This is a genomic window from Staphylococcus cohnii species complex 1663, from assembly GCF_041008415.1.
GTDB classification, from domain to species: domain Bacteria; phylum Bacillota; class Bacilli; order Staphylococcales; family Staphylococcaceae; genus Staphylococcus; species Staphylococcus ureilyticus.
This window is the reverse complement of record NZ_JBFDVL010000003.1, coordinates 172,316-344,425: the sequence shown is the minus strand read 5'-3', so window position 1 is coordinate 344,425 and position 172,110 is coordinate 172,316. Positions and strand designations below refer to the sequence as shown.

General features: G+C 31.9%; 162 protein-coding genes (1 of these 162 running past the window's edge). 117 read left to right on the top strand and 45 right to left on the bottom strand.

All coding sequences use genetic code 11. The annotated features are described in order from the left end of the window. Positions 1 to 69: 69 nt before the first annotated feature. Complete coding sequence (locus AB1J10_RS05475; RefSeq protein WP_369003039.1) at positions 70 to 2,244, bottom strand: bifunctional glycosyltransferase/CDP-glycerol:glycerophosphate glycerophosphotransferase; 2,175 nt, start codon at positions 2,242 to 2,244, stop codon at positions 70 to 72. Positions 2,245 to 2,471: 227 nt separating this feature from the next. Then, on the bottom strand, positions 2,472 to 5,657 hold the full coding sequence (locus AB1J10_RS05470; protein ID WP_070038897.1) for a CDP-glycerol glycerophosphotransferase family protein: 3,186 nt from the start codon (positions 5,655 to 5,657) through the stop codon (positions 2,472 to 2,474). A 25-nt stretch (positions 5,658 to 5,682) separates the two neighbouring features. Here AB1J10_RS05470 and AB1J10_RS05465 point away from each other — a divergent pair, with 25 nt between their 5' ends. From AB1J10_RS05465 to AB1J10_RS05430, 8 genes are all read left to right on the top strand, one after another. Further along, entirely contained in the window at positions 5,683 to 6,162 is a 480-nt protein-coding gene (locus AB1J10_RS05465) for an SGNH hydrolase domain-containing protein (RefSeq protein ID WP_369003038.1), read from the top strand. A gap of 76 nt (positions 6,163 to 6,238) precedes the next feature. Beyond that, positions 6,239 to 6,394 (top strand): hypothetical protein, encoded by a 156-nt coding sequence (locus tag AB1J10_RS05460; protein ID WP_157948047.1) that lies wholly within the window; start codon positions 6,239 to 6,241, stop codon positions 6,392 to 6,394. Between the two features lie 370 nt (positions 6,395 to 6,764). Then, positions 6,765 to 8,132 carry an AMP-binding protein gene (locus AB1J10_RS05455; RefSeq protein WP_239991577.1) on the top strand — a complete coding sequence of 456 codons (1,368 nt, stop codon included), beginning with the start codon at positions 6,765 to 6,767 and terminating at the stop codon, positions 8,130 to 8,132. Next, complete coding sequence (locus AB1J10_RS05450) at positions 8,133 to 9,275, top strand: thiolase family protein (protein ID WP_070038913.1); 1,143 nt, start codon at positions 8,133 to 8,135, stop codon at positions 9,273 to 9,275. Further along, complete coding sequence (locus AB1J10_RS05445; RefSeq protein WP_070038915.1) at positions 9,247 to 9,630, top strand: hypothetical protein; 384 nt, start codon at positions 9,247 to 9,249, stop codon at positions 9,628 to 9,630. Before AB1J10_RS05450 ends, AB1J10_RS05445 begins: the two co-directional genes overlap by 29 nt. Further along, positions 9,611 to 9,877 carry a hypothetical protein gene (locus AB1J10_RS05440; protein WP_070038917.1) on the top strand — a complete coding sequence of 89 codons (267 nt, stop codon included), beginning with the start codon at positions 9,611 to 9,613 and terminating at the stop codon, positions 9,875 to 9,877. Before AB1J10_RS05445 ends, AB1J10_RS05440 begins: the two co-directional genes overlap by 20 nt. Positions 9,878 to 10,063: 186 nt before the next feature. Further along, complete coding sequence (locus tag AB1J10_RS05435) at positions 10,064 to 11,476, top strand: MFS transporter (protein WP_070038919.1); 1,413 nt, start codon at positions 10,064 to 10,066, stop codon at positions 11,474 to 11,476. 307 nt (positions 11,477 to 11,783) lie between these two features. Continuing rightward, positions 11,784 to 12,224 carry an ASCH domain-containing protein gene (locus AB1J10_RS05430; RefSeq protein ID WP_070038922.1) on the top strand — a complete coding sequence of 147 codons (441 nt, stop codon included), beginning with the start codon at positions 11,784 to 11,786 and terminating at the stop codon, positions 12,222 to 12,224. Between the two features lie 247 nt (positions 12,225 to 12,471). Here the strand turns inward: AB1J10_RS05430 and vraX are convergent, their stop codons facing one another. Next, positions 12,472 to 12,642, bottom strand: coding sequence for a C1q-binding complement inhibitor VraX (vraX, locus tag AB1J10_RS05425; protein ID WP_019468209.1), 171 nt, complete (start codon positions 12,640 to 12,642; stop codon positions 12,472 to 12,474). A gap of 284 nt (positions 12,643 to 12,926) precedes the next feature. Here vraX and isaB point away from each other — a divergent pair, with 284 nt between their 5' ends. Then, positions 12,927 to 13,454: an immunodominant staphylococcal antigen IsaB family protein gene (gene isaB / locus AB1J10_RS05420; protein ID WP_019468208.1), complete on the top strand. Its 528-nt coding sequence runs from the start codon at positions 12,927 to 12,929 to the stop codon at positions 13,452 to 13,454. 81 nt (positions 13,455 to 13,535) lie between these two features. Here isaB and thiD read toward each other — a convergent pair whose 3' ends face one another. Then, complete coding sequence (thiD, locus tag AB1J10_RS05415; protein WP_070038923.1) at positions 13,536 to 14,366, bottom strand: bifunctional hydroxymethylpyrimidine kinase/phosphomethylpyrimidine kinase; 831 nt, start codon at positions 14,364 to 14,366, stop codon at positions 13,536 to 13,538. 244 nt (positions 14,367 to 14,610) lie between these two features. Between thiD and AB1J10_RS05410 the strand changes: the two genes are divergently transcribed. The 4 genes from AB1J10_RS05410 to AB1J10_RS05395 all read left to right on the top strand — a co-directional run bounded on the left by AB1J10_RS05410 (position 14,611) and on the right by AB1J10_RS05395 (position 17,594). Continuing rightward, positions 14,611 to 15,276 carry a uracil-DNA glycosylase gene (locus AB1J10_RS05410; protein ID WP_256277550.1) on the top strand — a complete coding sequence of 222 codons (666 nt, stop codon included), beginning with the start codon at positions 14,611 to 14,613 and terminating at the stop codon, positions 15,274 to 15,276. A 5-nt stretch (positions 15,277 to 15,281) separates the two neighbouring features. Continuing rightward, positions 15,282 to 15,653 (top strand): DUF5327 family protein, encoded by a 372-nt coding sequence (locus AB1J10_RS05405; RefSeq protein ID WP_064209593.1) that lies wholly within the window; start codon positions 15,282 to 15,284, stop codon positions 15,651 to 15,653. A 24-nt stretch (positions 15,654 to 15,677) separates the two neighbouring features. Then, positions 15,678 to 16,040, top strand: a complete 363-nt coding sequence (locus tag AB1J10_RS05400) for a DUF423 domain-containing protein (RefSeq protein WP_046207271.1) — start codon at positions 15,678 to 15,680, stop codon at positions 16,038 to 16,040. Positions 16,041 to 16,103: 63 nt separating this feature from the next. Next, entirely contained in the window at positions 16,104 to 17,594 is a 1,491-nt protein-coding gene (locus AB1J10_RS05395; protein WP_064209592.1) for an APC family permease, read from the top strand. A gap of 202 nt (positions 17,595 to 17,796) precedes the next feature. Here the strand turns inward: AB1J10_RS05395 and AB1J10_RS05390 are convergent, their stop codons facing one another. The 3 genes from AB1J10_RS05390 to hemQ all read right to left on the bottom strand — a co-directional run bounded on the left by AB1J10_RS05390 (position 17,797) and on the right by hemQ (position 20,587). Then, on the bottom strand, positions 17,797 to 18,249 hold the full coding sequence (locus AB1J10_RS05390) for a threonine/serine exporter family protein (protein ID WP_369003037.1): 453 nt from the start codon (positions 18,247 to 18,249) through the stop codon (positions 17,797 to 17,799). Positions 18,250 to 18,260: 11 nt separating this feature from the next. Beyond that, complete coding sequence (locus AB1J10_RS05385) at positions 18,261 to 19,034, bottom strand: threonine/serine exporter family protein (RefSeq protein ID WP_107365304.1); 774 nt, start codon at positions 19,032 to 19,034, stop codon at positions 18,261 to 18,263. An 803-nt stretch (positions 19,035 to 19,837) separates the two neighbouring features. Then, positions 19,838 to 20,587 (bottom strand): hydrogen peroxide-dependent heme synthase, encoded by a 750-nt coding sequence (gene hemQ, locus AB1J10_RS05380; RefSeq protein ID WP_046207275.1) that lies wholly within the window; start codon positions 20,585 to 20,587, stop codon positions 19,838 to 19,840. A 171-nt stretch (positions 20,588 to 20,758) separates the two neighbouring features. Between hemQ and pta the strand changes: the two genes are divergently transcribed. The 6 genes from pta (at position 20,759) to AB1J10_RS05350 (ending at position 26,890) form a co-directional block, all read left to right on the top strand. After that, the gene (gene pta, locus AB1J10_RS05375) at positions 20,759 to 21,745 is read left to right on the top strand and encodes a phosphate acetyltransferase (protein ID WP_046207276.1); all 987 of its coding nucleotides are present in this window, start codon (positions 20,759 to 20,761) and stop codon (positions 21,743 to 21,745) included. Then, a complete protein-coding gene (locus tag AB1J10_RS05370; protein WP_070038936.1) occupies positions 21,745 to 22,584 on the top strand; it encodes a lipoate--protein ligase family protein in 840 nt (279 codons plus the stop codon). The genes pta and AB1J10_RS05370 overlap by 1 nt, the downstream gene beginning before the upstream one ends. A 542-nt stretch (positions 22,585 to 23,126) precedes the next feature. Continuing rightward, positions 23,127 to 24,050 carry a mevalonate kinase gene (gene mvk, locus AB1J10_RS05365; RefSeq protein WP_070038939.1) on the top strand — a complete coding sequence of 308 codons (924 nt, stop codon included), beginning with the start codon at positions 23,127 to 23,129 and terminating at the stop codon, positions 24,048 to 24,050. Between the two features lie 4 nt (positions 24,051 to 24,054). Further along, a complete protein-coding gene (gene mvaD / locus AB1J10_RS05360; protein ID WP_046207279.1) occupies positions 24,055 to 25,038 on the top strand; it encodes a diphosphomevalonate decarboxylase in 984 nt (327 codons plus the stop codon). A gap of 12 nt (positions 25,039 to 25,050) precedes the next feature. After that, on the top strand, positions 25,051 to 26,127 hold the full coding sequence (locus AB1J10_RS05355) for a phosphomevalonate kinase (RefSeq protein WP_046207280.1): 1,077 nt from the start codon (positions 25,051 to 25,053) through the stop codon (positions 26,125 to 26,127). A 424-nt stretch (positions 26,128 to 26,551) separates the two neighbouring features. Next, entirely contained in the window at positions 26,552 to 26,890 is a 339-nt protein-coding gene (locus AB1J10_RS05350) for a DUF1450 domain-containing protein (RefSeq protein ID WP_046207281.1), read from the top strand. A 179-nt stretch (positions 26,891 to 27,069) separates the two neighbouring features. On the opposite strand, the gene AB1J10_RS05345 is transcribed toward AB1J10_RS05350, so the two are convergent. The 3 genes from AB1J10_RS05345 to AB1J10_RS05335 are packed head-to-tail and all read right to left on the bottom strand — an operon-like array spanning position 27,070 to position 30,764. Then, entirely contained in the window at positions 27,070 to 27,852 is a 783-nt protein-coding gene (locus AB1J10_RS05345; protein WP_046207282.1) for an SDR family NAD(P)-dependent oxidoreductase, read from the bottom strand. A 19-nt stretch (positions 27,853 to 27,871) separates the two neighbouring features. Continuing rightward, positions 27,872 to 29,119, bottom strand: coding sequence for an MFS transporter (locus AB1J10_RS05340; RefSeq protein WP_046207283.1), 1,248 nt, complete (start codon positions 29,117 to 29,119; stop codon positions 27,872 to 27,874). 49 nt (positions 29,120 to 29,168) lie between these two features. After that, complete coding sequence (locus tag AB1J10_RS05335; protein ID WP_070038943.1) at positions 29,169 to 30,764, bottom strand: xylulokinase; 1,596 nt, start codon at positions 30,762 to 30,764, stop codon at positions 29,169 to 29,171. A 289-nt stretch (positions 30,765 to 31,053) separates the two neighbouring features. On the opposite strand from AB1J10_RS05335, the gene AB1J10_RS05330 reads away from it, so the two are divergent. The 16 genes from AB1J10_RS05330 (at position 31,054) to AB1J10_RS05255 (ending at position 46,533) form a co-directional block, all read left to right on the top strand. Beyond that, a complete protein-coding gene (locus AB1J10_RS05330) occupies positions 31,054 to 32,034 on the top strand; it encodes a ketoacyl-ACP synthase III (protein WP_070038945.1) in 981 nt (326 codons plus the stop codon). 691 nt (positions 32,035 to 32,725) lie between these two features. Continuing rightward, positions 32,726 to 33,661, top strand: coding sequence for an aldo/keto reductase (locus AB1J10_RS05325; RefSeq protein ID WP_046207286.1), 936 nt, complete (start codon positions 32,726 to 32,728; stop codon positions 33,659 to 33,661). A gap of 305 nt (positions 33,662 to 33,966) precedes the next feature. Further along, the gene (locus tag AB1J10_RS05320; RefSeq protein WP_070038947.1) at positions 33,967 to 34,506 is read left to right on the top strand and encodes a flavodoxin family protein; all 540 of its coding nucleotides are present in this window, start codon (positions 33,967 to 33,969) and stop codon (positions 34,504 to 34,506) included. A gap of 131 nt (positions 34,507 to 34,637) precedes the next feature. Continuing rightward, the gene (locus AB1J10_RS05315) at positions 34,638 to 35,117 is read left to right on the top strand and encodes a GNAT family N-acetyltransferase (RefSeq protein WP_064209583.1); all 480 of its coding nucleotides are present in this window, start codon (positions 34,638 to 34,640) and stop codon (positions 35,115 to 35,117) included. Positions 35,118 to 35,134: 17 nt separating this feature from the next. Next, positions 35,135 to 36,451, top strand: coding sequence for an HD domain-containing protein (locus AB1J10_RS05310; protein WP_174894800.1), 1,317 nt, complete (start codon positions 35,135 to 35,137; stop codon positions 36,449 to 36,451). A 126-nt stretch (positions 36,452 to 36,577) separates the two neighbouring features. Then, positions 36,578 to 37,090 (top strand): YwhD family protein, encoded by a 513-nt coding sequence (locus AB1J10_RS05305; RefSeq protein ID WP_046207290.1) that lies wholly within the window; start codon positions 36,578 to 36,580, stop codon positions 37,088 to 37,090. 302 nt (positions 37,091 to 37,392) lie between these two features. Then, on the top strand, positions 37,393 to 37,806 hold the full coding sequence (locus AB1J10_RS05300) for a DUF1934 domain-containing protein (protein ID WP_070038949.1): 414 nt from the start codon (positions 37,393 to 37,395) through the stop codon (positions 37,804 to 37,806). Next, positions 37,807 to 39,474: an arginine--tRNA ligase gene (gene argS, locus AB1J10_RS05295; protein WP_369003035.1), complete on the top strand. Its 1,668-nt coding sequence runs from the start codon at positions 37,807 to 37,809 to the stop codon at positions 39,472 to 39,474. It begins immediately after the preceding gene. A 153-nt stretch (positions 39,475 to 39,627) separates the two neighbouring features. Beyond that, positions 39,628 to 40,263, top strand: a complete 636-nt coding sequence (locus AB1J10_RS05290; protein WP_046207293.1) for an endonuclease III domain-containing protein — start codon at positions 39,628 to 39,630, stop codon at positions 40,261 to 40,263. A gap of 76 nt (positions 40,264 to 40,339) precedes the next feature. Beyond that, positions 40,340 to 41,221, top strand: coding sequence for an ABC transporter substrate-binding protein (locus AB1J10_RS05285; RefSeq protein WP_046207294.1), 882 nt, complete (start codon positions 40,340 to 40,342; stop codon positions 41,219 to 41,221). Between the two features lie 228 nt (positions 41,222 to 41,449). Next, complete coding sequence (locus tag AB1J10_RS05280; RefSeq protein ID WP_070038959.1) at positions 41,450 to 42,400, top strand: FecCD family ABC transporter permease; 951 nt, start codon at positions 41,450 to 41,452, stop codon at positions 42,398 to 42,400. Between the two features lie 102 nt (positions 42,401 to 42,502). Continuing rightward, positions 42,503 to 43,201 (top strand): HAD family hydrolase, encoded by a 699-nt coding sequence (locus AB1J10_RS05275; protein ID WP_046207296.1) that lies wholly within the window; start codon positions 42,503 to 42,505, stop codon positions 43,199 to 43,201. A 3-nt stretch (positions 43,202 to 43,204) separates the two neighbouring features. Then, positions 43,205 to 44,002: an alpha/beta fold hydrolase gene (locus AB1J10_RS05270; RefSeq protein WP_046207297.1), complete on the top strand. Its 798-nt coding sequence runs from the start codon at positions 43,205 to 43,207 to the stop codon at positions 44,000 to 44,002. Between the two features lie 150 nt (positions 44,003 to 44,152). Then, complete coding sequence (locus AB1J10_RS05265) at positions 44,153 to 44,659, top strand: SA0570 family protein (RefSeq protein WP_046207298.1); 507 nt, start codon at positions 44,153 to 44,155, stop codon at positions 44,657 to 44,659. A gap of 139 nt (positions 44,660 to 44,798) precedes the next feature. After that, a complete protein-coding gene (locus AB1J10_RS05260; protein WP_046207299.1) occupies positions 44,799 to 45,509 on the top strand; it encodes a hypothetical protein in 711 nt (236 codons plus the stop codon). A 220-nt stretch (positions 45,510 to 45,729) separates the two neighbouring features. Continuing rightward, complete coding sequence (locus AB1J10_RS05255) at positions 45,730 to 46,533, top strand: alpha/beta fold hydrolase (RefSeq protein WP_046207300.1); 804 nt, start codon at positions 45,730 to 45,732, stop codon at positions 46,531 to 46,533. Positions 46,534 to 46,748: 215 nt separating this feature from the next. Here the strand turns inward: AB1J10_RS05255 and sarA are convergent, their stop codons facing one another. From sarA to AB1J10_RS05240, 3 genes are all read right to left on the bottom strand, one after another. Further along, positions 46,749 to 47,123, bottom strand: a complete 375-nt coding sequence (gene sarA / locus AB1J10_RS05250) for a global transcriptional regulator SarA (RefSeq protein ID WP_019468421.1) — start codon at positions 47,121 to 47,123, stop codon at positions 46,749 to 46,751. A 362-nt stretch (positions 47,124 to 47,485) separates the two neighbouring features. Then, entirely contained in the window at positions 47,486 to 48,409 is a 924-nt protein-coding gene (locus tag AB1J10_RS05245; RefSeq protein WP_107365749.1) for an HlyD family secretion protein, read from the bottom strand. Between the two features lie 203 nt (positions 48,410 to 48,612). Then, positions 48,613 to 49,542 carry a DMT family transporter gene (locus AB1J10_RS05240; protein ID WP_369003032.1) on the bottom strand — a complete coding sequence of 310 codons (930 nt, stop codon included), beginning with the start codon at positions 49,540 to 49,542 and terminating at the stop codon, positions 48,613 to 48,615. A gap of 252 nt (positions 49,543 to 49,794) precedes the next feature. Here AB1J10_RS05240 and AB1J10_RS05235 point away from each other — a divergent pair, with 252 nt between their 5' ends. After that, on the top strand, positions 49,795 to 50,043 hold the full coding sequence (locus AB1J10_RS05235) for a hypothetical protein (RefSeq protein ID WP_070038963.1): 249 nt from the start codon (positions 49,795 to 49,797) through the stop codon (positions 50,041 to 50,043). 191 nt (positions 50,044 to 50,234) lie between these two features. Here AB1J10_RS05235 and AB1J10_RS05230 read toward each other — a convergent pair whose 3' ends face one another. Together AB1J10_RS05230 and sroA are read right to left on the bottom strand one after the other, a co-directional pair. Beyond that, the gene (locus AB1J10_RS05230) at positions 50,235 to 50,453 is read right to left on the bottom strand and encodes a DUF2922 domain-containing protein (RefSeq protein WP_070038966.1); all 219 of its coding nucleotides are present in this window, start codon (positions 50,451 to 50,453) and stop codon (positions 50,235 to 50,237) included. A 14-nt stretch (positions 50,454 to 50,467) separates the two neighbouring features. After that, positions 50,468 to 50,674, bottom strand: coding sequence for a sigS mRNA-stabilizing protein SroA (gene sroA, locus AB1J10_RS05225; RefSeq protein WP_070038970.1), 207 nt, complete (start codon positions 50,672 to 50,674; stop codon positions 50,468 to 50,470). A 146-nt stretch (positions 50,675 to 50,820) separates the two neighbouring features. Between sroA and AB1J10_RS05220 the strand changes: the two genes are divergently transcribed. From AB1J10_RS05220 to AB1J10_RS05180, 9 genes are all read left to right on the top strand, one after another. Beyond that, on the top strand, positions 50,821 to 51,372 hold the full coding sequence (locus tag AB1J10_RS05220; protein WP_046207306.1) for a tyrosine-type recombinase/integrase: 552 nt from the start codon (positions 50,821 to 50,823) through the stop codon (positions 51,370 to 51,372). Between the two features lie 23 nt (positions 51,373 to 51,395). Further along, positions 51,396 to 53,792: a DUF4040 family protein gene (locus AB1J10_RS05215; RefSeq protein ID WP_046207307.1), complete on the top strand. Its 2,397-nt coding sequence runs from the start codon at positions 51,396 to 51,398 to the stop codon at positions 53,790 to 53,792. Next, positions 53,779 to 54,204, top strand: coding sequence for a Na+/H+ antiporter Mnh2 subunit B (gene mnhB2, locus AB1J10_RS05210; protein WP_019468412.1), 426 nt, complete (start codon positions 53,779 to 53,781; stop codon positions 54,202 to 54,204). The genes AB1J10_RS05215 and mnhB2 overlap by 14 nt, the downstream gene beginning before the upstream one ends. After that, the gene (gene mnhC2 / locus AB1J10_RS05205) at positions 54,201 to 54,548 is read left to right on the top strand and encodes a Na+/H+ antiporter Mnh2 subunit C (RefSeq protein WP_019468411.1); all 348 of its coding nucleotides are present in this window, start codon (positions 54,201 to 54,203) and stop codon (positions 54,546 to 54,548) included. Before mnhB2 ends, mnhC2 begins: the two co-directional genes overlap by 4 nt. Beyond that, entirely contained in the window at positions 54,538 to 56,040 is a 1,503-nt protein-coding gene (gene mnhD2, locus AB1J10_RS05200) for a Na+/H+ antiporter Mnh2 subunit D (protein WP_081338790.1), read from the top strand. The genes mnhC2 and mnhD2 overlap by 11 nt, the downstream gene beginning before the upstream one ends. Further along, positions 56,040 to 56,522, top strand: a complete 483-nt coding sequence (mnhE2, locus tag AB1J10_RS05195; protein WP_040029960.1) for a Na+/H+ antiporter Mnh2 subunit E — start codon at positions 56,040 to 56,042, stop codon at positions 56,520 to 56,522. The genes mnhD2 and mnhE2 overlap by 1 nt, the downstream gene beginning before the upstream one ends. Beyond that, on the top strand, positions 56,519 to 56,821 hold the full coding sequence (mnhF2, locus tag AB1J10_RS05190; RefSeq protein WP_046207309.1) for a Na+/H+ antiporter Mnh2 subunit F: 303 nt from the start codon (positions 56,519 to 56,521) through the stop codon (positions 56,819 to 56,821). Before mnhE2 ends, mnhF2 begins: the two co-directional genes overlap by 4 nt. Next, positions 56,796 to 57,245, top strand: a complete 450-nt coding sequence (locus tag AB1J10_RS05185; RefSeq protein WP_046207310.1) for a Na+/H+ antiporter subunit G — start codon at positions 56,796 to 56,798, stop codon at positions 57,243 to 57,245. The genes mnhF2 and AB1J10_RS05185 overlap by 26 nt, the downstream gene beginning before the upstream one ends. Positions 57,246 to 57,652: 407 nt before the next feature. After that, the gene (locus AB1J10_RS05180; RefSeq protein ID WP_046207311.1) at positions 57,653 to 59,704 is read left to right on the top strand and encodes a cation:proton antiporter; all 2,052 of its coding nucleotides are present in this window, start codon (positions 57,653 to 57,655) and stop codon (positions 59,702 to 59,704) included. A gap of 941 nt (positions 59,705 to 60,645) precedes the next feature. Here AB1J10_RS05180 and mntC read toward each other — a convergent pair. From mntC to AB1J10_RS05165, 3 genes are read right to left on the bottom strand one after another with little or no spacing between them, the layout of a single operon-like run. Then, entirely contained in the window at positions 60,646 to 61,578 is a 933-nt protein-coding gene (mntC, locus tag AB1J10_RS05175; RefSeq protein WP_064209570.1) for a manganese ABC transporter substrate-binding lipoprotein MntC, read from the bottom strand. Beyond that, positions 61,578 to 62,408 (bottom strand): metal ABC transporter permease, encoded by an 831-nt coding sequence (locus AB1J10_RS05170; protein WP_064209569.1) that lies wholly within the window; start codon positions 62,406 to 62,408, stop codon positions 61,578 to 61,580. Before AB1J10_RS05170 ends, mntC begins: the two co-directional genes overlap by 1 nt. Positions 62,409 to 62,429: 21 nt before the next feature. After that, a complete protein-coding gene (locus tag AB1J10_RS05165) occupies positions 62,430 to 63,164 on the bottom strand; it encodes a metal ABC transporter ATP-binding protein (protein ID WP_070038973.1) in 735 nt (244 codons plus the stop codon). 121 nt (positions 63,165 to 63,285) lie between these two features. On the opposite strand from AB1J10_RS05165, the gene AB1J10_RS05160 reads away from it, so the two are divergent. Continuing rightward, entirely contained in the window at positions 63,286 to 63,930 is a 645-nt protein-coding gene (locus tag AB1J10_RS05160) for a metal-dependent transcriptional regulator (protein ID WP_046207315.1), read from the top strand. A 404-nt stretch (positions 63,931 to 64,334) separates the two neighbouring features. Here AB1J10_RS05160 and AB1J10_RS05155 read toward each other — a convergent pair whose 3' ends face one another. Beyond that, complete coding sequence (locus AB1J10_RS05155) at positions 64,335 to 65,084, bottom strand: M50 family metallopeptidase (protein ID WP_070038975.1); 750 nt, start codon at positions 65,082 to 65,084, stop codon at positions 64,335 to 64,337. Positions 65,085 to 65,339: 255 nt separating this feature from the next. Here AB1J10_RS05155 and tarA point away from each other — a divergent pair, with 255 nt between their 5' ends. Beyond that, positions 65,340 to 66,086 (top strand): N-acetylglucosaminyldiphosphoundecaprenol N-acetyl-beta-D-mannosaminyltransferase TarA, encoded by a 747-nt coding sequence (gene tarA, locus AB1J10_RS05150; protein ID WP_070038977.1) that lies wholly within the window; start codon positions 65,340 to 65,342, stop codon positions 66,084 to 66,086. 158 nt (positions 66,087 to 66,244) lie between these two features. On the opposite strand, the gene tagH is transcribed toward tarA, so the two are convergent. Continuing rightward, a complete protein-coding gene (gene tagH, locus AB1J10_RS05145; protein ID WP_046207318.1) occupies positions 66,245 to 67,039 on the bottom strand; it encodes a teichoic acids export ABC transporter ATP-binding subunit TagH in 795 nt (264 codons plus the stop codon). A 365-nt stretch (positions 67,040 to 67,404) separates the two neighbouring features. Here tagH and AB1J10_RS05140 point away from each other — a divergent pair, with 365 nt between their 5' ends. The 4 genes from AB1J10_RS05140 to tagD all read left to right on the top strand — a co-directional run bounded on the left by AB1J10_RS05140 (position 67,405) and on the right by tagD (position 70,971). Further along, on the top strand, positions 67,405 to 68,205 hold the full coding sequence (locus AB1J10_RS05140; RefSeq protein ID WP_019468398.1) for an ABC transporter permease: 801 nt from the start codon (positions 67,405 to 67,407) through the stop codon (positions 68,203 to 68,205). Positions 68,206 to 68,334: 129 nt separating this feature from the next. Further along, positions 68,335 to 69,426: a teichoic acid glycerol-phosphate primase TarB gene (gene tarB / locus AB1J10_RS05135; protein WP_070038979.1), complete on the top strand. Its 1,092-nt coding sequence runs from the start codon at positions 68,335 to 68,337 to the stop codon at positions 69,424 to 69,426. Then, on the top strand, positions 69,423 to 70,481 hold the full coding sequence (locus AB1J10_RS05130) for a glycosyltransferase family 2 protein (RefSeq protein WP_070038982.1): 1,059 nt from the start codon (positions 69,423 to 69,425) through the stop codon (positions 70,479 to 70,481). The genes tarB and AB1J10_RS05130 overlap by 4 nt, the downstream gene beginning before the upstream one ends. A 91-nt stretch (positions 70,482 to 70,572) precedes the next feature. Continuing rightward, positions 70,573 to 70,971, top strand: a complete 399-nt coding sequence (gene tagD, locus AB1J10_RS05125; protein ID WP_019468395.1) for a glycerol-3-phosphate cytidylyltransferase — start codon at positions 70,573 to 70,575, stop codon at positions 70,969 to 70,971. A 202-nt stretch (positions 70,972 to 71,173) separates the two neighbouring features. On the opposite strand, the gene pbp4 is transcribed toward tagD, so the two are convergent. Further along, entirely contained in the window at positions 71,174 to 72,466 is a 1,293-nt protein-coding gene (gene pbp4 / locus AB1J10_RS05120) for a penicillin-binding protein PBP4 (RefSeq protein ID WP_064209566.1), read from the bottom strand. A 241-nt stretch (positions 72,467 to 72,707) separates the two neighbouring features. On the opposite strand from pbp4, the gene AB1J10_RS05115 reads away from it, so the two are divergent. From AB1J10_RS05115 to AB1J10_RS05060, 12 genes are all read left to right on the top strand, one after another. Continuing rightward, a complete protein-coding gene (locus tag AB1J10_RS05115) occupies positions 72,708 to 74,426 on the top strand; it encodes an ABC transporter ATP-binding protein (RefSeq protein WP_070038984.1) in 1,719 nt (572 codons plus the stop codon). A gap of 338 nt (positions 74,427 to 74,764) precedes the next feature. Then, positions 74,765 to 75,994 (top strand): NupC/NupG family nucleoside CNT transporter, encoded by a 1,230-nt coding sequence (locus AB1J10_RS05110; protein ID WP_070038985.1) that lies wholly within the window; start codon positions 74,765 to 74,767, stop codon positions 75,992 to 75,994. Positions 75,995 to 76,642: 648 nt separating this feature from the next. Continuing rightward, a complete protein-coding gene (locus AB1J10_RS05105; protein ID WP_046207325.1) occupies positions 76,643 to 77,479 on the top strand; it encodes a YitT family protein in 837 nt (278 codons plus the stop codon). Positions 77,480 to 77,792: 313 nt separating this feature from the next. Then, the gene (locus AB1J10_RS05100) at positions 77,793 to 78,596 is read left to right on the top strand and encodes an ABC transporter ATP-binding protein (protein WP_046207326.1); all 804 of its coding nucleotides are present in this window, start codon (positions 77,793 to 77,795) and stop codon (positions 78,594 to 78,596) included. An 8-nt stretch (positions 78,597 to 78,604) separates the two neighbouring features. Further along, a complete protein-coding gene (locus AB1J10_RS05095; RefSeq protein ID WP_046207327.1) occupies positions 78,605 to 79,606 on the top strand; it encodes a FecCD family ABC transporter permease in 1,002 nt (333 codons plus the stop codon). Next, entirely contained in the window at positions 79,603 to 80,619 is a 1,017-nt protein-coding gene (locus tag AB1J10_RS05090; RefSeq protein ID WP_046207328.1) for a FecCD family ABC transporter permease, read from the top strand. The genes AB1J10_RS05095 and AB1J10_RS05090 overlap by 4 nt, the downstream gene beginning before the upstream one ends. 240 nt (positions 80,620 to 80,859) lie before the next feature. Continuing rightward, on the top strand, positions 80,860 to 81,828 hold the full coding sequence (gene dhaK, locus AB1J10_RS05085; protein WP_070038987.1) for a dihydroxyacetone kinase subunit DhaK: 969 nt from the start codon (positions 80,860 to 80,862) through the stop codon (positions 81,826 to 81,828). A 31-nt stretch (positions 81,829 to 81,859) separates the two neighbouring features. Continuing rightward, positions 81,860 to 82,435: a dihydroxyacetone kinase subunit DhaL gene (gene dhaL / locus AB1J10_RS05080; RefSeq protein ID WP_070038989.1), complete on the top strand. Its 576-nt coding sequence runs from the start codon at positions 81,860 to 81,862 to the stop codon at positions 82,433 to 82,435. 1 nt (position 82,436) lies between these two features. Beyond that, positions 82,437 to 82,802: a dihydroxyacetone kinase phosphoryl donor subunit DhaM gene (gene dhaM, locus AB1J10_RS05075; protein ID WP_046207331.1), complete on the top strand. Its 366-nt coding sequence runs from the start codon at positions 82,437 to 82,439 to the stop codon at positions 82,800 to 82,802. 179 nt (positions 82,803 to 82,981) lie between these two features. After that, a complete protein-coding gene (locus AB1J10_RS05070; protein WP_046207332.1) occupies positions 82,982 to 83,482 on the top strand; it encodes a hypothetical protein in 501 nt (166 codons plus the stop codon). Positions 83,483 to 84,019: 537 nt separating this feature from the next. After that, positions 84,020 to 85,087 (top strand): YkvI family membrane protein, encoded by a 1,068-nt coding sequence (locus tag AB1J10_RS05065; RefSeq protein WP_107365518.1) that lies wholly within the window; start codon positions 84,020 to 84,022, stop codon positions 85,085 to 85,087. A gap of 147 nt (positions 85,088 to 85,234) precedes the next feature. After that, entirely contained in the window at positions 85,235 to 86,266 is a 1,032-nt protein-coding gene (locus AB1J10_RS05060; protein WP_070038992.1) for an alpha/beta hydrolase, read from the top strand. Positions 86,267 to 86,634: 368 nt separating this feature from the next. On the opposite strand, the gene AB1J10_RS05055 is transcribed toward AB1J10_RS05060, so the two are convergent. Continuing rightward, positions 86,635 to 87,141, bottom strand: coding sequence for a GNAT family N-acetyltransferase (locus tag AB1J10_RS05055; RefSeq protein WP_046207335.1), 507 nt, complete (start codon positions 87,139 to 87,141; stop codon positions 86,635 to 86,637). A gap of 121 nt (positions 87,142 to 87,262) precedes the next feature. Here AB1J10_RS05055 and AB1J10_RS05050 point away from each other — a divergent pair, with 121 nt between their 5' ends. The 5 genes from AB1J10_RS05050 to AB1J10_RS05030 all read left to right on the top strand — a co-directional run bounded on the left by AB1J10_RS05050 (position 87,263) and on the right by AB1J10_RS05030 (position 92,203). Beyond that, the gene (locus tag AB1J10_RS05050; protein ID WP_046207336.1) at positions 87,263 to 88,180 is read left to right on the top strand and encodes an NAD-dependent epimerase/dehydratase family protein; all 918 of its coding nucleotides are present in this window, start codon (positions 87,263 to 87,265) and stop codon (positions 88,178 to 88,180) included. Between the two features lie 13 nt (positions 88,181 to 88,193). Beyond that, on the top strand, positions 88,194 to 88,868 hold the full coding sequence (locus AB1J10_RS05045; protein ID WP_046207337.1) for a response regulator transcription factor: 675 nt from the start codon (positions 88,194 to 88,196) through the stop codon (positions 88,866 to 88,868). Continuing rightward, a complete protein-coding gene (locus AB1J10_RS05040; protein ID WP_369003030.1) occupies positions 88,861 to 89,886 on the top strand; it encodes a sensor histidine kinase in 1,026 nt (341 codons plus the stop codon). Before AB1J10_RS05045 ends, AB1J10_RS05040 begins: the two co-directional genes overlap by 8 nt. A gap of 678 nt (positions 89,887 to 90,564) precedes the next feature. After that, entirely contained in the window at positions 90,565 to 91,182 is a 618-nt protein-coding gene (locus tag AB1J10_RS05035; protein WP_019468170.1) for a DUF47 domain-containing protein, read from the top strand. A 13-nt stretch (positions 91,183 to 91,195) separates the two neighbouring features. Next, positions 91,196 to 92,203, top strand: coding sequence for an inorganic phosphate transporter (locus AB1J10_RS05030; RefSeq protein ID WP_046207339.1), 1,008 nt, complete (start codon positions 91,196 to 91,198; stop codon positions 92,201 to 92,203). Positions 92,204 to 92,785: 582 nt separating this feature from the next. Here AB1J10_RS05030 and AB1J10_RS05025 read toward each other — a convergent pair. Next, positions 92,786 to 93,595, bottom strand: coding sequence for a LysM peptidoglycan-binding domain-containing protein (locus AB1J10_RS05025; RefSeq protein ID WP_070038994.1), 810 nt, complete (start codon positions 93,593 to 93,595; stop codon positions 92,786 to 92,788). 451 nt (positions 93,596 to 94,046) lie between these two features. Between AB1J10_RS05025 and AB1J10_RS05020 the strand changes: the two genes are divergently transcribed. The 5 genes from AB1J10_RS05020 to AB1J10_RS05000 all read left to right on the top strand — a co-directional run bounded on the left by AB1J10_RS05020 (position 94,047) and on the right by AB1J10_RS05000 (position 99,566). Continuing rightward, complete coding sequence (locus AB1J10_RS05020) at positions 94,047 to 94,709, top strand: Bax inhibitor-1/YccA family protein (protein WP_046207341.1); 663 nt, start codon at positions 94,047 to 94,049, stop codon at positions 94,707 to 94,709. Between the two features lie 460 nt (positions 94,710 to 95,169). Beyond that, positions 95,170 to 97,320 carry a helix-turn-helix transcriptional regulator gene (locus tag AB1J10_RS05015; protein WP_107520787.1) on the top strand — a complete coding sequence of 717 codons (2,151 nt, stop codon included), beginning with the start codon at positions 95,170 to 95,172 and terminating at the stop codon, positions 97,318 to 97,320. A gap of 166 nt (positions 97,321 to 97,486) precedes the next feature. Beyond that, positions 97,487 to 97,843 carry a transcriptional regulator, SarA/Rot family gene (locus AB1J10_RS05010; protein ID WP_070038999.1) on the top strand — a complete coding sequence of 119 codons (357 nt, stop codon included), beginning with the start codon at positions 97,487 to 97,489 and terminating at the stop codon, positions 97,841 to 97,843. 501 nt (positions 97,844 to 98,344) lie between these two features. Next, positions 98,345 to 99,061 carry a YebC/PmpR family DNA-binding transcriptional regulator gene (locus AB1J10_RS05005; RefSeq protein ID WP_046207344.1) on the top strand — a complete coding sequence of 239 codons (717 nt, stop codon included), beginning with the start codon at positions 98,345 to 98,347 and terminating at the stop codon, positions 99,059 to 99,061. 1 nt (position 99,062) lies between these two features. Next, positions 99,063 to 99,566, top strand: coding sequence for a cupin domain-containing protein (locus tag AB1J10_RS05000; RefSeq protein WP_070039001.1), 504 nt, complete (start codon positions 99,063 to 99,065; stop codon positions 99,564 to 99,566). A 68-nt stretch (positions 99,567 to 99,634) separates the two neighbouring features. On the opposite strand, the gene AB1J10_RS04995 is transcribed toward AB1J10_RS05000, so the two are convergent. Further along, complete coding sequence (locus AB1J10_RS04995) at positions 99,635 to 100,747, bottom strand: 5-methyltetrahydropteroyltriglutamate--homocysteine S-methyltransferase (RefSeq protein ID WP_070039003.1); 1,113 nt, start codon at positions 100,745 to 100,747, stop codon at positions 99,635 to 99,637. A gap of 210 nt (positions 100,748 to 100,957) precedes the next feature. Here AB1J10_RS04995 and AB1J10_RS04990 point away from each other — a divergent pair, with 210 nt between their 5' ends. The 5 genes from AB1J10_RS04990 (at position 100,958) to AB1J10_RS04970 (ending at position 105,810) form a co-directional block, all read left to right on the top strand. Next, entirely contained in the window at positions 100,958 to 101,674 is a 717-nt protein-coding gene (locus AB1J10_RS04990; RefSeq protein WP_064209555.1) for a DUF402 domain-containing protein, read from the top strand. Positions 101,675 to 101,844: 170 nt separating this feature from the next. After that, positions 101,845 to 102,699 carry a LysR family transcriptional regulator gene (locus AB1J10_RS04985; protein WP_046207348.1) on the top strand — a complete coding sequence of 285 codons (855 nt, stop codon included), beginning with the start codon at positions 101,845 to 101,847 and terminating at the stop codon, positions 102,697 to 102,699. A gap of 88 nt (positions 102,700 to 102,787) precedes the next feature. Further along, the gene (locus tag AB1J10_RS04980; protein ID WP_070039005.1) at positions 102,788 to 103,996 is read left to right on the top strand and encodes a sugar efflux transporter; all 1,209 of its coding nucleotides are present in this window, start codon (positions 102,788 to 102,790) and stop codon (positions 103,994 to 103,996) included. Positions 103,997 to 104,002: 6 nt separating this feature from the next. Beyond that, on the top strand, positions 104,003 to 104,491 hold the full coding sequence (locus AB1J10_RS04975; protein WP_070039006.1) for a DUF456 domain-containing protein: 489 nt from the start codon (positions 104,003 to 104,005) through the stop codon (positions 104,489 to 104,491). A gap of 158 nt (positions 104,492 to 104,649) precedes the next feature. Further along, entirely contained in the window at positions 104,650 to 105,810 is a 1,161-nt protein-coding gene (locus AB1J10_RS04970; RefSeq protein ID WP_046207351.1) for an MFS transporter, read from the top strand. 76 nt (positions 105,811 to 105,886) lie between these two features. Here AB1J10_RS04970 and AB1J10_RS04965 read toward each other — a convergent pair whose 3' ends face one another. Further along, complete coding sequence (locus tag AB1J10_RS04965) at positions 105,887 to 106,570, bottom strand: DUF1129 family protein (RefSeq protein ID WP_369003042.1); 684 nt, start codon at positions 106,568 to 106,570, stop codon at positions 105,887 to 105,889. 98 nt (positions 106,571 to 106,668) lie between these two features. On the opposite strand from AB1J10_RS04965, the gene AB1J10_RS04960 reads away from it, so the two are divergent. The 4 genes from AB1J10_RS04960 to AB1J10_RS04945 all read left to right on the top strand — a co-directional run bounded on the left by AB1J10_RS04960 (position 106,669) and on the right by AB1J10_RS04945 (position 108,593). Then, on the top strand, positions 106,669 to 107,130 hold the full coding sequence (locus AB1J10_RS04960; protein ID WP_070039009.1) for a GNAT family N-acetyltransferase: 462 nt from the start codon (positions 106,669 to 106,671) through the stop codon (positions 107,128 to 107,130). 53 nt (positions 107,131 to 107,183) lie between these two features. Continuing rightward, positions 107,184 to 107,396: an SA0632 family lipoprotein gene (locus AB1J10_RS04955; protein WP_046207353.1), complete on the top strand. Its 213-nt coding sequence runs from the start codon at positions 107,184 to 107,186 to the stop codon at positions 107,394 to 107,396. A gap of 251 nt (positions 107,397 to 107,647) precedes the next feature. Continuing rightward, positions 107,648 to 107,944 (top strand): hypothetical protein, encoded by a 297-nt coding sequence (locus AB1J10_RS04950; protein ID WP_046207354.1) that lies wholly within the window; start codon positions 107,648 to 107,650, stop codon positions 107,942 to 107,944. A gap of 94 nt (positions 107,945 to 108,038) precedes the next feature. Beyond that, positions 108,039 to 108,593: a GNAT family N-acetyltransferase gene (locus tag AB1J10_RS04945; protein WP_064209553.1), complete on the top strand. Its 555-nt coding sequence runs from the start codon at positions 108,039 to 108,041 to the stop codon at positions 108,591 to 108,593. A gap of 202 nt (positions 108,594 to 108,795) precedes the next feature. Here the strand turns inward: AB1J10_RS04945 and AB1J10_RS04940 are convergent, their stop codons facing one another. Further along, positions 108,796 to 110,226 (bottom strand): aminotransferase-like domain-containing protein, encoded by a 1,431-nt coding sequence (locus AB1J10_RS04940; RefSeq protein WP_369003029.1) that lies wholly within the window; start codon positions 110,224 to 110,226, stop codon positions 108,796 to 108,798. Positions 110,227 to 110,531: 305 nt separating this feature from the next. Between AB1J10_RS04940 and AB1J10_RS04935 the strand changes: the two genes are divergently transcribed. Continuing rightward, positions 110,532 to 111,149 (top strand): LysE/ArgO family amino acid transporter, encoded by a 618-nt coding sequence (locus tag AB1J10_RS04935; protein ID WP_070039013.1) that lies wholly within the window; start codon positions 110,532 to 110,534, stop codon positions 111,147 to 111,149. A gap of 57 nt (positions 111,150 to 111,206) precedes the next feature. Here AB1J10_RS04935 and AB1J10_RS04930 read toward each other — a convergent pair whose 3' ends face one another. The 4 genes from AB1J10_RS04930 to AB1J10_RS04915 form a co-directional block, all read right to left on the bottom strand. Next, positions 111,207 to 111,773: a TIGR00730 family Rossman fold protein gene (locus AB1J10_RS04930; RefSeq protein ID WP_046207358.1), complete on the bottom strand. Its 567-nt coding sequence runs from the start codon at positions 111,771 to 111,773 to the stop codon at positions 111,207 to 111,209. Positions 111,774 to 111,776: 3 nt separating this feature from the next. Next, the gene (locus AB1J10_RS04925) at positions 111,777 to 112,241 is read right to left on the bottom strand and encodes a YaiI/YqxD family protein (protein ID WP_070039015.1); all 465 of its coding nucleotides are present in this window, start codon (positions 112,239 to 112,241) and stop codon (positions 111,777 to 111,779) included. Positions 112,242 to 112,246: 5 nt separating this feature from the next. Then, entirely contained in the window at positions 112,247 to 112,948 is a 702-nt protein-coding gene (locus tag AB1J10_RS04920; RefSeq protein WP_046207360.1) for a hypothetical protein, read from the bottom strand. 160 nt (positions 112,949 to 113,108) lie between these two features. Further along, on the bottom strand, positions 113,109 to 113,984 hold the full coding sequence (locus tag AB1J10_RS04915; protein WP_046207361.1) for an undecaprenyl-diphosphate phosphatase: 876 nt from the start codon (positions 113,982 to 113,984) through the stop codon (positions 113,109 to 113,111). Positions 113,985 to 114,371: 387 nt separating this feature from the next. Between AB1J10_RS04915 and AB1J10_RS04910 the strand changes: the two genes are divergently transcribed. Together AB1J10_RS04910 and cydC are read left to right on the top strand one after the other, a co-directional pair. Continuing rightward, positions 114,372 to 115,997, top strand: coding sequence for an ABC transporter ATP-binding protein/permease (locus AB1J10_RS04910; protein ID WP_070039018.1), 1,626 nt, complete (start codon positions 114,372 to 114,374; stop codon positions 115,995 to 115,997). Then, a complete protein-coding gene (cydC, locus tag AB1J10_RS04905; protein ID WP_369003041.1) occupies positions 115,994 to 117,670 on the top strand; it encodes a thiol reductant ABC exporter subunit CydC in 1,677 nt (558 codons plus the stop codon). The genes AB1J10_RS04910 and cydC overlap by 4 nt, the downstream gene beginning before the upstream one ends. Before the next feature lie 307 nt (positions 117,671 to 117,977). Here the strand turns inward: cydC and AB1J10_RS04900 are convergent, their stop codons facing one another. Beyond that, on the bottom strand, positions 117,978 to 118,421 hold the full coding sequence (locus AB1J10_RS04900; protein ID WP_046207364.1) for a MarR family winged helix-turn-helix transcriptional regulator: 444 nt from the start codon (positions 118,419 to 118,421) through the stop codon (positions 117,978 to 117,980). 226 nt (positions 118,422 to 118,647) lie between these two features. On the opposite strand from AB1J10_RS04900, the gene AB1J10_RS04895 reads away from it, so the two are divergent. The 5 genes from AB1J10_RS04895 (at position 118,648) to mdh (ending at position 122,687) form a co-directional block, all read left to right on the top strand. Then, positions 118,648 to 119,577, top strand: coding sequence for a CobW family GTP-binding protein (locus AB1J10_RS04895; RefSeq protein WP_070039023.1), 930 nt, complete (start codon positions 118,648 to 118,650; stop codon positions 119,575 to 119,577). A gap of 37 nt (positions 119,578 to 119,614) precedes the next feature. Next, entirely contained in the window at positions 119,615 to 120,523 is a 909-nt protein-coding gene (locus AB1J10_RS04890; protein WP_046207366.1) for an aldo/keto reductase, read from the top strand. Positions 120,524 to 120,548: 25 nt separating this feature from the next. Then, positions 120,549 to 120,848: a hypothetical protein gene (locus AB1J10_RS04885; RefSeq protein ID WP_064209544.1), complete on the top strand. Its 300-nt coding sequence runs from the start codon at positions 120,549 to 120,551 to the stop codon at positions 120,846 to 120,848. A 43-nt stretch (positions 120,849 to 120,891) separates the two neighbouring features. Beyond that, positions 120,892 to 121,509: a DedA family protein gene (locus AB1J10_RS04880; protein WP_070039025.1), complete on the top strand. Its 618-nt coding sequence runs from the start codon at positions 120,892 to 120,894 to the stop codon at positions 121,507 to 121,509. Between the two features lie 239 nt (positions 121,510 to 121,748). After that, positions 121,749 to 122,687, top strand: a complete 939-nt coding sequence (gene mdh / locus AB1J10_RS04875; protein ID WP_070039027.1) for a malate dehydrogenase — start codon at positions 121,749 to 121,751, stop codon at positions 122,685 to 122,687. Between the two features lie 76 nt (positions 122,688 to 122,763). Here the strand turns inward: mdh and AB1J10_RS04870 are convergent, their stop codons facing one another. The 3 genes from AB1J10_RS04870 to AB1J10_RS04860 all read right to left on the bottom strand — a co-directional run bounded on the left by AB1J10_RS04870 (position 122,764) and on the right by AB1J10_RS04860 (position 124,856). Continuing rightward, entirely contained in the window at positions 122,764 to 123,039 is a 276-nt protein-coding gene (locus AB1J10_RS04870; protein ID WP_046207370.1) for a hypothetical protein, read from the bottom strand. Continuing rightward, positions 123,036 to 123,701 (bottom strand): DUF1361 domain-containing protein, encoded by a 666-nt coding sequence (locus AB1J10_RS04865; RefSeq protein WP_081338792.1) that lies wholly within the window; start codon positions 123,699 to 123,701, stop codon positions 123,036 to 123,038. The genes AB1J10_RS04870 and AB1J10_RS04865 overlap by 4 nt, the downstream gene beginning before the upstream one ends. A 735-nt stretch (positions 123,702 to 124,436) precedes the next feature. Next, a complete protein-coding gene (locus AB1J10_RS04860) occupies positions 124,437 to 124,856 on the bottom strand; it encodes a PPC domain-containing DNA-binding protein (RefSeq protein WP_064209540.1) in 420 nt (139 codons plus the stop codon). 205 nt (positions 124,857 to 125,061) lie between these two features. Between AB1J10_RS04860 and norA the strand changes: the two genes are divergently transcribed. The 11 genes from norA to AB1J10_RS04805 all read left to right on the top strand — a co-directional run bounded on the left by norA (position 125,062) and on the right by AB1J10_RS04805 (position 139,107). Further along, positions 125,062 to 126,222, top strand: a complete 1,161-nt coding sequence (gene norA / locus AB1J10_RS04855) for a multidrug efflux MFS transporter NorA (RefSeq protein ID WP_369003028.1) — start codon at positions 125,062 to 125,064, stop codon at positions 126,220 to 126,222. Between the two features lie 431 nt (positions 126,223 to 126,653). Further along, complete coding sequence (locus tag AB1J10_RS04850; protein WP_070039029.1) at positions 126,654 to 127,400, top strand: hypothetical protein; 747 nt, start codon at positions 126,654 to 126,656, stop codon at positions 127,398 to 127,400. Positions 127,401 to 127,564: 164 nt separating this feature from the next. Beyond that, positions 127,565 to 128,437, top strand: coding sequence for a UTP--glucose-1-phosphate uridylyltransferase GalU (galU, locus tag AB1J10_RS04845; RefSeq protein WP_070039032.1), 873 nt, complete (start codon positions 127,565 to 127,567; stop codon positions 128,435 to 128,437). A 75-nt stretch (positions 128,438 to 128,512) separates the two neighbouring features. Beyond that, positions 128,513 to 128,992, top strand: coding sequence for a Cys-tRNA(Pro) deacylase (ybaK, locus tag AB1J10_RS04840; RefSeq protein ID WP_064209536.1), 480 nt, complete (start codon positions 128,513 to 128,515; stop codon positions 128,990 to 128,992). A gap of 795 nt (positions 128,993 to 129,787) precedes the next feature. Next, positions 129,788 to 130,546: a DeoR/GlpR family DNA-binding transcription regulator gene (locus tag AB1J10_RS04835; protein WP_046207377.1), complete on the top strand. Its 759-nt coding sequence runs from the start codon at positions 129,788 to 129,790 to the stop codon at positions 130,544 to 130,546. Next, complete coding sequence (gene pfkB / locus AB1J10_RS04830; protein WP_070039034.1) at positions 130,543 to 131,466, top strand: 1-phosphofructokinase; 924 nt, start codon at positions 130,543 to 130,545, stop codon at positions 131,464 to 131,466. The genes AB1J10_RS04835 and pfkB overlap by 4 nt, the downstream gene beginning before the upstream one ends. 1 nt (position 131,467) lies before the next feature. Then, positions 131,468 to 133,405 (top strand): PTS fructose transporter subunit IIABC, encoded by a 1,938-nt coding sequence (locus AB1J10_RS04825; protein ID WP_070039036.1) that lies wholly within the window; start codon positions 131,468 to 131,470, stop codon positions 133,403 to 133,405. A 170-nt stretch (positions 133,406 to 133,575) separates the two neighbouring features. Then, on the top strand, positions 133,576 to 134,736 hold the full coding sequence (nagA, locus tag AB1J10_RS04820; RefSeq protein ID WP_070039039.1) for an N-acetylglucosamine-6-phosphate deacetylase: 1,161 nt from the start codon (positions 133,576 to 133,578) through the stop codon (positions 134,734 to 134,736). 298 nt (positions 134,737 to 135,034) lie between these two features. After that, positions 135,035 to 136,387 carry a hemolysin family protein gene (locus AB1J10_RS04815; RefSeq protein WP_046207381.1) on the top strand — a complete coding sequence of 451 codons (1,353 nt, stop codon included), beginning with the start codon at positions 135,035 to 135,037 and terminating at the stop codon, positions 136,385 to 136,387. Positions 136,388 to 136,642: 255 nt separating this feature from the next. Beyond that, positions 136,643 to 137,482: an aldo/keto reductase gene (locus tag AB1J10_RS04810; RefSeq protein ID WP_046207382.1), complete on the top strand. Its 840-nt coding sequence runs from the start codon at positions 136,643 to 136,645 to the stop codon at positions 137,480 to 137,482. A 524-nt stretch (positions 137,483 to 138,006) separates the two neighbouring features. Continuing rightward, a complete protein-coding gene (locus tag AB1J10_RS04805) occupies positions 138,007 to 139,107 on the top strand; it encodes a glycosyltransferase family 2 protein (RefSeq protein ID WP_070039044.1) in 1,101 nt (366 codons plus the stop codon). A 539-nt stretch (positions 139,108 to 139,646) separates the two neighbouring features. Here AB1J10_RS04805 and AB1J10_RS04800 read toward each other — a convergent pair. From AB1J10_RS04800 to queC, 5 genes are all read right to left on the bottom strand, one after another. Then, on the bottom strand, positions 139,647 to 139,901 hold the full coding sequence (locus AB1J10_RS04800) for a GlsB/YeaQ/YmgE family stress response membrane protein (protein ID WP_070039046.1): 255 nt from the start codon (positions 139,899 to 139,901) through the stop codon (positions 139,647 to 139,649). 63 nt (positions 139,902 to 139,964) lie between these two features. Beyond that, the gene (locus AB1J10_RS04795) at positions 139,965 to 140,558 is read right to left on the bottom strand and encodes a hypothetical protein (RefSeq protein WP_070039048.1); all 594 of its coding nucleotides are present in this window, start codon (positions 140,556 to 140,558) and stop codon (positions 139,965 to 139,967) included. A 242-nt stretch (positions 140,559 to 140,800) separates the two neighbouring features. Next, positions 140,801 to 141,517 carry a 7-carboxy-7-deazaguanine synthase QueE gene (queE, locus tag AB1J10_RS04790; protein ID WP_070039050.1) on the bottom strand — a complete coding sequence of 239 codons (717 nt, stop codon included), beginning with the start codon at positions 141,515 to 141,517 and terminating at the stop codon, positions 140,801 to 140,803. Next, positions 141,510 to 141,935: a 6-carboxytetrahydropterin synthase QueD gene (gene queD / locus AB1J10_RS04785; RefSeq protein WP_070039052.1), complete on the bottom strand. Its 426-nt coding sequence runs from the start codon at positions 141,933 to 141,935 to the stop codon at positions 141,510 to 141,512. Before queD ends, queE begins: the two co-directional genes overlap by 8 nt. A gap of 1 nt (position 141,936) precedes the next feature. Further along, positions 141,937 to 142,608, bottom strand: coding sequence for a 7-cyano-7-deazaguanine synthase QueC (gene queC / locus AB1J10_RS04780; protein WP_046207388.1), 672 nt, complete (start codon positions 142,606 to 142,608; stop codon positions 141,937 to 141,939). A gap of 250 nt (positions 142,609 to 142,858) precedes the next feature. Between queC and AB1J10_RS04775 the strand changes: the two genes are divergently transcribed. The 6 genes from AB1J10_RS04775 (at position 142,859) to ltaS (ending at position 150,330) form a co-directional block, all read left to right on the top strand. Next, on the top strand, positions 142,859 to 143,452 hold the full coding sequence (locus tag AB1J10_RS04775) for an anthranilate synthase component II (protein WP_046207389.1): 594 nt from the start codon (positions 142,859 to 142,861) through the stop codon (positions 143,450 to 143,452). After that, entirely contained in the window at positions 143,436 to 144,575 is a 1,140-nt protein-coding gene (locus tag AB1J10_RS04770; protein WP_070039062.1) for a chorismate-binding protein, read from the top strand. Before AB1J10_RS04775 ends, AB1J10_RS04770 begins: the two co-directional genes overlap by 17 nt. Further along, a complete protein-coding gene (locus AB1J10_RS04765) occupies positions 144,575 to 145,183 on the top strand; it encodes an aminotransferase class IV (RefSeq protein WP_046207391.1) in 609 nt (202 codons plus the stop codon). The genes AB1J10_RS04770 and AB1J10_RS04765 overlap by 1 nt, the downstream gene beginning before the upstream one ends. A 423-nt stretch (positions 145,184 to 145,606) precedes the next feature. Beyond that, positions 145,607 to 146,314, top strand: a complete 708-nt coding sequence (locus AB1J10_RS04760) for an allophanate hydrolase subunit 1 (protein WP_046207392.1) — start codon at positions 145,607 to 145,609, stop codon at positions 146,312 to 146,314. Next, the gene (locus AB1J10_RS04755) at positions 146,302 to 147,306 is read left to right on the top strand and encodes a biotin-dependent carboxyltransferase family protein (protein WP_046207393.1); all 1,005 of its coding nucleotides are present in this window, start codon (positions 146,302 to 146,304) and stop codon (positions 147,304 to 147,306) included. The genes AB1J10_RS04760 and AB1J10_RS04755 overlap by 13 nt, the downstream gene beginning before the upstream one ends. Positions 147,307 to 148,389: 1,083 nt before the next feature. Then, the gene (gene ltaS, locus AB1J10_RS04750) at positions 148,390 to 150,330 is read left to right on the top strand and encodes a polyglycerol-phosphate lipoteichoic acid synthase LtaS (protein WP_046207394.1); all 1,941 of its coding nucleotides are present in this window, start codon (positions 148,390 to 148,392) and stop codon (positions 150,328 to 150,330) included. 521 nt (positions 150,331 to 150,851) lie between these two features. On the opposite strand, the gene AB1J10_RS04745 is transcribed toward ltaS, so the two are convergent. Beyond that, positions 150,852 to 151,670, bottom strand: a complete 819-nt coding sequence (locus AB1J10_RS04745) for a ZIP family metal transporter (RefSeq protein WP_046207395.1) — start codon at positions 151,668 to 151,670, stop codon at positions 150,852 to 150,854. A 112-nt stretch (positions 151,671 to 151,782) separates the two neighbouring features. Between AB1J10_RS04745 and AB1J10_RS04740 the strand changes: the two genes are divergently transcribed. The 6 genes from AB1J10_RS04740 to AB1J10_RS04715 all read left to right on the top strand — a co-directional run bounded on the left by AB1J10_RS04740 (position 151,783) and on the right by AB1J10_RS04715 (position 160,238). Beyond that, positions 151,783 to 153,663 carry an ABC-F family ATP-binding cassette domain-containing protein gene (locus AB1J10_RS04740; protein ID WP_070039065.1) on the top strand — a complete coding sequence of 627 codons (1,881 nt, stop codon included), beginning with the start codon at positions 151,783 to 151,785 and terminating at the stop codon, positions 153,661 to 153,663. A gap of 13 nt (positions 153,664 to 153,676) precedes the next feature. After that, positions 153,677 to 155,455, top strand: a complete 1,779-nt coding sequence (gene recQ / locus AB1J10_RS04735) for a DNA helicase RecQ (RefSeq protein ID WP_046207397.1) — start codon at positions 153,677 to 153,679, stop codon at positions 155,453 to 155,455. Positions 155,456 to 155,742: 287 nt separating this feature from the next. Further along, entirely contained in the window at positions 155,743 to 156,705 is a 963-nt protein-coding gene (locus AB1J10_RS04730; RefSeq protein ID WP_070039066.1) for an ABC transporter ATP-binding protein, read from the top strand. Further along, positions 156,702 to 158,216 (top strand): ABC transporter permease/substrate-binding protein, encoded by a 1,515-nt coding sequence (locus tag AB1J10_RS04725; RefSeq protein ID WP_070039067.1) that lies wholly within the window; start codon positions 156,702 to 156,704, stop codon positions 158,214 to 158,216. Before AB1J10_RS04730 ends, AB1J10_RS04725 begins: the two co-directional genes overlap by 4 nt. A gap of 187 nt (positions 158,217 to 158,403) precedes the next feature. Beyond that, positions 158,404 to 159,459: a histidinol-phosphate transaminase gene (hisC, locus tag AB1J10_RS04720; RefSeq protein ID WP_369003025.1), complete on the top strand. Its 1,056-nt coding sequence runs from the start codon at positions 158,404 to 158,406 to the stop codon at positions 159,457 to 159,459. A gap of 230 nt (positions 159,460 to 159,689) precedes the next feature. Continuing rightward, the gene (locus tag AB1J10_RS04715) at positions 159,690 to 160,238 is read left to right on the top strand and encodes a 5' nucleotidase, NT5C type (RefSeq protein WP_046207401.1); all 549 of its coding nucleotides are present in this window, start codon (positions 159,690 to 159,692) and stop codon (positions 160,236 to 160,238) included. 238 nt (positions 160,239 to 160,476) lie between these two features. On the opposite strand, the gene AB1J10_RS04710 is transcribed toward AB1J10_RS04715, so the two are convergent. The 5 genes from AB1J10_RS04710 to AB1J10_RS04690 form a co-directional block, all read right to left on the bottom strand. Next, positions 160,477 to 161,430, bottom strand: coding sequence for a diacylglycerol/lipid kinase family protein (locus AB1J10_RS04710; RefSeq protein WP_046207402.1), 954 nt, complete (start codon positions 161,428 to 161,430; stop codon positions 160,477 to 160,479). 207 nt (positions 161,431 to 161,637) lie between these two features. After that, positions 161,638 to 163,146: a peptide MFS transporter gene (locus AB1J10_RS04705; protein ID WP_070039070.1), complete on the bottom strand. Its 1,509-nt coding sequence runs from the start codon at positions 163,144 to 163,146 to the stop codon at positions 161,638 to 161,640. A 260-nt stretch (positions 163,147 to 163,406) separates the two neighbouring features. Further along, the gene (locus tag AB1J10_RS04700) at positions 163,407 to 164,921 is read right to left on the bottom strand and encodes a peptide MFS transporter (protein WP_064209518.1); all 1,515 of its coding nucleotides are present in this window, start codon (positions 164,919 to 164,921) and stop codon (positions 163,407 to 163,409) included. A 182-nt stretch (positions 164,922 to 165,103) separates the two neighbouring features. Beyond that, the gene (queF, locus tag AB1J10_RS04695; protein ID WP_046207405.1) at positions 165,104 to 165,604 is read right to left on the bottom strand and encodes a preQ(1) synthase; all 501 of its coding nucleotides are present in this window, start codon (positions 165,602 to 165,604) and stop codon (positions 165,104 to 165,106) included. 13 nt (positions 165,605 to 165,617) lie between these two features. Next, positions 165,618 to 166,505, bottom strand: a complete 888-nt coding sequence (locus AB1J10_RS04690) for a DMT family transporter (RefSeq protein WP_046207406.1) — start codon at positions 166,503 to 166,505, stop codon at positions 165,618 to 165,620. Between the two features lie 710 nt (positions 166,506 to 167,215). On the opposite strand from AB1J10_RS04690, the gene nrdI reads away from it, so the two are divergent. The 4 genes from nrdI to AB1J10_RS04670 form a co-directional block, all read left to right on the top strand. Continuing rightward, positions 167,216 to 167,614 carry a class Ib ribonucleoside-diphosphate reductase assembly flavoprotein NrdI gene (gene nrdI, locus AB1J10_RS04685; protein WP_046207407.1) on the top strand — a complete coding sequence of 133 codons (399 nt, stop codon included), beginning with the start codon at positions 167,216 to 167,218 and terminating at the stop codon, positions 167,612 to 167,614. Next, entirely contained in the window at positions 167,577 to 169,682 is a 2,106-nt protein-coding gene (gene nrdE / locus AB1J10_RS04680; RefSeq protein WP_046207408.1) for a class 1b ribonucleoside-diphosphate reductase subunit alpha, read from the top strand. Before nrdI ends, nrdE begins: the two co-directional genes overlap by 38 nt. A gap of 237 nt (positions 169,683 to 169,919) precedes the next feature. Beyond that, on the top strand, positions 169,920 to 170,888 hold the full coding sequence (nrdF, locus tag AB1J10_RS04675; RefSeq protein ID WP_070039074.1) for a class 1b ribonucleoside-diphosphate reductase subunit beta: 969 nt from the start codon (positions 169,920 to 169,922) through the stop codon (positions 170,886 to 170,888). A gap of 465 nt (positions 170,889 to 171,353) precedes the next feature. Continuing rightward, positions 171,354 to 172,110: the 5' portion of an ABC transporter permease gene (locus AB1J10_RS04670; protein ID WP_046207409.1), read on the top strand. Its footprint extends 212 nt past the window's final position; only the first 757 of its 969 coding nucleotides appear in the window; it begins with the start codon at positions 171,354 to 171,356; its stop codon lies beyond the right edge, outside the window.

Sequence of the window (172,110 nt, the reverse complement as noted above, 5' to 3'; positions counted from 1 at the left end):
AAATGATTAGCTCTTTTTTTATGAGAAATTTTACAAATTAATTTTAATCGTACGCTTGTTTGAATATTATTAATTTTTAGGATTGTGAATATTATTATAAATCAAATCACCAATATATTGAGAAACATGGCCATTTTCGATTGAACAAAATTTATTATGAAAACTGTTTATTTTATCGCTGTATTGTTGTGCATAATATGCAAAGTGATTTAAGCCTTCAATCACTTCATCAGTGTTTGTGAAAATAGGACCTGGTAATTCATGGAAATAATCAATATAAAATCCACGTAATTTTTCTTTGTATTTTTCTATATCATAAGCATAGAAAAATTGAGGGCGTTTCAAAACACCATAATCAAACATCACGGAAGAATAATCCGTGATTAAACCATCGCTAATTAAGTAAAGCTCAGAAATATCACTATAATCGGAAACATCAACGATAAAGTCTTCATAATCGCTCAAATCAAGTTTATTTGCAATTAGATAGTGCATGCGTAATAAGATAATATATTGATCACTAATATTTGCACGGAGTTTAGTTAAATCTAGTTGTACAGTTTGTTGATAATTACCTGCTTCATTGTATTCATCATCTCGCCATGTTGGTGCATATAAAACAACTTTTTTATCAAGAGGTATATTTAAGTTTGCTTTAATTTCATTTATATATGGTTGGTTCTGAGCATGATTGACTAAAATATCATTTCTAGGATAACCGATTTCTAAAATGTTTTCTCTTTGCATCCAAAATGCTGATTGAAAAATAGCGGTAGAATAGGCATTGGGTGATATTAAGTAATCCCAGCGGCGAGTTGCGTTATAAAATGATTTTTTATAAGATGCAGTAGTTGTATTGGGCATTCGTACTACTTTCATATCATTTGCTAATTTTTTAAGTGGGGTACCATGCCAAGTTTGAATATATAATTGATTATTCTTTTTGTTGATGTGCACTGGTATCCTAGCGTTTGTAACCCAAACATGTGCTTTTCGATAAATGTCGAAATAGGATTTACTGTTTTTAGCAATTAAATTTAATTCTTGAGGGAAATTTACTTTATTTTGTGTATCATAAATCCAATAATATTTGAGATTAGGGTATTTATGTTGCATGTATTCATAAATGTACTTTGGGCTATCATTATAATTTTTTCCGCTAAAAGATTCAAATACTATCATTTCATTGTCGACATCTTTCTTTTTATTGAATAAAAGATATTTAGAAAGGTTTTTATTTGGTTTGTTTAGCAAGATATTTTTTAAATATCTTGTACGTAATCTCCACTTATTAAAAGAAAGTGCCAATCGATAATTTGTATGTTGTAATAATAATAATTCGACTTTAAATAGAAACTTGGTTTCGCGTTGTATAGCTGGCATTAGTAATGGAATTAATTTAGTTAATGATTTATGACCGATCCGATATTTCTTTTCAATATCAGGGTCGCTGGGTTCAAACCAAAGTTTGATAGCTTTTAATATACTTTTAAGTACATATTGTTTTAATACTGGGTCTTCGATGCGAGCAAGTGCATCGTGAGATGCTTTAACAAAATCTTTAAATAAATATTCAAAAGATTGTTCTCGTAGTTTATTTGTATTCAATGGATCATAAATTTCCCCACAAATATAGAAAGGGATTCCTTTAATATCAACGTAAGTTTTTGCATATTTCAGATAGTCGATGATAAACGACCAATCTGAATAAACATTCAAAGATTCATTAAACTTTAGTTTTTTTTGAAGCACAATACGTGTATTAAAAATAATGTTAACAATAGCATATTGTGCTAAGATATTACTTTCATTTTCTCGTGTTTTTTTATAATTAACCTGCAAAGTATCGTCAGTATATGCAGTTGGTATGTTCAAAATAAAATCTGTAATAGGAGCAATAAGGGTATCACAGTTTTTTAAATATTTAAGATATATTTCAACTGTATAAGGTGCAAGAAAATCATCGGCATCAACAAATAAAAAATGAGTCGTTTTAACATGAGCAATGGCTTCATTTCTTGCATGACTATGGCCTTGATTTGTATTGAACTTAATGTACTTTACATTTATATTATCATTATCGATTTGCATAAATAATCGCTTTTCTGAAGTATCGGTAGAACCATCATTTACTAATATTAAGTTAAAATTTTTATCTGTTTGATTTAATAATGAAGCGATACATTGCTCAATGTGATCTTCATTATTAAAAAAAGGGACTATTATAGACAATGTATTGGTCATATTTAGGTAACACCTCTTGGACATAGTATTAGATATAAATACAGGAGTGAGTTAAGAAATCAAATAGAGATTACTTGATTTCAAATACTCACTCCTAACATTGATATTAATCATTGGATTTTTGACATCTTTTATATAATAAACAAATAGTAATACATATAGATAGAGGGTATTTTATTTGTTTACGTGAAATATACTGCATTTTTAATAATAATTACGTGCATTAGTTAAAAGAAACGTTCTACTATACTTTGAGCTGCAGTTCCATTCTCATATGAACAAAATCTTTCGTGAAATTGCTCGTATTTCATTTTGTATTCTTGTTGAATTTGTTCAATATTTTTAATTGCGTGTATTAATGTTTCATTTGTTTTAATAAGCGGACCTGGTGCTTCATTTTCAAAGTCAAAATAAAATCCACGCAAACTGTTTTTATAGTGTTCTAAATCGTAAGTGAAAAATAGCATAGGTTTTCTAGTATTAGCAAAATCAAACATTACAGAAGAGTAATCCGTGATACAAATGTCCGTAATTAAGAATAAATCACTGATATCGTTATATTTACTGCCGTTAATTACAAAATTGTCTAAGCTACTATCTAATTTTAATGCATTACTAATAATTATATGTGGCCTTAGAATTAAAATATAGTCTTCACTAAGTTGTTCTTGCATCTTTTGTAAATCAATTTGTAAGTTGATGATATGCTTTTTAGCTTTATTAATTTCATCATCACGGAAAGTTGGTGCGTATAGGATGATTTTACGATCATCTTGAATACCCAAACGTTGTTTGATTTTTTCTTTTTTATTATTAATATAAGCTACATCGTTATTGTAGAATATATCATTGCGTGGATAGCCAACTTCTAATATATCTTTATGAAATTCAAAGGCTGATCTAAAACATTCAGATGCATATGGACTTGGTGAAACGAGATAATCCCAATATTGAATTGCTCCGTTAACACGTTTTTTATAGTTCGCATCTCTACCCTCAAAGCTTTCAACATCATTTAGCATTTTTTTCAAAGGCGTACCATGCCATGTCTGAATGTAGATTGTATCCTTAGGTTTTGAAATATAATGTGGGAAGTTTTGGTTATTTATCCAATATTTTGCACGTGATAAATAATGGTAATACTCCGGTGACAATCGTTTTACTGTTATGACGTTAGGATCATTAAAAGGGAATTGTTGATTACTTACCCATACAATTTGGTAATGGTCAGTATATGCTTTTAATTTGTCATAGATAACTTTTGGACTGTCACTGACAGCTTTGCCTACATTACTTTCAAATACAACTAAATCTTTTTTGACTGGTACAAGCTTAGAAATAGCGGAGTTATATTTATCCATTACATTAAAGTATTGTTTACTTTTTCTAAAACGTTTGAATAAATGTTGTGACAATATATCATATTTAAATTTGCTTTTTAATTGGTTAGTTGTTTTGTGATTTAAGACTGCTTCGAAAATTCTTTCGCTATTGTGTTGATCATGATATTTAACGAAACGATTTGCTTTTATTTCGACTGCTTTATCGATTTGATAATCATTGCTAATCGTTTTATTTAGCAATGATTCTAAATCATGTTGATTATTAACAATTGTACCAGGTAATTCATTTTCTATATCAAGGTGTGAAGGTTCATTACCTAAAAATGCGTGTTTATCAAATTGATAATAAATCACAGGTTTGTTTAAAAAGCTGAAATCAAATGCAACACTTGAATAGTCAGTAATCATTAATTTACTTTCTTGGATTAGTTTCTGTACGTTAACATCACCTTGTTTAATACTTGTAATATAATTTGGCACATTAAATAATTCAATGAAAGGCTGCATATTAGGATGTAAACAGAAAATGACTTCATTGCCTTTGTTAGCAATAGACTTAATACTAGGACTATTCAATAATTGGTTGATATTTTCTAGATATTCAGAATCCTCTAGTCGCTCCCAATTGATTAACCAGTCTCTCCATGTTGGAATAATTAAAATTTGGTCTTTGGTATTAACTTTCGGATTAAAAAGTTCGTCAAATCGTGCTAAGCCTGTCACTACAACTTGTTTACTATCAAACTTCAAATCTCTTACTACGATTTCTTTCTCTCTTTCAGAACTTGCAATAAAAAGGTCAACATTGAAATCTTTCAGTTGATTGCCATTAATATTTGATAAATTTTTAACCCCTAAGACACCATGTTGTAAAAAGACTCTAGTTGCTTTAATCTTTTTTGTGTAAATGGCGCTATTAGTAGGGAATATTAATTCGGGATGATGTGTTGTACAAATATAATCAGCATGTAACATAATGTTGAAATGCTCTGGCGATTTATAGTAAATAACATTACCAAAAGGAAGCACATTTTTAGCTTCGATAGAGTCTTTTTCAATTATGTAAAAGACAGGTAATTCAGGATGGTATGTACGCATATATTTAAAGAAGTGATAACCATTATCTTGAGCTTTATACGATTTTTCACCAATTACCCAAACCTTTTGATTTTGCTTTTTGAAGGGTAATTTCATATTTGGCATTTTTAAATTTTGTATATAAGTTAAATAACTATCGATTGTATATCTATTGACTCTAAATGAAAGGTTGCGACCTTTCATAGTTAAATAAGGCGTAATAGAGATGATTTCATTTTCGAATTCAGTAATGATTTCCCCTTTAAGAAAGCGCTCTGCTAATATTCTAGGATTTCCCAACTTAACTTCAATAGGTAATTTTGATTCTTGAATGTCAATTTCTAAGTAGATATCAATGATATCACCGTTTTCAAATGGATATTTCATGAAATCAATGAGTTCATGATAAATATCTAATGAAAAATTTATGTAAGTTGTCTGTTTTCTTTTAGTAATTGATTTTGCTGGGAATGTAATCATTTTTTTTCGAGTCGTAAATCGTGTGCCTAATACCAGAGCTATGTTTTCAAAGGTTGAATTAATGATTGAACATTGTCCCTCGATTTTAGCTTCATGATTATTAAATCTAAATGAGTCAATATGTCTTCTAGAAAAATAATTTTTTGAAGGTGTATATTGAGTCATTGAAAAGTGTAGGAAACCATTTTTAGTAATATAAGGATGGATAGAATAGTCACCATCTGTTACTTCTGATAAATTGCAAACAGTTGAATTTGCGTTATTAACTTTCAGGTTTTTTTGCGTCGTTAGAATTACATCAGATTCTTCAACGACCAAATATAATTTATTCGTCTCTTGTTGTTTAAAAACAGAAATTACTTCATTTAAATCAATCTTAAAGTTAGCTGTATCATCTATAGGTTCATAACAAAGTGAGTTATATTCGTTTTTAATATATAATTTGTCAATTGATCTATTTGTTTCATTAAAAGAAATATTAAGGTTTGACCCTTCTTGTATTATATTTTGCAACAAACTTCCTCCCCAAAATAAATATTTGGAAAACAACGATGATATTGACTTAGTAGTTTCACATGCTACTTCCGCTGCAAGTGATAGTAAGTGGGTGCAAGATCAAATGGTAAATCAACTCAATATTGTAAAAAATGATTATGGTATTGACGTTTTAGCAATTAGAGATATACCAACATATAATTTTAACGTTGCTGAGGAATTTGATAAGTATGGTGAGAAAAAAATAATTAATAAAATGAATAATTATCATAGTCAACAAGATCAATCGTATTGGAAGAAGTTTATACAAAACAATAATAATATGTATACATTTGACCCAACTGAATATTTCAAAGAAGATAACCAATATAAACCGGTTATTGGTAATGTTGCAATTTATAGAGATATGGATCATATGACAAATACTTATTCAGAATCGTTTGGGGATATGCTGGCAGAAAAATTGAAATATGCAATCGAAAATAAAGATGACAATAAAGATAAAAACTTAAATGAAATATAGCGATTAGTATTTCTTTTTTAGTTCAATAAGTATGATTATGTTGTTTAATATAAGTAATGGGAAAGGGGAATTATTTATGAAGTTTGTAAAAGGAATTATTGGTTTCATTTGTATTAATTTATCGATTTTGGGAGTAATAAACATTTTAAAGCGGTATAAAAAAGATTCTATTACAGTAGATGAGGATACATCAGACAAAGCATATGCATTGATTATTAACAATATTGACTAAATCATTCAATAATAACTGAGAGTGAATAGATATGAATATTTGATTATCAAAGAATAACTAATAAATTGATGTTACTAACAAATTAGGGGAAGTAATTGAAATAAATACAAAAAGTATTTATTTTGAATACTTGCCCTTTTTTTAATCATTTACTTAATAAAAAGATTTAGAAATATAGCTTTATATGCTTAAAATTGGGATAATTCACCACGAATTGTGCCATTTTTTGTATTTTAAGGAAAACAAGATTCAAAATGACTCAATTTGAATTAAAAATTTGGGATGTTTATGGCATTGGGAACCAAATGTTTTCATTATATTATTTTACACCCTAAATGTTAATATATTTTGTATAAAAGTTAACAAAGGGGTGTTGTATTTGGAAATTTTAGAAAAAATAGAAAATCACGCTAAGAAACAACCGCATCAAGTTGCTTTGCGCTTTGATGAACAAGCATTAACATATGATGAATTAATTAAAGAATTAAATAACAAAAGTAACTTATTTTCTAATATACCCAAACATAGCATTGTAGGATTGGTCACACGACATCCGCAGAAGGCAATGATTATTTATTTAGCATTGTTAAAAAGTGAGTGTGTACCATGTATTTTTGATGATAGATGGTCGAGCGCGCAAACCTTCAATTTAGTCGAAAAATACGGTGTTCAATATCTTATGGAAGAAGAGGATTTAAGTATACATAATGTGACCCAAAAAGATAATTTCAAGGACGATGACGATTTGTTACATATCGCTTTTACATCTGGAACGACAGGCTTACCTAAAGCATATTATAGGGGAGCGTTATCTTGGATTAAGTCTTTTTCCAAAAATGATCAATTATTTGACAGAATGATAAATACAGTTGTTGCTCCGGGTCCGTTGTCGCATTCTTTATCGTTATATGCATGTATTTATGCATTATATACAGGTAGAACATTTATTGGACAGCGATATTTTGAAGCCAAGCGTTTAATGCAGACAATCCAACACCAAAAAGTAAACACAGCGTGTTTTATGGTGCCAACAATGATACAAGCTTGCGTTGCAACTCAAATTTTAATAGAAGGAAAACATTATATTTTAAGTACTGGGGATAAACTTGGCTTACATATTCGTCAACGTATTCAACAATGTTTCCCTAAAAGTGATCTAATTGAGTTCTTTGGGACATCAGAAGCTAGCTTTATTAGTTATAACTTCAATAATAGTGCACCACCAGAATCTGTTGGCAAATTGTTTCACAACGTGCACGTGAATATTGAACAGCCTGACGTATCAGGTATAGGCCTACTAAAGATAAGAAGTGATATGTCATTTGGTGGTTATGCTGATGAAGATGTCAGCGATGATAGTTGGATTGAAACAGGAGATTTTGCATCATGTGACGCGCATGCACATTTATTTTTACATGGTAGAAAGCATGATCGTATGATTATTGGTGGACGTAATGTTTATCCGTTTGAAATTGAACAGCATGCAAAATCCATTAATTTATTCAAAGAAGTAGTTGTTATCAGTGAAAAACATTCTAAATTTGGAGAAATTGCCGTATTACTATATACCGGTGATCATACAGTTCGTTATAACGATTTTAGAAAAATTATGAAACATCATGTAGCGCGTTACCAAATACCATCGAAACTAGTTAAAGTAAAGCAAATGGTCTATACCTCAAGTGGAAAGATTGCGCGCGAACGTATGAAACAATGCTATTTAAAAGGAGAATTATAAATGAATGAAGCGGTAATTATAGCAGCGAAACGTACAGCATTTGGGAAATATGGTGGGAAATTGAGACATTTAGAACCTGAATTATTATTAAAGCCACTATTCAATTATTTGAAAAATAACTTCCCTGCAATTGTTAATAATATAGATGACGTGATTTTAGGTAATGTTATCGGAAATGGAGGTAATATTGCGCGAAAGGCACTTTTAGAAGCTGGATTAAATCAACAAGTGCCAGGTGTGACGGTTGATCGCCAATGTGGTTCGGGATTAGAGGCTGTAAATCAAGCCTGTCGCATGATACAAGCAGGTGCAGGGTCAATATACATTGCAGGTGGCGTGGAAAGTACAAGCAGAGCACCCTGGAAGATTAAGCGTCCACAATCTGTATATGACACACATTTACCAGAATTTTATGAAAGAGCATCATTTGCACCTCAAGGCCAAGATCCATCTATGATACAAGCAGCTGAAAATGTTGCAGAAAGATATGGTATATCAAGATTTGAACAAGATGAATTCGCATGGCACAGTCATCAAAAAACGCTTGATGCATATAACCATCGTAAGATTACTCAAGAGATAACGCCACTGATGATTAAAGGAGAAACATTTCAACAAGATGAAAGTATTAAACCTAAATTAACGCAACAAACGCTAAATCGATTAAAGCCATTATTACCAAACGGGAGCATTACTGCTGGCAATTGTTGTATGAAAAATGACGGTGCCGTACTACTACTTGTCATGGAAAAAACATTTGCTAAAGCATATGGCATACACAGTGGATTATCATTCATTGACCAAGTAACTATAGGTGTAGACCCAAATATACTTGGTATTGGTCCTGTGCCTGCTATAGAAAAACTATTAGCAAAACAGCAATTGTATTTAAATGATATCGATGCTATAGAATTAAATGAAGCTTTTGCATCACAAGTGTTAGCAAGCCAACAAGCTTTAAACGTACCAGCTGAAAAATTAAATATTTATGGTGGCGCGATAGCTACTGGACATCCTTATGGCGCAAGTGGTGCTGCACTTGTTACACGGCTATTCTATATGGAACATAAACATAGGACAATTGCAACTATGGGTATTGGAGGAGGTATGGGCAATGCAACATTATTTGAAAGATGGTCATGAACAACGAGAAATGATATTCCCAAAAAAAGATGTAGAAGCTTATAATCAATTGTTTGCACAAACGAATAGCGTTGATGTTTCGCCACTTTATTGTGCAAGCCTGTGGCCCGAATTTGAATTGTTCAAACCGTTTATTTCTAGTAAGTTACTATTAAAATCAACAGAAATTGAACAATATCATCCCTTAGCAATTGATGTCATATATCAAGTGCAATTAACATTAATCGAACAAAAAAGGATTCGTCAATTTATCAAATATAGCTTTGAAATGAAAATAAATAAAAATCTGACTAAATGTATATATATTAAGCAAACGTTTTTAGAGAAGGTGAAAAATGATACAGATATTACCTAACGATGTAGAACGATATTTGAGACTTGTCAAAGATGAGAATCCTTTGCATCAACATATTGTACCAGGACAAATGATTGTGCAAATTGCATTGATATACAATGAATTGAATTGGAAAAATTATAAAATTAATTATGTTGAACCAGTTGATACATATGAATTTCTTCATTTTGATTTTGAAAGCAATAATAAATTAATCGTGAAAAATAATTATGATAAAGTTAAAGTTACTATTTTGAAAAATAAATAAGTAATCATTGAAAATTGTCCTTAACTAGATAACAAACTTAAAAATAAAATGAATTTTTCCATATTTAAAAACAACTACAATTTTTGTATAAAAATTAAAAAATAGAATTTAAAAAATTTGAAACAGTTTGACATACACTCCGAACTCAGTATAATAAGTAAACATGTTAAGGGAGTGACTTAAATCGTGGATTATGAACAAGATTTTGATAAAAGTAATATTAATAAGGTGAATCCTAGAACTGCGAAAAAAACTGTATTTGCAACCGGTATTGGTAATGCGATGGAATGGTTCGATTTCGGGTTATATTCTTACCTAGCAGTTATATTGGGGCAAAACTTTTTTAGTTCGGTAGAAAATGACCAGTTAAAAACGATATTTACATTTGCCACATTTGCAATTGCATTTTTATTAAGACCAGTAGGTGGCATTATTTTTGGTATTATTGGTGATAAATTTGGTAGGAAAGTCGTTTTAACGACAACCATTATCATGATGGCATTTTCAACTTTGTTAATTGGTTTATTACCTACATATGATCAAATAGGTGTATGGGCGCCAATTTTACTATTATTAGGTAGAGTGCTTCAAGGGTTTTCAACTGGTGGAGAGTATGCAGGTGCGATGGTTTATGTTGCTGAATCCTCACCAGATAAATCTAGAAATGGTCTAGGTTCAGGTTTGGAAATTGGTACATTATCAGGTTATATCGCCGCATCAGTAATCAGTGGCTTACTATTTTTCTTTTTAAATGAGGAACAAATGGCTACATGGGGATGGAGAATACCATTTATTTTGGGTCTGTTTTTAGGTATATTTGGTTTTTATTTAAGAAGAAAATTAGAGGAATCTCCAGTATTTGAAAATGAAATAGCTACACAACCTAAACGAGATAACATCGGATTTTTCACAATTGTTCGATATTACTACAAAGATATTATTGTATGTTTTGTAGCTGTAGCATTCTTTAATTGTACTAATTATATGGTAACTTCATATATGCCATCTTATTTACAACAAATAATTAAATTAGATAGCACAACGGTTTCTGTACTTATCACGGTTGTCATGGCAGTAATGATTCCATTGGCATTAATGTTTGGTAGAGTTGCAGATCGCATCGGAGAGAAAAAAGTCTTTTTAATCGGGCTATGTGGCACAGCTATCTTTAGTACTTTGGCATTTGCGTTATTCCAATCAGGTTCGTTGGTTTTAATAATTGTAGGTATATTTACGTTAGGATTTTTCTTGTCTACTTATGAAGCAACGATGCCAGGTTCATTACCAACGATGTTTTATACGCATATCCGTTATCGAACATTGGCGGTAACATTTAATGTGTCAGTATCATTATTTGGTGGAACAACACCGTTAATTGCTTCTTCATTGGTTGCGAAAACAGGAGATCCGCTTTCACCAGCTTATTACTTAGCGGCAATGAGCGTTATAGGGATTATCGTTATTTCATTGTTACATGTCAGCACAGCAGGTAAATCGCTTAAAGGTTCATATCCAAATGTTCAAAGCGATGAAGAATATGATTATTATACGGAAAATCCTGAGAAAGCTTTATGGTGGGCAAACGATAAACGCGTATAAGCCGAATGACATTACAAACGACTATTAAGATAATAGTATGCTAGCTATCGATACTAAAACGGAATAGTAGAAATTTAAAAATAGGTTATTCATTTCCTTTTAGCGTTAGGAAGTGAGTACCTATTTTTTTAGCAAATTTCACTATTATTGCAAGAAAGAATAGATTTCTTGCAATAATCTAGATATTTATATTTTAGTGTATTGCCTCATTTTGGTAGTAGAATAACATAGGATAGCAATGGTTATATCATTTATTTATGTTATGTTTAAAAAGGAAAAGGACATACATAGTTTGGGAGGGAAAATGATGACAGTAGAACAATATTGGGAGAAATTTGTACAATTATTTCCATCTTATAAGGGCAAAACATATGAAGCGTGGTCATTTGGTGTAGATGAGGATACATTAGCAGAATTAGTAAAACAAGGTGAAAAAACGGCTACGACAAGTGGTTACGAAACTTATCAAGTTGATTGTGAACCACTACCTCAAGTGGGAGATGTGAGCGTGATTTTAAATAAAAAAGGGGAACCACAATGTGTGATTGAAACAACACATGTATATCAAACAACTTTTAATGCTGTCTCTGCACATCACGCTTATTTAGAAGGTGAAGGCGATAAGTCACTAGCTTACTGGCGTAAAGCACATATTGATTTCTTTGAACCTTACTATGCATCTCTAGGATTGGCATTTAACGAATCTACTATTGTAGTGTGTGAGGAATTTAAAGTTTTATATAAATAAGTAAAGTGGTACATAAGTTAGGATCGCTTCGAGTGTGCTCTCCAAGCAAACAAAGGGGACAATCTTTGCCTAACTATGTACCACTTAGGGTGAGTGTTTATAAGGGATGTGTTATACCATGTATATATAATGGGACAGTTACATATACATGGCGCATATTTCTAAAGGGGAATTCTTTGTTCTGTTTCTTCTAATTTTAGTCTTGGAACTTACGCTTCTGTTTTTTCATCGATGTATTGAAGTGTAGCTAATAACTTACATTTAAGTTATCAACATCACTTTCAAGTAGAGAGAGTAACGTATATAATTCATTCTTGCTGAAATTTTCATCGCATTTAACAGAAATCGTTTTGAACGTCTTGGTGATAATTTCATAGATAGGGTTACCATTCTCAAAAGATTGTTCGTAGATAATCATGATGTCATACCTCCTTGTCTCTCTACACTTATTATAATAATAGATATGTATGCGAAATACATGAGTCTACAGTATCAACTTTTTATCAGTCGAACGTCGTATAATCATAAAATACTTTATTTTAATTTTTGTTGTATTAATACTATCACTTAAATGTTTATGCTATTAAAAAACAAAAATAATATATTGTGTATTTGGTTTATATTTGCACTTTTTGAAACATTTATGTAACATTGTAATCGAATCGTAATGCGATTCCAAAATTTTAAATGGAGTGATACAGAATGAATAAGATTGCAAAGACTTTTGTAGCTGGAAGCATTGTATTTGGAACTACATTAGGCATAAGCGTTTCTGATGAAGGCGTATCACATAGCGAAGCACAAGCAGCAACAACACCTTATTATCAATATGAAGGAAATGCTGGTAACGACCCTAGCTTTTTATTAAATGAACAATTTAAAAATGGAATCAAATATGGCAAGGTTACTTTTAATGGCGTGAATGTAAGTGCAAGAACAGTAGAGGGTGGCAAGACAACTCAGAAATATGACCAAACTTTCTCAGACTATTCAAAAGATGATAATATAGCAAGTAACGTTAATTTTTCTATAAAAGGGAACTTAACTTATGAGCAAGTCAAAGATGCTTATGGAAAAGATTTAAGTAAGATTAAAACACCAGATAAACAGCCTAAAGGTACAGGTGTATACGCATATCAATCTCAAAATAATGGCCCAACCGTTTTCTTTGAAATGAAAGATGGTCAAGTCAATGAAGTGAATATTGGGTATGGCGGATACGGTGGTTAAATAAAAACATAAATGAGTAAATTAACTTAAAAAGGCGCACGTTCATCATCAGAAATGGACGTGCGCTTAGTTTATATTTGATTAAACTTCTGTAACTACGACATCGATGTGTTCTATACGATTATAGGCACCGTGGTCAACAGGACCGACGAAGTCGTTCATTTTCCAACCGTTTTTAATTGCAGATGCAACAAATGCTTTAGCAGCGATGACGGCTTCTTTTGGAGATTTGCCATTTGCTAAATATGCAGTAGTTGCTGCGGCAAATGTACAACCAGCGCCGTGATTATAACTTTGTTGGAACATATCAGTAGTTAGTTGATAGTAGTTTTCCCCATTATAGTATAAGTCATAAGATTTATCTTGATCTAACGCTTTACCACCTTTAATTATAACGTGTTGTGCACCTTGTTGATGAATGATATCAGCAGCTTTTTTCATATCGTCTATTGATTTTAAAGTGCCGAGGTTTGCAAGTTGACCAGCTTCGAATAAATTCGGTGTTACGACTGTAGCTTTTGGTAACAAATATTCAATCATTGCATCAGTATTGCCAGGATTTAAAACTTCATTTTCTCCTTTGCATACCATAACTGGATCTACTACAAAGTAGTTCGCACCAGATTCAACATATGCTTCGCCGGCACGTTTGATAATTTCTTGTGTCCCTAGCATGCCCGTCTTCACTGCATCTGGACCGATTGATATAGCTGTTTCTAATTGTTTTTCAAAAACATCGAATGGAATTGGCGTAACATCATGAGACCAAGATTCTTTATCCATTGTTACAATTGATGTTAATGCAACAATACCGTATGTTCCTAACTCTTGGAATGTTTTTAAATCTGCTTGCATGCCTGCGCCAGCACTTGTATCTGAACCAGCAATGGTTAAAGTTTTTTTCAATGCCATTAATTTTCACTCCTAAATATGCTTTTATATATATCATACCACGTTTGTCGACTATTCTAAATCATGACGTTTACAATGTAATAAGGTTACAATGATGAATAAATTAGTATATCCTTTTGATTCTATTACTGATACATATTAAAATGAAATAAAATATATTCATTTTAATTGTGTTTATGATAAAGTGAGTACTACTAACCACACGAGCGAGCAAGTAGTGCTTTATGTTACTATATTAATCGAGGTGAGCGATATGGAATGGTCGGATGTTTTTCATAAAATTACTACAGAACATGATTTTACTGAAATGCATAATTTTTTAGAAAATGAATATACGACAAAGATAGTATATCCAGATAGGGAAAATATTTATCAGGCTTTTGATTTAACGCCTTTTGAAAAAGTGAAAGTTGTTATCTTAGGTCAAGATCCTTATCACGGACCAAATCAAGCACATGGTTTAGCATTTTCTGTGCAACCAAATGCTAAATTTCCGCCTTCATTAAGAAACATGTATAAAGAACTTGAAGACGATATCGGTTGTGTAAGAAAGTCACCACATTTACAAGATTGGGCAAGAGAAGGCGTTTTATTATTAAATACTGTTTTGACAGTCCGACAAGGAGAAGCGCATTCTCACAGAGATATAGGGTGGGAAACTTTTACGGATGAAGTCATTAAAACAGTTTCAGAAAATTTGAGTAATGTTGTGTTTATATTGTGGGGTAAGCCTGCACAACAAAAAATAAAACTGATTGACACAGCGAAACATCATATTATTAAATCACCACATCCAAGCCCATTATCTGCATATCGCGGATTTTTCGGTTCAAAACCGTATTCATTAACAAATGCATATTTACAAAAAAATGGTATTGAACCTATAAACTGGTGTGAAAGTGGGTTGTAAAATAAATGGAAAAAGAGAAAATTATTCAACTTATTGAGCAAGAATTAGTTCAAGCAGATGAAGCTAAAAATGATGCAGAATTTGAAAAGCATATCTATGCCATTCATACACTAACGTCACTTGTAAATAGTTCAAATAACAAACATCATTTTAAAGATAATACGTATTCAGTATCTGATTCATTCAAATCATCTCGAAATGTAGAACAAACTGCTGCAAGTAAGAAGCAAGGCATCTCAGCAGAAGAAATTCAAGCAATGGGCGGAAAAGTACCTGCCTCATCGACAAAATTTGCAAATGCTAATACTTCACTAAATGCTAATAAATTGGTAACAGATGATGAAATTGGTAATGGAGATTCAATATTTGATTTTTAATTCAAGAAAGAGAGGTTAATTTTTATGAAATTATTTATTATTCTCGGTGCTTTAAATGCTTTAATGGCTGTTGGTACTGGTGCATTTGGCGCGCATGGTTTGGAAGGTAAGTTATCGGATAAATATTTATCCGTATGGGAAAAAGCAACTACTTATCAAATGTATCACGGCCTTGGTTTACTATTAATTGGAATTATAAGTGGTACAACGTCAATTAATGTGAATTGGGCAGGATGGCTATTATTCTTAGGTATTGTATTTTTCAGTGGTTCGCTATATATTTTAGCATTAACTCAAATTCGTATACTTGGAGCAATTACACCAATTGGAGGTATTTTATTTATTATAGGTTGGTTAATGTTAGTGATTGGTACGATTAAATTATAAATTTATAATTGTTATAGAATTCATCTTAGGGGTATAATACATCCCATGAGGTGAATTTTATTTATGGGAAAAAATGATAGGAAAGTAGATAGAGGAGATTTAAAACAAAACTTGTCTGAGAAATTTGTTTGGGCAATTGCCTATGGTTCATGTATCGGCTGGGGTGCATTTATTTTACCTGGTGATTGGATTGGTCAATCTGGACCTATTCCAGCAGCTATAGGTATTGTCATTGGCGCATTATTAATGATTTTAATTGCGGTAAGCTACGGCGCACTTGTTGAACGCTTCCCAGTTTCTGGTGGGGCTTTTGCGTTTAGCTTTTTAGGTTTTGGTAGATACGTAAGTTTTTTCTCATCTTGGTTTTTAACTTTTGGTTATATTTGTGTAGTAGCCTTAAACGCAACTGCATTCAGTTTATTAATTAAATTTTTATTACCTGATGTTTTAGAAACAGGTAAATTATATACCATCGCAGGATGGGATGTTTATATTACCGAAATATTAATTGCATCATTGTTATTGATTGTATTTATGTTTATTGCGATTAAGGGCACGAGTGTTTCAGGCTCACTACAATTTTATTTCTGTGTGGCAATGGTCATTACAATCTTATTGCTATTTTTCGGCTCGTTCTTTGGTAATAATTTTTCATTGGAAAATTTACAACCATTAGCGAACAAAGAAAAAGGCTGGCTTACATCAATTGTAATGATAGTTGCAGTAGCACCGTGGGCTTATGTAGGTTTTGATAATATCCCACAAACTGCCGAAGAATTTGATTTTTCTCCAAATAAAACGTTTAAACTGATTGTGTATAGTTTGTTAGCAGCAGCATTCACATATGTGTTAATGATTTTATATACAGGCTGGCTAAGTAGCTCAGAAACGAGTTTGAACGGGCAATTATGGTTAACAGGTGCCGTCACGAGTGGTGCATTCGGCTATATAGGTTTAGCAATTTTAGCGATTGCTATTATCATGGGTATTTTTACTGGTTTAAATGGATTTTTAATGAGTTCAAGTCGTCTATTATTCTCAATGGGACGTTCAGGTATTATGCCTTCAGTATTTAGTAAACTGCATAATAAATATAAAACACCATATGTCGCAATCATATTCCTTGTAGCTATCACATTGATTGCACCTTGGTTAGGTCGTACAGCATTGACATGGATCGTTGATATGTCATCTACAGGTGTTTCAATCGCTTACTTTATTACATGTTTATCAGCAGCGCGTTTATTTAGCTATGACAAAACAAGTAACACTTATGGTCCTGTATATAAGACATTTGCGATTATAGGTACAGTAGTATCATTTGTTTTCTTATTACTATTATTAATTCCTGTTTCACCAGCTGGACTATCAATGCCATCTTATATTGCATTATTTGGTTGGTTAATTATAGGATTAATCTTTTTCGTAATTCGTTATCCTAAATTAAAACAAATGGATAATGATAAACTAAGTAAATTGATATTAAATCGTTCTGAAGATGAAGTAGTGAATCTGATTAATGAGAATAAAGTGACGAACCAAACACATAAATAGAAGTTAATCATTGATTATTTATGAAATAAACATATAAATCATTGGAAACGGATTTTCTGAAAAATTTTGAATATGAAACGACTCCTATCAATAGCAGTGGACTTTAAGTTCATATTGATAGGAGTTTTTAAAATCAAATAATGATGTCTAATATAAAAAATCTGAGGACTTTAAAGATCCTCAGATTTTTTATGTTCAATGCTCATATGTGTTTTTTGCTAAATTTTGTGCCAGAAACGATGAGTTTAGATATTTGATCAGCAAATAATAAGCCTAAAGCGATTGCGCCGGCAATTAGCGTTACTTCTAGCATCGTGTTAATAGCTTTACTAAAGTCTAACAAAATAAGATTTTTAGTAGCGTCAAAGGCTAATCCTCCAGGCACCAATGGTATAATACCTGGTACCATAAATAGAATCACTGGTTCTTTTTTATAGCGAGCCATTACATGACTAAGTAAACCCAATGCTAGACTTCCAAAGAAGCTTGAATAAATTGTATGAAGTTCAAGACCATCATAAATCAATGTATAAACCATCCAACCACATGCACCAACAATTCCAACAGCATTATATAAATATTTTGGAACATCAAATATAATACCGAAGAAGAGTGAAGCGGTATAACTAAATATTAAATTTAAAATCCAAAACATAAGCATTGCTCCTAAGAAATAATAAGTATTGTACCGACACCTGCACCAATACCAAAGGCAGTTACTAGGGCTTCTAATGATTTAGTAGTAAACATTAACATGTGCCCGCTAAATAAATCTTGAATTGCATTTGTAATTAAAACACCAGGTACGATTGGCATCACAGCTGATATAATAATTGTTGAAATAGAGCCACCTTGTATGATGGCATTTCCAAACACTGCCACTGCTCCAATAACGAGAGCCCCCATAAATTCTGGAATGAATTTAGTGTGTAAATTTCTATTCAAAAGTTCGACAACTAGATACCCTAAAGCACCTGCAACGAGTGCAGTGAATACATCCACTAAATAACCACCTTGTAAATATAGAAAACTGATTGAGATAATCGCAGCGGCAATAAATTTTAAAAATAAATCATGATTAATGCTCTGTTCATGATATATTTTTTGTAATTCTTGATATGCATCTTCAACTGATAGCGTCCCCTCGGAAAGTTGTCTAGAAACGCGATTGGTTCTTGATATACGATGTAGATTGGTGTCTCTAGTTCGTATTCTATAAATCCTTGGATAAGATTCATTATGTAACATAAAATTAATGACTGTATTTGTAACAAAACTATTACTTTCTGTATAACCTAACGTGAAAGCAATACGCGTCATTGTATCTTCTACACGCGAACCTTCTGCCCCAGACTCAAGTAAGATTCTGCCAGCGAGGATTATGACATCTTTTGCTATTTTTTCTTCATAATTTTCTGAGTATTGAACATTTCTTGTCATTTAATCACCAATTATATTTTATTTAACTAAACTATTCGTAACTGTATTTTCATGGGATATATAAGTAAGTTAATATTTTTTATTGTAACACTTTATTCAAATGATATGTTAGGTAAAAAGACACATATTGTGTTTTAAAAAAATGAGTTTTATACAACTTTAGTAATGCAAATATGTTTCAAATATTTCAAATAGGTTAAAATAGTATTAGTTGACTGTTACAAAATATTGAGTAGCGACAATATTTAACAGTTGACCCTTAAATTAAGTAGTGATTAAAGTTCTCCCAAACACACTACATTCAGACAGGCACACTTGTTTTATTTCAAGTGTGCCTTTTTTTAGTCGCTCTACTTTCTACGAAGTAGAAAGTTAGAGCGACTTATGCATGCGAGGAGCATGCGAACCGTCAAATCAAACGAAGTAGAAAGTTAGAGCGACTTATGCATGCGAGGAGCATGCGAACCGTCAAATCAAACGAAGTAGAAAGCAAGAGCGACTAATACATGTAACTTATGACAATAGCTATCTTTTGAGATTTAGTAGTCAAATTCAAACATAGGTATTGAATGATTTATTGTAATTGTACCTAAAAAGGCAAAATATAATGGCAGTGCGCCTAAAATATGTACGTTTGAGACGTAATTGTAGTTATATATGAATGCAAAAAAATGATATATAAAAGCCCCTCCATTATTAAATGAAGGGGTTGATCATAGTTTATAAAAAATAAAGTTATACTCTAAAACAAGAAAGATTGTAATTTGTATTAAAAATAACATTAGTTAAAATATAGTGATAAATTATATTTCAAAAAGCGTTGGTAAACTATCTTTGGTGATAATGTTACCCACATAGAAACTGCCAAAATCACCGTAACGTGCCGTCGTTTCGTCAAATCTCATTTCAGAAACAATTTTTTTAAATTGAAGTGGGTCATCTGCAAATAGCGTGACACCCCATTCGAAATCATCAAAGCCCATAGAGCCTGTGATAAATTGTTTGATTTTACCAGCATATTGACGACCGATTTTACCGTGATTGTACATTAGTTCTTGTCTTTCTTCTAATGGCAACATATACCAGTTATAAGTTTCATTACGACGTTTGTCCATAGGATAGAAACAAATATATTCGGATTGAGGTAATTCTGGATATAATCTTGGTTTGATATGTGGATTTTCGTATGGATCTTCGTCAGATTTTCCTGCTAAATAATTGCCGAGTTCAATAATCGAAACATATGAGTATGTCGGAATTAAAAAGTCAGTGATTTTCAATTTGTTAAATTCATTTTCAAAAGCATTTAAATCTTTTAATTCAGGACGTAATGCCCATAAAAGAATATCTGCTTTTTGACCAGTAATATTATAAAATGCGTGATCGCCGACATGGTTCGTACGTGCTTCTTTGTGTTTATCTAAAAATGATTGCAACTCTTCAACTAACGTTTGACGTTCATTTTCTGGGACTAGACGTAAACTAGCCCAATCTATAGCATATAATAAATGTAAACTATACCAACCATCTAAAGTTTCTGGCGCTTGTGGCATATTGAATCGCTCCTTTATAAATAATTCTATATCTACACTGAAAATTCTATCATAAAGGTAACTGTAAAACATAAGTAAATGATTACAAATTGGTGACATGGAATTCTATAAAAAAATGACGTATAATAGTAATGGAAAAAATAATAGTATTAAAAATTTGAGGAGGCCCATATGTCTTTATTAGATGTATTACAAGAGAAATTGTCAGGAAAAAATGTGAAAATTGTTTTACCTGAAGGAGAAGATGAACGCGTATTAACTGCGGCAACACAATTACAAAGTACAGATTATGTAACACCAGTTTTATTAGGTAATGAAGCAAATGTTAATGCGTTAGCTAAAGACAAAGGTTTAGATATTTCAAACTTAGAAATTATCGATCCTGAAACGAGTGATTTGAAACAAGAGTTAGTGACAGCTTTTGTTGAACGTCGTAAAGGGAAAGCAACTGAAGCCCAAGCTCAAGAAATGTTAAAAGACGTAAATTACTTTGGTACGATGCTAGTATATACTGGTAAAGCTGAAGGTTTAGTAAGTGGTGCTGCGCACTCTACAGGTGATACCGTTCGTCCAGCCCTACAAATTATAAAAACAAAACCAGGTGTAACTAAAACATCAGGTATATTCTTTATGATCAAAGGTGAAGAACAATATATCTTTGGTGATTGTGCGATTAATCCTACATTAGAAGCACAAGATTTAGCGGAAATTGCGGTAGAAAGTGCAAAATCTGCTCAAAGTTTTGGCATGTCTCCACGTGTAGCAATGTTAAGTTTTTCAACAAAAGGTTCTGCAAAATCGGATGATGTTGAAAAAGTTTCCAATGCGGTAGCGTTAGCACAAGAAAAGGTTGAAACTGATCAACTTAAAGATGTGGTTATTGATGGAGAATTCCAATTTGATGCAGCAATTGTACCTGAAGTTGCTAAGAAAAAGGCACCGGATGCACAAATTCAAGGCGATGCAAATGTATTTATTTTCCCAAGTTTAGAAGCGGGTAATATTGGATATAAAATCGCACAACGCCTTGGTGGTTATGATGCGGTAGGCCCGGTATTACAAGGTCTTAATTCACCAGTAAATGATTTATCTCGTGGATGTTCAATAGAAGACGTGTATAATTTATCAATCATCACTGCTGCACAAACATTACAATAATGGATTTAGCAAGTAAGTACTTTAATAGTGCCACTTGGCGTTATGTAGATCATTCTTCTGGTTTAGCACCGATGCAGTCATTTGCATTTGACGATACTTTGTCAGAAAGTGTAGGCAAAAATTTATCAAGCAGTGTGGTACGTACTTGGATACATCAACATACAATTATTTTAGGTATCCACGATTCAAGATTACCGCACTTGCAAGATGGTATTCGCTATTTAACTGAAGAACGAGGGTATAATGCGATTGTGAGAAACTCGGGTGGTCTAGGTGTTGTATTAGACCAAGGTGTACTCAATATTTCACTTATTTTTAAAGGCAAGCATGATATTACAATTGATGAAGCATTTTCAGTCATGTACTTATTAGTGTCGAAAATGTTTGAAGACGATGATGTTGAAATTGAGACCTATGAGATTGAACAATCATATTGTCCAGGGAAATTTGATTTAAGTATTAATGGGAAGAAATTTGCCGGTATTTCGCAAAGACGTGTTCGAGGTGGCATAGCTGTCCAAGTATATCTATGCGTAGAAGGCGATGGCAGCGAACGCGCTGCATTGATGAAAGCATTTTATGAACGCGCATTACAAGGCGAGCGTACTAAATTTGAATACCCCGATATTGACCCTCAATGCATGGCATCTTTATCGCAATTATTAGGCAGAACATTAACAGTTCAAGATGTGATGTTCCAGTTACTATATGCGTTAAAAGATTTAGGCGCCAATTTGACGATGGAAGACATTACGGATGATGAGTGGCAACGATATGAAGGTTATTTTGACAAGATGATTGAACGAAATGCTAAAGTTAATCAAAAAATGGACGAATGAGACAAAGACTAGAAACGATACAATATAATGTATTCGTTTTTAGTCTTTTTATTTATAATTGCATAATGGAAAGATGACTATAATTTGTTGAATTATAGTAATTAAATAAGTAATATAGTGAAAGTATACGTTAAAAATCAAAAATAAATTAATAAAATAAAGTGAAGTTTTTGAATAATAGGTCATCGCGTTTTATAATAAATAAGTATTGTTTATAATTAGTAGCAGGTATTAACTTTTTGCTCATTTCGTTCAATTTTGATACAAATTAAAAAACTATGTCTCGAGACGTATGCCAATATATGAAATTTGTGAGATAATATACTTTGATTTGTGTGAAAATCGATTGAGTTGTGTAAAAATGCACGTAATGGTTGCTTGATTAAAAATGAAAAGCATGAATACTATAGCGAAATGCTATTAAACACAAAATTTCCCGGGAAATGTTAAGATAACTAGGAATGAAATTGAGATTAATAAAAATCGCGGTGCAAAGCATATATTATTTAAATTTAAAGAAAATACTAAAGGTGATTGAAAATATGGCACAACAAGGTTATGGGGAAGCGAATGGCAAGGTGATTTTAATAGGTGAGCACGCGGTGACATTTGGAGAGCCTGCAATTGCGATTCCATTTACGACAGGGAGAGTGAGTGCATTAATTGAGTCTTTAAATGCATCAGAGTCTTCCTATATTAAAAGTGAAGTGTATGATGGTGAATTGGTTTACGCACCTGAACACTTAAAATCAGTAATAACGAGGTTTATTGATAAATATGATATTGTAACACCCATCAAAGTTTCTATAGATACGAACTTACCACCATCAAGAGGCCTAGGATCAAGTGCTGCAATGGCAGTCGCATTTGTACGTGCGAGTTTCGATTATATAAATAAACCCTTAACAGATGCGGTTTTGATAGAAGAAGCGAATTGGGCAGAACGTATTGCGCATGGCAAACCCAGTGGGATAGATACACAAACCATAGTATCTAACAAGCCAGTTTGGTTTCAAAAAGGAAAGGTTACTACATTAAAGCCTTTAGATTTAAATGGGTATATGGTTGTGATAGACACTGGTATTCGTGGTTCAACAAAACAAGCAGTAGAAGACGTACATAATTTATGTAAAGCAGATAGTGGATACCTTAGCTTTGTCGAACATATCGGCAAATTGGTACATGAGGCGCGAGATTCTATCGAACACCATAACTTTGAACAACTTGCTACGGTATTTAATTTGTGTCAAGAGAATTTAAGAACACTCACTGTTAGTCATGAAAAAATTGAGCAATTGTTAGAGGTTAGTAAAGAGCAAGGTGCTATAGCTGGTAAATTAACTGGAGGAGGTAGAGGCGGAAGTATGATTGTTCTAGCTTCTACTTTAGAAACGGCTGAAAAAATTGTGGAAAGTGCACAATCGTTAGGTGCACATCATACATGGATTGAATATTTAGGAGGTTAGTAAGGTGGTTAGTAGTGGCAAAGCACGTGCACATACAAATATTGCACTGATTAAATATTGGGGGAAAGCTGATGAAGCCTATATTATTCCAATGAATAATAGCTTGTCGGTAACATTAGATCGGTTTTATACAGAGACTAAAGTAACTTTTTCTGAACAATATACTAAAGATTTATTGATTTTAAATGGACAAACAGTAGATGATGCTGAAGCAACTAAAATTCGTCGTTTTATGGATATTGTTAGAGAACTGGGTAAAACATCTATGTATGCGCATATCGAAAGTGATAATTTCGTACCAACAGCTGCAGGTTTAGCCTCATCAGCAAGTGCTTATGCCGCATTAGCAGCAGCATGTAATGAAGCTTTAAAACTTGGATTAACGGGTAAAGCATTATCTAGACTTGCTCGAAGAGGATCAGGATCAGCTTCTAGAAGTATCTATGGCGGTTTTGTAGAGTGGGAAAAAGGTCATGATGATGCATCATCATATAGTTTCCCGATTGATGCAGATCACTGGGAAGATGATTTGTCAATGATATTTGTCGTGATCAATAATCAAACAAAAAAAGTTTCTAGTCGTGCTGGTATGTCACATACGCGTGATACATCTCGTTTTTACCAATACTGGTTAGATCATGTAGATGAAGACATAGCGTCAGTTAAGCATGCGATTAAAGACAAAGATTTTAAGTATTTAGGAGAAGTTATTGAAGAGAATGGCTTGAGGATGCATGCAACAAATTTAGGTTCACAGCCTCCTTTTACATATATGGTAGAAGATAGTTATTTAGCTATGGATATTGTACATCAATGTCGCGAAGCTGGTTACCCTTGTTATTTCACAATGGATGCAGGACCCAACGTTAAAATTTTAGTAGAAAAGAAAAATCAACAGGCAGTCATTGATGCACTGAAAAAATCATTTAATGATGATCAAATTATTGCAAGTGACATTACACGTACAGGTGTTGAAATTATTGAGTAAGGAAGAGATAACATGATTCAAGTAAAAGCGCCAGGTAAGCTCTATATTGCAGGTGAATATGCTGTTACTGAACCTGGGTATAAATCTGTGTTAATAGCTGTTAATAGATTTGTAACGGCTTCAATTGAAGACTCTAATGCTTCAGAAGGTACAATCCACTCAAAGACATTACATCATGAACCAGTTACATTTCAAAGAGAAGAAGATAAGATAGTCTTATCTGATTTATATGCAGCAAAGCAATTAAAATACGTCATCACAGCTATAGAAGTTTTTGAGCAATTTGTGAGTAGTAATCACATTGACCTAAAGCATTTTAATTTAACGATAGATAGTAATTTAGATGATGCAAATGGTCATAAATACGGTTTAGGCTCAAGTGCAGCGGTACTTGTATCTGTAGTAAAAGCTTTAAATGAATTTTATGAGATGCATTTATCAAATCTTTATATTTATAAACTTGCAGTGATTGCAAATATGAAATTGCAAAGTTTGAGTTCTTGTGGAGATATCGCAGTTAGTGTATACACAGGGTGGCTTGCTTATAGTACATTTGATCATGAGTGGGTTTCACAACAAATTGAAGATACCTCTGTCAACGAAGTACTAAATAAAAACTGGCCAGGTTTACATATTGAGCCACTACAACCACCAGAAAATATGGAAGTCTTAATTGGTTGGACAGGATCGCCTGCGTCTTCACATCACTTAGTGAGTGAAGTGAAACGTTTGAAATCTGACCCTACATTTTACGGGAAATTTTTAGAACGTTCACATGCTTGCGTAGAAAAATTAATTCATGCCTTTAAAACGAATCATATCAAAGGTGTACAGCAAATGATCCGGATGAATCGTGAAATTATTCAATCCATGGATAATGAGGCTACGATTGATATTGAAACTGCACATTTGAAAGTGTTATGCTCTGTAGCTGAAAAATATGGTGGTGCTGCTAAAACATCAGGCGCTGGTGGCGGTGACTGTGGTATCACAATCATTAATAATGAAGTTGATAAACAATCAATTTATAAAGAATGGCTAGAAAATGAAGTGAAACCGTTAGAGTTTAGTATCTATCATGGACAATAAGCTTAGGAAAAATAATTTTTAAATGTTGTGTTGTCTAATCCTAGCAAGGATGAGCAGGGATAATGCTTTAGTTGAGTTGAAACTCATATATAAGTTATACTATCGTAATAATAAATTGAGAAGCGACACGGCTGTGACAATTGATTTGTCCAGCCGATTTTTGATTGAATTATAAAAATCAGACAGAAAAGTATATAGAAAAAAGTAGTATCATGAACGTGTAATGCTATGTTTTCATACACAACTTTTAGATCTAATGGGCATAACTTGAAAAAAATTTAAAATAGAGTAAAATAATTAGAGTTGTAATTTATCGTTATAAATATATTGATGTGGCTTTGATAGGAAATTGAGCGCATATTTCACATAATTTATCAGTAAAATGAGTGAATCATTCACGTTTGGAAAGATGAGGGGATTGATTTTGCAAAATAAATTTTTAATCTGCGATGATTGTCAGGGCGTTAATTGTAAATCTTTACAGAAAAAACTGACAAAATTAGATCCTTATGCAGAAATAGAAATAGGTTGTCAATCGTATTGTGGTCCTGGTCGACGTAAAACTTTTGCATTTGTTAATAATCGCCCATTAGCAGCCTTAACTGAAGATGAGCTTATGGAAAAAATTGAAAAACAGTTGCAAAAACCTAGAGATCCTGAAGAGGAAGAGCGCCTTAGAAAACGCAATGAGGAACGTAAACGACGTAAAGAAGAACAAGATCGCAAACTGAAAGAAAAATTAGCTAAGAAGAAAAGTAAGTGAAAGACACTCAAGGTGACACATATGAAATGATTGAATTGCACAATGCAGTTTAATCATTTTTGTACTAATGAATATAAAAAAACACTTTTGTTCATGTCGACATATTGTATGTGCATTGAGCAAAAGTGTTTTTTAATTTAATATATTATTGAAACTAGACCATTATATGTTATTAATGTTTATAGTGCTGTGTAACCACCATCAATTGTGAAGACACTACCTTGTGCAAATGAAGATGCATCAGATGCAAGATATACAACGATACCACCGAGTTCATTTGGTGTGCCTGGTCTGCCCATAGGTGTGAATCCCATCCAGTCTTCAATCATTGCTCCACCTTGATCAAAGAAAGGTTTCGTAAGTTCTGTTTTCATATAACCCGGGGCAATTGTGTTTACTTTAATATTGTATTTTGACCATTCCATAGCTAAACTTTTCGTCAACATGATGACACCAGCTTTGGAAGCATTGTACGAACATTGTTCTTGAGGTTTATTAGCAATTAGTCCTGACATAGAGGATGTATTAATGATAGAACCATAGCCTTGTTTAATCATTACACGTCCAACGGATTGTGCAACTAAGAAAATGCCGTTCAGATTTAAATTTATAACTTTATTCCAATCTTCAAATGACATTTCTTCAGCTTTTGCATTAATCGTCATGCCAGCATTATTAACTAAAATATCAATTTTATTAAATTGTTTTGTAACTTCTTCGACCATTTGATTTACAGCATCTGGATTTGTAACATCTACTTTTAGAGCGATCGCTTCTACGCTTTCAGTTTCACGAATTTCTTGTGCAGTATCATTAGCTACCGCTTCATTAATGTCAGCGATAACGATGTTAGCACCAGCTTGTGCTAATGCAGTAGCCATGGCTTTGCCTAAGCCCATCGCACCCCCTGTTACAATTGCTACTTTTCCATCTAATTTAAATTGTTCTAATATATTTGTCATGTTAAAACTCCTGTCCTTTTTAATGATTTGGTTGGTTAACTTTCATAAAGAAAGTTAGTATAAATCCTATGAAATAAATAATTGCATATGTCCAAATAGTTAATACAGGACCTCCTATCGGTACGGTTAACGTTGCGATAGCTGGTCCGACAAAGTTGCTTAAGCCAGCAGATAAATTATGAATAGAAACCGCTGCCCCTTTATGATTTGGTTCTAAAATGGGGAAAATGGCTGACATCGGTACAAATGCCGCGACAGCAAAACCAAATACAATCGCTACTGCACCAGCAACCCAAATGTTGGGTCCAGTCGAGATTGGTAAATAGTAAAAGGCTAATGTAGAAATCACCATTCCCATACAGCCAAACCACCGCACTTGTCGTACCCATCCAATTTTATCGCCAACCACACCCCAAAATAGGTTAGTAAAAATAGTTACAATATACATTAATCCCCAAATTCTCAACCATTCTGATGTAGTAAATCCTACGGTATCAGTGAATACGATTGGCATGATAACGACAAGACCAAACAAGGCTAATTGGTTAATGATTCTAACTACGCAAGCAATAGCAACTTGAGGATTTTTTAAAATGGTTATACCTTTAGCGAATTCAAGTAATATCTCTTTGGGCGTTAATCTATCGGATTCTTTCTCAGAGCCTTTTCTATCTTTAACTAAAAACATGGCCATTAAACCACCGATTAAAATGAATATTATGGAAGACCATAATGTTCCCATAAATCCAATCCAAGGTATTGTAAAACTAGGTAGATAGGTTCCTAAAAACCCGATACCCACGGAATACATTGCCCAGAACCAGCCCATAGCTGAAGCTAGACGATGTTTTGGAGCTGAATATGTAATCCAGACGACGAAGCTATAGATAAACATCGGATAGGCAAAGCCTCTAATACCATACATAATTAACATCATTGGATAGCTATGTTGCTCTAACCCTAAAGTTAAAAAACCGATATGAAAAATAATCCAAATGATAAACGCAAATGCCATTATTTTTCTCGGGCTAAAAATTTCAGCCAAAATACCGGAAAGCCAAGATGCAACTGCTACAATAAGACCATAAAGTGTTAAGACTGCGGATGCTTGATGTGCTTCAAACCCAAGACTAACAATATATTTTGATAAAAAAGCTTGTTCAATACCATCACCAGTCATGAAAATAGCTACTGCGATATAACCCCAAATTAAAGTTAACGGTAAGCCTAAAAATTGCTTAGAGCTATCTGTACTTAGTGTATTCACCAAAATCTCTCCTAATCTTTAAATATGATTTCTAAAATGTTAATCGACTTTAAATATACTCATCTATCTGTCGTTGGAGAGGTAATAATGTTTTAAATTTTTGAATATAATTTCTAAAACTTTCAACATCTTGAGATTTAGGGTTTAAAGTGATTTGGTCAGTGTTATCAAAAGCTTTAACGTTTAAGTAATTGGCCAAATTTGTATACTGATTTTCTAGTAAATAACGGGATAATATTGCGATACCCCATGCGCCACCTTCACTAGCAGTTTTCATAACACTGACTGGTGTTTCTAATGCTGCAGCTAAATAGGATTGTGCAACTTTGTCTGTTTTAAAAATACCACCGTGGCCTAGCATGCTATCAATTTGAATATCTTCATTTTCTTTTAATAAATCAATACCAATTTTCAAAGTACTAAAGGCACTAAAAATATGTGTTTTCATAAAGTTTTCAATATTGAATTCACTATCAACGTGACGTAGGAACATCGGATAACCTTGATTGACATCCGTTATGAATTCTCCGGAGATATAGCCATAAGATAATAATTTTCCTAAGTCTTCATCTCCATTAAAAGCGCTTTCAAATAACTTGGTAAAAAGTTCATTTTTATCATATTTTACATTCATGAGTTGGAAGACTTCTTCAAACAAATGAACCCAAGCATTGATATCAGATGTACAATTATTAGCATGTATCATCGCAACATCATAACCATCAGGTGTAGTTACAATGTCTACTTCAGGATAAACATAAGTAATCGGTTTCTCTAGTACAATCATTGAAAATATACTAGTTCCTGCAGAAACATTTCCGGTTTTTGGTGCTACGCTATTCGTTGCCACCATGCCTGTTGCAGCATCTGATTCTGGTGCACACATTGGACACCCTGGTTCCAGTTCACCATTTGGGTCGATGAGTTTAGCGCCTGTTTTTGTTAAGTAACCAGCAATTTCTCCAGCTACAATGACATTTGGTAACATATCGTTAATATCTTGCGAGTAACCTAAATTTTGAAATAATGTATTAAAACGTTTTAATAGATCTTGACGGAATTGCTCACGTTCGCTGTCAACTGGGAACATACCAGATGCGTCTCCAATACCTAATACCTTTTTATCTGTTAAATACCAATGAACATATCCAGCTAGTGTAGTTAGATAACTAACTTGTTTGACATGTGCTTCGTCATCTATTGCTGATTGGAACAGCTGAGCGATGCTCCAGCGTTCTGGTATATTTACTTTAAAATCTTCGCGTAACAATTTTGCTGCTTTATTCGCATTGTTATTGCGCCAAGTTCTGAAAGGTACTAATAAATCATCATTGTCATCAAATGCTAAGTAACCATGCATCATACCACTAATTCCTAGAGAAGCTAAGGATTTAATTTGAACATGATAGTTATCCTTAATTGATTGTGACATTTCAGCATAACTTTTTTGAATGCCTACCCATACATCATTAATGGAATAAGTCCAATAACCATTTTCATATTTGTTCTCCCATTCAAAAGAACCTGTTGCAATTGTTTCGCAATTAGGTGCGATAGCAATGGTCTTTATACGCGTAGAGCCTAATTCAATGCCTACAGATAGTTGACCTGATTCAACCAAGTGCTTGATATCATCACTTTCCATTTTGTTGCTCCTTTACTTAAAAAATAATGTAAACGTTATCAAAAATGAATATTAATTTAAAAATTATGAAAAGTCAATTAAAGATTATTATACATTTAGTTCATATGATAAATTATAACTATAAATTAATAATATTATTTATATTTATTTATATTTATTTATAGTTAGAAATTATTATTTATGTTATAGGTGTTGCATTGATTGTGTTATCATTCATTAGTATGAAGCGTATGATAAATAATAAGAATTTGAAATTTTAAAGTTATAGATTGATAAAAGGAGTTATGATATGAATTCATTTGCTAAAATTACTGCACAAGGTGCTTATGTACCGGAAAAAAGAATGGATAACCATGATTTCGAGAAGATTGTTGATACTTCTGATGAATGGATCCAACAAAGAACTGGGATTGTTGAAAGAAGAATTGTAGCTGAAGATGAATATACGAGTGATATCAGTTATAAAGCAGTGCTGGATTTGCAAGAGAAATATCAAGTGGAATTAAATGATGTTGATATGATTATCAATGCTACATTGACTCCAGATTATAAAACCCCAAGTGTCGCATCTTATGTGCAAGCGAAACTTGGATTGAAAAATGCAGGGGCCATTGATATTAATGCAGCTTGTGCAGGTTTTGCCTATGGTTTGAATATAGCTAATGGTCTGATTACATCTGGTCAAAATAAAAAAGTGCTAGTTATTGGCGCGGAAACACTATCACGAATTACAGATTACACAGACCGCAATACATGTATTTTGTTTGGTGATGGAGCAGGCGTATTTTTAGTAGAATACAGTGAAGATGAAACGAGCTTTATATCTAGTAGTTCTGGCTCAGACGGTGACAAAGGACATCATTTATATTGTTCAGAACTTTCTCATACTATGTTTGGCGAAGATTTACAAAATCCTGGTTATATTGTTCAAAATGGTCGTGGCGTATATAAATGGGCTGTCGGCAATGTTCCGAATATTATTGACAATACGTTACGTAACACGAATTATAAAAAAGAGGACATAGATTGGTTTGCGCCACATAGTGCTAATGCCAGAATGATAGAATCAATATGTGAAAAGGCTAACCTCTCTAAAGATAAAGCGCTAATGAGTCTTAAATATTATGGTAATACGTCATCGGCTACGATTCCATTATCGATTGACTTAGCTGTCCAAGCGCATCAACTTAAAAAAGGTGACCTCATGCTATTAGTTGGGTTTGGTGGCGGCTTGTCATATGCGTCTACATTAATTAAATGGACACTTTAAAAATATATTACAATAATTAAATAAAAATGATTCGTAAGTAGGGTGTAACACGCATTGCATCCTACTTTTTTATGTGTATATCTCTGTAATTGATTTGTCCCAGTGCATTTATATTGTAGGTAGATGATTGAACTTAGGTAAATCATTTTATGTTTTTCAAATCAAGTCATCTTTGCAAAGGTGGATGACGAAATAATTTTAATAAAATTAGAATTCTGTCCTACGTCCCATTATGTCTAAATTTTTGAAACGTAATTTTTAAGCATTTTACTTCAAGGTCTCATCAAAAACATGCTAAATTTTGAGTAGTGGTAGAAAAGTTATTCAGCAACTTAATATTGTTATGTCTCAACATTACGTGTTAAATCATATGTGTTTCGAACGAATTGTGCTAACAATAGTTGAAACAATTGAATTACATGGCAATACTTTTTTAGAGAGACAAGATATTTAAAATAGCGATGATTACTAATGAAGTTAAGTAATTTTTGTTATGTGCATAAATACGATATGTATAACATATTATTAAACTGAGTGAAAAAGGGTAGAGATATATTATATAGTATTCAGCAGTTCATGCGTTTGTTGATGGCATTGTCAAAGTATCTTTCGTAATGAAGGGATACAAAAACAATTTGAGCCAGAGATTCTATAAATATATCAAAATTAATATATAAGGAGTTGGATTGTTTTGACGGAAAAAGTTCAATTAGGAAAATCAAATGTAACGGTATCACCGATTGCTTTAGGTACAAATGCTGTTGGTGGACATAATTTTTATAATGATTTAGACGAAGAAAAAGGTAAAGAAACGGTTCGCACTGCTGTTAGAAATGGTATTACATTGTTAGATACAGCCTATATTTATGGTCCAGAACGTTCGGAAGAATTAGTAGGAGAAGCGGTTAAAGAATTTGCTAGAGACGAGTTTGCAATTGCCACAAAGGGTGCTCATTATTTTGATGAAGATGGTAATGTGAAAATGTCTAATGATCCAGCATTTCTTAAAGATCAAGTAGAAAAAAGCTTAAAACGTCTTCAAGTAGATTATATTGATTTGTATTATATTCATTTTCCAGATGATACTACGCCTAAAGATCAAGCAGTTGCTGCATTAAAAGATTTAAAAGATGAAGGTAAGATTAAAGCAATAGGAGTTTCTAATTTTACATTAGATCAACTAAAAGAAGCGAATAAAGACGGCTATGTTGATGTTGTGCAAATGGAATACAATTTATTAAATCGCGAAAATGAAGATGTGTTTGAATATACAAAAGAAAATCAAATTACATTTATTCCATATTTCCCTTTAGTTTCAGGTCTTTTAGCTGGCAAATACACTGAAAATACAAAATTTGATGATATTCGTGCTAAGAATCCAGAATTCCAAGGTGAAAAATTCAAAGAAAATTTAGAGAAAATTGATGAGTTGAGAGGTATTGCAGATAATCATAATGTAGATGTTGCACATATTGTGCTTGCATTCTATTTAACTCAACCTTCATTGGATGTCGTGATTCCAGGCGCAAAGCAACCACATCAAGTCGTGGACAATTTAACAACTTTAGAGGTTAATTTAACTCAAGAAGAGATTGAAAAAATAAATCAACTATTTCCTAGAAAATAATAAATAAGTGAGTGGACTTATGTATAAGTTTTAGCTCAGGCATCACTGTGTACTTTTACTCATTCTAGTTATTATTTCCAGGTTGAGATGACGAAATTTTTAAAAGAAAATTAAGTTTCTATCCTATGCCCATTTTATAAAGTTTTTAAATTTTAGTTGAAATATATAAATATATATAAATTTTCCTACAAATCATTTAATGCTATAATATACTATTGTAAACACATGTTATATTTATGAACTTTTGTGTAAAATTATTAAGATATCTCTAATGGAATATTTTAATATATAAAAAGGAGATTATTATGATAACAGTTTTGTTCGGGGGCAGTCGTCCGGAGGGAAACACTGCTCGATTGACTAAAATGGCCTTATCAGGACATGACTACAAATGGTTTGATTTAACTCAGTACCAATTGAATCCAGTGAGAGATGTGAGACATGATGGGACAACGATTGATACTTATGAAGATGATTATAAAAAAATGATAGATCAAGTGTTAGCCAGTGATACAATTGTTTTTGCATCACCCGTGTATTGGTATAGTATATCAGCCTCTTTGAAAGCATTCATTGATCATTGGTCTGAAACTTTAATGGATCCTAATTATAAGGATTTTAAGGCAAAAATGGCTGAAAAAGATTTTAGACTCATTATTGTCGGCGGAGATTTTCCAAAAGTAAAAGCGAAGCCATGTATCACTCAAATCAAGTATAGCTTAGAGTTTTTAGGTGCTACGCTATCTGGTTATATTATTGGAACTGCTGAAAAACCAGGAGATATTGATAAAGATTCGTATGCATTAAACCGCGCACGAGAATGGCAAGATACATTAAATAAGTAATATTTAGAGATAGTTTGGGCAATGTTATCTATTGTCCAAGCTATTTTCATATGAATAGATTAAGTATTTTGAACACTAAAATTATGTTATAATATGAGTATTATTACCTACTATAAATAGGGGGAACCAACATGCACAAAGTTAGGAAAGCAGCGCCAGAAGATGTTGTAGGCATCAGAGATGTAGCAACAAAAGCTTGGTATAATACTTATTTAAATATCTATGCAGCTAAAACTGTAAATGAATTATTGGCTGCTTCATATAATGAACAACATTTACTAAAAAGGTTAGAAGAACAATTATTTTTAGTCATCGAAGAGGATGATCAGATCATTGGTTTTGCTAACTTTATATATGGCACTGAATTATTCTTATCAGCCCATTACGTGAGACCTTCGTGGCAACATCATGGATATGGTTCTGATTTACTGAAAGAAGGCTTGGCATATTTCCAAAATGAATATGATGAAGTATTTTTAGAAGTGGATAATAAGAATGATGAAGCGGTAGCTTTTTATGAACAAAAAGGGTTTGAGCGTGTGCGCTCGTATATGCACGTGATGTATGGGGAAGAAATGGATTTAGCATTGATGCGTAAAACTTTATCATAGATGCACATTAACAAGGTATGAATAGGAGGACGACATTGACTTTTACAACTTATGCTACACAAAAGTTACCTGAAGAAAAAGTATTTAAAGACCCCATTCATAGATATATTCATGTAAGAGACCAAGTGATTTGGGATTTGATTAAAACGAAAGAATTTCAACGTTTACGTCGTATAAAGCAATTGGGTACATTATACTTATCATTTCATACCGCTGAACACAGTAGATTTGGACATTCATTAGGTGTATATGAGATTGTTCGAAGATTAATTGATGATTCGTTTGACGGTCGTGAAGCATGGAATAATGATGATCGTCCACTTGCACTATGTGCCGCATTATTACACGACTTAGGTCATGGACCATTTTCACATAGCTTCGAGAAGATTTTTAATACAGATCATGAACAATTTACGCAAAAAATTATTACTGGCCCGACAGAAGTAAATCGTGTATTACGACGTGTTTCTGAAGATTTTCCACAGCAAGTAGCTGATGTTATTAATAAAACACATGAAAATAAATTGGTCATCTCTATGATTTCTTCACAAATAGATGCTGATAGAATGGATTACTTGCAACGTGATGCATATTTTACGGGTGTTACGTATGGGCAATTTGATATGGAACGTATTTTGAGATTGATGCGACCTTCAAAAGATGAAGTACTTATTAAAGAAAGTGGTATGCATGCAGTAGAGAACTTCATTATGAGCCGTTACCAAATGTATTGGCAAGTTTACTTCCATCCAGTTAGTCGAGGTGGAGAAGTGTTGCTTAATAATTGTTTGAAACGAGCAAAGCAACTTTATAATGAAGGGTACACTTTTAAAAAATATCCTGCCGATTTTATACCGTTCTTTGAAGAATCTATGACGATTGAACAGTATGTAGATTTAGATGAAGCGGTTGTAGTTTATTACTTAAAAGCATGGATTAATGAAGATGACGCTATATTAAGTGATTTGTCTCGTAGATTTATTAATCGGGATTTGTTTAAATATATGCCATTTGATGGTTCTATTATTACAATTACAGAATTAACAGATTTGTTTATACAGGCAGGTATAGATCCGAATTATTACTTTGTAAGTGAATCCTTTTCTGATTTACCTTATGATTATGACCGTCCAGGATCAGACAGACAGCCGATTCATTTGTTGAGACGTAATGGTAAAATAAGAGAAATTAGTAGTCAATCCTTAGTTATTCATAGTATAACTGGCATTAACAGACAAGATTATAAATTATATTATCCAAAAGAATTTATTTCTGATATAGAAGATGACCAAGTTAGAAATGCAATTAATAGTATATTAGATGAATTAAATTAAGCACTTAAAAATTGATGACTTTTATCACTTTGTTAAATATGGCAAAATTTTAATATAGACAACTTATGTAGGATTGTAATTTAACAATTGCAGCGCTACTTGTTTTAATAATGGAGGTGGAAGCTGATGGCTGAAAATAAGGGATTTAAATTCAATATTATTAAAAATGATCCGTTGGATGGTCACAAAGGTACCAATATTGGTTCTATAAGTTTAGATAACGTAGCACCAGTGTTTATCGATGTTGCAAACGAAGAGGCATTTATTGATATTGCAGGCATGCATGCGCGTTCTAGTGTTGAAAAAGGTGTCAAATGGATTAAAGATAAGGCGACCGTTGAAGGTGAAGAGGCGAAAGAATATTGGTTGTGTTGGGTTACAACAGAACGTGGTGAAAATGGACCTTACTATGCCGGACTAACAGCATGCTATTTATTAGTAAATAGAAGTATTCGTAGAGGTTACAAAAGTATGCCTGAACATGTAAATATGATGGATAAATCAATGAAACATAATATTGAAATCGATCAAATAGGTGACCAAAATAAAAAAATATTAGCAGCGTTTCTTAAATCGCATGATATAGATATGTGGAATAACTCTGATGCTTCATTGCATGAAGCTTTAGAAACAGTTTAATATCATTGGTTTTTAAGAGTTCAACGATATTAAACGAAGAACATAAGAACATCGGTATTTAAATGCATGTAACGTATGCATTGAGATATTTGCGTCATTTGAAAAGAGTAGAAATACGAAATCAGATTTTGATTTTGTTTTTTCTACTTTTTTTATGTGTGGTTTTTGAATATTGTGAAGGTGTTGTAAACGAACTTTGAAAATGGAGATTATTGAATTTAAATTAATTTAGCAACTGTTTTGCATATTTCAAGTATGCTATAATGGTTTGTATTATTTTAAAGATTAGGGTGAAACTTACATTGGAGAACAATGTTGCAATCCAAACGAAACAAGTGGTTAAACAATTCGATAATAAGGAAAAATTCTCATTGTCTACTACAGGATCTTGGCAAAAACGTAAAGCCGATTTTATTCGTTATCAAGAAAAGATAGACGGAGCAATCGTTAATGTGACAGTTAAAATTGAAAGTTCAGGAGTAAAGATTATCCGCAATGGTGATATTAAGTTAAACCTTCATTTTGTAGAAGGTGAGGAAACGATTACTTTGTATGAAATTAGTGGCGGTCGCATACCATTGACCGTTTATACACATTCTATTTTACATTTTGTAAATGATAATGGTGGAAAATTGAAAGTGCATTATGATTTAATTCAAGATGAAGAGAAGATGGGATCTTATCAATATGAAATTACTTACAAGGAGATGCCGTAAATGAACATAATCGAACAAGTCAAACAAAAGTTGGTTGAAGAAATTAAGAAAAGTATTCAACAAGCACAACTTGCCGACGTGAATGAAATACCTGAAATTAAAATCGAAATACCAAAAGATAATAAAAATGGTGACTATTCAACAAATATAGCAATGGTCTTAACAAAAATAGCGAAACGTAATCCACGCGAAATCGCAACAGCAATTGTTGAAAATTTGGATACAACGGCTGCACAAGTTGAAAAAGTTGATATCGCAGGACCTGGTTTTATCAATTTTTATTTAGATAGTGCTTATTTGACTGCGATTATTACTGAAGCAATCAATAATGGTGATCAATTTGGTCATAAAAAAGTTAAAAATGGTGAAAATATTTTATTAGAATATGTATCGGCTAATCCTACAGGTGATTTACATATAGGTCATGCCCGTAATGCTGCAGTTGGCGATACGTTGGCCAATATATTAGAAGCGGCTGGTTATAATGTCACAAGAGAATATTATATTAATGATGCTGGTAATCAAATTACCAATTTAGCTCGTTCAATAGAAGCACGTTATTTTGAAGCGCTTGGTGATGATTCTTTTGAAATGCCAGAAGGTGGCTATCACGGAAAAGATATCATCAATATTGGTAAAGATTTGGCAGAGAAACAACCGGAAATAAAGGATTTAGACGAAGAAGCACGTATTAAAACATTCAGACAACTTGGCGTCGATTACGAAATGCAAAAACTAAGAAAAGACTTAGCTGATTTTAATACACATTATGATAATTGGTTTAGCGAAACAACGCTTTATGAATCTGGTGAAATCAAACAAGTACTTAATAAAATGACTGAACTTGGTTACACTTATGAAGAAGATGGTGCAACATGGTTACGCACAACCGATTTCTCGGATGACAAAGATCGTGTATTGATTAAAAAAGATGGTAATTATACTTACTTTTTACCAGATATTGCATACCATTTCGATAAAATTGAACGTGGTAACGATATATTAATAAACTTATTTGGTGCAGATCACCATGGCTATATTCAGCGTTTGAAAGCATCAATGGAAACATTTGGTGTTGATAGCGAGCGTCTTGAAATTCAAATTATGCAAATGGTCCGCTTAATGCAGGACGGTCAAGAAGTGAAAATGAGTAAACGTACTGGAAATGCAATTACTTTACGTGAAATTATGGATGAAGTAGGCGTGGATGCCGCGAGATATTTCTTAACGATGCGCAGTCCTGATACACATTTTGATTTTGATATGGAATTAGCAAAGCAAGAATCACAAGATAATCCGGTATATTATGCACAATATGCACATGCACGTATTTGTTCAATTTTAAAACAAGCTAAACAAAAAGGTATTGAACCTTCAACTGACGCAGACTATTCGTTTATCACAAACGATAAAGCGATTGAGCTTATGAAAAAAATTGCTGAATTTGAACCAACGATTGAAAGTGCCGCAACACACAGAGCACCACATAGAATTACAAACTATATTCAAGATTTGGCAGCACATTTCCATAAGTTTTACAATGATGAAAAAGTTTTAACAGATGATTTAGAAAAAACAAAAGCGTTGATTGCATTAATTGATGCAGTGAGAATTACATTACATAATGCATTAAACCTTGTTGGCGTAACAGCGCCAGAGTCAATGTAATTATTATGTAATTAAAGTAGTCCTTTATTTAAGAGCAAGTTTAGGTTTGTTAATCATAGTTTGATGCATTTCCGTCAGTACTATCACCAAACCTTACTTGCTCTTTTTTGATATTGGTTACTTCATCGTGATCACTGGGAGGGTAATGCTAACATGTTAGATATTCAGTCGCTATATAAATTATTATCTTCACATATGGGGTCACAACATTGGTGGCCTGCTGAGTCTAAAATCGAAGTGATATTAGGAGCGATTTTAGTACAAAATACCAATTGGAGAAATGCTGCTTATGCGCTTGAACAATTAAAGGTTAAGACTGAATTTGATCCAGAGCAGATGCTAAATTTGAATTTGGAATCTTTGCAAATGCTTATAAAATCAAGCGGATTTTATAAAAATAAAGCTAAAACGATTTTGAATATACTTGCCTGGTTGAAACGTTTTGATTTTGATTATCAAGCTGTAAGATCATATTATCAACTTCAATTGCGTAATGCTTTATTAGAAATCAAAGGTATTGGTAGTGAAACGGCAGATGTGTGTTTAGTTTATATTTTTGAAGAAGTTGTCTTTATTCCAGATAGTTATACTAGAAGAATTTTTAAAAAACTAGGCTATACCAACACAGAAAGTTATGAGAAATTGAAGCGACATATTGAACTTCCTGAAACATTTACTAATGCAGATGCTAATGAATTTCATGCGTTGTTAGATAATTTTGGGAAAAATTACTTTAATGGAAAAAATGAAAACAAGTATACATTTTTAGATCCTTATTTTGAAAATTAAATTTCATAAAATAGACTTAACGATTGAGATGAGAGTTTGGTAATATAGAATAAAATAACTATTAGGAGATTAAGGTATGAAGAAATGGAATAAATTATTATGTTTGTTACTTGTTTTTGTAGTAGTCTTAACTGCTTGTGGTACGAAGTCAGACCAAAAGCATGATGAAGGGCAATCTGAGGGTCACACTTATAAACGTATTATTTCTCTAATGCCTAGTAATACGGAAATTTTATATGAACTCGGTTTGGGTGACGATGTGATAGGCGTATCAACTGTAGATGATTATCCTAAAGAAGTAAAAGATAAGAAACAATTTGATGCGATGAAACTTAATAAAGAATCATTGATGAAAGCCAAACCAGATTTAATATTGGCACATGAATCTCAAAAAGCGACGAATGATAAAGTACTTAAAGGATTAAAAGATAGTGGTGTGAAAGTTGTTTATGTGAAAGATGCACAATCTATTGATGAAATGTATGAATCATTTATGCAAATTGGTAAGGTAACGCATAAAGAAAAAGCAGCCAAAAAACTCGTTAAAGAAACAAAACAAAATATCGAAAACGTAAAAAAATCAGTGCCTAATGATGTAAAAGGGCAAAAAGTTTTCATGGAAATTTCATCTGAACCAGAAATATACACTGCAGGTAAAGAAACATTTTTTGATGATATGCTGACACAATTAAAAGCAGAAAACAGTTTTTCTAATTTAAAAGGTTGGCAGAAGGTGAGTAAAGAAGATATTATTAAGCAAAATCCAGATTTGATGATATCAACAATGGGTATTTCATCATCTGAATATCAAAAAATGATTAACAAACGTGGTGGTTTTAATCAAATTAAAGCGGTACAGCACAATAAAGTTAAAGCTGTTAATGGTGATGAAATATCAAGACCAGGTCCACGTATAGATGATGGATTGAAAAAATTGAAAGAAGCTATTTATGAATAGTAATTTACTAAAACACAAAGATAGATTAGCCTAGGAACTAAATAGCTTTCGCTAACAAATAAACGTCAATTGCTATAGAAATGATATAGAATTGACGTTTTCTTTATGAATTTCTTATCATGTGATATTTACTTTTAGCATAAAAATATATACCATTTTAATAACGAACAATAAATATTTTTATCATTCAATATAACTGAACGATTTTATTGAAAGCGTGGCAAAGACATGAAATATAATAAAGCACTTATTATTTGTATCGTCCTACTCATTATCAGTATGCTACTAAGCATGCTTTGGAATATCGGTAATATTAATGAAGCATTGTCACAATCTATATTATTTCAAGTTAGAGTGCCAAGAACACTTCAAGCATTATTAGCAGGTATTGGTTTAACATTAGCAGGTCATATGTTTCAAACGCTATTAAATAACCCATTAGCCGACAGCTTTACATTAGGTTTAGCAAGTGGGGCAACTTTTGGTTCTGGTATAGCTGTAGTATTAGGGTTATCGTTTTTATGGTTACCAGTTTTTTCTGTAATTTTTAGTGTTATCACATTAATTACAGTGATCTCACTTACTACTGCTATGTCTAAAGGCTATCCGATAAGGACACTCATCTTATCCGGTATTATGATAGGTGCATTGTTTAATGCATTTCTTTATGTATTGATTATTTTTAATCAACAGAAGATGAATAATATTGTGAATTATATGTTTGGCGGTTTCTCATCTGCAGAGTATAACGAGGTAATATATATAGGTATTACGTTATTCATCGGTATTATTGTATTATGTAGTTTAATACCAAAAATTAAGATATTACAGCTAGGCCATTTGAAAGGAACATCTTTAGGTTTAAATGTACAATCATTAACATATTGCGTGTTATTAATTGCTTCATTGATTACTGCAGTAATTGTCGCATATGTAGGCATCATTGGTTTTATAGGCATGATTATTCCACAGCTTGTACGACGCCAGGGTCAGCAGTTCAATCTTGGACAACAAATGGTACTAAATATGTTTATAGGTGGTATAGTGATGGTAATGTCGGATTGGTTAGGAAGTATATTGTTAAGCCCATTTGAAATTCCTGCTAGTATTATTTTAGCATTATTAGGCATACCAGTACTATTTTACATCATGATCACTCAACCACGGAGCATAGAATAAACTTAAGGATTACTATCGTCTCGAGATGGTTTATACGATATAATGATATTTATTAATTAAGGTTAAGTAAAAGGTAAACCTAAGATTGAAGAGGTTATGATTATGGATTTAACTCAGGTAAAAGCGATTGTATTTGATTTAGAAGGGACATTATTAGACAGAAAGAAATCTCGAGAAAAATTTATAGAAGAGCAGTTTGAAAGGTTTCATGACTATTTTGTACGCATACAATTGGAAGACTTCAAACGTAAATTTATAGCACTAGATGATGATGAAGATCACGATAAACCTGAATTATATAAGGCGCTCATTAAAGATTTTCATGTAGATCGACTAACTTGGAAAGATTTGTTTAGTGATTTTGAAATGCATTTTTACAGATATGTATTTCCATATTATGATACACAGTATACTTTAGAAAAATTAACAGAGAATGGTTATTTGACTGGTGTGATTGCAAATGGTAAGTCAAAAATCAAACAATTTCGTCTGCACGCTTTAGGTATCGAAGATAGTATCAATTATTTATCTACATCTGAAACTGTAGGTTACCGCAAGCCCCATCCTAAAATTTTTGAAGATATGTTGTCGCAATTAGGTACCAAACCTGAAGAAACAATATATGTTGGTGATGATCCACTCAATGATGTAGCACCTGCAAGGGCCATGGGTATGATTAGTGTTTGGTTTAATGAAGATAATGAAAATGATCTAACACCTTTACCAGAAGAAGTAGATTTTACGATTAAAACTACGGAAGAATTACTTTCCATTTTATCAATTAATAAGAAAGGGAGATAAATGATGAACCTATTTACAACAAGTGATGGTGTTGCTTTAAATTACAAGACGAGTGGTGAAGGTAAAGCAATAGTCATGATTCATACTGCTTTTGATAACTTTTCAGTATTTAATGATTTAGAAACTAAATTTAATAAAGCATATCAGGTAGTGCTCATTGATCTAAGAGGACATGGCTATTCTGACAAACCGAATGACATCAAATTTAGAACATATGCGAAAGATATTAAGGAATTATTAGATTATTTATATATTAATGAATGCTCTATCATAGCTCACGAATTAGGTGGTTCTATTGCCGCATTATTTGCTACACAATACCCAGAATTAGTGTCATCATTAACGATGGTGAATCCTACACTATTGAATGACATCACGCCTGAAGAGCGATTATATAGAAAGTATTCAGATAAAATTAGAAATTGGGATGATGAGACACAACAAAAATTCCTTGATAAACAATTATATTATTCCAAAAGAAAAGCTAAAAAATTCTTAAAGCAAATTGAAAATACGAACAACATGTCTACGAAAGCAGAAATAGAAGCGGTAAAACAATCATTTATTGACAATAATGTCATGCATTATTTAAAAGCTTTAGATTTACCTACATTAATTATTGTTGGACAGCATGGAGAAAGAACTACAGTATTCGAAGCAAAAGAAGTTGCGGATTATATCGGAAATACCCAATTTGAAGTTTTTGAAGAATCAGGATTATATCCATTCGTAGAAGAAAAAGATAAATTTATCAATGAAGTAAGAAAGTTTATAGAACAACATCTTCAATTAGCATCTTAAATTATTCAGCTTTGATAGATGTCTAGAAAAGATTACAGCAATACACTGTTTTGTAATCTTTTTGTAACATCACTGTTATTTTAGTAATATTTATAGTACAATGTGAATAAGCACAATGAAGGTAAGTTAAATATAAAGGAGAGAGTGCTTATGAAAAAATTATGTGCAGCAGTTTTAGTTACAGGTTTGGCATTTTCTGGTATTTCGGCAGGAAATGTTGAAGCAGCATCAGGGAACTCTATCCAAAGTGTTAATGAATTGCAACATGGAGATCGATCATTAGAAGGTGCGAAATTAGGAAGTTCTATTCAATCAGTATTAAAAAATAATAAAAAACCAATTTATTCATATAAACCTGATGGCACAGAACATTATTATGAATTTAAAAAAGATAATGGTGTGCTAGTGGTAACTGCAGATGGTAAGAAAAATAATGGTAAAATCACACGTGTATCAATGAGTTACAACGATACAAATGGACCATCATATAAAGAAGTGAAAAATGCTGTAAGCAACCAAGCAGTTGCACGTGAACATTATAATAAAGTAACAGGCAACTTTGGATATGTTCAAGATAATCAAGTATCTTATCAATTTAGTTCGCCATCACCTAATGATAAAAATATTAAACTTTATCGCATTGATATTAGTAAATAATCTTCACTTGTAATTATTAAAATGAATCAAAACCGACAAGTTTAAAGCTATATACTTGTCGGTTATTTTATTGTTACAATAAGCGAAAGTCTAATTTTATTAATGAATAAAGCACTTATTTAACAAAAAGGAGCCTATCATGAGAGTTAATGACAAAGTATTAATAGAAAATATCAATGATTATTTCACTCATAAAGGTCTTTCTCCCAATCTTATCGATGATATTAAAGGAAAATTAAAAAAAGAGTTAAAGAAATCAGAAGCACAAGATTTGGATTATATCGAATACAGAAAGAAATCACCAGCTGAAATAATTTTAACGATTCAACGCAATTTATTTACTTTACAATTAAACCCAATTGTATTTTTTATTATCAATTTTATTTTATTATCCTATCTATATGATAAACAGTATGTACCGTTCCAAGCAGCGACTGGATTATCAATTTTTTATTGTTTAATTATTTTACCGATTTCAATCTTCATTTATTTGAGAATTGATTGGAAAAATTATCTCTATAGTAATAAATTTGAAAGAGTGATAGGGCTGAGTGTTGCAGCAGCAGCGCTTATCTTAGTATTTGCACACGCTTTTGGGTTTAATTTAGGCATTGTCGCTGTATCATTATATGCACATCAATTTATCTTTTTTGTAGGTATCATATTTAGTATTTCTGGCATCTATTTTAAAAGATTAGAGTTTACTGGTATTGGGTTGTTGTTTTGTCAAAAAACAATAGATGCGATGATTAGTAATCCTGTGATTACACAAATTGCGTCTATTGTCATTTGGGTATTGTTATTAATTGTTATCATTTATTACACAATTAGAATATCTTCCAGAAATTAAAGTTACTTTATGGGTTTCTGATATTATTGTGTAATCAGTTGTATATACTCAACTTGCATTTAATGTGTCAAAAACATTAATTGTGAGTTGAGTATTTTTTAGTTTTAAAAGGCGAGATTATAAGGTCAGAGTGAAGCTAAAGATTGCCGTTAAATATTTGAAATTGAGCATATGCGTTATAAAACGAGGGTATATAAATCATATAAGGAGGTGGCCCACAATGGAAAAAGTACAGATTAGTTGTAACACTGAATTGGCATACATCCGTGAGGGTCTAGGCTTTCCTGTAATTTTAATTCATGGTTTAGATGGTAATCTAGCTTCCCTATGTACTTTGAAAGATGAATTAAAAGAAAATTATGATGTTATTACTTATGATGTTAGAGGACATGGTAAATCATCAAAATCGAATGCATATCATTTAAAAGACCACGTAGAAGATTTGAAATTATTAATGAAACAGCTAAATATTGAAAAAGCCCATTTAGTAGGTCATGATATGGGTGGACTGATAGCTAAACATTTTGTCGATAAATATGAATCGAAGGTTGAATCATTAACGTTAATTGCATGTAATCTTATTGATAGTGTATTAGAGTTAAATAAATTAATGATTGAACATGAAGATGAAATAGAAGGCTTTGATAAATCTGAATCTTTAATCTTATTATTACCTTATATGTATAAAGATCAAGAAAAAGCTAAAAAATGGTTTCAGTCCCAGTTGATTTATAATAGACAGTCAGCTGAAGAAAGTGCAGTAGCAACAAGAGCATTAATGGAATTCCCTGTATTTAATCAAAATATTGTACTTGAACAAACCAATATTCCCACATTAATTGTAAATGGAATTTATGATCCATTGATCACTCAAGAAATGAAACGCAAATACGATCAAGTGTTTCACAATTTAGAAATGGTTGAATTTAACCAGTCAGGACATGCACCTCATATAGAAGAACCCATTCACTTTCTAGAGGTATTTTTAGCGTTTGTAAAAACAAATGAATATTCAGAACGCTGATATTGATGAAGCAATGCGATGTTTATTTTTTGATTTCAAACGATAAATATTTAGCGTTAAAAAGTCTAATACATTCAATAACATAAAAGTGCACAAATCAGGTAGGATGAAACATTAAAAATTTTTCAAAACATATATAAAACCACTTCACTGAATTCGTTCAGCGAAGTGGTTTTTGGTGTTGATAGGTATGATATGTGGGAAGCTAAAGTTAGTTATACTTCTTTTTCGTCATTTGCTTCTTGAATACGCTTATTAACACGTGATAATAATTCATTGATTTTTTTGCGTTGTTTAGAATCAACTAATATTAAAACTGTTCTTTCATCATGTTCATTACGTTTCTTATCAAAATAATCTTCTTGAGATAAATTTTTAACTGCTTTAACAACTTGAGGTTGTTTATAATTTAAGTGGTTAATAATATCTTTTAGATAATATTCTTCACTTTCGTGTTCACTAATATATGTTAATACAGCGAATTCTTCGAAACTTACTGAAAACTCTTTTTTGATAATACTTTTTAATTTATCAGCGTACGTTACCATTGCTAATAGTTCAAAACAATCGTTAATTTTGGTGATAGCCATTCTTAATTCCTCCCTAATTTATATGCCCAATCTAATATACATATTAAAAATGTTTTTGTATAATAATTTGTCTTAATTCAAAGTTGAATACAAAGTTTTTGTCATAATTTACAGCTCTAATATATTTGGGTAAAATATATTAAAACTAGCATTATTTAGTTTATTATAACTAAATTAAAATAGCAAGTAAACAAAAAACTGATTAAACGGTACGGTAATGTTTAAATTTATTAATTCAATTATTTAAATACCAATCATTTAATTATAATAATTGCTATACATTTACAATTTACCACTATTTGATAAAAACTGTAAAAAACAAATTATATTTTAAAGATTTAATGTGTTTATACTGTGTACATCTAATTTTTGGGCCGCACAGTATCAACATTTTTAGCTATGATATCTCCAGGTTTTAAACCTTCAATGATAAGCATAGTTTTTTTATTACCCGATTTTTCTGATTTAATAACTCTTTTAATAAATTTTTTATTGCTTAGTAAATAAACAAATTGTCCATTACCTATTGCAGTACTTGGTATTTCTATCTGTGTAGTTGATTTTTCGATTTTTACATGTTTACCAAAAAAGTGGTCAGAATTTGGTGAAATTTCAAGCGAATATTTAGATGGTTTAGATAAATTCTTTTGATTGATTGGAAGTTTAGCAATATGTGTAATTGTACCAAAACTATTATTTGTAAAATCACTTGTTATCTTTACTTTGTCTTTGATATGTAAGACATTTTTTTCTGTCTCAGAAATTTCTGCTCTTATGACAGGCTTAGGATCATAGATTTGAATAAAGGGAAGATTTTGTGTAAACATGCGCGATGGATTTATAATAATGGTGCCAGAAATCGGCGAAAAAATTGTAGTGCGCAATTTAGATTGTAAGTGGGAAATTTCAGTTTTTAAGTTAATAAGTTCTGTTGAAGTAGGTTTACTCGTCTTAGTGAGTTGAGCTAATAGTTTTTGTTTTTGTGTAATGAGTTGTTCAATGTGAGGGTTATAATACTCAAAAAGTGGTTGGTTTTGTGCTACTTTTGATTCGGTTTTTACGAACCAGTCGTGGATAGCGCCTTGAGAAGGATTATAATTGATTGATACTAACTGAGAAGGTTCTTGTCTTCCGATAAGAAGTGGTGATTTTTTATAAGTCACTTTTATTGTTTCAATTTGTTTTTCAAAGTTATTACTTTGTGATTTTAAATAAAACCATAGGGACAGGGCGATTGTGCTAAAAAGGGTTAATAATGTGGCTAATATGATAAAGATACGTTTCAAAGATTGGTCACCTCTAGATGTATTATTGTACTGATTATACTGCGTTTATAATGATTGCGCCACAGAAAAAAGAGGCTACAACAAATTAATTGTTTTAGCCTCTCATTATTAAGTTCACCGAACCATTGCTATTATTGCAGGTGGCACGACATAATCATTTTAAACTAAATTAACTACTATCCTTCATCTTAAGCTGTTATGACTTAAAATAATCTTAAAAGCACTATGCCAATCATCATGGCGATAATTCCAACGACTTTTCGTTTCGTAATTTTATTCACATATGTGCCTAATAATCCAAAGTGATCAATAATTATGCCCATTAACATTTGACCTAACATCACAATAATTGTTGTTAAGGCAGCACCGAGATGTGGCATCAATATAATATTAGTAGTGACAAAAATCACGCCAAGAACACCACCAATGAAATAAATTGGTTTTAATTTACCTTTGTGCTGATTGTACGCCGTCATTTTAAGCGTTCTATTAAAGAGCAAAGTTAAAATGAATAATGTTATGGTACCAATCGCAAATGAAATTAAAGATGCTAAAATCGATGAATGTAACTGTTGACCTAATGCGCTGTTAATTGCGGTCTGTATTGGTGGACAAAAACCGAATATGAAACCGATAATTAGCCAAATGTATACTTGCGTATTCATGTTTTTATCTTTCGGGTTGCTACGCACATAATTCATAAGTATAATTCCGAGCATTAAAAAGAGAATGCCAAGTACTTTAAAAATAGTAAAAGGTTCAACATCTGCGCTAAACCAACCAAAAGTATCAATTGTAACGCCCATAATAATTTGACCAGCAACTGTCATTACGACGGTTAAAGAGGCACCTAATCTTGGCAACAATAATAAATTTCCTGTAAGAAAAATAACGCCTAATATACCTCCGACAAACCATATGTAACTCAATGACTGATTCGTATAAAAGTTAGTAGTAAAGACATGTGGATTGGTAACTAAATTGATTAAGATTAAAAAGATGGTTCCAGTAGCAAACGAAATTGTAGATGCATAGAATGAAGATTTCGTATAAAGACTTAATCTTGAATTAATCGACGTTTGAAAAGGAACAACCATCCCAGCTACAATTCCCACTAAATATAAAAAAATCATTAAATCACGCTTTCTCCTAAGATAATTATATTATATAGGAAAGGTGTGGATTTTCCTATGCTCATTTCTATTTATCGAAGAGAAGGAAAGTATAAAATAATGTACACAATTAATGAAATATAATAAAATGCTTATGTTGATGTTATAATAAAAAGAAAATTATTAAATTGAAATTAAACATCAAGACCTATAAAAATTAGTTAGATGAATTTTTGATGGTTTAAAAATATATAGAAGTGGTGACAATTTACATTGAAACAACTTTCGATCATACGCTTATTAGATGAAGAGACTTTTTTTATAGGTGCGGGAAGTAATGAAGGTATTCAAAAAGAACAATTTATTGAAGTATTAAATCCTAGAAAATCATATAAGAATCTTGCTCAAGTGACAGAAGTTTTTGGTCAGTACGCAATGTGTAAAAAATTAGGGAAAAGTAAAATTTTTTTCGGTGATACTATTAGGCTAAGACCGCTTAGAAACAAAAGTAATCATCGATAATATAGTATATGTGGCAAACAGCGAATACAATTTGATTCGTTGTTTTGTCACTTTTTTTATTTAAAACAAACGAGCAGCCTCATGTATAGGTACATAGGGCTGCTGCTATTGCTTGTGTAATTTGCTTACATCAACTTTTTGTGACTATTCTACTTCACTAGAAAATTGTATATGTTTCAAAAATAATTGATTTAGTTTTCAAAAATTAATTTTGTAGATTTATCTATGATTTGTGCAGCTCGTACTGTTGTAGGGATTCCCGCCTTGGGGCGTAAGATATCTAGAGCAATTAATTTATTCATCCCATCTTTAACCGTACTTTCATTGATGAAATGCTCTATTTTGGGTAATTGTAATTTAATGTCTTTGTTAACAGCATCATTGAATATAAGTTCTAACGTTTGACTCATAGTGTTTAACCTCCTTAATTAACTGTTTCAGTTTTGATGATTTCTACTGTTTCAAATTTTTCGCCAGTGATTTGTTCGATAATAGATTTAAAACTTTTAATTTGTTCCGTTGTTGCTTGCGTATTCAGATTTGCGAAGTGACGTTTAAACTGTGTGGCTTTTCCATCTTTGTCATATGTTAGACGCGACATAGTGACGGCTAAGTGACTGATTTGATTCATTTGTCCAACCTCCTTTCACTATATATATCGTTGTTTAAGTTTAAATAGGTTAAAAAAATTTGAAAAAATTAGACAAAATACTTTCATGTGACAAAAACATGCTATATCATTAAATATGCAACATTAATTAATTCAGAGGTGAATTTATGAATCAAGTAGATCCTATTAGGAATACTAATGAGATAAAAGCGATGTATGAGGTTTTAAAAGCCAAATCCATGCGTGATTATCTATTGTTTAAGTTTGCGATACATACTGGTGTGAAACTTTCCTCATTATTAAATTTAAATGTAAGTGATGTAAAAATAGAGGATGATGATATCAAACACTATTGGGTAGAGATGCATGCACCTAAAATTCAAATTAGGTTACCAGAAACTTTGAGAAATGAATTAATGACATATATATCAGAACAACAATTGAAGAATGATGAGTTATTATTTCAGTCTAATAGGACATTGAAAGGTCTATCGCGACAGCAAGCTTATCGCATTATTCATCTTGCTGCAGAAGATTTAGGGATGTTACATATTGGTTTGACGACGTTGCGTAAAACATTTGCATATCATGCTTATCAATCGGGTATTTCAATATCGATTATTCAAAAGTACTTAGGACATCAAACAACTTTTGAAACGATGAAGTTTATAGGTATTTCTACAAAAGCTAGCAAAACAACGATTGCTTTAAATTTGTAAATTATAGTTAAAGGGGGTATAGGATGAGTTTAGTTTATTTAATGAGTGCTATTGTTTTAATTATGATGGTACTTTTGCTCACAATGACGAAACGAAGTTTTCATAAATTTGCTGGGCCAATCGCTTTAATAGCTCCGATCATTTCTTCTGTTTACTTTCTATGGCAATTGCCACAAGTAATGAAAGGGCAATTTGTAGCAATTAAAATCCCTTGGCTTACATTATTGGATATTAATATAGATTTTAGATTAGATGGATTAAGTTTATTTTTTAGTTTGTTAATATCACTCATTGGTCTAGCAGTATTTTATTATGCTACACAATACTTATCAAAAGAACATGATCATTTACCACGTTTTTATATATATATCTTGTTATTTATGTTCAGCATGCTGGGTATTGTTACAGCAAATAATACAATTTTGATGTATGTATTTTGGGAATTGACGAGTGTATCATCTTTCTTACTCATTGCCTATTGGTACGGGAAAGGTGCAAGTCAATTTGGCGCTATCCAATCATTTATGATTACAGTTTTTGGTGGTCTTGCACTATTAACAGGTTTTATCATGATTTATATTGTTACGGGTACAAATTCTATTACATCGATAATCGCACAAAGCGATAAAATAGCGGATAGTCAGTTGTTTATACCGATTATTATCTTGTTGCTTTTAGGTGCATTTACGAAATCAGCACAATTCCCGTTCCATATTTGGTTGCCAAAAGCTATGGAAGCACCGACACCCGTGAGTGCTTATCTACACTCTGCCACAATGGTAAAAGCAGGTATATTTTTACTATTTAGATTCACACCTGTTTTAGGGCTAAGTGACTTTTATATTTATTGTGTTACTTTTGTTGGTTTGATAACGATGATTTTTGGGGCAGTTAATGCTACGCGACAATATGATTTAAAAGGTATTTTAGCTTATTCTACAATCAGTCAACTAGGTATGATTGTTTCTATGGTCGGTCTCGGTGGTGGCTTTGCACAACATACGACAGGTGAACTGTCTAAAGTATATAGCCTTATTCTCTTCGCTGGACTTTTCCATTTAATGAATCACGCATTATTCAAAGGTGCCTTGTTTATGGGCGTCGGCATCATTGATCATGAAACTGGTACAAGGGATATACGTCGATTATCTGGATTAAGAAAAGTACTGCCAATTACGCATGTAGTTATGTTACTTTCAGCTTTATCTATGGCTGGTATTCCATTTCTTAATGGCTTTTTAAGTAAAGAAATGTTTTTTGATGGTTTAGTAAGTTCATATCAATTACCACAATTTAATATCATTTTAACAATTATTATTGCAGTAATAGGCGTGGTTGCTAGTATTTTCACGCTCATTTATGCAGTTTACATGATTAAGGAAGTTTTTTGGGGAGACATTAAACATAATGATTCACCAGTACAAAATCCTCATGAACCATTTCTATTTACGCTACCTTCTGCAATTATGATGATTTTGTTGCCGATAGTGTTTTTTGTGCCAAATTTATTTGGACATCATATTATTTTACCGGCATTACGAAGTATCACAATTGGAGAAAAAGTAGATGCTATTGCACCGCATATTTCACAATGGCACGGATTTAATTTACCGCTATTGTTAAGTTTTATTGTTATTGTTGTAGGTTTTATAGCGGCGCTTAAAATTGATTGGAAAAAACAATCTGAAAAAATTAGAGTCAAATCTATAACAGATGTTTATTTAGACTCATATAAGCAATTTGAAAATTATTCAGGGTACAGTATTCGTACATTGATGAATAACCGTTTGAATCATTATATTATATTAACGTTAGCTGTTTTCATTATAGTTGTTGTTTATGGCATCATCCAAGCTGGTTTTCCTGATGTTAAACAGATACATGTCAGTGAATTCGGGCCGTTAGAAATCATCACGTTAATTGTTGTTTTTATTTTAGGTATTGCTTTAACGTTTATTCGTCAACGTTTAACGATGGTAATATTAAACGGTATTATTGGTTATTGTGTAACGATATTCTTCATTTTAATGAAAGCACCAGACTTAGCATTGACACAATTAGTGGTAGAAACAATAACTACAATATTGTTTATTGTTAGTTTTTCACGCTTACCAAACGTACCACGCTCAAAAGTTCATAAGAAACGAGAAGCTGTTAAAATTATCGTTTCATTGATGATGGCAGTTACTGTAGTCACGCTTGTCTTCATTGCACAACAGGGTGAAACGATGCCAACGATTTCAACTTTTTATCATGATGCATATAAACTGGCAGGCGGTAAAAATATTGTAAATGCGATTCTTGGTGATTTTCGTGCTATGGATACTTTATTTGAAGGTATGGTATTAATCATCGCTGGATTGGGTATCTATACATTACTTAACTTTAAAGAACGGAGGGGTCAAGATGAAAGAGAATGATGTAGTCTTACGAACAATTACTAAAATTGTTGTATTTATATTGTTAACGTTCGGGTTCTACTTATTTTTAGCAGGACATAATAATCCTGGTGGTGGATTTATCGGTGGACTTGTATTCAGTTCTGCATTTTTACTTATGTTCTTGGCCTTCGACGTTAAACAAGTATTAGTCGCCTTACCACTTGATTTTAGGATATTAATGATTATCGGTTCATTAGTATCATTTGCTACTGCTGTGATACCAATGTTTTTTGGTAAACCGTTCCTTTACCAAACCGATGCATATGTCCAATTGCCGATATTAGGTGAAGTACATTTAACGACTGTGACACTTTTTGAAGCGGGTATTGTATTAGCGGTCGTAGGCGTTGTTGTAACAGTGATGCTATCCATAAGTGGTGGTCGCTCATGAATTTGATATTGTTAATGGTGATTGGCTTTTTAATATTTATAGGAACGTATATGATATTATCAGTCAATTTAATCCGTATCGTTATAGGTATTTCAATTTATACACACGCAGGAAATTTAATTATCATGAGCATGGGACGCTATGGTAAGAATATGGTAGAACCGCTTATTGGTGAAGGGAGTAAAAACTTCGTAGATCCGTTATTACAAGCTATTGTATTGACTGCTATTGTGATAGGTTTTGCTATGACTGCATTTTTACTTGTACTCGTATATAGAACGTATCGAGTAACTAAAGAAGATGAAATTGATGTGTTAAGAGGTGATGACGATAATGATGAGTAATTTGTTAATTCTGCCATTACTTCTTCCAGCAATTTGTGCACTTGTACTCGTATTTATCCGTACACATAGCAGATTATCAAGAATTTTTTCAATCGGCACAATGTCTATTACGACAATCATATCTTTATTGTTGTTGATTTATGTTATGCAACATAAGCCAATTGCTTTAGATTTTGGTGGTTGGAAAGCGCCTTATGGTATTCAATTTGTTGGTGACTCATTGAGTTTACTCATGGTCACGACATCTAGTTTTGTCGTTACGTTAATTATGGCGTATGGTTTTGGTAGCAGAGAAAAAAGAGCAATTCGCTATTACTTACCGAGTTTTATTCTGTTTTTAACAGTAGGCGTTATTGGTTCATTTTTAACTGCAGATTTATTTAATATATATGTTATGTTTGAAGTAATGTTGCTCGCGTCGTTTGTGTTAATTACGTTAGGACAATCAGTAGAACAATTACGTGCAGCGATTATTTACGTTGTACTTAATATTTTAGGTTCTTGGTTATTATTATTAGGTATCGGCTTACTATATAAACTTACTGGCAGCTTAAACTTTGCTTTAGTAGCGCAAAGATTAACTGAGATGCAGGGTGAAAGTTCAGTAGTAATTATTTCAATGGTATTTTTAATTGCATTTGGTGCAAAAGCTGCGCTTGTATTATTCATGTGGCTTCCAAAAGCATATGCTGTTTTAAATACTGAATTAGCAGCATTATTTGCGGCATTAATGACAAAAGTCGGCGCTTATGCCTTGATTCGTTTTTTCACATTGTTATTTGATGATTATAGTGGTATTACACATCCACTATTGGTTGTCTTGTCTTGTATCACGATGTTGATTGGCGCATTTGGTGTCTTAGCTTATCGAGATATTAAAAAAATTGCGGCATATCAAGTGATTCTTTCTATCGGTTTTATTATTTTAGGTCTAGGTTCAAATACAATTTCAGGTGTCAATGGTGCTATTTTTTATCTTACAAATGACATTGTTGTGAAAACTTTACTATTCTTTATTATTGGTAGCTTAGTATATATTACTGGTTATCGACAATATAAAAATTTATATGGTTTAGCTAAAAGAGAACCATTCTTCGGTGTGGCATTTGTGGTAATGATTTTGGCCATTGGCGGTGTTCCTCCATTTAGCGGTTTCCCAGGAAAAGTGTTTATTTTTAAAGGTGCTGTTGAAAATGGTAATTATATAGGTTTAACTTTGATGATTTTAACTAGCCTGATTGGTATGTTTAGCTTGTTTAGAATTTTCTTCACAATGTATTTAGGTAATGCTGATAAAGGTGAACATATAGACTTCAAACCAATTCCTAAATATCGTAAAGGTTTGATTGGTATCCTTGTAGCCGCAATTATTGGTATGGGGCTGGCAGCTCCACTGATTTTCAAAGTAACTGACAATGCTACCCATTTAAACATGGATGATGGATTATATGAAAAAATGGTCAATCCTCATTTAGTGAAGGAGGAGAAATAATGAGACAAGTCTTACTTAATATGGTCATTGCATTTTTATGGGTGTTATTTCAAGATGAAGAATCATTTAAAGCTTCTACCTTCTTCTCAGGTTATCTTATTGGTTTAGTCGTTATTTATATCCTACATCGTTTTTTTGGCCAACAATTTTATTTGAAAAAGGTTTGGGTAGCATTTAAATTTTTAACGGTATACTTATATCAGTTAATTACATCAAGTATGACAACAATCAACTACATTTTATTTAAAACGAAAGACTTAAATCCTGGTTTAGTTAGGTATGAAACGACTTTAGAAACTGATTGGGAAGTTTCATTTTTGACTATTCTAATTATCATTACACCGGGTTCAACGGTTATTAGAATTTCAAAAGAGAGAAAAAAGATTTTTATACATGCAATTGATATCTCTGAAAAAGAAAAACAGAAACTGCTTAAAAGTATAAGACAATATGAAGGACTCATATTGGAGGTGGCAGAATGATCGAATCACTGATAAATTTCTTTATTACAAGTTCAATTATTTTATTTGGGATAGCACTTATCTTAACGTTGTTTCGGTTAGTAAAAGGACCGACGACAGCTGATAGGGTGGTTGCATTTGATACTGCTAGTGCTATATTAATGTCAACTGTCGGTGTGTTAAGTGTTGTCTTTGGTACATTTTCTTTCTTAGATTCTATCTTATTGATTGCGATCATTTCGTTTGTAAGCACCGTTTCTATTTCAAGATTTATAGAAGGGGGGCATGTCTTTAATGCAAATAACAAGCGAAATCGTTAATTTAATTGCAGCTTTTATGATGTTTTTGGGTAGTATTATCGCTTTAATTAGTGCGATCGGTCTGATTAAGTTCCAAGATGTCTTTTTAAGAAGTCATGCCTCTACGAAAAGTTCAACATTATCAGTATTGTTAACACTTGTAGGTGTTGTCATTTATTTTATTTCTTCACAAGGTTATTTAAGTGTTCGGATGATTTTGGCATTGGTATTTATCAATTTAACATCTCCAGTAGGTGGACACTTGATATCAAGAGCGGCATACCGAACGGGCGCTTATATGTACAGGAAAAGTGATGCACCTAAACAAACAAGTATCTTATTAAGCGCTTCAGAAAATGATACATTTGAACAATTGAAAAAGCGTGCTCAAATACGGGAAGAGCGTAGACGTAAAATGAATGAAAAAGATCAGGATATGTATTAAATTAAATAAATCAGTTATTTAAGCATCTATTTATTTGCTTGAAAATAACTTATTTGGAAATTATGTATTTGACTAAGCGGGTTGGAAATCAAAGTTAAGTTTGATTTCCAACCCGCTGTTGTTTCTATATATGATGTTATTTGATTGGCATCGTGGTGTTTGTAGAATAACAAAATTTTATCATTGTTGAAGTGCAATACATTTTAGCGTCTGCTAAAAAAATGATAAAATTATATATATTTGTAATTGTGTTAATGTTAAAAAGTACATATCTGACAAATATCATTGTTCATACAAACAAAGATATGAAAGAGTTTGAGACACAATATGTTCATAAATAAAACGATTGTATTTTTGTTTCAACCTCAGCAATTATGAAAGTTTAAATGTTGAAAAGAGGTGAAACCATGCAAATATTTGAAACAATACTTATATTTTTAGCTGTAGTAATCGCAAGTTCTTTAGTTCATATTTTATTACCTAAAATCCCTTTAGCTTTTATACAAATTATACTCGGTATGTTACTGTATATTACCCCAGTTCCCGTCGAATTCCATTTTGATTCAGAATTATTTATGGTTGCTCTGATAGCACCGCTATTATTTGTTGAAGGTGTAAAAGTTTCTCGTGTACATTTAAGACGTTATATCAAACCTGTTTTAATGATGGCATTAGGTCTTGTAGTAACCACAGTAATCGTAGTTGGTTTATTTGTGCATTGGATTTGGCCCGAGTTACCGTTAGCTGCTGCGTTTGCGCTAGCCGCAATCTTATGTCCAACTGATGCCGTTGCTGTTCAAGCAATTACGAATGGTAAAGTACTCCCTAAAGGCTCTATGACAATTTTAGAGGGTGAGTCATTATTAAATGATGCTGCTGGTATCATATCTTTTAAAATTGCTGTAGCTGCATTGATTACGGGTGGCTTTTCAATGGTGAATGCTGTTGAACAGTTTTTAATATCTTCTATTGGTGGATTTATTGTAGGTTTAATTATTGGCGTGGCACTTGTTAGGTTTAGAGTATCACTTTCTAGAAGAGGTATAGAAAATATAAATATGTTTACGTTTATACAACTTGTGACGCCTTTTATTACATATCTCGTTGCTGAAATGTTTCATGCATCAGGCATTATTGCAGCTGTAGTAGCAGGCTTGGTTCATGGGTTTGAACGTGACCGTATTGCACAGGCACGTACTAGATTACAAATGAGTTATAACCATACTTGGAATATATTGGGTTATGCATTAAACGGTTTTGTTTTTTCCATTTTAGGATTTTTAGTTCCAGAACTTGTTGGCAGAATTATAGAAAATGAACCCCATAATTTTATTTTTCTAATTGTAGTCACAGTTTTAATTGCTTTAGCAATTTATTTATTTAGATTTTTATGGGTGTTTGTTTTATATCCTTATTTTTATTTACCAATTAGCCCATTCCAAAAAATACTAACGAATTATGAAGATAATACGAAAGTCACAGAGAAACCACCGAAACGTGGTATGTATGCTTTTATTATGACATTGTGTGGCGTACACGGGACAATATCTTTAGCGATTGCTTTGACATTACCTTATATGTTGGCTGATCATCATTCTTTCGTATTTAGAGATGACTTATTATTTATCGCATCCGGTATGGTCATTATGAGTTTAATTATTGCACAGGTTTTATTACCTATTGTGACACCTAATGCGGTTCAACCAAAGCAACACGGTATGAACTTTAAACAAGCACGGGTGTATATTTTAGAAAAAGTTATAGAACACTTAAATAAATTATCCTCTGAAGAATCAAGTTATTTATATGGAAATGTTATCAAAGAATACCATGACAAATTAGCATTTCTTAAAACTGTTGAGAACGAAGATGAAAATACTAAAGAGTTAGAACGATTACAAAAAATTGCTTTTGATGTTGAAAATAATACGTTGAATAGTTTGGTATCTAATGGCGATATAACAACAAATATCCTAGATAACTATATGCGCTATGCGGAACGTACTCAGGTTTATAAACAATCATCTCTCATTCAACGTATTAAAGTTGAAGTGAAAACGTTTGTCTTAAAAAGTAGAATTAAAACAAAAGTGAGAACAAATGCAGCTTCCTCATTATCAGTGATTGAAAACTTGAGAGAAATTTCTAATGTTATGAGAACAGTGCATTATCGTGTAGTCAGTCGTTTAGGTAAGGAAACAACTGAAGCAAATAAATTAGAAGTTGGTATGATTTGTGATAGTTATTTAATGAGAATAGAAAACTTAACGCCTTCTAATTTCTTTAATCCAAAAAGTGAAACTTCAATTACTAAAATTAAATTGGGTGCACTTAGAGAACAGCGTCGTGTTTTGAATGAACTTTCTGAAGATGAAGAAATTAGTGAAGTTACTGCGCTAAAATTACGTGAAGCGATTAATTATGATGAAATGATTATCGTAGATAGTTTAACAGATTAAAGCGCATAAATTAGCAAGTTTAATTCATGCTTAAATAAAAGAAGTCATGAGTTACCTCTTCTTTTCAAGTTTTAAGGGAATGAGCGACGATATCTAATTTTATTAAACAGATGTCGTCGTTTAACCCGACAACGATGGTATTAAGGATTACCTGAGCTGTTGCTCATGCATAAGCCCCACTAACCCAACAAGTTGGGAAGTGGTTTTAAGGATTACCTGAGCTTCTGCTCATGCATAAGTCCCACTAACCCAACAAGTTGGGAAGTGGGACTTTAAATTTTTAGTTCATCATCTACTGTCAATATGAAATGAGGTTGGTACGCATTGATTATGTACCAGCTTCTTTTTTATGCTCATGCATAAGTCTTACTAATTCAGCAAAGCTGAAAGTATAAAGAGGAACGCCTGAGCTGCTGCTCATGCATAAGTCTTACTAATACAGCTATAGCTGAAAGTATAAAGAGGAACGCCTGAGCTAATGCACATGCATAAGTCTTACTAATTCAGCTATAGCTGAAAGTATAAAGAGGAACGCCTGAGCTGCTACTCATGCATAAGTCTTACTAATTCAGCAAAGCTGAAAGTATAAAGAGGAACGCCTGAGCTGCTGCTCATGCATAAGTCTTACTAATTCAGCAAAGCTGAAAGTATAAAGAGGAACGCCTGAGCTAATGCTCATGCATAAGTCTTACTAATTCAGCTATAGCTGAAAGTATAAAGAGGAACTCCTGAGCTGCTGCGCATGCATAAGTCTTACTAATTCAGCAAAGCTGAAAGTAAGACTAAAAAAAATCTCCATCAATGGGGGGAGGAGCCAACCATTGATGGAGTTAAGGGAGATAGATGATTTAAGGCTTGAATACCACCATACCGTACGTCATTAGGAGGGAAACGTACGGTATGGGGCTATTCACCTACAATGTAGGTTAAATAGCCTTATTTTATTCCATACTACCGTGAACAGTATTGATATTTTCTTGCATCATATTAAAATATGAATCTCCTTTAGTGCCTTTTTTACCTATAGAATCTGTATATACTTCTCCATAAATATCTAAGTTTGTTTCTTCACTTAGACTTTGCATACTTTTCTTATCTACACTCGTTTCTACAAGTAAATGTTTAAGGTTATTGTCTTGAACAAATTTTACAGCTTGCTTCATCTGTTCAGGGGTACCTTGTTTTTCGGTATTGATTTCCCAAATATAACCAGGTTTAATATCAAACTGTTTTGAGAAATATTTAAAAGCACCTTCACTTGTGATCATTGCACGTTGTTCTTTAGGTATATCGTTGAATTTATCATGACTTTCTTTTTTCAAATCTTCTAACTTAGCGATATAATCTTTGGTATTACTTTGAATATCATCTTTATACTTGTCATTTTTCTTAATCAAGGCTTTGCTTATTTCTTCTACATATTTAATACCATTATCTAAACTTAACCAAGCGTGTGGATCTTGTTTTGATTCATCGCCTTCTTTAGCACCGTTTAAGTATAAAGGTTTAACATTTTTTGAAACTTTAACAACAGAACCATCTTCATATGACTTATTAGCTTGTGATAATGCGTTTTTAAACCAACCATTACCTGTTTCTAAGTTTAGCCCGTTATAAAACACAACGTCAGCATCTGTCAATGCTTTAATATCTTTTGGTTTTACTTCATATTCATGTGGATCTTGACCGATTGGGACGATACTATGAATATCTACGTTATCGCCTCCAACATTTTTGACCATGTCATAAAGGATTGAGTTTGTTGTTACAACTTTTATTTTTTCATGTGATTGAGAATTAGAATCGTTGTTTCCTTTACCACATGCACTTAAAAATAATAAAAGAATCATTGTAATTGTTAATAGTTTTTTCATTAAATTGCTCCTTTTTTTGTGAAAAATTGCATTTTATTACAAGTGAAAATAATGATATAAATGATAAACGCACATAAGACGATAGTTGCACCACTTGGAATATTATAAATATAACTAAAATACATACCGACAATTGAACTTATAACACTAATAAGACTAGAAATGATCATCATCGTATGTAATTTTTTAGCGATTAAAAATGCAGCTGAAGCAGGCGTAATCAATAAAGCGACAACTAATATAATACCTACTGTTTGTATGCTTGCTACCGTAACGAGTGAGAGCAATAGCATAACGAAATAGTGTAAAAATGTAGTGTTTAAACCACTCATTCTACTAAAAATCGGGTCGAATGTGGATATCATTAATGGTCTGTAGAAAGTTATAATTAAAATCATAACGATTAAACCAACTACGACTGTTGACCAAAATGTAGCGTGTGTCACTGCTAATAGGTTACCGAAAAGAATATGATATAAGTCGGTGGTACTATTAATGAGACTAATTAAAATGACCCCGGTAGCTAAAAATGCTGTGAAACTAATACCTATCGCAGCATCAGGTTTGGTCTTACTACTTTTGGTAATGAATCCGATAAAGATACTAGCAATCATACCTGTCACTAACGCTCCAACAAACATAGGAACGCCGAATAAAAATGATAATGCGACCCCAGGTAAAACTGCGTGACTCATTGCGTCTCCCATAAGGGACAGGCCTCTTAATACAATGAGGCAACCTACTGTACCACAAACGATTCCTACAACAATTGAAATAATCAATGCATTGCTTAAAAATTTGTATTCAAATAGGTGTTGAAAAAATTCCATATCGTGTTACTTCCTTTCTATTTATGCCGATTCTGACTTTTGTTGCTCTTCCTGTGTGGGGTTTAAGAAAGTTTCGTTTAAATGGTCAGGTTGCATCGCAAAATGACTTTCTCCAAAGAAACGAATTGTTTTGTTTAAAAGAATAACACGATTAAAATACTTTTCTGCTTTAGATAAATCATGGTGTACAATTAAAATTAATTTCCCAGCTTCTTTAAGCTCATTTAATTGAGTCATTATGATTTGTTCACTATGGAAATCGATACCTACAAATGGTTCATCTAAAAGATAGAGTGTACTTTCTGTCATGAGTGCTCTAGCTACTAAAACTCTTTGTAATTGACCTCCACTGAGTGCAGAAATTTGTCGATTTCTTAAATCTTGTAATTCTAATGTTGATAGTAGTTGATTAAGTCTAGCTCTTGTTTTAGGGGTAACAAACCTAAACCAACCAATATCTTTATAGGCACCTGAGAGTACAACATCTTCTACCTTAATTGGAAAGTCTAAGTCAATATGTGCTTTTTGTGGGATGTATGTAACATTTTTAAGTGTTTGTTGTATAGCAATGTTATGTAAATTAGCGATACCTGTTGACTTAAATTCACCAATAATTGATTTGAGTAAGGAAGATTTTCCTGCTCCATTGGGTCCCATAATACCTATAATTTCACCTTTTACGGGAATTTCTAAATTAATGTTTTCCAAGACATGTTTATTCCCTAAAGTGAGATTTAAGTTATTAATTTCTAACATTTTTCTACCTCCTTAAATTAAATTTTAGGCTAACCTAATTTAATTTATAATATAACATTAACTTTTAGCGTGTCAAGTAGATTCGTGATACAATAAAGTGAATGACTTGAGAGGTGAAACCATGCTAACTGAAGAAAAAGAAGATTATTTAAAAGCAATTTTGACTCATAATGGCGATCATTCTTTCGTTTCAAACAAGACGTTATCCCAGTATTTAAATATCAAACCACCATCTGTAAGTGAAATGGTGAATCGTTTAGAAAAATCGGGATTTGTAGAAACGAAGCCATATAAAGGTGTGCAATTGTCAGAAGAAGGTTTGACATATACCTTAGATATCATTAAAAGACATCGATTATTAGAATTATTTTTAATTAAGATATTAGAATATAATTGGGAAGAGGTACATCAGGAAGCTGAGGTGCTAGAACACAAAGTTTCACACTTATTTGTAGAACGTTTAGATAAATTATTAGATTACCCAATCACTTGTCCGCACGGTGGTATTATCCCTAGAGATAATAAATATAAAGAGATATATACTACAAATTTATTGTCGTTTGAAGCTGGTGATATAGTGACGATAAAACGTGTGCGAGATAGAACAGAATTGTTAGTTTATTTAACAAGTAAATCCATATTGATTGGGGAACAAATAAAAATATTAGATAAAGATGATACCAATAAAGTGGTAATGGTGCAGAAAGAAGAAAAAGTGACAGTACTGAGTTATGATAATGCAGAACATATTTATGCAGAAAAATAAGAATTTGCATACTGAAGTTTTTTATATGCAACTTAGAAGGATTTAAAAAATTGAAATCGTCTAGCTAATAAGCATAAGACAAAGCTTGAAAAGGACATTGTAGTCATATTTAATAGTTAATAGTGATATTGAAAGGAAAAAAGTCTGAGTCATAAATCCTAAAAAATAGCACACAGATGATTTAATTCAATCTATCTGTGTGCTTCTTGTTATTCAATGCTGCGGCGTATTGTTGGCTCGCTTTCTTAGAGGACAGCTTCTGCCCGTCGTCTTCAGTTTGTCCTGTTGTCTCAAGCGTCTTATCAAAATACAACCTATTAAAGCCGATTTTTATATTATTTCAATGGATATTGGCTTTTTCACTTACCCAATAATTTTATGTCCTAGACTCTTTTTGAAGAGGTCTAAGGAATAAAGTAAACTCGGAATAATTGATATACAGTAAATAAATTGATCGCTATCCAAATGAAGCTATAGAGAAAGGTTGGAACACGAGTCAATGCTTTTAAAGTGCTACCATCCCAAGTGATGTCATTTGATGAGAAAGTCAATTTGAATATTGTCCAAGATGATTGAAGAACTTCTCCTAATAAAACACCTAAGATAAAATGTTGTGTAATGGATATAACATAAAGTATCGCTAATTGATTATCACTTTTAAATAAGCAATATAATAAAAAAATTAAAAGTATTACTATGAACATTGGTAATAGCTTTCTAGATGTTAAGCATACAAAATATATAAATATTAATAGGTAAGCAGTGATAAACAAGCTTGGATATTGATATTGCGTAGATAGAAATCCTATATATAACATCAATGGCGGCATAACGTAGCCACCGAATGTAGTGATGGACTGACCAATACTATTTTTTGATTGTGTTATGGCGTAGCCTTGTTGAGATGTTGCTAGACGCTCAGCTGGCCTTGCCACAATCACTAAGTCTCTCGCTCGTCCACCGCTCAATTTATTAAATAATATATGTCCAAACTCATGTGTTAATACAGGGATATAGTTAAAATAGATATCTAAAAATTGGTTGATAGGTTTATTTCGATAAGTATGTATGATGATATAGATTATAGCCACTAAAACAATCCAATAAAGATGTAATTGAATAGAAGAACTGAAAAACGCATTTAGCTTAGACATGAAATACCTCATTTTTAGAATACGAAAATTTAATATTTTACGAGATACGATAATAATCAAATAGTATCTCACATATAATAGTATAAAGTAAGATCATCCATAAATCATTTGGACTTTTGATGTATATTATATTTTAAAGCGGTTTGACCTAGGTTTTATTAATATTGTAATATATGCGAGAGTAACGGTATTCATATTACAAGTAATGTATTATAGGGTAACGAGAAAAAGAATTGAGTTAGGAGATAACCAATTATGACAAGAGCTAATAAATTAGAAAAGGTAAACGTATTATCTGTTTTATTCGATAATGTAACGCTGACAGAAATGCGTGACCGTATAAAGCTTTTTTTTGAATCACAATCTGAAAAGAATTTATTTATTGTAACTGCTAATCCTGAAATAGTTGACTTTTCTACTGAAAATGAAGCATATCGTAAGTTAATTAACAAAGGAGACTATGTCATTCCTGATGGTACAGGTGTAGTTATGGCTTCAAAACTGCTTAAAACCCCTTTGAAAGAACGTGTTCCAGGTATAGAATTAATGGAAGCATGTTTGAAAATTGCTAATGCTAATTATCAAAAAGTCTTTTTATTAGGTGCAAAAGATGAGGTTGTCGTTCAAGCTGTGAAGAAATTAAGTGAAAAATACCCTAATATTCATTTTGATTATCACCATGGCTATTTTAATTTAGAAGATGAAACGGTATTGAAACACGTGAGTTCATTTAATCCAGATTATGTTTTCGTTGGTATGGGTTATCCTAAGCAAGAACAATGGATTGAACGTCATGATCATTATTTTAAACAGACATTACTAATGGGTGTAGGCGGATCTATTGAAGTTTTTAGTGGAACGAAAAAAAGAGCGCCCAAAATATTTCGTAAATTAAATATCGAATGGATTTATCGTTTTATCATTGATTGGAAACGGTTTGGTAGAATGAAAGCCATACCGAAGTTTGTATTTAAAGTGATTAAGCAAAAAGCAAAGCAATAAAAAATCGGCTATAGCATTGTTAAGCTATAGCCGATTTTTTTTACTACAATGACTTTGATATATTTAGCAAATATAAGTTTATTTTAGTTATGATTTATTTATTAAAATTGTCATGCAATTGTGCAGTCGTTATCTATGATATTTAACAGTCAATAAAATTATTTCACTTCAAATCTTGAGTTATCCAATTTACTTCTAAAGGCTTTTTGTTCCTCTTTGGAATATTTTTTAAAACCGTTTAAGAATTTTTCATATTCGGGTAAAACCTCGTCTAGTTCACCGAATTTTTTTAATTTACCAGCTTCTATCCACGCGATTTTAGTACAAAATTCACGCACTTGTTTCATATTATGGCTTACGAAGAAAATAGTTTTACCTTGCTTTTTATACTCGTAAATTTTATCTAAACATTTTTGTGCAAAAGTTTGGTCTCCAACTGATAATGCTTCGTCAATGACAAGAATGTCTGGATTTGTCGTGATATTAATTGAGAAACCTAACTTGGCTCGCATACCACTAGAATATTTTTTAACAGGTTGATAAATGAATTCTCCTAGTTCACTGAATTCAATAATATCAGGTGTTAAGGCTTTAATCTGTTTTCTTGTGAATCCCATGCATAACATTTTAAATTCTATGTTTTCAATACCTGTTAACTGTCCATTTAAACCAGCATTAATTGCAATCACACTAACTTCACCGTGGCGATTCACATCTCCAGCAGTAGGAGATAGGGAACCACCAATAATATTACTAAGCGTAGATTTACCTGACCCATTGATGCCTACAAGGCCTATAACATCACCTTCGTATGCTGTTAATGACAAATCATTCAGCGCATAAAATGTCTTGTTTTTATTAAAAGGGACTAAGGCATCTTTTAAACGCTCTTTATTATTGCGATAGATGCGGTATTCTTTAGTTACATGTTCAATGTTAACCGATACATTCATAATTTTACCTTCCTTATTTGCAGATAGTATATAGTATATTATATTATATATGAGTTGTTAAATTTATTAACCTATTGTAAAGTAAGTGAGTACAAATTTTAAGATAACGTTCTTATACAATTGTTAAAGTTTACTGAATTTAAGTTATAAAATCAACTAAAATGAGGTTATTTTAGCTTCGTTGTTTTTCTATTATACAACAATCATATGAGTAAGCACATCCGCTTTTATTACATAAAATATTTAATTTACCCAATTAAATATAGGTTGTTAAGATGAATAACAAAGCGTATATTAGATTTGAATGTAGACTTTTTATAGCATAATTATGATTAGCAAATTGATTGAAAGTGTGGTTTATTTAAATGAGTGCAGTGTGGGTAGTCTTAAAAGAGCATTTTAAAAATTTCTATCTAATTCAAAGGTTAGCACAATTCCAAGTTAAAATTACTAACACCAATAATTACCTTGGTATGGCTTGGGAATTAATTAATCCAGCAATGCAAATTATGGTTTATTGGTTTGTATTTGGTCTAGGAATTAGAACTAATAATCCAATCGAGGGTGTCCCATTTATTTATTGGTTACTCGTTGGTATTAGTATGTGGTTCTTTGTGAACCAAGGTATTTTAGAAGGTACGAAATCAATCGCAAGTAAATATAACCATGTCGCTAAGATGAATTTTCCGTTATCAATTATACCATCATATATAGTGATGAGTAGGTTCTATGGTCATATCGCACTATTAGTTGCTGTTATTTTATTATGTATGTTAGGTGGTTATTATCCATCTATTTATACATTACAATTATTTTTATATGTACCATTTGCATTAATTTTTACTACAACAGTAGCATTGTTTACTTCTACGTTAGGTGTATTAGTAAAAGATACTCAACCAGCAATTCAAGCATTGATGAGAATGGTATTCTTTGCTTCATCTATTTTAATTGTACCGCCAGAAGGTATTGTTAAAGATGTTATGCAACTGAATCCAATTTATTATCTTGCTGAGGCGTATCGTGCATCGGTTCTATATAACGAATGGTATTTTGTTACACATTGGGAATTAACATTTTATAACTTCTTTATCATTGTATTTTTATTTGTCATAGGATCTATATTGCATATGCGTTATAGAGATCATTTTGCAGACTTTATGTAATGGAATTCAGACAAAGACGATTTATATTTAATCCTTTGGTGGCTTAAAAGTCATTAAAGGATTTTTCTATAATTTTAAATATAAAATAGCTATAATAAAAGAGAATAAATAATTACCGGCGGTGGAAATTTGAGACAGTTAATAAAAAAACTTTATATGACAATCATTAGTTTTTTAAATTTGATATATATAAAGAAAAAAATAAATCATCATCATATTGTCGTCATGATGACATTTGTTGAAGATGTACTTCCAATCATCGAAGCATTAAATCGAAAATCTTATGAAGTGACAGTGATTGCCAAGGAAAGTAATAGAAAATATGTTGAACAATTAGACAATGTGACATTTATACCTGCGGGCAATAAAAAAGTCTTTAAACATATAAAGGCCTTGAGTACGGCAAAAATTATTGTGATAGATACATATTATTTATTGTTTGGCGGTTTCAAAAAGAAATCGCAACAGACAATCATTCAAACTTGGCACGCAGTTGGTGCACTGAAAAATTTTGGACTTACTGACCACCAAGTAGATTTAAATAATAAAAAAATGGTGAACCAATATAAAAATGTTTATCGCGCTACTGATAAATATTTAGTAGGGGGCGAACCAATGGTGAATTGTTTTAAATCCGCGTTTGGTGCGAAAGATGATCAATTTTTAAGAACTGGATTGCCTCGTCTTGTTCCATATGTAAATTTAGATATCAAACAAAAGCAGCAAGCTTTAAAGTTACAATATGGTATCAATGATAAATTAGCGCTTTATGTGCCAACGTATCGCGAGCATCACCAAGCCAATCAGATTATTGATAAGGCGCGTTTTGAAACAGCATTGCCTTCATACACATTGATGAGTAAGTTACATCCATCACTACCTCAAGATGAGCAACACAATATTAGTCTACAATCGCTTATGGTTATGGCGGACGTTATCATCACAGATTATAGCTCATTAGCAATAGAAGCAAGTTTGTTAAATAAGCCGACGCTTTTTTATGTCTATGATGAAGCAAATTATGAAAAAGTACGGGGGCTAAATTCATATTATTATGAAATTCCGGAATTTTACAAAGCATATAGCGAAGAAGACATCGTTCATATACTTCAAACACATGCAAGTGCATTAATGCCATTGTTCAAAAATTGGCATGACTATAATGTTCCAAATAGCTTAACTCAGGTTATAAATCATATAGAGAAAATGGTGAAAACATGAAAATATCAATTATCATACCTGTCTATAATGCAGCAAATACACTTCAAAGAGCAATAAGCTCTGTGGATACAAAGCAAGATTATGAAATTATTTGTATCAATGATGGATCAACAGATGAAAGTAAACAAGTTTTAGAAAGACTACAAAAAGCATACAAAAACATTCGTATTATTAATCAAGCAAATCAAGGTGCAGCTGTGAGCAGAAATAAGGCATTGGAGTATGTTACTGGTGATGCTTTTATGTTTTTAGATGCAGACGATGAATTTTTGCCAAATAGTATCGATGCTATGGCAGATTACTTTCAACAGGATGAACATGTAGATATTGTACTAGGACAAATTGGAAGACTAAATAAAGGTGCATGGCAAAGTTTTTATACACACCAACCCATACAAAAATTTGATAAAGTGAACTTAGCACAATGTCCTGAAATGATGCAATCTATTGGTCCAGGAGGCAAGTTATTTAGTGCGACATTCAAAGATTTACGCTTCGATGAAGATGTAGTGTTTTGTGAAGAGCATACATTTATGATATCAGCTTATAAGAAAGCACGAGATGTGCAATTATTACCTTTTATTGTGTATGGTTATCATGAAGAAAAAGGGTCGGTGACAGATCAAAGAGCAGATCGCTTTGTAAATTATATGAGCGATGCGATTAAAGTAAGACATAGAGTGATGCACACATTGTTATTAAGAGAAGAACGGATTTATTACAGTTATCGTATGGATGAACTCATTGTCAGTTACTTGTTGCAAGCATTTCTCACAAATAATAAAAAATTAACAGAACCATTTTTAGATGTCGTAACGTCTTATATGAATAATATGCAAGAAGCAGATTATTCAGGAGAAGCAATGTTTAGAATAATTAGGGTTGTTGAACAATGTGGAAAAAATTGGAATAAAGCGTTATATAAAAAATGGCGAGAAGCATTACTTAATGTAGGCATTGGTAGACCGAATTATTACCGCTTTCAAATGGAAGTGTTACCGAAACGTGTAAAATTCAGAGGTAAAATGAAATTAAAACAAATATTAAAAAAATGAATTTTGGGTATAGTTCGTAAACTTCAAATCAGTGTGCTATACTTTTAAAAAATGTAAATTTTAATTAAATTTTGTTAAGGAGTATGAGCGTATGAAACGTGTTATTACTTATGGAACGTATGATTTATTACATTATGGTCACATTGAATTATTAAGAAGAGCTAGAGAAATGGGCGATTATTTAGTAGTTGCACTATCTACAGATGAATTTAATCGCATTAAAAATAAAAAGTCTTATTATAATTATGAACAACGAAAGATGATGCTAGAGTCTATTCGTTATGTTGATCTTGTAATCCCTGAAAGTGGCTGGGGACAAAAAGAAATCGACGTCGATCGCTATGAAATAGATACTTTTGTAATGGGGCACGACTGGGAAGGTGAGTTTGACTTCTTGAAAGATAAATGTGAAGTGATTTACCTTAACCGTACAGAAGGTATTTCTACTACTAAAATCAAGAAAGAACTTTATGGTGATGCTGAAAAATAAATCAGCAGTCATTTGTTGATATTGAATTATAATTTTAATAAATCATATGTTAAATAAATATATTAAGTGAGGCTGGGACATCGTAATGTCTCAGCCTCAACTTGTTTTGTCATCGAACGATCAAGCTATGAAAAACCCCGAGAAGATTTCTAAGTTAAAGCATCTTTTCGGGGTATCATTTTGGCATTGATAATTCATGACTTTATTTATGATTTTTTCTGTTTTTGAAAGTTTCGATAATAAGATAAATAATAATTGCGATTGCAGCTATGATTAATATCGTTCCTAATAAAGTGAGGATTGGATGTTCATCCCACGTCGTTTTCACAACTGTCGTAGTTTGATGCAGAATTGGTTTGCTTACTTTAACAGTTGGTGGGCCGTATTTATCGGAAATAAATTTTCGATCATATTCAATATGCAATTTACCATCTTCAATTACATAGTTATAATCATTTTTATCGAAATCATTTGGAAGTACATCGTATAAGTCTTTTTCTACATAATATGTTTTTCCATTAATTTTGTGATTGCCTTTTGAAATAATTTTTTTATATTTATATTGATCAAAAGACATATTCATTAAGGCATTGCCCATCATATTACGTTGTTTCTCGCCACCTAAGTTGTCGTAGTTACCAGCACCCATTATTGTTTGATTAATTCTAAATTTATCTCTTTTTGTAGTGATAGTGTGATTGTAATCTGCAATGTCACTAGAGCCAGTTTTTAAACCATCTGTCCCCTCTAAACTCATATCCGCACCCTCTAAAGAGTGATTGAACGTGTAATATGTAACACCGTGTTGCGTTGGAGCTAATTGTTTAGTGAAATAAATGATTTTTGGTGTATCTTGAATGGTACGTTGAGCTAAAATTGCAAAATCTTTAGCGGTTGATGTATTATTCTCTTCATTTTTATATTTTTTTGGTGCAAAGTCTTTTAATTGTTTATTTTCAGCACCTGTTGGATTAACAAAATGTGTATCTTTCATACCTATTGATTTTGCTTTTTTGTTCATTGCATCTGTAAAATCTGAAAGGTTTCCAGATACTTCTTGACCTAATATAAGCGCTGCGGCATTACTTGAATTTGAAACAGTGATTTGGAGTAACTCTTTAATCGTGTAAGTCTCTCCAGGATAAAGCTTGGTATTACTTAATTCAGGCAAGGTAGACATGCTGTAATGTTTGTCTGTGATTTTAACTTTATCATCTAAAGATAAATCCCCACGATTAACGGCTTCGAGTGTTAAATACATGGTCATCAATTTGCTCATCGAAGCAGGATACCAATCTTTATCAGCGTTATATTGGTAAAGAATTTGACCGGTTTGGGCAATATTTACTGCACCTTCAGGTTGATAATTATCAGTAACATTATAACCATATTGATTTGCCGCCTGTGTAGGTGTGACTGTTTCAGCGTTGGCAAAAGGTGTTATAATTGAACCGACGAAGAGTACAGTTACAATTGCCAGAATTAACTTTCTCATAATTACATTCCCTCTTAATATGTTCTGTTTTATTGCAATAGAGGTATTTTAGCATATTGTATGTAGTTTATAAAATATTAAACAGAAGAATATTTTTTATAACTAATTTATTGAAAATTATTGTGTAAAACATGATAAAATAAATTGAAATTAATTTAACTTAATACTTTAAAATTAATCTGCTCAAAATTAATGTAAGTAAGAGGTAATTTAAAATATTTTTAGAAGAGGTAATTTAGATATGAATCAAGAGAATCCATTATTCTACTTATTTAAAAAATTATCATGGCCTGTTGGACTGATTATCATAGCTGTTTTAATTTCTTCATTAGGTAGTATTACAGGACTAGTAGTTCCTTTTTTTACAGGTAAGCTCGTAGATAAATTTTCTTTTAAAAATATTAATTGGATGTTTATCATAGCATTTATTTCTATATTTATTATGAATGCGTTGCTTAGCGGTATAGGACTGTATTTATTGAGTAAAATTGGTGAGAAAATCATTTATGCAATTCGATCCGTTTTATGGAAACACATCATTCACTTAAAAATGCCCTTTTTTGATAAAAATGAAAGTGGACAATTGATGAGTCGTTTGACAGACGATACAAAAGTAATCAATGAATTTATTTCACAAAAATTGCCCAACTTATTGCCTTCAGTATTGACTATTATCGGCTCTTTAATAATGTTATTTGTGATGGATTGGCAAATGACTTTGCTGACTTTTATCACGATACCTATATTTGTATTAATTATGATTCCATTAGGTAAAATTATGCAAAATATTTCTAAAAAAACACAGGCAGAGATTGCGAATTTCAGTGGCTTACTAGGTCGTGTATTAACAGAAATGCGCTTAGTTAAAGTTTCACGTACTGAAAAAATTGAGTTAAATAATGCGCATAAGAATTTACAAGAAATATACTTTTTAGGACTAAAGCAAGCTAAGATTACAGCTATTATACAACCTATATCTGGTGTAATTATGCTTTTAACGATTGCAGTTATCTTAGGTTTTGGTGCAATTCGAATTTCTACTGGAGCAATCACAGCAGGAACCTTAATTGCAATGATTTTTTATGTTATTCAACTTACGCAACCTATCATTAATTTATCAACTTTGGTTACAGATTATAAAAAAGCTGTAGGGGCAAGTAGTCGTATATATGAAATCATGGAAGAACCTACTGAAGTTTTTGAAATAGAACAAGCAAAACCAATGATTGATGGTAATTTAACATTTGAAAATGTACATTTTAAATACGGTAATAAACCAATTCTTACAAATGTGAGTTTTGATATACCATCTGGTAGTATTACTGCTTTTGTAGGACCTTCTGGTTCAGGTAAGAGTACAATTTTCAATATTATTGAACGAATGTATGACATAGAACAAGGTGATATCACTTATGGCGACCAATCGATTTATGATATAGATCTAGGTCATTGGCGTGAGAAAATAGGTTATGTCATGCAATCTAATTCAATGATGAATGGCTCAATCAGAGACAACATTTTATATGGCATTAATCGTGAAGTCTCAAACGAAGAATTAATTTACTATGCAAAATTAGCAAATTGTCACGAATTTATTATAGCGTTTGAAGATGGATATGACACAATTGTTGGCGAGCGAGGTTTGAAATTGTCAGGTGGCCAACGTCAACGTATAGATATTGCCAGAAGTTTTGTTAAAAATCCAGATATCTTATTATTGGATGAGGCAACCGCTAACTTAGACAGCGAAAGTGAGCGAAAGATTCAAGATGCTTTAGAAGAATTGATGGAAAACAGAACAACAATCGTGATTGCCCACAGACTATCTACAATTAAAAAAGCTGAACAAATTATTTTTATTGATAACGGTAGTGTGACAGGCATAGGCACTCATCAGGATTTGATTGGTAATCATGAAAAATATCAACAATTTGTTCATACACAAAATTTAACGAAGTAATATTGAAAACACGTATGATTGGATACTGGACAAATATATTTTTTGACTATAAACGAACCATAAATTTTTTATTTTATATAATGTACATACATGGTATAATTATTGTGAATTCATAAGTGACAATCATTTGGGGAATGATAGATTTTTATCAAGAATGAAATTAAATAAATGGATTACAAAATTTAAGATGAGTATATTCGCTGCTATATAATTAAAATTGATAATTAACTTAATGAGCGAGAGCAGATATACTCATCTTAATAATTCTTATACATAATCGAGTGTTGCTTTTAAATATTCAAGTAGTTATTTATTCAATAAGAAATGGTGGGTGTATGATGTTTTTACTTATTAATATTATTGGGTTAATTGTGTTTTTAGGTATTGCTGTACTTTTTTCCAGAAAGAAATCAGATATCCAGTGGAAATCTATTGGCATTTTAGTCGTAATCAACTTATTCTTAGCATGGTTCTTTATGTATTTCCCTTGGGGGAAGTCAGCGGTTCAATTATTGGCAAATGGTATATCATGGGTTATTGATTCTGCACATGTAGGTACGGGATTTGCTTTTGCCAGTTGGACAAATACAGAAATGATGGATATGGCTGTGAGTGCGCTATTTCCAATTCTATTAGTAGTACCACTTTTTGATATTTTGATGTATTTTAATATTTTACCCAAAGTTATAGGTGGTATTGGTTGGGCTTTAGCTAAAATTACACGTCAGCCAAAATTCGAATCTTTCTTTGGTATAGAAATGATGTTTTTAGGTAATACAGAAGCATTAGCAGTTTCAAATGAACAATTGAAACGCATGAAAGAAACACGTGTGTTAACAGTGGCAATGATGTCCATGAGTTCGATATCTGGTGCAATTGTTGGCGCGTATGTATCGATGATACCAGGTGACTTAGTGCTAACTGCTATTCCATTAAATATCATTAATGCAATTATAGTTTCTTCTATTTTAAATCCTGTTTCTGTGGAAGAAAAAGAAGATATTATTTATAGTATCCGTAATGAAGAAATTGAAAAACAGCCGTTTTTCTCATTTTTAGGAGATTCAGTATTAAATGCAGGTAAATTGATTTTAATCATCATTGCTTTTGTTATCAGTTTTGTTGCACTTTCTGATTTAATTGACCGTTTTATTAATTTAATCACAGGTATTATCGGTGGTTGGGCTGGTATAAAAGGAAGTTTTGGCCTAGATCAAATTCTCGGTACTTTTATGTATCCATTTGCTTTATTACTAGGATTACCGTTTGATGAGGCATGGATAGTGGCACAACAAATGGCGAAAAAAATTGTGACAAACGAATTTGTGGTGATGGGTCAAATTAAAGATGTTATTGATTCATACTCACCACACAGACGTGCAGTTATTGCAACATTTTTAGTATCGTTTGCGAACTTCTCAACAATAGGGATGATTATTGGAACATTGAAAGGCATTGTAGATAAGAAAACATCTGATTTTGTTTCGCAATATGTTCCAATGATGTTGCTTGCAGGAATTCTAGTATCGTTAATGACAGCTGGATTTGTTGGTTTGTTTGCTTGGTAATGATGGGTTGTAAGTCAATGACTCGCTTAAAGATGATATATGTCGAAATAATTGTCTAGGTCTATCAATCATGTAAGAAAATTAAATACAGTGAATTTATAATCGATCGTCTTGAAGTAAAAGTTGTATTAATTACTTAGTTGATATCAATAGACGGTAAAAAAGGAGCGTGTGAAATCAATTGATTATTGATATCAATAACGCTCCTTTTTTATATTAATGCTTGTTCGTATATGTATTATGATGATTTTAAAATAAAAAATAAAGCCAAGTAATTGACGTGAGGAGACACATGCAATATTACTTGGCTTTTACGGGAAATGAATTAATTGTATATTAATAGTAAGGACTAGGTACTAAAAATATACTCGAGCAAAAATTGTTTTGTATGTTACTATAAACAACACAAAGGAGATGGCTTCTTATTGGCAATCAATAAGAAGATAAATTTTATTATAGCAAAGGAAAGTGTATAAGTAAACCGAAAATTCAGAATTTTTGAACTTTTAAAAGTGTAATAAAAAGAAATGTTATAATATCAAGGTTTTACAAGTAAGTGATTCAGAATTTTTTTCAAATATTGTTGTGGTATGTTCGATAGTTTGCTAATATTCAATTGATTGAAGTTAATATGAGGGGGTCATGTGGGTGAATAAAACAGTACGAGATTTGTTATTCGTTATAATTGGGTCATTTATATTTTCAGCAGGCGTTAATACTTTTATCATATCTGCTGATTTAGGCGAGGGAGGCGTGACCGGTATAGCTATCGTACTTTATTATGCCTTTCACATATCTCCTGGTGTAACAAACTTTGTATTTAATGCAGTACTTATCGCTATAGGTTACAAGTTTCTAAGTAAGAGAAGTATGTATTTAACGATAATAGCGACAATATTAATCTCACTATTTTTAGAATTAACAGTGAGTTGGAAAATTGAGACAGGTAATATTTTAGTTAATGCAGTATTTGGTGGCATGTCTGTAGGTCTAGGTATTGGTATTATCGTACTTGCTGGAGGGACAACTGCAGGAACAACGATTTTAGCTAGAATTGCTAATAAATATTTAGATGTTAGTACACCTTATGCACTGTTGTTCTTTGATTTAATTGTTGTTGCAATTTCATTAACAGTAATTCCTGTTCCGAGTGCGTTGGTTACAGTAATCTCACTTTATATCGGTACAAAAGTAATGGATTATGTCATAGAAGGTTTAAATACGAAAAAAGCAATGACGATTATTTCTAGTAAACCAGATGAAATAGCTAAAGTGATTGATGAACAGGTAGGACGTGGGTTGACAATTTTAAATGGGAGAGGCTATTTCTCTAAACAAGAAAAAGACATATTGTATGTTGTTATTACTAAAACGCAAGTTAGTAAAGCGAAACGTTTAATCAAACGCATTGATAACGAAGCATTCTTAGTGATTCATGATGTTCGTGATGTTTATGGTAATGGTTTCTTAATTGATGAACATTAAAAATGAAAAAATGCTAATTAAAACCTTGGTGTATGGATTAGATCCTACATCAAGGTTTTAATTTGAGTATCGCTACAATAATCCGATAACTAAGAATTTTCTTATATTGCTAAAAAAACTGTATGGCAATTTAAAATATATTCATAAACCATACATTTTGCTTGCTATCATAAAACATTTATTAGTCATCATATCTAAAAAATGATATAATATCATCTGTGATAATGATTATCATTTAAAGGACAAATTAGAATAAAAATGACATAGATATAGATTGTTTTTGGTACATTTTGTATTAGGAAGAAGGGAAATTATGACTCGATTAGAAGGAGAACAAGTTACGATAGGTTATGGGGATAATGTTATTGTAGATAATTTAGATGTTCATATTCCGACTGGTAAAATCACATCTATTATAGGACCCAATGGTTGTGGAAAGTCTACATTACTAAAAGCATTGTCACGTCTTTTACCGATTAAAGATGGCGAAATTAAATTAGATGGTGAAAATCTGCATACACAATCAACAAAAGAAGTTGCCAAAAAAATTGCGATTTTACCACAATCACCAGAAGTGGCCGATGGACTTACGGTTGGAGAGCTTGTTTCATATGGTCGCTTTCCACATCAAAAAGGATTTGGGAGACTTTCTGCGGAAGATAAAAAGGAAATTGATTGGGCCATGAATGTAACAGGTACTTATGAATTCCGATTACGTTCTATCAACGATTTGAGTGGTGGTCAACGTCAAAGAGTATGGATTGCGATGGCATTGGCTCAAAGAACGGATATTATTTTCTTGGATGAGCCTACAACATATTTAGATATTTCACATCAATTAGAAATTTTAGAATTAATTACCCAATTAAATCAAGAACAAGGTTGTACTATTATTATGGTGTTGCATGATATTAATCAAGCAGTTCGATTCTCAGATCATCTGATTACGATGAAACAAGGAGACATTGTTGCTGCTGGAGGTACAGAAGATGTTTTAACCAAAGAAAACTTAGAAAAAGTATTCAATATAGATGTAGAGATTAGTACAGACCCTAGAACAGGGAAACCTATGCTAGTTACCTATGATTTATGTAGAAAAAGCTATTCAGAAATTTAGGTGTAATCATGGCTACGCAAAAAAAGGGAAAATTAAGCTTCACAACAACATTAATAATTAGTTTGGTTCTATTAGTCATTGCTTTGACGGTATCAATATTGATTGGAGATGCTAAAATTCACATTTCTACAATATTTGATGCGATATTTAATTATGATAATAAGAATCAACAACATAATATTATTAGTGAAATACGTATACCAAGAGATATAGGAGCAATGCTTGTAGGTGTAGCATTAGCGACTTCAGGTGCAGTCATTCAAGGCGTTACTAAAAATGGTTTAGCAGATCCGAGTTTAATCGGATTAAATTCAGGCGCTTCATTTATGTTAGCGCTAACTTTTGCATTTTATCCAACAGCACCATTTATAGTGCTTATGATTGCAGGATTTATCGGAGCAATCATGGGTGGATTTATTGTATTGATGATTGGCAGGTCAAGAAGTGATGGCTTTAATCCGATGAGAATTATACTGGCTGGAGCTGCCGTAAGTGCTTTGCTAACAGCCTTGAGTCAAGGTGTAGCGTTATTGTTTAGATTAAATCAAAGTTTAACGTTTTGGAGCGCTGGTGGAGTTTCTGGTACGACTTGGGGGCAGCTTGTTTGGGCAGCACCATTTATTATTATTGCATTAGTTATCATTATTGCGATGAGTAAACATCTAACTATTTTAAATTTAGGTGAAACTTTAGCAATTGGATTGGGACAAAATGTTGCTTTAACACGTGCAATTGCTTTGATTATATCCATGGTTATGGCAGGTATTGCCGTAGCAATGGTGGGTCAAATAGCATTTGTAGGACTAATGGTTCCACATATTGTACGTTATTTAGTTGGTACAGACTACGCTCGTGTTCTGCCATTAACTGCTGTTATTGGCGGGTTATTGCTACTCGTTGCTGATACGGTAGCGCGCATGTTAGGTGAAGCTCCAGTAGGTGCAATCATTTCATTTATTGGCGTACCTTACTTCTTGTATTTGGTTAAACGAGGAGGACGCTTTTCATGATAGACCCAAAATTAAGATATAAACAGTTCATTACCATGATTATTCTTATAATATTGGTGGTATTCGCATGTGCTTGGAGTATGACTTCAGGTGAATATAAGATGTCTATAGGTACTTTTTTTAAAACGCTTATAGGTCAAGGTGAATATACCGACACACTCATACTTATGGAATTTAGATTTCCGAGAATGGTTATTACTATTTTAGCTGGTGCTGCTTTAGCAATGAGCGGAGCTATCATACAAAGTGTAACTAAAAACCCTTTAGCGGAACCTGGTATTTTAGGTATAAATGCAGGAAGTGGGTTTGCTATAGCACTATTTATTGTAGTTGGTCAAGTGAATGCAGATAATTTTGTATATGTATTACCAATTATAAGTATGATCGGTGGTATACTGACTGCGCTAGTTATTTTTTCATTTAGTTATAATAAAGGAGAAGGTATTACACCAGCAAGTATGGTGTTAGTAGGCGTGGGTATGGCTACTGCTTTAAGTGGTGGGTCCTTGACGTTAATGTCAACATTTGACGAAGATCAATCAGAGTTTATTGCTTCATGGCTTGCGGGTAATATTTGGGGCGATGAATGGGCGTTTGTAATTGCCTTTTTACCTTGGGTCATTGTACTGATACCGTTTTTATTATTAAAAGCGAATGTTTTAAATTTATTAAATACGCATCAACATATTGCTCAAGGTGTAGGTGTGAAAATTGGTAGAGAACGAATTGTATTATTGTTAATAGCAGTAGTTCTGTCGTCAGCTGCAGTATCCGTGGCAGGAGCTATTGGTTTTATAGGTTTGTTAGGTCCACATATTGCTAAATCAATTGTTGGTCCGAGACATCAAATGTTTCTACCAATTTCCATATTTATTGGTGCCTTTTTACTTGTGTTGGCAGACACTGTCGGACAAGTGATATTACAGCCTTCTGGTATGCCAGCTGGTATTGTTGTATCAATTATAGGCGCACCTTATTTTTTATATTTAATGTATAAAACAAAATCAGTTTAAATATGAAAATAGAAATCATTAAATGTTTGTGTGTAATAAATAAGTATGCAATAAAATTTCGTTATAACTAGATAGTCATTTAAGAAAAACTTTACAGATGGGCGGGTTTTAGAATCAATTTTGAAAAAGATTGATTGAGAACCCGCTCTTTTTTTAAAAATAAACCCTTTGAGTTGTTAGCGTTTACATTTGTGTGTAGGGTATACTATAAGTGAATAGTGAAAACAGGAGGTCCTCAATATGAAAAAGCTCATTAAAGATAAATCACAATTTTTACCAGATATGTTAGATGGTCTTTCGATTTCAAATAAAAATGTCGAAGTAATTGCTGATACGGTGGTTGTACGTAAACATAAAAAAGAAAAAGGCGTAGCGATTGTATCTGGTGGTGGCAGTGGTCATGAGCCAGCACATGCAGGTTACGTAGCGCAAGGTATGTTAGATGCTGCAGTGTGTGGTGAGGTATTTACATCTCCAACGCCAGATAAAATTTTAAGTGCGATTAAAGCTGTGGACAATGGAGATGGTGTACTGCTTGTTGTTAAAAACTATGCAGGTGATGTCATGAATTTTGAAATGGCACAAGAAATGGCAGAAATGGAAGATATCCAAGTAGAAACCGTTGTGGTCAAAGACGATGTTGCTGTTAGTGATGAAGCACAACGTAGAGGCGTTGCTGGAACAGTATTTGTGCATAAAATAGCTGGATATTTAGCAGAAAACGGAGCCTCACTATCGCAAATTAAAGAAAAATTAAATGAATTATTACCAACTATCAAATCAATAGGTATGGCTTTAACGCCACCATTGGTTCCGACAACAGGTCAATATGGCTTTGATATAGATGATGAATCTATGGAGATTGGTATCGGCATACATGGTGAAAAAGGTCTCTCACGCCAAAAAGTTGAAAGTGTAGATTTAGTCGTTGAACGATTGATTGCCGAACTATTGAAAGAGATAGATGATGAACGACTTATTGTGATGATAAACGGTATGGGAGCTACACCTTTATCTGAACTAAATATTGCAACAAAATACGTGGCACAACAACTCGAAGATAAACAAAAAGATGTGAAATTATGGTTAGTTGGAGACTATATGACTTCATTAGATATGGAAGGTTTATCAATAACATTTTTACCATATACGGAACAAGTTTATGAAGCATTGATTGCACCGACAAGTAGCCCGTATTTTAATGCTTAAATAAAAAATATAGGTTAGGAAGTGAAGCGGAATGAATGTGTCAGAGTTAAAAGAGAGATTGCTTAATTTAGTTGATGTCTTTGAAGAGAAAGAATCATTATTAACAGAATTAGATAGAGCAATTGGTGACGGTGATCATGGCGTAAATATGTTAAGAGGGTTTAAAGCCTTGCCCGAACAGCTAGATGATAGCTCTGTGTCTACATTATTAAAATCTACTGGTATGGCTTTAATGTCTAATATTGGTGGTGCTTCTGGTCCACTTTATGGATTTAGTTTTGTGAAAATGTCTCAAGTTGTTGGTGATGAAATTGATAAAGAGAATTTAAAAACAATGCTTAACACATTTTCGGAGGCAGTTGCGCAACGTGGGAAAGTAGAGTTAAATGAAAAGACAATGTATGACGTTATTGAACGTACCAACAAAGCGATAAATAATGGTGAAACTTTATCATTTGAAGATTTACAATCTTTGGCAGAAGCAACTAGGGATATAGAAGCAACGAAAGGTAGAGCAGCCTATTTTAAAGAAGCGTCAAAAGGGCATGTGGACCCGGGTGCACAAAGCAGTGTATATATTTTAAACGCATTAATAGGAGCTGATTAATATGACACAAATTATTATTGTAAGCCATAGTAAAGAGATAGCAGATGGTACAAAAGCTTTGGTAAATCAAATGGTAGGAGAGAATATTAAGATTACTGCACAAGGTGGTGTGCATGGTGAAATTGGCACATCATATGATGATATCCAAACAATGGTGAATCAAGTAGATGACGACGCATTATGTTTTTATGACATAGGTTCTGCTGAAATGAATACAGATTTAGCGATTGAGATGTATGAGGGAGAGCATCGTTTAGAAAAAATAGATGCCCCGATTGTTGAAGGTACTTTTACTGCAGCAGTAAATCTTTCTGTAGGAAAAACGATAGATGAAGTGTTAGATGAGTTGAATACGAAATTTGGCTAAGTCAACGTATTAATCAATGATCTCTTTCAAGTAGTTATAATGATATATATAGCGTATGTCGTTCTAACTGCTTCAATTAACTTGACAAAAATATTCTTTTTTATATGAATATATAATTAAGATATGGTAAAATGAGACTTAACTGTTAAAGAACTCTGGATATCTAGGAGGACATTGCAATGAAAGAATTGATACAAAAGCATGTCTTAAACGGCGAATTTGAATCAGTATACCGTCTTATGTCCCAGACAGATTTTATGGAATTTGAAGAAGCTTATATCTCAAGCGCTCATGAAGTGGAAAGTATCATGTTTTATACATGTATTTTAGATATGATGAAAACTGAAGAAACAGCAGAAATGCATGACTTAGCTTTTCTACTACTCGTTTATCCATTAAGTGAACTACAAGGTGCTTTAGATTCTGCATATTATCATGCAGAGTCATCCATAAAACTTACTGACGGCAAAGAAGTAAAAAGCTTATTACAGATGTTGTTATTACATGCAGTTCCTGAACCAGTCATTTCTGATAAAAAAGCATTAGAGATTTCTCGTCAAATACTTAAACTAGATCCAACAAATAGCGTTGCGCGTAATGTACTAAAAGAAACAGCAAAACGTTTAGATAATGTTGTCGTTGATTTCAATGAACTTAATCGTTTTAAAAATGCACATTAACTTGAGTAAGTGACAGTTAAATCATAGAATAGTGTTTAATTCTGATGTGAAAACAATTGTATATGAAAATGACTTTTTGAGGCTGAGACAAATTGATTGTCTCAGCCTTTTTCATGAGCATAGTTCAGATATTTATTTTAAATCAGTAAAGTTTCTGCTTCGTTTTTCTTTTCATTATTGTTATAACATTAATCAAAATAAGACTTAAATTTATTTTTTATATTTGTTTGGTATAGTGGATGATGATGCAATGAAAATTTTTTCAAAAAATTTTTCATTATAATTTTTGAATTATTATGAAATTTAGAAATGTATAAATTTGCAAAAAGTTATTGGAATTTATTCATATTTATAGTGTATCTTGGAATTGACGATTTATTTTTAAAAGATAAAATGAATGATTAAAAAGAAATATATTGCTTAACTATTATGTTTAATTTTAATGAATTGTGCAAATCTTAATTTTCTCATGTTGCAAATTACAGTCAGTACGTTATAATTACAAAATGTGTTAACTATGAGGAGGTTATTTATCACATGGGGTTGAATAAAGAAGCTATAAAAATTGGTTTCGCTTACGTCGGTATCGTAGTAGGTGCTGGCTTTTCAACAGGACAGGAAGTTATGCAATTCTTCTCGCCATATGGCTTATGGTCATATATTGGTGTTTTACTTTCTGGGCTAATTTTAGGATTTATTGGTAGACAAGTTGCGAAAATTGGTACTGCGTTTGACGCACAAAACCATGAATCAACTTTGGACTACTTATTTGGAAATGCGTTCAGTAAAATCGTAGATTACTTACTAATCTTTTTCTTATTTGGTATTTCAGTTACTATGATTGCTGGAGCAGGATCAACATTTCAAGAAAGTTTCGGTGTACCAACGTGGTTAGGTGCATTGATAATGGTAATTGCAATATATATCACACTATTGATGGACTTTAATAAAATCGTACGAGCTTTAGGTATTGTTACGCCATTCTTAATTATATTAGTAGTTATTATTGCTGCTTACTATCTTTTCAATGGTAGTATTTCATTAGGTAAAGTTAACGAAACTGTACCAAGTGACAGCTTATGGTTAGGTATACTTAAAGGTATTAACTATGGTGGTCTTGCATTTGCGGTAGGATTCAGTACTATTGTCGCTATAGGCGGCGATGCTTCAAGACGTCGTGTTTCAGGCGCTGGTGCGCTATTTGGTGGTATTATTTATACCGTGTTATTAGCGTTAATTAACTTTGCATTACAGTCTGAATTTCCAAAAATCAAAGATGCAGATATTCCGATGTTAACATTAGCAAATGCAATTAATCCTTGGATAGCACTAGTGTTATCAGTAATTATGTTAGCAGTAATGTATAATACAATTCTTGGTTTAATGTATTCATTTGCAGCGAGATTTACAGAACCGTATAGTAAAAAATATCATATCTTTATCATAATTATGGTACTTGTGGCTTATGGTTTAAGCTTTGTAGGTTTCGCAGGTTTAATCAACTATTTATATCCAATAATGGGATATGTTGGTCTTATTGTTGTTATTGGAGTACTTATTAAGTATTACAGTAGAAAACGACAAAACAAGAAATTTATTGCTTAACTTTTAAAAGTGAAAAATTGTAAATTGATATATGATATAACTCAGCTTGCTAACGTATGCAAGCTGAGTTTTCTAGTTTATTATCCTTGTAATACTATTGTGAATTTATTTATTATGGTACAATGCTTCCGAAAGGAAAGGTAATCTATGAAGAAAAAACATAAATGGACCCTTATCACAACGTTTATCATAGTCACGGTTGTAGTAGTTATGGCAGTACTTTTAAAACTACAGTATGATAGACAAAACTCGAGTAGAGTAAACGAAAAAGTTCAAATTAATAATAAAAATGTGAATGCTTTTACAAATATCACATATGGAAAAGGGGCACCCAATAGTCGACTTGATATATTAACGCCAAATGAATTAGATCAAGATAACAAACTTCCAGTCATTTTTTGGATGCATGGCGGAGGATTTATTGCGGGAGATAAACAATATAAAAACCCATTATTATCTAAAATTGCTGAACAAGGATATATTGTGGTGAATATTAATTATGCACTTGCACCAGATTTTAAATATCCTACCCAGTTACAACAGATTGATCAAGCGGTAAGTTTTATTAAGAGAAATAAACATGAGTTACCAATTGATTTCAATCAAGTTATTTTTGGCGGTGATTCCGCAGGTGCGCAGTTATCAAGCCAATATACAGCAATACAAACGAATAAATCTTTAAGAGAGGATATGAACTTTAAGCAACAATTTGAAGCAGATCAGCTTAAAGCAGCTATCTTTTTTGGTGGCTTTTATGACATGAAGACAGTTAGAGCGACAGAATTCCCAAGAATTCAGCTCTTTATGGAAAGCTATACTGGAAAACGAGATTGGGAACAACAATTTAAGTATATAAGTGAGATGTCTACCATCAATCAAGTTACAGAAGATTATCCGCCAACATTTTTATCAGTGGGCGATGCCGACCCATTTTATAGTCAGAATATTGAATTCTATAAAAAATTAAAGTCAACAGACGTACCGGTGGATACATTATTTTATGATGGTTCTCATAAATTGAGACATCAGTATCAATTTCATATGGAATTGCCAGAATCACAGCAAAATATGAAAGACGTCTTAAGGTTTTTAAGCAGAAATACAACTTCTTCAGGCGTTGAAACGGAATATCAATCTGAAGAAGCGAATCCAAATGGAGTTGAATTAAACCCATATTAGATATCGATGATGTAACTATGTTTGATTTAAATAACATCAATGTTTTAAGGAAATTAAAAAACACTTTCGTTGAATGCAAATGAGATGTATTCATACGGAAGTGTTTTTTATTAATAATGTATATACTCGATTTAATTTAGTCGTTCTTTTGTCTCAACGATTGAAATTGAAATAGTAGGATATACAGAACATATGGAAGTGATAACCTAATGGTGTAAGCAAGCTAGGTTTGGTTGGTATCTTCTACACTTCAATAATGGTTTAATTGTTAAAATATAGATGAAGACGAAGTTGTCATTTGGATATTTATCCAAAAACGATTAAACTGCAAATAAGGAACTATTTACTAATTTATTACATTAAAATCATTAAATTAGTAATTTTGCCATGATATATTTATTATAATATCGATGATCAATAAACAATTTATCTTTAAGTTCTCCTTCGACTTGATAGTTTGCACTTTTAAATAAATCAACAGCGGTCGTATTTTCGGGAACTACTTCAACTTCAATACGGTGAATGTCATGGTTTAAGCACCAAGCTTCTATGGAATTAATTAATGATTGTCCTAATCCTTTTTCACGATAATGCCTTATAACTCCCATAGAAAAGTGTGCTTCATGTCGTGTACGTTCGAAACTTTCGGTAGTGACAATTGCAAATCCTACGAGTTCGCCATTGTTTTCTGCAATATAAATTGCATTAGAAGGAGAAGTTATATAATGTTCTAAGGTTGCAATAGCATCCGTATTAGAGGGCGCATACTCACCAGGATTGTATATCAAATAATCAGATTCATCATAGATTGTACTTAATAGTTTTATAAAAGGTTCTATATCGTTGATACCAATTTCTCGAATTTGATGAACCATATATGTCCACTCCTCATTTCTAATTTTTAAAACTCAGTTATAGTATAACTTAACATCATTAACATGAATTTACTAGGGAATATTTAAAACAAGAAAAATATATGATAAAGGATGTCGTATAATGAAACCAAATATATTGCTTGCGGGTGTTACAGGTTATATAGGAAAATATCTAATTGAATCCATTAAAGATGAAGGAATCTTATATACATTGTCTAAGTATCCAAAAGAAAAAGAATATCAAGAAATTATTTGGCTTGAAAAAGATATTTATAACTATAATGATGTTTTAACTGCTATGGACGGTATAGATATTGCAATATTTTATTTAGATCCAACCAAGCATTCTGCTAAGCTGACGCATGCAACTGCTAGAGATATCAATTTGATAGCTGCAGATAATTTTGGGAGAGCTGCTGCCAAACAAGGTGTGAGTAAGATAATATATATTAGTGGTAGTCGCTTCGATGTTGAAACGAAGCAGCGTTTATCAGCATACGGTACTGAAGTAGAAGAAACGACGGCAGAAGTCGCTCGCCCTCACGTAGCAGTTGAGTTACAGACTTCGAAATATGATGATGTCAGAAGTGCGTTAAGTATACAACTACCGATGAATTGGACATTAAGCCAAATGGTAACATATTATTTTAAGTGGCTAGATGAAACGAAAGGAACATTGTTGCATACAGCAAAACAAGGGGATAATTTCATTGTGTACATGAAAAACAAACGCAAACCTATACTAGTACTGCGCAAAGAGAACACTGAAAAAGACATCATTACGTTGCATCTTGTGAGTGGTAGAATTGTAAAACCTAATTTAAAAAAGCAAGGGAAATTAGAATTTCGCAAATTAAAAGACACACAACAAGTCATCGTTCATTTGTTTGATTATATTCCTAAATTAACTTGGCCTGTTTATTACTTAATGCAATCACCTTTCCAAGATTTAATGATGCGAGGATTTGAAATTGATTGCCGCATTAAACATTACCAAGGTCGAATTAACTCCGGGGAAAATATAAAATATACAAAATAATTGAGGTGAGCTTATGGAAATTTTATTAGTGGAAGATGATATGACTTTATTTAAGGAACTTAGTGAAGAGTTGGAACAGTGGGACTTTAATGTTAATGGTATCGATGATTTTAATCTTGTAATAGAGAAGTTTAAAGCGGTTGATCCGGCAATAGTTATTATGGATGTTAAGCTACCCAAATATGATGGATTTTACTGGACGAGAAAGATTCGCGAAATATCAAACACACCAATTTTATTTTTATCTTCAAGAGATAATCCAATGGATCAGGTAATGAGCATGGAATTAGGCGCAGATGACTATGTTCAAAAACCATTTAATACAAACATTTTAATTGCTAAACTACAAGCGATTTATAGACGCGTTTATCAATTTAGTATAGATGAGAAAAGAGTCATAACTTGGCAACAAGCGACACTCGACCTTACTAAGGATAGTATTAATAAAGACGATCAAGTCATATATTTATCTAAAACAGAAATGATTATTTTAGAGATGTTAGTGAAAAAACAAGATACGATTGTTACTAGAGATACATTAATAACTGCACTTTGGGATGATGAAGCATTTGTCAGCGATAATACATTAACAGTCAATGTGAATCGGTTAAGAAAAAAGCTTGCAGATATTAATATGAAAGATGCAATTGAAACGAAAATCGGTAAGGGATATATGGCTCATGGATAGTATGAAATGGGTATGGTTATTCCTGCGTTCACGTAAAAACTGGATATTTTGGTTGCTCGTTTTACAATTTATCTTTTTAGGTATTGCTTTTTTAGATTATGATTTAAATGTAAATAGTGTTTTATATATAATTATTTTAAATATAGGGTTAAGCTGTATTTTCTTATTATTTACATATTTAAAAGAAGTTAAGTTTTATAAGCACTTAGATGATAATATAGAACCCGAAGCGTTAAAGCATAAATCATTGGCCGATACGCCGTTCCAAGAAGAAATGTTATCATATTTATATCATCAAATTACGACACAAAAAAGTTTAGTGACTAAGCAAAAACAACAAATCAAATCTACGGAAGCTGCGTTAACAGATTTTGTGCATGATATTAAGACGCCTGTCACTGCTTTAAAATTATTAATTGAAAAAGAAAGCGATGATAATAGAAGACGTGCACTCTTATTTGAATGGACACGTATCAATGACATGCTAGATAAACATCTATTTCTGACTCGATTAGAGTCGCAAAATAAAGATATGTATTATGAAAATGTTTACTTAAAACGTTTAGTTATAGACGAAATACAAATCACTAGATATATTAGCCAAGCGAAAGGTATAGATTTTGAACTTGAATTTGATGACAATTATAAAGTATATACAGATACGAAATGGTGTCGCATGATGATAAGACAAATTCTTTCCAATGCTGTTAAATATAGTGAAAACAGCACGATTCATGTAAACGGCAAACTACTCGAAAACCATGTGACGTTGGAAATTAAAGATGAAGGTAGAGGAATCAGCAAAAAAGATTTGCCGAGAATTTTTGATAAAGGTTTTACTTCAACGGAAAATCGCAATGAAACGACATCTTCTGGAATTGGTTTATATTTGGTGAAAAATGTAAAAGAGAAATTATGGATAACTGTTCATATCAATTCTGAAGTTAATAATGGAACGAAAGTGCAATTTGTTTTTCCAAACCAAAATGAAATAGTTAGCATGTTATCTGATTATTGATATTGCTCATGTACATTGTATAAAAAACTCTATAACCATTAAAAAAGCGACGTTTGACGCATAAATGATGCGATGAACGATAAGAAGGCAATTTCTAATTTTATGGAGAAATTGTCTTTTTTTATTATCAACCTTTGATGCAATTAAAATAAAACATATCTACATTTAACTTTATTTAGGATGAAATAGAGCGCAGAATGAAATTTTTGATAGTATCTACAAATTCAAAAAATCAACTTTCTTTTGAACTAATTGTATCTAAATTAAGTTTGATATATAGAAAAATAATTGTTGCTTAAAAATAGTAATTATGCAAATATTGCTATTGTGTGTTTTGATATATGAATTTATAGATTTTAAAATCATTTTTGAAAAATTATAAATTTCGCAGAACAATATACACAAAATTATTAATTTAACGAAAATGTAATGTTAAGAATTTGTAAATTTAATTGTAGGATTGTTAAAATTGTGCTATTTTCAAATAAGGACAAATCAACATTTGTGAGATTTTTTAAACCTAGTAAGCAAAAACTCATTTACATAATTTTAATAAAATTAAAACAGTAATGGGTCTATTGTAAATCTTGCCAATCTTAATTTGTCTAGAAAAGAATGTAATTTTTTAAATTTATTGAAGGTGATTATATTGGTCACTGTAAATGGAGGATTTTTTGAATGTTTAACAAGAAAAAAGATAAGTTCATGGTGAAACTTGAAGAAATGGTTTTCAACTTAGACCGTGCAGCAATTGAATTTGGTAAAATGGATTTTAATACACACTTAGACCTTAAAGCATACTCAGATAATATTAAAACTTACGAATCACATGGTGACGAGCTCATGCATCAAGTGATTTCGGATTTGAACCAAACATTCATTACACCTATTGAACGTGAGGATATCCTCTCTTTATGTAACGCTATTGATGATGTTTTAGATGCAATAGAAGAAACATCAGCAATGTTTGAAATGTACTCTATAGAATATACCGATGAATATATGGCTGAATTTGTTGATAATATCCAAAAAGCTATTGCTGAAATGAAATTAGCAGTAGGCTTACTTGTCGATAAAAAATTATCTCACATGCGCATTCATTCTATTAATATTAAAGAATTTGAAACTAACTGTGATGGTATATTACGTCAGTCAATTAAACATATTTTTAACAGTGAAACTGATCCTATCACGCTTATTAAAATCAAAGAGATTTATGAAAGTTTAGAAGAAATTGCCGATAAATGTCAAGCTGTAGCGAATAACTTTGAAACAATAATAATGAAAAATAGCTAAGGAGTCCTAACTTATGGAATATATTTTGATTATCACAGTAGCTATCGTTATTTTTTCTTTGATATTTGACTTTATCAATGGTTTCCATGATACAGCCAATGCCGTCGCTACTGCTGTTTCAACACGTGCATTAACTCCTAGAACTGCGATTATTTTGGCGTCAGTTATGAACTTTATTGGTGCGTTAACATTTACTGGAGTTGCAAGTACGATAACAAAAGATATTGTAGACCCATTTAAATTAGAAAATGGTCTAGTTGTGGTTTTAGCTGCTATTATGGCAGCAATTATTTGGAATTTAGTAACTTGGTTTTTTGGAATACCTAGTTCTTCTTCACATGCATTAATTGGATCAATTGCTGGTGCAGCAATTGCTTCTCAAGGTACATTTGCTGTACTACATTATCAAGGCTTTACAAAAATAATCATAGTATTACTTTTATCACCAGTTATTGCGTTTTGTGTTGGTTTTATTATGTATTCAATTGTTAAAGTAGTTTTCAAAAATGCAAATCTAACGAAAACGAATCGTAACTTTAGATTTTTCCAAATTTTCACAGCTTCATTACAATCATTTTCACATGGTACAAATGATGCACAAAAATCAATGGGGATTATTACTTTAGCACTCATAGTTGCGAATATCCAAACAGGTACAAGCACTGAGCCTCAATTATGGGTTAAGATTGCCTGTGCTACTGCAATGGGGTTGGGTACAGCTGTTGGTGGTTGGAAAATTATCAAAACAGTTGGTGGAAATATAATGAAAATACGTCCAGCTAATGGTGCAGCAGCGGATTTATCTTCTGCTTTAACTATTTTTGTTGCGTCATCACTACATTTCCCACTTTCAACGACACATGTTGTGTCTTCATCTATATTAGGTGTGGGTTCTTCTAACCGCATTAAAGGTGTGAAATGGAATACAGCACAACGTATGATTGTGACTTGGGTAATTACATTGCCTATTTCAGCATTATTAGCTGCTTTAATATATTTTGTAATTAATATTGTTTTATAAATATTAACAAAAATGAGTAATAAATAGCTGAATGACTTTAAAATAAATACAAGATAAAGATTCTATGACATAAATACTAGAAAAACAGCACTCGGATGATTCAATTCATCTGAGTGCTTCTTTGTTTTATGCCATAATTCGTATTGTTGGTTCGTATTCTTAGGAACGGAGCTTCAACCTGTAGTCTTCAGCTTGTCCTGTTCCTTCAAGCATCTCGTCAAAATATAATGTACACATATATAATTTTATATTGAAATACTTAAAAAAAGCACTTACGTATATTTAATAAACACTACTATACTAAATTATCAAGATGCTATATCGTATCATCCTAAAATATTTTATACTACCAACATAATAGGGACTTTATTGGTAGTAGGTAGTGTTTTTGTGTGTGCATTTCTGTGCGCTGCCTTTGCTTGTAGTGTTCGACTAATGCTATGTAGTTGTCATAAATGATTGTCGAGATTAAAATATATATAAATAAAGAAAGTAAACAAAATAAAGCGTCAATTTCTATAAAAACCTTATAGAAATTGACGCTTATTTATTAATGTTAGAGGTTTAAGATGCTTCCTCTTTTTAATGAATGTAATTATAGCTAGAAGCAGTAGATGCTGGAATTGTACGATAATCTACTGTACCTGGAGGTGTATTATAATTCATTTCTGATATTAAAATACTGCCATCAGGATTTACTTGCTCAACATATGCAACGTGACCAATTGGACCTTCGTAATTTTGCATGATAGAACCAGCAGTTGGCGTGTTGTTTACTGTGTAGCCGTCTGCTGCAGCATTGTTAGCCCAGTGATCAGCATTCCACCAATATGTACTAATTGGTTGTCCAGTTTCTGCTCTACGGTTAAATACATGCCATGTACATTGACCCCAATCATATAAATTAGCGTCACTAGCAGAATTATTACCAGTAGAAGGCGATTGTGTAGCAGTGTTACCAGAACCACCTGAACCACCAACACTTGATCCATTTGGAATCTTAAGTGATTGACCAGGTTGGATTAAATAACCATTTAGATTGTTCGCTGACATTAATGCATCAACTGAAACACCATAATTGTTAGCAATGATATTTAATGATTCACCAGATTTAACTGTATGTGAAGAACCACCTGATGTTTGTGAAGGAGCGTTTGAACTTGAGCTTTGACCACTTCCACCAATTTCGATAACTTGTCCCGGAAATACCATGTTGTTATCGAGGTTATTGTTTTGTTTAATCTCATCTACTGAAACACCATATTGTTCTGAGATTGTCCATAGTGACTCACCTGATTGTACTGTATGCTGTGTTGATGCTTCAGCTTCATGGTTAGCAATAAATGCTGCTGCACCTGAAGCAGCAGTGACTGCAAATGCAAACTTTTTCAAAAGAACTCCTCCTCACACCTATATAAATAACTCATTTTAAATTAAATATATCTGTTTGATTTTCTTTAATTGAATTCATGTTACATACTAACAAAAATTAGGTGACTTGTGTCTATTGTTATAGAGATGTAACATTATTAACATTTTAGAACATTGAGATGTAAACCTAATAAATACTTTTGTTATGGACTTTAAACGAAATTTTGGTTTTGAAATTCATTTAAAAATTTATGACTTTGTAACATTAGAAAACGTGTGGAATTCAATTAACGTTAACATCTTTTTGGAATTGATAGTTAAAATGTTTGATTTTAGGTGGAATAGTGAAAATGAAAGTAATGTATTTTATATAAACAAAACTTTAACAACATTTAAGCACATTAATCAGATATGTTGAGGAATACATTCTAATTAATGTGTAAGATGTTATAACATCTAAGGAGTGAAATGATTGGCTGAATCAACACAACAAATTAATCAAAAACAATCTAAATCAAAGCAGGATAAATCCAATTCTCATGCGTATGGTAAAGTATGGTTATTCTTTATTTATTATTGGATTATTTTTGGCATTGGTTGCTATTTTGGGCAGTTTTTACCCATGGAATGGAGAAAACCACTCTCTATCGTCTTGCTAGTTTTAGTTTTATTTACAGTTTTAACGAATCGTGCACGTAAATATGGATTGGTAATTTCACATATATATGCAATTATTGTCGGCTTATTGTCCTATGCTACATTTACAGCTTATTTGCAAAATTTAGGACCAGAAGTGTTTTATAAGAATGTGTTACTAGCAATAGGTGCTTTTATCGCATTTGGTTTAATTGGCTATTTCATTGTCGATAACGCTTCAGGAATGGGTAAATACTTATTTGTAACATTAGTGGCTCTGATTGTTGCTGGAATTATTGGTATGTTTGTGCATAATCCAATTTTCCATACAATCATTACAGTAGTAGGCTTACTATTATTCTTATTATATACAATATATGATTTTAATCGTATGAAACGTGGTCAGTATTCTCCACGAGAAATGGGATTCAACCTATTTATCAATTTATTACACATTATTAAATATGTACTAAGACTTGCGAATAAATTTAAAAAGTAAATATTAGATTTAAAATTAAAAAATATGAGTTATAAATTCTAATAGAAGCGAGAGCCGTAACTGGATTTTTACAGAAATTCAGTTACGGTTTTTTAGATTATTATTTTGCTTTTAATTTTTATTTGTCTAGTATCTTAAAATGATCATTACACAATATTCAGCTAATATAAGATTGACATGCAACGATGACTTTAATTTATGATTACATAATAATGTTATATAACAACTTATTTTATCAATAATAAAATATAAAAAAGTTAGAATTAAGGACGATGAATGAAAAAATATGTTGACAAATTAAATTATTATATTCAAAATTATGTAATGGTAAAACATGTACTTTGAAACTAAAACAGTGAATGTTCTATTTTCAAAAGATGAAAATATAAAAGAAATAATCAATTTTATAAAAATGATTTTATATGTATGGTGTATAACAGAATATGAGAGAGGTTGGAATATGGAAGTACAGTGTTTAAATATTATTTCTAATAATTTTTATCCTACTAAACGTGTAACAGATGGCATACTAGTATTACTGCCAATAAAAGAAGTATTAGAAATTCAACAATTTACAGCTAATATAAAAGTTGAAACGGAATTGTTAATCGTAAACCATACAGAAATTTTTAGCATTAAACGCAATGAAGCAACCATTTTATTATATATAGCGAGTGATTGGTTTTTAGAACGAGGTTATCCTTTTTTTGATTATCAATACGCCTCTAAGTTGATTCAGTCTACAGCACAATTAACTAAATCCTTAATTGAGCTGACGAAACACTATTTGAACGATACTTTAAGTTATGATATTTATGAAAATTACATGGTCAAAATTGTTGAAATTATTGCTAATGAAGCTAAAGTAGATTCGGATTATTTATCCCAACAAACTGATCACGCATACTTTGGTATTACTGGAGAAATACTTGATTATGTAAATCGTAATTTGAAGCAACCATTAACATTAAAGTCAATTGCTGACCATATATTTATTTCACAATCAAATATATCTAGTCAATTTTATAGTAAGCTAGATATGAATTTTAAAACTTATGTGGATACATTAAAATTGGCGGCATCTATGAAAGAGCTATTGGATAGTCAACATACCATTGGAGAAATATCTGATTTATACGGTTTTAGTAGTGCAGCACTTTATAGTAAAAAATTCAAACAATATTACGGTTACACACCTAATCAATATCGTAAACTCTCAAAATACAATAAGTATTTATATTTTCCTTATGAAACATTGAATGACACATTTAAAGATCAAGTAAAGGCTCAACTTACTGCAAAATTAGAAGATAGTTATGTACAAAACAATGAAATTAGTATTTGTACTGATCATTTTTTGGATAATCGTAATTCATCCATGATTATTCAAATTTACACAATAGCAGAGTTATACCAATTGTATACTGATTCTAAAATGAGTTATTTGTTTGAAAATGAGGAACAGATTTATATTTATTGCAATATCAACGTAAAAGATATTCAACAATACATTTCTGAACAAAAAACATATAAAGCTTTTGACTTTATCATATCAAACAATGCTAATTTGGTACTTCAAATCTACGAAAGTCAAGATGTTGAAATATATTTGAATCAGATTTGCAAACCCTACGCGGCTTATTTGCAAACTAGCACAAAGTTAAACAAAGATTTACTAAAAAAGATAAGCTATTGTTTTGATTTAAGTACAATGTCAATAAAAGAGATATACCGTAACATTATCAAAATTAAACAATTTAGAGAGAATGTAAAATTTGGTATTGATATTACTCGTTTATTTAATGAACCAGATGCTTTTAAAATGATGGAAGTACAATTAAAGAGAATTGGTTTTGATTACTATTTTGTAGATAATCAAAAGTTATCAGTGCCATGTTTTAATGAATCACATGAAATGCTGTTGACGAAAGAAATTTTTAAATTTAATTATATAAGGAAAATCATGGCAGAAATGTGTTTGGAGGATAGGTATTATTTTTTATTAAATGTAAGAAATAATTTTTTATTGCATGACGAGTCAATGAATATTATTGAAAGTCCGCCATTGTTAGTCGGTGTGTTTAAAAGAATATTAAAGCATTTTTCGGGTATAGGTGTAGATTTGATACAGCAAATGAACGGTAATGAGGCGTTATACTTATATGATAAAAGTGGTTTCCGTACATTGGTAGGAACTATGTTTCATCGTTTAATAGAAAAAACACGTTATAAAGTTTATGAACATGATTTTTATACTATTATTGATCAAGAGGATAAAATTAGCGTTTATATCAGTGATTGGCAAATTATGGAAAATGAAGTTTCAAAGCACTATACAACAAAAATGTCGGTTAATATCAATTTCAAAGATTTGAAGTCAAGAAAAAAATATTTGATTTTTAAAGAGACATATAATAATGCGCATGGAAATATCAATTGTGTGATACCTTGCAATTTGCGCGAGAAATATCCGTGGTCTGATATATTTATAGAAAAAATTGAATCATATAATCAGCCACGCATAAATGTTTTCGAACATTCATTTAACGACAAATCTTTAAGCGTAGCAATCGATCATAATACCGTACACATTATTGATATTTATAAATAAATGTTTAAACCTAAATTATATAATTAATTTAACATGTTTTGTGATATTTAATTTACTGCTGTTCGTAATAATGACAAAGCTATAAAAATAAATGATAAAGACAGAGTTACTTTTTTTAGAGATAATGAAATTGTATTGCTTACTAGCATTTGGAGGTGTAGCAACAATGAATGATGAAAAAAAGGCGCAGTTATTAAAAATTTATAAAAAATATAATAAAGTAATGTCTTATATAGAAAATAAATATAAACTAACAATGAATGACATTGCTATTTTGGAAATAATACAACAAAATTGTCAACAGCAAAACATGCTGATGCAGCCATTTTTAAAAATTGCGACGACTGAACTCGATTTGAGTCGAACAAAAGTGTTGGCATCAATTCGACGATTAATTAACCAAGATCGTGTAAGCAAATTACGTTCGACAAAAGATGAGAGAAAAGTTTATTTATCGATGACTGAAGAAAATGATAGGAAGTATCACACTTTGTTAGATGAAATTGAAACACAGGTAGACTAAAATATTAAAAATTCATGTTTACATAATGACAATAAAGCTTTAATCAGTTACAAATATTAAATAGTATAATGATACTTCGTGACGAAAGTAGGACAGAAATTTAATTTTATTAATTGGATTTCGTCGTCTCCTCTAATAAGGATTACCTGAGCTTAAGCTCATGCATAAGAACCACTAACCCAACAAGTTGGGAAGTGGTTCTTTATATGTTTCAAAATCACTTTTAATATGTATTTAAGTACTCAAAGAAGCGGTTTTCATATCTTAAAATTGCCGATGTATAACGTTAAAAGAGGCTAATTCATTCTATATGGATGATACTCTATGTGACAAACGATCAATGTTTGATACAAACTAATAAGTTGCCAAAGGGTATAGATATTTCGAGAGACATAATAAAAAATACAAGCAAAGTAGTAGGTTAGTCTATGTGATATAATAAAAATATTGTATAATATGATGTACTGACATACGCATTTAATTAGAAAGTGAGATGACATTATGGGACGTAAGTGGAATAATATTAAAGAGAAAAAGGCCCAAAAAGATAAGAATACGAGTAGAATTTATGCTAAATTTGGTAAAGAAATTTACGTAGCGGCTAAATCTGGTGAACCCGATCCAGTATCAAACCAAGCATTAAGATTAACTTTAGAAAGAGCAAAAACATATTCTGTACCAAACCATATTATAGATAGAGCTATTGAAAAAGCTAAAGGTGGCGGCGAAGAAAATTATGATGAGTTGCGATATGAAGGGTTTGGCCCGAATGGCTCTATGATAATCGTAGATGCGCTTACTGATAATGTAAATAGAACTGCATCTGATGTTCGTGCTGCATTTGGTAAAAATGGAGGTAATATGGGAGTTTCTGGATCTGTTGCTTATATGTTTGAACACACTGCAGTATTTGGTGTTGAAGACAAGTCAGCGGATGATGTCTTGGAAAGCTTAATGGAACAAGAGATAGATGTTAAAGATGTCATAGATGAAGATGGTTTAACCATTGTATATGCTGAGCCTGATCAATTTGCCCAAGTGCAAGATGCATTACGTGCATCAGGTGTTGAAACATTTAAAGTAGCGGAATTTGAAATGTTACCACAGTCAGATATTGAGTTATCAGCAGAAGATCAGGAAACATTTGAACAATTAATTGATGCATTAGAAGAATTAGAAGATGTTCAGAATGTATTCCATAACGTGGATTTGAAATAGCATGAATAAAAATCAAGAAGTACAAAAATGGATTGACCAATTACAATTATATCCGCATCCAGAAGGTGGCTATTATAAAGAAACTATCAAAGCGGTACCGACTAGCTCAAATCAAAGATCGGCTTATTCGAGCATATACTTTCTTTTAACGCACGATAATATATCACATTTTCATCGAATAGATGCTGATGAAATCTGGTATTATCATGCAGGAGATTCTTTGACTGTTCACATGATATACCCTGATGGCAATTATCAAAAAGTAACAGTTGGCCCCAACATCGAAAGTGGTGATGTATTGCAACATGTTGTTCCAAAGGGCACAATTTTTGCATCGTCTATTGAAGGCTGTGCTGGTTATGCGCTTGTTGGTTGCATGTGTCATCCAGCATTTGAATTTAAACATTTTGAGTTATTGAGTAAAGAGTGGCTAAACGAAACATATCCAGCCTTAAAACACATTAATGATCGTTACGCTTTATCAATAATCGACATTAATAGTTAAATATAAAGGAAAACTCGTATTACTTTCTCGTTAAAACAGTTGTGAAAGTAATACGAGTTTTTTAAATATTATTTTGATGTACCAAAAACTTCATTAGCAATTTCAACAATATAAGTTAGCTTTTTCCACTGTTCTTCTTCAGTTAATTTATTGCCTTCTTCAGTAGAAGCAAAGCCACATTGTGGACTTAGACAAATTTGTTCTAAATCTATATAGTTTTGTGCTTCTTTTATACGTTTTAAAATAGTGGTTTTATCTTCTAATTCACCATTTTTTGATGTGAATAATCCCAACACTGCAAATGAACGATCTTCTGGGAAAAATCTTAAAGGTTCGAAATCACCTGAGCGATTATCATCATATTCTAAGAAGAAACCATCTAATTGTTCTTTAAATAGATATGGAGCGATTGGTTCATAACCACCAGAAATAGCCCACGTAGATTGATAATTTCCACGACAAATATGTGTTGTGATCAACAAATCTTCTGGTAAACCACTGATTGCTTCATTGATAACTTTATAAGCGAGTTGACGTGCAACTTCTTTTTCAGATTCACTTCTATCACGCCCACGTGTATTTTGTGTTCCTGATGTTAAATTTGCCCAATACACATCATCTAGTTGTATATAACGTGCACCGAGATCATAGAATTTTAGTAAACTATCGTGATAAGCTTTTGCTACATCATGCGCAAAATCATTGATATCAGGATAAATGTCTTCGTTTAAAATATTAGGATGGAACAATTGATTTGGACTTGGAATAGAAACTTTTGCCGTTGCACGGCCATTTACCTTTTCATATAAAAATTTAAAGTGTTCAAAATGGGGATGATTTGGGTTAAATGTAACTTTATCAACCACCTTGACGTTGTGATTTCTAGTTTCTACACCTTCAAATGTTAAACCACGCTCTGATGTGTAACCTTCAACACCATCTAAGTTTTCTAAGAAATCAAAATGCCACCAACTTCTGCGGAATTCACCATCAGTAATACTATGTAAGCCAATTTCTAGTTGTTTATCTATGATGCGTTCAATTTCCTCATCTTCTATATTTTTTAATGTTTGAGCATTAATAACGTTATTTTGATAATCTTTACGTGCATCTTTTAAACGTTGTGGACGTAGTAAACTTCCTACGTGATCTGCTCTAAATGGTCTTTGTGACGTTGACATATGGCTATCTCCCTTTTTAAAGAATTTTCTGAAAAATATATTAAAAATTTAACAAACTTCTCAACAATTGTCAATTTCGCTTTTACACTATGAAATATAGTACAATAAACATAATTATCTACTCGCTATTAATTAAAAATTTAAATGTAACAAACATAAGATGACATGTAAGGTTCAGTTTTATATAATAATGACAAGGAGTTGGTGGCAGTGAAAGTAAAATATATTGATAAACGTCACTGGCGTCGCATCATTGACCGAGAATATACGGAAGTCAAAGTGAATAATAACAAATTTAAAGGTATTATTGGGTTAGTAACGATGAAAAAGGTACGTGAACCTCTAGAAGTATCGGTCGTAGGACAAAATATTGTTGTGGCTGATGATAACTATCAGTGGTTACAAATATTACCTGAAAAAAAACGTTATAGTATCACAGTGATGTTAGACGACAATGGCAATCCATTAGAATATTACTTTGACATAAATATTAAAAACGTTACGCAAAAAGGAAATGCACGTACGATTGATTTATGCTTGGACGTATTAGCATTACCTAATGGAGAATACGAACTTGTTGATGAAGACGATTTGTTACGCGCGTTAAACCAAGGCCAAATAACCAAGAAGCAATATCACGAAGCTTATATTATCGCGCATCAGTTAATGATTAAAATTGATACAGATTTTACAACTATGCAGAATAAAATTATGTATTGTTTCCATAAAATAAAACAAAAGTCGAAATCTCAAAAGCAATCCTCTTTTAATAAACATAAATTTAAAGGTAAAAAGCATAAAAACGTTGTGTACAATGAGGCCAAACATAAGCCAATAAAAAATTACAATAAGCATCATAATCATTCTAATCAAGATAATAGCAAATCACATCAAAGTAAGATAAAAGATTCTAATGCATCTCAATAATCTTGAAATTGTTATAAAAAATTCCCTATATTAGTCAAGCGTTAACCATGTTATAGTAAACACTGCGAGAATTGAAGCGTATTAAAAGTAATTCATAAGCGCAAAGTAAATAAAAGTAAGGCCACCATAAATAAAGATATTTAGTATTTGTAAAAAATAGGGGGATAATTATGAAGATTGACGATTATCGCTTGTTAACTACATTAGATGAGACGAAAACGCTCAGAAAAGCAGCGGAAATTTTATACATCTCTCAACCAGCAGTAACACAACGATTAAAAGCGATAGAAAATGCATTTGGCGTCGACATATTCATTCGTACAAAAAAACAATTAATAACGACGACTGAAGGCATGATGATTATTGAACATGCACGTGATATGTTGAATAGAGAGCGTCTGTTTTTAGATAAGATGCAAGCACATATCGGTGAAGTAAATGGTACGATTTCTATTGGTTGTTCATCCTTAATAGGGCAAACGTTGTTGCCGGTAGTATTGAATTTGTATACACGACAATTTCCAAATGTAGAAATCCAAGTTCAAGTAGGGTCGAGTGAACAAATTAAAGCTAATCATAGAGATTACCATGTGATGATTATTCGTGGGAATAAAATGATGAATTTAAGCAACACGCATTTATTTAATGACGAACATTATTTTATACATCCTAAAAATCGTAATGATGAAGTAGAAAAGATGCCGTTTATCGAATTTCAGGCTGATCCTATATACATTAATCAAATTAAAGAATGGTATGGCAGCCAAATTGGTCAAGATTATCATGCGATGATTACGGTTGATCAAGTTGCGACATGTAAAGAAATGTTATTAAATGGCGTTGGCGTGACCATATTGCCGGAAATCATGATGAAACACTTAGATAGGGAACAGTTTGCGTTTCAACGCGTAGATATAGACGATAAACCGCTGATTCGTTCTACTTATTTGAGCTATGATCCAAGCATGTTACAGTTGCCGCAAGTTGATTCATTTATTAATTTAATAATGGAATACGTGGAATAACAATTTTAGATAATTGAATATTTTGGTTCATTGATAAATATAACTTTATGAAGAGTTATATGAATTTAATAGGAATAGAGGACGCTAAATGTTTAGTGAATTGTTACATATAAAAAATTACAAATTATTTGTCGTTAATATGATGATGTTAGGTATGGGCATCGCCATTACTGTACCGTATCTGGTATTATTTGCTACAAATGATTTAGGTATGACTTCTAGCCAATATGGGTTGCTATTAGCATTAGCTGCAATTAGCCAATTTACAATGAATACAATTGTAGCACGCTTTTCTGATACACATAGTATCAACAGAAAGACAATTATTATTACTGCACTTTTTATGGGGGCAGTCAGCTTTTCAATTTATTTTTACATTCATGAAATCTGGGTTTTTATAGTAATGTATGCCATTTTCCAAGGTTGTTTTGCCCCAGCCATGCCTCAAATGTATGCGTCAGCAAGAGAATCAATCAATACTTCTACATCAAAGGACAGAGCGAAATTTGCTAACGCTGTATTACGTTCAATGTTTTCATTCGGTTTCTTGTTCGGTCCACTTATTGGTGCATTGTTACTCAGTTTTAAAGGATATGCGGGTTTATTTGGCGGAACGATAACAATCATATTATTCACACTATTATTACAAGTTTTTTTCTTTAAAGATATTCAAACAAAGCATACAGTAGCAGATAGTACACATGTTGAAGCGGCGGCACCTAATATGTTGCGTGACAAGGTCTTATTTGTACCCTTTTTAGCTTTTATTTTATTACATATAGGACAATGGATGTACACGTTGAATATGCCATTGTATGTGACGAACTTTTTGAAAGAACCAGAAAGTCGAGTAGGTGTGCTAGCTAGTATTTGTGCAGGACTTGAAGTACCTTTCATGGTCATATTAGGCATTTTATCTGCTAAATTCTCGACACGTACGCTATTGATACTTGGGGGATTATTCGGAGGATTATTTTATTTTAGTATTGGCGTATTTAATAGTCTGATCATGATGATAATAGGACAGGTGTTTCTAGCTATTTTTCTAGCTATTTTACTTGGATTAGGGATTAGTTACTTCCAAGATATTTTACCTGATTTTCCTGGTTATGCATCTACATTATTTGCGAATGCGATGGTTATCGGACAATTATGTGGTAATCTTCTCGGTGGTATAATGAGTCACTGGGTAGGCTTAGGTAATGTGTTCTTTGTTTCTGCAGGTTCAATATTTTTAGGTATGATTTTAATATATTTTACAAAAGAACAAAAATTTACAGAAGAAAGTATGGAGTAGATAGAAATGACATTGATTTTATGGTTATGCATTATAGCATCATTTATTTTAGCGTTTATTGGTTTAATAAAGCCAATCATACCGTCAGTACTTGTATTATGGATTGGTTTCTTAATTTATCAATTCGGCTTTGACAATCATCATCTGTCTTGGATATTTTATGTATCGATGGCATTGTTCACAATATTTATCATTATTGCAGATTTCATTATGAATAAATATTTTGTCAGCAAGTTCGGCGGATCAAAATTAAGTGAGTATGCAGCGTTGATTGGTGTTATTATAGGCTGTTTTGTCTTTCCACCATTTGGAATAATTATTATTCCATTTATAGCTGTGTTAGTAGTTGAATTTATACAAGAGCCGAATTTTTCTAAAGCTTTAAAGGCAAGTTTTGGCTCAGTAATAGCGTTTTTAGCAAGTTCCATCGCTCAAGCGATAATAATGATTATTATGGTTGTTTGGTTTTTCATAGATGCATTATTAATCAATTAATCAATGTGATGAAAGATATTACAAACGGTGTACAATCATGGTGAGCGCACTTATAGCATAAATAAAGTGAAATTTAAGCAATCTTCTTGTTTTCGTAATTACTACTTTAGTATAATCACTCACATGTGTTAAAAAGTGGAAAAGGAAGGGAGTCTTAAATGAAATATCCAATTGCTATATGGATGCTTGCAATCGGTGCTTTTGCAATCGGAATGACAGAGTTTGTAATTATGGGATTATTGCCAAACATCGCTAGAGATTTTGATGTCAGTGTAAGCCAAGCAGGGCAACTGATTACAGGTTATGCTTTAGGTGTAGCTATCGGTGGGCCTATCATTGTGATGTTAACAATTAAATGGAATAGAAAATATTTATTGTTGGCATTAATGGCGATATTTATTGTAGGAAATATTGCAGCCTCATTTAGCCCGAATTATGGCTTTATGATGACGAGTCGAATTATTACTTCATTAGCTCACGGTTCATTTTTTGGTATAGGTTCAATATTAGCAGCGAGTATGGTTAAGCCAGAAAAGCGTGCGAGTGCGATGGCATTAATGTTTATGGGCTTAAGCATGAGTAATATTTTAGGCGTGCCGTTTGGAACTTTAATCGGACAAAACTTTGGTTGGCCAATGACATTTATTATTATATCAGTCATCGGAGCTTTAGCATTAATAGGTATTATCATATTTGTACCGATGAAAAAAGAAACAGTTAAATCATCTGTATTAAATGAACTGAAAATTTTAAAAGAAAAACGTTTATGGTTAACCTTAGCTGTTACATTATTCGGATTTAGTAGTGTATTTGCTTACTTTACTTATATATCAACAGTGCTCATTGATGTGTCACATGTACAAGAAAATTTAATCTCATATTTATTGATTATATTTGGTATTGGAGTCACATTAGGTAATGTTGTAGGTGGAAAGCTTGCAGATTGGAATTTAAATAAGGCATTAAAAATAATATTTAGTGTATTTATTTTATATTTCATTTTATTATACTTTGTGCAAATGAATGGATTATTAATGGTAGCAGGTATTTTCTTTTTCGGTCTCATCGGTTTCAGTATGAGTCCGTCACTACAATATAAAAGTACGTTAATTTCACAAGATGCACCTACACTTGCGAGTACACTTAACCAATCAGCATTTAATTTAGGTAATGCTTTGGGTGCATTTATTGGAGGTGTCGTGGTAACAAATTTACCAGTTGCATCGTTAAGTTTAATTGCGCCGATACTAACAGTGATTGGTCTTATTTTCTTATTTATCAATATTGCAATAGAAAAGAAAGAAAATATAACAACATAGGTGAAACATAAACTAAAAACACGTCAGCCACTTCTCGAATTTTAGAAGCTTGTGCTAACGTGTTTTTTAATAGTATTTATAATGAAGCATTGGTGTTTTTATTAGTAAAATGATGATCGATATATAATGCGATTGGAATGAATATAAATGAAATGATAATAAAAGTCCAATTGCTAATTAATAAATAAGGGCCTACAGTTAAAAACATCTGTGGAATGAAAAAGACATAAAATATTCCACATACAGATAAAAGTAAAACGAGATATGTTAATAACCAAGATAAGTGTGATGTATTAAAACAACGTATTTGTACAGTTTTAAATAACATCCAAATAAAGAAAAATATGATAGCAATACCTACGATTAAAGTAAGCGGGAAAGTATATAAATATAGTCGTTTTGCACCAATAAAAAATCCAGCAAACCCTTTGAGAAAACAAAAAATACCCACAAAAAGCATAATATGACGCATAATGTATTTGAAAATGTTTCTTATTGTTTCATTTGGTAAACGTCTAAGTTCTCTTTTGGCATGGGCTTTAGGATCGTGATCAAAGAATTCCATTGCTAATGTGCTATCCTTTTCAGCTTCTAATAACTGATTTAAAACACGGTTTAACATTTTTTCAGAATCATGTGGGTTGACACTCAAATCAGCTCTGACATAAGTCATGTAGTTTTCAAACGTATCTCTGTCTGTATTATTTAAGCGTAATGCTTTCACATTGTTTTCACGCATTAATTTATCAGTAGATTTCATTGGCATTTGGCATTCCTTCTTATGTATAAAATATATTTATAATGCTAATTATGACGAAAATAGTATTATAAATCAATAACACTTTCAAAGGAGTAATAATGGAGTATTTAAAACAATCACATCAACAATATTTAAATGAAATTGCGGAAATTCATGAACAACAACTTAACCAACAGTATGAGCATTATCAAAACACTACTATATCTGTTGCATTACGCAAAGAAATGATTGAAAATGGATTATTAGCCAATACTGATGTTGTGATTACCGAAATACAAGACCAACAAATGATTGCTTTTATTTGGGCAAGATATATAAAGCAATATCAAAAGGTTATTATTGAAATGATGTATGTTTCGGAAGACAATCGAAATCAAGGTATCGCGAAAGCATTAAAAAAAGAGGTTGAAATATGGGCATATAGGAGGGGTGCTTCAGAAATTGAAAGCACGGTAGTCAATCACAACCATGCCATGAAAGATTTGAATTTTAAACTTGGATATTATATAAGTACGGTGACTATGAATAAAAGATTAAGAATAAATAATGAAGATGAGTAAAAATAATGATAAAATTATATTATTATTATGAAATTAACAAAAGGAGTTCTTACATGAAGAAATGTTTAGCACTCATACTAGCATCCACTGTCTTATTGACTGCATGTGGGAAAAATGATGAAAAAGCAACGTTAGAGAAAGATATTGATAAATTGGAAAAACAAAATAAAGATTTGAAAAAACAAAAAGAAGACTTAGAAAAAGAGAAAGATAAACTGAAAGATAAGTCGAAGAATTTGGAAAAAGATGTTAATGCTGAAACATAGGCTTCTATACTAATTGCGTTACAAATGGACTTTATGCAATATTTCCCAGGAAATTATTGTACTATCGTTTTACAAATTGTTATAATGGGTATCATTAACGTAATGAATATAAAAAGTTTCTAAAAAATAGATTTGAAATTATGAGTCAGTTGCTTAGTATTACTTTATATTAAGTGTGACTTTATAATGAATCATTTATTATACGCAGTTTATTAATAATCATTTTTCATTAGGAGAAAGAGGGAATAACGATGCATGAAAAAGATTTTGTATTATTAGAAGGGCGTTCAATTACGCTTCCAGAATTAGGTAGAGAAATTGAAAGTATTACTGGTAGAGAAATCAAAGATTCGACTGGTGAAATTAAACGTGTTATTGCACATTTACCCAATTTTGAATCTGATACAGATACATTTGTAGCTACTTACAAATTAAATCATAAAAATGATTTCATAGATGCAACATTTACGGCGCCCAAAAGTGAACGTGGTCGGTTGAAAGAAGTAGCTGTAAACGTTGAATTGATTAGCTATATTTCAAGAGCATAAGCAATGTTTAATCCATGTGATAGCGCGGTATGAGAATAATCATAACGCGTTATTTTCTATAGAAATTTAATTTCCAGTTTAGAGGTGTAACAGTATGACAGTTTATATAGAAACTGAGCGTTTAAGGTTACGGGACTGGCAAGCAGAAGATTTACTTCCATTTCAGCAGATGAACGCGAATCACCAAGTCCGTAGATATTTTCCAAGTTTATTAAGTTTTCGACGTTCAGAACATGATATGAAAAAGATGAATGATATTATTATCAATCATGATATAGGCCTTTTTGCTGTTGAATTAAAAGAAACAAATGGATGGCTTGGTTTTATCGGATTGAACTATGTACCTAAAGCCAGCAAGTATACGTTTGATGAGCTACCATTCTATGAAATCGGTTGGCGTTTGATCCCCGAAGTGTGGGGGAATGGTTTCGCTACTGAAGGTGCAGAAGCGGTACTCGAATATGCAAAACAGCAGGGGATTAACGAAGTCTATGCATTTACTTCAGAAAATAATGAACCTTCACGTAAGGTTATGGAAAAAATAGGTATGAAGCTATATGATTTCTTTGAATATCCAGAATTAAGTAAGTATCATCCACTTAAAAGACATGTTAGATATTATAAAGATTTAACAAAACAAGCAAAATAAAATTGTAAATAAGTAATGGGGTATAAATCCTATTCTTATGAAAAAGACTAATCCAATTTTTAATATATGGATTAGTCTTTTTGTTTACTATGATTTTGTATCGTCCATGCCTGCCTGGGAATGTGATTCAAGCCATTAGTCTCTCATTCATATCATTTCCCTAGGCGTCAGCATGACATAAAAGCGGTATGGTGACTGTGTTTTAAAGTGTTTTGCTTGATGTTAGTTTTTTAATAAGTTGGCTTAATTTTTGTAATGCGAATTCTATATCTTCAATGTTTATATAGGAATAAGAAAATCTTATATGATATTGTGCGTTTTTATCATAAATTTCGCCTGGATTAATTAAAATTTGATTTTGTATCGCTAAATCGAACAGTTCTTTCATGTTTATTGGTACATTTAATTTGAACCAAATATAATAAGAACCTTTAGGTATGGACCAAGTACCTAAATCTTGAAAATGTTGATTTAAAGATGCTAAAAATTTATCACGTCTCTCTATAAGTGCTTGTTTTAAATAATTTAAATGTTGCTCATGGTATAAAGGGTTATTTAGCCATTCAGTTGCGATAAATTGTGATAATGAACTGGTACCATAATCATTTTGCATTTTCAAATCCGCTAAGTGCATAACAACTGATGGTTTACCTATAATCCATCCTACCCTTAAACCAGGGCTTACTGTTTTAGATAAACTACTAATGTATAAGATATTATCATTTTCTTCTAATGACTTTAAAGGTTGAGGACGATCTCCTTCGAACCACAAGTCGCCATAAACGTCATCTTCTACTATAGGGATTCCTGTTTGTTGGCATTGTTGAATTAATTTATATTTTTCTGTTTGCGTATATGCGTGTTGTGTAGGGTTATGTAAAGTCGGTATACAATAAAAAATGCTATTTTTATATAGTGTTTTAGCATTGAAAATAGTGTTAATTTGTTGTTTGATTTTAGATATTGTCAAAAACCTAAGATCTGCTCGAATGTTATGCCATGTATGTACAGAATTTATATATGAGGGCGTTTCTATAATTATCTTTGAATTTGGAATCAGTAAACCATCAGCGATGAGTTTTAATCCTTGCAATGCACCTGAAGTGACGCAAATGTTTGCTTCATCACATTCAATCCCCAATTTTTTAACATGATTTACAATTGCTTTTCTTAAATTTAAATTACCTAAGGGGTGTTCATAATTAGTTTTAAGCGCAGTAGTCGTTTGTTTTGAAAAAATATCTTGAAATTGCTTGTTTGGGATTAATTGTGGACTGAGTTCACCAGTACTTAAACGTAAGATATGCGCATCGAATTCTAATTCGTTAATTCGTTGTATAAAGTATTGATTATTTTTAGAAGCGCTATTTTTAATGTAGTCATGCCAATTCATATTATGATTAATATAAGTATTCCAATTACTTTTCGAAACGTATAACCCTTTACGTGCTTTGCTTTCTAAAATTCCATAACTTTGTAGTATTTCTAAGGACTGAATAATAGTTGAACGATTGACGCGATATTGAGCTGCCAAATTTCTCTGAGAAGGTAATTTCATACCTGCTTCTAAATCACCATTTTTAATCTTCGAAAGTATATCATCAATAATTGCTTTATATTTTGGCATGAACATGCTAAATCTCCTTTAAGTAATTGGTGGGTTTTTAAAATTATAACTGGTTGGTAAAAATCAATTAAATATATTGTATCATGATTATATATAGAAAAATGGTCATAACTCATATTTGAATATTTAATGCTTATGGTTAGTGCATAGGATTCATTCATTTATTGACTGCACACGTATCATGCGTCAATAAATACATAATGATAAATAATTCTTATTTATTATGAATATCATATTTTTGCGTTAGTTAAGTTTGAGTGAAAACTGGTACGGTTTAATGATAATTTAGTTTTGAAGAAAGAGGAGATAATATGTTGCAACCAATGATTCATGGTTTGTTTTTAGCTTTGGGTTTAATCTTACCTTTAGGCGCACAAAATGTATTTGTATTTAACCAAGGAGCAAACCAAAAACAATTAATTAAGACTATACCAGTAATTATAGCTGCAGGGTTATGTGATACATTATTAATAGTATTAGCTGTATTAGGGGTGTCAGTCTTATTACTATCACTACCGATGTTACAAATCGTAATTTATTGTGTCGGCTTTATCTTTCTTAGTTACATGGCTTGGTCATTATGGCATGAAAAACCACAAACGCTTGAACGTTATCAATCAATGTCCGCGCGAAAGCAAATTGGATTTGCCATGTCAGTCTCATTATTAAATCCTCATGCAATTATGGATACTATTGGTGTTATAGGAACGAATGCAGCAATATATGAAGGCGTGGATAAAATGGTTTTTACGATGACGACAATTGCTGTTTCTTGGATCTGGTTTATATTTTTGGCAATTTCAGGTAAAGTCGTAGGTAATATTGATAAAAGAGGCAAATATATTTTAATATTAAATAAATTTTCAGCAGTAATTATTGTGATTGTTGCATTAATAATATTAAAACAATTACTGGCAATACTATTTTAAGCATAAGAAAAGCAGAGGTAGTGGCATTTGTAGTACACATATCTCTGCTTTTAAAATTTAGTCGTAACTTCTAATACCTAATGGTTCATAGTTATGAATCGCTTCGAACAGTGCTTCAGGATTGTTACATAGCGGTGCCAGCGATTGATATTTTTTATCGATAAAGCCTTCATGAATCATATGGTCAATCAATGTTTGCAAAGGCTCAAAAAAGCCGTTGATATTATAGATAGCGATTGGTTTTTCATGAATACCGATTTGCGACCAACTATACATTTCAAAGAATTCTTCTAAAGAACCAGCGCCTCCTGGAGCCATGACAAACGCATCTGCTAATTCTGCCATTTTGTTTTTTCTTTCATGCATAGAATCAACTAAAATGAGTTCGCTTAGTCTCGTACTAGTAATTTCTCGTTCATTTAACATATTTGGCATCACGCCAATAGCACTACCTCCGTGATCTAATACGCCATCTTGAATAGCTCCCATAATACCAACAGAACCAGCACCAAATACTAATTCATAGTTATGTTTAGCCATATAAGTGCCTAATTGGTAAGCTTGTTTCATGTAAGATTCATCTTTACCTTTACTAGCACCGCAATAAACAGCAATTTTTTTCATATTCTATTCCTCCGTAAATAATGACACATCATTAATTATAGACAAAAATTTTTGTTCAAATATCGCAATGTCATCTGTTGTAAAAGCAGATGGGCCTTTAGTGCGCCCGCCACTTTTTCGAAATTGTGCACTCGCATGTCGTTGTTCTAACAAAGTGTTGATATTATTTTGATCAAATATAAATCCTTTATGGTGCATCACAACTTTAGCTTTGTTTAATAATAAACTTGCAAGTCCATAATCCTGTGTTATTACAATATCTTCTGATCGCGTGATTTTAACAATTTTATAGTCGACTGCATCCGGGCCATCATCAACATAAATGACATTGACGTGATCAGGTTGCATTTTTGAAGAAAAATGACTAAAGCTTCGGACAATGGTAACAAAGATGCTTGTCCCTTTTGTCAATTCAACAACAGAATTGGTAACAGGACAAGCATCTCCATCAATGATGACTTGAGTCATAATAATTATTTACCTTTTTCTTCATTGTTTTGCTTTACAATGCTTTTAGCAACATAATTTTTGTATTTTTTGAACTCCGCTAAACGGTCTTTTTTATTTTTTTCGCGAGCTTTGTCTTCTTCTTTATGACGTTTATCAATATTTTTTTGTAATTTTTTATTGAATTTATTTATTTCTTTGCGGTTTTCTTTTTCAAGTTTTTCGCCTTTTTGTTCTGTCTCTTTGTCTAATTTTCCTGGTGTCATGCCAACTTTTTCCATATGTTTATTAGATTTTTTCATAGATTGAATGCGTTGTTTTTCATTATCTTGACGTTTTTTTTCTTCTTCATTGTGGCGTTTATCAATATTTTTTTGTAATTTCTTCTTCATTTTGTCTGCTTCTTTACGATTCTCTTTTTCAAGTTTTTCGCCTTTTTTCTCAATGTAAGCAGGATCATGTTCTTTAGCAATACGTTTTAATTCTCGTTTTTGATCCATATTATGTTTTTTATCAATAACATAATCTTTTGCATTTGCAGATTTATCTACTACTGTATCCTTAATTTGAACAGATTTATTTGCTACGGTTTTTGAAGCTTTAGCAGTTGCATCACTAGCTTTTTTAACATCTGGATGATCTTTAATACGTTTACGTTCAACGATTAACGGTACTAAAAACACAGGCGCTACTGTGATGATTGTTTTAATTAATTGCTTTTTGTCCATACTCGTTGCCTCCAATAATTTTATACTATCTACTTATTACCCCATAATACATCATAATAAACGGTAAATACACGTACTTTCATGGAAATTATTTCTGCAATTTTGGACATGAAATTTAAGAAGAGGCTGGACAAATTACTTGTCTCAGCCTCTAACCGTTTTATTGTCCACTGATTCCTTGACCTATACCAAAACCAAAGTAAAGGATTGCAATAATAATGACTAATATAATTCTATAAATAGCAAATGGAATCAATTTTATTTTACTAATTAAGAATAAGAATGTTTTAATGGCAATTAAACCAACGATAAATGCTGTGATAAACCCTAGGAAGTAAAAACCGATGTGATTTAAATGAATATATTCAAAGTTTTTGACTAGAGATAAACCACTTGCTGCTAACATTACAGGAACTGCCATAATAAATGTGAAATCAGAAGCAGATTTATGGTTCATTTTCATGAGCACACCTGTAGAAATTGTAGAACCAGATCTACTGAAACCAGGCCACATAGCGATAGCTTGGGATAAACCAATTACAAAAGCTTGGAAATAATTAATTTGGTCTACAGTTTGTGGATTCGTAACTTTTTTACTGTATATATCTGCAATAATCATATATATTGCACCGATAAATAATCCAATCATGACTGTTGGGACACTAAATAAATATTTTTCAATAACATCATCAAACATTAAACCAAGTATACCTGCTGGAATCATACCAACGATAATATGTAGTAAGTTTAAGCGTTTAGGTTTTTGACCGATGCCATCGATAGGTTCAGATCTATATTTCCCTATATGTAACATTTCAAAATAACGTTCACGGAATACCCAGGCACCTGCGAATACAGAACCGAGTTGAATTACAATTTTAAAGGTAAACGCAGATTCTGAACCTAAAAATTGAGTTGATTTTAACCACATATCATCTACAAGAATCATATGTCCAGTAGAAGATACAGGTGCAAACTCAGTTAATCCTTCGACAATTCCTAGAATGATTCCTTTTATCAATTCAAGCAATATCATAATTAACCTACTTTCATAATATGGATTATAGTTTATTCATTTTCATTTTATAATAATAGCACATTAAAATTATAAAGTGCCATAGATAAATAAGATTTTGGACTAAAGACTGAGAGAAAAAGTACTTACTTCAGTTAAATGAGATAAAAGATAAATTATTGTAAATTTTATTCAGAAAGTCAAACTTCTTTTTGCAAATTTTTATTTATAATTTATTAATTATATAATTATAAAAAGTTTGTTTTTTACTTTTGAATTTAAAGCATTCAATCATTTGATTATAATTATGGCAAAAATATGAATTAAGTAAATAAAAATGTATTAATTTTTGAGCCAATTCGTTTCATTTTAATACATTCCATTTATAATATGAACCAGGTGATATTTGTGAAAAGATTAACAAGTTTAGCGATGAAATATAAAATTTATCCGATATTAATGTTTGTAATCAGTACAATATTAGCGATAACTGTAGTCATTCAGAACATTGCTATTGCAGAAATTTTAAATGCAATGTTACGTCATACACATCAAGATTTGTTAATTTTACTACTAGTGACATTAATTGTTTTATTAGCAAGAGCGACATTTAACACAATAAATCAAATGATAGGTAATCGTATGTCTTCTCGCGTTAAATATGATTTACGACGTCAATTGATTTTAAATAAATCTTCAGAACCTATTGGTGTTCAAATTAATACATTGACTGAAAATATAGATGGTATAGCACCATTCTTTAATAGTTACTTTCCTCAAGTTTTTAAGTCTATGATGATACCACTATTTATCATTATTGCAATGTGTTTCATACATTTAAACACGGCTTTAATCATGATTGTTACAGCACCATTTATACCAATGTTTTATATCATTTTTGGGTTGAAAACACGTGATGAGTCAAAAGATAAAATGACTTATTTAAATCAATTTAGCCAACAATTTTTAAATAAAATAAAGGGTTTGATTACTCTCAAACTATTTAATAAAACAGAAGCTACAGAACAATCTTTATATGAAGAAAGTACGACTTTTCGAAATTTAACAATGCGTATTTTAAGAAGTGCTTTTTTATCAGGTTTGATGTTAGAGTTTATCAGTATGCTTGGAATTGGCCTTGTTGCTTTAGAAGCGGGGTTAGGATTAATATTATTTAATAGTATAGATTTTAAAACAGCAGCCATAGCAATTATATTAGCACCGGAATTTTATAATGCTATTAAAGATTTAGGTCAATCTTTTCATACTGGAAAGCAAAGTGAAGGCTCAAGTGATGTTGTCTTCGATTTATTAGATCGACAAGAAGGTTATGTGAAACCACAAGTGCAAACGAATAGTTATCAAAAGCCATTAATACAGCTTGAGCATATATATTATAAATACAATGATGCACAGCAACATGCTTTGGAAGATATCAACATTAGTATTTATGAAGGGGAACATATTGCATTAATTGGAAAAAGTGGAGCTGGAAAATCTACTTTAGCTCAAGTTATAGCACAACATTTTAAACCGCAATATGGTTCTGTTATTTATAAACAACAGTTAAAAATTGGTTTTTTGAGTCAGCATCCCTATATTTTTAATGCGTCTATAAGAGATAATATGACAATGTTCCAAAAAATTGAAAAAGATAAAATTTTAGAAGCGCTTGACGATGTTAACTTAAAACATGTTGTCAATGCGTTAGAAAATGGTATTGATACTTGGATTGGTGAAGGTGGAGAGATGCTATCTGGAGGGCAGATGCGAAGAATTGAACTGTCACGGTTATTATTATTACAACCTGATGTACTGATATTCGATGAGCCTGCTACGGGATTAGATGTACAAACAGAGCATGTCATTCAATCTGTGATAAACAGAAAGTTTGAAAATACGACGATCATCACCATCGCACATAGAGAACATACAATAAAAAATGCAGATAGACGTATAAAAATTAATGAAGGTTCCGTTGAAGCTATAAAAGTAATCGAGCAAAATGCGTATAAAGGTGGTGACTTTTGTTGAGACCACATATTCAATTTAAGGTAGATAAAGATTTGGTTTTATCTATTATTGTAGGTATATTGGGCAGTTTAACTGCATTAAGCATGTTTTTCTTGAGTGGTTATATGGTGACGCAAAGTGCATTAGGGGCACCATTGTTTGCATTAATGGTTTTAATTGTTTCTGTTAAAATGTTTGGGTTTATACGTGCTGTTGCAAGATATATTGAAAGATTACTGTCTCACAGAGCCACATTTACTATGTTGAGAAATGTGAGAGTACAATTCTTCAAACATATTATACCTGTCGTGCCAGATGTGTATAGAAAATTTAAATCAAGTGATTTACTTGGACGCATGGTTGGTAGCGTAGAAGCACTACAAAATATTTATTTAAGAGTTTATTATCCGCCAGTAGTCATTGGTTTAACAGCGATGATTGCAATGGTTGTGACGTTTTACTTTTCATTTGTTCATGCAATTATCATCTTTTTAAGTATGTTGATAACATTGGTTTTAATCCCTTGGTTAAGCGCGAAAAAAGCACAATTATTAAAAAGAGATGTTAATCGTGTACAAGAGCAATTTTTAAATCAATTTTACGATTATAAAGAAGGGTATCAAGAACTTACAAGATTTGACCAAACAGCATATTATCAACGTCGGGTGTTAAATCAATTGAATCAGTATGAACAAGCACAAGCAAAAGAGCAACGATTCTTATCATTGTATGAATATAGTTTGAATCTGGTTTCAATGATTGCTTTATTTGCAACTTTATATTTAGGTGTTATACAAGTGCAAAATCAACAATTAGATGTTGTTTACTTAACAAGTATTGTTTTGATGATGTTAACATTATTCGAACAAGCAATCCCTATGAGTAATGTGGCTTATTATAAAGCCGAGACGGATGAAGCATTGAGCAATATTAATGAAGTTATTGCTCACCCAATGCAACAAGGCAATCAACCACTATCACTAGAAAGTGATGTGCATCAACCTTTCGTAGAAGTTAAAAATGTTGATTTTAAATATTGGAATCAATCGAATTACACTTTAAAAGAATTGAAATTACGGGTGCATGAAGGTGAACATGTAGCAATTATTGGACCTTCTGGCTCAGGTAAGAGTACCTTATTACAGTTAATATTGGGACTTTATCAAAGTGAAAATGGTGTGGTTTTAATAAATAATCAAGATATTACAACCCTTTTAGATTCAAATAAATACAGTTCGATTAATGCTCTGTTACAGTCACAACAGTTATTTGATGGTACAGTACGTGATAATTTATTTACTGATAAAGATGATGCAGTAATCAAAGAAGTTTTTGATACACTAGGTTTATCGCACATTGAATTAGATAGACACATCACACTTTCAGGTAATACACTGTCTGGCGGTGAGATTCAACGAATAGGTATTGCAAGATTATTATTGAAAGAAGCTCCGATTTGGGTGTTGGACGAGCCTACAACAGCGTTAGATATTTATCATACGAATCATGTGATGGATGAAATTCACAAGCAATCTCAAACACTAATCGTGGCAACACATGATTTACGATTACTACCAAAATTTGATAAAATCGTGGTTATGGTTGACGGTAAAATCATAGAACAAGGAGATTACCAATCGTTACTATCAAATAAAGGCTATTTATATCAAATGGTCACGTTAAATCAAGTGTGACTTTTTAACAAAAGACAGCAATATAAGTACTTGATTTGTAAATGGAAAATGTTAAAGATTTAAAGCGAAAACCTGAGCTATAGCTCATGCATAAGCCCCACTAACCCAACAAGTTGGGAAGTGGAATAAAGGAGTACCTGAGCTGTAGCTCATGCATAAGCCCCACTAACTCAATAAATTGAGAAGTGGGGCTTTAAAATAAACTAGAGCCTAGGACAAATCAATAATGTCCTAGACTCTAGCTTTAAATCAATATATTTAATTAATCAATTTCATAGTGTTTAACCTTAACATTTAGAATTTAGCATTATTTTGCTTTTTCTTCTGTAAAGGCATTAATTACTTTTGAAAGTAATCGATTTAGTTCTTTGTTTTCTTCTGCGCTAAGTGAAGATGCAACTGCCACATCTTGACATGCTGTGTCCAATTCAGGTCGAATTGCTTCACTTTTATCTGTTAAGTGGATAAACACTTCACGTTGATCTACTTCAGAACGTTCACGTTTAATTAAATCAACTTGCTCCATTCTTTTTAGTAATGGAGATACAGTACCTGTATCAAGTGCTAATTCAGTTACGACTTTTTTCACATTAACAGGTGAGTCAGCCCATAAGATTGTTAAAACTAAAAACTGTGGATATGTCAATTTGTATTTTTTAAAGACATTGTTAGAGTAGTAGCGATTTACTTGTCTTTGAGCATTATACAAACTGAAACATAATTGATCCTTTAAATTAAGTGGTTCAGACATAAAGTTCTCCTCCAGACATTCTATCCGTTTTGTTCTTTCTGTTATCGGATTTGAATCCGTCTATTGTTGTGTAACACTTCCTCAAGCATACTTTCACACTGTGCCATGCTAAAATAAAGTATGTATAAAGTTTAGAAGAAAGTCAACATTTTATCAAGTGAAAGGTTAATTATAAGAATAATTAAAGTTTTACGCAAACATTTTTATTTATGAAATGAGTGAGTATATGAAAAATATTAACAATCAAAAAACCCGAATTACGATTATCACAGGATTTTTAGGGAGTGGTAAAACAACTTTTCTTAGTAAATATGTAAAATATTTACAAAAAAACAATGAAAACCCAAGTGTAATCGTAAACGAATACGGTAATTTAGATATAGATAGCTATGCTATTAGCGATGATATTGAGGTTGCGTCAATATTAAATGGTTGCGTATGCTGTGATTTGCAACTAGATTTAATAAAACAATTAAAACATTTTCTAAGCAAAAGTGCAATGCGCCATATAATAATTGAGGCGACAGGTTTAGCACATCCAATTGAAATTATTGCAGCATGCCAGGATCCTGAAATTATTGAACAAGTCGCTCAACCTACAGTAGTAGGCTTGGTGGATGGGCCTCGCTTCTTAAATCGTTTTCAATATACAAACCATACAATTCAATTGATGGAAGAACAATTATCTGTATGCCATGACATAGTGATGAACAAAATGGATCTCATTGATAATCATACACATGAGCTTGATGAAGCAATCCGCAAAATTAATCCAACAGCATCCAAATATTTTACTACATATGCAGATATGGATATGAATCAAATTGCTCTGGTTGAAAATGGAAACCAAATGAATATAAATAACCATGTACATCATCATCATGGGATAAATCGTCTACATTATCATTTTTCAGGACCTATTCATAGACAATTATTTTATCAATTTATTTTACGGTTGCCAGATAATGTTCTAAGATTAAAGGGATATGTAAAATTTAAAGATATGCCTAATGATATTTATGAATTTCAATATGCGTTTGGATTACCAGATTATCAAACGATTGATAAAGAAGTACCCTTAACGATTGTTATGATTGGTGAACAATTAGATATAAATCAACTACGAAATCAATTAGATATGCTACAATTTACCTAATTTAAATTAATGTAATGAAGAAGGGGTTTGATTCATTATGGAAAGAGTGAAAATTAACCAACATGTATCCTTTTCAAATGTAATACAAGGGTTTTGGAGAGCAAAAGATTGGGATTGGACACCACAACAATTAAATTACTATATTAATGAATTAGTCGAGCGTGGAATTACTACAATGGATCATGCAGATATATACGGTGATTATAGTTGTGAAGGGATTTTTGGAGAAGCGCTTAAATTATCACCTAATCTACGTGAGCATCTTGAAATCGTTTCTAAATGTGGCATTGTATTGCCATCAGAGCATTTGGCGACAGCAAATGGACATCGATACGATCACAGTAAAAAACATATCAGAGAAACTGTGGAACGTTCGCTTAAACAATTACAAGTAGAACAGTTAGATTCATTATTGATTCATAGACCATCTCCGTTGATGGATCCTCACGAAATCACTGAAGCTGTTAAATCTTTAGTTAAAGAAGGGAAAATCAAATCGTTCGGTGTGTCAAATTTTAACAAATCTCAGTATGATTTATTAAGTAAATGCTTAGTTTGTGATAAATTACATATTACTTTAAATCAATTAGAAGTTTCTCCTTATACATTAGATGCGATTGAAGATGGAACCATTAACTATATGTACAAAGATGATGTTAAAATTATGTCATGGAGTCCGTTGGCTGGAGGGAAACTGTTTGATCTTGAAGACGAAAAATCAGCAAGAATCACTGCGATTATATCTCCATTGGCACAAAAGTATAACGTTACGACAACTGCAATTATAATGTCTTGGTTAAAAAAACATCCAGCTTCAATTATGCCGGTGTTAGGCACGCAAAAGATTAATCGTATTGATGAAGCATTACAAGGTATGACAATAACGTTAACTGACCAAGAATGGTTTGATATTTATACAGCTTCCTTAGGTCATGATATTCCTTAGATTCTAATTAGAAGGAGCGTAGAACATGAGTATTCAGAATGAACAACATCATAGAGATCAGTTTAGATTTCAACGCAATTTTATTAACTTTCCTTTTTTAGGTTTTGCAATAGTAATTGCTTTATTAAACATAATATATCCTGACATAAATGTCATGATGGCATTGTTTGGTTTGTTCTTTTTATACAATGGTGGGATATTGTTTGTGGCGTTTATAAAGCATTATAAACGTGTGATGGTCTTAGCAATTATCTTAACCTTAATGTCATTAGCACTATTTGGAATGACGATGTATTTATATGCTAAATCAAATAATTTACTATAATGTAAAATATTACTTAATCTAAATAAGTAGTAGGAGGGTATACATGGAGCAATGGATCACTCATTTTATGGAACAATTTGGTTACTGGGGAATTGCTTTTCTGATATTTTTAGAAAATATCTTCCCTCCTATACCTTCTGAAATCATCTTAACGTTTGGTGGTTTTATGACCACACACTCAAACTTGAGTTTTATTGGTGTAACACTTACATCAACTGTAGGATCTATTGTTGGAGCGATTGCTCTTTATGGCATAGGTGCTTGGATAGGAGAAAGAAATTTATATAAAATTGTAGATCGTTATGGAAAAATAATACGAGTAAAAAGAAGTGATTTAGATAAAACACTGCATTGGTTCGAGCGATACGGTTATTGGACGATATTTTTCTGTAGATTTGTACCTCTTTTAAGAAGTTTAATTTCAATTCCTGCTGGTTTAACACGCATGAATATGCCTTTGTTTTTATTATTTACAACAATTGGTACATTGATTTGGAATATCGTTTTAATTTATTTAGGACAAACAGTTGGTAGCAATTGGCATGTGATTGTGCACTATATGGATATTTACTCTAAAATGATTTATATCGTACTTATTATTTTAGTTATTTTTATTATTTGGAAGTGGTTGAAACGTCAACGAAAGCATAAGCAAAATTAAGCATAAGCTTTGCGAATTCGAACAATATTTTAGTAGCTACTAAAGAATGGTTTACTTATTAACATCTTATGGTGTGAGATAGCACTTAAATTTATTCAAATTGATTGTATGTGCACACTTTGCCAAAGTTGACTAGGATTGAGATTCATGCATAAGTCCCACTAACGAAATAAATTGAGAAATGTAATTCAAGCATACTAAGACAATTCACTTATCTATCATTATAAGGGGATGATATTATGACAAAACAAAAGGTTTCTATTATAGGTGCTGGCAATACAGGATCTACATTAGCTTTTATTATAGCTAAACATGAATTAGCAGATGTAGTATTAATTGATCAACCTAAAAATGAAGGACAGGTTAAAGGTAAAGCACTGGATATATTACAAAGTAGTCCAATTTATGGCTTTGATGTAAATGTTTCAGGCTCAATAGACTATGCTGATACAAAAGACTCGGATATTGTTGTGATTACTGCTGGGGTGCCACGCAAGCCTGGAATGAGCAGAGATGATTTGGTTAAAATAAATGAACAAGTAATGGAAGATGTTACCAAAGAAATTGTTAAATATTCTCCTGAATGTAAAATAATAGTGCTCACTAATCCGGTTGATGCAATGACCTATTCGGTCTTAAAAGCATCAGGTTTCTCTAAAGAACGCGTTCTTGGACAGTCGGGTATTTTAGATACTGCAAGATATCAAACATTTATAGCGGAAGCTTTAGGCGTTTCGATTAAAGATATTAAAGGATTAGTACTAGGCGGTCATGGAGATACCATGCTTCCGTTAGTTAATGCTACAAATGTTAATGGTGTACCAATGACTAAATTATTAGATGAAACTACTATTAACCAAATTATTGAACGTACTCGAAAAGGTGGTGCTGAAATAGTAGAATTATTAGGTACTGGTTCTGCTTATTATGCCCCAGCTTCAGCAGTGTATACGATGTTGGAAGCAATTTTAAAAGATCAACAACGTTTATTACCCTCTATTGCATATTTAGAGAATGAATATGGTTTTTCTGATATTTGCTTAGGTGTCCCTACAATATTAGGAGAAAATGGTATAGAACGTATCTTAGAACTCGAGCTTTCTGCTGAAGAATTAAAACAATTACAAATTTCAGCAAATGCTGTTCAACAAGTAAAACAATCGCTAAAAAATAAATAATTTTTTTAAAAAGAAACACCCACAACATGGCTAATAAGTCTGCTGTGGGTGTTTCGTTATATAATTAAATTTGTGATTACATCCTGAAAATACAAATATACACCGCAACGTACTCAAGAAAAGTTAAAATATACATATACTTTAACCTTAACTTTGTTTTAATAGAAACATGCCAATCAGGATATTTACGTTCGTAATAAAATAATTGCAAATAAAATAAACCGATACCTAGTGGTAAACACATGAGTAGAATGCTTTTTGTGTATGAAAATCCTATGTCATGGAGTAAATGTCCAATAATTAGCTGAAATACGACGAGTACAATAAGTAAAATTAAAATATTAAAAGTCATTTTGTATGTTGTACTCCTTTCGCAAATGTATAAATTAAAACTTGAAGCAATACCAGTAATATGACAAATAGGAAAGCATCAAAATCTAAATGATTGATGACTTCTCTATAAATTCGAAGTGGTTCATTGATAATATAAACAGAATGCAAACGCAAGAACCGTCCGATATAAATACCTAAGCCATTTAAAAACATCATTATTAATATAATGGTTCTATTTAACCAACGATGCGTTGTAAAATTTTCCATTTCTACAAACATTAAAATTAATAAATATAAGGCTAACAAGACACCGGCAACTAAAAAAGTAAAATACATCCATTCAACGATGATTAGCCCTTGATAAAAATTAAAAGTAAATTGATTTAAATGTATTAAATCAGTAATCATATATAGTGTATTGGGTACCATGCATAAAAATATAAGTACAAAAACGATAAATAATGGCCATTCATATTTATATTTCGGTTTAAATAAATTTAATAGTAAGCACAATTCAAATGGAATATATGCTAAAAATAGATTGAGTGTCATAAATTGATAAAATTGGTTAAAGAAAATAGATATAATCATTAAAATTAAAAATATTGTTCTAGCAATGTAACGTGGGGCGATACTTACACCTACTTTCCTTTTAGATTTATATATGTGATAAACACACATGATCATATAATTATTTTTAGGGGGTACAGTTTTAGCTAATGTTAAAAATACGACTTTGTTTGAAAATGTATTTTTAATATTCTCATTGACTAAGTTTAGTTAATGACAAGCAGTTTAATTTTTAAATAGCAAATAAAAATCCCCTCAAAAAGCTCAATATCAAGGGAACAGCAATATAAAATTACGAATGTGATTTTTCATAATACAATTTATAAACGAAAATTTCAATTATAAACATAATTCGAACCTATTGAAAACGTTTTAAAAATAAAAACAAGTTATACATAAATAGCTATTTTCAAAACAAAGTAAATATAAAGCATTTGAGTTAATATACATTATTTTTAAATTTTCCGTTTTTGAGCGATGAGGTTGTTTACTTTTAAAGCTTATTAGTATGATTTGGAGTTGTAATTTCTCACAAATTCAAACTCAGAGCGTCAAGACGTTTCAAAATGGTAATCGATAAATGTTAGTACAAAAATAATTGAAGTGTGCTAGTTGGCAATATTAAAAGAATGTATATACAGAAAAACGTTAATTTCTATCTAATTTCAATAGAAATTAACGTTTATGCTTTAGCAAGAGCAAATAATGTTCATGTGTTTTGACTAAGATAGTTTAAATGTATACAAATAATTCCTGGCCTATATATAAATTGTATTTTTTGAAGTTAAACACAGTAAATGTTTTTATGGACTAATGATTCATTATTGTTAAATGGACACCAACAATTTACAAGTCTAATAAATTCAAGCCTATGTCTGCATTGTGTTTACGATTTATATCTAGGTTTGTCATTGTAATGACGATTTCTGCAGTAGCAGATACAACTGCTTTTGTTAAATGACCGCTTAATGTTTCATATTGGTTAGTACCAAAAGTTGCATGTAAATGTGCAAACGGCTTTTCATCAATATGAGAAATATTACCTAACAGGCTAATTAATTCTAAAGGTTCTTTAATTTCCTTTTTTTCATAGGTTTTAGTTTCTAAATTATAGAAATTTAATTCTACGTCGTCACAAGCTCCAATACCACTAACCGTTCCAAATTTACCGTTTTGCTCACGAGCAAGATCCGTTACAGCTTCAATAATATCTTCACCTTGTTCTAGAACTAATACGATAGTATTGCCATCTACTTGATATACCATTTGAAAACCTCCATTCAAATTAATACGTTAATATCATTATACAATTAATTATTTATGAGATGTATAATAGTGTTTGAAAATGTAAGTTTTTCTATTGTTTTTCTATAGGAAAATGTTATAGAATGTTCTAATATTGTGCATTCCTCTAAATTAACGATTCAAAACAAGATGATTAAAAAATGTGTATAAGAATGGAGTGAGAAACGTGAATAAACAATTTTATATTTTATATTTTAATATCTTTTTAGTCTTTTTAGGTATCGGTTTGGTTGTACCAGTGTTACCCGTATACTTAAAAGATTTAGGTTTAAAAGGTAGTGACCTAGGAATTCTTGTTGCGGTCTTTGCACTCGCACAAATGATTATTTCACCATTTGGTGGTACGCTTGCAGATAAATTAGGTAAAAAATTAATTATTTGTATTGGGCTTGCACTTTTTGCGATTTCAGAATTCTTATTTGCCGCAAGCCACACGTTTTCTCTACTAATCGTTTCTAGAATATTAGGTGGGTTTAGTGCTGGAATGGTTATGCCTGGTGTTACAGGGATGATTGCTGATATTTCTATCGGAAGAGATAAAGCGAAGAATTTTGGTTATATGTCTGCAATCATTAATTCAGGTTTCATTTTAGGGCCTGGTTTAGGTGGATTACTAGCAGAAGTTTCACATAGATTACCGTTTTATGTGGCTGGTACAAGCGGTGTGATAGCGCTTATATTATCTATCACTTTAATTAAAAATCCAAAAAATGAAACGCAAGATGGTTTTACACATTATCAACCTGAATTATTGTCTAAAATAAATTGGAAAGTGTTTCTCACTCCAGTTATTTTAACACTTGTACTCGCATTTGGTTTGTCGGCGTTCGAAACATTATTCCCTTTATATACAGCTGATAAAGCACACTATTCACCTATAGATATCTCCTTTGCAATTACTGGTGGAGGCATTTTTGGTGCGATATTCCAAGTGTTTTTCTTTGATAAGTTTATGAAATACTTTGAAGAACTTACTTTCATTACTTATGCATTACTTTATTCAGCAATTATATTACTTGCGTTGACATTTATGCATAATTACTGGTCAATTATGATTATTAGTTTTATAGTATTTATTGGATTTGATATGATTCGACCAGCAATTACGAATTATTTTTCTAATATTGCTGGAAATCGCCAAGGATTTGCTGGTGGATTAAACTCGACCTTCACAAGCATGGGGAATTTTATAGGACCATTAGTAGCTGGTACATTATACGATATTAACTTTGAATTCCCACTTTATATGACAATATTAGTAATGTTTATTGGTATGATAGTAATATTTATTGAGAAATCAATTCGAAATCGTCTAAAAAAATCATAAAATTAATAACGCAGACAAGCTACGATGCTTAAAACGAAATGCTATATATGACATGAGAAAATAAGTCACTATTCTATAAAAGGTAATTTAGATTTCTCACAAATAAACTAATATTAAAGGAGTAAGATATGAGATGGGAGTTACCAATTTAATTTCATATCTTACTCCTTTTTAATTTGAAAAATAAAGCAATTCAAACTTTAGAAATATGTTGATTTGTCATGTTAATACTCCTAATTGGTTTAAAAGTGTCTGTATGTATTCATTTATAATTTCAAATATGACACGAATATTAAATTAAGTTGCATACGTAATATTCATGTTACAGAAATTACAATTGTTTTAAATTGTAGTCTATATAAGTTTTTTGTTAAATATTTGTGATAATATGTTGTTGTGATTATTAAAGAGAGATGATTAAGGGGATAAAGTTGAAGAATTTACTATTATCAATATTGGCTTTTCTATTAACATGCTGCTTCATATTTTTATTAGTATTAGTTACTAATCAACAAGTGCTAGCCAAAGTACATGAAACGATATCGAGTTATTCCGATACTAATAATACTGTTCAATCCAAAGCAAGCGCGGAAAAAACAGACTTCGAATCAAACGTGCCGAACGATAAAAAGCATGACGCGCAAAAAGAAAAGCCATATAATGCAAAAAACCATGAGCCGATAGCAAAATTAGCAACGCATGATTTGAATGATAAAGAGGCTGGAGAAATCAATTTGCCTCAATTTTCAGAAGCGCTAAATAAAGCGAAAAAAATGGTAGACAATGATAACCATTCTGAAAATAAATATAATGACTATGGTATTGATAGTACATGTGAGGGAACTTATTACTATATTTTTACTTTCGAAAATAAGCAACATCCCAAAACATATTATAGAGTCACTGTAGATCAAAATAATGAGGCAAGAATATTTGATGATGCTTATCAAGTTCAAAAACATCAAGACCAAGACAAACCGAGAATATCGCCTCATGAGTCAGAAGTAATTGCTCAAAAATATGCAAAAGATGCACTAGGAAATAATGCTACCTTGAAAAAAGTTCAAGCTTCAAAGCAAGGTATGTCCTATACATTTTATGATGCGGCTGCAAACAAAGAATATAAAGTTATTGTGAATAAATTGGGTGATGTCATACGTCAACCTGCATTAAAATAGGGAAATAAAAACATTCAACTTTTAGATACTATTGAAGTTGAATGTTTTTTAGTATCATAAAAAAGTATAAAGTTAAATGTATCGATGTTATTATTATATTAAGACTAAACTGATTTATATTTTGATGAATATTAAATTATTAAAAATTGAAAAGGATGAATGTTTTGAAAAAAATAAAAAAAGCAATTATACCTGCAGCAGGATTAGGTACAAGATTTCTTCCGGCAACAAAAGCTATGCCAAAAGAAATGCTACCAATTTTAGATAAACCAACGATTCAATACATTGTTGAGGAAGCGGCTCGTGCTGGTATTGAAGACATTATAATTGTGACTGGTAAACATAAACGAGCAATTGAAGATCATTTTGATAATCAAAAAGAATTAGAAATGATTTTAGAAGAAAAAGGAAAAACTGATTTATTAGAAAAAGTGAATTACTCTACCGAACTTGCTAATATTTTTTATGTAAGACAAAAAGAACAGAAAGGCTTAGGACATGCGATTTATTCAGCGCGTCAATTTATTGGGGATGAACCTTTTGCCGTATTATTAGGTGATGATATTGTTGAATCTACACAGCCAGCCATCAAACAATTGATGAATACATATGAAGAAACTGGTAAATCCGTAATCGGTGTTCAAGAAGTGGATGAAAACGATACGCATCGTTACGGTATTATTGACCCATTAAGTAAAAGGGGACGTCAATATGAAGTGAATCAATTTGTAGAAAAACCAAAACAAGGAACTGCACCTTCAAATCTAGCAATTATGGGGCGTTATGTGTTAACACCTGATATTTTTGAATATTTAGCAAATCAAGGTAAAGGTGCTGGTGGGGAGATTCAACTGACAGACGCAATTGAAAGAATGAATAAGGAAAGCCAAGTCTATGCCTATGATTTTGAAGGTGAGCGTTATGATGTTGGTGAAAAATTAGGTTTCGTTAAAACTACAATCGAATTCGCTTTAAAAGACCAAGAAATGAAAGTGGCGTTAACGCAATTTATTAAGCAACTTAATCTGGATGAATGATTTGTGATCAAGTTATTTTATAGATAGAAAATATTTTGATATACATGAAACATTTTAATCATATGAGGTATCGAAATGAAGCAAAAGAAAACGAATGCTATGCGAATGTTAGATCGTCAAAAGATAAACTATAGTGTCAATATTTATGAAATTTCAGATGAACATATAGATGGTACTGAAGTAGCAAATAAAGTAGGCATAGAGGATAAGTATGTTTATAAAACACTTGTTTTAGAAAATAGTGATCATCATCATTTTGTGTTTATTATTCCGGTAAGTAACACATTAGATATGAAAGCGGCGGCACATGCGGTAAATGAAAAGAAACTGCAATTAATGCCTTTAGATGATCTTAAAAAAGTAACAGGCTATATAAGAGGTGGTTGTTCACCGATTGGCATGAAAAAGCAATTTGAAACCGTTGTTGATGAGCAAGCAACAAGTATAGATTCACTTTATATTAGTGGCGGAGAGCGCGGGATACAGATTGAAATGGCAGTAGATGATTTGGTTGAAGTCACCAATGCAAAAGTGATGCACGTCACTCATCATTAACAACGCAAAAATAAATAAAATCACGAAATAGGCATGATTCCATTTCGTGATTATTTAGCAGGCAATAAGTAATTAAATATTTTTTGTAATTTTATAAAATTGAGTGTATTAATGATTTGAATCTTTATTCGAATTTTGCACTCTTTTTTTTATGCGTTTTTTAAATTGACGTTCTACAATCATTAAAAACGTAAGGCTCAATGTAAAAAATGTGAGAGCCATCGTTAGAACAAACATAGATTCTATTGGGAGTAACAGTAATATAAGTAGTACGATAAAGTTACTAATATATGCATATGTATAGAGTAAAATCATGGTCATTCGTATATATTTGTCGGATGTTTGACTAATAAATTGTAACAGGTTAAACGCCATTTGAAAAAACAACAAAATATATATTATCAAAGTTTGAAAAAACACAAAATCAGTTTTGAATTTTTCACTTATGTATATATTGAGCATCATTAAAATAGCAAAGATAATTGCGGTACTAATTCTGATTCGTCTTTCCCATTTTACTATAGATGATTTTTGCATAACTTCACGGCACTCCTCGTAAGAAATATATGGAATAAAAAAGATTGTATTATACATTGTGCATTATAACGTAATGAGATGTATTATCAAGATACTCAAAATGGTTATTAATACATAGTTATGGAGCATAATTATTTATAAAAGGGTCAATCATCAAATTTTATTAGCTTTATATGATTGTTTTTGATTGTTTTTGACAATAAATGATTGAAAAAAGAAAGCGCAACCATTATAATGAAAATGAAATGAGGTGAAGGGATGATTACAGAAAAGCGCCAGGAGCTCATATTGACTGAATTGTCAAAAAAAGATTTTTTAACCTTGCAAGAATTAATAGATCGAACTGGATGTAGTGCTTCTACAATTCGCCGAGATTTATCCAAATTACAAAAAATTGGGAAGTTGAAAAGAGTACACGGTGGGGCAATGCTTAATGAATCATCTATTTTAGAACCTAATTTGGCAGATAAACGCGGTACAAATTTAAAGGAAAAACAAGAAATTGCTCGATTAGCAGCACTAGAAATAGAAGACAATGAATGTATTTTTATAGATGCTGGTTCAACTACACTTGAGATGATTCCTTATATTGATGCACAAAATATCATTGTAGTAACAAGTGGTTTGACGCATGTCGAAGAGTTAATTAAACATGGTATACGTACATTTATTTTAGGTGGAGAAATTAAATCGACAACATATGCGACAGTAGGTGCTAGCGCACTTGAAACGTTGAAAAGCTATCGTTTTGATAAAGTATTCCTTGGTATGAACGGTATTGATTTAAAATATGGTTTAACTACACCAGACGAGCAAGAAGCAATTATTAAAAAACACGCGATATATTTAGGTTCGAAAGCGTATGTTTTAGCTGATCATGATAAATACGACAAGGTGTATTTTGCACATGTGCCTGTCGAAACACAAGTTAGCATTGTTACTTCTAAAAAAGTAAAAGAGAGTGACATATTTAAGCAATATACTGAACATTATACATTTATTGGAGGTACACGATGATTTATACGGTAACTTTTAATCCCTCTATTGATTACATCATGTTTGCTGATGATTTTGAATTAAATGGATTAAACAGAGCGACAGAAACTTTTAAATTTGCTGGAGGTAAGGGTATCAATGTTTCAAGGGTATTGAAAACATTGAATGTCCCTTCAACAGCCTTAGGATTTGCAGGTGGATTTCCAGGTCAATTTATAGATGACACTTTAAAAAAAGCAGGTATTCAAACTGATTTTATAGAGATAGATGAAGATACGCGGATTAATGTAAAACTGAAAACTGGTGATGAAACAGAAATAAATGCACCAGGTCCAAATATTTCTCAAACACAATTTGAAAATCTACTCAGACAACTTAAACAAACTTCAAAAAAAGATATAGTAGTCGTGGCAGGAAGTATACCGAAAAGCGTCCCTAAAGATGCTTATGAACAAATTGCAAAAATCATAAAACAAACAGGTGCTCGATTAGTCGTAGATGCTGAAAAAGATTTAGTGGAATCCGTATTAAAACACAACCCACTATTTATTAAACCGAACAAACATGAATTAGAAGTGATGTTTGATACATCAATCAATTCTGACGAAGATGTTATCCATTACGCACAAGAAATTATGAAACAAGGAGCATCATCTGTAATTGTGTCACTTGGTGGTGAGGGCGCAATTTATGTTGATCATAAACATAGTTTGAAAGCGTCAGTACCTCATGGTCAAGTTGTCAATACAGTTGGTTCCGGTGATAGCACTGTGGCAGGAATGATAGCTGGTCTTGAAACAGGATTGACGATTGAAAACGCGTTTAAACAAGCGGTTTCTGCGGGGACAGCGACTGCTTTTAACGATGATTTAGCCTCATACAAAGCCATTGAAGATATTAAAGAACATGTGACAATTACGACGCTAAAAGGGAGTGAATGAGATGAGAATTACAGAGTTATTAACTCAAGAGACAATAGCTATGGATCTTTCATCAACTGATAAGAATGGTGTCATAGATGAATTAGTGAATCAACTAGATAAAGCAAACAAATTAAATGAGGTATCAGTTTTTAAAGAAGCTATTTATAATCGTGAAGCGCAAAGTACCACAGGTATTGGAGAAGGTATTGCGATACCACATGCTAAAGTAGCTGCGGTAGATACGCCTGCTATCGCCTTTGGTAAATCTAAAGCAGGTGTGGATTATCAAAGTTTAGATATGCAACCGGCACATCTGTTCTTTATGATTGCTGCTCCAGAAGGTGGCGCACAAACACATTTAGATGCATTAGCAAAACTATCAGGTATTTTAATGGATGATAAAGTGCGAGAAGATTTACTAAATGCAACGTCTCCACAAGAAGTGTTACAAATCATTGATATAGCTGATGATGAAGCTACAGAAGAAGTAGAAGAAGAAACCGAAAGTTCTGTCTCTTCAGCTGACACAAATGAACCCTATATATTAGCGGTTACTGCTTGTCCAACGGGCATAGCACATACTTATATGGCTCGCGATGCTTTGAAAAAACAAGCTGAAAAAATGGGCGTTAAAATAAAAGTAGAAACAAATGGATCTGGTGGTATAAAGAATCATCTCACAAATGAAGATATCGAACGTGCAACTGGCGTTATTGTAGCGGCAGATGTGCATGTTGAAACAGCGCGTTTTAATGGTAAGAATGTTGTTGAAGTACCAGTAGCTGACGGAATTAAACGCCCAGAAGAATTAATAAATATGGCACAAGATACTTCTCGTAAACCGTTTGTAGCGAGTGCTGATTCAAGTAAAGCACAATCAGAAAGTAATGAAAAACAAGGTGTCGGTAAGACAATTTATAAACATTTGATGAACGGTGTTTCTAATATGCTACCACTTGTTATAGCTGGTGGTATTTTAATGGCTATTGTGTTCTTGTTTGGTGCAAACTCATTTGATCCAAAAAGTTCAGATTACAATGCGTTCGCAGAACAATTGTGGAATATAGGTAACAAGAGCGCCTTTATGCTAATTATACCTATACTTGCTGGTTATATTGCACGCAGTATTGCAGACAAACCAGGTTTTGCTGCTGGTTTGGTTGGTGGTTTGTTAGCTAGTACAGGTGATTCTGGCTTTATCGGCGGCATTCTTGCAGGTTTCTTAGCAGGTTATTTAACATTAGGCATCAAAAAATTAACAAATGGTATGCCACAATCTCTAGAAGGTTTAAAACCAACTTTAATTTTCCCGGTATTCTCTGTTTCTATAACAGGTTTACTGATGATTTATGTTTTAAATCCTCCAGCATCTTGGTTAAATAATTTATTGCTGAATGGATTACAAAGTTTATCAGGTACTAACATTATGCTATTGGGTCTTGTTATTGGTGCGATGATGGCGATTGATATGGGAGGTCCATTTAATAAAGCAGCTTACGTATTCGCTGTAGCTGCATTGACAGAAGGTAATGCAGCACCAATTACAGCAGCGATGATTGGCGGTATGGTGCCACCGATTGCTATTGCCACAGCAATGTTACTGTTCCGTAAAAAATTCACAAAAGAACAAAAAGGTTCTATTGTTCCAAACTACGTGATGGGGCTATCCTTCATTACTGAAGGCGCAATTCCTTTTGCCGCAGCTGACCCTATTCGTGTAATCCCGTCTATGATGGTGGGTTCAGGTGTAGCAGGTGCAATTGCATTAGGCTTAGGGTCATCCATTCAAGCACCACATGGTGGTATTATTGTTATATTAGGAACAGACTTTAGTCACGTATTACAATCATTGATAGCAATCATTATCGGAGCTATCATAGCAGCAGTTATTTATGGTATGTTAAAACCAAAATTAACTAAAGATGAGATACAAAGTTCAGAAGCGATGAATGATTAAAATTATAGAGGTTCATAATGAAAACCAGAAGAAACTCATGATTGAGTGAAACTTCTGGTTTTTTTAATTATTTGCTTTTGAATATAATATAATCGTTGAATTTGGTAAAATAAAATATAAGTGATTTAAGAAAATTTTAACCTAAAATAATTGAAAAGAAGGTAATATAAATGGTTGAATATGTAATTGAAAATGGACGAATATATACTGAAACTGAAACCATTGATTGCGGTTATATCATCATTAAATCTGGTAAAATTGCTGGTTTAGGTGTAGGAACGTATGAAGGTGATTTACAAACGATCGATGCACAAGGGCATCATATTCTACCTGGTTTTATTGATATTCATATGCATGGTGGCTATGGGGAAGATGCGATGGATGCATCGATGACGGGCTTAAAACATTTATCAGAATCATTGCTATCTGAAGGCACAACGAGTTATTTAGCAACTACAATGACACAATCAGATGAAAATATAACAAAGGCACTTAAAAATATTGCTACATATCAAACACAACAAGATACGAAAAATACAGCTGAAATTGTGGGTATCCATTTAGAAGGTCCGTTTATTTCTGAGCATAAGGTAGGGGCACAAAATCCTGGTTATGTCCAACGACCTTCAGTAGAAAAATTAAAATACTTCCAAAATATAGCGAATAATCACATCAAAGTCGTCACATTTGCACCTGAAGTCGATGGTGCTAAAGAAACGTTGGCAACTTTTAAAGATCAAATTATATTTTCAATTGGACATACTGTTGCGACATTTGATGAGAGCAATGAAGCGGTGGAAAACGGTGCCAAACATGTTACGCATTTATATAATGCAGGTACCCCGTTTGAACATAGAGAACCAGGGCTATTCGGTGCTGCGTGGATTAATGAAAAATTAAACACTGAAGTTATCGTCGATGGGATTCATTCACATCCAGCTGCTGTAAATATTGCATATAAGCAAAAAGGCAATGAACATTTCTATTTAATTACAGATGCTATGAGAGCAAAAGGAATGCCGGATGGAGAATATGATTTAGGAGGTCAAAATGTCATCGTGAGAGGCTCAGAAGCACGTTTAGCTTCAGGAGCATTAGCGGGAAGTATTTTAAAAATGAATACTGGTTTGAATAATCTTATTAAATTTACAGGTGATACACTAGATAATCTATGGCGTGTTACGAGCTTAAATCAGGCCATTGCTTTGAATATTGACGATAAAAAAGGTAGCCTAAAAACAGGTAAAGATGCTGATATTGTCATTGTGAACGATGATATTGAAGTTCAGACAACAATTAAAAATGGTGAAATCCATCATTTTATAAAATAAGCATTATTTTAAAGTATATAAACATTTTCAGAACAAAAGATGTAAAATTTAGAAAGTTGACGTGAAGGTGATTTTGCGTTTAAATGGTACATTAGGTGAATATAAAATTTTAATTTGTATAAATTACTTTCGAAATAAGTATTGTGATAAAATAAAAGAAATGCGTATTTTTAGGGAGGTGTTACAATGGGAAGGATTTAGCATATAAAACAAACTTAAGCAATCAAATCATATTTTATAAGCAGTCACCTATTGTGACACAAAATTTGGAGGTGAATCCCTAGAAATAGGGAACTAATTGGAAACAGTGACCATAATAAATTTAGTAATATTCTTTTTTTTAATAGCATTAACTACAGTCTTCGTAGGCTCAGAATTTGCATTAGTAAAGGTACGTACTACTAGGATTGAACAACTTGCAACAGAAGGCAATGGTAGTGCACGTGTTGTTAAAAAAATGATTAAAAACCTAGACTATTACTTATCAGCATGTCAATTGGGTATTACAGTGACATCTTTAGGATTAGGTTGGTTAGGTGAACCAACATTTAACAAGTTGCTACACCCATTATTTGAATTAATCCATTTACCTGAAGCACTGACGACAACTATTTCATTTATCGTAGCATTTATCATTGTGACATATCTACATGTTGTTTTGGGTGAGTTAGCACCAAAAACACTTGCTATCCAATATACTGAAAAATTAGCATTGGTTTACGCTAGACCGCTATATTATTTCGGATTTGTAATGAAACCATTAATTTGGTTAATGAATGGTTCAGCAAGAATGATTATTCGTATGTTTGGTGTGGATCCTGATGCAAATAATGATGCCATGTCAGAAGAAGAAATAAAAATTATTATAAATAATAGTTATAATGGTGGAGAAATTAATCAAACAGAATTAGCATATATGCAAAATATTTTTTCATTTGATGAAAGACATGCCAAGGATATCATGGTACCGCGTACACAAATGGTTACATTAAATGAACCGTTTAATGTAGATGAACTATTAGAAACGATTAAGGAACATCAATTCACACGTTACCCAATTACAGAAGATGGCGATAAAGACCATGTTAAAGGGTTTATTAATGTAAAAGAATTTTTAACAGAGTATGCTTCTGGTAAACCGATGAAAGCAAGTAACTATATCCATGATTTACCAATGATTTCTGAAACAACTAGGATTAGTGATGCGCTTATTAGAATGCAGCGTGAACATGTTCACATTAGCTTGATTATCGATGAATATGGTGGTACTGCAGGTATTTTAACAATGGAAGATATCTTAGAAGAAATCGTCGGTGAAATTCGTGATGAGTTTGATGATGATGAAGTCAATGATGTTGTAAGACTAAGTGATAATAAATACCAAATTAACGGTAGAGTGTTATTAGATGATTTAAATGATCAATTTGGTATTGAATTTGAAGATTCTGAAGATATAGATACAATTGGTGGCTGGTTACAGGCACATAATACTAATTTACAACCCAATGATTATGTAGATACACAATATGATCGTTGGATTATATCAGAAGTGGATAATCATCAAATTATCAATGTTATCTTAGAATTTGAATATCATGAAACACGTCCAACTCCAGAAGAAGATGAAGACGAAGAAAGCAATGATAATTAAGCTATGAGTATGATGCACTAGCAATGTTGAAATTTTTAGCATAGTAATCATCATTTGCTGACAAGATATCAACATATGTTTTGCACCACTCGCATATTACTTGTATGATAAGATATAAGTAGGTATTGCAAAAACTGGGACATCATTGAATGTTCCAGTTTTTTTATAATTATCTTTATAGAAAAGCTAAATGCATAACGTGTTTTTATGTAAAATTGAAAATATATTGATATTAAAAATGAGGAGGATAAGTGTATGTTAGAAGATACATATTATTTAAATAATGGTTATCCTATGCCAAAAGTTGGTTTAGGTGTGTATAAAATCACTGATGAGGAAATGGAAAATGCTGTATCTAGCGCTTTAGATATTGGTTACCGTGCTTTTGATACAGCTTACTTTTATAAAAATGAAATTGCATTAGGCAATGCTTTAAAAAAATCTGATGTACCACGTTCTGAATTATTTATTACATCAAAGATATGGAATGATTATCAAGGATATGATAAAACAATTGAATTTTTTACAAAATCTATAGAGAATTTAGGTACTGATTATCTTGATTTATTTTTAATACATTGGCCATGTGAGGAAGATGGACTTTTTATTGAAACGTATAAAGCGATGGAAAAATTATATAGAGATGGTCGAATCCGTGCCATTGGGGTATGTAACTTTAAACAACATCATTTAGAAAAATTGATGGCAGAGACAGAAATTACGCCTGCTGTGAACCAAGTGGAGGTACACCCTTATTTCAATCAGCATGAGCTACAAGATTTTTGTGATAAGCATGATATTGCAGTGACAGCTTGGATGCCACTTATGAGAAACCAAGGTTTACTTGAACATCCTATCATTGTTGATATTGCCGAACGTTATAGTAAAACACCTGCACAAATCGTGTTGCGTTGGCATTTAGCACATAACCGTTTAATTATACCAAAGTCTAAAACACCTAAACGTATTAAAGAAAATTATGATATTTTTGATTTTAGTTTAGAATTAACGGATATTGCTGAGATTGATAATCTAAATCGAGATGCGCGCCAAGGTAAAGACCCTGATAAAGTGCGTATAGGCGATTTAAAGTAATGATCTAAAATAGCAAAATTTAGCTTTGTTTATAAAAATTTGAAGTGAAAGATAGCTAAAAATGGAGAAGTAGTTGCAAATCAAGGTTTATTTTTTAGTAGTTTCTTCAAAAAAGGTGAACGTTAAATATTTTAAATAACGTAGGATAGAGCATGGTGTTCATGACACTTGTTTCTCTATCCTACTTTTTTAATTTTACGAATATATGTTTTATTTCCTTTTCTGACAAATAGTTGATAAACTAAATGGACAATGTTACAACTTTTTACAAAAAAGATATTGAACAATATTTATATGTATATATGCTCTACATTATCATAAAAATTTAAAAACTAAATTTTATTGTTTCTTAATGACACGAATCATTGGTATTATCTATTTCAAAATTTTTTAAAAGAGTGTAAGTTTTATAATTGATTATTAAGGAAATATAAAAATTGTGTAAATCTAAATGAAAAGAATGGCGAAATAACTGTAAATATTGGTAAAGTAAAATTGAAGTAATTGAAATGAAGGTGTTTATTATGCATATAAGAGTTATAGTGCCATGTTATAACGAAGGTGAAGTAATATTAAAAACATATCACAAGTTAACTGAAATATTAGATGAAGATAGTCTTAACCGTCACTATAACTATGATTTGCTATTTGTAGATGATGGTAGTCAAGATAAAACGATTAATTATATTCAAGAAATGGCAGCACAGGATGAACATGTAAAATATATTTCATTTAGTAGGAATTTTGGTAAGGAATCAGCAATGATTGCCGGTTTCCAACACAGTGTGGAATGTGATGCTGTTGTGATGATTGATGCTGATTTACAGCACCCGCCAGAGCTTATACCACAGATGATAGATAGTTATTTGGATGGCTATGATCAAGTCGTCGCAAAACGAGATAGAACAGGTGAAAAACGTTCAAGAAAATTTTTAACGCAATGCTATTACAAAGTGATTAATCATTTTGTCGAGGATATTAAACTAGAAGACGGTGTTGGAGATTTTAGATTGCTTAGTCAACGCGCGTTACACTCATTAACATCGTTAAATGAATATAATCGTTTTTCAAAAGGATTATATGAATGGATTGGCTATAATACTAAAGTTTTTACTTATGAAAATGTTGAAAGAGAAGAAGGTACATCGAAATGGTCATTTGGTAAATTATTGAACTATGGTATAGATGGCTTGATCTCATTTAATAATAAACCATTACGCGCTATGATTTATTTAGGACTGATTGTATTTTTTGTGAGTCTACTTTATATTATATTTAGTTTTGGAAATATTATGATTAATGGTGTGAAAACACCAGGGTACTTTTCAACAATTGCAGCTATTTTATTACTTGGAGGTATCCAACTGATTTCAATCGGTATTGTAGGCGAATATATCGGTAGGATATATTATGAAGTAAAACAGCGACCAAAATATATTGTTCAAGTATCTAATTTAAAGCAGGTAGACAAAACGAAAGGGTTGGACTCTGAATTAGAAATGTCTGAATATCCAGAAGAAGAGAAAGAACAAAATAAAAACAGTATAAATAGAGAAGAACATTTTTATGTACCATCTCATAAGGTTAAAACTGCAAAGAATAAAACACTTGTTAAACATAGATAATCACTGCCCTCAGGTTATGCTAAAAGCGTAGTCTGGGGGTTTCGTTTATTAAAAAATTGAGTTTAATTGTGCATGGTTGTCCGAGGAGGTGATTTGAGCCTGTGTCTTTCGGCATATCAATCTAAAGCATTATCACATTACAAAATTGTATAAGAGCCAAATTAGTTAAATACTCTTAAAAGCAAAAATAAAAATGTTATAGTCAAAGAAATTTTGATACAGAAGTAATGTTTAGTTTTATAAAGGTTGTTTTAGATTTTAGGTTATTGTTGAGCCCGTACACACAAAGTTAAAATAACAACTAAAGGTGATACGAATGACATTTTAAAAAAGATAGATCATAAACCCTCATGATAATAACACTTTAAAAAACAAAAAACGTCAATTTCTAAAGTATTTCAATAGAAATTGACGCTTATTTTTGGTTGAGATTTTAGTATTTCTGAGTGCTTTCGCTATTTAGTCATCTTCTGACGATATAGAAACTATGACATTAAGTTTCAGGAATTTCTTTTAAAACTAAAAAATTAACAAACCATTTATTTTTTACGTAATTTTCCCAATATAAATGATGCAAGGGCAATAAGAATAATTGTTCCAATTAGTGCAGGGAAGATAGCGATACCGCCTAAATGCCAACCCCAATCACCTAATATCCATGAACCTAGTGCAGAACCTACGATACCAGCAATGATATTTCCTAAAATACCTCCAGGGATATCTTTACCGACGATACCACCGGCAATCCAGCCGATTAAACCGCCGACAATTAACATAATAATAAATCCAAACATAAGTATACCTCCTTTTTAAATATCATAATCAATTATTACATACCACAAAATATAATTTGCTAATCATTTTTTTGAAAAAAATATATTCTGCCATAATAAAAAAAGTAAGAATAATAAATGTACAATTATAAAGGCATACCAATAAGGTGTTAATAAAGGCATGATTGTAAAAGATAATACAATAATAATTTGGCCAATCACTACTGGTTTGCGAATACGATTCAAGATTTTAATTTGTTCTTTTTCATGTGTTTGGAATGTACTATAGAACAATAAAGTTGCACCTATGAGAAAAATAGCTGGAGCTAAATATGGAATGGACATATAGTAAGAATCTTTACTTGTATCGTATGAAAGGATTAAAGATGTACTCATGATAATCGTTAAAATAAAACCAATAAATTTTTGATCAGTTATGACATATGTTTTTGTTTTTTTATTGAGATACAATTGCAACAATGTCCAAATAATTAAATGGGTGCAAGTATAAAATGTTATGTAATCGTATTTACCAACAAGGACTAAATTAATGATACTATTAATGGTTATTGATAAAAGTATAGAGCTAAACTTAAGTTGTTTGAAATTCTGACGATATAAATCAATACCGAGTATGATTGCTACCGTAGCTATATTTATGATTATATTTATTAGCATGTTGCTCTCCTAACCTAGATACTTCACTGCAACATTATATCAATTAAGTTAGATTTAATCATTTAATAACAGTTGATGTTTTAAAAAATTATAAGTCATTATCTGACATATTGTAAAATTGTTATTATTTTAAATAATTATATTTACAGTGACAATCATTGCTATGTTTTATGTACAAAGTAAAAACCGGTTTATTGTATAGACAAAGAGCATTATACAACGAACCGGTTCATTGACTCAATTTAAACACCTTTTTTATTACTCCAAAGTAAAGTATGTAATTGAGGTAATACATATACATTATTCATATCGCTACTATCCATGACACGATTCACAAGGGCTTCATATAATGAAAGTAACTTTTCTGTGTGAGATTCAACATATTCTCCGTCTAGGTATGGATTACCAACTTGTAAATAAAATGGCACGTTAGGATATCTATGATGAATCATTTTGGCAAATTCAAAGTCCTCATCATTGAAAATAACTACTTTAAGATTGAGTGTTTCTGGCTTACATTTAGCAATAACATCATCTAAAATAGGTAAATTTGGTTTCATCATTGAGCTAGGTGGTTTTGGACTAATTGTTAAATCATCAATTTGTGTCATCCATGGTTGGAATTTACTGCCTTGTGTTTCTAGGGCGCTTTGTATGCCTTTGTCTTCGAATAAATCGACTAATGTTTGAATGCCTTTTATTAAAGCTGGATTGCCTCCTGAAATTGTTACGTGATTAAATGATTCACCTGCAATGTCATATAATTGCGCATAAATTTCTCTAGCATCCATCATACGTATTTCTTCTTTTGCACTGCCATCCCATGTAAAACTAGAGTCACACCAACTGCAACGGTAATCACATCCGGCTGTACGTACAAACATGGTTTTGCGGCCGATGACACGACCTTCACCTTGTATCGTTGGACCAAAAATTTCAAGCACAGGTATTTTACTCATGGTTTGGCTCCTTTGGTCGATATATGACATAACTTGTTGGTGTTTCTCTGACGTAAACTTGCAAGCATTGTGGTGTGTTTGGCCTTTGGTTTAATGAAGACTGAACCATCTCATATATTGTTTGTGCCACAATTTCAGTTGAAGGACTTTTACCCTCAAATTGAGGTAACTCATTTAATAATTGATGGTCAAATTGACCGTGTACGAGTTGTTTCAATTCACTAAAATTCACTAAAAACCCATTATGGTCTACGGTATCTCCACCGATTGTTAAGTTGACAAAGTAAGTATGTCCATGCGTACGCATGCATTTTCCAGCGTCTTCACTTGGAATATAATGTGCGGCTGAAAAATTAAAATCCTTATTAAGTTCAAATTGGTAATTGTGGTTAACACTAGGGTAATTTTGTTGGAACATATTAATTCGCTCCTTTTTCTTCTAGATAAGCATTAAGACCGCGTGCGCGTAGTTTACAGGCAGGACATTCGCCACATCCTTCGCCAATAATCCCGTTATAACAAGTTAACGTTCGCTTTCGAACGTATTCTAATACACCGAGTTCATCGCTTAAAGCCCACGTTTGTTTTTTATCCAGCCACATTAACGGCGTGTGAATAACGAAATCTTTATCCATAGAGAGGGAAAGTGTAACGTTCATTGACTTAATAAAGCTATCTCGACAATCAGGGTAGCCAGAAAAGTCTGTTTCACATACACCCGTGATAATATGTTTAGTATTTGTCTGATATGCTAGGGCGCCAGCAAAAGATAAGAACAGCAAGTTACGTGCAGGCACAAACGTGTTTGGCATACCACTATCTCCTTCATTTATATCCATATCATGTTGTGTCAATGCGTTAGGAGTGAGTTGAGATAATAGGGACATGTCAAGTATATGGTGCTCGACTGCTTGTTCTTGAGCGATTTGTTTGGCAACCTGAATTTCTGTATCGTGCCTTTGTCCATATTCAAAAGTTACTAAGACAACTTCATCAAAATGTTTTTTTGCCCAAAATAAACAGGTTGTACTATCTTGGCCACCGCTAAATACTACGATGGCTTTATTATTGTTTAATGGCTGTTGTGTCATTATAGTTTACACTCCTTAAAATATCGTGCTAGCTTTGCCATATAAAACTGATGACGCCATAAAAAAACGCCTATCTCTATAAAAAGATAGACGTCGTTCAAGTGTCTAGTTTTTTATAGAGGGTGTCAGCTAGAAACCTCTGTTACATTTATACCGTGACTAGAATAATACATTTAAGCTGTAAAATCAAGTTGAGATTTGGGATAATAACTATATTAGAATAATATATAACTACAAATGAGGTGATTCAATGTTACTTGTAATCGATAATAAAGACTCATTTACGTATAATATCGTGGACTATCTCAAACAATGTTATACAGGGACAATCAAAGTGGTTGATGTGGATGAGATTGATATAGACAAGCTCATCGATATGAAACCATTGGCGATTATCATATCGCCAGGACCAGGAACGCCGTCAGATTATCCGATTTTAAATGAAGTCATCACACAATTTATGAATAATGTACCAATTTTAGGGGTATGCTTGGGATTCCAACAAATTATTACTTATTTTGGGGGACGTATTGTAAAGAATCATAAGCCTATCCATGGCCATACAACTTCAATTACCCACACGGGCAAAGGTATTTTCAAAGATTTACCAAAATCATTTAATGTAATGCGTTATCATTCATTAATGGCAGACATACATACATTTCCTGTTGAGCTAAATGTCACAGCAACCAATGATAAAGGAATAATTATGGCCTGTGAGCACCGAGAATGTGCTATTTATGGTGTCCAATATCATCCTGAATCGTTTTTGAGTGAATATGGTATCGAACAAATTAAATTATTTATTGAAAGTGTGGAGGCGCATCATGCAAGTAAAATTTAATTACCAATATTATATAAATGAAACACAAACCGAAACGTATCAATATCTATTTAAAGAATGTTTGAGTAAAAAAATAGCATATCAAATGCAGGACGTTGGAGCAGTCATTCGATTTGCTGAATTACATCAAAGTAAAGGTAAATATGTGGCTTTATACTTACCATATGAAGCGGCAAGTTATTTTAATAATCAGTTATCAACGATAACGCCTAAAGGTATATTTGTGTATGCTGCTGCATATGTATTTGAATCAGTACACGATGACTTAAATGAACAAGCTTTGGCATATCAGCGTAAATATAATTTTAAATTTCAATATAGACATGCGCGCATGATTGATCATATTAAACAAGTGCAAAAAGCGATTGTAGAAGGTAATACATACCAAGTTAATTATACAACCAGATTGAGTGATGACGTAAAAGGGCCGATTTCTGAACTTTATCATGTACTTCAGGGCGGAAATCATGGTCATTATTCTGCTCTGATTGATACAAAAGAAGTTCAAATAGCATCATTATCCCCAGAGCTATTTTTTCAATTTGGCCCATTTAAAAATCAATCCAATATTGTATTAAGTAAGCCGATGAAAGGAACAATAGCCAGAGGAGAAACAGAATTAGAAGATAAGGCACATTTTGAAAAACTTAGAAACTCTACCAAAGATAGAGCAGAAAATGTCATGATTGTTGATTTATTACGGAATGATATAAGTAGAGTAGCCAACACTGGCACAGTTAAAGTATATCAACCGTTTCGTATTGAAAGGTATCAAACGGTATATCAAATGACATCTATGGTTACTGGGCAGTTAGCAAACCATGTGAGTTTAGCGCAAGTATTAGAAGCTATTTTCCCTTGTGGTTCAATTACCGGCGCGCCGAAAGTAAACACAATGAAATATATTAAACAATTAGAGCAAACACCAAGAAATGGCTATTGCGGAACTATTGGTTTATTGTTACCTGATGGGAAAGCTATTTTCAATGTACCTATTCGTACGATTCAATATATTAATGGGAAAGCTGTATACGGGGTTGGTGCAGGTATTACCATTGATTCCAACCCAGAATCTGAAGTGCAAGAATTCATCGATAAGACTAAAATTTTGGAGAGATTATAATGCAGTTATTTGAAACATTACGATTAGACTCAGGCAAATTTTTAAGGTTGAGATATCATTTTGACAGGATAAAACATTCAGCAAATCAATTTCAAATGACATTCGATGATGATCAATGGCATGAAACGATTTCTGAAATTAAAAACCATTATTTTACAGGGACGTATAGAGTAAAAATTATTTTATATCCCAATGGCATTTTTAAATATGAAGTTGCTGAATTACCTCAAAAAGATAGCTTTACAGCAAAAATTGTACCATTAACCCAAATTCAAGATAAACGCATACTTACGAATAAAACGACAAATAGAGATCATTTAGCACATAATCATGAAACTGACCTCATTTTACTTTATGACGAATCAGGAAAAATATTAGAATTTGATATTGGAAATATTATGATCAAAGAAGGAGATCATTATTATACGCCAGTATTTAATGATGATTTTTTAAAAGGATGTAAGAGACAAGAATTAATAGATGAAGGTGAATTAATAGAAAAAGATTATAGTTTGGCAACATTTAAGCAAAAGTTAAGGCAAAATCAAATTCAAGTTTTTCTGATAAATAGTTTAAGAGAGGTTGCCGATGTTGCAATAAATCTATAGAATATAGAAAGTATAAGAAAAATATAAATTTTAATTCTAATAATTGTGATAAAACGTTATTGCGATAGTGTTTGATATCCATAATTGAATGTATCAAATATGCTACACATAGATATAGTTTAACTGTAAGTTATGAAGTAAGTTAAACAAAGTTATATGCGTCTTAAAAATCTAATGTCAGCAAGCGAGGCAAAATAATGATATGGATTTGGATTTTATTAATTATTACGCTAATCGGCCTTACAAAATGGTATGTAACCTATTTAATGAATCACCATAAATATTATATTACTAAGTTAGTCATCACTATTTCATGTGCTATTCAATTTATATTTATCTATGGTTTAGTTAAAGAATTAATACGCTACTTAATACAAATATTAAATGTATTTTATCGATAGACACAATAGATGAGGTGAATTTATGAAGATATATAGTCAAGGTGACCAAGCAATTGTGGTTTCTATAGAAAAGGAAGTTTCCAAAGATTTAACTGATGATTTACTCGCATTAAAAACATATCTTATTAATAAAAATTATCCTTTTATTACAGAAATTGTACCAACAGAGTCGGATATGATGATTTGTTATGATGCTAGAGATATGATTAAACATCACAATATAAAATCACCTTTTTTATATATGAAAGCACTTTTGCAATCTGTTCAATTAGAGATAAAACATGTAGAAGAAACACCCTCACCCATTCAAATACCTGTAGTATATGGTGGAGACTTTGGACCAGATTTAGCATCCTTGCTAAAATATTATAAAATGGATTTCGACAAATTTGTAAAATTACATACAAATTCGAATTTTTTCGTATCAATGATGGGCTATTCTCCAGGATTTCCGTATTTAACAGGGATGGATAAACGCTTGTTTGTCAATCACACAGGTGGCAAAAAAGCATTTATTCCTGCAGGATCAGTGATTATAGAAGGTAAGAAAACTGGTATTACTACAATTGATACTTATGGTGATTGGCTAGTGATAGGCTACACACCAGTAGAATTATTTAATCCACATCAAACAGATTTTACAACTTTAAAATTAGGGGATAATGTGCAATTTCAAGCTGTGTCAGAGGATGCATTGGATTTAGGAGGATTTAAACCATGTCAATCATAATAGAAAATGAAGGATTGTTCTCAAGTTTTCAAGATTTTGGGCGTATCGGTTATGAGCACAATGGTGTAATCCCTAGTGGTGCTTTAGATCCATTATCACATGAAATTGCAAATCGATTAGTAGCCAACGATAAACATGAAGCTACTTTAGAAATGACCAATAGAATGGCAAGTATTCGTTTTACTGAACCTACTTTAATTGCATTAAGTGGTGGCAGTTTTAAAGCTAAAACTGCTAATTTAAAAGTTTTACCCAATAAACTTTATTTAATGGAAAAAGGTGATGTACTCGAGTTTACAGAAACTTCACGGACATCAAGAGTCTATTTAGCCGTTGGTGGAGGATTCGAGCTAGATGAATGGTTGGGTTCTACTTCAACTGATTTTATGTCTAAACTTGGTGGTTTTCATGGGCGCAAACTAGAAAAAGGTGACGAAATCAATATGAAACGTGATTATACAGAACGTCACCATAAACTTTTTGAAAATCTTGAACATACACATCAGACTGACTGGGGTATAGATGGCTATGCGCTTTCTTTTAATTATATGTCAGATGTATTTCATGTCATTAAAAATAAAGGAACAGAAGATTTTAATCAAAATGCTTTAAATCGTTTTACTTACGGGGAATATAAAGTGACAAGTAAAGCGAATAGGGTAGGTATGTATGTCGAAGGCCAACCTGTTAAAGCATTTTATGAAGATATGCCCGCACATCAATCTGTACAAATAGGAACAATTCAAGTTAAGAGAGATGGTACGCCAATTATTTTGTTAAATGATCATTACACGTTAGGGAGCTATCCACAAATAGGGACAATTGCCAGTTACCATTTAACTAAGTTAGGTCAAAAACATCCTGGTACTAAATTGAAATTTCAATTTATAGATGTTGAAACTGCAGAAAAGAACTTAATAAAATATACTAATTGGTTAAATCAACTGTTTCATGGTATCGAGTATAGAATGCAATTAGAAATGTTAAAATAATGTACACGATTAGAGAATGAAGTGTATGTGTGTATAGCAAAATGTTACGAGCATTAGCATTTAAAATTAATAATCAGTTAATCTATAAAACATTATTATATTAAGACGCTTTTGAGCTAAAGAATCTTAGAACAAATAAAAGTGTCTTGGACGAGTAAAAAAAAGGCAATTTCTATTGAAATATTATAGAAATTGTCTTTTTCAATATTGTTTTATTTATAGTTAGCTCATTGAGTTATTACTTGAGTTTCTATAGATTTATATCTCAAGCTGCTTTTTTATGTTGGATGATTTTTATAATATGTCTGTTGCTTTTGACAAATACTTAAGTAAAATATAGTTCTAAATTAATGTATACAATACATGGTCAATGATTATTCGAAAAGCGTTCAGCTATAGCAATTATTTCGTAGATTTACTTTTGGTCTTTCGTATTTATTATCAACAGCATGAATGTCGGATATGATAAGATTTAGTAATTACTTAAGTCATTCTGTATAATTTAACCTTTATTTAAATAGGTCCAAGGCCTGATTAATTTATTAAATAGAACAAGTATAATTATAAAGGAAATTTAAATTTTAACCTTATTTTAATCGCGTATTCATAATAGGTTAATGATACCTTCATAAAACGGTTAAATCAGCTTTTTAAATTAAAAAAAGTGTGTTTTTACTTGATATTAGTCAAGAATTGCTTTATATTTATTAATTGAACTATAATCGTTTTATTACAATGATATTACAGAGTGAACGCAGTGTAAAAACGATGTAAAACATAACAAAACGCATTAACATAATTTACATTACAACAAATATAATTTTTCACAAAAGAACAAATAAAATTCATTGAAAATAAAAAATTGCTACTTTATAAAAATAAATTAGTGACATAAGAAAAAAAGATGTGTTTTAAAAGAAAATACAGGAGTTACCGTGTTTTTTAACTTAAATTTTAACTTTCGCAAATAACGATAAAGATGTTGGTAGAAATTATCACTTACGCGCTAACAACGGGTACAAAGCATTTAATCTAGCTAGGTATTAGCACAAACTTTTATTAATTTATATCGGGGGAACAGACATGAGTCTACACAAAAAGAAACTAACTCTTTTTGCGTTTTTTATTTTAACTGTTATAACAGTTACTGCTAAAACGTATTTTTCATACTATGTTGACTTTTCTTTAGGTGTTAAAGGGTTAGTTCAAAATTTAATTTTATTAATGAATCCATATAGCTTAATTGCATTAGTATTGAGTATTTTCTTATTCTTCAAAGGTAAGAAAGCATTTTGGTTTATCTTTATAGGTGGTTTTATTTTAACCTTCTTATTATACGCAAATGTTGTATATTTCAGATTCTTCTCTGATTTCTTGACTTTTAGTACATTAAATCAAGTAGGAAATGTTGAATCAATGGGTGGCGCTGTATCAGCTTCATTTAAATGGTATGACTTTGTTTACTTTATCGATACAATCATTTATTTATTTGTATTAATCTTCAAACAAAAATGGTTAGATAAGCGTGTGTTTAGCAAGAAGTTTGTTCCAGTAATCATGGCAGCGTCTGTTGCATTGTTCTTCTTAAACCTAGCTTTTGCAGAATCTGATCGTCCAGAATTATTAACGCGTACATTCGATCATAAATATTTAGTGAAATACTTAGGTCCATATAACTTCACAGTTTATGATGGTGTAAAAACGATTCAAAATAATCAACAAAAAGCGTTAGCAAATGAAGATGATTTGACAAAAGTTTTAAATTATACGAAACAAAAACAAACACAACCAAACCCAGAATATTTCGGTGCAGCAAAGAAAAAAAATGTGATTAAAATACACTTAGAAAGTTTCCAAACTTTCTTGATAAACAAAAAAGTAAATGGCGAGGAAGTTACACCATTCTTAAATAAACTTTCTTCTGGTAATGAAGATTTTAGATATTATCCGAACTTCTTCCACCAGACAGGACAAGGTAAAACTTCAGACTCAGAATTCACTATGGATAACAGTTTATATGGTTTACCACAAGGTTCGGCATTCTCACTTAAAGGGGATAACACGTACCAATCATTGCCAGCTATTATGCATCAACAACAAGGATACACATCTAGCGTAATGCACGGTGATTATAAAACGTTCTGGAACCGTGACCAAGTATACAAACATTTTGGTGTAGATAAGTTTTATGATGCAACATATTTTGATATGTCAGAAGAAAACCAAGAGAACTTAGGTCTGAAAGATAAAGAATTCTTTGATGAATCAGCTGATTATTTAGCGAAGGAAAAAGAACCTTTCTATAGTCACTTAATAACGCTAACAAACCATTATCCATTTACATTATCTCCAGAAGATGCATCAATTGATAAACCAAATACTGGTGATTCAACAGTTGACGGTTATGTTCAGACAGCGAGATATTTAGACGAATCGTTAGAACAGTTTGTAAATGAATTGAAGAAAAAAGGTATCTATGATGATTCCGTTATTATGATTTATGGTGACCATTATGGTATTTCTGAAAACCATAATAAAGCGATGGAAAAATTATTAGGTGAAGACATTACACCAGCTAAGTTTACAGATTTAAACCGAACAGGCTTCTGGTTGAAAATACCTGGTAAAGAAGGTACTGTTGATAAAACTTATGCTGGACAAGCAGATGTAATGCCAACATTACTACATTTAATGGGTATTGATACTAAAAATTATCTCATGATGGGTACAGACTTATTGTCAAAAGATCATAATGACACAGTACCGTTTAGAAATGGTGACTTTGTAACGAAAGATTACAAATATGTAAATGGTAGAATATATGATAATAAAAATAATGAGCCAGTTACAGAAAAACCAAGCGATTTTGATAAACGCAAACAACAAGCTGAAAAAGACTTGCAAATGAGTGATGACGTCCTAAATGGTGATTTATTGAGATTTTATGATAACCCTGACTTTGATAAAGTGAAACCATCAAACTATAAATATGAAACAGGTCCACAAGGACAAGAGAAAAAATAATTAATACTTTAGCCCTAATCCATTATTTAAAATGGATTAGGGCTTTTATATATATGTAAGTGTATTGAATGGTATTTTATGATGCGCATGATGATTGTATTGAATTATTTAATATGAATGAACTTTAAGCAGGATAGGATAGCAGATTAGTACATATCCAGAGCAAACATGCACATTATAAAAAAGAATGCTAAAAAGGCTAGAACATAAATCCCCATTCTCAAAATAAGATTGTTTGAGACATTTAGTTCTTGGACAAATGTGACGTATTTTGGCGAGACGCTTGAGTGAATAGGAGAAGCTGAAGACTACAGGCTGAAGCTGTTCCCCTAAGAAAGTGAATCACCAATATGAAGTATTGAAAAAATAGAAGCACTCAGATGAATTGAATTAAATCATCTGAGTGCTATTTTTCTTGTATTTACTCCAAAATCTTTGTTTTGAACTTGAGACGATTGTCTCGGCTTCATCATTTTTTTATTTAAAAAATGGATTCAAGTTATTTCTTTTTCTTTTACCTTTTATCCAAGTGCAACGTCTAAAATCATCATGATAGTAAAACCTAGCATTAAACTTAATGTTGCTAAATCAGTATTATTACTAGCTTGAGAGTCTGGTATAAGTTCTTCTACAACTACAAATATCATCGCTCCAGCGGCAAAGGCGAGTGCGTATGGTAACATAGGTGTAATGAACAGTACTGCAGCAGCACCTATAGTAGCAAATATGGGCTCAACAATTGCAGATGCTTGACCATAGTTAAAAGCTTTCCATCTTGAAGCCCCAGCTGCTCTGATAGGCATAGAAAGCGCAGCACCTTCGGGAATATTTTGAATCCCGATACCAATTGCCAAACCAAGTGCGCCTAAGAAAGTGGCTTGTCCATTACCGGCTACTACACCACCAAATGCTACACCAATAGAAAGCCCCTCTGGTATGTTATGGAGTGTAATAGCCAATACAAGTAATGTATTTTTATTGAGTTTTTTTGTTCCTACACCTTCTTGGTATTGGTTAGTGTCTTGGGTGTTTGGGTGAATGTGTGGGATAATTAAATCTAACGCGCGTATAAAAAAACCGCCCAATAAAAAACCTATTGCTGCTGGTAACCATGCAATAGATGAACCTGAACCATAATCAATAGATGGTTGTAATAGAGACCAGAAACTGGCAGCAATCATTATGCCTGCAGCAAAACCTTGCATTGAGTTCAGTATTTTATCATTAACTCTTTTAAATATAAAAACTGCAGCAGCCCCTAATGCAGTCAACAACCAAGTGATGATACCGGCGATGAGTGCTTGGATAAAAGGAGGTAAGTCTTGAAAAAAATCTGACATAAGCTACGCTCCCTTGTATCATTTGAGTTCAAAAAGGTGTATAATATATAGAACTGAAATTAAGTTTAACAGAATTAATTATAATTTTCGATATTAAAAAGGATGTTGGACGATGGAAGCCTACAAAATTGAACATTTACATAAATCATATGCCGATAAAATCATTTTTGATGATTTGCATCTGTCTATTTCTGAAGGAGAAAAAATAGGTCTTGTAGGTATTAATGGTACAGGCAAAAGTACTTTGTTAAAGGTAATCGCTGGTTTGGATGAAGACTTCGAGGCAGAGGTTTCACATCCTAATGCATATCGCATACGTTATTCGTCTCAAAAGCAAGAATTTGAAGAAAATTTAACGGTTTTTGAAGCGGTATTAACGTCAGAGACAAAGACACTTCAAGTGATACGTTCATATGAAGCTGCTGTAACAAAATATAGTGAGACACAGAATGAGACAGATTTTCAACAGATGATGCAAGCACAAGAAGCAATGGATACATATCAAGCTTGGGATTATAGTGCTGAAATCAAAACTATTTTATCAAAGCTAGGCATCAATGATACGACTAAAAAAGTGAGAGAACTTTCGGGTGGCCAACAAAAACGAGTTGGTCTTGCTAAAACACTTATAGAGCAACCAGATTTATTACTCTTGGATGAACCTACGAACCATTTAGATTTTGAGTCAATTAGTTGGCTAATTAATTATGTTAAACAGTATCCACATACAGTGCTGTTCGTAACTCATGATCGTTATTTTTTAAATGAAGTATCATCTCGTATTATTGAATTAGATCGTGGGAAATTAACTACTTATCCCGGTAATTATGAAGATTACATCGCACAACGCGCTGAAAATGAAGTCGTAGAGCAAAAACAACAAGCGAAACAACGTGCATTATATAAACAAGAATTAGCTTGGATGCGTGCAGGAGTTAAAGCACGTTCTACTAAACAACAAGCACGAAAAAATAGATTTAAAGATTTAGAACATGATGTAAAAAATCAACAACAACAAGATAAAGCCTCTTTAAATCTTGCATATTCACGTTTAGGTAAACAAGTTTTTGAACTTGATAACGTGTCAAAACGCATCGGCGATAAGGTATTATTTGAACACATCACAGAAATTATACAAAATGGACAACAAATTGGTATCGTTGGACCAAATGGTGCCGGTAAAACAACATTATTGAATATTTTGAATGGTGATGACCAAGCGTTCGAAGGGGCATTGAAAGTTGGTCAAACTGTTAAAATTGCTTACTTCAGACAGACTGAAGCGCGCTTAGATCGAGACATCAGAATGATCGATTACTTGCGTGAAGAAAGTGAAGTAGCTAAAGAAAAAGATGGAACTGCTGTTTCTGTTACACAGTTGTTAGAACGCTTTTTATTCCCTAGTGCAACGCATGGAAAAAAGGTGTATAAATTATCTGGTGGAGAACAAAAAAGATTGTATCTATTAAAATTATTAGTACATCAACCTAATGTTCTATTATTAGATGAACCGACGAATGACTTGGATACAGAAACTTTAACCATTTTAGAAGATTATATCGCTACTTTTGGTGGTACAGTCATCACGGTGAGTCATGATAGATATTTTTTAAATAAAGTTGCTCAAGAATATTGGTATATTCATGATGGCAAATTAGAACGTATCATAGGAAGTTTTGATGACTATGAAGCATATAAAAAAGAGATAGATAAACGCCAAATGCAAGAAAAGCAACAATCAAAAGTGAAACCAGCATATGTAAAGAAAAAGAAAAAGGGTCTATCATATAAAGAAAAACAAGAATATGAAACAATTATTGCGCGTATTGAAACAACCGAACATAGATTAGAAGAGATCGAACAAGAAATGGTTGAAGCAAGTTCTGATTACGCTAAAGTCAAAGAATTAAATGAAGAACAACAAAATCTTAATACGTTGTATGAAGATGATATAACAAGATGGAGCGAGCTTGAAGAATTAAAAGAACAATGAGGGATTATATAACATGGAAGCAACATTATCACATTATTTTGGCTATGACACATTCCGTCCAGGTCAAAAAGAAATAATAACTAAAGTAATGGATCATCGTAATGTGCTTGGCGTTTTACCAACTGGTGGGGGAAAATCAATTTGTTATCAAGTGCCGGGATTAATGCTAGGTGGTACCACAATCGTAATCAGCCCATTAATTTCACTTATGAAAGATCAAGTTGATCAATTGAAGGCCATGGGGATTCGCGCAGCATATTTAAATAGTAGTTTGACACAAAAGCAACAAAAAGATATTCAAACACAACTGAAAAGTGGGGAAATCCAATTTTTATATGTTGCACCAGAACGTTTTGATAATGCCAATTTTATGCGCTTATTACAGCAGTTAGATATACACTTAGTTGCGTTTGATGAAGCTCATTGTATTTCAAAATGGGGACATGATTTTAGACCAAGTTATCAGGAAGTCATCCATAAAGTTTTTGCACTACCACAAGATTTTTCAATTGTAGCATTAACAGCAACGGCAACAATCGAAGTACAAAAAGATATTATGGATCGCTTAAACATCGATAAACACGATGAAATCAAAACAAGTACGAAACGACGAAATTTAATATTTCAAGTTAATCCAACGTATCAGCGTCAAAAGTTCGTATTAGAATATGTTAAAGATCATCAAAAAGAAGCAGGCATTATATATTGTTCGACACGTAAACAAGTAGAAGAACTACATGAAGCATTAGAAAACAATAAAATTAGCAGCACAATATATCATGCTGGTTTATCCAATAAAGAGCGGGAAGCAGCTCAAAATGATTTTGTATATGATCGTGTGCGTGTCGTAGTTGCAACGAATGCATTCGGTATGGGGATTGATAAATCTAATGTGCGCTTTGTGATTCACTATAACATGCCTGGTGATTTAGAATCGTATTATCAAGAAGCGGGTCGTGCAGGTCGTGATGGACTGAAAAGTGATTGCATCCTTTTATTCAGTGATAGAGACATTGGTTTACACCAATATTTTATTTCATCTTCAAAAGCAGACGATGATTACAAAGAAAAAATGGGTGAAAAATTGAATAAAATGCTACTATATACGAAAACTAAAAAGTGTCTAGAAGCAACACTCGTACATTATTTTGAACCCAATGAAAAACTAGAAGAGTGTGAGCAATGTAGTAATTGTGTTAGAGAAAATAAAACATATGACATGACGAACGAAGCGAAAATGATCGTAAGTTGTATTGCACGTATGAAACAGCAAGAAAGTTATAGTGTTATTATTCAAGTTTTAAGGGGTGAAGACTCTGATTATATTCGCTATTGTGATTATAATCAATTGTCCACACATGGCATTATGAAAAACTATACGACATCTGAACTCAGTCATCTTATGGATGAATTGCGATTTAAAGGATTTTTAAATGAGCATGATGAAATATTGATTTGCGATGTATCTGTAAAGGAATTGCTAAATAATCAAATTTCAATTTATACAACACCATTTAAACGTAAATCAAAAGAAAAAGTTAACATCAATACCGTAGAAGGCGTAGACCGTGCCTTATTTGATGAATTAGTTGCCGTGCGTAAACAATTAAGTGAAAAATTAACTATTCCACCAGTAAGTATTTTTTCAGATTTTACTTTGGAAGAATTTGCCAAGAGAAAACCAGAATCAAAGCAAGATATGATCTTAATTGATGGTGTCGGAAGTTATAAATTAAAACACTACTGTCCAATATTTTTAGAAACAATACAATCTTATAAAGCTCAAATTTAGTTGAGCAAATAATTGTTTTTAGAATATATAATCTCATATACTTAATTTTAACGGTATTAGTATTTTACATTGAAATAATTGCGATAAATACGAAGTTAATTTGACAACTATTAATATACTATACAAGTACAAATGTAATAGTGATATTGATGGGTTTCAATTAACTTCGTTTTTGTTTTATCTAACTATGTTCAAAAGGGTTAAATGATACATAAATCGGTTATGTGTTAACTATGTGAATTTTTTTAAGTGATAGTAAAGGCAATGAAAAGAGTGAGGGTGAAAAATTGATAGAATTTAAAAATGTAATCAAACGTTATGGGGATAAAAAGGCTGTAGATGATCTTAGCTTTAATATAAAAGAAGGTGAGTTTTTTGTTTTAATCGGACCTTCAGGTTGTGGTAAAACAACGACATTAAAAATGATTAATCGTTTAATTTCATTAACAGAGGGATTTATTTATTTTAAAGGTAAACCAATTAGTGACTATCCAGTATATGAAATGCGTTGGGATATTGGTTATGTCTTGCAACAAATTGCATTATTTCCACATTTAACAATAAAAGAAAATATTGCACAAGTACCACAAATGAAAAAATGGAAAGACGTGGATATTGATGAACGTATAGATGAGTTGTTAAATATGGTTGGCTTAGAGCCAGAACTTTTTAAAGATAGAAAACCAGATGAACTATCAGGTGGGCAACAACAACGTGTTGGTGTGGTGCGTGCATTAGCCGCAGACCCACCAGTTATATTGATGGACGAACCTTTCAGTGCATTAGATCCAATCAGTCGAGAAAAACTACAAGATGATTTAATAGCATTACAGCAAAAAATAAAGAAAACAATCGTTTTTGTAACACATGATATACAAGAAGCGATGAAACTTGCTGACAGAATTTGTCTATTAAACAAAGGACATGTAGAGCAAATAGATACACCTGAAAATATGGTTAATCATCCTAAAAGTGATTTTGTAAAACAATTTGTTGGGGATAAATCACTAAAAATAGAAAAAGATATTAAACTATCAGACCTTATTGGAGAATTAACGATTGATGAACAGGCAGCTACCAAAGGCTATCCTATTGTTAACAGCGACATCTCTATTAAAAACATTTATAGTGATTTAGCTAATCATGATGCTATCATTATTAATGATGAATCGACTGCTACTCAACATGTGCTTAAACGCGAAGATATGTTTAAATATCTATCCGAGCATACAGGGGGTGGTCAAAGATGAATGAATTAATAAATACACTTTCAGATCGAAAGGGACAATTGTTAACTACGATATTTGAGCATATCCAAATATCATTTATTGCATTGCTCATTGCTGCAATAATTGGAGTACCATTAGGTATTTTGCTCACGAAGACACGTAAGATTTCTGAAATTGTGATGAATATTGCGGCAGTACTACAGACAATACCATCATTAGCATTGCTTGGTTTGATGATACCACTGTTTGGTATTGGTAAGGTACCAGCAGTGATTGCGTTAGTAGTGTATGCATTATTACCGATATTAAGAAATACATACACTGGTATCAATGAAGTGGATAGCTCATTAATTGAGGCAGCTAAGGGTATCGGTATGAAGCCAGGAAGAAGATTAACGAAAGTGGAATTACCCATAGCTATGCCAGTAATTATGGCAGGTGTTAGAACAGCTATGGTATTGATTATAGGGACTGCTACATTAGCAGCTTTAATTGGTGCTGGTGGTCTTGGTGATTTGATTCTTTTAGGTATAGATAGAAATGACACATCATTGATCATTATTGGAGCGATTCCCGCAGCTTTATTAGCAATTCTTTTTGATTTAGTTTTACGGTATATGCAAAAGCTGTCCTATAAAAAGTTACTTATTTCTCTAGGTGCAATTATTATAATTCTGCTATTAGTGATTATTGGACCAATGTTTGCTCAAAAAGGAGATAAAATTACATTAGCAGGTAAACTTGGGTCAGAACCATCTGTAATTACTAATATGTATAAAATTTTAATTGAAGAAGAAACAGATGATACAGTAGATGTTAAAGACGGCATGGGGAAAACTTCATTCCTATTTAATGCTTTGAAATCTGACGATATAGATGGCTACCTTGAGTTTACAGGTACTGTACTTGGAGAGTTAACAAAGGAAGATTTGAAATCAAAACAAGAAAATAAGGTATATCAACAAGCAAAATCAAGTTTAGAAGATAAATACGATATGACTATGTTAAAACCAATGAAATATAACAATACTTATTCATTGGCAGTTAAAAAAGATTTTGCGAAAAAACATAACCTTAAAACGATAGGTGACTTAAACAAAGTAAGTGACCAAATTAAGCCAGGTTTCACATTAGAGTTTAATGATCGTGGTGATGGTTATCCAGCTGTTAAAAAAGCATATGATTTAGATTTTGGAGAAGTTAAGACGATGGAGCCGAAATTAAGATATCAAGCAGTTGAAAGCGGAAATATTAACTTAATTGACGCATATTCAACAGATGCCGAATTAAAACAATACGATATGGTTGTTTTAGAAGATGATAAAAAGGTATTCCCACCATATCAAGGTGCACCAATGTTTAAAACATCATATTTAAAGGAACATCCTGAAATCAAAGCACCACTTAACAAATTAGCAGGTAAGATATCTGATGAAGATATGCAACAAATGAATTATGAAGTTACAGTGAAAAAACAAGATCCTTATGATGTAGCTAAAAACTATTTAGAAAAACATAATTTAATTGATTAATTCATAAGACAATACGAGTTTAACAATGTGTTTTACTATGTTAAAGCACACATTAAGTTGAACTCGTATTTATATTTGATTAAATTCTCACTTCAAAAAAAGTTACATTGATTTTCAATGGAAATAAGGTATATAATGGTTACTAAGTTTTGAAATTTCTGTAAATTTAAGGAGGCCCGAATCAACAATGAAAAAACAAATAGAACAATTATCAGCATATCAACCAGGTTTATCACCAAGAGCACTAAAAGAACAATACGGGATTGAGGGTGAACTTTATAAATTAGCTTCTAATGAAAATTTATATGGACCGTCACCTAAAGTGAAAGACGCAATCACGCAGCATTTAGATGAATTGCAATTTTATCCTGAAACGGGTTCTCCGTTAATTAAAGAAGCAATAAGTGAGCATTTGAATGTTGATCCAGCACGTATTTTGTTCGGTGCAGGATTAGATGAAGTGATATTAATGATTTCACGTGCTGTTTTAACTAAAGGAGATAAAATTGTTACAAGTGAAATGACTTTTGGTCAATATTATCATAATGCCATAGTAGAAGCAGCAGATGTTGTTCAGGTACCACTAAAAGATGGTGGGTTTGATTTAGAAGGCATACTTTCTGAAGTTGATGATAACACTAAACTTGTATGGCTATGTAACCCTAATAATCCTACTGGCACATATTTTACACATGATGAATTGCAACGTTTCTTGTCACGTGTGCCTCAAGAAATACCAGTAATTATAGATGAAGCTTATGTTGAATTCGTGACAGCTGAAGACTTTCCAAATTCATTATCACTACAAGAGCAATTTTCCAATGCTTTTTTACTTAGAACGTTCTCTAAAGCATATGGATTAGCAGGTATGCGTATTGGATATGTGGTCGCTGCTCAAGAAGCAATTGAAAAGTGGAATATTATACGACCACCATTTAATGTAGGACGGTTATCAGAACACGCTGCACTTGCTGCATTAGAAGATCAAGCGTATTTAGATTCTATTCGTGAAAAAAATGCTCGAGAAAGAGCAAAATTCTTTGATTCAGTTAGTAGTCATAAATTAAATCCAAGCCAAACGAACTTCATTTTTGTGAATACGTCACGTCCTCACGAACTGTATGAAGCATTGTTAAAACAGGGGTGCATTACAAGAGAATTTCCGAATGGTGTCAGAATTACGATTGGCTTCCCTGAGCAAAATGATAAAATGATCGAAGTATTAAATAACTTTGATTTATAACAAACATCATTTATAACGTTCAATAAATTAAAATGTATAAAGCTTGAACTATATAACGAAAATATTTAATTTATATAGTATATTATGATAGGCTTATGTACAATTTTGGTTTCATTGAACGTTTTTTGCTATACTAATAATGATAAACAGGGTCATGTTGTCAGATGATTAATGTAATCATGCGTGATCATTGTTAGTGAATGAGAACTTAAAAGGGAGTAGAGTATGAGATGACTAGAAAATCAATTGCTATTGATATGGACGAAGTACTTGCTGATACAGTAGGTGCACTGATTGAAGATGTGAACAAACGTACAGATTTAGGTATAACCTATGATATGCTGGACGGTAAAAAATTACGTCACGCAATGCCCGAACATGATGGCTTATTGCATGAAATTTTACGCGAACCAGGTTTTTTCAAAAAATTAAAAGTGATGGCACATGCTCAAGAAGTTGTGAAAAAATTAACTGAATACTATGATGTTTATATTGCTACTGCTGCAATGGATGTTCCTACATCATTTCATGATAAATATGAATGGTTAAGAGAGTATTTTCCATTTTTAGATCCACAGCACTTTGTTTTTTGTGGGCGTAAAGATATCGTAAATGCAGACTATCTCATAGATGACAACCCTCGTCAGTTAGCTATATTTACAGGTAAGCCAATCATGTATACTGCGTCTCATAATGTAAACGATGATCGTTTTACACGTGTAGATGACTGGTATGATGTTGAAAAGTATTTCTTAGGTGACCGTGATTACGATATATAAATTTAATGACATGAACGTGTCTTTGTGTGTTTAAATATGTAATTTTAATGATGCTATACTTAAAATGTGCAGAATCTTGAAAATCCATGAGTGAGTGGGCGATAAGTTCAAGTGTACCTATCTATACTTTAAGAGAGTGAACATTTCTAAACGTTATATCAAAAGGACTAATCCATTGTGTACGTGGATTAGTCCTTTTGAATAAGATTTTATTTAGTAAACATTATATATAGTGTATTTATTCATATTCATTATCAGGCGTATTTTCAGGTAACGTTAAAATTTGTATTGCTTTAGGTATGACTTCAATATGGATAGGTGTTTTTAATGCAATTTCTCCATCGATGTCCACCTTCATTTCGGGTGTGGTCTCTATTTTGATATCTTTAGATAATAAATGCTGAATACCGTTTGTCATATGGTTCCAGTTCATGCTATCTCTTTGTTTAAATATATCACTCAATACACTCGAACTGTGTTCTTTAAAAATAAATAAATTCAGATAACCATCACTAGGTGAAAGGTCTGTTAAAGGTATGCGACTGCCTCCTATAAATGACCCATTAGCAACAACGAGCATTGCAGTATTACCATCAATAACTTTACCGTCAACGGTTAATTGATAATCAAAATGCTCCGGATTAAGCAAAGTTTTAACTGTAGATCCTACGTAACTCAATTTGCCAAAGATGTCCTTATTGCCGTTTTGAACATTTTCTGCATTTTGAACAATGAGTCCCAATCCAGCAAAGTTTAGTGCGTATTGATCATTGATTTTCATAACATCATAAGACTGCAACTCTGATTGAATAAGTTGTTGACTAGCCATTTTATGACGTGGACTCAGGTTTAATGTTTTAACAAAATCATTAAATGTGCCACCTGGAATAATACCAATAGGGATATTCAATTCATGTTGCATTATGCCATTGATTAATTCATTGACAGTACCATCGCCACCAAGGAGGAAAATGATATCTACATCGTCACTATAACTTTGGTCTTTAATCTTCTGACAAAATCTTATAATATCACCCTCGTCTTCACTTAGTTGGAGCGACAGATGTTTACAAAATGTAGTTAAGGAAGCTGCTACATCTCCAAGTCCCCGATATATATCTTTAATACCACTATATTCATGATAAAATAAGACACCGTGTTTGAATTTAGTATTTTCCAATTTTTTCACCATATTCTTTTAAATTTTGTTGCTTATTCACTTTACCCACATTTTCACAGTTATAATTATATAGGAAGAGTTGGTGGCATTTACTTTATTTTTAAATTTTTTTGCTGTGACAATTTTTTGCAAGGATGAATAGGATAATGTTTATCTGAGCTTTAGCGCATGAAAAAACCCACTTACTCAATAAAGTGAGAAGTGGGCTTGATACGTGTGCTATTTAATGCCACGCATACCTTTGACGATTTTTGGTACAAATGCTAAAACAATCAAACTAACTACAATTGCAATACTTCCTAAAAATAGGAAATAATTTTTGTGTCCCAGAGGCTCAATGAGCTTCACTAAAGTACCATTTATAGCTTGTGCACAGGCATTTGTTAATAACCATAAACTCATCATTTGCGTATTGAAAGCTTTTGGTGCGAGTTTAACTGCTGCACTGTTACCTGTAGGTGATAAACAGAGTTCACCGATAACACAAATAATATAAGATAGAATAACCCAGTTGACACTAATGTCTGCACCGCCAGCTGAATGTCCAATAGAGCCAATCATTATGTAAGAAGCACCTGCTAATATTGCGCCTAGAACAAATTTTGTTGCTATGCTTGGTTGACGTCGAGCCATTTTGGCCCAAATCAATGAAACCACTGGCGCTAACAATACAATAAATAACGGATTTATCGACTGGAAGAGTGTAGGGCCGAAATCTGTTTTCCACCCAAATAGATTTAATTTCATGTCACTGCTTTCAAATGCAAAGAGATTAAGAACGTTAGCACCTTGTTCTTGAATAGACCAGAAAATTACGCCAAGTATAAATAGCGGTATAAATGCGATTACTCTTGAGCGTTCATCATCTGTGACTTCTTTACTTCGAATCATAATTGTGAAATATACGATTGGTAAGGCAATCCCTAGTATAAGTACTGTTGTACTAACTAAATTAAATGATAATGTGCCTGTTAAGCCAGTAATTAATAATACAACTGCAATGATTACAATGATTGCAGCAAATAAAATACCATATTTTTTCTTCTCGCTTTTATTCAATGGGTTAGTTGGTTTTGTACCAATTTGACCTAAATTTCTTTTATTGAAAAATATATACCAAACAAGTCCAAGCGCCATTCCAATTGCAGCGATTAAGAACCCGCCGTGGAAGTTACCTGTATGTACAAAGCGATCTAGAATAATAGGTGAAATTAATCCGCCTAAGTTAACCGACATATAGAATATAACAAAACCAGCATCTATTCGTGTATCTCTATCGGGATATAATCTACCAACAATATTTGAAATGCTTGGCTTCATTAAACCAGAACCTACAATAATAAAGAACATAGAAATAAATAATCCTATGATATCTAAAGGTAAACTTAAGAAGATATGTCCAATAATGATTAGAACACCACCGTAAAACGTTGCTCCGCGTGTCCCTGTAATTCTATCGGAAATCCATCCGCCGAGTACAGATGTCATGTATATCAGTGCCCCGTATACTGCCATAATTGACTGAGCAGTACTTTTATCCATGCCGAGTCCACCATCTTTAATAGCGAAATACATGTAGAAAATGAGTAAGGCACGCATACCGTAATAGCTGAACCTCTCCCAAAATTCAACAAAGAATAATACGCCTAGCCCTTTAGGGTGTCCAAAAAATCCTTTTTGTGGGATGGATTGAACCGCTTGTTCATGGGCTTTATCTTGATTTTGCATAAAAACATTCCCCGTCCTTTCATACTCCCTATAAGAATGTATAAAAATGATTTTACGCTTAATTAAATTAAATTTCAATAATATTCTTAAAACAACAATATTCGAAATATTCTGATTTATTTTCAATTTATATAAGCATAAATCTTTATTTATTTATATTTAAATGGGTGGCAGTGTATTATTATACAAAAAAAGCAATATAGAAATCTGATTTCAAAGATTTCTATATTGCTCACTTAGAAATATCATAATTTAAGCAATTAATATACACCTTTCATCGCACGTTTTACTTTTGGTGAAATGATTAAGAGTATAACCCCAATAACGACTGCTACTAATCCTGAGTACATGAAGTAATCGCTTTGATTCATTTTTGTATATACAACAACAAGTTGGGCATTAAGACCCTGTGCAGTTGCGTTACTTAACATCCATAAACTCATCATACGTGCAGTAAATGTCAGTGGTGCAAGTTTTGTAGTTGTTGATAAACCAACAGGTGATATACACAATTCACCAATTGATATTAATAAGAAGCTTAGTACAAGCCATAGAGGATTAATCAACTCATTTCCTGATGCTAACGGAATAATCATCACTAAATATGAAAGGCCTGCAATGATAGCCCCAAAAGCAAATTTATGAACTGTTGGTGGATTATGTTTTCCTAGTTTCATCCATAAAGTTGCAAATACTGGTGCAAGTATCACAATGAATACTGGATTTAATGATTGTGCCCAAGAAGCAGGAATTGAAAAATCAATTAAACCATTGGTTAATGTTTTCATTTCTAATTGAGTTTTTGTATCTGCAAACGTCGCAAGTATCGTTGAACCTTGCTCTTGAATCATCCAAAATGCCACAGATGTGATATATAAAGGTACGTAACTGTATACTCGTGAACGTTCATCTTTTGTAACATCTTTGCTCACAATCATATTAATAAATATGTATATAGGTAGTACGATTCCTAAAATTGTGATTAAAAGACTAAAGTTTCCTAATGTAAGTGCATTATTTAAATGTAAAATAAATAAATAGATTAAAAATAAAACAATGACGCCAACAGTGATTAAAGTGAATTTTTTGATTTCTGGTTTTGTTAATGGATTTGGCACATTACGACCTGCAAGGCCAAGATATTTTTTACGTTTTAAAATATAAACGACTAATCCACAGAACATACCGATTGCTGCTGCTAAGAAACCTGCGTGGAAACTGATTCTTGTTTGTAGATAGCCTGTAAGTAGTGGTGCAAATATACTACCTAAATTAATTCCCATATAGAATAACGTAAAAGCTGCATCTCTTCTAACATCGTTACGTTCGTATAATTCTCCTACAGTTGTAGAAATATTTGGTTTTAATAACCCTGTACCAGCGATAATAACACCAAGTGCAATTAGTACAAGTGTTAAATTGTTTGGTAACGAAAGTAAAATATGTCCAATCATAATGAGGAATCCACCATAGAAAACTGCATCTTGTGTACCAGTGATTCTATCTGCAATCCATCCTCCGATGATACCTGACATATAAATTAAAGTACCGTAGATTGCGACAATTTGCATGGCAACACTTTGCGGCAATCCAAAGCCTCCATCAGCCACGGCATAATATAAGTAAAAAATTAAAATGGCTTTCATACCATAATAACTGAATCTCTCCCAAAATTCAGTGAAGAATAAAGTGCTTAGTCCTTTTGGATGCCCAAAGAAACCTTTGTTTGGGATGTCTTTCATAATTTCTTCATGCGTATAATTCGATCTTTTCATAATTTCCCTCCCCTTTAACGGTTGGATATATTTTATACTGTATCTCATAATTTAACAAGTATGAATTGATTTAATATAAAATACATTCAAAAATACAAAAATAAAATATTTTAATAAAAAAAGCTGTTAAGCCTTTATCGAACGAGACTTAACAACTTTTGGTTTTTGTTTATCCTATTGTATTAACGATTATCTATTTTTTCTGGATAGAGATCATGATTCATTAAACGATGTTCTGCCATTTTTTCATATTTACTGTCAGGGCGACCATAGTTTGTATAAGGATCAATAGATATACCACCACGAGGTGTGAATTTGCCCCAAACTTCTATATAATGTGGATCCATTAAGTCGATGAGATCATTCATAATAATATTCATACAGTCCTCATGAAAATCGCCATGATTTCTAAAGCTAAATAAATACAATTTTAATGATTTAGATTCTACCATTTTAATATTTGGAATATACGAAATATAAATAGTAGCAAAATCAGGTTGACCCGTAATAGGGCATAAAGATGTAAACTCAGGACAATTGAATTTAACAAAATAATCACGGCCCGGGTGTTTATTATCAAATGATTCTAATACATCTGGTCGATAATCAAAATCATATTTATTATTTTGGTTTCCTAGTAAAGTAATATCTTTTAAATCTTCATGTTTACGTCCTTCAGACATCGTAATTGCTCCTTTAATATTTAGATTTTTGTTCCTTTTTCTGAACGGTTAACGGTTGGCGTCTTGCTTTTTCAAACATATAATAGCTTGCACCAATGATAATGATATAACCTAGAATTGCATAGAAATCTGGTGACTCACCAAATAAAATAAAACCAAATAGCGCGGTGAATATAATAGATGCGTACGTAAATATTGAAATATCTTTAGCTGGGGCAAAACTATAGGCTAAGGTAATACCTATTTGACCAGCAGCCGCAGCTAAGCCAGCACCGATTAAATAAACAACTTGCATGACAGACATTGGTTCGAATGTAAATATCGTAAATGGAATGAGTGCTATTATAGAGAAGAAAGAAAAATAAAAAACAATCGTATATGGTGCCTCTTTGCTACTTAATGCTCTAACACAAGTATAGGCACTTGCCGCGAAGATACCTGATAGTAATCCGCCAATCGCTGGAATCATAGAAGAAGAAAACTCAGGTTTCACAACGAATAACATACCAAAAATGGCTACGATCATAGCAATAAATTGGTAATTGCGTACTTTTTCATTTAAGAAAATCAAACTAAGTAGTATCGTCCAAAAAGGATTTAATTTCATTAATGTATCTGCGTCACTAAGAATCATATGGTCGATGGCATATATATTTAATAATACGCCAATTAAGCCAAGCGCAGAACGAGATATTAATAAAGGCTGGCTACTCAATTTACCAAAAAGTGGTTGTTTGTACTTAAATATAAAATACAAAGGAATAAACATTGCCACTAGGTTTCTTGCCAATGATTTTTGAAAGACAGGGAGATCTCCAGCTAATCTAAAAAAAACAGACATAAAGCTAAAACCAACTGCAGAAATTAGAATAGCAATAATACCTTTTATTTTTGGATTCACATATATCGCCTCAATTTTAAAATTTTAACGTATCTATATTAGCATAGTTATTTAGAAAATGTATATATGCTTGAATTTAAAAGGGAAATATATTAAAGTATAAATACGAACAAACGTTCTGTTTATATTGTGTTTCATTAAGAAATTTTAAAAGTAATTAAGTATAGCAATTAGTTCTAAAATATAATATATGAAGCGCAATATATAAGGCCTATGGCTAGATAATCCAGATATATCAAGCTTTAAAGAGAAATTAAAAAAAGCAAGCATTGAGCCTCTAAAAGTCGAAAAAATATTTTTTAAAAATTTAAAATTGAGTTTAAGGTTGAATTGGTGCCATTTTCATACTGTTTTCATTGTTTTGACATAAATTAAAGACTTTTAATAAGGCGATGAGTTATGTATAATGAAACACATAATATAGTATTAATGGCCAGGACGAAACACTATATATTGTGTTTTGATACGTGATCAATTTATTTATAATAAATCAAATTTTAAGTAAAATCACACAGTTTCAGGCTTTAAATAATGACAAATAAGGCATTAATACTTAAATGTTGAGTTTTTACATACCTACTTATAGAATTACAAGTTACTATATATAGTGGTTATTTCAATCATTTAATACATTCAAAAGCAACACCTCGAAAGCCTTACAATTTTTGATTTTCCAACTTACGTATTTCTATTAGAAAGAAGGTGAGCCAATGAAAGTGGTATATTTTTCGTTTTCCGGCAATGTGCGCAGATTTATAAAAAAAACCGAACTGACAAATGTTATGGAAATCACGCAAAATAATTGTTCAGAGAGAATTGAGGAGCCATTCGTTTTGGTCACTGGGACAATAGGATTTGGTGAGGTACCCCAACCAGTTCAAGCGTTTTTAGAAGTAAATGATGATTTATTAAAAGCTGTTGCAGCTAGCGGAAACCGTAATTGGGGACAAAATTTCGCAAAAGCTGGACGATCAATTTCGGAACGTTACCAAGTTCCATTATTATTGAAGTTTGAAGTACAGGGCACTGCAGATGATATAGATGAATTTAAAGATAAGGTGGGAAATTTCAATGAAGATTATGGACGAGAAGAAATACAATCATATTGAATTAAACAATGAGGTTACAAAAAGAAAAGATAATGGTTTCTTTAATTTGGAAAAGGATCAAGAAGCGCTAGCAGTTTATTTAGAAGAGATTCAAGATAAGACAATCTATTTTGATACTGAAATTGAACGCTTACATTATCTCGTGGATAACGATTTTTATTTTGACGTTTTTGAAAAATATTCAGAAGCGGATTTACAAGAAATTACAGATTATGCTAAAAGTATTGACTTTCGTTTTGCCAGTTATATGTCAGCAAGTAAATTCTTTAAAGACTATGCGTTGAAGACAAACGATAAAACACAGTTCTTAGAAGATTATAAGCAACATGTTGTGATTGTTGCACTATATCTAGCAAATGGTCATAAACCGACAGCTAGACAACTTATCTCAGCTATGATTGAACAACGTTATCAACCAGCAACGCCAACGTTTTTAAATGCTGGGCGTGCGCGTCGTGGTGAGCTTGTGTCATGTTTCTTACTAGAAGTAGACGACAGTTTAAATTCAATCAATTTTATAGATTCTACAGCGAAACAGTTAAGTAAAATTGGTGGCGGTGTTGCTATCAACTTATCTAAATTGCGTGCTAGAGGAGAAGCGATTAAAGGTATTAAAGGCGTGGCAAAAGGTGTATTACCTGTTGCTAAATCTCTTGAAGGTGGATTTAGCTATGCTGACCAATTAGGACAACGTCCTGGGGCTGGTGCTGTGTACTTAAATATTTTCCATTATGATGTAGAAGAATTTTTAGATACTAAAAAAGTTAACGCGGATGAAGATTTACGATTATCAACTATTTCTACTGGTTTAATTGTACCTTCAAAATTCTTTGAACTGGCAAAAGAAGGTAAAGACTTTTATATGTTCGCACCACATACAGTTTATAATGAATATGGTGTAACGTTAGATGATATTAATTTAGATGAATACTACGAAAGTTTAGTAGCCAATCCAAATGTTGATAAAAAGAAAAAAGATGCTCGTGAAATGCTAAATATGATTGCACAAACACAACTGCAATCTGGTTATCCTTATCTAATGTTTAAAGATAATGCGAATAAAGTACATCCTAACTCTAATATTGGTCAAATTAAAATGAGTAACTTATGTACAGAAATCTTCCAATTACAAGAAACGTCTATTATTAACGATTATGGTATCGAAGACGAAATAAAACGTGATATATCTTGTAACTTAGGATCTTTAAATATTGTTAATGTTATGGAATCTGGAAAATTTAAAGATTCAGTGCACACAGGCATGGATGCATTGACAGTGGTCAGTGATGAAGCAAATATACAAAATGCGCCAGGTGTTAGAAAAGCTAATAGTGAATTACATTCAGTTGGATTAGGCGTTATGAATCTACATGGTTATCTAGCCAAAAATAAAATTGGTTATGAGTCTGAAGAAGCAAAAGATTTTGCTAACATATTCTTCATGATGATGAACTATTATTCAATTGAAAGATCCATGGAAATTGCAAAAGATAGACAAGAAACATTTAAAGACTTTGATAAATCAGATTATGCGAATGGGAAATATTTTGAGTTTTACACTTCGCAAACGTTTGCACCAAAATATGAAAAAGTACGTAAATTATTTGAAGGTTTAGAAATTCCTACACCTGAAGATTGGAAAGCATTACAAAAAGAAGTTGAAACTCACGGCTTATTCCACGCATATCGTTTAGCGATTGCACCAACACAAAGCATTTCTTATGTTCAAAATGCGACAAGTTCAGTTATGCCGATAGTTGACCAAATTGAGCGCCGTACTTACGGTAATGCAGAAACGTTTTATCCAATGCCATTCTTATCACCAGAAACAATGTGGTACTACAAATCCGCATTCAATACTGATCAAATGAAATTAATCGATTTAATTGCTACGATCCAAACACATGTGGATCAAGGTATTTCTACAATTCTTTATGTAAACTCAGAGATATCAACACGTGAATTATCTAGATTATATGTTTATGCACATCATAAAGGGTTGAAATCTTTATATTACACTAGAAATAAATTATTAAGTGTTGAAGAATGTACGAGTTGTGCAATATAAAACGAGGCTATCTAATTTAATAAACAAGGAAATATGAATCTTGAAATATCGCATATGTTTTAAAAACAAAAAGGTAATGCATTAAGTGAACATGATTAAAATAAAGTGTATCAACATTATAGAAATAGAGTCACTTATGCAGAGGGATAGAAAATCTAAAGATATATTTAGATTTCTGTCCCACTTTCTGTGTTTTATAATTCAAATAAATATTTACTAGATAGGGGAATTATCTAAATGAAAGCAGTCAATTGGAATACTCAAGAAGATATGACAAATATGTTTTGGCGACAAAATATTTCGCAAATGTGGGTAGAAACTGAATTTAAAGTTTCAAAAGATATTGCAAGTTGGAAAACATTATCCGATGAAGAAAAAAACGCATTTAAAAAAGCATTAGCAGGTTTAACTGGTCTGGATACACACCAAGCAGATGATGGCATGCCATTAATCATGTTACATACTACAGATTTACGTAAAAAAGCGGTTTATTCCTTTATGGCGATGATGGAACAAATTCATGCTAAAAGTTATTCTCACATCTTTACAACTTTATTACCATCTAGCGAAACAAACTACTTATTAGATAAATGGGTCCTAGAAGAGCCACATTTGAAATTTAAATCGGATAAAATTGTAAATAATTATCATAAATTATGGGGTAAAGAAGCATTGATTTATGATCAATATATCGCACGTGTATCAAGTGTTTTTCTAGAAACATTTTTATTCTATTCTGGTTTCTATTACCCATTATATTTAGCTGGGCAAGGTAAAATGACAACCTCAGGAGAAATCATTCGTAAAATTTTATTAGATGAATCTATTCATGGTGTGTTTACTGGGATGGATGCGCAAAGTTTACGAAATGAATTGTCTGAAAGTGAAAAACAACAAGCAGACCAAGAAATGTATAAACTATTAGATGAATTATATAAAAACGAAGTTTCTTATACACAATCTTTATATGATGATATCGGTTTAACTGAAGATGTGCTTAACTATGTAAGATATAATGGTAACAAAGCATTATCAAACCTTGGATTTGATCCGTACTTTGAAGAGAGAGAATTTAATCCAATTATCGAAAATGCGCTAGATACATCTACAAAAAATCATGATTTCTTCTCTGTTAAAGGCGATGGTTATACATTAGCGCTAAACGTTGAAGCATTACAAGATGAAGATTTTATTTTTGAAGACTAAATCGCGACCATTTCAACTATCATAATAATATAAAATTTAGTGATTGCAGATGTCTGAAATATAAGCAATTTTTAATCACCAATAAACGTCAGTTTCTATTGAAATTATATAGAAATTGACGTTTTTTTAATTTGTATAAGTTTCGTTCGATGTACTACAATTTACAAATTTTATGCCAATACAACTAATTCGAACACTAATTTTGTCTTACGTAATAGTTAAATGAGTGATTCTAGTGAAACGACAAAAATTTCTATAAATACTTGAGTATAAAATGAAAGTACTTGATTAAATGTCTTAGTTTCTAATTTAGATATTTTTAACATAAATGGAGAATTGTTTTGATAATCTCTATTATTGCTATTGAATTTACTTGCAAAGATGATAAAATTTAATTTATAGGTATTGATAATGATTATCACATTCAATACGATATAGCGTTTATGAAAGGATTAATTACTCACTATGAAATTTTTACTAAATGGCGTTGTCTTAGCTATTATTTTATTCTTTTTAACTATCCTTTCTTTATTTATAGGCGTTAGTAAAGTATCGATTACTGATATTTTTCATTTAACGCATGAACAAATAAATATCATCGTGTCTAGTAGGATCCCCAGAACTATAAGTATCTTAATCTCTGGAAGTACTTTAGCGCTTTCTGGACTTATTATGCAGCAGATGATGCAAAATAAATTTGTGAGTCCAACGACAGCAGGGACAATGGAATGGGCCAAGTTAGGTATTTTAATATCAATGATATTTTTTCCACAAGAGAATATTATTATTAAATTAATATTTGCAGTAATATTAAGCATCGGTGGCACATTCTTATTTGTTAAATTAGTACAGTACATACGATTCACAGATGTTATTTTTATTCCACTTTTAGGTATTATGCTTGGTGGTATTGTGTCTAGCTTAGCGACATTTCTTGCTTTAAGAACGAATACTGTACAAAGTGTAGGCAACTGGCTTAACGGAAATTTTGCTATCATTACGAGTGGTAGATATGAAATATTATACTTAAGCATTCCTTTATTAATACTTACATATATATTTGCTAATCATTTCACGATTGCAGGGATGGGGAAAGATTTTAGTAATAACTTAGGCGTTAACTATGAAAAAATAATAAATATTGGTTTATTTATCACTGCAACTATAACAGCGCTTGTAGTTGTTACAGTGGGGACATTACCATTTTTAGGCCTCATTGTTC

Bases quoted from the DNA above. Each gene is read 5' to 3' on its own strand.
- AB1J10_RS05475 (WP_369003039.1), bottom strand. From the start codon at position 2,244: ATGACCAATACATTGTCTATAATAGTCCCTTTTTTTAATAATGAAGAT.
- AB1J10_RS05460 (WP_157948047.1), top strand. From the start codon at position 6,239: ATGAAGTTTGTAAAAGGAATTATTGGTTTCATTTGTATTAATTTATCG.
- AB1J10_RS05450 (WP_070038913.1), top strand. From the start codon at position 8,133: ATGAATGAAGCGGTAATTATAGCAGCGAAACGTACAGCATTTGGGAAA.
- AB1J10_RS05445 (WP_070038915.1), top strand. From the start codon at position 9,247: ATGCAACATTATTTGAAAGATGGTCATGAACAACGAGAAATGATATTC.
- AB1J10_RS05440 (WP_070038917.1), top strand. From the start codon at position 9,611: ATGATACAGATATTACCTAACGATGTAGAACGATATTTGAGACTTGTC.
- AB1J10_RS05430 (WP_070038922.1), top strand. From the start codon at position 11,784: ATGACAGTAGAACAATATTGGGAGAAATTTGTACAATTATTTCCATCT.
- vraX (WP_019468209.1), bottom strand. From the start codon at position 12,642: ATGATTATCTACGAACAATCTTTTGAGAATGGTAACCCTATCTATGAA.
- isaB (WP_019468208.1), top strand. From the start codon at position 12,927: ATGAATAAGATTGCAAAGACTTTTGTAGCTGGAAGCATTGTATTTGGA.
- thiD (WP_070038923.1), bottom strand. From the start codon at position 14,366: ATGGCATTGAAAAAAACTTTAACCATTGCTGGTTCAGATACAAGTGCT.
- AB1J10_RS05405 (WP_064209593.1), top strand. From the start codon at position 15,282: ATGGAAAAAGAGAAAATTATTCAACTTATTGAGCAAGAATTAGTTCAA.
- AB1J10_RS05400 (WP_046207271.1), top strand. From the start codon at position 15,678: ATGAAATTATTTATTATTCTCGGTGCTTTAAATGCTTTAATGGCTGTT.
- AB1J10_RS05395 (WP_064209592.1), top strand. From the start codon at position 16,104: ATGGGAAAAAATGATAGGAAAGTAGATAGAGGAGATTTAAAACAAAAC.
- AB1J10_RS05390 (WP_369003037.1), bottom strand. From the start codon at position 18,249: ATGTTTTGGATTTTAAATTTAATATTTAGTTATACCGCTTCACTCTTC.
- AB1J10_RS05385 (WP_107365304.1), bottom strand. From the start codon at position 19,034: ATGACAAGAAATGTTCAATACTCAGAAAATTATGAAGAAAAAATAGCA.
- hemQ (WP_046207275.1), bottom strand. From the start codon at position 20,587: ATGCCACAAGCGCCAGAAACTTTAGATGGTTGGTATAGTTTACATTTA.
- pta (WP_046207276.1), top strand. From the start codon at position 20,759: ATGTCTTTATTAGATGTATTACAAGAGAAATTGTCAGGAAAAAATGTG.
- AB1J10_RS05370 (WP_070038936.1), top strand. From the start codon at position 21,745: ATGGATTTAGCAAGTAAGTACTTTAATAGTGCCACTTGGCGTTATGTA.
- mvk (WP_070038939.1), top strand. From the start codon at position 23,127: ATGGCACAACAAGGTTATGGGGAAGCGAATGGCAAGGTGATTTTAATA.
- AB1J10_RS05355 (WP_046207280.1), top strand. From the start codon at position 25,051: ATGATTCAAGTAAAAGCGCCAGGTAAGCTCTATATTGCAGGTGAATAT.
- AB1J10_RS05345 (WP_046207282.1), bottom strand. From the start codon at position 27,852: ATGACAAATATATTAGAACAATTTAAATTAGATGGAAAAGTAGCAATT.
- AB1J10_RS05335 (WP_070038943.1), bottom strand. From the start codon at position 30,764: ATGGAAAGTGATGATATCAAGCACTTGGTTGAATCAGGTCAACTATCT.
- AB1J10_RS05330 (WP_070038945.1), top strand. From the start codon at position 31,054: ATGAATTCATTTGCTAAAATTACTGCACAAGGTGCTTATGTACCGGAA.
- AB1J10_RS05320 (WP_070038947.1), top strand. From the start codon at position 33,967: ATGATAACAGTTTTGTTCGGGGGCAGTCGTCCGGAGGGAAACACTGCT.
- AB1J10_RS05315 (WP_064209583.1), top strand. From the start codon at position 34,638: ATGCACAAAGTTAGGAAAGCAGCGCCAGAAGATGTTGTAGGCATCAGA.
- AB1J10_RS05310 (WP_174894800.1), top strand. From the start codon at position 35,135: ATGAATAGGAGGACGACATTGACTTTTACAACTTATGCTACACAAAAG.
- AB1J10_RS05305 (WP_046207290.1), top strand. From the start codon at position 36,578: ATGGCTGAAAATAAGGGATTTAAATTCAATATTATTAAAAATGATCCG.
- argS (WP_369003035.1), top strand. From the start codon at position 37,807: ATGAACATAATCGAACAAGTCAAACAAAAGTTGGTTGAAGAAATTAAG.
- AB1J10_RS05290 (WP_046207293.1), top strand. From the start codon at position 39,628: ATGTTAGATATTCAGTCGCTATATAAATTATTATCTTCACATATGGGG.
- AB1J10_RS05285 (WP_046207294.1), top strand. From the start codon at position 40,340: ATGAAGAAATGGAATAAATTATTATGTTTGTTACTTGTTTTTGTAGTA.
- AB1J10_RS05280 (WP_070038959.1), top strand. From the start codon at position 41,450: ATGAAATATAATAAAGCACTTATTATTTGTATCGTCCTACTCATTATC.
- AB1J10_RS05275 (WP_046207296.1), top strand. From the start codon at position 42,503: ATGGATTTAACTCAGGTAAAAGCGATTGTATTTGATTTAGAAGGGACA.
- AB1J10_RS05270 (WP_046207297.1), top strand. From the start codon at position 43,205: ATGAACCTATTTACAACAAGTGATGGTGTTGCTTTAAATTACAAGACG.
- AB1J10_RS05265 (WP_046207298.1), top strand. From the start codon at position 44,153: ATGAAAAAATTATGTGCAGCAGTTTTAGTTACAGGTTTGGCATTTTCT.
- AB1J10_RS05260 (WP_046207299.1), top strand. From the start codon at position 44,799: ATGAGAGTTAATGACAAAGTATTAATAGAAAATATCAATGATTATTTC.
- AB1J10_RS05255 (WP_046207300.1), top strand. From the start codon at position 45,730: ATGGAAAAAGTACAGATTAGTTGTAACACTGAATTGGCATACATCCGT.
- sarA (WP_019468421.1), bottom strand. From the start codon at position 47,123: ATGGCTATCACCAAAATTAACGATTGTTTTGAACTATTAGCAATGGTA.
- AB1J10_RS05240 (WP_369003032.1), bottom strand. From the start codon at position 49,542: ATGATTTTTTTATATTTAGTGGGAATTGTAGCTGGGATGGTTGTTCCT.
- AB1J10_RS05230 (WP_070038966.1), bottom strand. From the start codon at position 50,453: ATGAGTCAAACGTTAGAACTTATATTCAATGATGCTGTTAACAAAGAC.
- sroA (WP_070038970.1), bottom strand. From the start codon at position 50,674: ATGAATCAAATCAGTCACTTAGCCGTCACTATGTCGCGTCTAACATAT.
- AB1J10_RS05220 (WP_046207306.1), top strand. From the start codon at position 50,821: ATGAATCAAGTAGATCCTATTAGGAATACTAATGAGATAAAAGCGATG.
- AB1J10_RS05215 (WP_046207307.1), top strand. From the start codon at position 51,396: ATGAGTTTAGTTTATTTAATGAGTGCTATTGTTTTAATTATGATGGTA.
- mnhB2 (WP_019468412.1), top strand. From the start codon at position 53,779: ATGAAAGAGAATGATGTAGTCTTACGAACAATTACTAAAATTGTTGTA.
- mnhC2 (WP_019468411.1), top strand. From the start codon at position 54,201: ATGAATTTGATATTGTTAATGGTGATTGGCTTTTTAATATTTATAGGA.
- mnhD2 (WP_081338790.1), top strand. From the start codon at position 54,538: ATGATGAGTAATTTGTTAATTCTGCCATTACTTCTTCCAGCAATTTGT.
- mnhE2 (WP_040029960.1), top strand. From the start codon at position 56,040: ATGAGACAAGTCTTACTTAATATGGTCATTGCATTTTTATGGGTGTTA.
- mnhF2 (WP_046207309.1), top strand. From the start codon at position 56,519: ATGATCGAATCACTGATAAATTTCTTTATTACAAGTTCAATTATTTTA.
- AB1J10_RS05185 (WP_046207310.1), top strand. From the start codon at position 56,796: ATGCAAATAACAAGCGAAATCGTTAATTTAATTGCAGCTTTTATGATG.
- AB1J10_RS05180 (WP_046207311.1), top strand. From the start codon at position 57,653: ATGCAAATATTTGAAACAATACTTATATTTTTAGCTGTAGTAATCGCA.
- mntC (WP_064209570.1), bottom strand. From the start codon at position 61,578: ATGAAAAAACTATTAACAATTACAATGATTCTTTTATTATTTTTAAGT.
- AB1J10_RS05170 (WP_064209569.1), bottom strand. From the start codon at position 62,408: ATGGAATTTTTTCAACACCTATTTGAATACAAATTTTTAAGCAATGCA.
- AB1J10_RS05165 (WP_070038973.1), bottom strand. From the start codon at position 63,164: ATGTTAGAAATTAATAACTTAAATCTCACTTTAGGGAATAAACATGTC.
- AB1J10_RS05160 (WP_046207315.1), top strand. From the start codon at position 63,286: ATGCTAACTGAAGAAAAAGAAGATTATTTAAAAGCAATTTTGACTCAT.
- AB1J10_RS05155 (WP_070038975.1), bottom strand. From the start codon at position 65,084: ATGTCTAAGCTAAATGCGTTTTTCAGTTCTTCTATTCAATTACATCTT.
- tarA (WP_070038977.1), top strand. From the start codon at position 65,340: ATGACAAGAGCTAATAAATTAGAAAAGGTAAACGTATTATCTGTTTTA.
- tagH (WP_046207318.1), bottom strand. From the start codon at position 67,039: ATGAATGTATCGGTTAACATTGAACATGTAACTAAAGAATACCGCATC.
- AB1J10_RS05140 (WP_019468398.1), top strand. From the start codon at position 67,405: ATGAGTGCAGTGTGGGTAGTCTTAAAAGAGCATTTTAAAAATTTCTAT.
- AB1J10_RS05130 (WP_070038982.1), top strand. From the start codon at position 69,423: ATGAAAATATCAATTATCATACCTGTCTATAATGCAGCAAATACACTT.
- tagD (WP_019468395.1), top strand. From the start codon at position 70,573: ATGAAACGTGTTATTACTTATGGAACGTATGATTTATTACATTATGGT.
- pbp4 (WP_064209566.1), bottom strand. From the start codon at position 72,466: ATGAGAAAGTTAATTCTGGCAATTGTAACTGTACTCTTCGTCGGTTCA.
- AB1J10_RS05115 (WP_070038984.1), top strand. From the start codon at position 72,708: ATGAATCAAGAGAATCCATTATTCTACTTATTTAAAAAATTATCATGG.
- AB1J10_RS05110 (WP_070038985.1), top strand. From the start codon at position 74,765: ATGTTTTTACTTATTAATATTATTGGGTTAATTGTGTTTTTAGGTATT.
- AB1J10_RS05100 (WP_046207326.1), top strand. From the start codon at position 77,793: ATGACTCGATTAGAAGGAGAACAAGTTACGATAGGTTATGGGGATAAT.
- AB1J10_RS05095 (WP_046207327.1), top strand. From the start codon at position 78,605: ATGGCTACGCAAAAAAAGGGAAAATTAAGCTTCACAACAACATTAATA.
- AB1J10_RS05090 (WP_046207328.1), top strand. From the start codon at position 79,603: ATGATAGACCCAAAATTAAGATATAAACAGTTCATTACCATGATTATT.
- dhaK (WP_070038987.1), top strand. From the start codon at position 80,860: ATGAAAAAGCTCATTAAAGATAAATCACAATTTTTACCAGATATGTTA.
- dhaL (WP_070038989.1), top strand. From the start codon at position 81,860: ATGAATGTGTCAGAGTTAAAAGAGAGATTGCTTAATTTAGTTGATGTC.
- dhaM (WP_046207331.1), top strand. From the start codon at position 82,437: ATGACACAAATTATTATTGTAAGCCATAGTAAAGAGATAGCAGATGGT.
- AB1J10_RS05070 (WP_046207332.1), top strand. From the start codon at position 82,982: ATGAAAGAATTGATACAAAAGCATGTCTTAAACGGCGAATTTGAATCA.
- AB1J10_RS05065 (WP_107365518.1), top strand. From the start codon at position 84,020: ATGGGGTTGAATAAAGAAGCTATAAAAATTGGTTTCGCTTACGTCGGT.
- AB1J10_RS05060 (WP_070038992.1), top strand. From the start codon at position 85,235: ATGAAGAAAAAACATAAATGGACCCTTATCACAACGTTTATCATAGTC.
- AB1J10_RS05055 (WP_046207335.1), bottom strand. From the start codon at position 87,141: ATGGTTCATCAAATTCGAGAAATTGGTATCAACGATATAGAACCTTTT.
- AB1J10_RS05050 (WP_046207336.1), top strand. From the start codon at position 87,263: ATGAAACCAAATATATTGCTTGCGGGTGTTACAGGTTATATAGGAAAA.
- AB1J10_RS05045 (WP_046207337.1), top strand. From the start codon at position 88,194: ATGGAAATTTTATTAGTGGAAGATGATATGACTTTATTTAAGGAACTT.
- AB1J10_RS05040 (WP_369003030.1), top strand. From the start codon at position 88,861: ATGGATAGTATGAAATGGGTATGGTTATTCCTGCGTTCACGTAAAAAC.
- AB1J10_RS05035 (WP_019468170.1), top strand. From the start codon at position 90,565: ATGTTTAACAAGAAAAAAGATAAGTTCATGGTGAAACTTGAAGAAATG.
- AB1J10_RS05030 (WP_046207339.1), top strand. From the start codon at position 91,196: ATGGAATATATTTTGATTATCACAGTAGCTATCGTTATTTTTTCTTTG.
- AB1J10_RS05015 (WP_107520787.1), top strand. From the start codon at position 95,170: ATGGAAGTACAGTGTTTAAATATTATTTCTAATAATTTTTATCCTACT.
- AB1J10_RS05010 (WP_070038999.1), top strand. From the start codon at position 97,487: ATGAATGATGAAAAAAAGGCGCAGTTATTAAAAATTTATAAAAAATAT.
- AB1J10_RS05005 (WP_046207344.1), top strand. From the start codon at position 98,345: ATGGGACGTAAGTGGAATAATATTAAAGAGAAAAAGGCCCAAAAAGAT.
- AB1J10_RS05000 (WP_070039001.1), top strand. From the start codon at position 99,063: ATGAATAAAAATCAAGAAGTACAAAAATGGATTGACCAATTACAATTA.
- AB1J10_RS04995 (WP_070039003.1), bottom strand. From the start codon at position 100,747: ATGTCAACGTCACAAAGACCATTTAGAGCAGATCACGTAGGAAGTTTA.
- AB1J10_RS04985 (WP_046207348.1), top strand. From the start codon at position 101,845: ATGAAGATTGACGATTATCGCTTGTTAACTACATTAGATGAGACGAAA.
- AB1J10_RS04980 (WP_070039005.1), top strand. From the start codon at position 102,788: ATGTTTAGTGAATTGTTACATATAAAAAATTACAAATTATTTGTCGTT.
- AB1J10_RS04975 (WP_070039006.1), top strand. From the start codon at position 104,003: ATGACATTGATTTTATGGTTATGCATTATAGCATCATTTATTTTAGCG.
- AB1J10_RS04970 (WP_046207351.1), top strand. From the start codon at position 104,650: ATGAAATATCCAATTGCTATATGGATGCTTGCAATCGGTGCTTTTGCA.
- AB1J10_RS04965 (WP_369003042.1), bottom strand. From the start codon at position 106,570: ATGAAATCTACTGATAAATTAATGCGTGAAAACAATGTGAAAGCATTA.
- AB1J10_RS04960 (WP_070039009.1), top strand. From the start codon at position 106,669: ATGGAGTATTTAAAACAATCACATCAACAATATTTAAATGAAATTGCG.
- AB1J10_RS04955 (WP_046207353.1), top strand. From the start codon at position 107,184: ATGAAGAAATGTTTAGCACTCATACTAGCATCCACTGTCTTATTGACT.
- AB1J10_RS04950 (WP_046207354.1), top strand. From the start codon at position 107,648: ATGCATGAAAAAGATTTTGTATTATTAGAAGGGCGTTCAATTACGCTT.
- AB1J10_RS04945 (WP_064209553.1), top strand. From the start codon at position 108,039: ATGACAGTTTATATAGAAACTGAGCGTTTAAGGTTACGGGACTGGCAA.
- AB1J10_RS04940 (WP_369003029.1), bottom strand. From the start codon at position 110,226: ATGTTCATGCCAAAATATAAAGCAATTATTGATGATATACTTTCGAAG.
- AB1J10_RS04935 (WP_070039013.1), top strand. From the start codon at position 110,532: ATGTTGCAACCAATGATTCATGGTTTGTTTTTAGCTTTGGGTTTAATC.
- AB1J10_RS04930 (WP_046207358.1), bottom strand. From the start codon at position 111,773: ATGAAAAAAATTGCTGTTTATTGCGGTGCTAGTAAAGGTAAAGATGAA.
- AB1J10_RS04925 (WP_070039015.1), bottom strand. From the start codon at position 112,241: ATGACTCAAGTCATCATTGATGGAGATGCTTGTCCTGTTACCAATTCT.
- AB1J10_RS04920 (WP_046207360.1), bottom strand. From the start codon at position 112,948: ATGGACAAAAAGCAATTAATTAAAACAATCATCACAGTAGCGCCTGTG.
- AB1J10_RS04915 (WP_046207361.1), bottom strand. From the start codon at position 113,984: ATGATATTGCTTGAATTGATAAAAGGAATCATTCTAGGAATTGTCGAA.
- AB1J10_RS04900 (WP_046207364.1), bottom strand. From the start codon at position 118,421: ATGTCTGAACCACTTAATTTAAAGGATCAATTATGTTTCAGTTTGTAT.
- AB1J10_RS04895 (WP_070039023.1), top strand. From the start codon at position 118,648: ATGAAAAATATTAACAATCAAAAAACCCGAATTACGATTATCACAGGA.
- AB1J10_RS04890 (WP_046207366.1), top strand. From the start codon at position 119,615: ATGGAAAGAGTGAAAATTAACCAACATGTATCCTTTTCAAATGTAATA.
- AB1J10_RS04885 (WP_064209544.1), top strand. From the start codon at position 120,549: ATGAGTATTCAGAATGAACAACATCATAGAGATCAGTTTAGATTTCAA.
- AB1J10_RS04880 (WP_070039025.1), top strand. From the start codon at position 120,892: ATGGAGCAATGGATCACTCATTTTATGGAACAATTTGGTTACTGGGGA.
- mdh (WP_070039027.1), top strand. From the start codon at position 121,749: ATGACAAAACAAAAGGTTTCTATTATAGGTGCTGGCAATACAGGATCT.
- AB1J10_RS04870 (WP_046207370.1), bottom strand. From the start codon at position 123,039: ATGACTTTTAATATTTTAATTTTACTTATTGTACTCGTCGTATTTCAG.
- AB1J10_RS04865 (WP_081338792.1), bottom strand. From the start codon at position 123,701: ATGTGTGTTTATCACATATATAAATCTAAAAGGAAAGTAGGTGTAAGT.
- AB1J10_RS04860 (WP_064209540.1), bottom strand. From the start codon at position 124,856: ATGGTATATCAAGTAGATGGCAATACTATCGTATTAGTTCTAGAACAA.
- ybaK (WP_064209536.1), top strand. From the start codon at position 128,513: ATGAAGCAAAAGAAAACGAATGCTATGCGAATGTTAGATCGTCAAAAG.
- AB1J10_RS04835 (WP_046207377.1), top strand. From the start codon at position 129,788: ATGATTACAGAAAAGCGCCAGGAGCTCATATTGACTGAATTGTCAAAA.
- pfkB (WP_070039034.1), top strand. From the start codon at position 130,543: ATGATTTATACGGTAACTTTTAATCCCTCTATTGATTACATCATGTTT.
- AB1J10_RS04825 (WP_070039036.1), top strand. From the start codon at position 131,468: ATGAGAATTACAGAGTTATTAACTCAAGAGACAATAGCTATGGATCTT.
- nagA (WP_070039039.1), top strand. From the start codon at position 133,576: ATGGTTGAATATGTAATTGAAAATGGACGAATATATACTGAAACTGAA.
- AB1J10_RS04810 (WP_046207382.1), top strand. From the start codon at position 136,643: ATGTTAGAAGATACATATTATTTAAATAATGGTTATCCTATGCCAAAA.
- AB1J10_RS04805 (WP_070039044.1), top strand. From the start codon at position 138,007: ATGCATATAAGAGTTATAGTGCCATGTTATAACGAAGGTGAAGTAATA.
- AB1J10_RS04800 (WP_070039046.1), bottom strand. From the start codon at position 139,901: ATGTTTGGATTTATTATTATGTTAATTGTCGGCGGTTTAATCGGCTGG.
- AB1J10_RS04795 (WP_070039048.1), bottom strand. From the start codon at position 140,558: ATGCTAATAAATATAATCATAAATATAGCTACGGTAGCAATCATACTC.
- queE (WP_070039050.1), bottom strand. From the start codon at position 141,517: ATGAGTAAAATACCTGTGCTTGAAATTTTTGGTCCAACGATACAAGGT.
- queD (WP_070039052.1), bottom strand. From the start codon at position 141,935: ATGTTCCAACAAAATTACCCTAGTGTTAACCACAATTACCAATTTGAA.
- queC (WP_046207388.1), bottom strand. From the start codon at position 142,608: ATGACACAACAGCCATTAAACAATAATAAAGCCATCGTAGTATTTAGC.
- AB1J10_RS04775 (WP_046207389.1), top strand. From the start codon at position 142,859: ATGTTACTTGTAATCGATAATAAAGACTCATTTACGTATAATATCGTG.
- AB1J10_RS04770 (WP_070039062.1), top strand. From the start codon at position 143,436: ATGCAAGTAAAATTTAATTACCAATATTATATAAATGAAACACAAACC.
- AB1J10_RS04765 (WP_046207391.1), top strand. From the start codon at position 144,575: ATGCAGTTATTTGAAACATTACGATTAGACTCAGGCAAATTTTTAAGG.
- AB1J10_RS04760 (WP_046207392.1), top strand. From the start codon at position 145,607: ATGAAGATATATAGTCAAGGTGACCAAGCAATTGTGGTTTCTATAGAA.
- AB1J10_RS04755 (WP_046207393.1), top strand. From the start codon at position 146,302: ATGTCAATCATAATAGAAAATGAAGGATTGTTCTCAAGTTTTCAAGAT.
- ltaS (WP_046207394.1), top strand. From the start codon at position 148,390: ATGAGTCTACACAAAAAGAAACTAACTCTTTTTGCGTTTTTTATTTTA.
- AB1J10_RS04745 (WP_046207395.1), bottom strand. From the start codon at position 151,670: ATGTCAGATTTTTTTCAAGACTTACCTCCTTTTATCCAAGCACTCATC.
- AB1J10_RS04740 (WP_070039065.1), top strand. From the start codon at position 151,783: ATGGAAGCCTACAAAATTGAACATTTACATAAATCATATGCCGATAAA.
- recQ (WP_046207397.1), top strand. From the start codon at position 153,677: ATGGAAGCAACATTATCACATTATTTTGGCTATGACACATTCCGTCCA.
- AB1J10_RS04725 (WP_070039067.1), top strand. From the start codon at position 156,702: ATGAATGAATTAATAAATACACTTTCAGATCGAAAGGGACAATTGTTA.
- hisC (WP_369003025.1), top strand. From the start codon at position 158,404: ATGAAAAAACAAATAGAACAATTATCAGCATATCAACCAGGTTTATCA.
- AB1J10_RS04715 (WP_046207401.1), top strand. From the start codon at position 159,690: ATGACTAGAAAATCAATTGCTATTGATATGGACGAAGTACTTGCTGAT.
- AB1J10_RS04710 (WP_046207402.1), bottom strand. From the start codon at position 161,430: ATGGTGAAAAAATTGGAAAATACTAAATTCAAACACGGTGTCTTATTT.
- AB1J10_RS04705 (WP_070039070.1), bottom strand. From the start codon at position 163,146: ATGCAAAATCAAGATAAAGCCCATGAACAAGCGGTTCAATCCATCCCA.
- AB1J10_RS04700 (WP_064209518.1), bottom strand. From the start codon at position 164,921: ATGAAAAGATCGAATTATACGCATGAAGAAATTATGAAAGACATCCCA.
- queF (WP_046207405.1), bottom strand. From the start codon at position 165,604: ATGTCTGAAGGACGTAAACATGAAGATTTAAAAGATATTACTTTACTA.
- nrdI (WP_046207407.1), top strand. From the start codon at position 167,216: ATGAAAGTGGTATATTTTTCGTTTTCCGGCAATGTGCGCAGATTTATA.
- nrdE (WP_046207408.1), top strand. From the start codon at position 167,577: ATGAAGATTATGGACGAGAAGAAATACAATCATATTGAATTAAACAAT.
- nrdF (WP_070039074.1), top strand. From the start codon at position 169,920: ATGAAAGCAGTCAATTGGAATACTCAAGAAGATATGACAAATATGTTT.